The sequence below is a fragment of the Pseudoxanthomonas sp. 97-1-1 genome (assembly GCF_057773125.1).
The window spans coordinates 227,839-450,896 of record NZ_JBYMTJ010000001.1 but is presented as its reverse complement, the minus strand read 5'-3'; the positions used below and the strand labels follow the sequence as shown (position 1 = coordinate 450,896).

Here is a 223,058-nt window from a genome sequence, read left to right as displayed (position 1 = left end):
CAAGCTGCGCACCGAGATCGTGATCGACCAGATCCGCGAGGTGTCGCAGAAGCTGGCGCTGACGCCGCAGTACGGCGGCGCGCAGGTGGCCCTGATCGACCCGGCCGACGCGATCAACCGTTCAGCCTGCAACGCGTTGTTGAAGACGCTGGAAGAGCCCGCGCCGGGACGCTACCTGTGGCTGGTCAGCGCGCAGCCGGCGCGTTTGCCGGCGACCATCCGCAGCCGTTGCCAGCGCATCGAGTTCCGCCTGCCACCGCGTGAAGAAGCCCTGGCCTGGCTGCAGGCGCAGGGCCACGCGGCGGCCGAGGCCGCGCGTGCGCTGGATGCCGCGCGTGGCCATCCCGGCCTGGCGGACGACTGGTTGCGCCACGACGGGCTGGCCTTGCGCGAGGCGGTGGCCCGCGACCTGCAGCGGCTGGAAAAAGGCGAGATCGGCGTGGTGGAAACCGCGCAGCGCTGGGCCAACGACGAACTGGCCGATGCGCGGTTGCGGCATGCGGCCGACCTCGCGCTGGAACAGGCCGGCACCGTCGGCTTGACCGATCCGGCCCGATTGAACAAGCTGGCCACCTGGTTCGATGCCGCCAACCGCACCCGCGATCTGTTGCGGACCACGGTACGCGGCGATCTGGCCATGGTGGAACTGCTGCTGGCCTGGGCCAGCAGCGACCGCGGTCGCGCTGTCGGTACGCGGCGCGGATGACCGACACGCACGGAGACGGGGAATGAATGCAGCAGGTGGACGACAGGGCATCCTGTCGCTGGCAGTGAAAGACAAGGCCGCGCTGTACAACGCCTACATGCCGTTCGTGAAAGGCGGCGGCATCTTCGTGCCCACGCCGAAACGCTACTTCCTCGGCGACGAGGTCTTCCTGCTGCTTACCCTGCCCGAATCCAGCGACCGCCTGCCGGTGGCCGGCAAGGTGGTATGGGTGACGCCCATCGGCGCGCAGGGCAACCGTGCTGCCGGCATCGGCGTGCAGTTCGCCGAGAACAGTGAAGGCGAAGCCATCAAGAACCGCATCGAAACGATGCTGGCGGGCAGCCTCGGCGGCGAGAAGCCCACCCACACGATGTAAGCCGGATTGCAGCGGCAGCTCGAACAACCCCAGGGGTTCCCCGGTTGCAGGGCGCCATGCCCCGATTCCTTCAGGAAGCGCCGCGCTGCACGCGGCGGAGATAGCGGATCGTGGCGGTCTCCCACTGCCGCGCACCACTCGCACCCACGGCGGCGCGCTGCAGGCGGCCGTTTTCCCACCCGCTGAATACACGCGGGTCCACGTAGTTCTTCTCGCAGATACGCGGCGTATTGCCCAGCAGGTCGGCGGCCCCGCGCAGCACGGCCAGCCGCACCTGCGCGCGGGCCGATGCATCCTCCTTCGCCGGCGCTGGCAGTGCCGCCAGGGCGCGGAAGGCGAACAACGTGGCGCCCAGCGTGCGGAAATCCTTCGCGGTGTACGGGCCATGCAGGTGCGTCTGCAGATAGTCGTTGACGTCGCCCGAGGTGATGCGCTGCACGCGGCCATGCTCGCGATATTGGAACAGCGCCTGTCCTGGCAGTTGCCGGCACTGGCGCACCAGCCGCACCAGGCGCGCATCGCTGACGCGGGATGCCAGCGCCTTGCCGCCCTTGCCGCGGAAGGCGAAGCGCACTTCGCCCCCGGCGATGAAGTGCGCGTGCACGTTGCGCAGGGTGGTGAGGCCGTACGAACCGTTCTCTTTCGCGTAGCTCGCGTTGCCCACCCGCAGCAGGGTATGGCCGAGCAGGGCGACGACCAGCGCCACCACTTTTTCGCGCGGGAAGCCCGGCAGGGCGAGATCGGCGCGCACCTGCCGTCGCAGGCGCGGCAGGGCTTCGGCGAATGCGATCAAGCGGTCGTACTTGCGTGCCCCGCGCTCGGCCTGCCACGCGCGGTGGTAGCGGTACTGCTTGCGCCCGCGCGCGTCGCGCCCGGTGGCCTGCAGGTGGCCGCGTGCATCGGCGCAGATCCATACATCGGTATAGGCGGGGGGAATGGCCAACTGGTGGATACGCGCAAGCGTGGCGGGATCGCGAACCGCGCGGCCGCGCGCATCCAGGTACGTGAAGCCACGTCCGCGGCGGCGCCTGCGCAGGCCGGGCATCGCATCCGTGGTGTAGTGCAGGCCGCCCATCGCGCCTCAGAAGTCGTCGACGTACTCGAGCACCAGGCCGTACTGCGCGGCGACATCGTCGGCGGCGTCGCGCACGGCATCGGCGTGCGAAGAACCTGCTTCGACCTCCAGCGCATGCACGTCGCTGCCGCCGATGTCGTCGGTGAGGCCGGCGGAACTGGAGTCGTCGTCGTCCATGTGCGGCATCAGGTCCGCCAGTTCCTCCGCGCGTTCCACGCCGTCCAGTCCGTGCAACGCCGTCACCAGCGCATCGAAGCCGGTGCGCGGACCGGTGGCCCGCAGTCTGATCATGGTCATGGGGTTCCTTTGCGCCATGCGCATTCGTGGTTCCCCCGACCATAGGGCGGCTCCGGTCACGCCTTCGTGAAGTTCATCCGGGTATCGGTGGAGTGGCGTTCAGCACGTCCTTCTCGCGACAGGGCCATGGCAGGTCTCATGCCCGCTACACGATGACTGCAGATGGACCATGCTTTCCTTTTCCCCGTGCGGCGGGGAGAAGGTGGCCGAAGGCCGGATGAGGGGCGAGCGCAGCCCCCCACCGCAACGTCTTCACGCCGCGCTACCATCCGCCCCGGGGCTGTCGGAGTCCCGCAGGGAGCAGGGAATGAAGGAATCACGCGCAAGCCAGCCGTCGCGCTCATGGACTGTGCTGTTGTTGATGTTGGTGGTGTGCGTGCCATTGCTGGCGCAGGCGCAGACGTTGTCGGGCCTGCGGGTATTGCCGCATGAAGGTCCGGACTCTTCGTTCTCCGGGTGGCAGAGCGAAGGTGCGGTGCCGGCGGCGTTGACGGTGCCGCTGGACCTGGGCGACGAGGTGTACGGCGCGACATTGCAGGTGCAGCCGGCGAAGGCGGGCGAAACGTACCGGGTGCGAGTGCAGTACGAAACCAGCCTGGGCCTGAGTGCGGAAGGCCCGCACCTGGATCTCACGGACTGGAAGCACTGTGTATCGGACTGGGAGGCGGCGGACGCGCTCGATGCAGTGTCGTTCGTGTTGCCGACGCCGTCAGCGGAACAGCACGCGTGCTTCCCGAAGTACACGCGTGGGGAACTTGAGCAGGCGGTGCGTGCGTACGCGGTGGCGCAGGGCGATCCGGCGATGGCCGATGACTGGATTCCCCGCATCGGGGAAGGAGACGCACTGGGCACGGTGGTGCCGTTTGTGGCGATCAGTGCGGTGCGCGTGAGGGTGGAAGTGCTGCGGAAGGGGAAATGGGTCGAGGTGACGACGGTGGCGTTTTTGCCGCCGATGGGATGTTGAGGGGGTGTGTCGATTGTGGGTGAGCTCGCGAACCCCGACATCGGAATATCGGAAAGCCAGCGGTGTCGGGCTTCACTTCGTTCACCCCAACCTGTCGCGGGCTGCTGGTGCACAATGCGGCACCTTTATTTGATCTGGACGCATCATGGATATCGAAGTCCTTCTGAGTGCCGCTCTGCGCGAGGCGGGTTACGGGCAGGACGCCATAGGCTCGGCGATGCCGAGGATCCTGCGTATCCTGGAGGCCGAGGATGTACGCATCGAGATGGGGCGCAACCTGTCGCGCAAAGAGCGCGAGTACGTGCGCCTGCAGCTCGAACTGGGACTGAGCGTGCGGGAAGTGGTTGCCGGCCTGAAGAACAGATGAGCGGCAACCGTAGGATGGGTTGAGCCGAAGGCGATACCCATCGATACGACGGCATGGCAGAGATTGAAGTTTGCGTTGCGCTGCTTCTGTCGCCGTCACAACTCGCTGTTGTCGGTCCCTGCACGCGATGGGTATCGCCTTCGGCTCAACCCATCCTACGCGCTAGCCCAATCCCGTTGTGAGCATCCATGCAGAAATATTCGCGCGCAACAGACGTCATTGCCGCCTTTGGAATAGGCGCCGCCATCCTCGCGGCGACGGCCGTTATGGGAGATCCGATCTATGCGGGCGTCTGGTACTACGTCCTCGCCTGGGCGGTCCTGATAGGCGCGGTGCAGATTGCGCGCGTGCCGCCCCTGTTTTCTGCCGGTGCATCGTCGGCGTTGGGCGTGTCTGTCCTCCTTTACTGGGCTTGGCAAGCATCCCTGCCACAGCCGGAAGGACTTCTTGGGCTCGGTCACCTGTTTTCCCTGCCTGGCCTGGCCGTGGGCGCGATCATTGCAGCCGTCGTCATCCGGCGCCGCCAACTGCACCCGGCCTCTGCCTTCGGTATCGGCTTCCTTGCCTGCTGCGTCGGGTTTGGCATCGCGCAGATCGCGGTATGCCGCACGATGATGTACTGCGGCGCGCTGTCGGGCAGCGTGGGATGAGCCCGTAGGATGGGTTGAGCCAAAGGCGATACCCATCGATACGACGGCATGGCAGAGCCTAAAGTCTCCACTGCGTTGTTCGTGTAGCCGTCGCCGTCACAACTCGCTGTTGTGGATCCCTGCACGCGATGGGTATCGCCTTTGGCTCAACCCATCCTACGCGCGCGCTTCCATCGTAAGGGGGACCATCAATTCGGCCGGTCGCCCGGCGCATGGCGTACGACGCCGGCCTCGCTGTGATCCGTTTTCCCCGCTGCATTGGAAGGCGGCATCTGCCCGAATTCTTCCTCCGTCATCCCGGAGAGTTGTATCCGGAGATCGTTCTCCACCTCGACTCTCCGCCGGTCGACCAGGGTCTGCAGCGCATCCAGAAGTTCGGAAAAATCCATGGCCTCAAGACGGCCCAGGGAGAACATCGGGACCCGTTCGCAGCCGATACGGAGGTAGCCGTCGCGATCACGCACGGCCTTTGCGGCGTAGGTGTGATCGACGCCCCCAGGGTGGGAAACCAGCGTGTCGCGCAGCCTCCTGAAGTGCCGGTGACGCACCTGAAGCAGTTCTGGGAGGCTCCCGATCACCTCGGCAGCACCCCAGGGCGCGACGCCCTTGCCGAAGCAACGGCCATAGTGAACCAGGGCCGCCGTCCACCACGCCTCGACGTCGCCGTTTGGCGCTGCATCCAGTATCCGATCCACGTACATGGCCGCGGCAACCAGGTCATCCGCAATACCACTCAGTATCTCCAGCCGATGCGCCTGATTGCCGTCCAACTGTCTGGCTTCCGACATTCCTTGCTCCTGACTCACCGTTGCAAGCAGATGACCTTACGCCTGCTGTCACGGTTAAAGGATGAAATCCGGGCAACCGCACATCGGAGAACTTCAGGTAAACGCATCTGTCGGCGATGAGGTGGAGATCAAGCAGGTCGATTCCGGTTCGGATTGCGGCTTCGGGTTCGGCGTGATGGCGAGCCATGTGCTCACTCTCAGGCCGCCGGAGTGAGGACGCCCACTCAACGCGGCGGCTGTATGGCCGGCGCATGCTGCGCCATCAGCTCCACGATCCAGTCGATGAACACGCGCAGCTTGCGGCTGACGTGCCGGCTTGGCGGGAAGGCCACGTACAGCGGCATCGGGTCGAGGTGCCAGTCCTCGAACAGTGGCACCAGTTCGCCGCGCGCGAGCGGTGCGCGCGCCATGTACTGCGGTAGCCACAACACGCCCAGGCCGGCGATGCCCGCGGCCAGGTACGTATTGCCGTCGTCCACCGACAGCACATGCCGGCCGTGCACGCGCAACTGCTCGTCGCCGCGCCGCATCGCATACGCCAGTGGCGTGCCGGCGCGCGAACCGCGATACCCGATGATGCGGTGGTCGCTGTCTTCCAGTGCCTGCGGATGCAGCGGCTCACCCGCACGCGCCAGATAGTCCGGCGCGGCGTACACCCCCAGCGCCAGGTCGGCGATGTGGCGCGCGCGCAGTGACGGCTCGGTGAGTTCGCCGCCGCGCACCACGCAGTCCACGTTCTCGTCGATCAGGTCCACCTTGCGGTCGCTGGCGCCCAGGTCCAACTGGATGTCCGGATACCGCGCGTGGAAGGCGGGCAGGGCCGGCACCACGACCAGGGTGGCCAAGGGCGCGGGCACGTCGACGCGCAGGCGGCCGCGCGGCGAGGCGGAGGCTGCCGACAGACTGGTCTCGGCATCGTCCAGGTCGGCCAGCAGGCGCACGACGCGCTCGTAGTAGGCGGTCCCGTCGGCAGTGGCGTTGACCCTGCGCGTGGTGCGGTGGAGCAGCTTCACGCGGAGGTGGGTCTCCAGCTGCTGCACGAGCTGGGTCACGCGCGTCCTGCTGGTCTGCAGCGTGTCGGCAGCCTTGGTGAAGCTGCCGGTTTCCACCACGCGGATGAAGGCCTGCATCGCATCGATACGGTCCATGTGGTCTCCAGAGGGCCGAACGGGATTGTTTGGATTCTACAAACAGTGATCCCCGGGCCGGCGTGTTTATCGCGCGGACGCGGCTGCCTAGAGTGGCTCCCACGCGCCGGAATCGCCGGCTCCCAGGAGATATCCCATGAGTCCCCGTGATGCTGTTTTCCCCGCCGGCCGGCATGCGCTGTACGCAACCCACCGCTATTCCGCCGCGATCAGGTCGGATGACCTGCTGTTCGTGTCCGGTCAGGTCGGCAGCCGCGACGACGGTTCGCCCGCGCCGGATTTCGAGGCCCAGGTCCGCCTGGCGTTCGCCAATCTGGAAGCGACCCTGCGTGCGGCCGGATGCGGATTCGACGATATCGTCGACGTCACCACCTTCCATACCGATCCCGCACGCCAGTTCGACACGGTCCTGGCCGTGAAGGACGAGATCTTTCCGCAAGCGCCCTATCCGGCCTGGACCGCGATCGGCGTCATCTGGCTCGCGGGCTTCGACTTCGAGATCAAGGTCATCGCGCGCATTCCGCGCTGAACATCCGCGTGGCGAAGGTCGGGCACGGCCAGGTGCTCAGGCCGCACCCGACTGGATGCGGTGTGTCGTTTCACCGGTATCTGAAAAATGTGTCGCGGGCTTTTCCCGCCGCGACGATCCGGTTCCCCGTCATCCCGCGCGGGTCAGTCTGCGCTGCGCGGCACCGGCGTGTTGAGCAGTTGCTGTTCCCACAGGTACGCGATCCCGCTGCCTGCGGCATGCTGCTTGAGCACCTCCGTCAGTTCGGCGGCGTGGTCGGTCCGAGCCCAGTCGCGCTGCCATTCGGCCGCGACTGCCAGCCAGGTCATCATGTTCGCGCCCGCCGCGATCATGCGCTGGATGGCCACCTGGTGCGCCTCGACCGACACCGCGCCGGAGGCATCGGTGATGACGGTGACATCCCAGCCTTCGCCCAGTGCCTGGAGCACCGGCATGGCGACGCAGATCTCGGTCCACAGGCCGGCGATGATGAGTTGCTTGCGGCCCGTCGCCTTGACCGCGTCCACCACCTTGCGGTCTTCCCAGGTGTTGATGAACGTCCGGTCGATCACCTCCTGGCCCGGAAACACGTCGGTGATCTGCGGAAAGATGAGGCCGCCGCGTTCGGCGATGACGCTGGTCAGGATGGTGGGCACACCGAACGCCTTGGCGGATTTCGCCAGCGCGGTGGCATTGTTGACCACCATGTGCGGGTCGTGGCTGTTGAGGTTGGCGAGCTGGTACGGCTGGTGGTCGATCAGAACGAGGACCGAGTCTTCCGGACGAAGCAGCGACGCAAGACCGTTGCGAAAAGTCATGGATACATCCTGTGGTGAGGGGAAGGTGCAGAGACGGACGCAGCGGTGGGTGCATCGTCCCGGCGAAAACCTTGTCATCCCCTTGCGCGGGGCGGTAGCGCCCGTTCGTGCCAAGCTGTGTCGCGGAATCGGGAACACGGGATTCGCGACGGCTGTGGCAGGCTATGTCGCGCATCCGGGAGACCACGTTGGATATCGAAGACCTGCGGACATTCGTGGAAGTGGCCGATGCCGGCGGCGTTTCCCCCGCTGCGCGTCGGCTCGGCGTTGCCAAGTCCATCGTCAGTCGGCGGCTGGTCCGGATCGAGGCGGAACTGGGCGTGCAACTGCTTGCACGCACCACGCGCGGCGCTGCGCTCACCGATGCCGGCACCACGTTCCGCGAACACGCCGCCCGGGCCTGCGCCGAGATCGACGCGGCCCGGGAAAGCATCCTGCCCAGCGGTGACCTGCGTGGCCGCCTGCGCATTGCGGCGCCGCTGTCCTTCGGGCCGACCCACTTCGCTTCCGTGCTCGCGGAAATGGCGCGGCGCCACCCGCAGCTGCACGTGCATACCGCCTACAGCGATCGCTTCGTCGATCTGGTCGCGGAGGGGTTCGATTGCGCGATCCGCGTGGGCTATCTGCAGGATTCCACTCTGGTCGCGCGCTGCGTGGGGCCGCTGTATGGAAAGCTCGTCGCGAGCCCGGATTATCTCGAGGCGCATGGCGCCCCCGAGGTGCCGGGTGACCTCGCCGCGCATGAAGCGCTGATGCAGGGAACCGAAGCGTGGCAGTTCATGGACGGCGACGAGGTCATCACCGTGCACCCGCGCGGGCGCTTCAAGGCCGACAACGGCACCGCGCTGATTGCCGCCGCCGTCGCGGGGCTCGGCATCGCGTGGCTTCCCGATGGCCTTACCCGCGACTACGTGGCCTCCGGCGCGCTGGTGCCGGTCATGACCCGCTATCCGCCGCCGCCGGCCGGCATCTATGTCATCCGGCCGCCCGGCCAGCATCCTTCACTCAAGGTGCGGGCGCTCACCGAGTTGCTGATCGAATGTTTCGAACAGGCGCCGCACCTGGCGGATGTCGGCGGCTGAGCCGCCCCGCGGTGGCGGCGACCACATCGAGGGCAGGGCAGCGGGCCGGGTGGCACCGTTCCATGGCACAGTGCGGCGGCCTGCGCGGGCGTGGAGCATCGAAGCCGCTGCGGCATCCGCCCACCATGTTCATCCCGGAGAATCCTGCATGCGGTTCCACCTTGGCCGTTGGTCCGTGATCGCGATGCTGGCCTGCAGTGCGCTTCCTGCGTGGGCAGCGCAACCCAGGGAGTCCTTCGGCCTGCGCGTACCCGTGGCGCCCATGGCGCGCGCGATGCAGGAAGGCCACGAACTGGTCTACGAACTGCACCTGGACAATCATGCCCGCCGCGATCTGCGACCCGTGCGCGTTGACGTACTGGATGCAGCTGATGGGCGCGTGCTGGCCGCCTACGAAGGCGCGGCGCTGGAGCAACGGCTGGACCGCTCGGGTGTGCAGTGGAAGGCCGAGACCTTCGATGCGATCCCGTCGGGGCGGCGCGGCGTGGTGTTCATCGAACTGCCATTGAAGGGCGCGTTGCCCGGCGCCTTGCGCCATCGGGTCGGCTTTGCGGATGTGGATGCCGGTGCAGGCATCGACATGATCGAAGGCGGTTCGACACCGGTGATCGAAGGCAGGACCCCGGTGCTGGCAGCGCCGCTCGACGGCGGTCCGTGGGTCGCCATCCATGATCCCCGCTGGGCGCGCGGGCATCGCCGCGTGGGCTATGCCTTCAACGGTGCCCTGCGTACCCCCGGTCGCCATGCGGCCGACTGGGTGAAGCTGGATGCATCCGGCCGCAAGGCGCCGGCGGGCAACGATCTTGCCGCACGCACCTACAGTCATGGACAGCCTGTGTATGCCGTGGCCGATGGCGTGGTGAGTCGCGCGCACGACCGGTCGCCGGAGCGCACGCGACTGTCGGACGGCATCACCGGCACCGAAGGCAACCACGTGGTCCTGCAGCTCGACAACGGCTACTACGCGCACTACGGCCACTTGCGCCCCGGCAGTGCGACGGTCACGCCGGGCTCGCGCGTCAAGGCGGGCGACAGGATCGCCGAGGTCGGGTTCAGTGGCAGCGCCTCCGCTCCGCAACTCCACTTCGCCCTCACCGACGGCCCGGATGAACTGGCCAGCGAAGGCGTCGCGTACACGTTCGCGCGCTACCGCCTGCTGGGCACGTTCGACGATGTCTCGCGGATCGGCCACGGCATGTGGACGCCCGCCAGCGCGCAGGAGGTCCGGACCTCCATGCCCGCGGGCATGAGCGTGGTGCGCTGGCCGGAATAGGGCGTGCGCATGGGGCGAGGGTGATTCGTCGGTCCCAACGTGGCTTCGTCGCATCCTGCTGGCCGGCACGGTGGTCTGCGTGCATCCTCCCGCGCTGGACAGGCGCTGGTTCCCGCCTTCGCCTGACATGGCCAACACGATATGCCGGTACCGGCAGGGGAGGACAGATGCGTTTCAGGACGTCATGGCGGGTGGCCGCAGTACTGGTCGCGATGCTGGTATCGGGCAGGGCGGGCGCCGCGGATGCGCCGGCGGGCGTGGCGGGCGACGGCATCGATGCCCGTATCCAGGCGCGCATGGCCGAGTCCGGCCTGGTGGGAGTGGGCGCGGCGGTGATCATCGACCGGAAGGTGGCGTGGTCGAAGGGCTACGGCTTCGCCGACAAGCAGCGCGGCGTGCCGTTCACGCCCGACACGGTGATGGCGATCGGCTCGATCAGCAAGACCTTCACCGGCGTGGCGATGATGCAGGCGGTGCAGGACGGCAGGCTGTCGCTGGACGAAGACATCAACCGCTATCTGCCTTTCAAGGTGGTGCATCCCGCGTTCCCGGAGGCGCGCATCACGTTGCGCCAGCTGGCCACGCACACCTCGGGCATCACGGACCGCTGGGCGGTATACGAGCGCCTGTACCACTGGGGCGGCGATGCGCCGGAAACGCTGGGTGATTTCCTGCCAGGCTATCTGAGTGCGGGCGGCAAGGACTATGCGCCGGAGAACTTCGTGCCGCACGCGCCGGGCACGCACCGCGAGTACTCCAACATCGGGGCGGCACTGGCGGGCTACATCGTGGAGCATGCGGTCGGCGAACCGCTGAACACCTATACGCGCCGCACCATCTTCGCGCCGTTGCGGATGGCCCGCAGCGGCTGGTTGCTGTCGGAGGTGCCGGCGGGTGCGCATGCCACGCTGTACGTGGCGCAGGACGGCTTCAGCATTCCCCTCCCGCCCTACGGCCTGACCACCTATCCGGATGGTGGCGTGCGGACGTCGGTGGCTGAACTGTCGCGGTTCTTCATTGCGCTGCTTGGCGGCGGCCAGTATCAGGGCGCGCGCATCCTGCAGCCTGCCTCGGCCGCGGAGATGATGAGGCTGCAGTACACCGCGGCGAACAAGCCGGACAACATCGTACTGGCGGAGAAGAACTCCGGCCTGTTCTGGGCCACCAAGTACGATGGCCGCTTCGTCGGCCACGGCGGTTCCGACCCCGGCGTGCGGACCGAGATGCTCGCCACGCCGGCGGGAGACGTGGCCGTGGTGCTGTTCACCAATACCTCGCTGGCGGAACGCGACGGCAAGGTCTACGCGGAGCTGTTCAAGGATGTCTGGGAGCACGCGCAGGCATTGAAGTCCGCGGCGAAGTAGTCCGGTCGGCCGGCAGCCGATCCTGCGAGAATGCGGCCGGGCCCGCAGTGCGCGGGCATGGGGGTGACGACATGATCCACTGCACCATGGTCATTCTTGCGTGGCTGCTGGTGGCCGCGATGCCGACGGCCCGGGCGGCACCGCCTGCGCCGACCGGCGAAGACGGCACCGCGCCGCGCGTACCGCTGGACTATCTGCCTGCGCTGAAGGGGGACTACTTTCCGCTGACGGATCGCGGATCCGGGCGCGTGCACCACGTCTATGTGCGCTATCCAGAAGGCTACGACGTGTCGGCACCGACGCGTTATCCGGTGGTGTACCTGCTGGATGGCGACAGCCTGTTCCCGTTGCTGGCGCCCACGCATCTGTTCCTGCACTACGACGAAAAACTGCCGGAGGCCATCCTAGTGGGCATCGCCTATGGCGGCTTCGACCCGGCCACCAACAAGCGCAACACCGACTTCACTGCGCCGGGCGCGGACGCCACGCCGGAGCAGGGCGGGGCGCCCGGGTTCCTGGCCTTCCTGCGCGGGCAACTGGTGCCCGAGGTGGAGCGTCGTTACGCCGTCGATCCGGCGCGACGCATCCTGGTGGGGCAGTCGCGCGCGGGCTACTTCGTGCTGTGGTCGGCACGCGAGGCGCCGGACCTGTTCTGGGGGCGCATCGCGAGCAATCCGGCGCCCGGTCCGGCGCGTGACGCGCTGTTCGCCGGGGCGCGGCCGCACGCGCGCGACGACCTGCGCGTGGCGGTGGCCAGCGGCACGCGCGACACCGTCGAACGCCGGCGGGTGGCGAGGGAGTGGGCCGATGCGTGGACGTCCCGCGCGGATGCGCCGTGGCGGGTCGGCTTCTTCGAGATCGCCGACGGTACGCATGCGGCCAGCATCGGGGAAACCTACCGGCGCGCGATGCTGTGGCTGTTCCGCGAGGGGAACGATCCGCCGGCACCCACCCGCTGAGTGTTCGCCTGAACGTAATTGCGTTCACAGAACGGTGCCGGTCGTCGGAAGAACCGCCGGCATGTCACACAACCGGCATGTGCGCCCCTTACGCTGCGGGCATGGACACGTTGGCCACCATCCGGGCCGCACTGGCCGTCGCCGGGGAACGCATCGAACGCGATGCGTTGCGCGAGGACCCGCGCGTGTTCATGGATAAGCTGTGGCGCCAGGTCTACGACGCCGCCCCCGACGATCTGCAACCCTACGTATGGGCGCGGCTGGCGGACTTCTCCACGCAACTGGGCCTGATGGGCGAACTGCCCACGCACCGCAGCCCGGTGCGGGCGCCGCCCGAGGTGTTCGTGCGGCGGTAGCGGCGCTCACTGCGCCGGCGGGTCCCAGAGGCTGTCATCCACGGGCGCCTCGGACAGTCCGCGCACCAGCGTCATCACCATCTCGTTCTCGCTGACGCCGTTCTGCCGCGCCAGCTGCTTGAACACGTCCTCGCTCATCGTGACCAGCGGGATCAGGTTGAAGTGCCAGCGGCCCTGTTCGCGCTCGAATTCGAAATCGAAGGGCATCTCGACGGTGCCGATCTTCAGCCGTGCCGCCGCGTGGTCGCCGTCCACCTGCAGGGTGCCCAGTTCGCTGCGCTCGACGCCTTCGCGGCCGATCCAGCCGCGGTCCACGGCATGCGTGAACACCGTGCGCCCATCCATCGCACGCAGGTCACGGGCCGGGACGCGGGCGCGGATGATCAGCACCTGCAGGCGCTCGGTCATCGGCAGTGCTTCCAGCTCGGTGCGTAGGGCGCTCAACGCCAGTTCGCGATAGCGCGCGTACTCGCGCAGCGTGCCGGTGGTGACCTGGTCGGCGGCGCGTTCGCCCAGCCGGGCGAGCACGGCGGACTTGTAAGCCGCGAATGCGGCGCGCACCGCGGTTTCGTCGTCGGCTGCGTGGACGCTGAAGATGGGGGCGAGCAGCAGGCACAGGAGCAGCCAGCGGGACATGCGGTACTTCCATGGCGTGGGGCGCGCCATGGTAGGCGATCAGGGGTTCGGACAACTCACATTGACCTCATCCGCTGCGCGTCTGCGTTATGCAGGGCATGGAAGCACGTACCATGCACGCTGCATGAAAACCGAAATCCGCCCCGCACGGCTGTCCGAAGCCGCTGAACTGTCCGCGATGATGCGGCGCACCTTCCTTGCCGCGAACGGCCATTGCAGCACGCCGGAAAACGTCTCGGCCTTTGTCGCGCAGGCCTATACGCCCGAGCGGCAGGCGCAGGAAATCCGCGACCCCGACACGCTCACGCTGATCGTCGAACAGGACGGCGTGTGGGCCGGCTTCGCGCAACTGCGCTGGGGCACGGTGCCGCCGGCCGAAGTGGGGCTGCGGCCGACGGTGGAACTGGCGCGCATCTACCTGGACGAAGCCTTCCACGGGCAGGGCATCGCCGCCGTGCTGGTGTCGCACCTGCTGGCGGCGGCGCGGCTGCGCGGGTCGCGATCGGTCTGGCTGACGGTCTGGCAGGAGGCCCCGCAGGCGATCCGCTTCTGGCGCAAGCATGGCTTCCAGATCGTCGGCCGCTCCCTCTTCCACGTGGGCGATGATCCCAAGGAAGACTGGGTGATGACCCAGGTGCTGCCGACGGGGTGAAGAGCCTGGCGCAGTACGCCGGGCAACGATGCGGATATCGTGAGTGCGCGATTGAAGCGTCAGCACGTCTTGCAACGCGATGCGGCCTTTTTCGAGGCGCTGCGCGGCAACGCCAACGACATGGACCCGGGCGCCGTCGCGCCCTGATAGAACCGCGATCCGCGATCCGCGCGTCACGCGACGCGCGGCATCGTCCGCATCAGACGGTGGGCGTACGCAGCACCGGGTTGTCCCAGCCGGGGCGCGGGGCGAAGCGGTCGCCGTGGCGGGCCTGCAGGGCCTTGAGCTTTTCCAGCAGCGCGTCGGGACCGACCGCCTTGACGTGTTCGATCGGGCCGCCGCGGAACGGGGCGAAGCCGGTGCCGAAGATCACGCCTGCATCGAGCAGATCGCTGTCGGCCACCACGCCATCGTGCAGGCAGGCGACGGCTTCGTTGAGCAGCGGCAGGATCAGGCGGTCCTCGAGATCATCGGGTGCCTTGTAGTCCTGCGGGACCTGCGGCTTCACGGCTTTGCCGTTCTCCCACTTGTACAGGCCCTGGCCGTCCTTCTTGCCGCGCTTGCCGGGTTCGACCGTCGCCAGCGCCGCCGGCAACGTCAGGCCGAGGAACGGCGACAGTTCCGCCCCCACGCCCTGGGCCACGTCCAGGCCGACGGTGTCGATCAGTTCGATCGGGCCCATCGGCATGCCGAACTTCACCGCGGCCTTGTCGATCACCGGGCCGGGGATGCCTTCGGCGTAGGCGGTCGCGGCTTCGAGCATGTACGGGAACAGCACGCGATTGACCAGGAAGCCCGGCGTTCCGGCGACCGGCACCGGGAACTTGTCCAGCGCCTTACAGAACGCAGCCAGACGCTTGACGTTGGCGTCGTCGAGCGCGTCGTGCTGCACGATCTCCACCAGCGGCATCAGCGCCACCGGGTTGAAGTAGTGCAGGCCTGCGAACTGCGCGGGACGCTGAATGTGCTCGCGCAGCTCGGTCAGCGGGATCGATGACGTGTTGGTGGTCAGCAGCGCATCGGCCTTCAGGCGTGGCTCGACGGTCTGGTAGAGATCGCGCTTCGCCTCGGGGTTTTCGATGATCGCTTCGATCACCAGGTCGGCCTGCGGCACGCCATCGCCGGCCAGGTCGCCTTTCAGGCGCGCAGCCACGGCGGGACGCTTGCTCTCGTCCTTCACCCTCTTCGCGAACAGGTCTTGCGCGCGCGACAGCGCACCGTCGATGAAGCGCTGCTCGCGGTCCTGCAGGGTGACGTTGAAGCCCTTGTAGGCGGACCATGCGGCGATGTCGCCGCCCATCACGCCCGCACCGACGACATGCACGTTCGCGATGCCATGGTCCTTGCCGCCGAGGCCCTTCAGGCGTTCGGTGAGGAAGAAGATGCGGATCAGGTTGCGCGCGGTCGGTGTGCCCGCGAGTTTCACCACCGCCTTGCGCTCGGCGTCCAGACGCGCCTGGATGCCCTTGCCGCCGGCGGTCTTCCACACGTTGATGAGGGCATACGGCGCGGGGTAGTGCGCCTTCGGCGCCTTGCGCGCGACCTGCTTGAGCATCTGCGGCGCCAGCAGCTGGCGGGCGGGCCAGCTGTTGCTGATCCAGCCGGTGAAGCGCTGCTTGAACGGGCGCTGCGGGCGCGAGGCGATCAATGCGATCGCGGCATCGATCAGCACGGCCGGCTCGGCGATCTTGTCGACCAGGCCCATCGCCTTCGCCGAGCTGGCCGACAGCGTGCGGCCGGTCAGCATCATGTCCATCGCCTTCGGTGATCCCACCAGGCGCGGCAGTCGCGCGCTGCCGCCCCATCCGGGGAAGATGCCCAGCTTCACTTCGGGCAGGCCGATGCGCGTGGATGGGTCGCTGCTGGCCACACGGTAGTCGCAGGCCAGCGAAATCTCGGTGCCGCCGCCCATGCAGAAGCCGTGGATGGCCGACACCGTCGGGCAGGGCAGTTCGGCCAGTTTCTGGAACACGGCCTGGCCGCGGCGGATCGCGTCGTTGACGGTGCCCTTGCGGTCGAACTCCTGGAATTCCTTCAGGTCCGCGCCGGCGATGAAACCCGATGCCTTCGCCGAACGCAGCACCACGCCTTTCGGCGGATCGATGGACAGGCGTTCGATGATGTCGGCCAGTTCGATCAGCACGTCCTGCGAGAACGCATTGACGCTGGCGCCCTGGCGGTCGAAGGCCAGCACCACGATGCCGTCCTCGCGTAGCTCGGTCTGCCAGTGACTGAATCGCAGCCCATCGAAGTTCGCGGCCATGCAGGGACCATCCGTTCACGTATGGATAAGGCCGCTATCATCCCGAGGTTGTTTCATCCCCGTCAAATCCACATATCAACGAGAACGTCGTCACGGGCGTGACCGGCGGCAGGGGGATGTTCCCGCTGCGCCGGTTAAATTCTTGATAGGGCAACGGTTTGGACAAGGCGTTGAACTTTCCTCCGCTAGCGCGGTCACAGGGCACGGCCAACGCCGAGCCGACAGGAGTGCGGCCCGGCATGGCCGAAACAGATCCAACCCAGGAGCTGGACCTCGAGCTGGTCAGGCGCGTGCAACGCGGCGACAGCGCGGCCTTCGACCTGCTGGTGCGCAAGTACCAGCATCGCGTGGTGGCGTTGATCGGGCGTTACATCCATGACTGGAGCGAGTGCCAGGACGTGGCCCAGGAGACCTTCCTGCGTGCATATCGCGCGCTGGGGAACTTCAGGGGCGATTCCCAGTTCTATACGTGGCTGCACCGTATCGCCGTGAACACCGCCAAGAATCACCTGGTCGCACACAACCGCCGCCCTCCCACGGCGGACGTGGACGCCGCCGACGCCGAGCAGTACGACATCGGCGCCCGGCTGCGCGACACCGACACGCCCGAGCGCGAGCTGATGCGCCAGGAGATGGAGGCGACGGTGATGAAGGCCGTGAACGGCCTGCCCGAGGAGCTGCGGACCGCGATCACCTTGCGCGAGGTGGAAGGTCTCAGCTACGAGGAGATCGCGCAGAAGATGGACTGCCCGATCGGCACCGTGCGTTCCCGGATCTTCCGGGCGCGCGAGGCCATCGATGAACAGCTGCGTCCCTTGCTGGACAACGACAGTGCAACCCGGGAGCGAGCCCGCTCATGACCGCCCGCAACGAGACTCCGATCATCGACAAGCTAGAAACCCATCACCGCCAGCAACTGTCCGCCCTGATGGACGGCCACCTGCCTGCGGATGAAGCGCGCTTCCTGCTGCGGCGACTGCAGCACGACCAGGACCTGGCCGGGTGCTGGGAACGCTGGCAGTTGTGCGGCGACGTGCTGCGCGGTGAAGGCCGTGCGCCGGCGCCCGCGGGCTTCGCCGAGCGCGTGGCACGGGCGATCGCGGCCGAATCCGTTCCCGCCTCCGCCGCATCGCAGATGCAGGCTCCGCGTTCGCGCAACCTGCTCGCGCGCTGGGGCGGTGGCGCGCTTGCGGCGTCGGTGGCGCTGGTCGCGTTGTTCATGGCGCGCCAGCAATCGCCGCAGGACGTGCCGGTGGGCGAGGGAACCCAAGTGGCATCCACGCAGACAACAACCCCCACCGTTCCGGCGGAGACGCCTTCAGCGCCCGCGCCGGACGCCGAGGCCTACGCGGTGGCCGCTGTCGCTGCCGTGGCCAGCGTGCCCCGCCGGCAGGACAATGCCGCCCGTCGCAGTGCCACGCGCAGCCAGCAGGCAGCGCGCAGCGCGCAGCGTGTGGCGCGCGCCGATGCCCCGGTCCGTGCGACGGGCACCGCGCAGAACGCGCCGATCGACACCGTCAGTACGCTGGTGGCGGCCGCACCGTCGCAACTCGCCGCCAATCCCTTCGCCCATCGGGCAGGCGATACCGGCAGCGTGCCGTCCCGGCCATGGCCGAGGTCCGCGTTGTCGGGGTATCCATCGGCCAATGGTGGTCTGACGACGGGGTACAGCTCCGATTCGGCCGCGCGCACCTTCTACCCGTTCGAGCCGCGCCTGCAGTCCGCGCCGCCGGTGACGCCGCCGATCGACGCGCCGCGCGAATGACCCCGGCTTCCGGTCGTCGGCCGGAGGCGAGATGAAATCCCTACCTTATTCCTGATCGAGGCATGCGTTCGATGACTCCTCACGCCCGTTCCGGCCTGTTGGCCGTGCTGATGCTCACCACCCCGCTCGCCGCTTGCGCGCAGCAGCCTGAGGCGCCTGTGCCCACGGCGGCGACGGCGCCTGTCGTTGCGCAGTCGGCAGCCCCGCAACTGGTGACCGGCCTTCCCGACTTCACCCAACTGGTGGAGCAGGTGGGGCCGGGCGTGGTGAACGTGGAGGCGACGGTGGGGTCGCGCCGCAGTGCGCAGGCCGAAGAGGCCGAGATACCCGAAATCTTCCGGCGCATGCTGCCGCCGGGCTTCCCGATGCCGGGCCCGGGCCAGCAGGGGCCGCAACGGCGCGGTACCTCGATGGGATCGGGCTTCATCATTTCAGCCGACGGCTACGTGCTGACCAATCATCATGTGGTGGATGGCGCCGACGAGGTGAAGGTCACCCTGCCGGACCGCCGCGAGCTGACCGCCAAGGTGGTCGGCAGCGACCAGCAATACGACGTGGCACTGCTGAAGGTCGAGGCCAAGGGCCTGCCGACCGTGCGCATCGGCAACTCGGCCACGCTGAAGCCGGGCCAGTGGGTGGTGGCGATCGGTTCGCCGCTGGGGCTGGATCACTCCGTCACCGCCGGCATCGTCAGCGCCGTGGGTCGCAGTGCGTCGGCCGAGCAGCGTTACGTGCCCTTCATCCAGACCGACGTGGCGATCAACCAGGGCAACTCGGGCGGCCCGCTGCTCAATACGCGCGGTGAAGTGGTCGGTATCAACTCGCAGATCTTCTCGGTGTCCGGTGGCTACATGGGTATCAGCTTCGCCATCCCGATCGACCTGGCGATGGGCGCGGTGGAGCAACTCAAGAGCACCGGCAAGGTCAGTCGCGGGCAGCTGGGCGTGCAGGTAGGCGCGGTGACTTCCGATGCCGTGAAGGGCTTCGGGCTTCCCGACAACCGGGGTGCGCTGGTCAATGACGTGGTGGGTGGCAGCCCTGCGGCGAAGGCCGGCATCGGTCCCGGAGATGTCATCCGTTCGGTCAATGGCCGCGCGATCAACGATTCGAGCGATCTGCCGCCGATCATCGGCGCGATGGCCCCCGGGACCAAGGTCACCTTGGGTGTCCTGCGCGATGGGAAGCCGCGTGATCTGACCGTGACGCTCAGCGAGCTGGACGAAGGCGAGGCGGGGGCGGGTGTCGCCCCGGCGTCGCCCGACAGGCCGGCAGCTCCGGCCGGACGCAATGCGCTCGGCATCCAGACCCAGTCGCTGGACGCGAACAGCCGCAAGCAGCTGGGTATCGAAGGCAGCGACGGCGTGCTGGTGGCGCGCGTGGACAGTGCTGCCGCCCGCGAGGCGGGCCTTGCACCGGGCATGGTGATCCTGCAGGTAGGCCGCACCAAGGTCGACAGCCCTGCGGCGCTGGACCGGGAACTGGCCGCTGCGAAGCCGGGTGACACCGTGATGTTGCTGGTGCGCCATCGCGGCGTGACCCGCTTCGTCGCCGTGACGGTGGAAAAAGGCTGAACCACGCTCGCCGTCGCTGGTGACCCCCCGTCGCCCCGCCTTTGCGGGGCGACGGCGTTTCCCCGGGGCCGGGATGCGGATCGGCGAGACCGGGCAGTGTCCGTGCGATAATGTCCCGTTATTCCTGACGACCGCACAGGCCGCCGCGCACTCCCCATGTCTTCTGATTCCATGCGGAACATCCGCAACTTCTCGATCATCGCGCACGTCGACCACGGCAAATCGACCCTGGCCGACCGCATCATCCAGCTCTGTGGCGGCCTCGAGGCCCGCGAGATGGAAGCGCAGGTGCTCGACTCCAATCCCATCGAGCGCGAGCGCGGCATCACCATCAAGGCCCAGTCCGTGTCCCTGCCGTACAAGGCCAAGGACGGGCAGGTCTACCAGCTGAACTTCATCGACACCCCCGGCCACGTCGACTTCAGCTACGAAGTCAGCCGCTCCCTGGCGGCCTGCGAAGGCGCGCTGCTGGTGGTCGACGCCGCCCAGGGCGTGGAAGCCCAGTCGGTCGCCAACTGCTACACCGCGGTGGAGCAGGGCCTGGAAGTGGTGCCGGTGCTCAACAAGATCGACCTGCCGACGGCCGACATCGAGCGCGCCAAGCGGGAAATCGAGGCCGTCATCGGCATCGATGCCGACGACGCCGTGCCGGTCAGCGCCAAGACCGGCCTCAACGTCGACCTGGTGCTGGAAGCCATCGTCCAGCGCATCCCGCCGCCGAAGCCGCGCGACACCGACAAGCTGCAGGCGCTGATCATCGACTCGTGGTTCGACAACTACCTGGGCGTGGTCTCGCTGGTCCGCGTGATGCAGGGCGAGATCGGGCCGAAGAGCAAGATCCTGGTCATGTCCACCGGCCGCACCCATGAAGTGGACAAGGTCGGCGTGTTCACCCCCAAGCGCAAGGAGCTGAAGAAGCTCGGCGCCGGAGAGGTGGGCTGGATCACCGCCAGCATCAAGGACGTGCACGGCGCGCCGGTCGGCGACACCCTGACCCTCGCGTCCGACCCGGCCCCGGGCCCGCTGCCCGGCTTCCAGGAAATGCAGCCGCGCGTGTTCGCCGGCCTGTTTCCGGTCAACGCCGAGGACTATCCGGCGCTGCGCGAGGCGCTGGAGAAACTGCGCCTCAACGACGCGGCGCTCCGTTTCGAGCCGGAAAGCTCCGAGGCCATGGGCTTCGGCTTCCGCTGCGGCTTCCTCGGCATGCTGCACATGGAAATCGTGCAGGAGCGCCTGGAGCGCGAGTACGACCTGGACCTGATCAGTACCGCACCGACGGTGGTGTATGAAGTCCTCAGGACCGATGGCACGGTGCTCTCGCTGGACAATCCGGCCAAACTGCCGCAGTCCAACCTGATCGAAGAGGTGCGCGAGCCCATCATCCGCGCCAACATCCTCACCCCGGAAGCCTACATCGGCGCCATCATCAAGCTGTGCGAGGAAAAGCGCGGCGCGCAGATCGGCATCCAGTACCTGGCCAGCCAGGTGCAGATCAGCTACGAGCTGCCCATGGCCGAAGTGGTGCTGGATTTCTTCGACAAGCTCAAATCGGTGAGCCGAGGCTATGCCTCGCTGGATTATGCATTCCTGCGCTTCCAGCCCGGCCCGTTCGTGCGTCTGGATACGCTGATCAACGGCGACAAGGTCGATGCGCTCAGCCTGATCGTGCACCGCAGCCATGCCGACCGGCGCGGCCGCGAGCTGTGCGAGAAGATGAAGGAGCTGATCCCGCGGCAGATGTTCGACGTGGCCATTCAGGCCGCCGTGGGCTCGCAGATCATCGCGCGCAGCACGGTCAAGGCCATGCGCAAGAACGTGCTGGCCAAATGCTATGGTGGCGACATCACCCGCAAGAAGAAGCTCCTCGAGAAGCAGAAAGAGGGCAAGAAGCGGATGAAGCAGGTGGGGCGCGTGGAGATTCCGCAGGAAGCCTTCCTCGCCGTGCTGCAGGTGGACAGCAAGTAGCGTTTTCCTTCTCCCTGCGGCAGAAGGTGGCGCATAGCGCCGGATGAGGGTACGGCGAAGTCCGCGAAGCCGGGAGCGCGCGGACTTCGCCGTACCCTCACCCCAACCCCTTTCCCGGTGGGAGAGGGGCCATTCAACGGAGTGTGTATGGTCTGGTTTGAAACGATCCTCGTGGTACTGACGCTGCTGACCGGCCTGGTATGGCTGGCCGACAAGCTGTTCCTGGCCAAGCGCCGGCGCGCCCGGAGCGGATTGCTGGACGAAGAGCCGGTGCTGGTGGACTACTCGCGCGCGTTCTTCCCTGTGCTGGCCGTGGTGCTGATACTGCGCAGCTTCATCGCCGAGCCTTACAAGATCCCGTCCAGTTCGATGATGCCGAACCTGCTGATCGGCGATTTCATCCTGGTCAACAAGTTCTCCTACGGCCTGCGCCTGCCGATCACCAACCAGAAATTCCTGGCCATCGATGAGCCGGCGCGCGGCGACGTGGTGGTGTTCAAGCCGCCCCACGACCCCAAGAACAACTGGATCAAGCGCGTGATCGGCCTGCCGGGCGACAAGATCGGCTTCCACGGGGACACGGTATCGATCAACGGTCAGCCGTTGACCTACGAGAAGCTGGGCGACTACGTGGGCAAGGGCAGCGGTGCAGGTGAGACCGGGGCCGCACTATTGAAGGAAAAACTGCCGGGACGGCCCCATACGGTGCTGGAATGGCTGGACAGCGCACGGCCGGAGGGGCAGGGCGAATGGGTGGTTCCGCCCGGGCATTATTTCGTCATGGGCGACAATCGTGATAATAGCGAGGACAGCCGGTTCTGGACGCAGACCCATTTCCTGCCGGAACAGAACCTCCGCGGGAAGGCCTTCCTCGTCTGGCTGAACTGCGAGGGCTGGTTCTGCAAGAATGGCTTCGATGCCTCGCGTATCGGCAACGGCATCGAGTGATCTTTCAACGCTAACGGGGAAGCACGGGGGAATGGCAATGAAGCGCAAGCAAAGCGGCATGACATTGATGAGCTTTCTGATGGTGCTGGCCGTGGTGGGCTTCGCCGCCTACATCGCCATGCGACTGTTCCCGATGTACCAGGAGTACTACGCGGTCAAGTCCTCGATGAAGGGGCTGGCCAACGAGGCGGGCGTGGCGGACATGGATCCGGCCCGGATCCATGAACTGTTCTTCCGCCGCCTCGACATCAACTACGCCACCAACATCAAGCCTTCGCACGTGAAGATCGAGCGCATGGAGGGCGGCTGGAACATGAAGGTCGCCTATGAAGTGCGCCGCCCCCTGGTGGGCAATCTCGATGTGGTCGGCAACTTCGCCGCCGAGCAGGCGATGACGCGTCGCGGCGCGGAATAGGGATTTGGCGGTTGACCGCATCGGCCATGCGTTCGCCGACCAGGGCCTGCTTGCGCAGGCTCTGACGCATCGCAGCGCGGGGGCTCCTCACAACGAGCGCCTGGAGTTCCTGGGCGACGGCGTGGTCAACCTGCTGGTGGCGGAAACCCTGTTCCTGCGCTGGCCCAAGGCCGACGAAGGCGCGCTGACCCGCGCACGCGCCGAACTGGTGCGCGAGGCGTCATTGGCCACCCTCGCGCGGCACCTGCAACTGGGCGAGCGGCTGACCATGGGGCCGGGCGAAATGAAGTCCGGCGGCCATCGTCGCGATTCCATCCTGGCCGATGCGCTGGAAGCGGTCGTGGCGGCCATCTATCTCGATGCCGGTTTCGATGCGTGCCGGGCCGTGGTGCTGCCATGGTTCGAGGAGTCGCTGGCCGCGCTGCCGGTCGGGCGGCCGGAGAAGGATGCCAAGACCCGCCTCCAGGAATGGCTGCAGGGGCGCCAGCGTCCCCTGCCGGTCTACGAACTGGTCTCGGAAAGCGGCGATGACCACGCCAAACTCTTCCTCGCGCGCTGCACCACGCTGGATCCGCCGCTGACGGCGGACGGCGAGGGCACCTCGCGCCGCAACGCCGAGCAGGTCGCCGCGGCGGCGCTGCTCGACAAGCTCGACATTTCGAAGTGAGTACCCCCCGGTGAGCGATTCCTCCTCCTACCGCAGCGGCAGTGTTGCCGTCATCGGTCGTCCCAATGTAGGCAAGTCCACGCTGACCAATGCGCTGGTCGGTGCCAAGGTCAGCATCACCTCCAACCGTCCGCAGACCACGCGGCACCGGCTGCTCGGCATCGCGACCTTCGCGGCGGGCAAGGACCGGCCCGCAGGCCAGATTGCGCTGGTCGATACCCCCGGCCTGCACAAGCAGCAGGGCAAGTTCTCCGCCTCGGCGATGAGCCGGGTGATGAACCGGGCTGCCCGTGGCGCGCTGGAAGAGGTCGAGGCGGCCTTGATGGTGGTCGAAGCGGGCCGCTGGGACGAGGAAGACACGCTGGCCTACAACGTGCTGCGCGATGCGGGGATTCCGGTGGTGCTGGTGGTCAACAAGGTCGACCGGATCAAGGAAAAGGCGGCGATGTTGCCCTTCCTCGCCGAGGTCGCGCAGGACCGGCAATTTGCCGCGGTGCATCCGGTGTCCGCGCTGAAACGCAATGGCCTGGACGCGTTGGTGAAGGACATCCTGGCGCTGCTGCCGGAGCAGCCGCCGATGTTCGGCGAAGACGAGATCACCGACCGCAGCGAGCGGTTCCTCGCGGCCGAACTGGTGCGCGAACAGCTGATGCGTCAGCTCGGTGCGGAACTGCCGTACGCCACCACCGTCGAAATCGAGAACTTCACCACCGAAGACTCGCCCAAAGGCGAGCTGGCCCGCATCGGTGCGGTGATCTGGGTGGAGCGCGAGAGCCAGAAGGCCATCGTGATCGGCAAGGGCGGCGCGCGGCTGAAGGAGATCGGCAGCAAGTCGCGCCAGCAGATGGAGCATCTGTTCGACCGCAAGGTGTTCCTTGAAACCTGGGTGCGCGTACGCGAGGGCTGGTCCGACGACGAGACCGCACTCAAGGCCTTCGGGTATGAGTGAGCCCGCGCGGGCCTGAATGCGCATCACCGGCGAGACCGCCTTCGTCCTGCATGCGCGCCCCTGGCGCGAGACCAGCCTGCTGGTCGAAGTCCTCGGCCGGGAACAGGGACGCCTGGGGCTGGTCGCGCGGGGCGTGCAGGGGCCGAAGAAGCATGTCCTGCGCGCCGCGCTGCAGCCGCTGCAATGCATCCGGCTTGATTGCGACCTGCGGGGCGAACTGGCGCGGCTGGTGAGCGCGGAGGCGCTGGACGCGGCGCCGCAGCCCGCCGGCGACGCCATGCTGGCCGCGTTCTATCTCAGTGAACTCGTGCTGCGGCTGGTACCGCGCCACGATCCGCTGCCCGAGCTTTTCGACGCCTATGCGCAGGCACGCGAACGACTGCGGTTGCGTGACGGACTGGCGTGGTCGCTGCGCCGGTTCGAGCGCGACCTGCTGGAAGCGCTGGGCGTCGGCTTCGCGCTCGATGTGGATGGCGATGGCGAGCCGGTGGACCCGGCGGCGCGCTACCTGCTGGATCCGGAGCACGGCCCGCGTCGCCTGCACAGCGATCGCGGCCACGGGGAGCGCAGCCAGGCGGCCACCGGTCGCGCGCTGCTCGCCTTGGCGAAGGATGCGACGCCTTCGCCCGACGATCTCGTCAGCCTGCGTTTGCCGATGCGTTCGGTGCTGGCGCACCACCTCGGCCCGAGGGGGCTGAAATCGTGGGAAATGATCGGTGACCTGGGGCGCCTGAAACACCGCGGCGCCACGACGGACTGACGGCGTCAGGCGGCCGGCGACAGCAGGCGTCTGCTCGCTTCGGCAAAGGCATCGCGCAACCCCGCATCGGTGGGCGCGGCATGCCAGCGGGCCGCGACACCGGCCAGCGCACGGGCCCCTGCGAAGCCGCAGCTGGCCTGCAGCCGGTGCAACTGGGCGCGCAGCGCGGCTTCATCCGCACGGGTGAACGCCTCCAGGCAGGCCGCGGTTGCCACGGGCAACTCGGACAGGAACAACTCCCGCAGCAGCGCCGCGTGTTCGCGATTGCCGGCGAGTGCGGCGAGTGCGGCAGCTTCGTCCCAGTCGGGAAGCGCCTGCGCCGACGGGAGGCCGGTGGCGCCTGCCAGCACATCGCGCACTGCGCGTTGCAGTGCCTGTGCCGAGAGTGGCTTGACCAGCACATCGGCGAAGCCAGCCTGGACCAGCTGTTCGCGTGTTGCGGGTGTCGCATCGGCCGTATGCGCCAGTGCGGGCGTGGACGGATGGCGCGCGCGCAGGCATTGCAGCAGCGCCGCCCCGGTGCCGTCGGGCAGGTTGGCGTCGATCAACCACACGTCGAAGGCGAGCGGAAACGCCAGCGCCTGCGCGCAGTCCGCCGCGCGCTGCACGCGCGCAGGCAGTGCGGACAGGGCGGCCGACAGGAACTCGGCACTGATGGGGTCGTCTTCCACCAGCAGGAGCATCGGCATCGTGCCGTCGGTGAGGGTCATGGTCGGGCATCCTGCGGACTGGTCCCATCTTAGCGTCGGCGGGGGCGGGCGGCGCCCATGCGACAATGCGGCCCCGCCAACACACGCAGCCTGACGCCACGTGGCACGTACCCGCTCCCCCCGCATCGACAAGACCCCCTTCGAAGCCACCATCACCGACCTGACCCACGACGGGCGGGGCGTCGCCCGCCGCGACGGCAAGGCCGTGTTCGTCTCCGGCGCATTGCCGGGCGAGCGGGTGATGGCCGAACAGACGGCGAAGAACCGCCATTTCGACGAAGCGAAGGCGCTCGAGGTGCTGGATGCTTCCCCCGACCGCGTCACGCCGCGTTGCCCGCATTTCGGCACCTGTGGCGGCTGCGTGCTGCAGCACCTGGACGAGGCCCGGCAGATCGAGGCCAAGCAGCGCGTGCTGCTGGAGAACCTGGAGCGCATCGGCCACGTCACGCCGCGGGCGGTGCTGCCGCCGCTGACCGGTGCCGCCTGGGGATACCGCCGCAAGGGCCGCTTCTCCGTGCGCCGGGTCAACAAGAAGGACAAGACGCTGGTCGGTTTCCGCGAACAGGATCCGCGTTTCGTCGCCGACCTGTCCGAATGCCACACCGTCATCCCGGGGATCGGCACGAAGATCACCGCGCTGGCCGAGCTCGTCGAAAGCCTCGGCGCGCGCGAGCACATCCCGCAGATCGAGTTCATCGCGGGCGACGCCGATGCAGACTTCAGTGGCATCGCGCTGGTGTTCCGCCATCTGCTGCCCCTGAGCGAGGGCGACCGCGGGAAGCTCACCGCATTCGGCCAGTCCACCCGGCTCGCCATCTTCCTGCAACCGGGCGGACTGGAAAGCGTGCATGCCCTGTGGCCGGAGGCGCCGCAGCTGGCGTTCGCGCTGGCGCCGTGGGACGTGTCGCTGGCCTTCCGTCCGCTGGACTTCATCCAGGTCAACGCGGCGCTCAACGAGAAGATGATCGCGCGGACTTTCGAACTGCTCGACCCGCAGCCGCAGGACCGCGTGCTCGACCTGTTCTGCGGGCTGGGCAACTTCACCCTGCCGATGGCACGCCTGGTGGGCGAGGCCGTGGGCGTGGAAGGCGAGGCGGGTCTTGTCGTGCGTGCGCGCGACAATGCCGCCCGCAACGGGCTGGTCAACGCGCACTTCCACGCGGCGGACCTGACCCAGGACCAGCGTGGTACGCCGTGGATGCGCCAGGGCTTCGACAAGCTGCTGCTCGATCCGCCGCGTTCCGGTGCCATCGAGGTGCTGCAGCAATTGCCGCTCAGGCAGTTCGACCGCATCGTCTACGTCAGCTGCCATCCCGGCTCGCTGGCACGCGACGCGGGTTACCTGGTCAACGAGCAGGGCTACACGCTGGTGTCGGCCGGCGTGATGGACATGTTCCCGCACACGGCGCATGTGGAGAGCATCGCGCTGTTCGAAAGGAAGTGATCCCTGCCGGAGGGGCTTCGGCCCCGACACCGGGACGATCGGGAAAAGCGGTCGGGGCTGAAGCCCCTCCTACAACAACGCAGGGCTTCACTCGATGGGCATCGAAATCGAACGCAAATTCCTGGTCATCGGCGACGCCTGGCGCGATGCCGCGCACGAGGTCGTGCCGATGGCGCAGGGCTACATCAACGACATGGGGGCGATGGATCGCGGTGAACAGAAGGCCTCGGTGCGCGTGCGCATCCAGGGCGATGCCGCCTTCCTCAACCTGAAATCGCGCGAGCTGGGCGCCACCCGGCAGGAATTCGACTACGCCATCCCCGTTGCCGACGCCCGCGCGTTGCTGGCGCTGTGCGTGGGCGGCGTGATCGACAAGCGTCGGCACTACGTGCGGCACGAAGGCCACCTGTGGGAAGTCGACGAGTTCGTGGGCGCCAACGCGGGGCTGGTGGTGGCGGAAATCGAATTTGACCGTGCCGATGAAGATTTCGTGAAACCTGCCTGGGCCGGCAAACAGGTCACCGACACCGCCCGCTATTACAATCTTGCCCTGGCGTCGCGTCCGTACGGACAGTGGTCCGACGACGAACGCGCCGCCACCGATATTCCCTGAGGAACACCCCATGCTCGTCATCGGCATCGCCGGCACAGAACTCACCGCGCAGGAACGCGACTGGCTGCAACACGACGCCGTCGCAGGCGTCATCCTGTTCACCCGCAACTTCGCCTCGCGTGCGCAGGTGGCGGAACTGTCGCAGGCCATCCGCGCCGCCGCGCCCCGTCCGCAGCTGGTCTGCGTGGACCAGGAAGGCGGGCGCGTGCAGCGCTTCCGCGACGGTTACAGCGATCTGCCGGCGCTGGAAGGCTTCGGCAAGCTCTATGCGCGGGAGCCGCAGCTGGCCCTGCAGCGCGCCGAAGAACACGCGTGGCTGATGGCCAGCGAGATCCTCGCCAGCGGCGTGGACCTGAGCTTTGCGCCGGTGGTGGACCTTGCGCGTGGCAACCGCGCCATCGGCAATCGCGCCTTCGACGCCGATCCGCAGATCGTGGCCGAGTTCACCCGCGCGTACATCCGCGGCATGCACGCGGCCGGCATGGCGGCCACGCTGAAGCACTTCCCCGGCCACGGCACGGTGCTGGAAGACACCCACTTCGACGACGCCGTCGATCCGCGCAGCCTGGACGTACTGCGCGCGGAGGACCTGGTTCCGTTCGTCGCCGGCATCGAGGCCAAGGCCGATGCGGTGATGATGGGGCACGTGAAATATCCGGCGGTGGCACCGGAACCGGCGGGCTACTCGCCGTTCTGGATCCAGAAGATCCTGCGCGACGAGATGGGTTTCCGCGGGGTGGTGTTCTCGGACGACATCGGCATGGCCGCGGCATTCTCGGCAGGCGGCGTGAAGCAGCGCATCCATGACCACCTGGACGCCGGATGCGACGTGGTGCTGGTGTGTTCGCCCAAGCTGGTGGACGAGTCGCTGAAGGCGGTGGAAGGCCGCGCACTGAATACCGCCGCCGTGCTCGGGGTACTGGGCCGTGGCGCCCTGGGGTGGGATGGCCTGATCGCCGATGCGCGCTATGGCGACACCCAGGCGCGCGTGCTCGACAGTCTCACGGGAGTTGCATGATGGAATCGCTGGGCAATCCGAAGCCGAAGCTGGCCGACGCGCTGGCCAATGCCGACCTGCTGGTCGACCGCGCGACGATAGACCGCGCCATCGCCACGATGGCCGCGCCGATCGCGCGTGACTACGCGGGCGAGGTGCCGGTCTACCTGACCATCATGCACGGCGCGCTTCCGTTCGCCGGACAGCTGTCGCTGGAACTGGGCGCGCTGGGGTTGGACCTGGAGTTCGACTACCTGCACGCCACCCGCTATCGCGGCGAGACCACGGGCGGGGAGCTGGTGTGGAAGCACCGCCCCGCGACTGCGCTCTACGGTCGCCGTGTGCTGCTGGTGGACGACATTCTCGACGAAGGCCATACGCTGCTGGCAGTGAAGCAGTGGTGCCTGGAGCAGGGCGCCACCGACGTGCGGATCGCCGCGCTGACCACCAAGCAGCATGATCGTTGCGTGCCGGGCATCTGCGCGGACTATGTGGGCCTGGAGGTCGCGGACCGCTATGTGTTCGGTTTCGGCATGGACTACCACGAGCAGGGTCGCAACCTGCCGGGCATCTACGCGCTGAAGGACTGAACATGGCCGACATCGCGCTTGCCGTCATCGGCGGTACCGGCGTCTACAGGCTCGCCGACCTGCAGGACGTGGAGACGAAGGAGCTGCACACCCGCTTCGGTGCGCCGTCCGGTCCTGTCCGCATCGGCACGCTGGACGGGCGGCGCGTGGCGTTCCTCGCCCGCCACGGCGAGGGCCATTCGGTGCCGCCGCACCTGGTCAACTATCGCGCCAACCTGCAGGTGCTGAAGGACCTCGGTGCCACCCGGGTGCTGGCGTTGAACACCGTCGGCGGCATCACCGATGCCTGCGGTCCGCGTGTACTGGCGTGCCCGGACCAGCTGATCGATTACACCTGGGGCCGGATCTCGACGATCTGCGAGGAGCCCGGCAGCGAGGTGCTGCATGTCGACTTCGGTGATCCGTACACGCATTTACTTCGTCAGCAGATCCTCTCTGCGGCCCGCGAGGCCGGCGTGGATCTGGTGGATGGCGGCTGCTACGGGGCCACGCAGGGACCGCGTCTGGAGACCCGTGCCGAGATACGCCGGATGCGCCGCGATGGCTGCGATCTGGTTGGCATGACGGGCATGCCCGAAGCCGGTCTGGCGCGGGAAATGGGCCTGGAATACGCCTGCCTGGCCATCGTCGCCAACTGGGCGGCGGGTTGCGGCACCGACGAGGAAATCACGATGGACGAGGTGCTGGCGAACGTGGCCGCTGCATCGGCCGGGATCCCGGCCCTGGTGGCGGCGCTCGCACGCAGGTGATTGTCAACGCGCGCCGGGCTTTGCATACTCGGCGTGTGCGGCGTCATCGCCGCACATTCCACCCGCATCCAGAAAAGGAAATACAAGCGCTATGCCGTACGGTACCGTGAAATGGTTCAACGATGCCAAGGGCTTCGGATTCATCGCGCCAGAAGATGGCAGCGCCGATGTCTTTGCGCACCACACCGCCATCAACAGCAAGGGCTTCCGCAGCCTGCAGGAAGGCCAGCGCGTCAGTTACGAGCTGACCCAGGGCCCGAAGGGTGCACAGGCGTCCAACATCACGCCGGCAGCCTGATCCAAGACGATTTTCTTGAACCCCGCTCCGGCGGGGTTTTTTAACGCCTGCATTCCGGCGCATCGCACGTCCGGCAGGAAAGGAACGCGGCACCCGATGGACTCCCTGCACATCGCCATCGTCGGTTATGGCACCGCTGGCCAGGCTGCGGCGTTGCTGCTGTCGCGCGACGGCCACCGCGTGGAGGTCTTCGAACGTGCGGAACAACCGGGGCCGGTCGGCGCGGGCTTCCTGCTGCAACCGACCGGACTGCAGGTGCTGTGGGAACTGGGCCTGCTGCCCGATGTGCTGGCGCATGGCCGACGGGTCAATCGCCTGTATGGCGAAACGCCCTGCGGTCGTGCGGTGATGGACATGCGCTATGCCGGACTGGACGCGTACTTGTTCGGGCTGGGCATGCAGCGCGGAGCGTTGTTCACGCTGCTGGCGGAGGCATGGGCGGGGCAGGGCGAGATCCATCGTGGTCACGCCATCGAGGCCGTCAGTGACGATACGCGTCGCGTACGCGACCAGCATGGCCGCTGGCATGGCCCGTTCGACCTGGTGGTGAGCGCTGACGGTTCGGCTTCACGACTGCGCGTGGCCACCGGAGCCGTGAAGCGCGAGGCCGTCTATCCGTGGGGTGCGTTGTGGCGACTGGTCCCACAGGGCGACTGGCGCTGGAACGACGAGCTGCGCCAGCGTTACGTGGCTGCACGCAAGATGATCGGGTTGCTGCCGGTGGGCACGCGGCCCGGTGATGGAACGCCGCGGTTGAGCTTCTTCTGGAGTCTGCCCGTCAGCGACTTCGATGCCTGGCGCGCGCGCGGTCTGCCGGCATGGCGCGAGGAAGTGGCACGCCTGTGGCCCGAGGCCGACGCCTGCCTGGCCGACACCGTGGACGCCGGCCAACTCGCACGCGCCAGTTATCGCGACGTGACCCTGCGGCAGTGGTACCGGGACCGCCTCGTCGTGATCGGAGACGCCGCGCATGGCATGAGTCCGCAATTGGGCCAGGGCGTCAACATGGCGCTGATGGACGCGATGGCCCTGCGCGACGCACTGCGCGTGCAGGGCGATGTCCCGGCGGCGCTGGAGGCATATCAGCGCGAACGCCGGGCGCATGTCGGCGTCTACCAGTTCTGGAGCCGCTGGCTGACCCCGATCTTCCAGTCCGACCGGGACCTCATCGCGCATGCCCGCGATCTGGCGTTCCTCCCGATGGGCCAGCTGCCGGGTGGGCGCGGCCACATGCTGCGGGTGCTGAGTGGCACGCAGCACGGCTTCTTCCGCAAGCTGGAGCTGAAGCAGGCGTTCCTCGGGACACTTCGCGATCTCGCCCGCACTGTCTAGGACATCGCAATCAGTGGCAGGGCCCGCAACGCATCCACGCGCCGCGCTGAATTGCGCGAGAATCCGGGCGTGCAACGGGAACCGACGATGAGCGAACTTCCTCCGTTCGAAACGCATTCCGTGGAAAACCAGCCGCCACCGTTCGTGCCGCGCGACCTGTGGGCGGACGACATCGTGTTGCGCGAGTGCGTGATGCGTGATGGCGCAGGCGCGTTCGCCCCCCGGCTGGCGACCTATGGCGCGCTGGCGGGCGACGCGCTCTACCGTCTTGGCTTCGATGCGAACCGGGACCGGCCGCGCCTGCGCACCCATGACCAGCACGGGCATCGCATCGACCTGATGGAATTCCACCCCGCCTATCACCAGCTGATGGAGGCGGCGAAGACGCACGGTGTCGCCGGCCTGTCGTGGCACGAACCGTTGCCCGGCGCGCACGTCGCGCGCGCTGCGTTGAGTTATCTGCATCACCAGGCGGAAGCGGGCACCAGTTGTCCCCTGACGATGACGCATGCGGCCGTCCCCGTCCTGCAGCGCGAGCCTGCGCTGCGCGAATGGGCGACGAAGGCGGCCGCGCCGCAGTACGATCCGCGCGACGTGCCCATTGGCGGCAAGGCCGGCATCACGCTGGGCATGGGCATGACCGAAAAGCAAGGGGGTTCCGACGTGCGGGCGAACGCCACCACCGCCACGCCGGACGCCGACGGCACCTACACGCTGGTCGGGCACAAGTGGTTCTTCTCCGCGCCGATGTGCGATGGCTTCCTGGTGCTGGCACAGGCACCGGGCGGGCTGACGTGCTTCCTGATGCCGCGCCGACGGGCAGACGGTGCGAAGAACGCATTCCGGCTGGTGCGGCTGAAGGACAAGCTGGGCGACTGGGCGAATGCGTCGAGCGAAGTGGAATTCACGGGCGCGCGGGCATGGCGTATCGGCGACGAAGGACGCGGTGTGGCCACCATCATCGAGATGGTGATGCTGACCCGGCTCGACTGCATGCTGGGGTCATCCGCCGAGATGCGGATGGCGCTGGCGCAGGCAATGCATCATGCGCGCCATCGCCGCACGTTCGGCAAGCCGCTTGTGGAACACGCCCTGATGCGCAACGTGCTGGCCGACCTCGCGCTGGAGTCCGAGGCGGCGACCACCTTCGCGCTCCGCGTGGCACGCGCGGTGGATGCGGCGCCGCGCGATCCACGCGAGGCCGCCTTCGCGCGCATTGCCACGGCCGCCGGAAAATACTGGCTCTGCAAGCGCGCGCCCGCGTTCGTCAACGAGGCGCAGGAATGCCTGGGCGGTGCCGGCTACGTGGAAGAATCGATCCTGCCGCGGCTGTACCGGCAGGCGCCGTTGAACTCGATCTGGGAAGGCAGTGGCAACATCCAGTGCCTCGACGTACTGCGCGCCCTCGCGCGCGAACCCGAGACCGTGCAGGCGGTGGGCGACGAACTGGCCGCCGCTTCCGGGCACGATGCGACGTTCGATGCGTTCGTCGATCGCCTGCGTGTCGACCTCGCCGTCGCCCGCGAAGCCGGTGCGCGCCTGCTGGTGGAGCGTCTGGCGCTTGCGTTGCAGGCGTCGGTGCTGCTGCGCGCGGGCAGTCCGGCCGCGACCTTGTTCATCCGCAGCCGGTTGGGCGGGGAGCATGGCCTGGCGTTCGGCACGCTTCCGGCGGAGGTGGACGCAGCGCCCCTGCTGGCGCGGGCGTTGCCGGCATGAGCGCCTGGCGCTGGATGTTCGCGTTGCTGGCTGTGTTGGGGCCGTCGTCGCAGGCGCGCGAACACGGGGATTGGCCGCCGCCCTTGCTGCCCGCTGCGCAGCAGGCCGACGCGATCCGTGTCCAAAAGGCGCAGCGCCGCATGGCGCTGTTGCGCGGTGGGCGCACCATCGCCACGTATCGCATCGCCCTGGGGGGCGCACCGGTGGGGCACAAGCGCGAGCAGGGCGACCAGCGCACGCCGGAAGGCGATTACCGCATCACCTACCGCAACGGACGCAGCCGCTTCCATCTGTCGTTGCGCATTTCCTATCCGGATGCGGCCGACCGTCGACAGGCGCTTGCGCGTGGTGTCGATCCGGGCGGCGACATCATGATCCATGGCGCCACCCCGCCGGGTTCACGCGCTGACTGGACGGAGGGCTGCATTGCCGTGACCAATGCGGAAATGGAAGCGATCTGGCAACGCGTGCCGGTGGGTACGCCGATCAGCATCGAACCCTGACGGGCGCGTTGCCGGTCCGTCAGCGTTGGCCGCCCCCGCGGGAGGCCAGTGCGCGCGAGCCGGTGATGATCATGCGGACCATCTCGGACAGTTGCTCGATCAGTTCCTGATCCTTCTCCGGCGGCAGATCCATCGCCGTGGCGCCCATCGCGAACACCAGCCGGGTGATGGCCTTGGATACCAGCGCAGGTTCGTACAGCGGGGCGTTGTCGCGCGTGGCCAGCCGCACCAGGTCCATGCACAGCTCTTCTTCGAAGAACTGCAGCTCGAGCTCCACCGCGTGCTTGAACGCATCCGAACCGACGTTGCCTTCGCGCAGCAGCACGTGCAGCAGCTTGTCGTCGGCGCGCAGCTGTTCGATGAATGCCTCCACCGAGCCGCGCACCACGCTGCGGTCGCTGCTGTAGGCGCGGTGGCGCGCCTCGCCGATGATCTTGCGCAGCGAGCGGCCGGCCAGATCGATCAACGCGACGGCCAGCTCGTCCATGTCGCGGAACTGGCGATAGAAGCTATTGGGGGCGATGCCGGCCTCGCGGGCCACTTCGCGCAGGCTCAGCGTGGACACGCTGCGATGCGGGCCCACCAGTTTCAGCGCGGCCGCCATCAGGTCTTCGCGCGAGATCGACGCCTTGCGGCCGGGGCCGTTGTCGTCGTGGGGCAGCGGTTGCGGGTATGAAGTCACGCGGGAAGGCCGGACGTGCGGAGTGATGGGGGCATCATAGCCTCGTAAATTAATATACAACTGTATACACATCCGTCCTTACAGGGGTATAGTGCTGGCCATGAATGCCCAGATCCGTCCGTCCCCCCGCCGGCCCGGTCCCCTGAAACGGCTGATCCGGCCGCTCGTCAAGCCGGATGTGTTCGATTTCTGGGCCACCCGCTTGCATCGCACCTGGACCTGGGAGCGCCCGCTGGCCCGGCTTGTCGCCCGCGAATCCGCCTCCGCGGACGCGGTCACCCTGCTGTTCAAGCCGAACCGCCACTGGGCGGGCCATCGCGCTGGCCAGCATGTGAACCTGGGCATCGAGATCGATGGGGTGCGGGTTACCCGCAGCTACAGCCTGACGTCGCCCCCGCGGGCGGACGGGTTGCTGCCGGTGACGGTGAAGGCGATCGAGGGTGGCAAGGTCAGCCGTTACCTGCACTCGACGGCCCGCATCGGCGAGATCGTCGAGCTGGGGCAGGCGTTCGGCGACATGACGCTGCCGGCAGCGCCGACAGGCGCCTATCTGCTGCTCGCCGCCGGCAGCGGCATCACGCCGCTCATGGCGCTGGTGCGTGAACTGGCCGGGCAGGGCATGCCGGTTGGTCTGACGTTGCTCTACTGGGTGCGCCGGCGCGAGGAGGCCTGCTTCCTCGACGAACTGCGGACGCTCGCCGCCGCCCATCCGGGCTTCCACTTCCGGTTGCTGCTCACGCGCGAAGCCGCCTCTGCCGGCGACGAAGCCGAAGGCCGCATCGATGACACGGTGCTCTCCACGCAGGCGGGCGATCCCGCCATGCAACAGGTGATCGCCTGCGGGCCGGGCGGGTTCGTCGAAACCGCGCGTGGCCTGCTGGCCTCGCGCGTGGCCTCGTTCCAGGCCGAAGCGTTCACCGCCCCGCCGGTACTGGTGGTGGACGAGGGCGAGGTCGACATCCGCCTGCAACGCAGCGGGCGCACGCTGCGCGTGCCGCGTGGCGAATCCCTGCTGGTGGCCCTGGAACAGCACGGCCTCAAGCCGCCGTCCGGCTGCCGCATGGGCATCTGCAATACCTGCGCCTGCGGCAAGTCCGCCGGCAGCACGCGCCACCTGCCCAGTGGCGCGCTGATGCATGAACCCACCCAGGCGTTGAAGCTGTGCATCCACAGCGCCGCCACCGACATCGAGCTGGATCTGTAATGGCGACCCTTTCCTCCCCCCGCAACCGCAGTCTCACCGCCGACGAACTGGATCGCTTTGGCGAGGAACTGGACGCCCTGCGTGCGCGTACCGTGGCGACGCTGGGCCAGCGTGATGCGCGCTATATCCGCAACGTGGTCAAAGCGGTGCGTTACACCAACCTGACCGGCCGCGTGCTGTTGCTCGCCGCCGCGATCGCCGGTGGCCTCTGGCTGGCCGACAGCGCGGTGGGCTGGCTGTTCTGGGTGCTGTGGGCGCTGGGTGCGCTGTCGCTGGGCCTGGGCAAGATCCTCGACAACATGGAGCTGGGCCACAACGTGATCCATGGCCAGTACGACTGGCTGGGCGACCCGCAGCTCAACGGCAAGACCTACGACTGGGACATCGTCGCCACCAGCGAGAACTGGCGGCACACGCACAATTTCCGCCACCACACGTACACCAACGTGCGTGGCATGGACGACGACATCGGCTATGGCCTGCTGCGCATCTTCCCTGAGCAGAAGTGGAAGCCTTTCTACCTGGCGCAGCCGGTGGTCGCGGTGGTGTTCGCGCTGCTGTTCCAGTGGGGCATCGCCATCCAGGACCTCAAGCTGGGCCGCTGGTGGCACGGCAAGATGACCACCCAGCAGCTGCGTCGCAAGTCCGCCCCGGTGGTGCGCAAGATGGGTCGCCAGCTGGCCAAGGACTACGTGATCTATCCGGCGCTGGCCGGGCCTTTCTTCCTGCCGGTACTGCTCGGCAACCTGGTCGCCAACGGCCTGCGCAACGTGTGGACCTACGTGATCATCTTCTGCGGGCATTTCACCGCCAATGCGGAAACATTCCCCAAGGAATGCATCAAGAACGAGTCGCGTGGTCACTGGTACCTGCGCCAGTTGCGTGGTTCGTCCAACCTGCGGGGCGGATTCCTGATCAACGTGCTGTCGGGCAACCTGAGCCACCAGATCGAGCACCACTTCTTCCCCGATATCCCGGCCAACCGTTACGCCGAGATGGCACGCGAGGTGCGCGCGATCTGCGCCCGCTACGGCCAGCACTACAACACCGGCACGCTGCTCACGCAGTTCGGGCAGGTTTGCTGGCGCATCGTGCGCCATGCCTTCCCCAGCCGCCCGCGACGCGCGATGGCGCTGGTCCAGGCGGAGGCCGCTGCGTAAGAGCCAGGCGCCGCCGTCCGGCGGTGCCGCAGCGCGCGCCGCAAGCGCGATGTCGCGCCTGAGCCGCCATTCGGCAAAGAACGAAGCGGCGATCAGGCCCGTACCCGGCAGGCCCAGCCACTGGAACCGGGGATTCTCGAAGACCTCGTCGACCAGGTCGCTGTCCTGCAACTAACGGCGCAGCAGGCGTACTTCGCTAGCCAACGCATCCGTACCGGACTCGCCACGATGAGCGGCTTCCTCCGCCTGTAGTGCCTGGCGCGACATCGCCCGGCTTCCTGTGGCATCAGCGCCTTCGCGGCGTTCCACCGTGACGACCCGTGCGCCGGTCAGCAAGATCAGCGTGGTGTCCAAGCCAACGCGGCAAAGGCGGAAGCGATTCCTGGATCATGCATGGGCTCCGGTCCTGGCCTCTCGCATCGTAGTGCAAGCTGCCCTCGGACGGCCGACGCACCCGCGGCAGGATCAGTCCAGGAACTGCAGTCGCGCAAGCTCGGCGTACAGGCCGTCCTGCGCCAGCAGTTCCGTATGCGTGCCCTGCGCGATGATGCGGCCACGGTCCATCACCACGATGCGGTCGGCCTTCAACACGGTCGCCAGCCGATGCGCGATGACCAGGGTGGTACGGCCCTCCATCAGCCGTTCCAGTGCCTGCTGCACCGCGCGCTCGCTCTGTGCGTCGAGCGCGCTGGTGGCTTCGTCCAGCAGCAGGATGGGCGCATCCTTCAGCAGCGCCCGGGCGATGGCGATGCGCTGCTGCTGGCCACCCGACAGGCGTGCGCCACGCTCGCCGAGCTGGCTGTCGAAACCTTCCGGCAACTCGCGCAGGAAGTCGTCCGCCTCCGCCGCCTCGGCCGCCGCCTGCAGCTCGGCATCGGTGGCATCCAGCTTGCCGTAGCGGATGTTCTCCGCAGCACTGGCCGCGAAGATGGTGGGCTGCTGTGGCACCAGCGCGATGTGTTCTCGCAGGGCGGAAGGATCCAGCTCCCGCAGGTCCACGCCATCGACGCGCACGCTGCCGGTCTGGGCATCGTGGAAGCGCAGCAACATCGAGAACACGGTGCTCTTGCCTGCGCCGGACGGTCCGACCAGGGCGACGGTTTCGCCGGGCTCGACGGCGAGGTCGAAGCCGTCCAGCGCGGGAAGGTCGGGGCGCGACGGGTAGTGGAACGAGACGTTGTCGAAGCGGATCTCGCCTTTGACCGGCTGCGGCAACGTGCGTGGTTGTGTCGGCGCCTGGATGACAGGGGTTTCGCCCAGCAGCTCCGCGATGCGGCCCATGCCACCGGCCGCGCGTTGCAGTTCGTTCCATACCTCGGCCAGTGCACCGACCGATCCGCCGCCGATCAGCGCGTACAGCACGAACTGGCCCAGCGTGCCCGCGCTCATCGTGCCGTCGATCACGTCATGCGCGCCCGACCAGAGCACCAGCGTGATTGCGCCGAAGATCAGGGTGATGGCCGCTGCGGTCACCCATGCCTGCGCGCGGATGCGCTTGCGGGCGGTTTCCACGGCGGTCGCGATGGCGGCACCGAAGCGGCCGCGTTCGTAGGGTTCGCGTGCGTGCGCCTGCACGGTGCGGACGGCGCCCAGGGTTTCGCTGGCCAGCGTGTTGGCATCGGCCACGCGGTCCTGGCTGGCGCGCGACGCTTTCTCCAGTCGGCGGGCACCCAGCACGATGGGCAGCACCGCCAGGGGGATGCCGATCAGCGCGAAGGCCGCCAGTCGGGGGCTGGTGACGAACAGCATCGCCAGGCTGCCGATCACGGTGACGCTGCTGCGCAGCGCCACCGACATGCTGGTAGCCACCACGGTGCGCAGCAGTTCGCTGTCGGCGGACAGTCGCGATACGAGTTCGCCGCTGCGGCTGCGGTCGTGGAATTCGGCATCCAGTCCGATCAGGTGCCCGTACAGCTGGCCGCGCAGGTCCGCGACGACCTTTTCGCCCAGCAGGGACACGAAGTAGAAGCGCGCCGCGCTGGCCAGCGCCAGCACGACCGCCACCACGAACAGGAACAGGAACGCGCGATTGATGTTCGCGCCGTCGGTGAAGCCGTTGTCGATCATCTGCCGGAATGCGACCGGCAGGCTCAGCGTCGCCGCAGACGCCAGTGCCAGCGCCAGCAGCCACGCGGTGAACAGTCCGCCGTGCTGGCGCACGAAGGGCCACAGGGCGCGCAGGGTGCCCAGCTTGGCCTTGGGCTTGGGAGCTGCAGCGCTGTCCGCGGTGGTGGCGTTGTCGTTCATCGGCATCCGGAATCGAAGTGGTTGTGGGAGGGGCTTCAGCCGCGACCGGAATGTGTCGTCCCGGGTCGCGGCTGAAGCCCCTCCCGCAGGCACCTGCCGCCGGATTCACGCTGCCGTGGATACCACGCGCACCCGGTTACGGGTGGCGTCGCGCAGATGGTTTTTCAAGGCGTTCGCGCGATCCACCGGGAGTTCCAGCGTCAGCAGCGCGCCGTTTTCATCGAACGATTCCTGCAGTTTGGTCGCCAGATGCGGTGCAAGCGCGGCATGCACCGCACCCAGGTCGTCGAACAGGCAGGCGAGCACCAGGTGCGTGGTGACCACCAGCGGCTGCCGCGGGGCGGTGCGCAGGCACTCCGCCGCCGCGCCGCCATAGGCCCGCACCAGCCCGCCCGCGCCCAGCTTGATGCCGCCGTACCAGCGGGTCACCACCACCATCACCCGGTCGAAACCCTGGCCATCGATGGCGGCCAGGATCGGTCGGCCCGCCGTGCCCGCAGGCTCACCGTCATCACTGGAGCGATATTCGCCGCCGATCCGGTAGGCCCAGCAGTTGTGTGTCGCGGCGGGATCGCCGACTTCGCGCAGGAAGGCGAGCGCCCCGTCGGCATCGGCGACGGAGGTGGCCTGTGCGAGGAAACGGCTGTGCTTCACCTCCAGCAACTGCGAGGCGCGCGCGGCGATGGTGTCGCTCACGGCGTGCCGAGCAGCGGGCGCAGGTCGTCCGGGACGCGCTGGAACGGGTGCTCCTGTACGAACAGCTGCAGGCTGCGCAGCGCGTTGGCGTTGTCGCCCAGGTCACGGCGCAGGCGGATGCGGTCAAGCCACTCGTCCGGGGGCAGCCGTGTGTCAGCATCGACCGGGACCTGCAGGTCTGTCCGCCGAAGGGCGGTGCGTGCGGCACTGGGCTGGACGCTGCCGGCACTGGCGGCCGGAGCGGGCGGGGGCGGGGGCGGTGCTGCCGGTGCGGGCGCTGCGTCCTGCATACGTCCCTGGCGTTCCCGCGTGCTTATGCGGCTGCCGGTGACGGCGATCGTGTCGAGGGTGCGCCCTTCATTGGCGGCGGCCTGCTTGCGCCCTTCCTCGTAACGGGCGCGCTGTTCCTGTGAGGGCTGGGCGGCGGAACGCTGTTGTGTCTGCGCACGCGCGATGGCTTCCGGTACGTCGGCCGCCATCGCGGCCGGTGGTGCATACGCATCCGTTTCAGCCGGGAAGGCCTGGGGTGCCACCGGTTGTTCGCGCGACGATGCCTCCTCGGCTGAAGGCAGGCCGGGAACGGCGGGAATCAGTGCAAGGGGGCTGCGCTTCGGTGCGGCCTCCTGTCGTGCGGCGGCTTCCGCATTCTTGCGCGCGGGCCCGGACGGCGCGACGTCGCGCTCGATGACGGCGGATGGCGGAGGAGGCCGCATGGCCTTTGCCGGGGCGGCAGGTTCCGTCGCCACGATCGCGGGCGGAGGAGCGAGCGATTCGACGGCGGGCGCGGCGGCATCCGCGGCGGCGACATCGGCGTCCTCGCCGATCAGCTGGGCCGAGCGCTGTGTCTGTGCCGGGGCTTCGCTGGCCACCGGGACGTCGTGGCTGGGGCGAAGCTGCCAGGCAATGCCGGCGGCCAGCAGTACCGATGCCGCCACCCCCATGCCGAGTGGCCAGCGTCGGCGGGTTGGCGGCGCCGCGCCGCCCCGGGACGGCGTGTCCTGCACAGCCGCCCGCGCGGCGCCCAGGATGCGCGCATCCAGCTCCGGCGACGGCGCACCGTGCGGTCCCAAGCGGGACAGCGACTGCGCCAGCGCGCGTTCTTCAGGCGTCAGGGGCTCGTGGGGCATCTTCATGGGTTCAATCTCGTCCGCAACCGGTCCATCGCATAGCGCAGGCGCGATTTCACGGTTTCCCGGCCCACGCCGGTGATCTCGCCGATCTCCTCCAGGGTCAGTTCCTGCTCCAGCCGGAGCAGCACGACTTCGCGCTGTTCCGGCGGCAATTCGTTCATGGCCAGTTGCAGCTGCCGTCGCTGCTCGAACTCGGAGAGCTGGCGCTCCGGCGTGTCATGGTCGGGAACGCGCGCGGTCCGCTCGTCCGCGTCCACGGGCGTGGCGGGTCGGTGTTTCGATGCGCGCCAATGGTCGTTCAGCCGATTGTGCGCGATCCGGTACAGCCATGTCCCGAATGCCGCCTCCGGCTTCCAGCCCTCGCGCGCGCTGATCACGCGCTGCCAGGTGTCCTGGAAGAACTCGTCGGCCAGCGCCGGGTCGCGCAGGTGGCGCAACAGGAACCGGTACAACGGCCCACGGTGGCGCGCGTAGAGCTGTTCGAAGGCCGACGCGTCGCCGGCGGCGTAGGCCAGCATCAGGGTCTCGTCGGCGGGTTCTGCGAGGTCGTTCACCGACACCAGCGTAAGCCGTCCACGCACGCCCGTGAAGTCGGGGCGTGGTCGTGGCGCCGACACGTTCAGTGATCGACGCCCGTCGGGGATCGTGGTCGGGTGGGTCAAGGCGACAAGGGGAGCGGGACGGGGCACACGTTTTCAAACGCGCGACGGCCCTTGAAGGGGTTGCCTTGGCCGTTTCCGTTCAGGGGGTCTCAGGCGGTATGCTCGCTGCGGGGGACCTCCAGACACCACGCACCGACTCGTTCGGGACAAGGGCATGCCTACGCCATCGATCAGCGCCGACAACCCGGCCAGCGCAGACGCCTCGCCGGCGGACCGGATTGCGTCGATCCTGCGTGGGCTGCTGCCGGCCGGTGCTGAACTCGCGATCAGCTGGCGCGACTGGGCGCTGGGCAACGACAGCGGTGCCACGCCGGCGGCATCCGGTGCGCTGAAGCGCCGCGCCGAGCATGCGCTGGCCGAAGCGCAGGTGGAGCACGATGGCCCCGCGCAGCGCACATATGCGTGGGACAACGCCGATGGCACTGCGCGCGTTGCGCTGGCACTGGCATTGCCGCACCCGCTGGCCCCGCCCGAGGAGGATGCCTGGCTGGCGCTGGCCCGCACGCTGCTGGTGACATCGCTGGATGCCGCGCGCGCGCAGGCGCGCATCGTTTCGCTGGAAAAATCCAAGCGGTTGCAGCAGGCGCTCTACGAGATCGCCGACCTGGCCGGTGCCGACCTCGAGATGCCGGAGATGCTCCGCCGCATCCACGCGGTGGTGAACTCGCTGATGTATGCCGAGAACTGCTACATCGTACTGTACGACGACCAGCGCCGCTCGGTCCGCTTCCTGTACTTCGCCGACCAGCGCGATCCCTATGTCGCCGAACCCGAGCGCGAATTCGGCGAAGAGGAAATGGCCAACAGCATGACCTTCGCGCTGTTGCGTCACGGCCAGCCGCTGCGCGGGCCGTCGGCCGTCATCCGGCAGAAGCTGGGCGTGATGCGCGATCCCTCGCATGGCCCGGACAGCCTGGACTGGCTGGGTGTGCCGATGCGCCGGGACGACCGGGTCTGCGGCGCCATCGTCGTGCAGAGCTACGACGCGCCGGCGAGTTATGCCGACGAGGATCGCGCGCTGCTGGGCTATGTGGCGCAGCACATCCTGACCGCGCTGGACCGCAAGCACGCGCACGTGGAACTGGAACACCGCGTGGCGGTGCGTACGCACGAACTGCAGCGCGCCAACCGCGAGCTGCAGGCCGAGATCATGGAGCGCAAGCGCGCGGAGAAACTGCAGCGCGCATTGTTCCGCATCACCGACCTGGCCATCACCTCGGAAAGCCTGGAGCGTTTCTACGCCGATGTGCACGTGGTGGTGGATGAGCTGATCAACGCGCGCAATTTCTACATCGCGCTCATTTCGGACGATGGCGAGCAACTGGGCTTCCCGTATTCGATCGACGAGCGCGACCCGATGCGCAAGTCGCGGCGCTTGACCAACGGGTTGACCGAGTACGTCATCGCCACCGGGCGGCCGCTGCTGGCCGACCGCGAGGTGATCGGCCAACTGGCGGAGCAGGGCAAGCTCCTGCAGCACGGCCCACCCGCCTACAGCTGGCTCGGCGTGCCGCTGTTCCGCGGCGAAGACGTGGTCGGCACGGTGGTGGTGCAGAGCTACACCGAAGAAGTGAAGTTCACGTCGCACGACCAGAACCTGTTGACCTTCGTCGCGCACCACATCGGCAACGGCCTGGACAGGCAGCGCGCGCAGGAGCGCCTGCGCAGCGCGCACGCGGAACTGGAGCGCAGGGTCGACGAGCGCACTCGCGAGCTCGCCGAAGCGAACCACCAGTTGCGTGCGCAGATCGGCGAGCGCCTGCGCGCCGAACAGCAGCTGACGTACCAGGCGACGCACGACGCCCTTACCGGACTGCCCAACCGCCCACACCTGCTGGATAGGCTGTCGGCCGCCATCGAACGCGCGCGCCATGGCGATGGCCAGGCCTTCGCGGTGCTGTTCCTCGACCTGGACCGGTTCAAGCTGGTCAACGACAGCATGGGGCACGCGGCCGGCGATGAACTGCTGGTGGAAGTCGCGCGCCGCATCATCATGAGCGTGCGCGACGATGATGTGGTCTCGCGCCTCGGTGGCGACGAATTTGCATTGCTGGTCGAGTACGCGGACGGCGTGGAGAACGTGCGCGACTTTGCCCAGCGCCTGTTGGCGTTGCTGGGGCGGCCGATGTGGGTGGCGGGGCGCGAGCTGTTTCCCTCCGCCAGCCTGGGCATCGCCATCTGGCACCCGCGTTACCGGAACGGCGAGGAATTGCTGCGCGATGCCGACGCTGCGATGTACCGTGCCAAGGAACAGGGGCGCGACCGTTGCGCCATGTTCGACGAGGCCATGCGCGAGGCGGCGATGCAGAGCCTGGACCTGGAGGCCGACCTGCGCCGCGCGATCAACCATCGCGACTTTCTGCCGTTCTACCAGCCCATCCGCCGCATGGACGACGGGCGCGTGATCGGGCATGAGGCGCTGCTGCGCTGGCAGCACGAACGGCGCGGGCTGCTGCTGCCGGCGGAGTTCATCGGGCTGGGCGAGGACAGCGGGCTGATCGAACAGGTCGACTGGCTGCTGTACGAGCAGGTGGTGCGCCAGATTTCGCGTGGCGTGGAGGGCTACATCTCGGTCAACGTGTCGCCGCGGCATTTCCGTTCGCCCGATTTCGGCGACCGGCTGCTGGCGATGTTCGAGGCGCACGGCGCGGATCCCGCGCGGTTGCGGCTGGAGATCACCGAGGTGGCGCTGCTGGATGATGCGCCACGCACGTTGCGCATCCTGCGCACGCTGCGGCAACACGGCATCCTGGCGCAACTCGATGACTTCGGCACCGGCTTCTCCGCGTTGTCGTATCTGCACCGCTTCCCGATCTCGGTACTCAAGATCGACCGCAGTTTCGTCTCCGGGCTGGGCAGCGAAGCCCGGCCGGAAAGCCTGGCGCTGGTGCGCGCGATCCTGGCGCTGGCAGGTACGCTGGGCATCGAGACCATTGCCGAGGGTGTTGAAACCGAAGAGCAGCGCCAGTCGTTGATCGAATTGGGCTGCCTGCTCGGCCAGGGCTACCTGCTGGGACGGCCGGCAGCGCAGATGGAGGCGGTGGCGGCCGACGTCGCCTGAGTCCTGAGGTTCGCTGCACACGCCGCGTTAGCGGATGTGGATGGGTTCGTTGTCTCTCGGCTGCATCTGGCCCGACGAAAGGACTTTCCCGTCGGTGGATACCTCCCGCCAGTTCACCCAGAAGTCACCGACACAGAGTCGCCTGAAGGCCACGCTGGCGGCGCCATGCGCCGGGACCTCGATCTGCTGCAGCGATGAGACGTAGGGAGGGACGGTGGTGCCGTAGAGGGGAGCGTCGAAGTCCCGGGGCGACGGAGCGGCCAGCGCGTGGTCCGCATAGAAGCTCTTCAGCGATACGGCGACCGCATCGGCACGGTGGTTCACCACGACGATGCGGACGCCACAGCTGTCAGCGAACGCAGGCACGGGAGCCAGCAGCAGGCACGACAGCAACAGAGTGAGGCGCTTCATGGCGAGGCCCGCTTCGGGAGTACGGACAGGGGCCGGAGCCGATCTTTCGGCCCCGGTTTCATGCATTCAGTCGCCCGCAATGGCGGGTGCGTCGTCCTGCACGGCCACCAGCCGATGCGCCTGGTCGATCATCCCCACGAATTCCGCTTTCAGGCCATGCGGGTCGGGGCCCGTCGCGCCGCGCGCGGTGCGCGCCACGTCGTTCCAGCTCCAGCCATCGATACGCTGTCCTCCACGCAGCAGATCGGCGTAGGCTGCTACCGCGCTGGCGAAGCGGAAGGCATTGCTCGGCTGGGTGGTCAGCGACGTGCTTGCGATCGGCGTCTCGATCAGGCGGCTGCTGTCCTGGCCCGGCAGCTTGTACCGCAGGCGCACATGCGCGACCTCGTTGGTGGAGGCACCGACGGCGACCTGCTTGCCGCCGTAACGCAGCGCGGGCAGGCGCTCGGCACCGCTGTCGACCGGTGTGATCTCGTACAGCGCCGTGACTTCGTGGCCCGCGCCGATGTCGCCGGCATCCACCTTGTCGTTGGCGAAGTCCTCGTTGGCGAGCACGCGGTTCTCGTAGCCGATCAGACGATATTCCGAGACGACGGCGGGGTTGAATTCCACCTGGATCTTCACGTCGCGGGCGATGGTCAGCAGGGTGGATTGCATTTCATCCACCAGCACCTTGCGGCCTTCCTGCAGCGTGTCGATGTAGGCATGGTTGCCGTCGCCGACATCGGCCAGGCGTTCGGCCATCGCATCGTTGTAGTTGCCGGTGCCGAAGCCAAGCGTGGTCAGCGCGATGCCGGACTTGCGCTGGTCGGCGACCATGGTCTCCAGGGCATCCTGGCTGACCGTGCCCACGTTGAAGTCGCCATCGGTCGCCAGGATGACGCGGTTCACGCCGTCCTTGATATAGGCCTGCTTCGCCATCGCATATGCCAGCCGTATGCCGTCGCCGCCGTTGGTGCTGCCGCCGGCCTGCAGGCGGTCCAGCGAGGCAAGGATCTCGTCGTGCCGGTCGCCCGGCGTGGGCGGCAGCACCAGGCCGGCCGATCCGGCGTACACCACGATGCTGACGCGGTCCTGCCTGCGCAACTGCGGGACCAGCTGGGCGAAGGACTGCTTCAGCAGCGGCAGTTTGTCCGGCGACTCCATCGAGCCGGAGGTGTCGAGCAGGAACACCAGATTGGCCGGCGGCAAGGTGGCCTTCGGCACGTCGTAGCCCTTGATGCCCACCATCAGCACCTGGCGCTTCGCGTTCCAGGGTGCCGGGGCGATCTCGGTGGTCACGTTGAAGGGACGGCTGCGGTCGCTGGGTGCGGCATGACCGTAGCGGAAATAGTTGATGAATTCCTCCGCACGCACGGCGTCGGCAGGCGGGCGCTGACCTTCGCGCAGCATGCGGCGCACGTTGCTGTAGCTGCCGGTGTCCACATCCACGGAGAAGGTGGAGACAGGTTCATCCAGCGTCCGGCGCACAGGGTTGTCGTCGCGCTCGGCATACTTCTCGGTGTTGGCAGGTTGCGCCTGTGGCGGCGGGGCCATGCCGCCCACCAGGTTTGCGCTGCGATACGCGACCGTCGCCGGCGCGGGTGGCGGTGGTGGCGCATGGGCATGGATCGGAGCTGCTGCTTTCGCCTGCCGGGCCTCCAGGCGCTGGCCCGTCACAACGATGCTGTCCAGCGTGGACCGCTCGCGCCGCAGGGCCTCGGTACTGGCGGCATCAGCGGCAGCCTCCGCCGCCGCGTAGGCGTCGGAGGGAGCGACCTCCGCGTCGGATGCGGGGTGTGCAGGAGGGCGGGATTGGCAGGCGGCCAGGACAGCGACGGCCAGCAGGGTGACGGTCAGACGGTGCGACATGGCGTGACTCCGTGTGTGGGACAGGGAGTCGAACGCACGGGGCGTGCGAGTGGGGTTGAGCGCATTGCCACCCGGCGCGTCACCGGCCGGTGCGGCTACTCGATCACGCCGACATCCATGCCGTCATAGGCATCCAGACCATGCTCGGCGGCGAAGCGGTACAGCGCCTGGTTGCGCTGATCCAGGCTGTCGGGTGTGTGGATCTCGGTCTTCTCGACGTGCAGCCACCAGAGGTCGGGATCCTTGCGATTGTCCTTGTCTTCCAGGTACAGCGCGATCACGCGGTACCCCTGTTCCTGCAGCAAGGGGACCACGGCTTCCAGCGCCGGCCGCGTGCCGTGGGTGAAGAAGTAGCCCCATACCATCGGCTTGCTGAGATCCCATGGCGTTTCCCTGGCCATGTTGTCGAACATTTCGACAAGTTGTTCGCGGGTGATCATCTATTGCTCCTGGTGATGGGTACGTGCGGGGGACAGCGGAAGGGCGAGCGCCGTTGTGCCGGTCTTGCCACTGCCGTATCCGGAGGTTGTCTCATGGACGTCGGCGAAGGCGCACAGCGCGATGCGAGCGATGGCGGGCTCATTCCGCCCTGAGTTTCAGTGTTCCATCGCCCAGTCGTGCATCGACCCTGTCGCCGGGACGCACCTGCGTCACCGAACGCACCAGCGTGCCATCTTCCTTCGTCACCAGCGCATAACCACGGGCGACAGTCGCGAGCGGGCTGATGGCTTCCAGTGAACGGGCCAGACCACGCAGGCGCAGTGCCTCGCGTTGCAACGTGCGCGCGACAGCGGCCTGGGGGCGCGGGGCGAGGGCGAGCAGGCGCGCGCGCACCTGTTCCAGTCGGCGCTGCGGTGCACGGGCACGCAGGACCGCGGCCGCGTGACGGACCGCGGCAGCGCGACGCGCCTGCTGGTCTCGCCACAGGGCATGCAGGCGGCGGGCGGCGTCCTCCTGCCGGCGTCGGAGCATTTCCAACCGCGCCTGCGGACGCAGCGCATTGAGACGCAGCGCGGCACGGTCGGCGCGCTGCATGGCGTTGCGCAGCCTGTGCGTCTGGGTGGTGGCGAGCCGGCGCTGCAGCGCGTGTACGCGCGTCAGCAGATCGCGCCGGTCCGGCACCAGCAGCTCCGCCGCGACCGACGGGGTCGGCGCGCGCAGATCGGCGGCGAAATCGGCGAGGGTGAAGTCGGTCTCGTGGCCGATGGCGGAGATCACGGGCACCGGCGAGGCGGCGATGGTGCGCGCCAGGCGCTCGTCGTTGAACGCCCAGAGGTCTTCCAGCGAGCCACCGCCACGGGTCACCAGCAGCACGTCGTAACGGCCGCTGCGCGCCGCGCGCTGCAGCATGTCGACGATCTGCGCGGCCGCCGTTTCTCCCTGCACCTGCACCGGCAGCACGTCCACCTCCAGCAAGGGGAAGCGCCGCTGCAGCACGCTGAGCACATCGCGCACGGCCGCGCCGGTGGGCGAGGTGAGCACGGCGAGGCGCCGCACGTGGGCGGGCAGGGGACGCTTGCGTACATCGTCGAACAGACCTTCCGCGGCAAGCCGGGCCTTCAGTTCCTCGAACGCGCGCCGCAGTGCGCCTTCGCCGGCTTCCTCCAGGCTGTCGATCACCAGCTGGTAGTCGCCGCGCGCTTCGTACAGCGTCAGCCGCCCGCGCGCGAGCACGCGCAGGCCCTCGCGCGGCGCGAACTTCAGCCACTGGCTCTTGGGCTTGAACATCGCGCAGCGCACCTGCGCACGCGCATCCTTCAGGGTGAAGTACAGATGGCCCGAGGCAGGGCGGGTGACGTTGCCCAGCTCGCCTTCCACCCACACCAGCGGAAAAGCGCCTTCCAGCAGGTCGCGCGCCAGCGTGTTGAGCTGGGTGGGCGTGAGGATGTCGCGGGCGGTGTCGGTCATGCGACAAGGATAAACGGTGGCGAGGACAGGCGCCGCGAACGCCTGCGACAGGCGGTCGCAGTCCGCCGGGCGCGTTCCGTGGTGGAATGGCGCGATCCCGATGACCGGAATCGTCCGCATGCCCGTGTCCCGCTGGTCCCGTTGCGTGGTGCCGATGCTGCTTGCCGTGCTGGCGGCATGTTCGCCTGCGGGCGTGCCTTCGCCCGATGCCGTCGCGTCGTCGCCCGTCGTGGAGCGGGTGAGCCTGCCGTCACCCGCCGGTGCCGCGCAGCCCGACCTCGTCTCCACGCCCGACGGGTCCCTGCTGCTGAGCTGGCTGGAGCCGGTGGGCGAGACCGGGCATCGCCTGCGCTTCAGCCGCCGTCCCGCGCAGGTCGCCGACTGGGAAGCGCCGCGCACCATCGCCGAAGGCACGAAGTGGTTCGTCAACTGGGCCGACACGCCGCACGTCTACGCCTTGCAGGATGGTTCGCTATGGGCACACTGGTTGCGCAGCACAGGGCCGTCGCGGATGGACTACGGCATCGACCTGGTGCGCTCCGGCGACGGTGGCGCCACCTGGAGCGCGCCGCAGCGGGTGCATCCCGCCGGCACGCCCGGCGATCATGGCTTCGTGACCTTCTGGCCGCAGGCGCGCGACCGGTTGGGCATCGCCTGGCTGGACAGCCGGCAGAAGGCGGCTGCCGGTGTGCACGCGCACCACGACGACGGCCATCATGGCGGCGGTGCCCCGATGATGCTGCGCGCGGCGTTGTATGGCGCGGATGCGACGCAGCGCGCGGAATGGCCGCTGGATGCGTCCACCTGCGACTGCTGCACCACCGCGTCGGCGATGACCGACCGCGGCGTGGTGGTGGTCTACCGGGGACGCGGTGAAGGCGAGATCCGCGATACCCGCGTTGTCCGCTTCGATGGCGACCGCTGGACGCCGCCGCGCGACGTGCATGCGGATGGCTGGATGATCGCCGGCTGCCCGGTCAACGGACCGGTGGTCGTCGCCGACGGCGCCACGGTCTGGGTCGCCTGGTACACGGAAGCGGACGGACAGCCGGAGCTGCGGGCCGCACGTTCCGACGATGCGGGCGACACGTTCGCCGCGCCGGTCACGCTGGCGAAGGGCACGCAGGTGCTGGGACGCCTGGGATTGGCGCGCGGCGACGATCACCTGCTGGTGAGCTGGCTGGAACAGGCGCCGGACGAACGCCAGACCCTCGTGCTGGGCCGCTACGACGGCGCATGGCGCCAGACGCAGCGCGTCGATGTCGCCACGCTGTCCACGCGCGGAAGGGCCAGTGGCATTCCGCGTCTGCAATGGAGCGACGATGCGGCATGGCTTGCGTGGACCGATGTGGCCGGCGAGGCGCCCGGCCTGCAGGCTGCACGCGTGCGGTTCCGCTGATGGCAACGGGTGCGACATTCCGTCGCATCTGATCCGCATGGCGGGCAACGCTTAAAATCACGGCGTGATCCGCTCGCACGCCTTGCTCCGACCGATGCTGCAGCTGGCCTTACTGGCCGCGTTGCTGATGGCGTTTGCGCCGTCGGTGACGCGGTGGGTGAGCGTGACCGGATCGCAGGTGCTGGCCGGCTGGACCGAGCTGTGCACCACCGATGGCATCAAGTGGGTCGACACGCGCACCGAATCTCCGATTGCAAAATCGCCGCTTGGCAAGGCGCCATCGCCCGCCGGCATGTCGGTGGGAGCCGATTGCGCCTATTGCACGCTGGCCGCTGCGCTGCCGTTGCTGCTGCTCTGTCTCGCGCTGCTGTTTCCCCGTCTGCCGGGGGACATCGCTGCAAGCGCGCTGACGCTTCCATCCGTCAGGCGCCTGCGCCTGCGCGGCCTGGGCGGACAAGGGCCGCCCGTCCTGCTCTGAACCACAAGACCTCCCGTTGATCGTGCGGCCCGTGCGCCGCGTCCTTGTGCTTTGGAGTTTCCATGTCCCTGTCTTCCTGCGCGGCGCTGCGTGCGTCGCGCCTGTCCGTGGCCGTCGTGGCGGCCCTGTCGTTTCCGGTCGTTGTACATGCCGCCGAGCGCATCACGTTGCCCGATGGTTCCCGTGCCACCCAGCTCGATGCCGTCGAGGTCAAGGGCCACGCGGCGCAACTCGACAAGGCCGCCGGCGCCGGCACGCGCCTGGCGTTGAGCGTCATGCAGACACCGGCGTCGATCACGGTGATCGACCGCGAAACACTCGACGCACGCGGCGTGCGTACTACCCAGGAAGCGCTGTCGGGCATCCCCGGGTTGACGGTCGCCTCGCCGCCGGGCAACGGCAATGCGGTGACGTATCGCGGCTTTTCCGGCAGCCAGATCACCCAGCTGTTCAACGGCATCGATGTGCAGTACGCCAGCATCGCGGCGCGTCCCGTGGATGCGTGGCAGTACGAGCGGGTGGAGGCGATCGGTGGTCCGTCGAGCTTCCTGTACGGTGCCGGCGCAGTCGGTGGCACGATCAACTACGTCACCCGGCTGGCGCGGCTGGACCGCGATGAAGCAGCCATGCAGGCATCGTGGGGGTCTTTCCGCGACGGCACGCTGGCGATGGGTGCCAACCTGCGCGTCGGCGGCAACGACGCCCTGCAGGCGGTCCGGCTGGATGCCAGCGCGCGCGACGCGGAAAGCGGGATCGATGGCCAGGTGCGCGAAGCATCGGCGATGGCGGCGTCCTGGCTGGTGCAGCTGGCACCCACGCTTCGCCACACGCTTGCGGTGGAATACCAGCAGGAGGACAACCATCGTCCCTACTGGGGCACGCCCGTGCGCCAGCCAGCGACCGGCCGCCTGTCGGTGCTGCCGGCAACGGTCGGGCGCAACTACAACGTCGCCGACGGCTACTACGGACAGGACGTGCTGTGGGCGCGCTCGCTGCTGGAATGGACACCGGGTGAGCGCGACACCGTGCGCAACACCATCTATCACTACGACGCGCTGCGCGATTACCGCAACGTCGAAAGCTACCGCCTGACCGCCGGCAACGAGGGCGTCATCCGTTCCGGCACGTTGCTGCAGCGTCACGACCAGCAGGTCCATGGCAACCGGCTGGAGTGGAGCCACGAGGGCGCCTTGTTCGGCCTGCCCACGCAATGGGCCACCGGCCTGGACATCAGCTACAACCGGCAGACGCGCTTTCCGCTGTCGCTGTCGGCCACGGTGGATACCGTGCCGCTCGACGCGGTGACGCCGGGCCGCTTCCTCGACGTACCCGGGACGGCGATCGTCTACACGCCCGACCGCACCAACCGGCTGCACACGCAGGCGGTGTACGTGGAAAACCTGACCGAATTGACCCCGTTGCTGTCGCTGCTGACCGGTCTGCGCCACGACCGCATCGCGCTGGACGTGGTCAATCATCGTGCGGTCAGCGCCACGAATCCCGCGCGCTTCGAACGCGAGTACACGCCCACGACCGGGCGTGTGGCACTGAACTGGACCATCGCGCCGCAGGCGAACGTCTACATGCAATACAGCACGGCGGCCGATCCGCCGGCCGGCATCCTCAGCACCGCCAATTTCGCCACCCTGCGGGACTTCGACCTGACCACGGGAAGGCAGGGCGAAATCGGAACGAAACTGCAGACGCGGGACGGACGCAGTTTCGCCACGCTGGCCGCGTATCGCATCGTGCGCCGCAATCTCGCGATCACCGATCCCGCCAATCCGGGCCAGACGGTGCCGGTGGGCCGGCAGTCGGCGCGCGGCATCGAGGCAAGTTTCGGCTGGCGTCCGCAGGCATCGCTGAACATCGAAGGCAACCTGGCCTGGGTGGACGCCACGCTGGACGACTTCTACGAGAACGTCGGCGGCGTTCCGGTATCGCGCGCCGGCCGCCGGCCGACCAACACGCCCTCGCGCGTCGGCAACCTGTGGGTGGATTACCGCGTCGGCCCGCGCTGGTCGGCGGGCGTGGACGTGCGCGGCGTCTCGTCCCGCTACGCGAACGCCGCCAACACGCTGTCCACCGCCGGATACGCGACATGGGGCGCGCACGTGGGCTTCAGATGGAACGACACCACCGAGCTGACCGTGCGCGGCCGCAATCTCGGCGACCGCACCTACGTGGTGTACGCGCTGGGCGGCACGATGGCGTACCTCGGCGATCCGCGCAGTTGGGAAGTTGTGCTGCGCAGGACATTCTGATCTCGAGCGTCATCACGGCGACGGGTACGGTTTTCGGTAAGGTGGCGTCCGGTTGCACGGGAGGCACAGCGCATGCGCGGTCTCGACTTCAGTTCGTGGCAGGGCCTGCTGACAACGCTGGCGGGGTTGGCGCTGATCACGGTGATCGGCGTTGGCATCCGGCTGTTGGTCATGCAGACAGTGCAGGAGCGGCGTGCGCGCGAGAACCGCCAGATCAACGAGCGCCTGCGCACGCTGATCGCGGCCTACAAGGTGCTGGGCGGCTCGTTCACCGGCGCGCTGGAGGTCGACCCGCGCCACCTGCGCGACCTGCGCGTGCAGGCGCGCGAAACCGGCGCCGACGGGGTCGACGAAGGCAGCGACCGGCCCCGGCGCATCCGCGACGCGGTGGAAGCCGCGTTGTCGGACATCATCCTGCTGGGCACCGATGAGCAGGTGCGTCTGGCCGCGCAGGCCGCCCATGATCTCGCGGCGGGACGGCCCATCCACACCGATGCGCTGGTGGTGTCCCTGCGCGACTTCATCCGCAGCGTGCTCGACCTGGAGCCGGTCCCGTCTTCGCTGTCGATTCCGCGACAAGGCCCGGCGCGACCGGCCGCCTCGAAAGGCAAGGGCGAGGGCGCGAAAGGCGAGGGGCGGCAGGGCGGTGGTGCCGGGATGGGCGCGGCCGGCCTGGGTGCCGGTGCGGGCATGGGCGCTGGCGCGGCGATCGAGCCGGACCGCGACCCGCCGCGCTGACGACTACTCGTCGATCCAGCGCCGCTCCGGCCCCGGCCGCTTTGCCAGCTTGCGCTGCAGCGAACGGCGATGCATGCCCAGCAGGCGCGCAGCGGCGGAGATGTTGCCTTCGGTTTCGGCCAGCGCCTGCTGGATGTGTTCCCACTCCAACCGGCTGAGCGGGGTCATGGTGTCGTCGGTCGCGCTGCTGTCTTCCGCTGCGGCAGGGGCTTCCAGCCCCAACGCACGCAGGATGGTCGGCACCGTCGCCGGTTTCGGCAGGTAGTCGTCGGCGCCACGCTTGATGGATTCCACGGCAGTGGCCACGCTCGCATACCCGGTGACCAGCAGGATCTGCATGTCGGCGCGCAACGCGCGCAGCGGTTCGATCAGGGCCAGGCCGGAATCGCTGCCCAGCTTGAGGTCGACCAGGGCGAAATCGGGCAGGCACTCGCGCGCGCGCGCCAGCGCACTGGCGGCGTCCAGTGCGATCTCGGTCTCGATGCCCTTGCGCGCCAGGCTGCGCTGCAGCGTGCGCGCGTAGAGTTCGTCGTCGTCGACCAGCAGGCCTTTCATCGGATGTCTCTCATGGGGATGTCTCGTCATTGCCCGCCACGGGCAGGCGGAACTGCACCTGCACGCCTTTGGGCGGCACGGCGCGCATGGTCATGCGCCCGCCGAGCCGCTCGATGGTGGCATGCGACAGGGCCAGGCCCACGCCCATGCCTTCGGGCTTGCTGGTGCGGAAGAGTTGCTCGGACTGGAATGGCAGCGCTTCGTGGAAACCGTTGCCGTAATCGCGCACGGTGCCGACCAGCTCATCGCCTTCGCAGCGCAGGTCCAGGTCCACGCGCTGCGACCCGGCCTGGCGGCTGGCGTCCGCCGCATTGTTGAGCAGTGCCTGCAGCAGGTGGCCGGTGGACGCGTCGGTCGCCAGCCACGGCGGCAGTGCGCCGGTTCGCTGCAGTTCGATCGTCGGCCGGACCAGTTGCCAGCGCTGCACCACCTCGTCCAGGTCGACGCGCTGGCGCACGCCCATGTCGGCCGAGGCGGCGAGCGCGCGTACGCGGTCGCGGCACAGGTCGATCAGCTGGCGCATGGTGCCCGCGTCCTCGCGGATGTCGGGTTCGCTTGCGTGCTCGCGGATGTCCTCGGTCAGCAGCGTCATCGTCGCCAGCGGGGTATTGAGTTCATGCGCCACGGCGGCGGCGTGCGTGGCAAGGGCGACGATGCCCTCGTTGCGTGCGAAGCGTTCGCGCAGGCGGGCCAGTTCCTGCTCGCGCAGGCGCAGCGCGGCGACCAGTCGGGTGGAGAAATACAGCACCACGCCGGCCGACAACACGAAGTTCACCGCCATCCCCCACAGGTGCACGTTGAAGTTGTCGCCATGCAGGTGCGGCAGCGGCCGGCCGAACACGGCGGTCAGGATGTAGCCCAGCAGGCAGGCCACGCCGGTAGCCAGCACCCAGCGCAATGGCAGCGCCAGTGCGGACACCGCGATCAGCAGCAGGAACATCGAACTGAAGGGATTGCCGATGCCGCCGCTCCAGGCGACGAGCCAGGACAGCACGGCCACGTCCACCAGCATGTGCGCGAAGGCCTCGGCCGGCGTCTCTTGGCCGGGACGGCGGCTGCGCCAGGTGGCGTAGACGTTGAACAGCGCCAGCGCCCCGATGCCGGCCCACAGGGGCCAGCGCGGCAGGTCGATGTCCAGCAGGCCCAGCGCCACCAGCACCGTCACCGCCTGGCCCACGATGGCCACCCAGCGCAGGTTGCACAGGGTGCGCAGGAACGACGGCGTCAGCGTGAAGACGGTATTCGGCATCGCTACATGCTAGAGCAAGCGCGCGGACGGGGCCTGCGGCATGGCGTCGCAGGGCGGCGGCTGCCGGCCCGGGCAGGCGGCCACGCTACAATGCCGGCATGCACGACGCCGTCACCCGCCCCACGCCCCCCACCGACGCCGCGCCCTGGCCGCGCCGCATCACCCAGGCCGTCCGGATCGGCAACGCCACCGTCGGCGGCGGCCGTCCGGTGGTGGTGCAGTCGATGACCAACACCGACACCGCCGACATCGCCGGCAGCGTGAAGCAGGTGGCGGAACTGTGGCGCGCCGGCTCGGAAATGGTCCGCTTGACCGTCAACAACCCCGAATCCGCCGCCGCCATCCCGCGCATCCGCGAGAAGCTGGAGATGATGGGCGTGTCGGTGCCGTTGATCGGCGACTTCCACTACAACGGCCACCAGTTGCTGGCGGGCGAACCGGCCTGCGCCGAGGCGCTGGCCAAGTACCGCATCAACCCGGGCAACGTCGGCTTCGGCAAGAAGCGCGACACCCAGTTCGCGCAGCTGATCGAGTTCGCGATCCGCTACGGCAAGCCGGTGCGCATCGGGGCCAACTGGGGTTCGCTGGACCAGGCCCTGGCGGCGCAGCTGATGGACGAAAACCATACGCGCGAAATCCCGTGGGACGCCGGCCGCGTGCTGCGCGAGGCGCTGATCCGCTCGGCGGTGGATTCGGCCGAGCGCGCGGTCGAGATCGGCCTGCCGCGCGACCGCATCGTGCTGTCGGCCAAGGTCAGCGGCGTGCAGGAACTGATCGCCGTCTACCGCGACATGGCCAGCCGCACCGACTTCGCCCTGCACCTGGGCCTGACCGAGGCCGGCATCGGCAGCAAGGGCATCGTCGCCTCGAGCGCCGCGCTGGCGGTGCTGCTGCAGGAAGGCATCGGCGACACCATCCGCATCTCGCTGACGCCGGAACCCGGCCAGTCCCGCACGCAGGAAGTCATCGTGGCGCAGGAACTGCTGCAGACCACCGGCCTGCGTGCGTTCACGCCGATGGTCACCGCGTGCCCCGGCTGCGGCCGCACCACCTCCGAGTTCTTCCAGGAACTGGCCAAGGTCGTGCAGGAACACGTGCGCGGCAAGATGCCCGAATGGAAGGTCACCCATCCCGGCGCCGAGAACATGACGCTGGCGGTGATGGGCTGCGTGGTCAACGGGCCGGGCGAATCGCGCCACGCCAATATCGGCATCTCGCTGCCGGGCACGGGCGAGGCGCCGGCGGCACCGGTATTCGTCGATGGCGAGAAGAAGGTCACCTTGCGTGGCGAGAACATTGCACATGAGTTCGTCGCGCTGATCGACGACTACGTCGAGGCCAAGTACGCGCGTGCTGCCGGCTGATACGCTGGCGAACGGCCGGCGGTTCATCGCCGGCCTGTTCCGTGAACACGGCGGGCGCCTGGTCCTGCTGTTCTTCTGCCTGCTGGCGCCGTTGTGGCTGTTCGTCGAGCTGGCGGATGAAGTCCACGAGCTGGAAGCCTTCTACTTCGACGATCCGCTGCTGTGGCGCGCGCACGCGCTAAACGGCCCCGCGCTGGACCGCTTCTTCGTCTTCATGTCGGCGATCGGCTACCAGTGGGGCGTGGTGCCGGCGGACATCCTGCTGACGTCGGTGTTGCTGGTGCTGCGGCGCTGGCGCGAGGCCACCTTCGCAGGGGTGTCGTTCGCCGGCTCGGCCCTGCTGAACCTGGCCACCAAGCAGTTTTTCCAGCGCGATCGCCCCAGCCTGTGGGAGTCCATCGCGCCGGAGCACACCTTCAGTTTCCCCAGCGGCCACGCAATGGGCTCGGCCACGCTGGCGATGGTGGTGCTGCTGCTGTGCTGGCACACCCGTTTCCGCTGGCTGGTGGCCGGGCTGGCCGTGCTGTTCACGCTGACCGTCGGCGCCTCACGCATCTACCTGGGCGTGCACTACCCGTCCGACATCCTCGGCGGCTGGGCTGCGGGCGTCGCCTGGGTCTCGGGCGTCTACCTGGTGCTGTATCGCATCCGCGAGCGGCCGTGGCAGGTCAGATGAGGCGTCAGTTCTTCTGTAGGAGCGACGCAAGTCGCGACCGCATGCATTGAACATTCCGGTGCGTAACCGATAGCGCCCTCTCCGTTGGCCTGTCGCCGGAACAGGCGATGGCACTGCTTTGATTGATGGCGTGCGGTCGCGACTTACGTCGCTCCTACAGAAAGCCGCGTCTACGGCGCGTAGGCTCGCTCGCGCTCTTGCTGCAACCGCTGCCGCAGGTACTGGTCGCGGGTGAGGCCGGCGGGGATCGACGTGGTGGCCATCACTTCAGACACCACCTGCGCTTCACGGGCCTTGTAGGCCTGGAATCTCGGATCGTTGCGCTGCTGTGCGGTGAAGGCGGCCATGCGCGCGTCAGTGTGGGCGCGATAGCGGTCGGCGATGGCGGCGACCTCGGCTGCCTGTTGCGCCGGGTCGTCCACGGTCGCCTTGACCAGCGCTGTGCGCAGCAGCACGGCTTCGCCCGCAGACAGGCCGCCCGCTGCTTCGTACTTGTCGATCTGCCGCGTCAACGCATCGGCGCGTTCGCTGCGTTCCACCGCGCGCAACGACGCGGAATGCGCGAAGAAGTCTTTCGCATCGGTCTCGAAGCGCTGGCGCTCGCGGTGCGCCTGCGCCTGTGGCGTGGCTTGCAGGGAAGCCAGGGGCGACGACGCGGCGTCCGCGACCTCAACCGATGACGGCGGCGCGACTGGTCTGCCCGGGTCATCGCGCTTCCACCAGACGATGGCGGCGACGAAGACCGCGCAGGGCACCAGCAGTGTCAGCAGTTTCTTCATGCAGCGTCCCTCGCACGCCGGGACCGCCGCAGCACGGCGGCCCCGGACATCGGCCTCATCCCATCAACTGGTCGACCAGCCAGTACAGCAGGTTGACCGGCTTGGCCTTGTCGGCCTTGTCGTCCTGCTCGCTGGCGTCGATCACCTTGCCCTGGCCATCGAGCACGCTGTCGATGAAGTGCTTCAGTTCCAGATTCTGCGCCTGTACGTCGGCGTTCTTGAAGTCGACGATGGTGGTGCAGTGGCTCTCGTTGAGCGCGCGGTACTGCGGGAAGTAGCCACCGACGTTGTTCAACGTGTTCAGGCGGTCACGCAGGCGTGCGGTATCGACGTCCCAGCGCGCATGGATGCGCGCCTCCCTGGTCGCCTGGTCAGGCGCGTTGGCGATGTCGGGGTAGAACCGTTCGTAGGAATAGGACGAGTAGTTGAGGTCTTTCCAGAAGTGCGTGTGGCCCAGGCGGTCGTTCGCGTACTTGCTGGAGAGGGCCGGGTACAGGGTGCCGAGTTCGTTGAGATCGAACTGCGGCAGGCCGCTGGCGAGGTAGGGCAGGGGCCCGTTGGGCTGGTCCAGGCCCCAGGCGCTGCGGATCAGCGCCATCAGCGGTTGCGAGGGATAGTCCACCGGATTGCCGTTCTTCAGCGTGGGGAAGATCGGGCCGGAGTCGTTGATCAGGAAGCTGCGCGTGGGTGCCATGTCGCGACGCAGCGGATGGTAGCTGGTCAGGCTGCCCGCACCGCCTGCGCTGCAGCCGGTGGACAGCATCTGCGTGGGCCGCGGCAGGTTGTCCTTCAACCAGCCGACCACCGCGCGCACATTGCGTACCCCGTTGTGGTGCCAGACCAGCGGCGTGTTCTGGCCGCTCGGGTCGTTGTAGACCGCCACGCGGTCGCCGCTGTAGATGTCGCCGGTGCAGTAGGGCACGTAGACCATGTTCCAGCCCTGCGTTTTCACCGCATCGAACGGGCTGACGCGGGTGACGAACGGGCTGACCAGGCTGGCGCCGGGATTCAGCAGGCCCATGTAGTCGTCGGGGATGCCGTTCGGATTGCGCGCACCGCGGATGCCGCTCTGGCCGCTGCAACTGGCGTAGTCCCAACAGGCGCCACCGCCTTCCATGTAGATGATGGTGTTGCGCGTATCGGCCACGCGGTTGACGAAGAACTTGAATGGCGAACCGTCGCCGCACACCGCGCCGGTCTGCGGCGCGAGCTGGATGGTCTGCCAGGCGTCATAGCGCCCGGGCTGGAAGCCGTCGTTGAAACCCGACGGATTGGCCAGCAACGGGTAGGTGCCGGTGCGCTGGGCGGCGGTGACCTTGTTGTCCGCCTTGGGCGGCGAGACCAGGTTCACCAGGGTCTGCCAGAAGCTGTAATCGCCTTCCTCGGCTTTCAGTGGCGCGGCCACCAGCAGGGTGAAGCTGGCGGCCGCCAGGACGAGGGGCAGGCGTGCGGGTCGTACGGGTGCAACCATGATCGGATCCTCCGGCGAGAGTCAGGTGGACGTTCAACGGGATGGACTGCCTTGGCGTGCGGCACGCATGGGGGCGGCGACCGTACAGCGGCGGATGGTGGGACGCCCGCCCCGTGACGGGATTAAGTCCATGTGATGGCGTCGGCTTTGGCTGCCGTGGCCCCCGACATTGGCCGCGATACCCCCCTTCGCATGCCGCGCGACCAGCCAGGTAAACGGAACGATCCCGCGTCGCAGCACGCACGTGCGGCGTTGTACCGGTGTGCGCTATCGCGGCCGGGCAACGGATCGTTGCGGGCAGGCGCCTTGCCGCAGGCCGCCCGTGGATCGAACATGCCGACACCCGTCGCGGAACGCGGCGTGGACTCCGGGGATGGCAATGCAGGAACTGGTCGACCGATACGGCGTGCTGCTGGTGTTCGTCAACGTGCTGGCGTTGTCGCTGGGCCTGCCCGTGCCCGCGATGCCCACCCTGATCCTGGTGGGCGCCGGCGTGGCCATGCAGGCTGATCCGCTGTGGCTGCCGCTGGCCGGCGTGCTGGGCGTGTCGGTGCTGGCCAGCCTGATCGGCGACAGCGTCTGGTTCTACGCGGGCCGCCGCTACGGCAACCGCACGCTGCAGTCGCTGTGCCGGCTGTCGCTGTCGCGCGACACCTGCATGAAGCGCACCGAGCGCTTCTACGGCCGTTTCGGCATCCGCATCCTGTCGGTGGCGAAGTTCATTCCCGGACTGTCGATGGTGTCCGTGCCGCTGGCGGGCGCCATGCAGGTGCGGCTGCCGCCGTTCCTGCGCTACGACGGGCTCGGCGCGGCACTGTGGGCAACATTGGGACTGGGGCTGGGCGTGGTGTTCGCCAGGCAGGTCGAAACCGTCATCGATACGCTCTCGCAGCTGGGCACGGGTGCCGGCGTGGTCGTCGGCACGCTGCTTGCGGCATACGTGGGCTGGCGCTGGTGGCGCCGCCGATCGCTGTTGAAGTCGCTGGAGGCGGCGCGGATCGATCCGCCGGAACTGGATGCGCTGGTCCGCGCGGGCCGGCCGCCGGTGGTGTTCGACATCCGCGCGCCCGGCTTCCGCGACGTGGACCCCTACGTCATCCCGGGCGCGATGTTCGCGGACGAACGCCATCTCGATGGCATCCTGGCCTCGTATCCGCGCGAGGCGAAGATCGTCATCTACTGTGCCTGCCCCGATGAGGTGTCGGCCGCGTGGATGGCGGCGAGGCTGCGCGAGGCGGGCTTCCGCGACGTGCTGCCGCTGAAGGGCGGCATCGATGCCTGGCGCGCGGCGGGCTACGGCGTGGACCCGCTGGGCAGCTGACCTTCCCCGATCAGTGCTCGATGCAGACCCGGTTGCGGCCTTCGCTCTTGGCCCGGTACAGCGCCGCGTCGGCGGCGGCCATCATGCGGCTGACGGTATCGCGCTCGGGCGTCAGCGCGGCGATGCCGATACTCACGGTGATGCGCTGCGCTTCGCCGCCAGGGCGGAACACCACCGCCTCCACCGCCTCGCGCAGACGCTCGGCGAAGCCGTAGGCGGCCTCGGGCCCGCATTCGGGCAGCAGCACGGCGAATTCCTCGCCGCCGATCCGCGCCGCGGCATCGTCGTTGCGTACATGCCGGCGCACCAGCGCCGCGATCTGCTTCAGCACGAGGTCGCCGGAGATGTGGCCGTAGCGGTCGTTGATCGGCTTGAACAGGTCCACGTCGATGATGCACATCGTCAACGCGCGCTGGTGCCGCATGGCGCGCGCGATCTCCTTCTCCACCGTTTCGATGAAGTGGCGGCGGTTGTACATCTCCGTCAGGGCGTCGTGGGTGGCGAGCTGGTAGATCTCCTCGTGGTAGCGCGCTTCCACGCTGCTGTGACTGATGAACTTGAGGATGCTCTCGCCCAGGGTGATGTGGTCGCCGTCCACCAATGCGGCTTCGGTCACCGGCATGTCGTTCAGCCGGGTGGTGTTGGTGGCGCCGAGATCGCGCACCCAGTAGGTATCGCCATCGCGCCAGATCTCGCAGTGCACGCGCGAGACGCTGTTGTGCGGGATATGCAGGTCGGTTTCCTGCGAACGCCCTACGCGCACCGGCTGGACATCGATGTCCGCGCGCCGGCCCAGGCCTTCGCCATGGATCACCACCACGCACGCCGAACGCGGCGCGTGCGGACGCGGACCGTCGCTCAGGATGGTCCGTTGCGTGGTGGGCGGATCGTGGAAATCCCGGGACATGCGTGTGCTGCTGGCAGGTGCGGGTCCGAGTGTAACGGATCGGTCGGTCAACTCACGCTTCCGCTACCATGGCCGGGCGCACCGGGGACAGTGGCATGACATCGCAACCTTACGACGACCTCGCACCCACCGAGAGCCTGGCCACGCGCCTGCAGGACGCACCCACCGCGCCCGACGGGACGCTTGCGCCGGGCGCACGGCTGGGGCGTTACCGCATCGAAGGCCTGCTGGGCCGGGGCGGCATGGGCGAGGTCTACCGCGCCGCGCAGCTGGAACCGGTCCGCCGCGAGGTGGCGCTGAAGCTGATGCGCGCGCAACGCCTGCAGGCGCGCCACCTGGCGTATTTCGAGGTGGAGCGGCAGGTGCTCGCGCAGATGCGCCATCCGGCGATCGCGCAGATCTACGACGCCGGTGCGACCGAAGAAGGCTTCCCGTTCTTCGCGATGGAGCTGATCGAAGGCACCCCCATCACGCGCTACTGCCGCGACCAGCGCCTGCCGCTGGATGCCCGCGTCGCGTTGCTGATCCGGGTGTGCGAGGGCGTGCAGCACGCGCACCACAAGGGCGTGGTGCATCGCGACCTCAAGCCCGGCAACCTGCTGGTGGACACGCTGGACGGCAGGCCGGTGCCGAAGATCATCGATTTCGGCATCGCGACCACCGCGTCGCTGGCCGGCGATGCCGTGCTGGAGCGCGCGGGCACGCCGGAGTACATGAGCCCCGAGCAGGCGCAGGGCGATCCACGCGAAGTGGATACCCGCAGCGATGTGTATTCGCTCGGCGTGGTGCTGTGCGAACTGGTGACCGGCGTGCGGCCGGAAGCCGTGGGCGAGACCTGGTCCGCGGAGACGCCTACGGCCGTCGCGCCGTCGTCGCGGCTGGCGGGATTGCCGACCGAACAGGCACGCGAGATGGCGCAGGAGCGCGGTCTTTCGCTCGCGCGGATGCGCGATCGGCTGCGCGGCGACCTGGACTGGATCGTGCTGAAGGCCATGCAGCACGAGCGCGACGCCCGCTACGATTCGGCTGCGGCCCTGGCCGACGATCTGCAGCGTTACCTGGATGACAGGGTGGTCTCCGCGGTGCCCGCCAGTCGTGGTTATGTGTGGCGCAAGTTCCTGCGCCGCCACCGCGCTGCGGCCGTCGCGGCCGGCGTAGCGCTGGTGGCGCTGCTGGGCGGGCTGGGGCTGTCGCTGTATGGCCTGCAGCAGGCGCAGACGCAGCGCAGCGTCGCGGAGGCCCGCAGCGCGGAACTGGAGAAGGTGGCGGCGTTCCAGCAGTCGATGCTGGAAGGGATCGATATCGAGACCATGGGCGTGGGTCTGGCGGAGGGTCTGGTCCGGCAGGTCGGCAGCCTCGACCCGTCGGCGGCCGATGCCTTCGGTGCCACGCTGGCGAAGACCAGTACCGGCGATCTGGCGCGCGACCTGGTGGACCGGCAGTTGCTGGCGAACGCCGAGGACGCGATCGCCCGTGATTTCGCCGACCAGCCCGACGTGGCGGCCAGCCTGCGCGAGTCGGTGGGGCACGTGTACGCCGCCATCGGCCGCCATGACAAGGCGGCGACGCACTTCGCGCATGTGGCGGACTACCGCAGCACGGTGCTGGGCGAAGGTGCGCAGGAAACCCTGCGTGCGCGGCGGGACCAGGTGCAGGCGTTGCTGGAAGGCGCCCACATCGACCAGGCGGAGGCCGTGCTGCAGAAGGCGCTGCCGCGTGCGTTCGCACTGCCGGTCAACGACCGCGTACGGGTGAAGCTGGAGCTCGCGCAGGCGCAGGTGATCTCGGCGCGGGGCGACCGGCCGCGCGCGAAGGGCGTGGTGCAGGCGGTGCAGGAGCGCCTGCTGTCCAGCGTGGGCGAGGGCGACCCGGCGACCCTGGAAGCCACGAATGACCTGGCGGCCGTGCAGCGCAACCTGGGCGAACTGCCCGAGGCGCGCGCCAACATGGAGAAAGTGGTCCGGTTGCGCACGGCCACGCTGGGCGCGGACCACGAGGAAACGCTTTCGGCGATGGGCAACCTCGCAGTCCTGCGCATCATGAACCGCGAAAAGGATGCCGCCATCGCGATGCAGCGGGACCTGACCGGACGCTACACGCGCAAGCTGGGCAGCGAACACCCGGTCACCCTGCAGGCGCGCAGCACGCTGGCCACGATGATGGTCGACGCAGGCCAGGCCGATGAGGCGCTGCCCCTGCTGAAGGATGCGCTGGCCGCGCGTGAACGCGTGCTGGGCCGCGATCATCCGCAGACCGTCCGCACGCGCCTCAACCTGGCGACCGCGCATGCGCGCCTGAAGGACTACGCCGCCGCGTTGCCGCTCGAGGAGCAGGTGATCACCGTACGCAGTCGCGTGCTGGGGCCATCGCACCCGGACACGCTGTCGATCCTGGTCAACCACGCCGGCACGCTGCTCAACGCAAAGCAACCCGAGGCCTCGCTGCGCCTGCTCACCGATGTCCAGCCCCTGGCGCTGAAGGTGCTGGGCGACAAGCACCCGCAGGCGCAGCTGACGATGGTCATCCGCGCCGAGGCGCTGCGCACCACCGGGCGCGCGCGGGACGCGCTGGCGGAGTACCAGAAGCTGTTCGACCTGCGCCGTGCGGTGCTGGGCGAGCGGCACGTGGAAACACGCACGGCGGCCTGGAACCTGATCGACACCTACCGCGAACTGGGGCGCGGCGGCGAGGCCGACGCACTGCACCGGCAGTACATCGCGCCGTTGCTGGCGGCGGACCCGGGCACGCTGGACGACGCCGACGCCGAGTTCGTCAGCCGTTATCGCGAAGGAAAGCGGCCCGGCAAGCAGACCTGAGAACGCCCGGCCTCACTCGCCGGGCTTGGCCGCCGAGCTGGAGGCTTCCGACGCCGCGCGGCGCGACAGCACGGCTTCGCGATGGGCGATGTAGGCGTTGGCGCCGAAGATGATGCCGGCGCCGAGCAGCGTCCACGTATCCAGCGTCTCGTCGAACAACAGCCAGCCGAACACCGCGACGACCGGCAGCTGCATGAAGCTGATCGGTGTCAGCGCGGAGACTTCGCCCAGCTTCAACGCACGCGTCCACAGCATGTGGCCGCCGGTGCCGAGCACGCCCGCCGCGACCACCCATAGCCAGGTGATGCCCTGCGGCCATTCCCACACCGCCAATGCAGGCAGCAACGACATCGGCACCCATAGCAGCGTGGTGTAGATGACGATGCGGTCGGCCGGTTCGGTGTGCGAGAGTTGCTTGATCTGGATCGCCACCAGCGCGCTCATCACGGCCGCCAGGACGGCGATCAGCGCATCCGCCGTGAATGCCGAGGTGCCCGGCCGCACGATCACCAGCACGCCGATGAAGCCGAGCACCACCGCCGTCCAGCGACGCGCGCGCACCTGCTCGTTGAGCATCGCGGCGGCGGCGATGGTGACGAACAGCGGGGTGGAATAGGACAGCGACACCGCCTGCGCGAGCGGCAGGTGGCCGATGGCCCAGAAGCCGGCCAGCATCGAGCAGATGCCGATCACGCAGCGGAACAGGTAGCGCGGGAACTGGGTGGTCTTCAGGAAGCCGGGGCCATGGCGCAGGATCAGCGGCGCCGCTGCCAGCAGGCCGAAGAAGTTGCGGAAGAACGCGATCTCGAAGGTGTGCAGCGTGGCCGAGGCCAGGCGGATCGCCACCACCATCAGCGCGAAGAACACCGTGCTGCCCAGCATCAGCACGGCGGCGCGGTAGTGGGCGGGCAGGGTGGGCATCAGCAGCGGGGACCGGCCCCTTCCCCCGCACGCGGGGGAAGGATGGGATGGGGGCGAACGAAGTCACGGATGTCGAACCCACCGCCGATCGTTGTCGACACGACAAGTCGTGGCGGTCGAGTCCGTCGCGCACGCTGGAGGAGACGGGCTCCGGTCGGCCCCCACCCCGGCCCTCCCGCGTGAACGGGGGAGGGGGAAGTATCCGGGCCGTTGATGCGCGTCATCCCGGGACTACCAGGTGGCCCCGATGAGCTTCGGTTCCGGCTCGATGGCCACGCCGAAGCGCGCGTGCACGGACGCGGCGATCTTCCTTGCCAGCGCCAGCAACTGCGCACCGGTCGCCGCGCCATGGTTGACCAGCACCAGTGCGTGCGCGGCGGACACGCCGGCATCGCCATCGCGGTGTCCCTTCCAGCCACAGGCTTCGATCATCCAGGCCGCCGACAGCTTGCGGTTGTGCAAGGCATCGCCACGGAACACGGGCAGGGTGGGGTAGTCGACCAGCAGCGCTTCCGCCCGTGCCTGAGACACGATGGGGTTCTTGAAGAAGCTGCCGGCATTGCCGACCACGGCCGGATCGGGCAGCTTGCGCTGGCGGATGCGGATGACGGCTTCCCCCACATCGCGTGCGCTCGGTGCGGCGATGCCCATCGCGCCGAGTTCCTCACGGATGCCGGCGTAGTCCAGGCGCAGGGACGGCGTGCGCGGCAGCAGGAATTCGACCGCCGTCACCAGGTAGCGATCCGGCGCGTGCTTGAACACGCTGTCGCGGTAGGCAAAGGCGCAGGCTTCGCGGTCCAGCCGTACGCGCACGCCATGGTGGCGATCGAACGCCTCGACGATATCGATGAACTCGCCGACTTCGGTGCCGTAGGCGCCGATGTTCTGGATGGGCGACGCGCCCGCGGTGCCCGGGATCAGCGCCAGGTTCTCCAGCCCGCACAGGCCCTGTTCCAGCGTCCACATCACCAGCGGATGCCACGGCACCCCGGCGTCGGCGCGCACGCGTGCGCGCTCGCCATCGTCGGACACGATGGCCGTCGAACGGGTGGCGAGGCTGATCACCGCGCCCGGTGCATCGCCCGCGAACAACAGGTTGCTGCCGCCACCGATCACCAGCGTTTCCGCATCGGTGACCTGCGGCAGGGCAAGCACCTCCTCCAGCGCGGCGACATCGTCCACTTCGATCAGCCACGGCGCGATGGCGGGCACGCCGAAGGTGTTGCGGTCGCGCAATGCCGCGTTCGCGGTGAGGCGATAACCGGGGGTCATTCCGGGGCTACCGGACCACGGCTGGGTGCTTCGCGGCGGCGGCGGATCGCTTCCACGCACTCATGGACCAGCTCCGGTCCGCGATAGACCAGGCCCGTATAGCACTGCACCAGCGAGGCGCCTGCCGACATTTTCGCCACCGCATCGGCGCCGGACAGGATGCCGCCCACGCCGATCAGCGGAATGCTGTGCGGCAATCGCGTGCGCAGGCGGCGCAGGACCAGCGTGGCCTGGCCCATCAGCGGTGCGCCGGACAGGCCGCCGGTTTCACGGGCATGCGGGTGGTCCTGCACGCTCAGGCGGGAGACCGTGGTGTTGGTGGCGATGACGCCGTCCACCTGCATGTCGCCCAGCACGCGCGCGACCGCGTCGATGTCGCTGTCGGAGAGGTCCGGCGCGATCTTCACCAGCATCGGCACGCGCTTGCCGTGCTGGGCGGCAAGATCTTCCTGCGCCTCGCGCAGGGTACCGATGAGCTGGCGCAGCGTCTGCTCTTCCTGCAGTTCGCGCAGGCCGGCGGTATTGGGCGAGGAGATGTTGACGGTGATGTAGTCCGCCAGCGGATAGACGCGTTCCAGGCAGTAGAGATAGTCCGATGCCGCACGCTCGTTGGACGTGTCCTTGTTCTTGCCGATGTTGATGCCCAGCAGGCCCCGGTCGCGGCGCGCGGCTTCGACATTGCGCACCAGCGCATCCACGCCTTCGTTGTTGAAGCCCAGGCGGTTGATCACGGCCTGGTGCTGCGGCAGACGGAACATGCGGGGCTTCGGGTTGCCGGGTTGCGGCTTGGGGGTGACCGTGCCGATCTCGACGAAGCCGAAGCCCAGGGCGAACAGGGCATCGATGTGTGCGCCGTTCTTGTCCATGCCGGCGGCCAGGCCGACGGGGTTGGGAAAGGTCAGGCCCATCACCTTGGTGGGCATCGGCGTGATGGGGCGCGCCACCAGCGGCGTGGTGCCGGTGCGGTAGGCCAGGTCCAGTGCCTTCAGGCCCATGCCGTGGGCGGTTTCGGCATCAAGGCCGAAGAGGAAAGGTCGGGCGAGGGAATACATGGAGGCGGGCGGGCTCAGTTCAGCGTCACCAGCCAGGCCATGCCGCCCAGGAACAGGAAGATCACCGCGATGCCGACCACCCACAACAGGGCCGATACCCAGCCGAGCACCAGACCGCCGATGGCCATGCCGTCGCCGTCGAGCTGGCCCTGGCTGCGGCGGATCTCCGCACGCGCCATGTGGCCGGTGACGATGGCGACGAGCGTGCCGATGAAGGGCAACAGGGTCCAGCCGAGGATGCCGGACACGAGGCTGGCGATGGCGAGGCTGCTGGTGGTGCGGGCTTGGTTCATCAGGATCTCCGTGCAGGGGTCAGGGAGGTGCGATGGCGCAGGATCGGGCGCACAAAAAAATCGCGCCACCCGATGGAGTGGCGCGATTATCCCAGATGCTGGCCCGTTCAGGGCATGCCGGTCCGGCTCCGGCGTGGGAAAGCCTGGACAGATCCATCAAGACAGGCGCTGTGCCTTCACGGCCGTTCGAGGTGGGCTTGTCGAACCATGCGTCTCATGGCGAAGCAGCACGGTCCTGATCCGTCGACCCACCGCAAAGAGTGTGGATCGACAGGTTCACCAGGAACGGGGCCAGTTGTTCCGGCATTCCTTACAGGTCGAACTTGATGCCCTGGGCCAGCGGCAGCGAGTCGGAGTAGTTGATGGTGTTGGTCTGCCGGCGCATGTAGACCTTCCATGCGTCCGAGCCCGACTCGCGACCGCCGCCGGTTTCCTTCTCGCCACCGAACGCGCCGCCGATCTCCGCGCCGCTGGTGCCGATGTTGACGTTGGCGATGCCGCAATCGCTGCCGGCCGCCGACAGGAACTGCTCGGCCGCCTTGAGGTTCTGCGTGAAGATCGACGACGACAGGCCCTGCGGCACGGCGTTCTGCATGTCGATGGCTTCGTCCAGCGTCTTGTACTTCATCACGTACAGGATCGGCGCGAAGGTCTCGTGCTGCACGACTTCATCGGAATTCTTCAGGCCGGTGACGATGGCCGGCAACACGAAGTTGCCCGGGCGGTCGATGGCGGTGCCGCCGGTTTCGACGGTGCCGCCACTGGCCTTGGCTTTCTCGATGGAGGCCAGGAACTGCTGCACGGCGGCCTGGCTGTTCAACGGGCCCATCAGGTTGGCCGGGTCCAGTGGATCGCCGATCTTGCCTTCCACCTGCTTGTACGCCTTGATCAGCGTGGACAGCACGGTGTCGTAGATGGATTCGTGCACGATCAGGCGGCGCGTGGTGGTGCAGCGCTGGCCGGCGGTGCCGACGGCGCCGAACACGATGCCCGGAATGGCCAGCTTCAGGTCGGCGGTTTCGTCCAGGATGATCGCGTTGTTGCCGCCCAGTTCCAGCAGGCTGCGGCCCATGCGGCGCGCGACGCGCTCGCCGACGGTGCGGCCGACCTGGGTGGAGCCGGTGAAGCTGATCAGCGGGATGCGCTTGTCGTCGACGAACTGCTGCGCCAGCTCGACGCCGGCGTCGTTGATCAGGAAGAAGATATCCGGGAAGCCGCCGGCCTTCAGCGCGTCGTTGCAGATCTTCATGCTGGCGATCGCGGTGAGCGGTGTCTTGTTGGACGGCTTCCAGATGCAGATGTCGCCGCAGATCGCGGCCAGGAACGAATTCCACGCCCACACCGCGACCGGGAAGTTGAACGCGCTGATGATGCCGACCAGGCCCAGCGGCTGGTACTGCTCGTACATGCGGTGGCCGGGACGCTCGGAGTGCATGGTGTAGCCGTACAGCATGCGGCTCTGGCCCACGGCGAAGTCGGCGATGTCGATCATCTCCTGCACTTCGCCATCGCCCTCGGGCTTGCTCTTGCCCATTTCCAGCGCGACCAGCGAACCCAGCGCATCCTTGTGCCGGCGCAGCGCGTCACCGCACAGGCGCACGGCTTCGCCGCGGCGCGGCGCGGGGGTGGTGCGCCACACCTTGAAGGCGGCCTGGGCACGTTCGACGATCTTCTCGTAGTCGGCCTGGCTGCTGGCGTGGACTTCGGCGATCACTTCGTTGGTGGTCGGGTTGATCGACTGCAGCAGGCCGGCATCGGTGGTCGTGGACCATTCGCCGCTGCCGAGGTAGGTACCCGAGTTGGTGTTGGCGAGGCCAAGGGCCTTGAGAAGGTCAGCAGGCATGGAAGCTCCAGGGATCGAATGCGGAGGACGCCAGCGGAAACCGCGGCGTCGCAGGGGGCACGATTCTATCAGAGCGACGTGTGCCGGCTTCGCGTAACTCCGTGTTTTTCCAGAGGTTCTTGCGCGACAACCGCTTGCGTGCGCGGCCGTTGATCCGCTGCCGGGGTTTGTTCGGTTCGCCGACTCCGGATGATGGCATTCGGCGATTCGCCGAGGGGGCGGGAGTGAGGCTGATGCGACGGCGTGCGATGGAAGATGGTGACCCCGGCGCGATTCGAACGCACGACCTGTCCCTTAGGAGGGGACCGCTCTATCCAGCTGAGCTACGGGGCCATCGGCGGCGATTCTCGCACGAACGGATGACGGGTTGAACGCGCTCGCCGGCCGCGCGACCGCGCTGCAAAGGCACGCAAGCCACACGCGAATCCGGCATGCAATGCGGATCGGCCGGGCCGCATGCATGTCCGTCGCGCGACATGGCGGATGCATGCGCGGATGCTCCACGCGCAGCGGAAGACATCCCGGGGCCGCATTGGTTTCAGTTGCATCCAACTGAAATCATTGGCTTTGTTGCGACGCAGCGCTTGACAGCCCCCCGGGGTGCCGTGCTTTTCTTCCAGCATGCGCTTCCATGCACTCCACACGACGAATCCGACACCGGCCACGCAGCCGGCGCCGTCGCGTGCCTGTGCCGGGCGTACCGGCATTACCACCACCATTACCACCCTGACTCGTCGGGTGCGGTTGGTTGTGTTCGCGTAATTCGCAGACCACGGCCCCGCACCCGGATCAGGATGCAGGGCAACCCCGATTCCTGATGCGTGCCGGGCCTCCTACCCGAGGTTCCTGACCCATGTCGTCCCGCACCGCCGAAGTCGAACAATCCAAACCGCGCGTCGTCGTCCACAAGTTCGGCGGCACGTCCGTTGCCGATGCCGAACGTTACCGCCACGTGGCGCAACTGCTGCTGGCGCGCGAAGAGGACCTCCAGATCACCGTGGTCTCGGCGATGAAGGGCGTGACCGACGCGTTGATCGAACTGGCCGAACTCGCGTCGCGCGGGCAGGAGGAATGGCGCGAGCGCTGGCACGAGCTGCGTGCGCGGCATCGGGGCGCGGCCGTGGCGCTGCTCGGTGAGAGCGCCGGCGGCACGCTGGACTGGGTGGAGGAACGCTTCGACCAGCTCGCGCAGATCCTGGCGGCGCTCGGGGTGATCGGCGAACTCCCGCGCGAAGTACTGGATCGCGTGCAGGGCCTGGGCGAAGTGCTGTCCGCGCGCCTGCTGGGCGACTACCTGCGCACGCTGGGCGAGGATTGCTCGGTACTCGACGCCCGCGACGTGTTGGTGGTGGATCGCAGCGACCTGGGCGTCGATGTCGACTGGACGATCAGCGCGCAGCGCCTGGCGGAATGGCGGAAGGTCCATCCGCAACAGCGCGTGGTCGCCACCGGCTTCGTCGCCCGCGACCGCAACGACCGCATCACCACGCTCGGCCGCAATGGCAGCGACTACTCCGGCGCGATCTTCGCCGCGCTGTACGACGCGGCCGAGCTGCACATCTGGACCGACGTGGACGGCGTGCTGTCGGCCGACCCGCGCGTGGTACCGGAAGCGGTGCAGCTGGACACGCTGAGTTACGACGAAGCCTGCGAACTGGCCTACTTCGGTGCCAAGGTCGTGCATCCGCAGACCATGTCGCCGGCGATGGAACGCGGCCTGCCCATCATCATCCGCAACACCTTCCATCCGGAGCACCCCGGCACCCGCATCACCGCCGAGCGCGATGTCAGCGGACCCGTGAAGGGACTGACGCTGAGCCCCGACCTGGCGGTACTGAACCTGGAAGGCACCGGCCTGATCGGCGTGCCCGGCACGGCGGAGCGGGTGTTCGCCGCCCTGCGCGATGCGCGCGTGTCGGTGGTGATGATCTCGCAGGGATCGTCGGAACATTCGATCTGCTGCGTGGTGCGCCGCGCCGAGGCGGCGCGTGCGCAGTCCGCGCTGCTCACCGCCTTCGCACACGAGCTCACGGTGGGCCAGGTACAGCGCGTGCAATTGACGGAAGGCGTCAGCGTTCTGGCCGCCGTCGGCGACGGCATGGCCGGGCAGCCGGGCGTGGCCGCGCGCCTGTTCGAATCGCTGGGCCGCGCACGCGTCAACATCCTGGCGATCGCGCAGGGCTCGTCCGAACGCAACATCTCGGTCGCCATCGACAGTGCGGACGCCACCAAGGCGCTGCGTGCCGCGCACGCCGGTTTCTGGCTGTCGCCGCAGACGTTCGCCGTGGGCGTGATCGGGCCGGGCAACGTGGGCGCCACGCTGATCGAGCAACTGCGCGCCGCACAGCCGCAACTGCTGGGCAAGGCCAACCTCGACCTGCGCCTGCGCGCCATCGCCTCCAGCAAGCGCATGCTGCTGGACGAGCGCAGCATCGGCGCCGACTGGCGCGCACGCTTCGAAGCAAGCCCGCAACCGGCCGACCTGGATCGCTTCACCCAGCACCTGTTGTCGGCGCACATGCCGCATGCGGTGATCGTGGATTGCAGTGCCAGCCCGTTGGTCGCGGACCGGTATGCCGAGTGGCTGGCGGCCGGCATCCACGTGGTCACGCCGAACAAACAGGCTGGCGCCGGCCCGCTGCCGCGCTACCACGCGATCCGCGAGGCGGCGTCCGCCAGCGGCGCACGTTTCCGCTACGAGGCCACGGTGGGCGCCGGCTTGCCGGTGATCTCCACCCTGCGTGACCTGCTGGACACCGGCGACGCGGTGGTGTCGGTGGAGGGCATCTTCTCCGGTACCCTGGCCTGGCTGTTCAACAAGTACGACGGCAGCGTGCCGTTCTCGCAACTGGTCACGGAAGCGCGTGGCCTGGGCTATACCGAACCCGATCCGCGCGATGACCTGTCCGGCACCGACGTGGCGCGCAAGCTGGTGATCCTGGCGCGTGAAGCGGGGCGCGAGCTGGCGCTGGAAGACGTGCAGGTGGAAAGCCTGGTGCCGGCATCGCTGCGGCAGGCCAGCGTCGATGACTTCATGGCACGGCTGGGCGAAGTGGATGCCGGTTTCGACGCGCAGCTCGCGAAGGCGCGGGCCGCAGGCAACGTGCTGCGCTACGTGGCCAAACTGGATGCGGAAGGCCGTGCCAGCGTGGGCCTGGTGGAACTGCCTGCTGCGCATGCGTTCGGCAATCTGCGCCTGACCGACAACATCGTGCAGTTCACCACGCGCCGTTACTGCGACAATCCGCTGATCGTGCAGGGCCCGGGTGCAGGTCCGGAAGTGACGGCGGCCGGCGTGTTCGCCGACGTGTTGCGGGTGGCGGCCGGGCAGGGGGCGAAGCTGTGATGCCGGATTCGAGGTTGCAAGCAGGAGAGCCGTGGGCATGAGGGAGCAGGCAAGTGCGTTTTCGCCGGCGTCGGTGGGCAACGTGGGCGTCGGGTTCGACATCCTCGGTCACGTGATCGAAGGGGTCGGCGATACGGTGGGCGTGCGCCGCATCGATGCGCCGGAGGTGCGTATCGCCGCCATCCGTGGCGCGACCGTGGACCTGCCGCTGGATGCGCCGGGGAATACCGCGGGCGCGGCGCTCATCTCGCTGCGCGAGGCGCTGGCGCTGCCGTTCGGCTTCGAGGTGGAGATCGAGAAGGGCATTCCGCTCGGCTCGGGCATGGGCGGCTCTGCAGCCTCCTGCGTCGCGGCACTGGTGGCAGCCAATGCCCTGCTGGAAACGCCGCTGAGCCGGGAGCAGCTGTATCCGCATGCGCTGGTAGGCGAGGCGGTGGCCAGCGGCGGCAGGCACGGCGACAACCTCGGTCCGATGCTGCTGGGCGGCCTGGTGCTGTCGACATCCGAACACCTGGTACGCGTTCCCGTGCCGGAGCATTGGCACAGCGTGCTGGTGCATCCGGACGCCATCCTGGAAACCCGGCGCGCGCGCGCTGCCCTGCAGGGAAGCTACGAACTGAAGGACTTCGTGGCGCAGAGCGCGAACCTGGCGCTGGTGCTCGCGGGTTGCCATGCAGGCGATGCTGCGCTCGTGCGTGCAGGGTTGCGTGACGTGCTGGTCGAACCCCGCCGTGCACCGCTGATCGTCGGCTTCGACGCGGCGAAAAGCGCCGCGCTGGAAGCCGGTGCGATGGGCGCCAGCATTTCAGGCGCCGGTCCCAGCGTGTTCGCGTGGTTCGAGTCGCGTGGCGAGGCGGAAGCGGCAGTGCCTCTCGTGCAGGCGGCGTTCGCAGCGGCCGGCTTCGACAGCCAGGCCTGGGTGTCGCCGATCAACGCGACCGGTGCCGAGCTGCTGTCCGCGCACTGAGCCTTCTCCATTTCCGGTCGAGCCGCCTGGCAGGGCGGCTCCCCTACAGGTCACCTTCCAGATGAACTTCATTTCCACTCGACACGCCGCGCCCGTTGCCACGCTCAGCCAGGCCATCGCCGCCGGGTTGGCGCCCGATGGCGGGCTGTACGTGCCAGAAGCGCTGCCGCCACCTCGCGACCTGTCGCCGGGAAGCGATATCGCGGATACGGCCGCTGCCCTGCTCGCGCCCTTCTTCCAAGGCGATGCGCTGGCGGCTGAACTGCCGGCGATCTGCCGGGAGGCATTCGATTTTCCCGCGCCACTGGTCTCGCTCGGGACGCCGGACGATTACGTGCTGGAGCTGTTCCACGGGCCCACGGCGGCGTTCAAGGATTTCGGTGCACGCTTCCTAGCCGCCGCGATGGCACGCCTGCGTCGGCATGAAGCCAAGCCGCTGACCATCCTGGTGGCCACCTCGGGCGATACCGGCGCGGCGGTGGCCGCCGCGTTCCATCGCCAGCCCGGGTTGCGCGTGGTGGTGCTGTATCCCGATGGTAGGGTGTCGCCACGGCAGGCGCACCAGTTGGGATGCTTCGGCGACAACATCACGGCGCTGCGGGTGGCCGGTTCGTTCGACGACTGCCAAGCCCTGGTGAAGCGCGCCCTCAACGATGCCGAGCTGCAGGCGCAAGCGCCGCTCAGTTCCGCCAACAGCATCAGCCTGGGGCGCCTGCTGCCGCAGATGAGCTACTACGCGCATGCGGCGTTGACGCATCGTGCGGCGACCGGGCGGGTACTGAACTTCGTGATTCCCACCGGCAACCTGGGCAATGCGCTGGCCGCGATCCTGGCGCGTGCGCTGGGCGTGCCGCTGGGGCGCATCGCGTTGGCGACCAACGCCAATCGCGTGCTGCCGGATTTCTTCGGCGGCGGCGACTACGCACCGGCCTCAAGCATTGCGACCCTGGCCAACGCGATGGACGTGGGCGCGCCCAGCAACTTCGAGCGGTTGCGCTGGCTGTTCGGCGACGACGATGCTGCATTGCGCGCCGCCTTCACGGCGGCCCATGTCGACGACGCCACCATCCGCGAAGTGATCGCGCGGCGCTACCGCGACCACGGTGAGGTGCATTGCCCGCACACCGCCACGGCGATCAAGGTGCTGGAGGATCTGCGCGCGCAGGGCGAGGCCGGCGACTGGGCGGTGGCGGCCACGGCGCATCCGGCCAAGTTCGAGAGCGTGGTGGAGCCGCTGATCGGGCGGACCGTCGACGTGCCACCGGCGCTGGCCGAGCTGCTGGCGCGTCCGGCGCATGCCGATCCGATCTCCGCTGACTACGGCGCCTTGCGCAAGCGCCTGCTGCAGTAGTCCAGATCGCCGTTGTGGGAGCGATGTGATTCGCGACGTATCGCCGCCTGGTCGTTCGCGAATTGCGTCGTCCCTACAACCCGAGGTCGCGTCGCTCAGGTCACCTGCCCGCCGAAGGGCGTCGCGAACATCGCACGAGGGTGCACCGTCCTGCGCTAAGCTCATCCGATGACACGATACTTCCTGCCCGCTTTCCTGTGGGTCGCGCTGCTCGTTGGTGCCGTTCTCCCCACGGCGCGCGCGCAATCCGCCGTCTCGCCGCCCGATGTCCGCGCGCTGAAGCCGGGCGAGTTCCTCTGGTATCCGCAGATCGCGCCCGAGGGCCCCGTGGTGCTGGTCGTCAGCCTGGACGAACAGCGTGCCTACGTGTATCGCAACGGCATCGCCATCGGGGTGTCGACGATCAGTTCGGGCAAGGCGGGCAAGGACACGCCGACCGGCGTGTTCACCATCCTGCAGAAGAACAAGGACCACCGTTCCAACCTCTACAACAACGCACCGATGCCGTACATGCAGCGGCTGACGTGGGACGGCATCGCGCTGCACGGAGGCCATCTGCCCGGCTATCCCGCTTCGCATGGGTGCGTGCGCTTGCCGCAGGCCTTCGCCGAGAAGCTGTTCGGCATCACGCACTTCGGCGACTCGGTGGTGGTGGCGAACGCGAAGGCATCGCCGGCCAGCGTGGTGCACCCGGCGGTGCTTGCACCGGTCACCTCGGGTGGCGAGGCGGCGCATCCGGAACTGTCGGCCTACGAGGTCTACTGGAACGAAGCGGCATCGCCGGAAGGCCCTGTCAGCATCCTGGTCAGCCTGCACGATCAGCGCGTGTCCGTGCTGCGCAACGGCGTGCTGATCGGTGCGGCGCCGTTGCAGAAGGTGGCCGATTTCGCCCTCAACGGCACGGTCCTGCTGGTGATGACCACGGAGAAGGAAGACATTCCCAGCCTGCTGGATCCCGAGCAGAAGGAGTACCGCTGGGTCGCCCATCGCGTGCTCGGCGAAGAAGGTGCGCCGATGCCGCCGCTGCGCTCGTTGGGCGATGCGTTCTGGATTCCCCAGGCTTTCGCGCGCCGGCTGTACGGCATCCTGACACCGGGCACGACGGTGTTGCTGTCGGACCTGCCGGGCGTGCGCGCAACGCCAGCCGAACAGGGGACGGTGCCGGTCTTGGAATCCGATGAAGCCGGCCCCACACCGGTCGTACGCTGAGCCTTGCGGACGGAATCGGGATGCCGGCGTTTTCTTCCCCCGCCGGATGTCCGTCATGACCCCGTTCCGTCGCCTTCTGTCCTGCTGCATTGTCGTGCCGGGTCTCTTGCTGGCGGGCACGGCCACCGCCGGGCCACCGTCGCCGGGGTCTGCCGAACACCTGGTCGACGCGCTGCACCGCGCCGCGCCGGCGCTCGACCGGAAGGTGCTCTCGATGGCAGCCCGGGCGATGACGTGTTCGATCCGGCGAGGTGAACCTGTCCCCGCGCACCGGCTCAGCGTGATCGACTATTCGCGTCCTTCCACCCAGCCGCGCATGTGGGTGTTCGATCTCGAGCGCCAGCGCCTGCTGTTCGAGGAGTGGGTGGCCCATGGGCGCAATACCGGCGAGAACCTGGCCACCCGGTTCTCCAACGCCAACGGCAGCTACATGTCGAGCCTGGGCTCGTTCGTCACCCAGGAGTCCTACAGCGGTGCCAACGGCTACTCGCTGCGGCTGCAGGGGCTGGAGCCCGGCTTCAACGACAACGCGCGCGAACGCGCCATCGTCATCCATGGCGCACCCTATGTCAGCGATGCCCTGATCCGCGCCCAGGGGCGCCTGGGACGCAGCCTCGGCTGTCCGGCCGTGCGTGCGGCAGTGGCGCGGCCGTTGATCGACAGCATCCGCGGCGGCTCGTTCGTGTTCGCGTACTACCCGGATCCCGCCTGGCTGAAGCAGTCGCGCCTGCTGGGCGCGGACTGCGGCCAGGGCGTGGCCGCGCATCCCGCCCCGTCGGGCGCGGGCGGCTGACGCGCCTCAGATATCCAGCGGGATCTTCAGGTAACGCCGCCCGCTCGCTTCGGGCTCGGGCAATTGTCCGGCCCGGATGTTGACCTGCAGCGATGGCAGCAGCAACACCGGCGCCGCCAGCGTTGCGTCGCGCGCTTCGCGCATCTTCACGTAATCCTCTTCGGTCACGCCGCCGCCGATGTGCACGTTGCGTGCCTTCTCGTCGGCGACGGTGGTTTCCCACGCGTAGTGGTCGCGACCCGGTGCCTTGTAGTCGTGGCACAGGAACAGGCGCGTGTCGTCCGGCAGCGACAGCAGTGCGTGGATCGAACGGTACAGGGTGCGGGCATCGCCGCCGGGAAAGTCGGCGCGCGCGGTGCCGTAGTCGGGCATGAACAGCGTGTCACCGACAAACACCGCGTCGCCGATCCGATAGGACACGCAGGCCGGCGTATGGCCGGGGGTATGCATGACGCGGACCTCCAGCCCGCCGAGCGGGAACGTCTCGCCATCGCGGAACAACCGGTCGAATTCCCGTCCATCGCCGCTGACGTCGGCCAGCCCGAACACGGGCGCGAACGTGCGCTGCACATCGCGGATGTGTTCGCCGATGCCGATCGGTGCCCCGGTCTTCTCTTTCAGCCAGGGCGCCGCACTGAGGTGGTCGGCATGCGCATGCGTCTCCAGGATCCACGCAACCGTCAATCCCTGTTCCGCAACAAAGGCGAGCAGGGCGTCGGCGGAACGGTGCGAGGCGTGGCCCGAACGGTGGTCGTAGTCCAGCACCGGGTCGATGATGGCCGCCTGCCGGGTGGCGGGGTCCCACACCACGTAGCTGACGGTGTTGGTGGCTTCATCGAACTGGGCGTGCGTGACGGGAATCTGCATGTGTCCTCCCGGGAGGGGTTGTTTTTTAATTTAGACTAGACTAAATTAAGAAAACACTAAAGTAAAGTGTGCCCGATGCCTTTCAGACAACGTGAACTGGACCAGATGCGTGCCAGCGCCGCAGAAGCCGCCGGGCTGATGCGTGCGCTGGGTCACGACGGCCGCTTGCTGGTCCTGTGCACGCTGGTCGCGTGGGGCGAGTGCAGTGCCGGCGCGCTGGCGCAGGAGGTCGGGCTCAGCCCGTCGGCGCTTTCGCAACACCTGGCGCGGCTGCGCGACGACGGGCTGGTGGAGAGCCGGCGCGAAGCGCAGACGGTGTACTACCGCATCGCCGATCCGCGCCTGGTGCGCCTGATCACGGTGCTGAAAGATCTCTACTGTCCCTGAGGGCAACACGATGACGATTCCTTCGATTTCCCCGCAGCAAGCGCACGAGATGCGTGCCATGGGTGCCGTGCTGGTGGATATCCGCAATCCCGACGAACACGCGCGCGAACATATTCCCGGCGCCATCCTCTGGCCGGTCTCGCGCACGGGCATACCCTTGCAGAAGGGCACGGCCGCAGCGGTCGTGTTCCACTGCCGCTCCGGTGCGCGCACACAGGCCAATGCGGTACGACTCGCAGCGGCCGCCGGAGGCGATGCCTTCCTGCTGGAGGGCGGGCTGGAAGCGTGGAAGCAGGCAGGCTTGCCCGTGCGCGCGGATCGCACCCAGCCGATCGAACTGATGCGCCAGGTGCAGATCGCGGCCGGGGCGCTGGTGCTGGCGGGCGTTCTGCTTTCTGTGTTGGCATCGCCGTACTGGCTGCTGCTGTCCGGATTCGTGGGGGCGGGGCTGGTGTTCGCGGGTGTCAGCGGATTCTGCGGCATGGCACGCGTGTTGGCATGGATGCCCTGGAATCGCCGCGCGACTGCATGATCCGGGCCATCGCCCATTCCCCTTTCCAACGGAGTCTCCCATGAGCGAATCCCAGACGGTCAGCATCACCCTCGAGCAGGAAGACGACTACGCCTTCCGCATCCGCTTCGACGACACCACCATCGCCGAGCTGATGACCGATGAACCCGAGCCGCTGGGCAAGGGAGAGGGTCCGAACCCGACGCGGCTACTGGTGTCGGCCGTGGCCAACTGCCTGTCGGCCAGCCTGCTGTTCGCGCTGCGCAAGTTCAAGAATTCACCAGGCAAGCTGGTGACGCATGCGACGGCCGAACTGGTTCGCAACGAACAGGGGCGGCTGCGCGTGGGACACATCCATGCCGACATCCGGCTTGCGGAAGCCGGCACGGCGCATGCGTCGCTCGAGCGCATCCTGGCCCAGTTCGAGAACTTCTGCGTGGTGACCGAAAGCGTGCGTCACGGCATCGATGTCTCCGTCAGCATCACCGACGCCGACGGCGTCCAGCTGCATGGCACCGCGCGGGCGGACCACGGCGAGTCCTGAGTTGCGGGTGGGGCGGGCTGCCCTTGTGGGAGCGACGCAAGTCGCGATGAAGCGTTACCGCTGCCCCTTCGCGACTTGCGTCGCTCCCGCAAGGGAGGAGAAGGGCCGCGCACGCCTCGCGCTCCCGGATCGCCGCCAGCGTTCGGGCGTGGCATGATCCGGTCCTCCGCAGTCCGTATCCGAAGCCGTCCGTGATCGCGCCCATCAAGGGGAAAGCCACATCGCTGGACATCGCCCACCTGGCCGGCGTGTCCCAGCCCACCGTGTCGCGCGCGCTGCGCGGCAGCCCGATGGTCAACGAGGAGACGCGCAAGCGCATCCTGGCCATCGCCGAGCAACTGAACTACAAGGTCGACAAGAACGCCTCCAACCTGCGTCGCCAGCATTCCGGCACCCTGGCGCTGCTGTTCTTCGAAGACCCCACCCCGGATGAGTCGTCCATCAACCCGTTCTTCCTGTCCATGCTGGGCAGCATCACCCGTGCATGCGCGTTGCGCGGTTACGACCTGCTGATCTCGTTCCAGCAGCTGTCCAACGACTGGCAGGCCGATTACGAAGACAGCAAGAAGGCCGACGGCATCATCCTGCTCGGTTACGGAGACTACCTGGAGTCACGCGGCCGGCTGGAGCGGCTGGTGGAGCAGGGCACCCATTTCGTGCGCTGGGGCGCCGTGCAGCCGGATACGCCGGGTGTGTCGATCGGCTGCGACAACTCCCAGGGCGGGCACGACATCACCGCCCACCTGATTGCGCAGGGGCGGCAGCGCATCGCCTTCCTCGGACATGCATCGAACCACTATCCGGAGTTCTTCGAGCGCTACCTCGGGCACCGGCAGGCCCTGGAATCCGCAGGCGTGGAAGCGGACACCGCCTTGCAGGTGGATGCCATCACCACCGAGCAGTCCGGCCATGAAGCCGCCTGCGAACTGCTCGCGCGTGGCGTGCCTTTCGATGCGATCTTCGCAGCCAGCGACCTGATCGCGGTGGGCGCGATGAAGGCCTTGCTCGAACGCGGCCTGCGCGTGCCGGAGGACGTCGCCGTGGCGGGTTTCGATGACATTCCGCTGGCCAGCTTCGTCAACCCTGGCCTGTCCACGGTGCAGCAGGACACCAAACGCGCCGGCGCCCTGCTGGTGGAAACCCTGCTGGCCCTGATCAACGGAGAACCGGCGGAGAGCCAGACCATCCCGGTCAGGCTGGCGCTGCGCGGGTCGACGGCGGCAAAGTGAGGGCACCGTTGTAGGAGCGACGTAAGTCGCGACCGGATGCCATCAGCCCGCTTTGGCGCTCGATGTCCTGGACGGAATTCCGTTGCGAATACGCCAACACGCGTTCATGGCATGCGTGGTCTGCGGTCGCGACTTACGTCGCTCCTACAGAAGGCACTGACTTCAGTCCGCCTTGGGCGCCTTGCGTGCCATCAGCTCGCCCAGGCGTGCGCGCGTATCGGCGCGCGTGATCGGCGCGTCCAGCAGGAACACGCGCACGCCGTGCGCAGGCACCTCCGCTTGCAGGCGGTTGCGCACGCGTTGGGTCTTGCCGGTGAACGCATCGCGCCAGGTGCCGGCCTGCAGGTGGTCGGATACCGACAGCTTTGCGGGTGCATCGGCTTTGTTCAGCAGCACCAGCGCGGTCTGGTTGACGCCTCCGTGCTGCAGCACGCGGTAGAAGATCGCCTGGTCTCCCTTCATGCGCACGTTGAGCTGGAGGCCGCGTTGCAGTGCGGGTGTGTCGCGGCGCAGTTGGGCGATGCGCTTCAAGGGGGCGAAGATCGGGCTCTGCGGCGCAGCGTCGATGCGGTCCTGGCCGAAGTAGTTGCGGTTGCCGGCATGTTCCGCGCGGCCACGTTCGAAGCCGGTTTCCGACCCGTAGTAGATCACCGGGATGCCGCGTGCGGTGAACAACCAGTTGTGGGCATCGATGAACCCCGCGTCCGTGGCGTTCATGCGCGCCATGTCGTGGTTGTCGTAGAAGGTCATCAGGTCGTACGGGTTCGCGTACGGGCCGTCTTCCAGGTACAGCGCCTTGCCGATCTCCTCGTAGCTGGTGCCCGGCTTCTCGAAGGTTTCGGCCAGTTTTCCCTTCAGCGGGAAATCCAGCACGCTGTAGCTGCCGTTGCGGGTCCAGGTGTGGCTGGCGATGCTGGCGGCGTCGTAGTTGAAGTTCTCGCCGAACATGAAGAAGCCCGGCTTCTTCGCGCGCATGCGATCAGCGAATTCCTTCCAGAACGCATGCGGCATCCAGGCGATGGTGTCCACGCGGAACGCGGCCGCGCCCTGGTCGATCCACTGCTCGTAGGCGCCGACCAGGTACTCCATCACCGCCGGATTGTTCTCGTTGAAGTCCGAGAGCTGCGCCAGTCCGCCGCCGGTGTTGTAGAACGCGTGCATCGGTTTGCGGCGCGGGTCCAGTCTGTCCGGGTCGAGGTTCTGGTGGTCGGCGATCAGCTTGCCGTCCTTGTCCCAGATCTTGCCGTACTGCGGCTGCATCTTCGGCATCGAATACGCGGGCGAGCCGTGATTGCCGACGATGTCGAGTACCACGTCGAGCTTCTGCTCCTTCATCGCCTTCGTGAAGCCGGCGAAATCCAGTCCTTCGCTGGGCAGGTGCTCGTCCAGCCTGTAGAAGTTGATGCCCCAGTAGCCGTGATAGCCGGTCTTGCCGCGGTCGGTGAACATGCCGGCCCACTTCACTTCTTCGCCGCCGGTGAAGGCTTCGTCCGGGTTGTCGATGATCGGGGTGATCCACACCGAGGTGAAGCCGAGATCGCGGATGTAGCCGGCGTTGTCGAGTACGCCCTTGAAGTCGCCGCCCAGGTAACCGACGTTGTCGGTCTGGCCTTCGGGCGCACCGGGGGTGGCGCGATCGAAGGTCGGGTTCTTGCCGCCCTGGTCGCGATGGTCGTTCGACGGATCACCGTTGACGAAGCGGTCGGTCAGCACGAAGTACACGGCTTCCTTCGCGAAAGGTTCGGTGGTGCCGTAGAACTCGTCGGCGGCCAGCACGGTGCATGGTGCGTACAGCAGGACCGCCAGTGCGGCGGCGAGCGAACGGTGGGTGTACTTCATCAGTGGGCCTGCGAGGAAATGGGGGCGGCGGCGTCCGGGGTTTCGTGCACGCGGGCCAGGGCCAGGGCGGCCAGCAGTAGGCTGACGCCGCTGATGACCAGCGCGAAGATCGCTTCATTGGCGAAGAATGCGCGCAGTGCCGGGCCCAGCAGCGTGGCCGCGACGATCTGCGGGACCACGATGAACATGTTGAAGATGCCCATGTAGATGCCCATCTTCTCCGCCGGTACATGGCTGGACAGCAGCGCGTACGGCATCGACAGGATGCTGGCCCACGCCACGCCCACCAGCGCGAACGAGGCGATCAGCCAGGCCGGGTGCGGCACCCACCACATCGACAGGAAGCCCACGCCGCCGAGGACCAGCGAGCCCGCATGCACGGCCTTGCGATTGAGCGGGAAGCGGGCGGCATAGAAGCTGAGCAGCAGCGCCACCAGCATCGACGACAGGCCGTAATAGCCCATGTACGACCCCACGAGGTCGGCAGCATCCTGGAACGCCGCATTGGCCGACTGGAAGGCCGCTGCCTGTGCAGGCACCGCCATGTCGAATGCCGCCGGATCCGGTGCCGGCGCGTTGAAGACATGTTCCGTCAGGCCCGGCGTGGCCATGCTCCACATCGCGAAGAACGCCAGCCAGCTGAAGAACTGCACCATGCCCAGGCGCCGCATCTGCGCCGGCATGTGCGCGACATGCCGGGCGATCTCGCTGGCCACGTTGTCCTGCGCACGCTTGTCGGCGTGGAAGCGCTCCAGATCGTCCGGCGGATACTCGCGCGTGGTCAGGATGGTGACCAGGATGCTGGCCATGAAGACGAAGGCGCCGATCGCGAAGGCGATCTTCACCGACGGGGGCACCACGCCCGGGCCCGCCTCGTTGGAGACCCCGAGTTGCGTGATGAACCACGGCAGGTTGCTGGCGACCCACGTGCCGATGCCGATGATCAGGGTCTGCAGCACGAAACCGTAGGAGCGCTGGCTCTCCGGCAGCTTGTCGGCCACGAGCGCACGGAAGGGTTCCATGCTGATGTTGATGCTCGCGTCCAAGACCCACAACAGGCCGGCCGCGATCCACAACGTGGGCGAGTGCGGCATGAAGACCAGTGCGATCGAACTGAGGATCGCGCCCGCGAGGAAGTAGGGGCGCCGCCGTCCCAGTCGGGGATGCCAGGTGCGGTCGCTGAAATAGCCGATGACCGGCTGCACCAGCAGGCCCGTGAGCGGCGCTGCGATCCACAGTAGCGGCAACGCGTCCTTCTCCGCGCCCAGGGTCTGGAAGATCCGCGACATGAAGCCGCCCTGCAGTGCGAAACCGAACTGGATGCCCAGGAAGCCGAACGACATGTTCCATATCTGCCAGAAGGACAGGCGGGGCTTGGCGGTCATCGGGGTCCCTGGCAGTGCGATGCGGTCGGAAGTGGGCACGCGTGGTGGCGGGCGTGGCGGCATCTTGCAGGCAAGCGCGGACGATTCCATGCTGCACCGCAAACAATGCGCGCATGCGCGACAGCGGACGTCCGCTCCGCTCTTTCGCGCGTGCCCAACGCAAAAGTCCTTGTGCCACATGGCTTTCAGGGCAGCATGCGACCTTCGCCGGTGATCGGGCGCGCGCACTGCATGGCGCACGCGTCATGTCATCTGCATACGTATTCATGCACACCCATGACGACCTCCGCTCACACATGCCGGTGGCTCGTGGAATAGTGGCGCCCGCCGAGCGCACCGGAGGGGTGTGCCGCGCATTGCGGACGGGTGCATCGATGACGAAGAACAACTGGTGGCGTGGCGCAGTGATCTACCAGATCTACCCCCGCAGCTTCCTGGACACCAACGGGGATGGCGTGGGCGACCTGCCGGGCATCGTCGAGAAGCTCGACTACATCGCCGGCCTGGGCGTGGACGCGATCTGGATCTCGCCGTTCTTCAAGTCGCCGATGGCGGACTTCGGCTACGACATCGCCGATTACCGCGACGTGGATCCGCTGTTCGGCACGCTGGCCGATTTCGATCGCCTGCTCGCCAAGGCGCACTCACTGGGCGTCAAGGTGATGATCGACCAGGTGCTGAGTCACTGTTCGGTGGACCATGCGTGGTTCAAGGAGAGCCGCGAGAACCGCACCAACCCCAAGGCCGACTGGTACGTGTGGGCCGATCCGAAGGAAGACGGCACACCGCCCAACAACTGGATGTCGCTGTTCGGTGGCGTGGCCTGGCGCTGGGAGCCGCGCCGCGAGCAGTACTACCTGCACAACTTCCTCGCCAGCCAGCCCGATCTGAACTTCCACAATCCGGCGGTGCAGCAGGCCACGCTGGACAATGTGCAGTTCTGGCTCGACAAGGGCGTGGACGGCCTGCGGCTGGACGCGATCAACTTCTGCTTCCACGATGCGCAACTGCGCGACAACCCACCCAAGCCGAAGGAAAAGCGGGTGGGGCGCGGCTTCAGTCCCGATAATCCGTACGCGTACCAGTACCACTATTTCAACAACACGCAGCCGGAGAACATCCCGTTCCTGGAGCGTTTGCGCGGCCTGCTGGACCGCTATCCGGACGCGGCCGCGCTGGGTGAAATCTCGTCGGAGGACTCGCTGGCCACCACCGCCGAGTACGTCAGCGACCAGCGCCTGCACATGGGCTACAGCTTCGAACTGCTGACCGATGACGGCAGCGCCGCCTACATCCGCGACACGGTCGAGCGGCTGGAAGCCGCGATGGTCGACGGCTGGCCCTGCTGGGCGGTCTCCAACCACGACGTCCAGCGTGCGGTCACGCGCTGGGGCAACGGCGATGCGTCACCGGCCCTGGCGGCGCAGCTGGTCGCCCTGGTGTGTTCGTTGCGCGGCTCGGTCTGCCTGTACCAGGGCGAAGAACTCGGGCTCCCCGAAGCTGATGTGCCCTACGAAGCATTGCAGGATCCCTACGGCAAGACGTTCTGGCCGAACTTCAAGGGCCGCGATGGTTGCCGTACGCCGATGCCGTGGAACGATGGCGAGCAGGCCGGCTTCAGCCACGGCGATCCGTGGTTGCCGATCCCCGCGGAACACCGGGCGACCAATGTCGCTGCGCAGGAAGCCGATGCCGGTTCCATCCTCAACCAGGTGCGGCGCTTCCTCGCGTGGCGACGCAGCCAGCCTGCATTGCGGGTGGGCAGCATCCGCTTCCTGGATGCCCCCGAGCCAGTGCTCGCCTTCGTGCGCGAGACCGGGGGCGCGGCGATGCTGGTGGTGTTCAACCTGTCGTCGCAGGAGGCCTCGTGGGCATTGCCGGGAGGCATCGTGCCGCGTGCGGTGGACAGCCACGGCCTGCCGTCCGGCACCCTGCAGGATGGCGGGCTCATGCTCCCTCCCCGCGGCGTGTACTACGCCCTCATCGACTGAATCAACGGGACGCGACGATGGGCATATGCCTGGGCAGGATCGGGATTGCGCTGTTGCTGCTGGCCGCGTCGTTCATCGCGCAGGCGCAGGAGCGCGCAGCCTCCATCGCCGCCGCGCAGGCGGTGACGGGCGAGGGTGTCACCGGCACGCTGCTGCGTCACGCGCAGTTCCCTTCCCGCCATGTCGCGGCGAGGAACGTGGACGTCTGGTTGCCACCGGGCTACACGGAAGCGGACGGCGCACGCTATCCCGTGCTCTACATGCACGATGGGCAGAACGTGTTCGACCCGTCGACCTCCTACACCCGCGTGGACTGGGGCGTGGACGAGGCGATGACGCGCCTGATTGCCAACGGACATGCGCGCGCGGCCATCGTTGTCGCCGTATGGAACACGCCCAAGCGCCTGCAGGAATACATGCCGCGCAAGGCCATCCACGGCGAGGCGTTTATTCCCACGCCAGGCGATCCGCCGTTTCCGACGGCCGAGATCATCGCGGACGACTATCTCGCCTTCCTCGTCACCGAGCTGAAGCCGTTCATCGATGCGCAGTACCGCACGCTCACCGGCCCGGCGGACACGTTCGTGATGGGGTCCAGCATGGGCGGTCTGATTTCCGCGTATGCGGTGCTGGAGTACCCGCAGGTGTTCGGCGGGGCAGGGTGCGTATCCACGCACTGGCCGATCGCCGGTGGCATCGTCGAAGGCTATCTGGCGCAGCACCTGCCTGCGCCCGGCGGCAACCGCTTCTACTTCGACTATGGCACCGAAGCCATCGACGCGATGTACGAGCCCTACCAGCAGCGTGTCGACAGTGTGATGCGGGCGCGTGGGTATCGTCCCGGCACGGATCTGCTGAGCCACCGTTACCTGGGCGCCACCCACAACGAGGCCGCCTGGCGCGACCGCATCGAAGTGCCGCTGGGTTTCCTGCTGCGGCCCTGACAGCAGCGGACATCCACGTCCCTTAAGCCTTTCACGCGCACCCGCATGACTGCCTTGCGCGTGCGGAGACCTGTTGCCTGAACGACTGCGGCGATGCCTTGCATCGTGCATGTGCGCGGTCGACCGTGCGCGCGGAACGCGTGTTACATCACGGCTTGGAATATGCATGAATACGTATGCAGCGCGGATTGTGCAGCTGCGTGCGCCACTACCATTGCCGCACGTTTCGGGGCACTTGCCCCTGGCGTGGCAGACCCGGGCGATCGCATTCTGCGACGCACCCGGTTCATCGCATACAACGTCCTTGGAGAGGGGAACATGCAACTCAAGCGCAACCTGCTGAGCGCGGCGTTGGCGTCCGCCATCGCGCTCACCGCGACGGGCGTACAGGCCCAGACCGCCGAAACCGCCGCAGAACAGAACCAGCAAGCCGAGGCCACCGAACTGGACACCGTGGTGGTGACGGGCATCCGCCGCGGCATCGAGAGCGCCATTTCGGTCAAGCGCGATTCCACCTCCATCGTCGAGGCGGTATCCGCCGAAGACATCGGCAAGCTGCCGGATGTCAGCATCGGCGAATCCATCGGCCGTCTGCCCGGCCTGGCCGCGCAACGCGTCGCGGGTCGCGCGCAGGTGATCAGCGTGCGCGGCCTGTCGCCCGACTTCTCCACCACGCTGCTAAACGGCCGCGAGATGGTCAGCACCGGCGACAACCGCAGCGTCGAGTTCGACCAGTATCCGTCCGAGCTGGTCGGCGGCGTGACGGTATACAAGACGCCCGATGCCGGCCTCATCGGCCAGGGCCTGTCGGGCACCATCGACATGCAGACCGTGCGCCCGTTGAGCTTCGATGCGCCGGTGGGCACCGTCGGCGTACGCGGCCAGCGCAACTCGCTCGGCGCGGCGGCCGATGCGTCCGCCTACGGCGAGCGCATCAACGCCAGCTACATCACCCAGAATGAAGCGCGCACCTTCGGCTTCTCTATCGGGTACTCGCACACCACCACGCCGATCCAGGAAAACCAGGTGGGCCTGTATGAGCCCTGGCAGGCCATCGGCGACAACTGGCGCCCGGGCGTGCCGGCCGGCACGTTCTATTCCGACGGCATCAAGGCGCTGCGCCGCACCGGCGAAACCAAGCGCGACGGCGTGATGGCCACGGTGCAGTTCCGTCCGTCGAATGCGTGGACGAGCACGCTGGACCTGTTCCATTCGGAAGCCGAGCAGGTCGATACCGCCAACCAGTTCGAAGTCCATATCGGCGACTACAACGGCGGCTATGGTCGTCTGGACGTCACCAATCCTGTCATCAACGGCGACAATACCTTCACCGGCGGCACCGTGGGCAACGTGTACCCGCTGGTGCGCGGCATGTACAACCGTCGCGAAGACGAGATCAATGCCTTCGGATGGAACAACGAGTTCACGGCCGGCCAGGTGCGCATCATCGCCGACGTGGGCTGGTCCCGCGCCAAGCGTGACGAGCTCAACCTCGAGAACAACACGCAGATGCTGCCGGCGCCGCAGTTGGACACGCTGCAGTTGCAGCTCAGGAACAACGGGTTCTCGCAGATCAATCCCGGGCGCGACTACTCGAATCCGGAGTCGCTGTACCTGACCGGCACGATCTACGGCTCGGGCTACGGCAAGGTGCCGAGCGTGGTCGATGAACTCCGCACGGGCAAGCTGGCCGCGTCCCTGCCGGCCCCCGGGTTCCTGTCCTGGATGACCGACATCGATGTCGGCCTGAACTACGCCGACCGCGAGAAGAACAAGCGTCAGCCCGAGGCCAACATCAACCTTGGCGCGCAGGGCATCACGGCGATCGGGTCAGATCTGCAGTACCGTCCGGTCGATCTCAGCTTTGCCGGCATCGGCTACATCCCGTCCTGGAACGTGCCCGCAGCCGTCGCGCGCTACATGACCTTCGAGCCGAGCGACAGCGCGTTCCCGTATCTCGTCGCCAAGGCATGGGACGTGCGTGAGAAGACCACCACGGCCTACGTGCGCGGCAACATCGATACCGAATGGGGCGGCGTCAGCGTGCGCGGCAATGCCGGCGTGCAGGTCCAGCACGTCGATCAGGCTTCCGACGCGATCAGGCTCAGTGGCGGCAGCAATCCGCTGCCCATCCACATGGGCAAGACCTTCACCGACGTGCTGCCGAGCATGAACCTGGCGTTCGGTTTCGATAACGACCAGACCCTGCGTGTCGCGCTGGCCAAGCAGGTGGCGCGCCCGCGCGTGGACCAGCTGCGCGCCTCGCTGGAAGTGACGGCGTCCGATGGCCCGGACCAGAACAACGGCACCGGCCTGCGCAACAGCTTCGCCAGCGGCGGCAATCCGATGCTCGATCCGTGGCGGGCGTATGCGTTCGACGTGTCGTACGAGAAGTACTTCGGCACCAAGGCGTACGTGGCTGCGGCGTATTTCTACAAGGATCTGCAGACCTACATCTACACGCAGACCGATCCTTTCTACGACCTGTCCGCTTACACGTCCGACATCCCGCCGCACCCGAACTTCCCGGGCGTCGGTGTCAACCCGACGGGCAGTTACTCGCGGCCGGTGAACGGCGAGGGTGGCACGCTGCAGGGCCTGGAGCTGTCGGCGTCGCTGCCGTTCGACATGTTCAGCGATGCGCTGGAGGGCTTCGGTGCGGTGGCCAGTGCCACGTTCAACGACAGCAACATCCAGATCCGCGATCCGGAGAGTGCGTCCAGCGTGGGTGCAGGCGATATCGATCTGCCGGGCCTGTCCAAGCGGGTCTACAACCTGACGGTGTACTTCGAGAAGAACGGCTTCGAGGCGCGCATCAACCAGCGTCGGCGTTCGGACTTCATCGGTGAGATCGGCAACTTCAACGGCAACCGCACGCTGCGCTACGTGGTCGGCGAGAACATCACCGACGCGCAGGTCAGCTACTCGTTCCCGGACGGGCATGCGCTCAGCGGCCTGAGCGTGCTGTTCCAGGCCAGCAACCTGACCGACGAGGCCTACCAGACCTACGCCGGCACCAAGGACCGTCCGCTGGAATACGTCGAGTGGGGCCGCAGCTACCTGCTGGGCGTCAGCTACAAGTTCTGATTCACGCGATACTTTGCTCTCCCAGCCCGTCGGCCTTGTGCCGGCGGGCTTTTTCTTTGGGCGGGGGCAAGACCGGCGCTGCAGGACCGGCAACGAAAAAGGCCAGGCATACGCCTGGCCTTTCGGGTGTTTGGTGGAGCCAGGGAGGATCGAACTCCCGACCTCGTCATTGCGAACGACGCGCTCTCCCAGCTGAGCTATGGCCCCACAAGAGCGGCGCCATTCTAGCCCGTGGCCGCTTCCTGTGCCAAGCCCGCGCGGGCCAGGATGGGCGCCAGCGTGGGCTCCAGTTCGCCGCGCCGCCAGCCCGACAGCGCGGCGGGCCACTGGCCCGATTCCTGCAGCGCCTCCAGATACCGGCGCGAGGCCAGCACGCCGTCCGGCAGGCCGAGTTCGGCGCTGCGGGCGGACACCGCATCCTGCAGGCGCTTGACCTGCGCCTTGTCGCCATCGGTGGCATTGCGCGCCAGCGGCATGCCGGCTTCGTCGTCCAGCGGCGTGGACAGCGTCTGCCAGATGGCGTCGGCCAGTTTGCGGGGCGCCTTGGGCTGGGTGTCGAACAGGCGCAGCAGCGCCGCCTTGTCCACCGGCGGCGTGCGGGCGAGGCCCACCGCGAGCTCGTTGTCTAGGATCCAGCTGCGCGGCTTGTCGCTGGCGCGGGCCTGCGTTTCGCGCCAGCGCAGCAGGCGCACCAGCCGCTGCTGCGCGTCGGCATCGAGGAACTGCGCGCTGCGCATGGACAGGTGCGGCCAGCGTTCGCCCTCGTCGTGCGCCGCGTTCTCCACGAAGCGGGCACAGTCTTCTTCCAGCCACGCAAGGCGGCCACTGGATGCCAGTCCGGTCCGGAGCGCGTCGTGCACCGCGAACAGATAGCGCACATCGTCGGCGGCGTAGTGGAGTTGCGATTCGCTCAACGGGCGGCGCAGCCAGTCCGAACGGGTCTCGCCCTTGGGCAGCACGACGCCCGTGATGCGTTCCACCAGCTTCTGGTAGCCCAGACCGGCGGCCACCCCGCCGATGGCGGCGGCGATCTGCGTATCGAACAACGGCGTGGGCAACGCATTGCAGGCGAACTTGAACGCGACCAGGTCTTCACTGGCGCTGTGCATGACCTTGGTGATCGTGGTGTCCAGCAGCCACGGCCTCAGCGCATCGGTCATGCCCGGCACCAGGGGGTCGACGAGCAGCACGTCGTCGTCGATGGCGATCTGCACCAGCGCCAGCTGCGGCCAATAGGTGCGTTCACGCACGAACTCGGTATCCAGGCCGATCCGCGTGGGCCGGCGTTGCAGCTGCGCGTCCAGCGCGGTGGGGGTGTCGATCCAGTGGGGCACGAAATCTCCGCGTGATGCGTGGTTTGCTCAGTCAGGGGACAATAACCTAAGGTCCGGGCTCAGCCCGTATCGTCTGCCGGTAGTGTCTGCCGGCATTCTCTCACGGGGGCTGCTGGCTCCCATCACGGAGGGTGTTTGCGCGCGATCCTTGCCGCCTTGTTGATCTCGCTGCCGTGGCTCGCAGCGTGTTCGCGCGATACGGCGACGCCGGACGAAGCGGGTGCCGCCGCCGATGCCGTACGCATGCCCAGCGTGACGGTGACGGGCGATGACAGCGGCGTGGACGAACTGAACTGGCGCCCGCCCGCCGTAGCCCTGGTGCCCGGCGATGCCGCTGACGCACACCGGCGTGCGGCGCGTGCGTTGTCCGAAGGCCGCCTGTTCGATGGGCCGGACGACGCGATCCCGCTGTACCTCGCGCTGCAACGGCTCGATGCCGGCGATGCGCGCGCGAAGACCGGCCTCGGCCGCAGCCTGGATCGCCTGCTGGACCAGGGTGCGCAGGTGATGCGCCATGCCGAGGACCGCACCGAGGCCCTCCGTCGCGCACGGCAGATCGCCGCCGTGGCGCGTACCGTGGCCCCGGCCGATCCGGCGGTCGTCGCCTATCTCGCGCGGGTGGACGAGGCCGATCAGCTCACCCGCCTGAACGTGGCCAGCGAACGCGCCCTGCGCGAAGGCACGCTGGGCGAGAACGGCGGCGGCGCATTGGCGGGTTTCCGCGAAGTGCTGAAGTGGAAGCCGGGCCAGCCGCGCGCCATACAGGGGCTGGCCGCCGTGGAGAGCGCCATGATCCGCCGCGCGGAAGAAGCCGCGCTGGCCAGCGACTTCGACACCACGCGCCTCTGGCTGGACCATGCCGCCAAGATCCGCGAGGACGCCCAGACCGTGGCCGATGCGCGCGTGCGCGTGGAAGCCATCCGCATGGCGCGCATCGCCGAACTGCGCGATGCCGGCGTGCGCGACATGGCGACGCCGCTCGGGCTGAAGGAGGCACGCGTGAAGCTGGCCGAGGTGTTGCGCATCGCCGAGCCCGGCAACCGCGTGGCGGCCGATTTCCGCCAGCGCATCGACCTGGCCACGCACTACGGCCTGTTCCGTCCGGGCCAGGCGTTCACCGACGCGCTGCACCATGGTGGCCGCGGGCCGGCGATGGTGGTGGTGCCGCACGGTGGCTTCAGCATGGGCGCGGGCGAGGACGAAAAAGATGCCACCGATGCCGAGAAGCCCGCCCACTACGTGCGTTTCGATCGCGGGTTCGCGATGGCGCGGCACCCGGTGACGGTGGGCGAATTCCGCCGCTTCGTGGAAGCCACCCAGTACCGTCCACGTGCCACGCGCCGTGGCCACTCCATCGTCTACGACGAACGCAGCGGCAATTTCGTGCGCCGCAGCGGCGTGGACTGGCGCTCGGACTACACCGGGCAGCCCGCCAGCGACGACATGCCGGTGCTGCACGTCAGCGTGTACGACGCCGAGGCCTACGCCGAATGGCTGGCCGGGCAGACCGGGCACGGCTACCGGCTGCCCAGCGAGGCCGAGTACGAATACGCCCTGCGTGCCGGCCGGCAGGGCCGCTATCCCTGGGGCAACGGACAGCCCCCGCGCGGCGTGGCCAACCTGACCGGGGGCAACGACCGCTCGCCCAGCGGGCGCACCTGGAACAACGCCTTCGTCGGTTACGGCGACGGTTACTGGGGCCCGGCGCCGGTCGGGCGCTTCCGTACCAACGCCTTCGGCCTGAAGGACCTGGATGGCAACACCAGCGAATGGGTCGCGGACTGCTGGCATGCCAGCTACCGGCGCGCCCCGGCGGATGGGGCGGCGTGGTTCAATCCCGGCTGCCGGTCACGGGTGGTGCGCGGCGGGTCCTGGGCCAGTTCGCCGGCGCAGGCACGTGCCGCGTGGCGCTCGTCGTCGGATTCGGATATGACTAATGCGCGGGTGGGCTTCCGCGTCGTTCGCGGCATCTAGCCGCCAGGGAGAGGGTGATGAGGCAAGATCCAAACGGACGCTCGCAGTACGGGCAGGGCGGCGGGCGGCGCGGCGGCGGACTGGGCAACATCCGCTGGCTGATCCTGCTGGGCTTCCTGGTCTATGGCGGGTGCTACTACCTCAACAATCGCGTGGTCGATCCCTACACCGGCGAGAAGGTGCTGATCGATGGTTCCATCGGCGTGGAAGAAGAGAAGGCGCTCGGCCTGCAGGCCTACCAGGAGATCCTGTCGCAGGAGCAGCCGGTCGATCCGAATTCGCAGATCGCGCAGCAGGTACGCACCATCGCGCAACGCCTGATTGCGAAGATCCCGGAAGTCGAAGCCGCCATCGCGCAGGAGAAGGGCACCCAGGCCAGCGGCAACTGGAAGACTTTCGAGTGGGACGTCAACGTCATCCAGTCCGACCAGGCGAATGCCTTCTGCCTGCCGGGCGGCAAGATGGCCGTCTACACGGGCCTGATCCCGGTGGCGAAGAACGCCGATGCGGTAGCGGTGGTGATGGGCCACGAGATCGCCCACGCGCTGCTGCGCCACGGCGCGCAGCGCATGTCGCAGCAGAAGCTCACCCAGATCGGCCAGATGGCCGGCGCGATGAGTGGCATGGACCCGCAACAGCAGCAGATGGTGATGGCCGCGATGGGGTACGGCTACCTGCTGCCGTATGCACGCGAGCACGAGACGCAGGCCGACGAAGTGGGCCTGATGCTGGCTGCCGCCGCCTGCTTCAATCCGCAGGAAGCCGTGCCGCTGTGGCAGCGCATGAGCGAGGCCAGCGGCGGGCAGGCACCGCCGGAGTTTTCCTCCACCCATCCCAATCCCGGCACGCGCATCCAGAACCTGACCGCGCTGATGCCGAAGGCGATGGAGTACCGCCAGCGCTTCTGCAAGGAAGGCGCCGCGCCATGACGTCGCTCCCGTCAGCGCTGTTGCTGGTGGCGCTGTGCGTTGCCGCGCCCGCGCAGGCCGCGATCAAGGACGCGCAGCCGGACGGCTTCACCCTCGAAAACTCGGAGTGGGTGCCTGTCGCCCCGCAGGCGGCCTACACCGCGCTGGTGAACGATGTTGGCCGCTGGTGGCCCGCCGACCATACCTGGTGGGGCGATGCCTCGAAGCTCGTCATCACCGACAAGGCCGGCGGCTGCTTCTGCGAGATCAACGGCGCGCAGCAGGCGTGGCACATGACGGTCACCTTCACCGATCCCGGCAAGCTGCTGCGCATGACCGGCGGCCTGGGCCCGTTGCAGGGCATGGGCCTGCACGGCGCGCTGGAATGGCGCTTCGTCGAAGAGAACGGCGGCACCCGCATCACCCTGTGGTATCGCGTCGGCGGCTACACGCCGGATGACATGAGCAAGTTCGCGCCCGTCGTGGACAAGGTGCAGGGCCTGCAACTGGGTGGCCTGGCCACGTTCCTGCGCGCACCGCCCGCATCGCCCCCTTCGCGTTGAGCTTCTACCCATTCCCAAAGGAGAGCAGGACCGCATGAGCATCCGTCTGACGGAAAAAGACACGGGCCGCACGCTGGGCACGATCTCGCAGGAAGACTTTCAGGTGCTGGTCGGCCACATGGAGGAAGAATCCTCGACGGACCAGGATTACTACGTGGAGCACACCGCGATCGACGCGCTGGAAGCCCTGGGCGCCAGCGCCGGATTCGTCGCGTTGTTGCGCAATGCGGTGGGCGACTCGGAAGGGATCGATGTGGTGTGGGCGGAAGAGTGATCCGCGGCTGATTGCGCAGGATGGGTGGCGCCGAAAGCGGCTTTCAACGGCGTGGTCCGTCTACCCGTTGATCATGAAGTTCTGGCGCTGAATGAGATTCTCGTCGGACGAGTTGGCGATCCGTCGCCCCCTCTGGATCGCATTGAGCGATCTCTACCTCGACACGGAGCCGCCGTGGAACCGGGCCGCCGAACAATGCGCCCGCTCGCCGTTCGCCATCCCGGCATTGCAGCGCATCCTCTTCGACGAAGTGCATCCCGTGGTCCATCCGAATCGGTGGTCGACTGCCGGGGTGTGGGAAGCCTTCGACGAGGATTGGCTCGTCAGCGGCATCATGTCCCGCAGGCGCAAACCCTGGTTCCGGCTTCCCTGGCCGGAAGACCGACGATATCCCTGGCGCGAACTGAAGCCGCTGATCATCGCGCTGCGCCAGGGTGACGAACCTGTACGTTGACTGGATCAATCACGTGGCCTCGGACGCGTAGTCCCTTTGTAGCCCGGGTAGAGTCGAAGGCGAAACCCGGGAATCCGGGCTGCCAAGCGTCACGCCATCTTTCCTGCTGGGCATGCCGTGAGCAGCGCCACGCCCGGCGTCGCCATCACAAGGCTGACCTCCGACGCGGCGTCCTTGCGTTGGGACAAGGGTTGGCCGCCTTCCGGCGGGTGACGTCCCCCTTCACACGGAGCCCTGCCCATGGCCGTTCAGCGCGACCGTCCTTATGCCGGAATGAACTTCCATGTCGACCTTGGCCTGGGCGACGGACCCGACGCCGGGGTGTCGGAGGTGTTGTTTCCCGCTGCGCGGCTGCAGCTCAACGAGTACCGCAATGGCAACGACAAGGTGCCGGAAGCGATCAAGCTGTCCACGCTGATGCACTACGACAATCTGGTGCTCCGCAGGGGCGTGATCGGTTCGCTGGCGTGGTACCAGTGGTGGAACGAGGCGCGTAACGGCGGCGATGCCCGACGCACCGTCACGGTCACGCTGCTGGACGAACAGGGCAATCCGGCGATGAGCTGGCGCTTCCTGCGCGCGCGACCGGCAGGCTACCTGACCTCGCCCCTGGTTGCGGTGGAAGCGGAGACGGTATTCGAAACGCTGGAGATCGCGTTCGACCGCTTCGAAGTCGAGTAACCGTCAGTCCAGAGGATCGCGCGGCGGTTCGCGCAGGTACTCCAGGATGCAGCCGACCGTCAGTCCGAGCAGCGCGCATCCTAGCGCCATCGCGGCGGAGGCGGGTTCCTTGCCGGTCAGGTGGAACAGACCCAGTCCCGCGACGACCCCCAACAGCAAGGGCACAAGCAGGCGTGGCTTGGACCACAGGTCCGCCAGCAGATACGCGATCAGTTCCAAGGGCGCTCAGCGCGCGGGAGAGGCGGGGCAGGTGGCGGTGGCGACTGCAACCGTTTCGTACATCTGCAGCGTCCATCCATCGGGTTCGAGCCGATAGCGGCGCTGCGTCTGCGTGGCGTCGACGCAATGGACGAGCAGCACGGTGGAGCCCGGACCGGCAGTCGCCAGGTCGAGCGGCTCGATACAGCCGACCGCCTTGCATCGTGGCGCCGTCTGCGCGGCGGCGGTGTGCGTCGCGCATCCCGCCAGTGCAGGCAGGATCATGACGGCCGAGTACAGCGCGAGCCTGACGAAACCTTGCATGCATCGTCTCCGCAGCGCCACGTGGCGTGGCCCGGTGACGGTACGCCGCCGCCAGGTCCCGGGCAAGCCCGGGACGCGGGAGCTTCGCTCAGAGTTTGCTGAAGAGCGTGGCCGCGACCAGCAGGCCGAAGCCGGCGACCACCAGCCAGAACGCATGCGGGGCCAGCACCGGCACGTAGCCGAACTTCGCCGCGATGCCGCCGCCGCCGAGCAGTAGCGCGATCAGCCAGACGCCGAAGGTGGGAGGAGTGAGTTTCATCGGGAATCCTTGTCGAAGGTGCGTGTTGATTCGCAGGGAGCGGGAAGACGGGGACGCGGCTTCCTGTTCAGAAGCTCATGAACAGGCCGCCGTTGACGGGCAGGTTGGCGCCGGTGATGTAGCCGGCATCGTCGGCGGTGAGGAAGGCGACCGCGCGCGCGATGTCGTCCGGCTGGCCGATGCGGCCCACCGGCACCGCGGCGACGGTGCGGTCGCGGACGTCATCGGGCATCGCCCTGGTCATCGGCGTTTCCACGTAGCCGGGCGAGACGCTGTTGACGGTGACGCCCTTGCGCGCCACTTCGCGCGCCAGCGACATCGAGAAGCCGTGCAGGCCGGCCTTCGCCGCCGCGTAGTTCACCTGGCCGAAATTGCCGGTCTGGCCGCTGACAGAACTGATGTTGACGATGCGACCGAACCCGCGCGCCTGCATGCCGTCCACGGCATGGCGGCAGAGGTTGAACACGCTGTCCAGGTTCACCCCGATCACGGCATCCCACTGCGCCTTGTCCATCTTGCGCAGGGTGGCGTCGCGGGTGATGCCGGCGTTGTTGACCAGGATGTCGAGCGCGCCGTGGCGGGCTTCGACATCGCGCACGAGTGCGGCGCAGGCATCGAAGTCGGCCACGTCGACGGTGGCGGTTTCGACATCGAGCCCGGCGGTCTGCGCGTGGAAACGGTCGAGCTGTTCGCCGGAGGCGGGCAGGTCGGCGGCGACCACTCTGCGGCCGGTGCGCGCCAGTGCCTGGCAGATCGCCAGGCCCAAGCCCCCCAGGCCGCCGGTTACCACGGCGATGCGTTGCGTCATGCGGAATCCCTGTGTCGCGAGGTCAAAAAAAGGCCCGCGCAACGGGGCGCGGGCCGGGTTTCACTACGGAGTGGTTCAGCGCGCGCGCGTCTTCGGCGTTTCGCGCGGCGGATCCTTCGGCTTGACCGTCGTCGGGCGGCCCATGCCGCCGCTGAGGTTGCGCTGGAACTCCTGCCACAACTCCATGTTGCGCTCGGTCAGCTGGTTCATCATGGTCCACGGCGTCTGGCCCAGCATGCTGCCCATCTGGCTGCGGAACTGCTGCTGCTGTTCCATGAACAACTGCATGCTGCGCTCCAGGTAGTTGCCCATGAAGCCCTGCAGCGAATCGCCGTAGAACCGGATGATCTGGCTGAGCAGCTGGGTGGACAGTACCGGTTCGCCGTCCTGTTCCTGCTCGCTGATGATCTGCAGCAGCACGGTGCGGGTCAGGTCGTCGCCGCTCTTGGCGTCGCGGACTTCGAAATCCTCGCCATCGACGATCAGCTGGCGCACGTCCTCGATGGTGATGTAGCTGGAGATCTCGGTGTCGTACAGACGGCGGTTGGGGTACTTCTTGATGATGCGGATCGCAGCCATTGAGCATTCACTCTAAACGCGTATGAGTCAGCATGACGCAGCGCAGCAGCCCTTGCAACAGGCCACAAGGCAGGGAGCCCCTGTTCAGCCAAGGAAAAAATGCTGCGCAGCATGCGGCGGGTTGGACGCGCGGCGCGGGCCGCGTGGAGCGGGCAGGGCGGCGCCGATGGCACCGCCCCGGTCTCACCAGCCCATGTGGTGGCCGCCGTTGATGTCCAGGTTGGAGCCGGTGATCCAGCTGGCCTGTTCGTCCACCAGGAAGGCTACCGCGTAGGCGATTTCCTCGGGCTTGCCGAGGCGGCCGGTGGGAATGTCGGCGGCGATCTTCGCGCGGACTTCCTCCGGTACGGCCATCACCATGTCGGTGGCCACGTAGCCGGGCGACACCGTGTTGACGGTGATGCCGAGCTTGGCGTTCTCGCGCGCCAGCGAAATGGTGAAGCCGTGCATGCCGGCCTTGGCGGCGGCGTAATTGGCCTGGCCGTACTGGCCCTTCAGGCCGTTGATCGAACTGATCTGGATGATGCGGCCCCACTTGCGGTCGCGCATGCCCTCGATCACCGGGCGGGTGACGTTGAACACCGAGTTGAGGTTGGTGTTGATGACATCGCCCCATTGCGACGAGGACATCTTGTGGAAGGTGCCGTCGCGGGTGATGCCGGCGTTGTTGATCAGCACTTCGACCGGGCCGAGCGTCTGTTCGAGCTCCTTCACCATCGCCTGTGCTTCGTCGGGCGAGGTCACGTCACCCTTGACCAGCGTCATCTCGTAGCCATCGGCCTTCATCTGCGCCTGCCAGGCGAGGGCCTTTTCTTCATTGCGGTAATTGGTGGCGACCTTGTGGCCCATGTCCGCCAGCTTCTTGCAGATGGCGGTACCGATACCTCCGGTGCCGCCGGTGACCAGGACGACGCGCGATGTCATGTGGGGAATCTCCTTGTACCGCCGCAAGCCGACGGCCACCCGATTCTAGACAGCGCCCGCGACAGGCTTGTTGTGCGATGCAGCGAAGGTCATGCATGTCACTTTCGGCAGGCGTTCGGGGCGGAATCCGCGGCTGGCGGCCTGCATCGCGCCGGTGATGTTGCCGATGCCCGCCAGCGTCTCCACCGGCTGGCCCAGCGCTTGCCAGGCGGCCAGCAACGCGGGCAGCGGGTCGTCATCGTCGATGGGCAACGACGCCATCGACTTGGACAGCTTCTGTCCCTGCGCATCGACGATCAGCGGCAGGTGCAGGTAGCGCGGCGTGGGCAGACCCAGCGCGCGCTGCAACAGGATCTGGCGCGGGGTGGAGTCCAGCAGGTCCGCCCCGCGCACGATGTCGGTGATGCCCTGGTCGGCGTCGTCCACGACCACGGCCAACTGGTAGGCCCAGAAGCCATCGGCGCGGCGCAGGACGACATCGCCGACCTCGCGATCGACCGCCTGCTGTACCGTGCCCTGCAAGCCGTCTTCGAACGCGACATGGGCGCCATCGGGCACCCGCAACCTCACGGCCGGCATGCGATGGGCGTCGTTCGCCACGCAGGCGCGATGGATGCCACCCGCGTCGGCCAGCGCGCTCCGGCTGCAGCGGCATTCGAAGGCCAGGCCCTCTGCGACCAGGCGCGACAGGGCCTGGGCATACAGGTCGTGACGCGTGCTTTGCCAGACCACGGGCGCATCGGATGCCATGCCGAACGCGGCCAGCGTGTCCAGTTGCGCCTGCGCGGCACCGGCCACTTCACGCGGCGGATCGAGGTCTTCCACGCGTACCAGCCACTCGCCGCCATGGTGGCGGGCCAGTAGCCAGCTGCCCAGCGCAGCCACCAGCGAACCGAAGTGGAGGCGGCCGGTGGGCGAAGGCGCGAAGCGCCCGCGGTACACGGGGGAGGGATCGGTCGTGGTCATTCGTCGGAAGAGGGAGGAAAACTGAACCGCACAGTCAGCCAGCCGCTTGAATTCGCGGGGCGGCAGCCACAATTCTGCGACGTTAGCGTCTGTCTGTGCACGTCCCCCGGAGATACAAACCTTGTTCACGCGTGTTGCATTGTTCCTGGCCACCAACCTGGCCGTGCTGGTGCTGGCGGGCTTCGTGATGTCCCTGCTGGGCGTCAATCCCAACCAGATGGGCGGCCTGCTGGTGATGGCGGCCGTGTTCGGCTTCGGTGGTTCGCTGATCTCGCTGCTCACCTCGAAGTGGATGGCCAAGCGCGCGACCGGCGCACAGGTGATCGAACAGCCGCGCAATGACCTGGAGCGCTGGCTGGTGGCCACCGTGAAGCGCCAGGCGCAGGCCGCCGGCATCGGGATGCCGGAAGTCGCGGTCTATGACGCACCGGAAATCAACGCCTTCGCCACCGGTGCCAACCGCAACAATGCGCTGGTGGCGGTGTCCACGGGCCTGCTGCGTTCGATGAATCAGGACGAAGCCGAAGCGGTGCTGGGCCACGAGATCTCCCACGTCGCCAACGGCGACATGGTGACCATGGCGTTGCTGCAGGGCGTGTTGAACACCTTCGTCATCGTGCTGGCCCGCGTGGTGGGCGGCATCGTCGATGGCTTCCTGTCGGGCAACCGCGAGGGCGGTGGACGCGGCTTCGGCTATTACATCATCGTGATGGTGCTGGAAGTGGTGTTCGGCCTGTTCGCGACGATGATCGCAATGTGGTTCTCGCGCCGCCGCGAATTCCGTGCGGACCATGGCGGCGCCACGCTGGCCGGCCGCCAGAAAATGATCGCTGCGCTGGAGCGCCTGGGCCGGCAGCACAGTCCGAGCACGCTGCCGGCGCAGGTGGAGGCTTTCGGCATCGCCGGTGGCATCGGCCAGGGCATGAAGAAGCTGTTCCTCAGCCACCCGCCGCTGGAGCAGCGCATCGCCGCCCTGCGCGCGCAGCAGGGCACGATGGCCTGAGCGACCAGGCAGTGAACCTTGAACAAAAAAACCGCCTTCTGGCGGGTTTTTTGTTTGCTTCTTCCTGCACGGTAGGGAGAGCAACTGACTTGATTCAGGCGCAGCAGGAGGAGGAAGTTGTCCGTGGACATCCAGTATTCGATCAGCCTGCGGTCGCTGCGCTTCGGAAGGATCGGCGCCAAGAGCGCCCCTCATCCGCCCTTCGGGCACCTTCTCCCCGCAGGCGGGGAGAAGGATACAAGCGCGTCGTTTTCTTCAAGGCACGAGCACGGCGAGGCAGTCCCCCTCTCCCCACTTGCGGGGAGAGGGATGAGCCATGTCAGCTGAAGTCGTAATTCATCGCCGGACCGGGAGCTGCGAGGAAGTTGCCTTCCACGTAGTCCAGGCTGGCGGTGAACAGGAAGGCCATGGTGGCGGCGTCCTGCACGTGTTCCGCCACCGTCAGGATGCCCAGCGCCTGTGCGCGCTCGGCGATCTCGCGGATCTTCTGCTGGTGCTCGGTGTTCTTGCCCAGGTCTTCGCTGAAGACGCGGTCGATCTTGAGGAAGGTCGGCTGGAAGTGCGACAGCAACTGGAACGAATCCAGGCCCGCGCCGAAATGTTCCAGGCCCACCTGGCAACCCAGCTTGGCCGCCGCCGACTGGAACGCCTGCGCCTGGCGGAGGTGGGTGAAGACCTTGGCCTCGGGCGTCTGCAGCCACAGCCGGCTGCCGGGCACGTCATGTGCGGCCAGTTCCCGGGCGATGAGGTCGAGCAGGCGGTTGTCGGCAAATGAGGCCGGGCTGACCTTCACCACCAGGCGGGTGTCGTGGCCGGCACGCTTGCGCTCGGCCAGCACCTCGATGGCACGGTTCACCACCCAGCGGTCGATGGCATCGAGCAGGCCGTTGTCCTCGGCGATCCCGATGAAGGATTGCGGGAGCACCGTTTCGCCATTGGACTCCAGGCGCAGCAGCGCCTCGTAGACTTCGCCGGGTTCGCCCTGCAGGCTCACCACCGGTTGGAAGTGCAGGCGGAAACTGCCGTCCTGCAGGGCTTCCTGCAGGCGCTTGATCCAGTTCTGCACGCGCTCTTCCTCGGCACGGTCCACGGCGCCGGGGTCGAAGATCTCGAAACGGTTGCCGCCCAGGTTGGTGGCGGTCTGCAGGCAGTCGGTGGCGCGCGTGAGCACCTGGCCGATGCTGGCGATCTTCTCGCCGATCTGCACGCCGCCGATGCTGGCGGTGACCGAGGCAGAACGCTCGCCCACGTTGAACACGTGCGAGGCGTACGAAGCGCGCAGCTTGTCGGCCAGCGCGGCGGAGTGGGCGTGGTTGCCCCGCAGCAGCACGGCGAAGGTGCGCTCGCCGAAGCGTGCGGCGGTGCACTGGTCGTCGAGCTTTTCCGCCAGGCGCGCCGCGAGCGCGGCCGCAAGGTCGTCGGCCGAATCGATGCCGATGTCCTGCAGCAGGCGCTGGTAGTGGTCCGGTTCGACCAGCAGCAGCGCGTACTGGTCTTCGCCGCGGGCCACCTGGGCCACGGCATTCTCCAGCTCGCGCAGGAAGGTGGGACGGTTCATCAGTCCGGTGACCATGTCGCGCTGGCGCAGGTCTTCGACTTCGCGCGCCAGTTCCGGGTCGAACTCCTCGCGGCGGCGGAACACCACCTGCACGCAGGGCTCGCTCTCGTAGGTGGCGGTGGCGAACTCCAGCGTGGCCGGGAAACTGTCGCCATCGATGCTGCGCGCCTCCAGTTCGAAGCGGGCCGGCGGCGGCTCGCCCTTGCTGAGTTTCTTCAGCAGGGCCTTGAAGTCGTTGACGTACTGCGGGGCCACCAGGTCCAGCAGCGACAGGCCTTCGACATCCTCGAAGGACTCGAAGCCGAACATTTCCAGATAGGCGTCGTTGGCCCGGATGTGCATCCCTTCGTGGATGTAGGCGATCGGGTCGCGCGAGGACGAGATCAGTGCGTCGCAGCGGCGCTCGGTCTCGCGCATCTGGCCTTCGAGCCGGCGCTGCGAACGGCGTGCGTCCAGGTCGGCCCATTCGCGGCGCAGCACGGTCAGCACGTGTTCCGGGCGCCCGCGCAGCGCGATCGCGCGCGCGCCGGCGGCCTGGTCGGCCAGCAACTCGGCTTCGCTGATCGCGTCGGCCAGCACGATGACCGGGATGTCCTTGCCGCTGGCATCCACCTGGCCCAGTACGGTGGCCAGCGGGATGCCCTTGGCCGTGCGCGAGGCCAGCAGCAGGTCCATGGGCTGTGCCGTCACCATCTGGCCCAGTTCCGCTGCGTCGAGCGGTCGCAGGGGGCGCACGGCGATGCCGCCGTTGCGCAGCGTGGAGACGATGGCTTCCGCGTCCTCCGCGCTGTCGTCCACCAGGGTCAGTCGTAGCGTGGTGTCTTTGCCGATCTGCATGCAGCGTGTCCGCGAGGGGTGCGCGTTTAATACCTGAACGCGGCAGGTGAGTCCAATGCAGGCGTCGCAGATGCGGACATGGCCTGCCGTCGGTGGGTCACAGCGGGCGCTTGCCGGTATCGCCGGCGACTTCCCGTACCAGCCTCGGCACCAGGTACCCGGACAGCCGGGCGGCCAGTGCCGCATGCAGCGCCTTTGCCCGCGCGTCGTCGACCTCGAAATGCGCCGCGCCGGCCACCCGGTCCAGCTGGTGCAGGTAGTAGGGCAGCACGCCCGCCGCGAAGCCGCGCTCGCTGAGGTCCGCCAACGCCTCGACATCGTCATTCACGCCACGCAGCAAAACCGCCTGGTTCAGCAGGTGCACACCGGCGCCGCGCAGGCGCCCGAGTGCTGCGTCGACGCTGTCGTCGAACTCGTTGGCATGGTTGGCATGGACGACCAGGGTCACTGGCCACGGCAGGCCGGCCAGCCAGGCCAGCAGGCCATCGTCGATGCGTTCGGGCAGCACCACCGGCAGACGGCTGTGGATGCGCAGGCGGCGCAGGTGGGGAATCTCCGCCAGCGCGTCGGTGAGCTCGGCCAGCTTGGCGTTCGACAGCGACAATGGGTCGCCGCCGGACAGCAGTACTTCTTCCACGCCCGTGTCGGCGCGGATCAGCGCCACGGCTTCCCGCCATCCTTCGCGTGCCGCGGTCTCGTCCGAATAGGGGAAGTGGCGGCGGAAGCAGTACCGGCAATTGATCGCACAACTGCCGGTCGCCACGAGCAGCGCCCTGCCGCGGTATTTCTGGATCACGCCGGTCCCCGTTCTGGCCGCGCCATCGCCCACGGCATCCAGGCCATAGCCGGTGGCCGGACGCATTTCGTCGTCCAGCGGCAATACCTGGCGCAACAGCGGGTCGTGCGGATCGCCATGGCGCATGCGGGCCACGAAACCGCGCGGCACGCGCAGCGGGAACTGCGCGGCCGCGTCGTCCGAGACGCGGCCGGCCAGCGCGTCCAACCCCAGCGACGACAGCAGCTCGCGCGGGTCGCGCACGGCATCGCGCCAGGCCTGTTGCCAGCGGGGCGCGGGCCTCGGGACGGGCTGTCGGGGTTCGGGGGCTGCGGTTATCATGTCGGGCCAGAAAACAAGCACCCGCCGGGTCCGGCGGGTCTCCCATTCTATCCGGCCGGCCGCCCTGCGCGGCGGGTACGCCTTACCCCAGGAGCACATGCATGGCCAGTTATGGCATGAACGACGTCAAGAACGGGATGAAGATCCTGATCAACAACGAACCGGCGATCATCAACGACACGGAATACGTCAAGCCGGGCAAGGGCCAGGCGTTCACCCGCGTGAAGTACCGCCTGATCAAGAGCGGCCGCGTGCAGGAAATCACCATGAAGAGCACCGACTCGGTGGAAGCGGCCGACGTGGTGGATACCGACATGCAGTACCTGTACTCCGACGGCGAATACTGGCACTTCATGCAGCAGGAAACCTTCGAGCAGGTGCAGGCCGACAAGGCCGGCATGGGCGGCGCCGAAAAGTGGCTGAAGGGTGAGGAAGACTGCGTGGTGACCCTGTGGAACGGCAACCCGATCCAGGTGACCCCGCCGAATTTCGTCGAACTGCAGATCACCGAGACCGACCCGGGCGTGAAGGGCGATACCGCCGGTACGGGCGGCAAGCCGGCCACGCTGGAAACCGGTGCCGTCGTGCGCGTGCCGCTGTTCGTCGGACAGGAAGAGATCATCAAGGTCGATACCCGTACCGGTGAATACGTCAGCCGCGTGAAGTGATGGAACAGCTGGCGCTTTACCTGGGCGTCTGGGCCGTCGGCGTGCTGATCGCCGCGCTGGGCGTGATGCTCTGCTGGAACGTGACCCTGCCGCGGCTGTTCCCCAGCGTGCCGCGGCTGAACTACGGGCGCGCGTTGGCGCTGATGCTGCTGTGCTGGCTGCTGTTCGGCGCCGGCGCCATCGGCCTGACCTACACGCTGGGATTCTGAGCCGAGGCCCCATGAGCGACCGCACCCCCGAAGCCTGCGACCTGTTGATCGAAGCCGGCTTCGTGGTGCCGGTCGTCCCGCACGGGGTCGTGCTGGAAGACCACGCGGTCGCCGTCACCGCCGGCCGCATCGTCGCGATCCTCCCGCTCGCCGAAGCGCACACCCGCTTCGCGCCGCGCGAGACGGTAGCGCGACCTGATGCCGCGTTGATCCCGGGCATGGTCAATGCGCACACCCACAACCCGATGACGCTGTTGCGCGGCGTCGCCGACGACCTGCCGCTGAAGGTCTGGCTGCAGCAGCACATCTGGCCCATCGAGGGTGCAGTGATCGGCCCGGATTTCGTTGCCGACGGCATCACCCTGGCGATCGCCGAGATGCTCCGCGGCGGCACGACCTGCGTCAACGAGAACTACTTCTTCCCCGATGTCCAGGCCGCGACGTACAAGCGCCATGGCTTCCGCGCCCGCGTCGGCTTGCCGGTGATCGATTTCCCTACGGCATGGGCGGCATCCGACGACGAGTACTTCGAGAAGGCCGGCGAAGTGCACGACCAGTGGCGGGACGATGCGTTGATCGCGACCGCGTTCGCCCCGCATGCGCCGTACACCGTGAACGACGCCAACTTCGAGCGCGTGCGGATGCTGTCCGACCAGCTCGACGTGCCCGTGCACCTGCACCTGCACGAGACCGCACAGGAAGTGGAGCAGTCGCTGGAGAAGCACGGACAGCGCCCGATCGCGCGGCTGGACCGGCTGGGGCTGGTCAACGATCGTCTGATCGCCATCCACATGACCCAGCTCACCGAGGCGGAGATCCACCTCTGTGCCGAGCGTGGCGTCAGTGTCGTGCACTGCCCGGAATCCAATCTCAAGCTCGCCTCCGGTTTCTGTCCGGCCTGCGCCCTGGAGCGTGCAGGCGTGACTTTGGCGGTCGGCACCGACGGCTGTGCGAGCAACAACGATCTGGACATGTTCAGTGAGACCCGCACGGCAGCGCTGCTGGCCAAGGCGGTGGCGCAGGATGCCGCGGCACTGGACGCGTTCAGTGCATTGCGCGCGGCCACGCTGGGCGGCGCGAAGGCGATCGGGTTCGACGACCGCATCGGCTCGATCGAACCGGGCAAGGAGGCCGACTTGGTCTGCGTGGATCTGTCCGCGCTGGAGACGCAGCCGCTGCACCACGTGGTGTCGCAGCTGATCTACGCCACCGGCCGCCAGCAGGTCAGCGATGTGTGGATCGCCGGCAAGGCGAAGCTGCGGCAGCGTGTGCTGGTCGAGATGGACATCGACGGCGTCATCGCCAATGCGCGCCAGTGGCGCGAAAGGATTGCGGGTATCCGGCTGTCTTGACAGCGTCATCCCAGCGAACGCTGGGATCCATGTGGACGTTGTGTTTGCTGTTCCCGAGGCTGCTCCAAGCAAGAGCGAGCTGGGTCCCGGCGTTCGCTCTGACGACGGAATTGGCGCCTCGCGGGGTCAGCCCGCTCTACAATGGCGGCATGACAACCACGACTTCGCCACTCGACGACAATTTCAGCCAGGCCGAACTCGACAAGTTCGGCGCGCTGGCCAACCGCTGGTGGGACCCCGATGGTCCGCAGAAGGCGCTGCACGCGTTGAACCCGGTCCGCCTGCAGTACGTGCGTGACCGTGCGCGTCTGCCGGGCGCCACCGCACTGGATGTCGGCTGTGGCGGGGGATTGCTGAGCGAAGCGCTGGCGCGCGAGGGCGCGCATGTCACCGCGATCGACCTGGCACCCGAGCTGGTGAAGGTGGGGCGCCTGCACAAGCTGGAATCGGGCGTGCAGGTGGACTATCAGCTGCGTTCCGTCGAATCGCTGGCCGAAGAGCGTCCCGGCAGTTTCGACGTGGTCACCTGCATGGAAATGCTGGAGCACGTGCCGGATCCGGCTTCCATCATCCGCGCCTGCCACACGCTGCTGAAGCCCGGCGGACACCTGTTCCTGTCCACGCTGAACCGCACGCCGGCCGCCTTCGCACTGGCGATCGTCGGCGCCGAGTACATCGCACGGCTGCTGCCGAAGGGCACGCATCACTACAAGGAATTCATCCGCCCGGCAGAACTGGCACGCTGGTTGCGCGATGCGGGCTTCCAACTGCAGGACGTCACCGGCCTGGCCTATGAACCATGGCGGCAGCGTGCACGGCTGACCTCGCGCACCGACGTGAACTACCTCGCCAGTGCGGTGAAGCCGTGACGGCGCGGGGATTCCCGCGCGCCGCGCTGTTCGACCTGGACGGCACGCTGCTGGACAGCGCGCCGGACATGCTGGCCACCGCGAACCGGATGCGCGCATCGCGCGGTGTCGATGCGATGACACTGGATACCCTGCGGCCGCACGTATCCAAGGGTGCGCGCGCGATGTTGGCCGCTGCCTTCCCCGCGATGGAGCAGAGTCCGCGCGAGGCGCTGGTGCCTGAATTCCTGGCGATCTACCAGGAAGAGCTCGGTCGCCACAGTCTCCTCTTTGATGGTGTCGCCGACATGCTTGGAGCGCTGGAGCAGGCCGGCAGCGTGTGGGGCATCGTGACCAACAAACCCGAGTACCTGGCCCGCGACATCCTGCCGCAGCTGGGCTGGGAGACGCGGTGTGCCGTGCTGATCGGAGGCGACACGCTGGCGGAAAAGAAGCCGCATCCCCTGCCTTTGCAGGTAGCCGCCGAGCGCATCGGCATCGCGATCGCCGACTGCGTTTACGTGGGCGACGACGAGCGCGACATCCAGGCCTCGCGTGCGGCGGGCATGCCGTCGATCGCGGCGCTGTGGGGCTATCGCCAGGCGCACGAGGTGCCGGCGGCGTGGGGGGCGGATGTGATGCTGGAACAGCCGGCGGACCTCCTCAAGCCGGCCGCATGGCCCTTCTTCCATCGCCTGGCGGGAGCGACGTAAGTCGCGAGCGGCCGATGATGGCGTTCATCCGGGCGCGGTTGCCTGGCCTTTCCCTGCAACTTCATCGCGACTGACGTCGCTCCCACACCGTATCCGCGATGTCCGACTCCGCCGCCCTCGACAGCTTCCTTGAAAAATGGCGCACGCGTTGGCCCGAGTGGTCGGTGGGCGAGATCTTCGTGGCGCCCGCCCGCCGCGAGACGGCGGTGGCGTGGTTCGCGCTGCTGCAGGAATTCGACGATGCACTCAATGTCAGCGGCGATCCGCTGCCAGCAGACGCGAAGCTGGCATGGTGGGGCGAAGAACTGCGCGGCTGGAGCGGACAACGTTCGCGGCATCCGCTGGGGCGCAGGCTGGAGCCTGTACGGGCCGCATGGTCTTCATTGGCCGAGGCCTTGCCCGCGCTGGCGGCGGCACGTGGGGCGCAGGCTGGGAGCGAAGAGGCATTCGCGGCGCTGGCAGGTTACGGCGCGGCCGTGGCGGCGGTGGAAGCCGACGTGCTGGGGCGTGCGCCGGACGTGCAAGCGGTCGTTGCGCAGGTGCTGGCCATGAGCCTGGCCGATGGGGGCGTCGCGGCCGTGCCGATGGCGTTCCGGCGGGAAGAAGACACCGCTGCCGTGCGAGGGTGGGCCGCGGACGTCCTGCGACGTTGGCAGGGCGGGCGGGCGGGTGCCCGCGAGCGCCGCGTTTTCGCTGCGTATGCGCGGGGCAGGTTGGAACGTCTGTCCCGACTGGGCGCGCCCGCCCCGTTGCCTTCGCGCCCCGTGCTCCTGCTCACCGGCTGGCGTGCGGCACGCGGCGATTGAAGGCATCGCATATCGTGGCGATAGACGCAGGAAACGGTCGTAACGGACTGTTTCATCTGGGGATTCAGGGCAGGGGGTACAATGCGCGGCATCCAGTCCCCCCGTGCATGACGATGTCTTCCTCGCTTCCCCAGGCGCCCCGCGCCGACCTTCCCGATGTCGCTCACCAGCGCGTGCCCCTGGCCCGCCCGCTGGACTGGGTGGGCATGGAGAACATCGCATTGCCGGTCCGCATCGCGGACGGTCAGGGTGGGCAGCTGCAGGTGGCCGCCAGCATCGACCTGTCGGTGAACCTGGCCAACGCGGATGCGCGCGGTATCCACATGTCGCGCCTCTACCTGCAACTGCAGGACGGACTGGCGCGTGAAGCGATCACGCCTGCGGGCCTGCGGCATCTGCTGCAGGACAGCGTGGCGTCGCAGGCCGGCCTGGCAACCAGCGCCCGCCTGAAGATCCGTTACGAAGCACTGCTGCAGCGGAAGGCGCTGGAAAGCGACTATGCCGGCTGGAAGCGCTACCCGGTCGAAATCGAAGCCACGCTGGCCGACGGCCATCTGGTGCTGGGGTTGTCGTTTGCCGTCGAGTATTCCAGCACCTGCCCGGCTTCGGCGGCGCTGTCGCGGCAGGCCAACGCGGAGCGTTTCGCGGGAGATTTCGCCGCTGCGCATCCATTGTCGGTCAATGTGGTGCACGACTGGCTGGCCTCCGAGCGCGGCCTGGCCGCCACGCCGCACGCGCAGCGCAGCCGGGCCAGCATGCGGGTGGAATTGCGCCCGCAGTTCGACGAGCTGCCCCTTGTCGCCCTGATCGACGCCATCGAAGCCGCGCTCGGCACCCCGGTGCAGACCGCAGTCAAGCGCGTGGATGAGCAGGCCTTTGCACGCCTCAATGCCGAGAACCTCATGTTCTGCGAAGACGCCGCGCGTCGCGTGGCGTCGGTGCTGTCGGGTGACGCCCGCATTGCCCGTTACGATGCCACCGTGGCGCACTACGAGAGTCTGCACCCGCACGACGCGGTGGCCCGCGTGAGCGGCAGCAACGACTGAGGCCGCCAGTCGGCAAGGCCGGCGCCACTTCACATTTATGGCCTGATCCGCGCTAAGCTCGGTCGCTGACCGCTCGGCGGAATGGATATGGGGAATCCACGGCGCCTGGCCAGAGACTGGTTGCTCTGGTTCTGCCTGATCGGGTGGGCGATGCCCGCCACCGCGCAAACGCTTTCGCTGGCCCGGCTCGACGCCGATCCGCCGGCGCGCGATGTCGTGTCCGGCAAAGTGGATGCGCAGTTTGCCGCCGCCGCCCGCGATGGCGTGATCTTCGAATCCCAGACGTCGCCCCGTTGGTGGCGCGTCGTCAGCCCCGTGGACGTGGATGCAGGCCTGCAACCGCACCTGGTGGTGCGCGCGCCGTACCAGAATCGGATGGAACTCTGGACCAGTGAAGGCCCGCCTGTCGTGCGCGCGTTGTTCGGCGCAGACGCCGACCTCGCGTTCTCGGCGCGTGCGCTGGCGTTCCCGTTGCCGGAAGGTGTCCGGGCCGGCCAGCCCCTCTACCTGCGGGTGATCTCGGTGGGGGGCACGCCGATGCCGCTGTCGATCCAGCCCTTGCGTGATGTCCATCGACAGGACCTGGAACACGTGGCATGGCGGGCGATGGTGCTGGGTGCGATGTGCGTACTCTCGGTGCTGGCGTTGGGGTTCTGCATCGGGCTGGGGGAGCGCAGCTACGGATTCCTGGCGCTGACCCTGCTTTCGCAGGCATTGTTCCTCGCGCTTGCGGGCGGCGAACTGCGCAGCATCGAGGTCTTCGGCCATGCGTTGGGTGCGGACCCGCGGATGTCCCGTATAGCCGGCATGCTGTCGGTGATCGCCAGCAATACCTTCCTCGCCTTCTATCTGGATCTGGCGCATTGGAGCCCCGTTCTCGCGCGCGTGCTGCGCGCGTGCAACGTGCTGCTGGGCGGCCTGATGCTCGCTTCCCTGGCGAGTACCAGCCTGCTGGTTCCCCGCGCGGGCAATCTCATATTGCTGGTGGCGACAGCCTGCGTACTGCTGGCCTGCGTCCGGGGTGCGTTGCGCAACGAGCGCCCGGCGTTCTTCCTGCTGCTGTCATGGCTCCCGATGATCTCGCTTACCGCCGCGCGCGTGGGCGAACTGCTCGGCTGGTGGGTGGGGCCCGCCTGGCTGATACATGCGTTCCCGCTCGGCTTCGCGCTGGCCGGTCTGGTACTGACGGTCGGCCTGGCCGACAAGATGCAGCAGTTGCGCCGCGACCGCGACCGCGCCAGTCGCATCGCCGCCGTCGACATGCTGACGGGCGTGCTGTCGCGCACCGCGATCATCGAGCAACTGCAGCGCGAAGTAGAGCTCGCACACGTGCGTGGCACGCCGCTGTCGGTGGTGTTCTTCGATATCGACCACTTCAAGCGGATCAACGACGAGCACGGCCATCCGGTGGGCGACCAGAGCCTGCGGCTCGTGGCTACCCGTACCCGCGGGAAGCTGCGCAAGCATGATTTCCTCGGGCGCTACGGCGGCGATGAAATGCTGGTGATCCTGCCCGGCACCGCACTTGATGACGCGCTGACCGTGGCCGAACACCTGCGCGAAGCAGTGAACAACCGGCCGTTGACCATCGACGGTCGCGTGATCGATACCAGCCTCAGCCTGGGCGTGGCGCAGTTGGGCGTTGGCGAAACCTTTGAACGCCTGCTGGAGCGCGTGGACACGGCGCTGTACTCCAGCAAGTCCGCAGGCCGTGATCGCGTGACAGGCGACCTTTCCCCGCAACCCGGAGATGCTTGAGTGAACCAGGAAGCCGCCACCGTACGTTTTCCCGTGGAGCAACTGCAGATCGGCGATCTGCTGCTGATGCTGGGCAAGAGCCAGTTGTCCAAGCTGATCGCGTGGTTCGGGGACAGTCCGTACAGCCATGTGTCGCTGGTATCGGACAACGGCCTGCTGATCGAGGGCATCCGTCCGGCAGTCCAGGAAAGTCCATTGGCCGCCCGGTTGTCGCCCGGGGGGCCGGTGGTCTTCGTCGACGCCTATCGGTCCTTGGCCGCCGACAGGACGCCGTTGGGCGTGGATGATCGCGCGACGGTGCTCCGCCACGCGCGCTCGTTGATTGGCACGACGTTCGCGCAGGACGACCTGGTGACGATCGGTTTGCTGGTTGCGCTGCGAGGCAAGCCGCGGCACCTGCCGGTCTGGTTGCGCTGGCTCATCCGGGAGGCCACCGAGCATGCGATCCGCGCCGATTCCGGCAGGATGTTGTGCAGCGAGTTCGCGTATCGGGCCTTTGCCGACTGCGATGCGCTGCCGGCGGGCCGCCTCGCACGCCCCATCGTACCTGGCGAGCCCAGCGACCTGCCGTTCCCCGATGTCGACTATGGAAAACTGCAGGAAGAAGTACGGGAAATGCTCAAGCCCAAGCACAAGACGCTGGAGCAGAATGCAGTTGGCGCCGAGACTGTCGTCGGGGCGTTGCCGGTCTGGGATACGGTCGATGCATTGGAACTGGACGATCCGGCGTTGGATGCATCCATCTCCGCCCTGCGTTCGCAACTGGGCTTGACCCATGCCGGCGCGGACACGTTCAAGGCGTCTGACGTGCTGCTTGAGGCCGCCTGGCCCGATGTCGGCCGGCCGAATCCCAAGCTGGTCCGCCCGCGTGACCTGGCGGACAGTCCCGCCAGTCGTTTCCTCGGTCGACTCTAGCCGCCTCGCTCGAGGACGAGCAGGGGATCGATGCGGATGTCGAACCGCGCCCCCTGAAACAGAGGGCGACCGCCGGTCGTGGCGCGTCGCAACGCGCCCGGGTGGTGAACACTCGCGCTTACTTTCCGCGCTCGAGGACGAGCAGGGGATCGATGCGGATGTCGAACCGCGCCCCCTGAAACAGAAGGCGACCGCCGGTCGTGACGCGTCGCAACGCGCCCGGGTGGTGAACGTTGGCGTTTACTTTCCGCGTTCGAGGACGAGCAGGGGATCGATGCGGATGTCGAACCGCGCCCCCTGAAACAGAGGGCGACCGCCGGTCGTGGCGCGTCGCAACGCGCCCGGGTGGTGAACGTTGGCGTCTACTTTCCGCGCCCGAGGACGAGCAGGGGATCGATGCGGATGTCGAACTGCGCCCCCTGAAACTGAAAGCGACCGCCGGTCGTGGCGCGTCGCAACGCGCCCGGGTGGTGAACGTTGGCGTCTACTTTCCGCGCTCGAGGACGAGCAGGGGATCGATGCGGATGTCGAACCAGTTCATCCCCCAATGCAGATGCGGCCCCGTCGCGCGCCCGGTCGCACCGACGGCACCGATCACCTGGCCCGGTTCCACACGATCCCCCACCTTCACGTCGATGCGCGACAGATGCAGGAAGTTGGAGCTGATGCCATGGCCATGGTCCAGCAACAGCGTGCCGCCGGTCAGGTAGAGGTCGGGGGCGGCGAAGGTCACCACGCCACCGGCGGGCGCCTTCACGGGCGTGCCGTTGGGGGCGGCGATATCCATGCCGGAGTGTCCCGCGCCGGGTTGGCCGTTGTAGACGCGGGCATTGCCGAAACGACCGCTGATGCGGCCCTGCACCGGCCACTGGAAGGGCAGGGCGAAGTCGGCGCGCTCGTCGTCGCGTGCGCGCGCCGCGGTGACCAGTGCCTGTTCGCGCTGGATGCGTGCGGCGATCTCCGGCGGGGGATTGACCGTCTTGGGCGGCACGCCGTTGACGTTCTCCACCGGCCAGTCACGCCGGGTCACGGTGATGTCGACCGATTCGCTGCGGCCGGAGGGCGTGGTGACCGAGACCTGCAGCGGGCCGGTTTCATCGCGGCCCACGCCAAGCACCACGGTGCCATAGCCCGTCGTGCGCAGCAGACGGTCGCGATACCGCACCTGGCTGCCCGGCGGAACTTTGCCGAACACCAGGGAACCCTGCGACACGCTGGCCGGGAACACCACACGCTCTTCCTGCGACACGGGAGCGGCGGGCGCTGCATCCTGCGCTGCGACCAGGGGAATCCAGCCGGCGCAGACAGCGGCGAGCAGCGCCGCGACCGCCAGCTTCAACGCGCGAACTCGAGGCGCTGGCCTACGGGTGTGCCCACCAGGTGTTCGCCGTTCCAGACCATGCGGCCATTGACCCACGTGGCGCCGACGCGGGAACGGAACGTGCGGCCTTCGAACGGCGACCAGCCGACCTTGGACAATACGTCCTCGCGCTTCACGGTGAACGGCTCGTCATCGATCAGCACGAGGTCGGCGAAGTAACCCTCGCGCAGATAGCCGCGCTCCTTGACGTCGAACAATTGCGCGGGCGCATGCGCGAACTTCTGCACCACGCGTGCGACATCCATGCGGCCTTCGTGCACCAGTTCCAGCGCGGCGACCAGCGCGTACTGCACCAGCGGCAGGCCGGACGGTGCCTGCGCGTACGGCTTTTCCTTTTCTTCCAGCGTGTGCGGCGCGTGGTCGGTGGCCAGCACGTCGATCACATCGTCCACCAGTGCCTTGATCAGCGCCTCGCGGTCGCTGGCGTTCTTGATGGCGGGATTGCACTTGATCAGGTTGCCCAGCGCCGCATAGTCGGCGCGGTCGAAGCGCAGGAAATGGATGCAGGTTTCGGCGGTGATGCGCTTGCGCGCGCCGTCCGCATGCACCAGCGGGCCGGGCGTGAACAACGCCAGTTCGTCGGCGGTGGAGATGTGCAGCACGTGCAGGCGGGTGCCGTGCTTGCGTGCCAGCGACATCGCCAGGCGGGTCGACTTGATGCAGGCCTCGCGGCTGCGGATGTCCGGGTGGTGCTCGGCCGACAGGGCATCGCCGTACCTGGCCTGGAACGCGGCCAGGTTGGCATCGATGGTCGGCGTGTCCTCGCAGTGGGTGATGATCGGCGTGGGCGCCTCGCGGAAGATCGCGTCCAGTGTGTCCGGGTTGTCGACCAGCATGTTGCCCGTGGAGGCGCCCATGAACACCTTGATGCCGGGCGCGGTCTTCGGGTCCAGGGTGCGGATCGCGTCCAGATTGTCGTTGCTGGCACCCATGTAGAAGCCGTAATTGCCCCAGGCGCGGCCCTTGGCGCGCTGGTACTTGTCCTCCAGCGCCGCGGCGTCCAGCGTCGGCGGGCTGGTGTTGGGCATGTCCATGAACGTGGTCAGGCCTCCCGCCACGGCCGCTGCCGATTCGGTGGCCATGTCGCCCTTGTGCGGCATGCCGGGTTCGCGGAAATGCACCTGGTCGTCGATCATCCCCGGCAACAGCCAGCGGCCGGCGGCATCGATGACGGTATCGCCGCCCTGGGGCACGATCTCGGCGGCGATGCGGGCGATGCGGCCATTCTCGAAGCGCAGGTCACCCTCGGTGACGCGGCCTTCGTTGACCAGGCGGGCGTTGACGATGACGGTGGCGGGCATCAGTGGTTTCCTGTGCAGGAGTGGGGGAGGTCGGCGCCGTCCCGGGCAGGGACCGGGTCATAGCCACCGGGGTGGAGGGGGTGGCAGCGGCCGATCCGGCGCACCGCCAGCCAGCCGCCCTTCAGCGGACCGAAGCGACCGATGGCCTCCATGGCGTACTCCGAACAGGAGGGCACGAAGCGGCAGCGAGGCCCCAGCAGCGGACTGATGAAGCGCTTGTAGCCCTTCAGCAGCAGGATGAGCAGGCGGGCGAGCATGGCCCGATGATACCGCGTCGGGTTGCCGCTGCCTCCCGGGTAGGCTATAAAAGCGCGCTTTCCCGATGCTCGGGAAGAACAAGGAAGCGCTGTTCGTGGCTGCAAAGAAACCTGCGAAGAAGGCCGCCAAGGCCGCCAAGAAACCCGCTCAGACCGTCGCCAAGAAGCCTGTCGTGAAGAAGGCTGTCGCCAAGAAACCGGCCCCCAAGCCGGTGGCCAAGAAGGCGGCGCCGAAGCCTGCTGCCAAGAAGCCAGTCGCCAAGAAAGTGGCGCCGGCGAAGAAACCGGCCGCCAAGCCGGTGGCCAAGAAGGCGGCACCGGTCAAGAAAGCGGTTGCCAAGGCAACCAAGCCCGCAGTTGCCAGGAAGCCTGCGCCCGCACCGGTCACCAAGGCGCCCGTCGCCAAGGCGGCTCCAGTGAAGGCGCCGGCCAAGGCCGCGAAGCCCGCTCCCAAACCCGCACCGAAGCCCGCACCGAAGCCGGCTCCGGCAAAGTCCGCCCCCACCGCGGCTGCGACCAAGACTCCCGTGCCGGTTCCCGCCCCCAAGGCGGCTGCCCCGGCCCCGGCGCCCGCCGCCAAGGTTCCGTCCCCCCCGAAGCCTGTGCCAGTCCCGAAACCGACTACCAAGAACGCCAAAGCCTCTACCTCCGTCGCAGCCCCCGTGAGTCCCCGTCCCGCCGCCACCCGTCCCGTGGGCAAGGTTGCGGTGGCCGTGGCTGCCCGGCCTGCGGCGCCGGTCGTGCGCGGCAAGGTGAAAGAAGTGCCCTACAAGACCGATGAAGCCACCGGTCGCCCGATCGTGCCGACCGGCTACAAGCCCTCGCCTGACGAGGAGTACATGAGCACGCTGCAGTTGGAGTACTTCCGCCAACGTCTTCTGCAGTGGCGTGCCGACCTGGTCGAGGAATCCAAGCAGACCATCGAGAACCTCAAGGATGAAGTCCGCGACATCGGCGATGAGGCCGAGCGCGCGACCCGCGAGACCGAAAACTCGCTGGAACTGCGTACCCGTGACCGCTACCGCAAGCTGATCGGCAAGATCGACAGCACGCTCAAGCGGCTCGAGGGTGGCGACTACGGCTACTGCGTCGATACCGGCGAAGAAATCGGCCTGGATCGCCTGGAAGCTCGTCTGACCGCCGAGCGCACCATCGATGCCCAGGAACGCTGGGAACACATGCAGAAGCAGCAGGGCGACTGAGCCCGGCTTCGTCCGCATACTGAAAACCCCGCTTCGGCGGGGTTTTTTGTGGCCGGCGGAAACGCTACCGGCTACTGCAGGTCGCGCAGGTCCAGCCGCCGCAGCCGCGGCGCCTTCCACGCGGTGAACCCGGCGACGGACAGGATCGCGAAACCGCCCACGATCACGGCAGGTACCAGCCCCAGCAATCTTGCCATCGTGCCGGCGTAGAACGCGCCCAGTTCATTCGACGAACTGACGAAGATGCCATTGATCGACGACACCCGCCCGCGCATCTCGTCCGGCGTGGACAGTTGCAGGATGGTCGAGCGGACCACCACGGAAACGCCGTCGCACATGCCGTAGAACAGCAGGATCCCCGCCGACAGCCAGAAGCTGCGCGACAGGCCGAAGGCGATGACGCTCAGGCCGAAGCCAGCCACCGCGAACAGCAGCACCCGCCCCGCGTGCTTCTGCAGCGGATGGCGCGCCAGCCACAGGCCGACACAGACCGAGCCCGCCGCCGGCATCGCGCGCAGGATGCCCAGGCCCTCGGGTCCGTAGTGGAGGATGTCGTGGATGAAAGCCGGCAGCATGGCCACCACGCCACCCAGCAGCACTGAAAACATGTCCAGCGCCATGGCCCCCAGCATGATCTGGTTGCCCAGTACGAAGCGCCCGCCCTGCGCGATGCTGGCGAACACGGGCAGGCTGACCGCCGGCGGCCCCGGTTCTTCCACACGCAACCGCGCGAGCACCGTGGCCGCCATCAGCGCGAACACCACCGCCATCGCATACGACAGCGTCTTGCCACCAAAACCGACCAGCAGCCCGCCCAGCGCGGGGCCGGTGACCAGCGCGGCCTGGAAGATCACGCTGCCCAAACCTGCGGCACGCACGAAGTCCTCGCGCGGCAGCACTTTGGCGAACAGGGCGTTGTAGACCGGACTGAGGAACGAACGCGCCATGCCGGTCAGCGCGATGGCCGCGTAGATGGGCCACGTCCCCTGGAAGGGCAGCCAACCCGCAGAGACTGCCACCAGGATCACCGCCGTGGTCGCCAGTGCGCCGCAAGCGACCATGCCGATCCGTCGTCGTGGCAGGTGGTCGACCAGATAACCGGCGAACGGCGCCACGCAGAAGAACGGCAGGACTTCGGCCAGCCCGACCAGGCCCAGCGAGAATGGATCGCGGGTCAGTTCGTAGATATGCCAGCCGACCGTGACCGCAACGATCTGGTACGACAACAATGCGCAGATGCGGTAGGCCAGTACCGCGGAGTAGCCGCGGTTGCGCAGCAGCGAAAAGGCGGAGCGGGACCCGGCTTCGCTCACTTTGCGTTGGCGGCCGTCTCGCGGATGAAGGCCAGCAACGACGCCAGGCCGTTGCTGCGCGTGGGCGAGAGATGCTTGGCCAGGCCGATGTCGGCGATGTAATCGGGCGTGGCGGCCAGGATTTCGTCGGCCGACCGCCCCGAATAAACGCGCAAGGCCAGGAAGATCAGTCCGGACACGATGGCCGAATCACTGACGGCATGGAAATCGAGCTTCGCCGCGTCGCCCTCGGGCACGATCCACACCATCGACTGGCAGCCGAGCAGGCGGTGTTCCTCCCGTTTCCACTCATCCGGGAACGCAGGCAGCTTGCGGCCCAGGTCGATCAGGTACTGGTAGCGTTCGGACCAGTCGCCGAAGAAGGCGAATTCGTCCTTGATGGCGGCTTGTGCCTCGGCGGCGGTGGGTTCGAGGGGGAAGATCGTGTTGGTCATGGAGATGGGGGAGCCTGGTTCAGAAGCCCCTCTCCCATCGGGAGAAGGGTTGGGGTGAGGGTGCGGCGGCGTCCGTTAGGTGCCGGCGTCCTGACGTCGCCGGACCCTCATCCGGCGCTTCGCGCCACCTTCTCCCGTCGGGAGAAGGGAACAGCAGTTCACGCCCGCTTCCAGCGCACGCCCTGCGGCGTGTCTTCCAGCAGGATGCCTTCCGCCGCCAGCTGGTCGCGGATGGCATCGGAGCGGGCGAAGTCGCGGGACTTCTTGGCGGCCGCGCGCTCGTCGATCAGCGCCTGGATGCGCGCATCGTCATCGGAGGATGTGCCGCGGCCGAACCATTCGGCGGGGTCCTGCTGGAGCAGGCCAAGCACGAGGCCGGCGCCGAGCAGCTCGCCTTTCAGACGCTGCCGACCCTCTGGCGTCGTCGCCTTGCGTGCATCTGCGGCGATGCGGGCGACTTCGGCCAGTGCTTGCGGCGTGTTCAGATCATCGCTGAGCGCCTCCTCGATGACCTGCGGCGTGAGCGGCACGACCTCGATGTCGCCCAGGTCGCGCAGCGTGCCGTACAGCCGGTCCAGCGTGTTCTTCGACTGCTCCACGAGTGCGTCCGACCAGTCCAGCGGTTGCCGGTAGTGCGCGGAAAGCAGCGCGTAGCGCAGCGCTTCCGGCGGATGCTGCTGCAACAGGTCGTGCACCTTCTCGATGTTGCCCAGCGACTTGCTCATCTTGGCGCCGCCGAAGTTGAGCATGCCGTTGTGCAGCCAGAAACGCGCGAACGTCTTGTGCGAACCGTCGGCGTGCTTGTGCGCGCACTCGCTCTGGGCCACTTCGTTCTCGTGGTGCGGGAACTGCAGGTCCACCCCGCCGGCATGGATGTCGATGGTCTCGCCCAAGTGGGCGGCAGCCATCGCCGAGCACTCGATATGCCAGCCGGGGCGACCGATACCCCACGGCGATTCCCAGCCCGGCAGATCCGGGGTGGACGGTTTCCACAGCACGAAATCACCGGGGTCGCGCTTGTACGGCGCCACTTCCACGCGCGCGCCAGCCAGCATCTCTTCCGGATCGCGCCGCGAAAGCTTGCCGTACTCCGGGAAGCTGCCGACCGAGAACAGCACGTGGCCTTCCGCAGCGTAGGCATGGCCACCCGCGATCAGCTGTTCGATCATCGCGATGATGTGCGGGATGTGCGCCGTGGCGGCCGGTTCGATGTCCGGGCTGAATTCACCCGTCACGCCCAGGCCCGCCATGTCCTGGCGGTAGGCATCGGCGTAGCGGTCGGTAATGGCCGAGATCGCCACGCCGAGTTCCTTCGCCGCCGCATTGATCTTGTCGTCCACGTCGGTGATGTTGCGCGCGTAGCGCAGCGCGCCATAGCGCCGGCGCAGCAGCGCGGCCAGCACACCGAACACGACCGGCCCGCGGGCGTTGCCGATATGGACGTAGTTGTAGACGGTGGGTCCGCACACGTACATCGTGGGGACGGGGCCGAGAGGTTCGAATTCCTCGACCCGGCGGGTGAGGTTGTTGTGCAGGCGCAGGGTCATGGAAGCGGGGCAGGGGAGAGCAGGTCGATTCTACCTTCTGTGCCGGGATGGGGGGTCGGTGAGGCTGCTTGGCGCCGATGTTCAGCCCCACTCAAGGCGCGGTCCCTAAACTGTGACACCGGGATACCACTTTCAGGCCACATGCACCGCCTCCGCTCCGCCCTTTTCCTGTCCTGCCTGCTGTTCGCCATGTCCGCCATGGCGCAGGAGCGGGTGATCCCGGCGGAGAACGTTCGCCTGGACTATGCGCAGGTATTGAGCGTGGAGCCGGTGTACCAGACCCTGCGGGCCAGCCGCACCGAGCAGCGGTGTGACGAAGTGCCGGCGCCGAAGCCCGAGCAACCGGTCGAGGAAGACAGTCGTTGGTCCAGGGTGGTCAGCTCCGTGCGCGGGTGGTTCGGCAGTGACGAGGCCGCGGAGCCGCCGGTGGCGCCGCCGGTCCCGACGGTGAAGGTCAACTGCCGCATGGTGCCCGTCGAGCGCGAGTTCCAGCGGCCCATCGCCTACGATGTGGACTACATCTACAAGGGCGTGAAGTACCGTTCGCGTCTGGCCGAGGATCCTGGCAATCGCCTGCGCATCCGCGTTTCCGTGGCGCCTTACACGTCACCGCTGCAGTCATCGGCCAGCACGCCCTGATCCTGCGCCCGCCGAAAGAAGTCTTGCGCCGCGCCGCAGCACATGCGAGCATTCGCGCCCATGAAGATGAACGCACACGCCCATGCTGACAGCGCGGCCCGCCAGGCCTCGAGCATGACGTCGCGTGCGCGTCGACCGGAATCCTGCATCTAGCTGGGTCCCCCGGACGTTTTCGCCTGTTCACCGGAACCCAGCCAGAGGCTGGGTTTTTTCGTTTCTGAAACCCGTTTTGCCACATTCCCGAAACCAGGATGCCGTAATGAAGCACTTCTTGAACACGCAGGACTGGAGTCGCACCGAGCTGGACGCACTGCTGACGCAGGCCGCGCTGTACAAGCAGCACAAGCTGGGCGACGCGCTGAAGGGCAAGTCGATCGCGCTGGTGTTCTTCAATCCGTCCATGCGTACCCGCACCAGCTTCGAGCTGGGCGCGTTCCAGCTGGGCGGCCATGCCGTGGTGCTGCAGCCGGGCAAGGACGCATGGCCCATCGAGTTCAACCTGGGCACGGTGATGGACGGCGACACCGAGGAACACATCGCCGAGGTGGCCAAGGTGCTGGGCCGCTACGTCGACCTGATCGGCGTGCGCGCGTTCCCGAAGTTCGTCGACTGGGCCTACGACCGCGAGGACATCGTGCTGAAGTCCTTCGCCAAGTATTCGCCGGTGCCGGTGATCAACATGGAGACGATCACCCATCCCTGCCAGGAGCTGGCCCATGCGCTGGCGCTGCAGGAACACTTCGGCACCTCCGACCTGCGCGGCAAGAAGTACGTGCTCACCTGGACCTACCACCCCAAGCCGCTGAACACCGCGGTGGCCAACTCGGCGCTGACCATCGCCACGCGCCTGGGCATGGACGTGACCCTGCTGTGCCCGACGCCGGACTACGTGCTGGACGAGCGCTACATGGGCTGGGCCGAGCAGAACGTGGCCGAAAGCGGCGGCTCGCTGCGAGTCAGCCATGACATCGACAGTGCCTACCGGGGCGCCGACGTGGTCTACGCCAAGAGCTGGGGCGCGCTGCCGTTCTTCGGCAACTGGGAGCCCGAAAAGCCGATCCGCGACCAGTACAAGCACTTCATGGTGGACGAGCGGAAGATGGCGCTGACCAACAACGGCGTCTTCAGTCACTGCCTGCCGTTGCGCCGTAACGTGAAGGCCACCGACGGCGTGATGGACTCGCCGCAGTGCATCGCCATCAATGAGGCCGAAAACCGCCTGCATGTGCAGAAGGCCATCATGGCCGCGTTGATCAAATAGGGCCGGCCTCGGCCCGCCGCTCCGACACGACACACCAACCCGGTGGCCCAAGGCCCACCCTACGAGACTTCAAGATGACGACCCCCCACGAATCCAAAGACATCGTCCTCGCCTTTTCCGGCGGCCTCGACACCAGCTTCTGCGTGCCTTACCTAAAGGAGCGCGGCTGGAACGTGCACACCGTGTTCGCCGACACCGGCGGCGTGGATGCCGAAGAGCGCGCCTACATCGAACAGCGCGCCGCCGACCTGGGCGTCGCCAGCCACGTCACCGTCGATGGCGGCCCGGCGATCTGGGAGGGCTTCGTCAAGCCGTTCGTGTGGGCGGGCGAGGGCTACCAGGGCCAGTACCCGCTGCTGGTGTCCGATCGCTATCTCATCGTCGACGCCGCGCTGAAGCGCGCTGCCGAGTTGGGCACGAACGCGATCGCGCACGGCTGCACCGGCATGGGCAACGACCAGGTGCGCTTCGACCTCGCGGTGAAGGCCAGCGGCGACTACCGCATCGTGGCGCCGATCCGCGAGATCCAGAAGGAACACACCCAGACCCGCGCCTACGAACAGGCCTATCTGGAAGAGCGCGGCTTCGGCGTCCGCGCCAAGCAGAAGAGCTACACCATCAACGAGAACCTGCTGGGCCTGACCATGTCCGGTGGCGAGATCGATAAGTGGGAGGCCCCCGGTGAGGGTGCCCGCGGCTGGTGCGCGCCGCGTGCCGAATGGCCGGTGGAACCGTTGCGCGTCACGGTCGGCTTCAAGAACGGTGAAGCGGTCAGCCTCGACGGGCAGGCCATCGGCGGCGCCGCATTGCTGGCGAAGTTGAACGCGCTGTTCGCGCCGTATGGCGTGGGCCGTGGCGTGTACACCGGCGACACCGTGATCGGGCTGAAGGGCCGCATCGTGTTCGAAGCCCCGGGCCTGATCTCGTTGCTGGCCGCGCACCGCGCGCTGGAAGAGACCGTGCTGACCAAGCAGCAGAACCGCTTCAAGCCCGAGATCGCGCGCAAGTGGGTGGAACTGGTGTACGAAGGCTTCTACCACGACCCGTTGAAGGCCGATCTGGAAGCGTTCCTGCAGTCCTCGCAGGCCACCGTCAACGGCGAGGTCGTGCTGGAAACCCGCGGTGGTCGTGTGGACGCGGTGGCGGTGAAGTCCCCGCACATCCTCAACGCCAAGGGCGCGACCTATGCGCAGTCGGCGGACTGGGGCGTCGAGGAGGCCGAAGGCTTCATCAAGCTGTTCGGTATGAGCTCGACCCTGTGGGCCGAGATCAACCGCTGACCGGAACATGTCGATGAGCGCCATGCGCGTCAGCACGGACAAGGCGGAACTCGACCTGCCGTTGATCCATCGTTTCCTCTCGACCCAGGCTTACTGGAGCCAGGGCATCCCGGAGGAAACGGTGGCGCGCGCTGTCGCAGGCTCGCTGTGCTTCGGCGGTCACGTCGAAGGCGTCGGGCAGGTGGCGTTCGCGCGGGTCGTTTCGGACTTCGCGACATTCGCCTACCTGGCCGACGTATTCGTGCTGCCGGAACATCGTGGTCGCGGCTACAGCAAGCAGCTGGTCGCCGAGATCATGGCGCACCCGCACCTGCAGGGGCTGCGCCGGTTCATGCTGGCGACCTCCGACGCGCACGGTCTGTACGCGCCGTACGGCTTCGTGGCGCCGGCCAAGCCGCAGACGCTGATGGAAGTGTTGCACCCGGATATCTACGCCGAGACGAAAACCGCATGACTTTGCTTGCAACCACGCTCAAGCACCTGGAAGCGCTGGTGTCGTTCGATACCCGCAATCCCCCGCGCGACATCGGTACGGACGGGATCTTCGACTACCTGCGTGCGCAACTGCCGGACTTCCTCATCGAGGTGACCGATCACGGCGCTGGCGCGGTGTCGTTCTTCGCCGTGCGCGGACAGCCGAAGCGCGTGTTCAACGTGCACCTGGACACGGTGCCGTCCTCGCCCGCGTGGAGTGCGAGCCCGCACGTGCTGCGCATCGAGGGAGATCGCGCGATTGGCCTGGGCGCCTGCGACATCAAGGGTGCTGCCGCGGCACTGGTCGCTGCCGCGCAGGTGACAAAGGGCGACGCCGCGTTCCTGTTCACGACGGACGAGGAAGCGAACGATGCGCGTTGCATCGCCGCCTTCCTCGCGCGCGACCATGGCTTCGGCGAGGCGATCATCGCGGAGCCGACGCGCTGCGAGGCCGTGCTGGCGCATCGTGGCATCAGTGCCGTCCGCATGGCATTCAAGGGCCAGGCCGGGCATGCGTCCGCAGAGAACGCGCTTTCGCTCAGCGCCCTGCACAACGCCATGCGCTGGGGTACCACGGCACTGGATTTCGTGCAGGACCAGCACCACCTGCGTTTCGGCGGGCTGACCGGCCTGCGCTTCAACATTGGCCGGGTCGAAGGCGGCATCAAGGCCAACATGATCGCGCCCAGTGCGGAGGTGCGCTTCGGCTTCCGCCCGCTGCCGTCGCAGGACATGGACGAGTTGCATGCGACCTTCCGCAGCTTCGCCAATGCCGATGCGCTGGCCGACTACGAAGAGACCTTCCGTGGTCCGTCGTTGCCGTCCGGCGATGTCGCCCGTGCAGAGGAACGTCGCCTGGCTGCACGGGATCTTGCCGATGAACTCGGCCTGCCGATCGGCAACGCGGTCGACTTCTGGACGGAGGCGTCGCTGTTTTCCGCCGCCGGTCTGACCGCCTTCGTCTATGGCCCCGGTGATATCGCCCAGGCGCATACGGCGGATGAGTGGGTCTCGCTGGAGCAGTTGCAGCGGTATGCCGACAGCATCGCCAGGATCCTCCAGTAACGCGTAGGGCGGGCCCAGGCCCGCCATAGATCGTCAACGACGGTGGGCCAAGGCCCACCCTACGAAAGCAAGAGACATGGAATCCAACAAGCAAACCCGCCAGACCATCATCCGCCTGCTGTCCAGCATGGCCAGCGCGAAGGAGATCTCGCAGTACGTCAAGCGCTTCTCGCAGCTGGATGCCAAGCGCTTTGCCGTGGTCAAGGTCGGCGGTGCGGTGCTGCGCGATGATCTCGAAGCGCTGACATCGTCGCTCACGTTCCTGCAGGAAGTTGGGCTGACGCCCATCGTCGTGCACGGCGCCGGCCCTCAGCTGGACGAGGAGATGAACGCTGCCGGCATCACCAAGCAGACCGTCAACGGTCTGCGCGTCACCACGCCGGAGGTGCTCGCCATCGTGCGCAAGGTGTTCCTGCAGCAGAACCTCGCGCTGGTCGAGGCGCTGCAGCAGGTCGGCGCGCGCGCCACGTCGATTGTCTCCGGCGTGTTCGAGGCCGAGTACAAGGACCAGGCCACCTACGGCCTGGTCGGCGACGTCACCCGCATCAACCAGGCGCCCATCGAGGCCAGCCTGAAGGCCGGCTCCATTCCGGTGATCGCCAGCATGGGCGAGACCATGGGCGGGCAGATCCTCAACATCAATGCCGACTTCGCCGCCAACGAGTTGGTGCAGGTGTTGCAGCCGTACAAGATCATCTTCCTCACCGGAACCGGTGGCCTGCTGGATGCGGAGGGCCGGGTGATCGATTCGATCAACCTGTCCACCGAGTACGACGAGCTGATGGCGCAGCCGTGGATCAACGGCGGCATGCGGGTGAAGATCGAACAGATCAAGGATCTGCTGGACCGTCTGCCGCTTACCTCGTCGGTGTCGATCACCAAGCCGGCGGAACTGGCCAAGGAGCTGTTCACCCACAAGGGCTCAGGCACGCTGGTCCGCCGTGGCGAGCGCGTGCTGCGCTTCGAAGGCTCCTGGGACGGCGTGGACCTGCCACGCCTGCGCACGCTGATCGAATCCAGCTTCGGCCGCACCCTGTTGGCCGACTATTTTGAACGCACCACGCCGTACCGCATGTATGTCAGCGAGAACTATCGCACTGCCCTGATCCTGACGCAGGAGGAGGGCTTCGCCTACCTGGACAAGTTCGCCGTGCTCGATGACGCGCAGGGCGAGGGGCTGGGCCGGGCTGTCTGGCACGTGATGCGCGAAGAAAATCCGCAGCTGTTCTGGCGTTCGCGCCACAACAATGCGGTCAACATCTTCTATTACGCCGAGTCCGATGGCTGCTACAAGCAGGAGAAGTGGAAGGTGTTCTGGTACGGCATCGAGGATTTCGGCGACATCGAGCGTTGTGTGGTCCATTGCCGCACGCGACTCCCGACACTGAAGGATTGACATGGCGAGCGCCTCTCTTCCCGCCGCGTGGCAGCAGGTCCCCGTCCTGATGGGGCGCCATGCGCGTCTTGAGCCGATGTCGCGTGATCACGTCGATGGCCTGCGTGCTGCATTGTCGGGCGATGCCCTGGCCGCGCTGTGGTTCACGCAGGTGGCCAAGGCGGCGGACGCGGCGGCCTACGTCGACACGGTGCTGGCGGCGCAGGCCGACGGTCGCGTGCTGCCCTTCGTGGTGCGGGATGCGGGCGGGCGCGTCGTCGGCAGCACGCGCTTCTACGGGTTGGAAGCCGACGTTCCCAAGCTCAGCATCGGCTACACCTGGTATACGCCTGATGTTCAACGCACCGGCGTGAACACGGAAGCCAAGCTGCTGCTGCTCACGCACGCGTTCGAGACGTTGGGCTGCATCAGCGTGGTGTTCGAGACCAGCTGGTTCAACCACCGTTCGCGCACCGCGATCGCCCGGCTGGGCGCGAAGCAGGACGGCGTGCTCCGCAACCACAAGCGCCACACCGACGGCTCGCCGCGCGACACTGTCGTCTTCTCGATCATCGATGGCGAATGGCCGGCGGTGAAACGCAACCTGCTGGCCAAGCTGGCCCGGCACGAACAGGATTCCCCATGAGTACCCCCAAGACCGTCGGCATCGTCGGCGCCCGCGGCCACACCGGCGCCGAGTTGATCCGCCTGATTGCGCGCCATCCGCACCTCGAACTGGTGTTCGTGTCCTCGCGCGAGCTCGACGGGCAGAAGGTCAGCGACCATATCGAAGGGTTCACCGGCGAGTTGCGCTACGAGAGCCTGAGCCATGAGCAGGTCGGCGCGAAGGGTGCCGACGCCGTGATCCTGGCGCTGCCCAACGGCAAGGCGGCCGAGCTGGTCGCGGCCATCGATGCGCAGGCGCCCGACACCGTCGTGGTCGACCTGTCGGCGGATTTCCGCTTTGACGAGCGCTGGTACTACGGCCTGCCGGAACTGACCCGGCAGAAGTACGCCGGCCAGAAGCGCATCAGCAATCCCGGCTGCTACGCCACCGCCATGCAGCTGGCGATCGCGCCGCTGCGGGACCGGCTGGCCGGACCGCCGCAGTGCTTCGGCGTGTCCGGTTACTCCGGCGCGGGCACCACGCCATCGGACAAGAACAACACCGACCTGCTTCGCGACAACCTGATGCCGTACGCGCTTACCGACCACATGCACGAACGCGAGGTCAGCCGCCAGCTCGGCGTGCCGGTCGAGTTCATGCCGCACGTGGCGCCGCATTTCCGCGGCATCACCATGACGGTCAACCTGTGGCTGCAGCAACCGGCGAAGGTGGAAGACATTCGCGCGCTCTATCGCGAACGCTATGCACACGAACCGCTGATCCATGTCCTGGACGATGCGCCGTGGGTCAGCCGCATTGCCGGCAAGCATGGCGTGGAGATCGGTGGATTCACCCTGGCACCCGGCGGCAAGCGCCTGGTCGTGGTGGCGACGCTCGACAACCTGCTCAAGGGTGCGGCAACGCAGGCGATGCAGAACCTCAACCTCGCGTTCGGGTTCGGAGAATTGGAAAGCATTCCGCAGGAGACGATGGCATGAGCGAGCTGTTGTGGCAGAAGCCCGGCGTGGCGGTGGATGCCGAGATCCAGCGCTTCCTGGCCGGCGACGACGTGGTGCTGGATCGCGAGTTCTTCCTGCACGACATCCAGGCGAGCACTGCGCATGCGGAAGGCCTGCAGCGCATCGGCATCCTCTCGGGCGACGAACTGGCGGGGCTGAAGCGCGAACTCGCGGTGCTGGCGGATGACTTCCGCGCCGGACGCTTCGTGCTGGACGAGCGTTTCGAGGACGGTCACTCCGCCATCGAGGCGAGGCTGACGGAGCGCCTGGGGGATGCCGGCCGCAAGATCCATACCGGCCGCAGCCGCAACGACCAGATCCTGGTGGCCACGCGGCTGTGGCTGAAGGAGAAGCTGGCCCGCGTGGCCGTGCTGTCGCGCGAGATCGCCAAGGTGGCGCTGGACCGCGCGCAGGTCGAGCGCGACCTGCCGATCCCGGGCTACACGCACATCCAGCGTGCCGTCGTCTCCTCGGCCGGCATGTGGTGGGCGGGATGGGCGGAAGCCTTCATCGACAACACGACGCGCGCGCGCGACACGTTGAAGCTGGTCGACGCCAATCCGCTTGGCACCGCCGCAGGATATGGCGTCAACCTGAAACTGGACCGCGAGCACACCACGGCCGCCCTGGGTTTCGCGCGTATGCAGATCAGCCCCATCTATGCGCAGCTTTCGCGCGGAAAGTTCGAGATGGCGGCACTGGAGGCGCTGGGTGCGGCGACGCTCGACCTGCGCCGCATCGCCTGGGATCTGTCGCTGTTTACCAGCGCCGAGTTCGGTTTCGTCGCGCTGCCGGCACAGTACACGACGGGCAGTTCGATCATGCCGAACAAGCGCAATCCCGATGTCATCGAGCTGATGCGCGCCACGCATGCTAGCGTCGCGGCGGCACGCACGGAGATCGAGCAGCTTCTGTCCTTGCCGTCGGGCTACCACCGTGACCTGCAGGCCAGCAAGGGCGCGATCTTCCACGGCTTCGGACGCGGTCTGCCGGCGCTGGAGCTGTTGCCGGCACTGCTGGCCAACCTGGAGTGGCGCGAGGATCGGCTGCGTGCCGCGATCGACTCCGGCATGTACGCCACCGACGTGGCGGTCGAGGCGGCGGTCGCGGGCGTTCCATTCCGCGATGCCTACAAGGCCGCTGCTGCATCGGCGGACAGTGCAGGGCAGGGGCGTACGCCTGAGGGCAGCCTTGCCGCACGCGTGTCGCCGGGCGCGGGCGCGGACCTGCGTCTTGGCGAACTGCTCGCGCGCTGGAACGCGCTGTGACGCGCTACCTCGTCATGGCCATGCGGCGGCCATCCTTCGACGAATCCGTCATCGCGCCGCATCTTGCGTTCCTGGACGCGCTGCGCGCTGCAGGACAGCTGGAGATGACGGGCGGGTTCAGCGACAGGACCGGCGGGGCGTACGTGCTGGTGAACGTGGCGTCGCTGGAGGATGCGCGCGCGATCGCCGCACGCGATCCCCTGGCGCTGACCGGCACGTCCGATCTCACCGTCCACGAATGGAATACACGCTGAGCTGACACGATGAACCACGCCACGCCGCTTCCGTTCGCAGAACAACCGTTGCCGGCCTGGCGGCGCGCCGTGCTCAAGGTCGGCAGCAGTCTGCTGGCCGCGGAAGGCGAAGGGCTCAGCCCGCGTCACGCGCTCAGCCTGGCGCAGTTCGTGTCGTCGAGCATCGCAGCGGGCAGGGAAGTGGTGATCGTGTCATCGGGAGCGGTCGCCGCCGGGCGCGGGTTGCTGAACCGCAAGCCGCGCGCAGGCGCTGCGATGGCCGAGCGGCAGGCGCTGGCGGCGCTGGGGCAGGCGCGGTTGATCGCCTTGTGGCAGCGCTTCTTCGACAGGCCGGTGGCGCAGGTGCTGCTGACCCACGATGACCTGCGCAATCGTCGCCGCTATCTCAACGCACGCGCCACGCTGCAGGAATTGCTGGCGCTGGGCGCGCTGCCGGTGATCAACGAGAACGACACCGTGTCGGTGGACGAACTGAAGCTTGGCGACAACGACAACCTGGCGGCCGTCGTCGCCGCCCTGATCGATGCGGATGCGCTGTTCATCGCCACCGACATCGATGGCTTCTATACCGCGAACCCCCGCACCCACGCTGAAGCGCGCCCGATCCTCGACGTCGAGGCGTTGACCCCCGACTTCTTCGCCATGGCGGGAGGAGCCGGCAGCGGCGTGGGCACCGGCGGCATGCATACCAAACTGGAGGCTGCGGCCAAGGCGGCGGCGGCTGGCATCGAGACGTTCCTGTTCAATGGCACGCAGGCCGGTACCGTGGCGGCGTTGGAACGCGGTGCACTGGTCGGTACGCGCTTCCGGCCCGCGCAGAATCGGCTGGCTGCACGCAAGTACTGGCTGCGCAATGTGCCGGTGGAGGCGGGCGCCATCGTGGTCGATGCAGGCGCGGCCAACGCAATGGTGCAGAAAGGCGCGTCGCTGCTGCCGGGAGGCGTGGCTACCGCCGAGGGTGATTTCCGGCGAGGCGACATGGTCGAGCTCGTCCTGCGTGGCGATGATGGCGACCGGCGCATCGCGCGCGGCGTCAGCCAGTATTCCGCCGTGGATGTGCGCCGCATCGCGCGCCGCCACTCGCGCGATATCGAGGCCATACTCGGCTATACCTATGGCGAGAACGTCGTGCATCGCGACGATCTGGTGCTGCTGTGAAGCGTATGCGTCGAAGAGCCTGCAAGGAGGTCGCATGACCGACATCAAGACCCTGGCCATGCAATGCCGCGATGCGTCGCAGGCCATCGCCACGTTGTCCTCCGCGTCCAGGAACGCCTTGCTGCACGCGATGGCGGATGCGCTGCTGGCAGACGAGGCGACCATCCTGGCCGCCAATGCGCGCGACATCGCGGCGGCGGAAGCGAAGGGCGTCGGCAGTGCCATGCTCGATCGGTTGCGCCTGGATGCGCAACGCCTGCACGGAATCGCCTCTGCCGTGCGCGACGTGGCCGGACTGCCGGATCCGGTCGGGCAGATCACCCGTGCTTACGACCGGCCGAACGGCATCCATGTCGAACGCGTACGCGTGCCGCTGGGCGTGATCGCGATGATCTACGAGGCACGTCCGAACGTTACCGCCGATGCCGCCGCTTTATGCCTGAAGGCGGGTAACGCCGTGATCCTGCGTGGCGGATCGGAAGCCATCCACTCGAACACCGCCATTGCGGCGGCGCTCAAGCGCGCACTGCGCGAGGCCGGGTTGCCCGAGGCCGTACTGACCCTGGTCGAAGACCTGCGCCGGGAGACCATCCTGGAACTGATCCAGTTGAACGACATCGTCGACCTGGTGATTCCGCGCGGGGGCGAGGGGTTGATCCGCTTCGTCGCCGAACACGCGCGCGTACCGGTGATCAAGCACTACAAGGGGGTCTGCCACCAGTACGTGGATGCCGGCGCGGACGAGGATCTGGCGCTGGACCTGCTGCTGGATGGCAAGGCGTCCCGCCCGTCGGCCTGCAATTCGCTGGAGACGCTGCTGGTCCATCGCGACATGGCGCCGGGCTTCCTTCCGCGCGCTGTGGCTGCGCTGCGCGCGCGCGGCGTCGAGGTGCGCGTGGACGAGGCGGGCAGGGCTTTCGTGCCGGATGCCGCTGCAGCGACCGATGAGGATTTCGCCGCCGAGTTCCTGGACCTGGTACTGGCGATCGGCGTGGTGGAGGACCTGGATGCCGCCATTGCCCACGTGCGTCGCTACACTTCCGACCACACCGAGGTGATCGTGACCCGCGACCCGGCGCACGCGGAGATCTTCGTCAATGCACTGCGTTCGGCCGTGGTGATGGTCAATGCCTCGTCGCGCTTCTCCGATGGGGGCGAACTCGGGCTGGGCGCGGAGATCGGCATCTCGACCACCCGCCTGCATTCCTATGGGCCCATGGGGCTGGAAGCGCTCACCATCGAACGTTTCGTGGTGAAGGGCGAGGGACAGGTCCGGCACCCGGACCTGCTTGTCGCGGCGCAGGGCAAAAAGTGACGCGAAACGTCATAAAAATGTGATGTGCGCCTCAAAAGTGAGTTAAAAGCCCGTTATCCAGTAACGTGACATGTGGCACGACAATTGCGTCATGGGGGAGCCTCCTGTCGATGCAGCCCCCCCATGTACGACGTCAAGACTTCCCTCCCGCCCCCGGACACGTCCCTCCCGGAACCCGTCCCGGATCAGTGGATGCCGGCAAGCACCGCGCCTGCGCGGCGGCGCTTCTATGTGCCGATCCGGTTCAAGTACACCCTCATCCTGCTGGTGTCGCTAGCCTGGGCGGCGGTGTCGGTGAAGTTGTCCCAGCCCTGGCTGTCTGAACTCTCCAAGCCGCTGGGCTTCGGGCTGGCCCTGTTCGTGATCGCGTTCATCGCGTACGTGCCGGGCTTCATGAATGCCTTCCTGATCGGCTCCATCCTGTCCGACCGCCGCCCGATGCTGCGCAAGTACGACCGCCTGCCGGACGTCTGCGTGCTGGTCGCCAGCTACAACGAGAGCGAGAACATCGCCGATACGCTCACCAGCCTCGCCCGCCAGGACTATCCCGGCAACATGGAAGTGGTGGTGATCGATGACGGCTCGACCGACGACAGCCTTGCCATCGCCCGCGCGATGGCAGCGCAGCTCGGTCGCCCCGGGTTGCAGATCCGCGTGCTGGCGCAGCCGAAGAACGGCGGCAAGTCCAAGGCGCTGAACCGGGGGCTCGCAGAGACCCGCCAGGCGCTGGTGGTGACCGTGGACGGCGACTCCTACCTGCGCGCCGATGCGCTGCGCAAGCTGGTCGAGCGCTTCCTGTCCGATCCGCCGGGCACGGTGGCCGTGGCCGGCGCGGTGCTGGTGCGCAATTCGCGCGAGAACTGGCTGACCCGCAGCCAGGAGTGGGACTACTTCCACGGCATCGCCGCGGTGAAGCGCATGCAGAGCATGTACCACGGCACGCTGGTGGCGCAGGGCGCGTTTTCGCTCTACACCCGCGAATCGCTGGAAGGCGTGGGCGGCTGGCCCGAATGCGTCGGCGAAGACATCGTGGTGTCGTGGGCGCTGCTGGAGACCGGCGCGCGCATCGGCTACTGCGAGGAAGCCTGCCTGTTCACCAAGGTGCCGACGAAGGTGGGGCAGTTCGCCCGCCAGCGGCAGCGCTGGTCGCGCGGCCTGATGGAAGCATTCGCGCGCCACGGCCGCCTGCTGGTGAAGCCGCGCATGACCACGCTGTTCATCTGGTGGAACCTGCTGTTCCTGCCGCTGGACCTGGTGTACACGTTCGCCTTCATTCCGGGCATCGTGCTTGCCTTCTTCGGCTATTACTGGATCGCCGGCATCATGACGCTGCTGGTGCTGCCGCTGGCGGCGCTCTGGAACATCGTCATCTTCCGCGTGCAGTCGCGCATGTTCAAAAGCCAGGACCTGCGGGTGCGGCGGAACATCTCCGGCTTCGTGTTCTACACGCTGGCCTACACCATGATCCTGCAGCCGGTGTGCGTGATGGGTTACGCCGCCGAACTGCTGCGCCTGCGCAAGACCTGGGGGACCAAGTGATGAAGCCCTATCTCCTGAGCGCCGCGCTGGCGCTGGCCGCCACGGCGCCTGCTGCGCTGGCGCAGACGGAAACCGACGGGAACAAGCAGGCCGTGCGCACCGATCTGTGGGTGGGTTCGGATGCGGACGGCAACGAGGCCCGCAAGCTGGCGCTGGGCTGGGACGTGGACCATCGCGACATCGAGCACTGGTGGGGCGTGAAGGTGGAACACGCGCGCTTTTCCGGGCGAGGCTGGCGCGACGACCAGGATCGCGTGTTCGTCAGTGGCGCGGGCGATGCGGGCGAGCGGTGGCGGTGGGACGGTGATGTGGGCACGAACGGGGACGACCTGATCGGCCGTGCCTCGATCCACAGCCGCGATGCGTACCGCAAGGAGTTCTTCATCGAACGCGATGTGCTGGAGACGCGCAATGGTGTCGCACAGGGCTGGGTGCAGACCTTCGCAGGCGCGGGTATCGATGTGCCGATGGGCGAGCGGTGGTCGGCCAGCGGCGTGGCCGGTCTGCAGGACTTCGGCGTGGGCGACAACCTGCGCACGCATCTGCGCGGCAACGTGGTGTTCGCGGTGGCGCCGGAGCAGGGCGTCAGCCTGCAGCTGCGCACGCGCTACTACCGCAACAGCGAGCCGCGCGAGGCGGACTACTATTCGCCACGCTGGTATGGCGAGGCGCTGGGCGTGGTGGGCTGGCGCCGGCATGTGGGCGGTTACCAGTACACGGCGCGCGCGGGCCTGGGCCGGCAACGCAGCGCGGGCGATACGTCCAAGCGGGCGCGGATGCTGGAAGTGGGCGTGGAGACGCCGCGCTGGAAGGATGCGTGGCTGCGGCTTGATGCTGGGTACACCGATACGCCGGTGCTGACGGATACGGGGACGGACAGCTATTCGTACCGGTATCTGCGGTTGCAGGCGTTTGTGGCGTTCTGACCACAGCCTTGCATCGGGCATGAAAAAAGCCGGCGCAAGGCCGGCTTTTTCAATTGGTCGGGGAGACAGGATTCGAACCTGCGACCTCTACGTCCCGAACGTAGCGCTCTACCAGACTGAGCTACACCCCGACTGAGCGCGACATTGTAGTGAACGACCCCGGTCCCGGCAAGACCCGGAGCCGACTTTCCGCCCCGGCCGGGCCCGCACAGCCGGAAGGCTGCGGCCGATGGCGCCGGACCCGTAAAATGCCCGGTCTACGCATGTCGGAGTTGCCCGCTTGATCAAGCCCCGTACGCCGCCCGGAGTGATGGAACTGCTCCCGCGCGAACAGATCGCCTTCCAGCGCATGCTGGACACCATCCGCCGCAACTACGAGCGCTTCGGCTTCCTGCCGGTGGAAACGCCGGTATTCGAGCTGTCCGAGACGCTGCTGACCAAGTCCGGCGGCGAGACCGAGCGCCAGGTGTACTTCGTGCAGTCGACCGGTGCGCTGGCGAAGGAAGGCGAGGGCCTGCCCGAACTGGCCCTGCGCTTCGACCTGACCGTGCCGCTGGCCCGCTACGTGGCCGAGCACGAACACGAACTGACCTTCCCGTTCCGCCGCTACCAGATCCAGCGCGTCTACCGCGGCGAACGCCAGCAGCGCGGCCGCTTCCGCGAGTTCTACCAGTGCGATATCGACGTGATCGGCAAGGACGCGCTGAGCGTACGCTTCGATGCCGAGATCCTGGCGGTGATCCATGCCGTCTTCAGTGAGCTGGGCATCGGCGACTTCACCATCCAGCTGAACAACCGCAAGCTGATGCGCGGCTTCTTCGAGGCGCAGGGCGTCACCGACAGCGAGCAGCAGGCACTGGTGCTGCGTGAAGTCGACAAACTGGACAAGCGCGGCGCCGACTACGTGCGCGAGACACTGACCGGCGAAGGCTTCGGCATGTCGGCCGAGGGCGTGGACCGCATCCTCGACTTCGTCGCCGTGCGCAGCACCGGCCACGCCGACGCGCTGGCGCGCCTGGACGCGCTGGGGCAGGGCAGCGACACCTTCAACCAGGGCATCGCCGAACTGCGCGAGGTGCTGGAACTGGTCAGGGCGCTGGGCGTGCCCGAGGACGCGTACTGCCTGAACTTCTCCATCGCGCGCGGCCTGGACTACTACACCGGCACGGTCTACGAGACCCAGCTGGACGGCTATCCGCAGATCGGCTCGATCTGCTCGGGTGGCCGCTACGAAGACCTGGCCAGCCACTACACCAAGTCGAAGCTGCCCGGCGTGGGCATCTCGATCGGCCTGACCCGCCTGTTCTGGCAACTGCGCGAGGCCGGCCTGATCGCGGGCAGCGACGAGAGCAGCGTGCAGGCCATGGTCGCGCTGATGGACGATGGGCAGCTGGCCGAGTCGCTCGATATTGCCCGCCGCCTGCGCGCGGCCGGCATCAACACCGAAGTGCAGATGGAGGGCCGCAAGCTGGCCAAGCAGTTCCAGTACGCCTCGCGCGCGGGCATCCGCTTCGTGGTGCTGGCCGGCGAGGACGAACTGGCGCGTGGCGCGGTGACCGTCAAGGACCTGTTGCGCGAGCAGCAGTTCGAAGTGAAGCGCGAAGAGCTTGCCAGCAGCCTGAAGGTGGAGCTTGAGCAGGCACGCGTATTGGCGGGGCGCTGACATGAAGCCGATCCTGCTGGATGGCAAATCCCTCACCCGCGACCGGCTGGTCGAGATCGCGTTCGGTGCCAGTGTCGAGTTGGACAAGGGGGCATTGAAGGACGTCGCGCGCGCGGCCGACTTCCTGGCCGAACAGGTCCGCCGCGAAGAGCCGATCTACGGCGTATCGACCGGCTTCGGCAGCAACGCCGACAAGCTGCTCGGAGCGCATCCGCTGCGCGACGAACTGCCGGGCGCGGTGAAGTCCGGGCGCTCGCTGCACGAAGAACTGCAGTACAACCTGATCGTCACCCATGCCGTGTGCGTGGGCGAACCGATGGCGCCGGAGATCGTCCGCGCCATGCTCGGCATCCGCATCAACACGTTGTTGAAAGGCCATTCCGGCATCCGCGTCGAGACGCTGCAGGCGCTCGCCGCGATGCTCAATGCCGGCATCGTGCCGGTGGTGCCATCGCTGGGTTCGGTCGGCGCGTCCGGCGACCTGGCGCCGCTGTCGCATCTGGCCATCGTGCTGCTGGGCGGTGGCGAGGCGTTCTACGAGGGCGAGCGCATCGCGGGTGCGGATGCATTGAGGCGCGCCGGGCTGTCGCCGGTCTCGCTGTCGTACAAGGAAGGTCTGGCGCTGAACAACGGCACCGCGCAGATGCTGGCGATGGGCGTGCTGGCGACCTATCGCCTGGACAACCTGCTGGACACCGCCGATCTGGCTGCAGCCATGACGATCGATGCCTTTGCGGGCCGGCTCGGCGCGTTCGCCGCAGAGGTCCATGCGCTGCGTCCGCATCCGGGCCAGGTGCATGTGGCCGCCCGCCTGCGCGATCTGCTCGAGGGCTCGACGCTCGCCGACATTCCCTATCACCTGGTACCGAAGTTCCGTCCGTGGCTGCCGCGCAGCTGGGATACCGAAGAAGCGCAGGCGCTGCGCTTCGACATCGGCTGGGACTGGGTGCCGACCGACCAGCGCCATGGTCGCGAGAAGTTCTATCGGCGTTTCATGCCATTCCGCGGTGGCAAGAAGCACCAGCCCCAGGACAGCTATTCGCTGCGCTGCATCCCGCAGGTGCATGGCGCCGTGCGTGATGCCGTCGAGCAGGCCAAGCGCGTGCTGGAGATCGAGCTCAACGCGGTCACCGACAACCCGCTGGTGTTCCCCGACAGGGAAGCGGACCACGTGGAGGAACAGGTGATCTCCGCCGGCCACTTCCATGGCATGCCGCTGGCGCTGGCGATGAGCTATGTGAAGGCGGCGATCCCGACGCTCGCGTCCATCTCCGAACGACGGCTCAACAAGCTGGTCGATCCGGCCACCAATGATGGGTTGCCGGCGTTCCTGATCGGCAACGAGGACGGCACCGAATCGGGCCACATGATCGTGCAGTACACCGCTGCGGCCATCGTCAACGACCTGGCCAGCCGCGCGCATCCGGCCAGCGTGTTTTCCGTGCCCACCAGTGCGAATGCCGAGGACCATGTGTCGATGGGCGCCAACGAGGCGCGCCACGTGCTGGCCATGGTGCAGGACCTGGGCAAGGTGTTGGCGCTGGAGCTGTACACCGCCGCGCAGGCGCTGGACCTGCGCCGCGACATGATCAATGCGGCTCGTGCGTTGTCGAATCGCACCGATGCCGAGGGGCTGGCGATGAAGGTATCGGGCGGCCCGCAGGCGGGCGCCGAAGGGCGCGATGCCTTCCTGGCCGAAGTCGACGCCCTGCGCGCCGCGCTGGCGGCCAGCGACGCGTTCCATCCCGGCCATGCCGTCGCAGCCGCGCACGCGGCGATCCGCGCGAAGATCCCCTTCCTCGAGCGCGACCGTGCACTGGATGGCGAAGTCACCACCGCCGTGCGTTTGGTGGAGTCGGGCGAGATCCTGGCGGCGATGCGGAACCGTTGAACGGTTCCCGTGTTGTAGGAGCGACGTAAGTCGCGACCGTACGAATGATGCTGCCCTGATGACAGGGCAGCAGATGCGCGTAGGGCGCTCTGTTTCAACGGTCCAATGCCGTGCCCGTGCTCTTGGGGGCCACGGTCGCGACTCACGTCGCTCCCACACGGTGGAGCGGCTATCTCACAACGTCCGCACGCAGTCCCGCCCCTCGGCCTTCGCCGCGTACAGCGCCTGGTCTGCGACCTGCAGTGCCGACTCCAGGCTGTCGCGCGCTTCCAGGTCCACGCAATGCACGCCGATGCTGGCAGAGACCGCGATTTCCAGGTCGCCGCTGCGGCACGGCTGCGCTCGCAACGCCTGGCGCAGTTCCTCTGCCACCACGCTGGCTTCCCCCAGGCCCATGCCGGGCAGGGCGGCGATGAACTCCTCGCCGCCGAAACGGGCCAGCAGCGCGCCATGCGGGCGCAGGGTTTCGGCCAGGGTGTTCGATGTGCAGCGCAGGCAGTCGTCGCCGACCAAGTGGCCGTACGTGTCGTTGATGCGCTTGAAGTAGTCCAGGTCGATCATCAGCAGCGAGATGGGACGCTGCGAGTTGCGCGACTGCGACAGCAGGTGCTCGAACGCCTCGCGGAAGTGGGTGCGGTTGTAGAGGTCGGTCAAGCCGTCGAGCCGGCTGGATTCGCGCAGTCGGTGATGGGCGGTCTCGAGTTCGGACATCGTCTGGCGGAGCTCGGCGGTACGCGATACCACCTGTGCTTCCAGCGAGTTCTTCGCGTCCCGCACGATGCGCTCGTTCTCGTTGCGCAGGGCGGCGTACCGATAGCCCAGGGCAACCGAGAGCAGCAGCATTTCCAGCGCCGAGCCGATCTGCACCCCGTACTCGGTGATGAACCGCTTCGGCAGCAGGCCGAAGGCGAGGGCCACGAAGATGCCCGTGCCCAGCAGGAACATCGCCCATGCGAGCAGGAACACCTTGGCGGGCCGGTAGCCACTGCGCACCACCACCAGCGTGATCACCGCGATCCATACGATGCTGGGGAACACCGCTGCGGACGCGATCGGTGTCGCCACGTGGTAGGGAAGCTGGGTGGCGGCGATGCCGAGCAGCACGAAGAAGGCGATGATCGCCTTGCTGATGCGGTCGCCCAGCCGCCATCGCGTATTGAGGTCGAGGAAGGTGCGCGAGAACTGCTGCATGCCGATCTGCGCCAGGCACACCGAGAGCGGCACCGACTTGTCGGCCAGCCACGTGGAATGGGGCCACAGGTATTCGAAGCCCAGTCCGTTGAGGGTGAACAGCACCAGGCCGAACGCGCTGATGTGGAAGAGGTACCAGAAGTAGCTGCCGTCGCGCAGTACCAGCCACAACACCAGGTTGTAGAAGAACAACGCCAGCAGGATGCCGTAGTAGATGCCGATGCCCAGTTGCCCGTCGCGCGACAGTTCGGCGAAGGCGGCAGGCGTGTAGAGGAACAGCGGGACCTGCATCGAGCTCTGGCTCTGCACGCGGACGAGCAGGTCGACCTGCTGCCCGGTGGGCAGGTCGAGCCAGAAGTTGGGATGGCGGTAGCGGATGCTGCGTTGCTCGAACGGGAAGGTGTCGCCGCCGATGTGGTGCACGGTGCGCCCGTCGGGATAGCGCGCATACACATCGATGCGGTCGCTCAGCGCGTACTGCTGCACCAGCAGCCAGCGCTGTTCGCGCGGGTTGGTGTTCTCGACGTTCACCCGGAACCAGAAGGCGCCGGTCTGGAAGCCGAACGAGGCATCACCATTCGGGAGTGGGGCGAAACCGCCTGCGGCGGCCTGCAACAACGCATCGTCGACGGTTGCGGTACCGCTGGCATCGTGCAGGTAGGTGGTCTGCGGGGCGAGCGGGAGGTAAGTGCTGTCCGGGCCGATGCGTGCGGGCGCCGAAGCGGCCGTGACAATCGGCCAGCACGCGAGCAGCAGCGCGCATATCGCCAGCCGGCAGCGCGATGCCATCGTGTTCCCTGGTGCCCGCATGCCCGTTCCCCCCCGGGTGCCCTCAGTGCCGTCGCTCTTCCCGCGGCAGCCGTCCGGCGTCCTTGGCAGTGTACTCATCGTCCCTGTCCGCTCCAGTCCATTCCGGGCCTCTCGATGCGGCGATGCCTATCCCAACGGAAAGCGGGGGACGTTCCAGACAGGCCCCGGTTGACGGCAACTGACTTCGCGCGTTAATGTATTAGCGCGTTAATACATCAGCTCAGCATCCTTTCCACGTCCACCGGTACCGCCCGCCCCATGAAGCGCCGCTCCCCCCACGAAGAATCCCCGGACGATGCGCCGTTGCAGGCGCTTTCCGAGGCCCTGGCTGCCTTGAGCCAGGCCGGAGAAGTGCGTGCGTTCCTGGAGGACCTCTGCACCCCGGCCGAGCTGGAGGCCATGTCCGACCGCTGGCGGGTGGTGCCGCTGCTGCTCAAGGGCGTGCCGTACCGGGAAATCCACGATCTCACCCAGGTCAGCGTGACCACCATCGGCCGCGTCGCCCGCACGCTGGAGCGGGGTGCCGGCGGTTACGCCGCCGCCATGCAGCGCCAGCAGAGCGGGACGGCAGCCGCCTCCCACTGAGTTTCCAGAATGAGTCCCTCCCTCACTCCCGCGACGCGTGAGCGCCTGCGCATCGCCATCCAGAAGAGCGGGCGGCTGGCCGAGCCCGCGCGCACGCTGCTGGCCGCCTGCGGCCTGAGCTGGCGCGAAAGCCGCGACAAGCTCTTCTGCTACGGCGAGTCGCTGCCCGTGGACCTGCTGCTGGTCCGAGACGACGACATTCCCGGGCTGATCGCCGACGGCGTGTGCGACTTCGGCATCGTCGGGCGCAACGAGCTCGACGAACAGGCCGGCGAGCGCGCGTTGAACGGCATGCCGCAGGCCTATCGCGAACTGCGCCCGCTCGGCTTCGGCAGTTGCCGCCTGATGCTGGCGATACCCGACAGCTGGGAATGGGCGGGCCCGCAGCAACTGCAGGGCCTGCGCATCGCCACCAGCTATCCATCCATCCTGCGCCAGTGGTTGCAGGCGCGCGGCATCGACGCGGCCGTGGTGGAGCTTTCCGGTTCGGTCGAGATCGCACCGAAGCTGGGCACCGCGGACCTGATCTGCGACCTGGTTTCAAGCGGCGCCACCCTGGCGGCGAACCAGCTCAAGCCGGTGGAGACCCTGCTCGAGAGCGAAGCCGTACTTGCCGGCCCTGCGCGCGAGTTCGACGATGCCCGCGTGGGCCTGGCCGACATGTTGCTGCGCCGGCTCGATGGTGTCCTGAAGCTCAAGGACAGCAAGCTGCTGATGTTCCGCGCCGAGCGCGAAACGGTGCCGGCACTGTCGCGGCTGCTGACCGACAGCGAGGGCCTGGTCACGCTGCCCGGTGGCGAGGAGGGACCTGTATCGCTGCAGGCGATGTGCCATGGCGCAGTGACCTGGCAGCGGCTGGAGGAGCTGCAACGTGCGGGCGCACAGGGCCTGATGGTGCTGTCGGTCGAGAGGTCGCTGGCATGAGTGCGTCGCTTGCCACCCGCTACGATTGGGACGCCCTGGACGAAACCTCCCGCGCCGCATTGCTGGCGCGCCCGGCTCAGGCCGTGGCCCAGCGCACGCGGGATGCGGTCGCCGGCCTGCTGGCCGACGTGCAGGCGCGCGGCGACGTGGCGTTGCGCGAAGTGACCCTGCGCTTCGATGGCGTGGAGCTCAGGGCATTCGACGTCAGCGAAGAAGAGTTCGCCGCCGCGCACACTGCCGTGCCCGCCGACCTGCGCGAGGCAATGCAGGATGCGGCCGGCCGCATCGAAGCTTTCCACCGTGCCGGCATGGCGCAGCCGTACGCTGTCGAAACCGCACCGGGCGTGGTCTGCGAGCGGGTGATCCGCCCGATTCCCCGGGTCGGCCTGTATGTCCCGGCGGGCAGCGCACCCTTGCCTTCCACGGCGCTGATGCTGGGCGTTCCATCGCGTCTGGCCGGCTGCCGTGACGTGGTGCTGTGCACGCCGCCGCGCAGGGACGGCACCGCTGATCCGGCGGTGCTGGTGGCTGCGCAGCTGACCGGCGTGCGCCGCGTCTTCAAGCTTGGTGGCGCGCAGGCGATCGCCGCGATGGCATTCGGCACGGGCAGTGTGCCCAAGTGCGACAAGCTGTTCGGCCCCGGCAACAGCTATGTCACCGAGGCGAAGCAACAGGTCGCGCAGGGCGGTGCAGCCGCCATCGATATGCCTGCGGGGCCGTCCGAAGTGCTGGTGATCGCCGATGCAGGCGCCGATGCGGCCTTCGTCGCCGCCGACCTGCTGTCGCAGGCGGAACACGGTCCGGATTCGCAGGTGCTGCTGCTGTCCGATGACGATGGCTTGATCGAGCGAGTGCAGGCGGAGCTGGAATCGCAACTCGTGATGCTGGATCGCGCCGACATCGCGCGGCAGGCGCTGTCGTCGTCGCGGCTGGTGAAGGTGTCCTCGCTGGAGGATGCCTTCGCCATCAGCAATCGCTACGCACCGGAACACCTGATCGTGGCGCTGCGCGAGCCGCGTGCCTGGCTGGACCAGGTCGAGGCCGCAGGCTCCGTGTTCCTCGGCGACTACACGCCGGAGGCACTGGGCGACTACTGCAGCGGCACCAACCATGTGCTGCCCACTGCGGGCGCGGCACGGGCCTACAGCGGCGTCAGCGTCGCCAGCTTCCAGAACTTCGTCAGCGTGCAGTCTGCCAGCCGTGCCGGCATTGCCGCCATCGGCGACTGCGCGTTGACGCTCGCGCGCGCGGAAGGGCTGGACGCGCACGCCCATGCCGTCGCGATCCGTCTGCGCAGGGCGGCCGCATGAGCGGCGTCGGTTCCCTGGTGCGTCCAGACCTGCGCGGGTTCGCCGGCTACAAGTCTGCGCGCAGTGAATCCGTGCGCGGCGACATATGGTTGAACGCCAACGAGTCCGCATGGGCGAACCCTGCGGACGGGGAGGGTCGCAGCCGCCGGTATCCGGAGCCGCAGCCGCCGGCCCTGCGCGCGCGGCTTGCGCAGCTCTATGGCGTGGCGCCGGAACAATTGCTGGTCGGGCGCGGCAGCGATGAAGCCATCGACCTGCTGGTGCGGGCACTGTGCGTGCCGGGGCAGGACGCCATCGTGGTGACGCCGCCGGTGTTCGGCATGTACGTGGTCTGCGCACGCCTGCAAGGGGCGCGCATCGTCGAGATTCCACTGGTCGACCACGAGGCCGGCCTCGCTGCCGACCTGGACGTGATCCGCGATGGGGCGCTGGCGCAGGGCGCGAAGCTGGTGTTCCTGTGCTCGCCGTCGAACCCGGCGGGCTCGGTCATTCCGCTGCAGGGCGTCGCGGCATTGGCGCGTGCGCTGGATGGGCGTGCGCTGGTGGTGGTGGACGAGGCCTACGCCGAGTTCGCCGACGGCGCGTCCGCGACCACGCTGCTGGACGCGCATGCCAACGTCGCCGTACTGCGGACGCTGTCGAAAGCGCATGCACTGGCGGCCGCACGCATCGGAGTGGTGATCGGCGGTGCGGAGCTGATCACCGTGCTGCAGCGCTGCCAGGCGCCGTATCCCGTGCCGACGCCCTGTGCCGATCTGGCGCTGGAGGGACTGTCCGATGCGGCGGTCGCGCAGACGCGGGAACGGGTCGCCGTCGTGCGTCGTGAGCGCGAGCGGCTGCTGTACGCGCTGGCGCGGATACCCTGCGTGCGCCATGTCTATCCCTCGCAGGGCAATTATCTGCTGGCGCGCTTCAGCGATGCCGAGGGCGCATTCCGCGCCTTGCTGGCTGCGGGGGTCGTGGTGCGCGACCAGCGCGCGGCCCCGCAACTCGGCGATGCGTTGCGCATCACCATCGGTTCCCCGGAGCAGAACGATCGCGTGCTGTCGGCGTTGAACATGCAGGAGGTGGCCGCATGATTTTTCCGTCTGTCACTGCCCCCCGGGCCGTCCCTGTTAGAGGTGCTTCGGCCTCGATCGAATTGCCCGCAGGGATACTCAACAATCTGGCTGTTTCGGATATGGGCGCGCTGCGACGCGTTTATCGTCCTGGGTATGGCAGCGCTATCGGGGCGCGGGCTGAAGCCCCTCCTGCAGAGGCCGTGCCATGACGCCGATTCTTTTCATCGACCGCGACGGCACCCTCATCGAAGAGCCGGAAGACTTCCAGATCGATGCGTACGAGAAGGTCCGCTTCGTCGCCGGTGTCATTCCCGCGCTGCTGAAGCTGCGCGACGCCGGCTACCAGTTCGTCATCGTCAGCAACCAGGACGGACTGGGCAGCGAGCAGTATCCGCGCGCCAGCTTCGACGGTCCGCAGGCGTTGATGATGCAGGTGTTCGAAAGCCAGGGCATCCGCTTCCGCGACGTGCTGATCGATGAAAGCTGGCCGCACGAGAACAAGCCCACCCGCAAGCCCGGCATCGGCCTGATGGTTCCTTACCTGCAGGACCGTGGCATCGACTGGTCGCGGTCGGGCATGGTCGGTGACCGGCCGACCGACATCCAGTTCGCCGACAATCTGAAGATCCGCGGGTTCCAGTTGAAGACGGCGCAGTTCGGGGGCGAGTGGGACTGGGCCGGCATCGCGCATGAGTTGGCGGACGCACCACGTCGTGCGGTCGTCCAGCGGAACACCAGGGAAACCAGGATCCGCGTCGAAGTGGATCTCGACCGCGTCGCGGAGCCCGTCGCGAAGACCGGCCTGCCGTTCTTCGACCACATGCTGGAACAGATAGGCAAGCATGGCGGTTTCGCGCTGGACGTGCGTGCGGAGGGCGACCTGCACATCGATGAGCACCACACGGTGGAAGACACCGGCCTGGCGCTGGGGCAGGCCCTGAAGGAAGCACTGGGCGACAAGCGCGGCATCGGCCGCTACGGCTTCACGCTGCCGATGGACGAGACGCTGGCCAGCGCGGCGCTGGATTTCAGTGGCCGGCCGTACTTCGTCTTCAACGGCGAATTCAGGCGCGAACGTGTCGGTGACCTGCCGACCGAACTGGTGCCGCACTTCTTCCGCTCGCTCTGCGATGCCTCCGGGCTGAACCTCAACCTGAGCGTGCAGGGCGACAACGACCACCACAAGGTGGAAGCCTCGTTCAAGGCGCTGGCGCGCGCGTTGCGCCAGGCCGTCAAGCGCGAAGGGGCGGAACTGCCGTCCACCAAGGGTGCCCTGTGATGCGTGTCGCCCTGATCGATGCCGGCGGTGCGAACCTGGGGTCGGTGCGCTACGCACTGGACCGCCTGGGCGTGGAGCCCGAGCTGACCACCGATGCGGACGTCATCCGTGCAGCGGACCGGGTGATCCTGCCCGGCGTCAGCACGGCTGCGCAGGTGATGGGCGGCTTGCGCGCATCGGCGCTGGTGGATGTGCTGCGGACGCTGGAAAAGCCCTTGCTGGGTGTCTGCGTGGGCATGCAGATTCTGTTCGAGCATTCCGAAGAGGACGACACGCCCTGCCTGGGCCTGCTGCCGGGCCGCGTGGCCAAGCTGCCCGCCACGCCCGGCATCCGCGTGCCGCACATGGGCTGGAACACGCTCGCGTCGCGGCGCGAATGCCTGTTGACCCGCGACATCGCCGACGGCCGCCACGCGTACTTCGTCCACAGTTATGCCGCGCCTGTCACGGCCGATTGCGTGGCCTCCAGCGAGCATGGGGTGCCGTTCGCCGCCATCGTGCAGCGTGGCAACGTGGGGGGGGCCCAGTTCCATCCCGAGCGGTCGGCGGATGTCGGCGCGCGTCTGCTGGAGAATTTCCTGAAGTACGGTGTGCAATGAGCGGATTCACGGTTTATCCCGCCATCGATGTGCGCGAAGGTCGCGTGGTCCGGCTGGCCCAGGGCGACTATGCGCGCGAGACACGCTATGACGGCACGCCGCTGGATGTCGCGATGCGTTACGCCGCGCAAGGTGCGGAATGGCTGCACCTCGTCGACCTGGATGCGGCACGGGCGGGTGGCTACACCCTCGCACCGCTGCTGGGCGAACTCGCGCAACATACGTCACTGAAGGTGCAGACCGGGGGAGGCGTGCGCCAGCGCGATGACGTGGCGCGCATGCTGGCGGCGGGCGCGCAGCGCGTCGTGGTCGGCTCGCTGGCCGTGCGCCAACCCGACACCGTCCTGGCCTGGCTGGCCGAGTTCGGCAGCGACCGCATCACGGTCGCGCTCGACACGCGCCGCGACGATGGCGGGGTCTGGCGCCTGCCGGTGCATGGCTGGACGGAAACCGCATCGGAAACACTGGATGAACTCGCGTCGCGCTACGCCGAGGGTGGCCTGCGGCACCTGCTGTGCACCGACATCGCCCGCGACGGCATGCTGACGGGACCGAACCTGGACCTCTACGCGCACCTGCGACAGGTCGTGCCGTCGTTGCAGGTGCAGGCGTCCGGTGGCGTCAGCGCCCTGGTCGATGTCACCGGGGCACGTGCCGCCGGTTGCGCCGGGATCGTGCTCGGGCGGGCATTGCTGGAAGGCAGGTTCGAACTGCCCGAGGCGCTGGCATGCTGAGCCGTCGCATCATTCCCTGCCTGGATGTGCGCGAAGGCCGCGTGGTCAAGGGCGTGAAGTTCCGCGACCATGTCGACATGGGCGACATCGCCGAACTGGCGTTGCGATACCGGGACGAAGGCGCGGACGAACTGGTGTTCTACGACATCAGCGCGAGTCCGGAGGGACGCTCCGTGGACTACGCCTGGATCGAGCGCGTGTCACGGCTGCTCGACATTCCGTTCTGCGTGGCGGGCGGCATCCGCGACGTCGAGACGGCACGGCGGGTGCTGCACAGCGGTGCCGACAAGGTGTCGGTGAACACACCTGCGCTGGAGCGCCCCGGTCTCATCGGCGAGCTCGCCGAGGCCTTCGGCGTGCAGTGCGTCGTGGTTGGCGTGGATTCCATTCGGGAAGCGGACGGCGAGTGGCGTGTGCGCCGCTACACCGGTGATCCTGCGAAGATGCAGGGCGCCGGCTTGCGTACGCTGGATTGGGTGGTGCAGGCGCAGCGGCTGGGTGCCGGCGAGATCGTGTTGAACTGCATGGACCAGGACGGCGTACGGCGTGGTTACGACATCACGCAATTGCAGGCCGTGCGCGCGGTGTGTGGCGTGCCCTTGATCGCCTCCGGTGGTGCGGGCGAGGTGCAGCATTTCGTCGATGTGTTCCAGCAGGCGGACGTGGATGGCGCGCTGGCCGCCAGCGTGTTCCACAGCGGGCATATCGCGATCCCGGCGTTGAAAAGGGTGTTGGCAGAGCAAGGCATCGAGGTGCGGCGTGGCGACTGAAATGATGAGGATCGACATCGACCCCTCGGCGCTGGACTGGACCAAGGGCGATGGCCTGCTGCCCGTCATCGTGCAGGATGCAGGAAACCTGCGCGTGCTGATGCTGGGCTACATGAACCGGGAGGCGCTGGACGCCACCCTGGCGAGCCGGCGCGTGACCTTTTTCAGCCGCAGCAAGCAGCGTCTGTGGACCAAGGGCGAGAGCTCGGGCCATGTGCTGGAACTGGTCTCGGTGGAGGCCGATTGCGACAACGATACGCTGCTGGTCCTCGCGCATCCGCAGGGACCGACCTGCCACCTGCAGCGGCCCAGTTGCTTCCCTTCGGCGCCGTCGGCGTTCCTGTCGGACCTGGATGCCTTGGTGGCGCAGCGCGACCGCGAGCGCCCCGTCGACAGCTACACGACGCGCCTGTTCGACGCCGGCGTGCGCCGCATCGCGCAGAAGGTGGGCGAGGAGGGCGTGGAAACCGCATTGGCCGCAGTCGCGCAGGACGAGACCGCACTGCTCGGCGAGAGCGCCGATCTGCTGTACCACCTGACGGTCCTGCTGCGGGCACGCGGCCTGTCGCTGGCCGAGGCCGTCGACGTGCTGCGCCAACGCCACGCGTCCACGTAGGGCACGCCCGTTCCTGCAGATTCCGGGTGGCCTGCCGGATGTGGGAGCGACGTAAGTCGCGCGCTTCTTCCTTCAGACATCACGACATCTCCCCCCGGCCGGATGACCGTCGCGACTCACATCGCTCTACATCGGCGATGCCGTTGCCTGCGCCATAATCCTCCGGTCTTTCCGGCTGGAGTCGCCATGCGCGCTTCGTTGATCGCTCTCGTCCTGGCGCTGTTGGCGGTCCCCGCGCATGCGCTGCCGCCTCCGTGCAGCGGGGGACAGGTGTATGAGGACCGCAACGGCAACGCGACCCGCGATGCGGGTGAGCCGGGCCTGCCGGGCATCAAGGTGTCCAACGGTATCGACATCGCGGTCACCGATGCGCAGGGCGAATACAGCCTCGATTACGTGGACGGCCGCACCCTCTTCATCATCAAGCCGGCCGGCTACGACCTCGCGGCGCGGCCGGACGGCCTGCCGGCCCGCTGGCGCAACCTGCAGTACCACGCCGGTCCTGCGCTGAAGCATGGCGGCATCCCGCAACGCCAGCCCGACTGCACGCACTTCGGCCTTCGACCGCAGGCGGCAGCCGCAACGAAGGGCGAACTCGATGTGCTGTTGTTCGCCGACAGCCAGACTTCGTCTGTCAAGGACGTGGACTATTACTGGCGCGACATCGTGCAGCCCCTGGTCGGGAAACACGGGGCGGCGCTGGGCCTGACCCTGGGCGATGTCACCAACGACGACCTGTCGCTGTACCCGGAGATCCTGCGCACGACGATGAGCCTGCAGGTGCCGTGGCTGTTCATCCCCGGCAACCACGATCTGGATTTCGACGCCGCGGGAGATGAAGACTCGCTGCGCACGTTCCGCCATCACCTGGGCCCGGACACGTTCGCCTGGGAAGAAGAGGCGGCGACGTTCATCGGCCTGGATGACGTGATCTACCAGCCAGGCCAGACACCGTCGTACTTCGGCGGGCTGCGCGAGGACCAGTTCGCCTTCCTGCAGGCCTACCTGCCGACGGTGCGCAAGGACCGGCTGCTGGTGATCGGTGTGCATATCCCGGTCTACGAGCCGGGTGCTCGCGGTTTCCGTTCGGCAGACCGCGAGCGCCTGTTCGCCATGCTGGAGGATTTCCCGCACGTGCTGCTGCTCAGTGGGCACACCCATACGCAGCGGCACTGGTACCACGACGCTTCCACCGGTTGGCACGGATTGCAGCCGTTGCACGAGTACAACGTCGGCGCCGCCTGCGGTGCCTACTGGTCGGGCGTGAAGGATGCGGAGGGCATCCCCGACACGACGATGGCCGATGGCACGCCCAATGGCTATGCGCGGCTGCGCGTGCGCGCGGGTGGCGAGTACGCGCTGTCGTGGCACCCGGCGCGCGGCACGGACGACAGCGGCATCGGGTTGCATGTGCCGCGCGTGTTGCGGAAGGGGGCGTATCCGGCATGGGGCGTGTTCGCCAATGTCTACATGGGGGATGCCGAGACCCGTGTCGAGTACCGGATCGATGGCGGCGAATGGAAGCCGATGAAGCGTGTCGAACGGCCCGATCCGCGCTTGCTGGTGGAGAACATGCGCGACGACGCGGCCGATGCGTTGCGCGGCTACGACCGCTCGCCGGAGGCCGAAGCTTCCCCGCACCTCTGGCGGGGCGCCTTGCCGACGGACCTGCCCGAAGGCGAACATGCGGTGGAGGTGCGCGCGTTCGACCGCTGGCGCGGCGAACGATCGGCTCGCACGTCGTATCGCCTGCAGCTCGCGGAGCCCTGATCATGGCCATGACGGAACTTCCCATCGAACACTTCGTGGACGCCGCCGCCTGGGAACGCTGGCTGGAGCGCCACCCCGCGTCCGATGGCGTGTGGCTGAAAATCGCGAAGAAGGATTCGGGCCTCGCGTCGGTCAGCTATGCCGATGCGCTCGACGTCGCGCTGTGCCACGGCTGGATCGACGGGCAGAAGAAGGGGTTCGATGCGCAGTGCTTCCTGCAGCGCTTCACGCCGCGTCGCCCGCGCAGCACCTGGTCGAAGATCAATGTCGGCAAGGTCGACGCGCTGGTCGCGGCGGGGCGGATGCGGCCCGCCGGATTGCGCGAGATCGAACAGGCGAAGGTCGATGGCCGCTGGGATGCCGCCTACGATGGCGCGCGCTCCATGGAGGTACCCCCCGAGCTCGCGCAGGCACTGGCGAAGAACCGGAAGGCAAGGGACTTCTTCGAGGCGCTCGACAGGACCAACCGTTACGCCGTGTGTTGGCGCGTGCAGACCGCGGTGAAGCTCGAAACGAAACGGACGCGGGTGGAGAAGCTGGTCGCCATGCTGGCGCGCGGCGAGAAGATCCACGCCTGAAGCCATGAACGGAAACGCCTCCCGATGGGAGGCGTTCTGTGTCCTTGCGGGCGAGCGGAGGCTGGCGGGCGAGGCATGCGTGGCTGGCTGGCGTTGGGCTGGCTTGCGACGTGCGCGCAGTCTAGGGAAACACGCCCCGGCATGTGGAAACGCGAATCGCTCTCATCGCTGGGCGCGGCTCGCACGGACGCTGACCCAGGCCCCGGCCAGCAGCAATACGATGGCGACGCCCTGTATCCAATGCGCCTGCGCGCGCCCCGACGCCACCAGCAGCAGGGTCGACAACAACGGCGCCAGGTAGGACAGGCTGCCCAGCAGCGCGATATCGCCGCGCTTGGTGCCGTGGTCCCACAGCCAGAACGCGGCACCCACCGGGCCGATACCCATGAGCACCAGCACGACCCACTGGCTTGCGGTGGGGGTGACCGTGTCCTCGCCCAGCAGGTGAGCGAGGGTGCCCAGCACCGCGACGCCCGCGCAGGCCACGGTGATCGCCGCGCTGGGCACGTCGGCATGGCGTCGGTTGAGCACCGAATACATGGACCAGATCAGGGCCGCGCCCAGCGCGGAGAGATAGCCGGGTACATGGGATGGCTCGACCTGCAAGCTGCGGCCGCGCGTCACCAGCAGTATCGCCGCGACCAGGCCCAGTCCGGTGCCCAGCCACTGCCCGGGGCGCACGGAGACGCCGCCGAAGATGCCCGCGAACACCACGATCAACAGTGGCCACAGGTAGTTGAGCAGGTTGGCTTCCACGGCCGGTGCACGCTTCAGCGCGATGAAGTACAGCGCGTGGTAGCCGAACAGCGCCAGCGTCGACAGGGCGAACGCGGGCAGCGGCTGGCGCAGTTCGCCCCAGCCGGCGCGGCCGCGCACTCCTGCGCGCAGAAGCCCCAGTGCCGCCGCGATGCCGAAACCGGTCGCCAGCACCTGGAAGGGCGGCAGGTCGCCCGTCGCCGTCGTCAACAGCGCCAGCGACGCCCACAGCAGGATCGCGACCAGCCCCACCAGGGTGGCGCGGCGCTGCGAAATGGCATCGCTCACGCGGTGGGCAGCTCGATGTCAGCGAAGGAGTCGACGCGCACGTGGCCATGCGCCGCGTCGCCTTCGCGCGGCGCAGGGTAGTCGTCCAGCCGGTCGATCAGGCGCGTCTGCAGGCCTGCGTCGCGCGCGGCATCCAGTTCTTCCACCACGTCGGACAGGAACAGGATGTCCCCCGGGTCCACACCGATGCGGTCGGCGATGGTCCGGTAACTGGCTGCTTCGCGCTTGCCGCCGACTTCGGTATCGAACCAGCCCGAGAACATCGGCGACAGGTCGCCGGCGTCACTGTGGCCGAAGAACAGTTTCTGCGCCGGTACGGAACCGGAGGAATACACATACAGCGGATAGCCCTGCGCGTACCACTTGCGCAATGCCGGCGCGGCGTCGGGATAGATGTGCGCGGTGAAATCCGCATCGCGGTAGCCGGCTTCCCATATCAGGCCTTGCAGCGCTTTCAGTGCGGTGTGTTTGCGGTCCTGGTCGATCCAGCCCTGCAGCGTCTCCACGATGACGTCATCGCTGCAGATACTGCCGTGCTCCGTGGCGACCACGTCGAGCCAGCGCCGCACCTCGGGTTCCTGCCCATGCTCGCGGACGAAGCCGGGCAGGGCGCGGCGCGCGTACGGGAACAGCACGTCCTTCACGAACGAAATGCTGCTGGTGGTGCCTTCGATGTCGGTGAGGATGGCGGAAACGGGCATGTGGTTCTTCTGGTTCGCAGTAGAGCGGAGCTTGCTTCGCTACGCTTTTCATGGGGAGCAAAGGGAGGGCAGCAGGAGCCGATCCTTGGCGCGACGGTTCATCCCCCTCGTTTCGCCGGACCCTCACCCCAACTCCTCTCCCGACGGGAGAGGGGCGTCAGCGTTCGGTCAGGCCTTCGTAGCGCGGGAACTGCTGCGCCAGCGTGGTACCCGTGAAGTGGCCCACCCAGCCGTCCGGCTCGGTGAAGAAGCGGATGGCGACGAAGCTCGGTTCCGGCCCCATGTCGAACCAGTGCAAGGTGCTGTCTGGCACGCCGATCAGGTCGTCCTGCACGCACTCCACCTCATAGACCTTGTCGCCCACGTGCAGCGTGAACAGGCCGGAGCCGGCGACGAAGAAACGCACTTCGTCTTCCTTGTGGTAATGCTCGTCGAGGAACTTCGCGCGCATGGCCTCGCGCTGCGGGTTGTCGGGCGCGATGCTGACCACATCGACGGTCTTGAAGCCGCGTTCGGCGACCAGACGGTCGATGTCGGCGCGATAGGCGTCGATCACATCCTCCGGCGGCGCGCCGGGCTCGATGGCCTTGGTCGCCTTCCAGCGCTCGAAGGTCACGCCGAGCTTCTTCAGCTCGGTGGCGATGAAGTCGGGATCGTAACTGGCGAACTCCGGCGTGGCCGGGTCGGATTCGCTGAAGATGCGCAGGCGGCTCATGGCGGTATGGCGTGAGGCGACAGAGGGGGCCGTTAGGGTACCAGACCGGTCCGCGCGGCCTGGTGGGGAAACGGAACGCCCGGATAACCGCCGGTTATCAGCGGCGGCAGCCCAGCTTGCGCAGCTCCAGTTCGGCCGCGAACAGGAACTCGAAGGCCTCCAGGTGGCGGCGGGCTTCGGCCATCGTGCGGCCCCACGCGTACAGGCCGTGGCCGTCGATCAGGTAGCCCCACAGCGGCTGGTTGTCGAGCAGCGCGTCCACCTGCGCGGCGAGCGTGGGCATGTCCTGGGTGTTGGCGAACACGGGCACGTCGATCGCCATCTCGTGCGTGCTGTTGCCGTGGAATGCCTTCAGCAATTCGAAGCCTTCCAGGCGCACATGGCCGGCACCGGCGAACAGCCGCGATGCCACCGTCTGCACCAGCGAATGGGTGTGCAGCACGCACCCGATCTCGGGATAGCGGCGATACAGCTGGGTATGCAGCAGCGTTTCGGCGGACGGACGGTGGTCGCTGCCGACGGCCTTGCCCTCGAAGTCCACCACCATGATGTCCGCCTCCACCAGCCGGCCCTTGTCGCGGCCGGAGATCGTGATGGCCGCGTGCCGGTCATCCAGTCGCTGCGAGAAATTGCTGCTGGTGGCCGGTGTCCAGCCCAGCTGCGCCAGCTCGCGCACGTTGGAGATGATGGACTGCGCGCGGTCGCGCAGCTGGTCGGCGTGATAGGGCAGGGGCGTGGCGTTCATGCCGCCATTCTACCGCCTGCCCGGAGGTGGAGCTCAGCGCTGCGCGCGCATGCGGCTGTGGCGATATCCGTACAGGAAATAGATGAGGAAACCCACGGCCGTCCACACGGCCATCAGCATCCAGTTGTGGGCGGTCATCGCCGACAGCAGTGCCAGGCAGCTCAGCACGCCCAGGGTGCAGATCAGCCACGCGGCGGGGATGCGGAACGGACGCGGCAGGTCGGGCTGGGTGCGGCGCAGGACCAGCACGCCAACGCAGACCGAGGCGAAGGCGATCAGGGTCCCCATCGAGGTCAGTTCGCCCAGGATATCAAGCGGGAACAGCGCCGCCAGCAGGGCGATGCCGATACCCGTGATCACCGTATTGATGTGCGGCGTGCGGTACTCCGGATGGATCCGGGTGAACACCGGCGGCAGCAGGCCGTCGCGGGCCATGATCATGAAGATGCGCGGTTGGCCGATGATCATCACCAGCACGACGGACGACAGGCCGATCAGGGCCCCGATTTCCACCGTGACCCGCAGCCAACCCAGTTCGGGATGGGCCGCTACCGCGGTCACGACCGGTTCGGCCGTGCCCAAGGCGGTGTACGGCACCAGGCCCGTCATCACCGCCGCCATGGCGATGTACAACACGGTGCAGATCGCCAGCGAGGCCAGCATGCCCACGGGGAGATCCTTCTGCGGGCGATGCGATTCCTGCGCCGCCACCGAGACCGCCTCGAAACCGATGTAGGCGAAGAACACCATCGCCGCGCCGCGCAACACGCCATCCCAGCCGAACTTGCCAGGGCCTTCGTTGGCAGGAATGAAGGGCTGCCAGTTGGAGGGGTCGACGTACTGCCAGCCAGCGATGATGACCAGCACGATCAGGCCGGTCTTCAGCACGACCATCGCCATGTTCATGGCCGACGACTTGCGGATGCCCACGTAGCACAACCAGGTCAGCAGCAGCACGATGACGGCGGCCGGGACGTTGGCGATGGCGCCGGTCGGTCGAAGCTGCGCATCCAGTGGCGCGCTGACGAGCGCCTTGGGCAGGAAGATGTCGAAGTGCTCGAGCAGGCTCAGGAAATAGCCGGTCCAGCTGACTGCGACCGCGGACGCCGATACGCCGTATTCCAGCACAAGCATCCAGCCGATGAACCACGCGGTGAGTTCACCCAGCGTAGCGTAGGTATAGGTATAGGCGCTGCCGGACACCGGCACCATCGCGGCGAATTCCGCGTACGCCAGCGCACAGAACGTGCAGCAGATCGCCGCCAGCACGAACGACAGCATGATGGCCGGACCGGCATGGTTGGCCGCCGCCTGGCCGGTGATGACGAAGATGCCGCCACCGATCACCGCACCGATGCCGAGTGCGGTCAGCCCCCAGGGGCCGAGCGTGCGGCGCAGGCTGAGCCCTTCGGCCTCTTCATGGGCGGCATGGGGGTGCTTGGTGGCGAGGAGCTGTCGGAGCATCGTGCGTGTTCCTGGAACGGGTTCGATGAGGGCAACCAAAAAGGCCGGCGGTGCGCCCGCCGGCCTTGAAGAGGATCAGGCCTTCTGCCTGAGTTTGCTGTTCCGGAAGCCGTACGCGAAGTAGATCAGCTGGCCCAGCACGGTCCAGGCCACGAAGATCTGCCAGTGCTCCATGAACGACTGCAGGAACAGGAACAGGCAGGCGAGCACGCCCACCGGGCAGATCAGCCAGAACATCGGCACGCGGAACGGCCGGTTGAGGTCAGGACGGGTGAAGCGCAGCACCAGCACGCCGAGGCACACCGTGGCGAAGGCCAGCAGCGTCCCCATCGATACCAGTTCGCCGAGCACGCTGAGCGGCATGAAGCCCGCGAGCAGGCAGGCCAGCACGCCGACGATGATCGTGCCGACATAGGGCGTATGGAACTTCGGATGCACCTTGCCGAAGATCTTCGGCATCAGCCCGTCCTTGGCCATGCTGTAGAAAATGCGTGGCTGTGCCATCAGCATGACCAGGATCACCGACGACAGGCCCGCAATGGCGCCGATTTCCACCGCGGTCTTGAGCCAGCCCACGCTGGCGCCGGGATCGGCCTTGAGGACCTCTTCCAGCGCCGTGGCCACCGGCTTGGCGGTGCCCAGCAGCGTGTAGTGGGTCATGCCGGTCAGCACCGCACAGACGGCGATGTAGATGACGGTGCAGATGGCCAGCGAGCCGAGGATGCCCTTGGGCATGTCGCGCTGCGGGTTCTTGGCCTCGCCTGCGGCCGTGGAGACCGCGTCGAAGCCGATGTAAGCGAAGAACACGATGGTCGCCGCGCGGAACACGCCATCCATGCCGAACTGGCCGGGGCCGGTGTTCTCGGGAATGAAGGGGGTCCAGTTCGCCGGATCGACGTACTGGATGCCAAAGCCGAGGAAGGCCGCAATCACGACCACCTTGATCGCGACGATGATCGAGTTGACGAAGGCCGACTGGGTGATGCCGACATAGCACAGGCCGCTGACCGCAGCGACGATCAGCACCGCAGGCAGGTTGATGATGCCCGCGGTGGCGACGAATCCGCCATCGGCCCACGTGATCGGTGCTGTCGCCAACTGCTCGGGGAACGGCACGCCCAGCGTGCCGGTGAGGAAGCTCACCAGGTAGCCAGACCAGCCCACCGCGACGGTGGACGATGCGAACAGGTATTCCAGCACCAGGCACCAGCCGATGAACCAGGCCACGGCCTCGCCCAGGGTGGCGTAGGAGTACGAATACGCGCTGCCGGACACCGGCATCATCGAGGCGAACTCGGCGTAGCAGAGGCCGGCCATGGCGCAGGCGAAGCCGGCAATCACGAAGCTCAACATGATCGCGGGGCCGGCGTGGTTGGCCGCGGCCTGGCCGGTCAGCACGAAGATGCCCGCACCGATGACCGCGCCCACGCCCAGCAGCACGAGGTGTTTGGCGGTCAGGGTTCGCTTCAGACTGCTTTCGCCATCCAGGCTGCCTTCGAAAGGTTCACCGGCATCGATATGTCCCGCCGGTGCAACCGGCTTGACCCTGAACAGAGCTTTGAGCATTCGCAGCGTCCCCTTGCAAGACTGGATGCCGGCGGAAAGACCCGCCAGGCGGTGGCAACTGTCATGGGGAAGGCGCCCCACGGAAGGCCGTACCTTGCCAAAGCGGGCGGGGGATCACAAGCGCGGTTGCAGCATGCCGGGCGATAATCACGACACCACCGACCTGTCCGCAAGGAAAAAACACGCCGTGTCAGTCGCTTACACTGCCCTTCGCGCACATCTGGCCGATTACGGACACCGCTGGCCCGACGAACAGGCGGTGGTCGCCCAGTTTCTCGAGCTGCTGGACGATCCGGCCAACCCGCTGCTCCGCGAGCGACTGGAAGGACACCTCACGGGTGGCGCCTGGCTGGTCAGTGCCGATGGCCGGCGCACGTTGCTGACCCACCACCGCAAGCTGGGCCGGTGGCTGCAGCTGGGAGGCCATGCCGATGGTGACGAGGACATGGCGCGCGTGGCGCTGAAGGAAGCCGAGGAGGAATCCGGCCTGTCCGATCTGTCCGTGGAAGGCGGCATCTTCGATCTGGACCGCCACTGGATACCCGAACGCAAGGACGTGCCGGGCCACTGGCACTACGACATACGTTATGTGGTGCGTGCCAACGGCGGCGAGGACTACGTGGTCAGCGAGGAGTCGCTCGACCTGGCCTGGCGCGATATAGGACCGATTGCCGCCGAGCCGGATGAATCCCTCAGCCGCATGGCCCGCAAGTGGCTGGCGCGCAACACGGCGTAGGGTGGGCCTTGGCCCACCGCACTGCGGATATCAATACAGGACGCGCACCCGCAGCGTGCCGTCGATCGCCGCCATCGCGTCGCGCAGGCTGGCCGTCTGTTCTTCATCGGCAGTCACGTCGATGACCACGTAGCCGACTTTCGGATCGGTACGCAGGAACTGACCGTCGATGTTGATGCCGCGGTCGCGGAAGATGTCGTTGATCTGCGACAGCACGCCCGGCACGTTGCGATGGATATGCAGGATGCGTCGGCTGCCCTCGTGGCCGGGCAGGGTGACTTCGGGGAAGTTCACCGCCGACAGCGTGCTGCCGTTGTCGCTGTAGCGCACCAGCTTGGCCGCCACTTCCACGCCGATGTTGTCCTGCGCCTCCAGCGTGCTGCCACCGACATGCGGGGTCAGGATCACGTTGTCCAACCCGCGCAACGGCGACTCGAAGGCATCCGCATTGCCCTTGGGTTCCACCGGGAACACGTCCACCGCGGCACCGCCGACCTTGCCGGACGTCAGTGCTTCCGCCAGTGCATCGATGTCCACCACGGTGCCGCGCGAGGCGTTGATCAGGTGTGCGCCGGGCTTCATCCGGGCGATCTGCGCCGCGCCGAACATGTCTTTCGTCGCGGCCGTCTCCGGCACGTGCAGCGTGACCACGTCGCTGAGTTCCAGCAGGTCGTCCAGGCTGACGGCGGCGCGAGCGTTGCCCAGCGACAGCTTGGTCTCGATGTCGTGGAAGAGCACCTGCATGCCCAGCGACTCGGCCAGCACGCCCACCTGGGTGCCGATATGGCCGTAGCCGATGATGCCCAGGGTCTTGCCACGCACCTCATGACTGCCGGCAGCGGACTTGCTCCAGCCGCCCCGGTGGCATTCGGCGTTCTTCTGGGGGATGCCACGCATCAGCAGGATGGCCTGGGCGACCACCAGTTCCGCCACGCTGCGGGTATTGGAATACGGGGCGTTGAAGACCGGAATGCCGGCCAGTTCCGCCGCGTCCAGGTCCACCTGGTTGGTGCCGATGCAGAAGCAGCCCACCGCGATCAGCCGGCGTGCCTGCGACAGCACATCGTCGGTCAGGTGGCTGCGCGAGCGGATGCCGACGATGTGCGCCTCGGCGATGCGGCGCTTCAGCTCGTCTTCCGGCAGCGACTTCTCGTGGTATTCGATCTGCGTATAGCCCGCCGCGCGGAACGTCTCCACGGCGGTCTGGCTGACCCCTTCCAGCAACAGCACGCGGATGTCCTGCTTCGGGTACGAGGTCTTCTTGATCGACATTGCCGGAAAGGTCGCAGCGGAGGGGGAAGGGGCGTCACTATGCCAGATGCACGCCGTCGATGGTGCGGCGCGGAATGGAAAGCTCGGTTGCCGTTTTCCAGGCTTTGTTGCCCTTGCAACCAAGCGCATCGCTCGCTGGACGCAGCGCAGCATCGCTGGCACGCTGGGCGCCCCCGAAAGCCTGCCCTCCGCAATGAGCGATCCGCGCCTGGAAGCCCTGCTGCACGCCGTCCCGGCGCTGCGCCTGAAGACCGATCCTGCCGATCTCGAGCACTACGGCCGCGACTGGACCCGGCGCTGGACACCGGCACCGCTGGCGATCGCATTGCCCGCCACGGTCGAGGAAGTGCAGGCCGTCGTGCGTTGGGCGAACGAGCATCACGTGGCCGTGGTGCCCTCGGGCGGGCGCACCGGCCTGTCCGGTGGCGCCGTGGCCGCGAATGGCGAACTGGTGCTGAGCCTTGAGCGCATGAACCAGGCGCTCGACTTCAATGCCGTGGACCGCACGCTGACCGTGCAGGCCGGTATGCCGCTGGAGGCCGTACATAACGCGGCGCGTGAGCACGGACTGGTCTATCCGGTCGATTTCGCAGCACGCGGTTCCTGCGCCATCGGCGGCAACATCGCCACCAACGCCGGCGGCATCCGGGTGATCCGCTACGGCAACACGCGCGAATGGATCGCCGGTCTGAAAGTCGTCACCGGTGCCGGCGACGTGCTGGAGCTCAACAAGGCGCTGATCAAGAACTCCAGCGGCTACGACCTGCGCCATCTCTGGATCGGCTCGGAAGGGACGTTGGGCATCGTGGTGGAAGCCACCGTGAGGCTGACCGATCCGCCGCCGCCGACCAATGTCATGCTGCTGGCACTGCCATCGTTCGATGTGCTGATGCAGGTGTTCGCCGCGTTCCGCGAGCGCCTTCAGCTGGAGGCCTTCGAATTCTTCACCGACCGCGCGCTGCACCGTGTGCTGGCGCATGGCGCACAGAAGCCGTTCGAGGAAATCCATCCGTACTACGTGGTCACCGAGTTCGCGATCGGCGACGAGGCGAGGGAAGCTGCGGCAATGGCGGCCTTCGAGGCCTGCATGGAGCAGGGCTGGGTCAGCGATGGCGTGATCAGCCAGTCCGATGCCCAGGCCGCGCAGCTGTGGCGCCTGCGCGAGGGCATCACCGAGGCGTTGGCGCGCTATGTGCCGTACAAGAACGACGTGTCCGTGCGCATTTCCGCCATGCCGGCGTTCCTTGCCGAGACGCAGGCGTTGCTGGGCGAGGCGTACCCGCACTTCGAAGTGGTGTGGTTCGGCCATATCGGTGACGGCAACCTGCATATCAACGTGCTGAAGCCCGACGGTATGGAGAACGCGGAGTTCGTCACCCAGTGCGAGCAGGTCACCAAGCTGCTGGCCGACTCGCTGCGCCACCACCACGGCAGCATTTCCGCCGAACACGGCATCGGCCTGGTGAAGAAGGGCTATCTGGAAAGCACGCGCAGCGCCGACGAGATCGCGGTGATGCGCGGCATCAAGCGCGTGCTGGATCCGAATGGCCTGATGAACCCGGGCAAGCTGTTCGACGCGTGACGCGGATTCATCCGGCCATCGCTGATTGCAGGTAGTCTTGGCGCGCCGCGATGCGCGCGGTGTCCGTTCATTCCCTGGAAGTGTCCATGTCCCGAATTCTCCTGGCTGGCGTCCTGCTGGCGTTCTCCGTCCCGGCACTGGCCGGCAGCTTCGCCGGCAGTTCGGCCGGTGCGTCATCCGCCGGCTCGTCCGCCTCGTCCGACAGCTCATCCGGCGACGACAAGATCGTCGTGCAGGCGCGCGAGGACGCCGCCAGCTTCGTCGCCAGCGACGGCCGTATCCGTGGCGCCCAACTGGAAGCCGCGCTGCGTCACCTGCGCGAGAAGGATGAAGCCGCTCGCAAGGCCAGCGACATGCAGCTGGCGCAGGCCATCCTGGCCCGCTGATGCCACCGCGTCGGCCCCGCGGCCGGCGCTTCGTCGCGCTGCTCGCATGGGCATGGCTGGGGCCGGCCGTCACGGCGGCCGCGCTCGACATCGATCCGACGGGCCTCGGCTCGGATGACATCGTCGCGACGCAGGCGCTGCTCGACGATGTCCTGCCGCGCCTGCCGCAGGCATGGCGCGATGGGCTGCCGCCCGATCTCGTCCTGCAATGGCGCGACGATCTTCCGGCGCATGTCGCCGGCCGACGGGTCGGTGATCGCATCCTGCTGCCGCGCCATCTGCTGCAGGCATGGCAGGCGCGCGATGGCGTGCCTGCGGACGATGCTTCGTTGCGCGCCGTCCGTCATGCGCTGGTGCACGAACTTGCGCACAGTTACGATCGTGCACGACGCGATGTGCTGTCGCGCGATCCGGGCCTGCGCGATCTCGCGGGATGGCAGCGCAGCGTGTTTGCCATCGCGGGGCGCCGTTCGCGCAACGATTTCGTCGCGCGGACGCCCGATCCGTACGAGCGGGAGCGTCCTTCCGAATTCGTGGCGGTGAACCTCGAGCATTTCGTACTCGACCCGGCCTACGGCTGCCGGCGCCCGGCGTTGCACCGCCATTTCGCGGCGCACTTCCAGGTGCTGGCGAAGCCGGAGGCGTGCGCGCCCGGGTTGCCTTTCCTGGACGTGGATGCCGAAGCGGGCGCTGCCTCGCTGCTCGCGCTGGACCCGGCGCGCATCTACGCGGTCGACTATCTGCTGGCGGAAGGCAACACGCAGGCGATGAGTCGCTGGGGCCACAGCATGCTGCGGCTGGTGGTCTGCGCGCCCGGTCGCGCACCGGGGCCCGACTGCCGCTTCGACCTGGCCCATCACCGCGTGCTGTCGTTCCGCGCGTTCGTGGGCGACGTGCAGATCTCAGGGTGGCGCGGCCTGACCGGCTCGTACCCGTCGCGCCTGTTCCTGTTGCCGCTGGACCAGGTGATCGAGGAGTACACCCGGGTGGAACTACGCGGCCTGCAGTCCATTCCCCTGCAACTGGAGCAGGGTGAAATCGCGTCCATGGTCGAGCGGGCCGCGCAGCTTCACTGGAGCTACGACGGGCGCTACTACTTCATCAGCAACAACTGTGCGGTGGAGACCTGGAAGCTGCTGCACGCCGGCGTGCCACGACTGGCCGGGGAGCCGCTCGCCAGCATCACGCCCACCGGACTGCTGAAGAAGCTGGAGCGTCGTGGCATCGCCGATACCCGCGTGCTCGACGACGCAGGGCAGGCGCGACGACTCGGTTACTACTTCGAGCCGATGAGCGCGCACTACGACGCGCTGTTCGCCGTGGCGCGCGAGGCGCTCGCGCTGCCGCAGCAGGACCTGCACGCCTGGCTGGCGCTGTCGCCTGCGGAGCGCGCCATCTGGCTGCCACGGGCCGACCTGCGTGCGAGCGCGGCGCTGCTGGTGCTGGAGAATGCGGCGCTCCGTCGCCAGCAACTGCTGTTGCGCGACGAACTGAAGCGACGCTACCTGGGCCGCAATGCGCCCGCCGATGTCGCGCGGGCGCTGCAGGCCTTGCGCACGTGGCTGGGCGATACCGGTTTCGCCAGTCGCCCCTCGGAACTGCTGCCGGAGGGCTACGGACTTCCGCAGGCCGATGAGCGCGCGCGCGTTGTGGAGGAAGCAGGAGCCCGCGTGGCGCGCTTGCGTGAGCAGGATGGTGTGCTTCGTGGCGAACTGGAGCGCTGGCTGCCTGCCGACCGGCGCGAGGTCCTGCAGGGCATCGAGGCAAACCTGAAAACGATCGGCGCGCGCCTGCGCGCACTGGATGCGGCAGGCGCGTCGTGACCGAAGACCTCAGTCGGCGCGACCGCCGAACTCGCCGGTCGTCGTGTTGACGAGGATGCGCTCGCCGTTGGTGATGTACTCCGGCACCATGATCTCGATGCCGGTGTTGAGCTTGGCCGGCTTGGGGCGCTTGGTCGCGGTGCCGCCCTTCAGTTCCGGCGGCGTTTCCACCACTTCCAGCGTCACGTGCTGCGGAAGCTGCAGGGCGACCGGCAGTTCGTCGATGACCTGCACGTAGCAGCCGGCGAGGCCTTCGGTGATGTAGCCGGCGTCATCGCCGATGACGTTGGCGTCCAGCGTGTAGGGCGTGTAGTCCTCATCGTCGAGGAAGACGAACGCATCGCCATCCATGTACGAGAATGTCGCCTGCCGGCGCAGCAGTTCGACTTCCGGCAGGTTGTCGTCGGCGTCGAAGCTGGCATCCAGCTTGTTGCCGCCCGGCACGCTGTACATGATGAAACGGAAGCGCACGTTGCCGCCGCGCCCTTGCGGCGAGCTGCGCTCGATGTCGCGGATCTGGTATACGCCGCCGTTGTGTTCGACGACGTTGCCCTTCTTGATGTCGAAAGCTTTCATGGTGGTGATTTGTAATTGGTGATGGGTGATGGGGTGGGGCGGCGTGATCATTCGGGAAGGCGGCTCTTGCGAATCACCACTCGCGAATGACGAATCACGGCCCTATTTCGGTGCGAGGCGCACGGCGCCATCCAGCCGGATGGTCTCGCCGTTGAGATACGTATTGCCCAGGATATAGGCGACCAGGTCGGCGAACTCCCCGGGCTTGCCGAGGCGGGACGGGAAGGGGATAGAGGCGCTGAGCGACTGCTGCACGGCCTCGGGCATGCCATCGACCATCGGCGTCCAGAAGATGCCGGGCGCCACGGTCATCACGCGGATGCCGAAGCGGGACAGTTCGCGCGCCATCGGCAGCGTCATGGCGACCACGCCGCCCTTCGATGCCGAGTACGCCGCCTGGCCGATCTGGCCTTCGTACGCCGCCACACTGGCCGTGTTGACGATCACGCCGCGTTCGCCGTCGGCGTTGGGCACGTTGTGCTGCATCACGTCGGCGGCGGCCTTGGCCACGTTGAAGCTGCCGACCAGGTTGACCATCACCGTGCCTTGGAACGTGGAAAGCGGCATCGGTGCTTCCTTGCCCAGCACGCGACCGGCGCCGAGGATGCCGGCGCAGTTGATCGCTGCATTCAAGCCGCCGAGGAATTCCTTCGCTGCCGCCACGTTCGCCGCGACACCGGCCTCGTCGGTCACGTCGGTACGGAAGTAGCGGACGTTGGCCTCGCCCAGCTCGGCGACCGCGGCGGCGCCCTTGTCGTCGTTGACATCGAACAGCGCGGCCTTGCCGCCATGGGCGACCACGTGGCGGGCCACGGCCAGGCCCAGGCCGGAAACGCCGCCGGTGATGATGGCGCGGGTGTCGGAAAGCTGCATGCGGTGAACCTGGTGCGGAAAAGCCGGCATTTTACGCGATGGTGGGCGCCTGGGAGCCCGGAGCTTGCTGTAGGAGCGACGTGAGTCGCGACCGCGAGCCAAGGCGGGCAATGCCCTTTGGTGAGGCGCGAACCATGGCGATTCATTGCGGACCTGCGAAGGAGGACGATGGAGCAGACGGCTCCCGGTCGCGACTCACGTCGCTCCTGCAAGGATTGCCGCCTCTCAGGCGTGCACCCGCTCCAGCGGGGCGTCGGCAAGCCGGCGCGCGAATTCGTCCGGCGACAGGCCGGGCGCAAACAGGAATCCCTGGCCCACCGGAACCCCGAGGTTGAGCAGGAACTGGCGCTGCGCCTCGGATTCGACACCCTCGGCGACCAGTCCCAGTCCCAGGCTGCGTGCGATCGCGGACACCGCCTGGCAGACGGCCACATCGGACCGGTTGCTGGGCACGCCCTCGGTGAACAGCGGGCTGAGCTTCAGGCCGTGGATGGGCAGGCGGCGCAGATAGTTGAGCGCGCTGTAGCCTTCACCGAAATCGTCGATCGTCAGCACCACGCCCAGCTGCCGCAGGTCGGCGAAGGTACGCAGCGTGGCGGGGGCGTCCTCGATGAGCACGCGTTCGGTGAACTCCAGCTCCAGCGCTGCGCCGGGCAGGTCGAACTCGGTCAGGATCGCCCGCACGCGATCGGCCAGGTCGTCACCGGCGAATTGCCGGTACGACACATTGACCGCCACGCGCACGATGCCCAGCCCCTGGTCGCGCCAGGCGGCCACCTGCCGGCATGCTTCGCGCAATACCCAACTGCCGATGCGCACGATGTCGCCGGTCGTCTCCGCATGGCTGATGAACACGTCCGGGCGCAGTTCGCCCAGCTGGTGGTTCTGCCAGCGGATCAGCGCTTCGCCGGCGATGATGCGTCCGTTGCGCAGGTCCACCTGCGGTTGGTAGACCAGCCGGAACTCCTCGTTGTCCACCGCGCGTCGCAGCTGCGTCTCGATCTGCAGACGGTCCTGCTGCCGCTGCGCCAGTTCCTGGGTGAAGCTCTGCCAGCCATTGCGCGCGCGGTGCTTGCTGTCGTACATCGCGATGTCGGCGTTCTGGATCAACTGTTGCGGGCGCAGGCCGTCGCCGGGTGCGATGGCCAGTCCGATGCTGGCGGTGATGGCGAACTCGTCCTTGCCGAAGCGGAAGGCGTCCGCGAACGCGCCGAGTACGGCGTGCGCCAGTTGTTCCGGCAGGTGCGGGTTCTCGCCGGCATCGCAGATCACCAGGAATTCGTCGCCGCCGAAGCGGGCGATCATGCCGTCGGTGCCCACCGCGCCGCGGATACGGTCCGAAGCCTGCACCAGCAGTTCGTCGCCAGCGTTGTGGCCCAGCACATCGTTGACCATCTTGAAACGGTCGAGGTCGATGTAGAGCACGGCGGCGCGCGCGCGCTCGGGGTCGGCCAGCCGCGTGCCGAGTTCGGTCAGCACGGCATCGCGGTTCATCAGCCCGGTCAGCGGATCGGTGCGCGCCTGGATGCGCAGCATCTCCTCGGCCTGCTTGTCCTGCGAGATGTCCTGCATGGTGCCGGTGATGCGCGACGCACCCGGGTCGCCGGGCTCGGCGTCGCCGATCACGCGGATCCAGAACGGATGCCCGTCGGCCTGCGTGCCCTGGAGTTCCAGGTCGAAGCCCTTGCCACCGGCGGTGACCAGGTCCAGCGCGCCACGCAGGCGCCGACGATCCGCTTCGCGCAGGCACGACAGCATGTCGTCCAGCGTCACCAGCGCACGCGCGGCACCCAGGATGCGCTGGGCTTCGTCGGTCAGGTACATCCGGTCGCGGCCTATGTCCCATTCCCAGCCGCCGATATGCGCGAGCGATTGCGCACGGTCGAACAGCGCACTGTCGCGCTTGAGTTCGGTCACGTCGCTGAAAAGCGTGGTCACCTGCGCCGGCACGCTCGCGCCGGGGGCGAACTGCGGCACCGAGGTGGCGGTCAGCCACAGCAGTTGTTTCTTCTGGCGGTGATACAGGCCCAGCAGGACGCTTTCGACCATCTGGCCGCTGTCCAGCGCGCGTTGCGCGGGCAACTCGTGGCGGCCCATCTCGCGGCCGTGCTCGTCGACGACATGCCAGCGGTCCAGGGCGAGCTCCTGGTCGACGCGCTGGTCCTCGCGGATGCCGAAGATGCGCATGGCCGCGCCGTTGCAGTACTGCACTTCCATCTCGCGGTTGTGCACCACGATGCCCTTGTCCAGGGTCTCCATGAGTTCGCGGTAGCGCATCTCGGCCAGCCGCCGGCTGCTGATGTCGCGTGCCACCGCGACGATGCTCTTGCGCCCGTCGAAGTTGATGTTGGCCGAGTGCACTTCCACCGGGAAGCGGGTGCCATCGCCGCGCATGTTGGTGACCTCGATGACATAGGTCACGCCGCGATTCAGGGTTTCCCAGACCGGCACCAGGTGATCGCGCGGCAGGTCGGGGTTCAGCACGTTGATGTTGTTGCCGACGATCTCGTCGCGCGGACGCTTGTAGGCCAGCATGCCGGCCTTGTTGAGGTCCAGCACGGTGCCGTCCTCGGCGATGATGCTGACCGGGTCGGGCACGGCATCGAACAGGTTGCGGTAGCGCGAGCGCTCCGTATCGGCCTCGTGCTGCTTGGCCAGCAACGCCGCGCCAGCTTGCCGCAGCAGGTCCGCCGTAGCGCTGTCGGTACCTTCGACGGCAGCCGCGCGCTCCAGTGCCGCGGCCAGCGCCACCACATCGACGTCGCTGGCCGGGCCTGTGTTCATGCGGCCGCCAGGGCCTTGCCGACGCGGCTGCCGGTCTCGCGGCCGAGGCGTGCCGCCAGCCACCGGCCCGTATCGGCCAGTGCATCCAGGTCCACCCCCGTGCGCAGGCCCTGGCCATGCAGCAGGTAGACCACGTCCTCGCTGGCCACGTTGCCGCTTGCGCCCTTGGCGTAAGGGCAACCGCCTGCACCGGAGACGGCGGCGTCCACCACGCGGACGCCTTCATCCAGGCAGGCGAGGATGTTCGCCAGCGCCTGCCCGTAGGTGTCATGGAAGTGCACGGCCAATGCGGACATGGGCAGTTCCGCTGCGACCGCCTTCAACATGCCGGCGGCCTTGCGCGGTGTGCCCACGCCGATGGTGTCGCCCAGCGATATCTCGTAGCAGCCCAGCGCATGGAGCTGCCTGGCCACCCGCACCACGTCCGTGACCGGTACGTCGCCCTGGTACGGGCAGCCCAGGACGGTGGACACGTAACCGCGCACCTTCACGCCATCGGCGGCCGCGCGCTCGAGCACGGGGCGGAAGCGTTCGATGGATTCATCGATGGACGCATTGATGTTCGTGCGGTTGAAGGCTTCGGACGCGGCGGTGAACACCGCCACTTCCTCCACGCCGACCGCACGTGCGCGGTCATAGCCTTTTTCGTTCGGCACCAGCACGGGGTAGGCGACCCCGGGCCTGCGCCGGATGGCGGTGAAGACGTCCGCCGCATCGGCCAGTTGGGGAACCCACTGCGGGCTGACGAAACTGGTGGCCTCGATACTCAGCAGGCCGGTGGCGGACAGACGGTCGATCAATTCCACCTTGTCGGCGGTCGAGACGAGCGCCTTTTCGTTCTGCAGGCCATCGCGCGGGCCGACTTCCACGATCCTGACGAAGTCGCCATCCGCCATCGGCAGGGGACCGGTGGGGGTCATGGCGTCACCGCGTCTTTTGCGCGCCGCATGCGCAATGCCTTGCCGCCGCCATCCAAGGCATCGAACAGGTCCGGATGGGTGCGCAGCAAGTCGCGCAGCTGCTCGGGACGCCCTTCGAACAGATACGTGCTGGCATCGGTCTCGCGGGCCTTCAACGTGCCCTGCTGCACCCGCTGCATGATGGCCACCGTGTCGAGCATCGCGATCTGCAGGGTATCGTCGCGGATGCGGTATTTCAGCAGCGTGACAGCGCCGGCAGGCATGCCCTTGGGGGTCGGGGGCGCCGTCTTGCCGGTGGCGAACAGTCCCTCCAGCTCCTCGAAGCCGAGCGCCAGGTAACGTTGCCCGTCTATCTCGAAACCCAGGGCATCGAAGTTCGGCGCGTCGGTCCGGCTGTTGTCGCGCAGGCGCACGTGGCAGCGGGCATCCACTTCGGCGTAGTCGTCCTTGCCCAGCGGCACCTTGTCCTGCGGGCTGTCGGCGAGCGGAATCCACCGGCCCACCAGCGCGGGATCGCAGGTCAGCGGGGCGGGTGGCTGCTCGAACATCACGCAGCCTGCCAGTGCGAATGTTGCGAACAGCAGGGCGGTCGTCATGCGCGGGAAAGCCATGGAGGGGCTCACTCCAGCGTCACGAGCAATGTGTCGGCGTCGATGAAGTCGCCGGCACTGGCGCGCACCTCGGCCACCACGCCGTCGCGCGGAGCCTTCACCGCCAGTTCCATCTTCATCGCCTCCATCACGAGCAGCTCCTGTCCGGCTTTGACCGTGTCCCCCTGCTGTGCCTTGACCAGCACGACGCGCCCCGGCATCGGTGCGACGATCCTGCCGCCCGCCTCGATGCCTGCCGCCGCCACGCGACGGTAGACCGGCACCGTTTCCACCGTGGCCCGACGTTCCCCATCATGCAGCGTCAGGCGCGTGCCGTGGCGCTGGACGCGGAATCGCCGCGCCTCTCCCTGGATACGCAAACCAAGGAGGTCGCCGGTCAGCTTTGCGCCTTCCACCTCATACGTGGTGGTGGCCAGACGGATGCGGTAGGCACCGGCATGGCCATGACCGGAGGCTTCCCAGGTCTCCTCCTGATGCTGGAATGCCAGCGGCCGCGCACCGGCATGTCCCAGTCGCCAGCCATCGCCGACGGCCCATGGCGAACCGGGATCGCTGGAATGGCGGGCACCCTGTCGCGCATCCGCTTCCTGCTGGAGCAGCGCCGCGACGGCGATAGCGACCTGCTGCACGGCATCCAGCCCGACGGCGGGCATGAACTCGTCCAGATGGCGGTCCAGGTAGCCGGTGTCGATGCGACCTTCGACGATGGCGGGGTGGCGGACCAGTCGTTCCAGGAAGCCGATGTTCGATTTCGGTCCGACGATCCCGCACTCGGCCAGCGCGGCGCGCAGCCCTGCGAGGGCCTCGGTGCGGTCCGCGCCCCAGACGATCAGCTTGGCGATCATCGGGTCGTAGAAGATGGTCACCGTGTCGCCTTCGATCACGCCCGCGTCGAGGCGGACCTGCGCCGAGGGTGCCGGCAGGACCAGCCTTTCCAGGCGGCCCGAGCCAGGCAGGAAACCGGCCTCGGGATCCTCGGCATACAGGCGCACTTCGATGGCGTGCCCGTGTTGCGTGATGGCGTCCTGCGCGAGCGGCAAGGGTTCGCCGGCGGCGACACGCAACTGCCACTCCACCAGGTCCTGGCCGGTGACGAACTCGGTGACAGGATGTTCCACTTGCAGTCGCGTGTTGATCTCCATGAAGTAGAACTGGCCGTCGGGATCGACGATGAACTCGACGGTGCCGGCGTTGACGTAGTCGATGGCCTGTGCGGCCTGGACCGCCGCCTCGCCCATCGCATTTCGCAGCGACGGCGTCAGGAAAGGCGAGGGCGATTCCTCCAGCACTTTCTGGTACCGGCGTTGCGCCGAGCACTCGCGCTCGTTGAGGTGCAGGGTGCTTCCGTGCGTGTCGGCGAACACCTGGATCTCGATATGGCGCGGCGACTGCACGTAGCGTTCCAGCAGTACGCGGTCGCGGCCGAAGGCGTTGGTCGCTTCGCGCTGGCAGCTTTCGAGCTGGGCGATGAAATCCTCCAGCCGATGGACGATACGCATGCCCTTGCCACCGCCGCCGTGCGCGGCCTTGATCATCAGCGGGAAGCCGATGCGCGCCGCTTCGCGCGACAGGGTGTTCGGCGACTGGTCCTCACCGGTGTAGCCCGGCACCACCGGGACCCCGGCGGCGTCCATCAGGTCCTTCGCACCGGCCTTGCTGCCCATCTTGCGCATGGAGGCGCCGGAGGGACCGATGAACACGATGCCGGCGGCAGCGACGGCATCGGCGAAGTCGGCGTTTTCGGAGAGGAAGCCATAGCCGGGGTGGATGGCCTGCGCGCCGCTGCTCCTGGCCACCTCGATGATCGCATCACCCCGCAAGTAGCTCTCCTGGGGCCGCGGGCCGCCGATCGGGTAGGCCTCGTCGGCCTGGCGCACGTGCTGCGCATCGGCATCGGCTTCCGAGTACACGGCGACAGTGCGGATGCCCAGCCGGCGGCAGGTGCGGATGACGCGGCAGGCGATCTCGCCGCGGTTGGCGATCAGGATCTTGGAGAACATCAGGGTCGGGCATCCGGAGGAAGGTGGCAGACGGCTTCGATGTTGTTCCCGTCCGGGTCGATGACGAAAGCGCCGTAGTAGTTGGGGTGGTAGTGCAGCCGCAGGCCAGGAGCACCGTTGTCCCGTGCACCGGCGGCGAGGGCGGCCGCATGGAAGGCATCCACCTGGGCACGCGACTGGGCGGTGAAGGCGACATGCAGGCGACGCGATGACGTACCGCTGCCGTCGCCGCTGCCTACCCAGAAGTGGGGACGGCTGGGCGGGCCGAAGCCGCACCCCTCGTAGCTGCCAGTCATCTCGCGGGTCACCTCCATCACCACGCCATAGCCCAGTGGCGCCAGTACCTGTGAGTAGAACGCCCGGCTGCGGGCGTAGTCGCTGACATCGAATCCCACGTGGTCGATCACGTCGCTACTCCTTGTTGGCCCATGCGGGTGCGCGCTTGTCGAGGAAGGCCGACAGGCCTTCCTGGCCTTCGCTGGAAACGCGCAACTTCGCGATCAGGTCCGCATTGTCGGCATCCATCCGGCCACGGTCGGAAGAAGCGGCGACCCGTGCGACCAACTCCTTCGCACCTGCCGCAGCGTGTGGTCCCGCCTTCAGCAGCAGGGCGAGCTGTCGCGCCACGGCCTCGTCGAGCTGCGCCGCCGGCACCACCTGGTGCAGCAATCCGACCTGCAGCGCGGTGGACGCATCGAAGATCTCCGCCGTCGCAAACCATCGCCGCGCCTGCCGTGCACCGATGGCGGCGATGACATACGGCGAGATCACCGCCGGCAACAACCCCAGCTTGCTCTCGGTCAGGCCGAACTTCGCCTCGGGCACGCCGATGGCGATGTCGCAGCAGGCCACCAGGCCCACGCCGCCGCCGAAGGCCGCGCCATGCACGCGGGCAATCGTGGGTTTGGGGAGTTCGTCCAGCGTACGCATCAGGCGGGCGAGGGCGAGGGCATCCTCGCGGTTGGCCTCCTCGCTGGCGGTGGCCATGCCACGCATCCAGTTCAGGTCCGCGCCGGCGGAGAACGAGACGCCGCTGCCTTCCAGCACGACGGCGCGAATGTCGGATTCAGCGCCGACCTGTTCGAGCGTGGTGGTCAGCGCGGCGATCAGCCCGGCGTCGAACGCGTTGTGGAGGGTGGGGCGGTCCAGCCGGATGCGCGCCACGGCGCCTGCGCGTTCCAGTACGAGGGGATGTTCCTGCGGTGATGCCGCCATGCCTGCCGTTCCCTTCAAAGTCGCTGAATGATAGCGGCACAGTGCGTTGCGGCCTTCCTGCACTGCGGCGATGCTACAATGAGAATAGTTCGCATTTGAGAGCCTGGCGTGATCCTGACAGAACTGCCTTCGCGTACCCCCGCCATCGTGGACACAGTGGAAGACCACGGGCCGCAGGACAACATCGCACGCCGCCTGCGCGAGCTGGGCTTCGTCAACGGCGAGGAAGTCGAAGTGGTCGCGAAGGGGCCGCTGGGTGCGGAGCCTTTGCTGGTGCAGGTGGGTTTCACGCGCTTCGCGCTGCGCCGCTCCGAAGCGGCCCGTGTGCGATTGCGCAACGGAGCCGCATCATGAGTGCCGCCGAGGCATCGACGCTGCGGCTGGCGCTGGTCGGCAATCCGAATTGCGGCAAGACAGCGCTGTTCAACCAGTTGACCGGCAGCCGGCAGAAGGTCGCCAACTACGCCGGCGTCACCGTCGAGCGCAAGGAAGGCCGGCTGCATTCGTCGGCGTCCGGGCGCAGCTACGCGGTGCTGGATTTGCCGGGTGCCTACAGCCTGCACGCCGCCAGCCTGGACGAAGCGGTCACGCGCGATGTGTGTCGCGGCTTCTATCCGGGTGAGCCGGCACCGGATGTGCTGGTCTGCGTGGTGGATGCCACCAACCTGCGCCTGCACCTGCGCTTCGCGCTGGAAGTGCGCGAGCTGGGCAAGCCGATGATCTTGGCGGTCAACATGATGGATGCCGCGCAGCGTCGCGGCATCGCCATCGACCTGGCGGCGCTGGAGCGCGAACTCGGCGTGCCGGTGGTCGAAACCATCGCGGTGAAGCATGGCGGTGCGCGTGCGCTGGTCGAGCGCATCGATGCCGTCGCCGCACAGCCGCACGAGCCACGCACGCACTTGGCGGAAGGCGCCGATCTACATGCGGAAACACGTCGCCTGCTGTCGCTCGCGGTCGCCATGCCCACGCGGACGGCGAAGATCGACGATGCATTGGATCGCTGGTTGCTGCACCCAGTGTTCGGACTGCTGGCATTGATCGTGGTGATGTTCCTGATCTTCCAGGCGGTGTATGCCTGGGCGACGCCGATGATGGACATGATCGAAGCGGGCACGGGCTGGCTGGGCGGACAGGCGGGCGGCCTGCTTCCCGAAGGGCCGCTCAACAGCCTGCTGGTCGACGGCATCATCGGCGGTCTGGGTGGTGTGGTCGTGTTCCTGCCGCAGATCCTGATCCTGTTCGCCTTCATCCTGGCACTGGAAGAAAGCGGCTACCTGCCCCGCGCGGCGTTCCTGCTGGACCGCATGATGGCATCGGCCGGCCTGTCGGGCCGCTCCTTCATTCCGCTGCTGTCGAGCTTCGCCTGCGCCATCCCCGGCATCATGGCCACGCGCAGCATCCAGGACCCGCGCGACCGTTTGGCGACGATCCTGGTCGCACCGCTGATGACGTGTTCGGCGCGCCTGCCGGTGTACGCACTGCTGATCGGTGCATTCGTGCCGAACGAGAAGGTGGGCATCTTCAACCAGCAGGGCCTGGTGCTGTTCGGCCTGTACGCAGCAGGCATCCTCAGTGCGTTGCTGGTGTCATGGGTGATGAAGAAGTGGCGCCGCGACAAGGGCGAGCACGCGCTGTTGCTGGAACTGCCTTCCTACCGCATTCCGCACCCGCGCGACCTGCTCATCGGCCTGTACGAGCGTGCGATGATCTTCCTCAAGCGCGTCGGCGGCATCATCCTGGCGCTGACCATCCTGCTGTGGTTCCTGCTGAACTTCCCTGCACCGCCGGAAGGCGCAATGGGTCCCGCGATCGATTACAGCTTCGCCGGCCGCATCGGTCATGCGATGGCGGTGTTCTTCGCGCCACTGGGCTTCAACTGGCAGATATGCATCGCGTTGATTCCCGGCTTGGCCGCACGTGAAGTGGCAGTTGCCTCGCTGGCGACGATCTATGCCCTGTCGGCGGCCGACGATGACGCAGCCATCCAGGCGTTGACGCCCGTGATCAGCGACGGCTGGTCGCTCGCGACCGCACTGTCGCTGCTGGTGTGGTTCATCTACGCGCCGATGTGCATCTCGACCCTCGCCACGATCAAGCGCGAGACCAACTCGTGGAAGCAAATGGGCTTTGCCACGTTCTACCTGTTCGCGCTGGCCTACCTCGCCTCGCTGGTGACTTACCAGGTCGCCAAGGCACTGGGCGCGGGCTGAGCCATGGACGCGTCGCTCGCCCTGCAATACGCCATCATCGCCGTCGCGGTGGTGGTCAGCCTGTGGGTCGTCCTGAAGAAGCAGTTCCCGGGGCCACTGCGCAGGTTGCGAGGCGCGCTGGCGTTGCCGCTTTTGCGGCAGGGAAGCGTCGGCTGGCGGTATCGGCTGGGGCGCTGGATCGCGCCACCGCCCTCAGGCGCGGATGCGTCCTGTGGCGGCTGCAACAGTTGCGGGCCCGACAAGAAGGGATGAGCCTGCGCGTCAGTGACGCGTGCGCCGTCCCGCCACCTTGCCGGTGGCGGGATTGAGCTCCACCGACAGCACGAAGCTGCGCTGCTCGTGCGGCTGCATCGCACCGACACCGACGACCTGACGGGTGACTTCCTCCCCACGATCGTTACGGATCGACAGCACCACGCTGTACTCCCATGCCGCGCCTTCCGCAGGTGGCTGCAGCGTGCCCTCGATCCGCAGCGGTGTCAGCGCGGGTGCCGCCTGGGCACCCGCGCCGGGTTCGAAGCGCAAGTGATGCCGGCAGCCCGGACAGACCGCCGCGCTTTCCAGGATCGTCGCCTTGCAATGCGGGCAGGTGCGGGTGGCGCCGGCACTGCCTGGGCGGGGTTGGCTCATGCGGCGGCGCCGGGCTCCGTGCCGTTGTCCTTGCCCTTGCCGCCCTTGGCAGGCTCATCCCAGCCGAAGTCGGCCTGGCCGCGCATGCGGGACCCTGCGGCCACCGTGAGCGATCCTGACTTCACGTCGCCGATCAGTACGCCCGATGCCAGCAGTTCGACGCGTGCGGCGGACTCGATGTTGCCTTCCAGCTCGCCCGCGATGGTCACCTTCTTCGCCCGCACGCCACCATTGAGCTTGGCGCCGGTTTCGATGGTGAGGTCGCCCTGCACGTTCACGTCGCCCTTGAAGCGGCCTGCGATGCGAATGTGGCCGGTGCCTTCGATCTTGCCCTCGATGGTCAGGTCGGCGGCGATCAGCGATTCCTTCAGGGCCTCCTGGGGAGCGCTGCGTTCAACCGGACGCGTGCCCGGCGGTGCGGTGACGGCGGGCGAGAACTCCGCCGCCGTGGCGGTGTCGCGCACGGGAAGGGCGGTGGGTTCCGGCGGCAGGTTGCCGGGCTCTTTCTTCGCGGGGCCTTGGTCTTTCCAGATGGACATGCAGGGGATGCTCCGGGTGGCAGGGACTCCGGACTATCGCCGCCCGTCCGCGCGCGCGCTGTGACCTGCACAGCCGATTGGCGGCGTGGCGCATGCGGCGCGGGCGCGGTTCACCCTGGAGTCGGGCTTGTGCACGCGGCGCTCACAACAATGAAGATGGCGCGGGCCGGGCACGCACCTGGCACTACATCCGGAACACGCCGAACTTCGCCGGTTCGATCGGCGCGTTGAGCGAGGCCGAGATGCCCAGCCCCAGCACCCGGCGCGTGTCGGCGGGGTCGATGATGCCGTCATCCCAGAGGCGCGCAGTGGCGTACCACGGGCTGCCCTGCGATTCGTACTGCTCGCGGATCGGCGCCTTGAAGGCGTCCTCTTCGTCCGGGCTCCACGACTTGCCCGCAGCCTCGATGCCGTCGCGCTTGACCGTCGCCAGCACGCTCGCCGCCTGTTCGCCGCCCATCACGCTGATCCGCGCATTCGGCCACATCCACAGGAAGCGCGCGCCGTAGGCACGGCCGCACATGGCGTAGTTGCCGGCACCGAAGCTGCCGCCGATGACCACGGTGAACTTCGGCACGGACGAGCAGGCGACAGCCGTGACCATCTTCGCTCCGTCCTTCGCGATGCCGGCGTTCTCGTATTTGCGGCCGACCATGAAGCCCGTGATGTTCTGCAGGAACACCAGCGGGATGCCGCGCTGGTTGCACAACTCGATGAAGTGCGCGCCCTTCAGGGCACTTTCGCCGAACAGGATGCCGTTGTTGGCAATGATGCCCACCGGGTAACCGTGCAGGTGCGCGAAGCCGGTGACCAAGGTCTTGCCGTAGCGGGCCTTGAACTCGTCCAGCTCGCTGCCGTCGGTGATGCGAGCGATGACCTCGCGGATGTCGAACGGGCGGCGGGTGTCCTTGGGCACGATGCCGTACAACTCCTCGGCCGGATACAGCGGTTCGCGCGTGTCGCGCACCGCGACGGGCAAGGTCTTGCGGCGATTGAGATGCCCGATGATGCCGCGCGCGATCTCCAGCGCGTGGCGATCGTCCTCGGCGAAATGATCGGCCACGCCGGACACGCTGGTGTGCACGTCGGCGCCGCCAAGGGCTTCGGCATCGACCACTTCGCCGGTGGCTGCCTTCACCAGCGGCGGGCCACCGAGGAAGATCGTGCCCTGTTCCTTGACGATGACCGATTCGTCGCACATCGCCGGCACGTAGGCGCCGCCCGCAGTGCAACTGCCCATCACCACCGCGACCTGCGGGATGTTCTCGGCCGACAGGCGGGCCTGGTTGTAGAAGATGCGGCCGAAGTGCTCGCGGTCGGGGAATACTTCGTCCTGCAGGGGCAGGAAGGCGCCGCCGGAGTCCACCAGGTACACGCAGGGCAGGTGGTTCTCGCGCGCGATCTCCTGCGCGCGCAGGTGCTTCTTCACCGTCATCGGGAAGTAGGTGCCGCCCTTGACCGTGGCATCGTTGGCGACGATCACCACCTCGTTGCCCATCACGCGGCCGATGCCGCAGACCATGCCGGCGGCGGGTGCCGCGCCGTCGTACATCTCCTCGGCGGCCAGTGGCGCGATTTCGAGGAAGGGCGAGCCGGGGTCGAGCAGGGCGGTGATGCGATCCCGTGCCAGCAGCTTGCCGCGTTCGGTGTGCTTGTTGCGCGCTTTCTCGCCTCCCCCCTCGGCAGCGTGCGCCAGACGGCGGTCGAGTTCCTGCACCAGTACGCGGTGATACGCGTTGTTGGCGAGGAAATCGGGCGAGCGCGGATCGAGTTGCGAAGCGATGGCGGGCATGCGGCACGACGAAGCAGGAAAGGCGGCATCAGACCACAAAGCCCCGCACGCGCCAAACCGCACTGCAAAAAACGGCTGGGAGCGGTTTTCGACATCGCGTGTCGATGGCCCGAAGGGTGGCGGCCATGGATGGCCTGCCACAAAAAACGGCCGGGAGCCGTTTTTGACATCGCGTGTCGATGGCCCGAAGGGTGGCGGCCATGGATGGCCTGCCACAAAACAACAAGGCCCGCTTGCGCGGGCCTTGTCCGATTCGCGATGAGGCGAGTCGATTACTGCTTGGCTTCTTCAGCCTTGGCGTCGGCCTTGTCGGCGACTTCAGCAGCCTTGTCGGCCGTCGCCTGGGCGGCGTCGGACACGGCGCCAGCAGCAGCGGCGGTTGCGTCGGAAGCGGCAGCTTCGGTGGCGGCAGCGGCGTCCGAGGCAGCGGCGGTCGCGGCAGCAGCGGCGTCGGCGGTCGCGGCCGTCGCAGCGTCGCCAGCGGCGGCAGCGGCGTCGCCGGCAGCGGAAGCGGCGTCACCGGCAGCAGCGGCAGCCTGGTCGGCAGCAGCGGCGGCGTCGGCAGCAGCGGCGTCGGTGGTCTCGCTCTTCGTGCAGGCGCTCATGGCCAGGACGGCGGCGACCAGCAGGACGGTGCTCTTGATCTTCATTGTGGATCCCCAAATCGGTAGGTGTGGAAGGTGGCGCCGGGAGGGCGGGTCCGTTCGTCCACCGGTGGGGGGCGAACCGGGAAGCCAGGCCCGGATACAGAAAAAGCCGCCAGCGAACTGGCGGCTCTCTCAGTTTAACGCTAAATCAGTCAACCGCCAGCAGATTACTGCTTGGTGGCTTCCTTGGCAGCGTCGGTCGCGGCTTCGGCCGTGTCGGCAGCCTGGCCAGCGGCGTCGGCAGCAGCGTCAGCGGCTTCCGTCGTGGTGGCGGCAGCAGCGTCGGTCGCGGCGGTGGCAGCGGCGTCGGCGGCGGTGGCAGCGGCGTCGGCCGACTGCTGGGCGGCGTCGGCGGTCACTTCGCCAGCAGCAGCGGCGGCGTCAGCGGCAGCCTGGGCTTCGGTCGCGGTCGCAGCGGCGTCAGCAGCGGCGTCGGCAGCCTGTTCCTGGTTCGAGCACGCAGCCAGGGCGAAACCCAGAGCCAGCGCGATCAGAGCCTTGTTCATGGTCATCGTTGAATTTCCTCGTCGTTAGTTAGGCAACGCGCAATTGCGCGCCTGCAACATGATGACAAGCCCATTACGGCTGTCAAGCGGTTGGCCGGTTATCTTTGTCAATCCGTTGTTAAACCTTATGGGACGGGCGAAAACCGGCCGCTTCGCCCCCCGGACTGCGCAAAATATCAGACGAGTTCGATCGCGATCGCGGTGGCCTCGCCGCCGCCGATGCAGAGCGTGGCGATGCCGCGCTTGCCGCCGCGCTGGCGCAGGGCGTGCACCAGGGTCACCACCAGACGGGCGCCGGAGGCACCGATCGGATGGCCCAGCGCGCAGGCACCGCCGTTGACGTTGACCTTGGCGTGCGGGATGCCGAGCTCCTTGATCGGCGCCATGGCGACGACCGCGAAGGCTTCGTTGACCTCGAACAGGTCCACCTGCTCCACCGTCCAGCCGACCTGCTTGAGCAGCTTGTCGATGGCCGAGACGGGCGCGGTGGTGAACCACTCCGGTGCCTGCGAGTAGGTCGCATGGCCGACGATCTTCGCCAGCGGCTGGATGCCACGCTTCGCGGCTTCCTCGGCGCTGAGCAGCACGGTGGCGGCGGCGCCGTCGGAGATGCTGGACGAACTGGCGGCGGTGACGCTGCCGTCCTTCTTGAAGGCGGGTTTCAGGGTGGGGATCTTGGCGATGTCGGACTTGCCCGGCTGTTCGTCGGTGTTGACCTCGACCTCGCCCTTGCGGGTGGCGACCTTGACCGGAATGATCTCGTCGTTGAACGCACCGGAAGCCTGCGCGGCCTGGGCACGGGTCACCGACTCGATGGAATACGCATCCTGCTCCTCGCGGGTGAAACCGAACTTGGCGACGGTGGCCTCGGCGAACACGCCCATGGCCTGGCCGTCGTAGGGGTTGGTCAGGCCATCCCATGCCATGTGGTCCACCGCCTGGAAATTGCCGTAACGGTTGCCAGTGCGCGAGTTGGGGATCAGGTGCGGGGCGTTGCTCATGGATTCCATGCCGCCGGCGATGACCACCGTGGCCGAACCGGCCTTGATCAGGTCATGCCCCAGCATGATCGCCTTCATGCCCGAACCGCAGACCTTGTTGATGGTGGTGGCGCCGGCCGCATCCGGTATGCCGGCGGCTCGCGCGGCCTGGCGGGCAGGTGCCTGGCCCAGGTTGGCGGGCAGCACGCAGCCCATGATCACTTCGGACACGTCGGCACCCGGGACGCCCGACTGCTCCAGCGCGGCGGCGATGGCGGCGGCGCCCAGCGTGGGCGAGGGAACGCCATTGAACTGGCCGAGGAACGAACCGATGGCGGTGCGCTTGGCGGCGGCGATGACGATGTCGGACATGGAAGACTTCCCGCGTGGAGTGAGAGGCTGATTATCCCGCCCCGGCCCGACGGCGGGCAAATCGGCCGTTGGTACAGGGCAGCGGCCTGGTCCGGACCGGCGTATCCTCGAGGCGGGAGGGGGAGAAGACATGTCAGACGGACCCACGACGGAGCCGGCCGCGCGCGCCTTCATCGTGCCGTGCGCGGTGCTCGACCATGGGGCGCCGTGGCGCTGGCTGCGCGCCGGCTGGCGCGACATGCGCCGCGCGCCCGCCCTGTCGTTGTTGTTCGGCGGGGTGATCGTGCTGGTGAGCGCCGGCATTTCTTGGCTGGCGTTCGTGCTGGGCCGGTTCGCGCTCCTGGCGACGCTGCTGTCCGGATTCGTGTTCGTCGCACCATTGCTCTGCGTGGGCCTGTACTGCGTGAGCCGCGCGCTGGAACAGGGCCGCACGCCGCGCCTGCGCGATTCGTTCGTGCTCGCGCGGCGGGTGCTGGGCCAGGCGGGCGTGTTCGCGCTGGGGCAGGGCGTGATCATCCTGCTGTGGTCGCGCGCCGGGATGATGGTCAGCGCGTTCTTCCCGTTCGACGGCAGTGACCCGACCGCGTTCTGGGAATTCCTTGCGCTGGGGTCCGCTGTCGGCGCGGTGTTCGCCACGCTCACCTTCGCCGTTACCGCCTTCTCGTTGCCGATGATCGCCGACCGCGACGTGGACATGGTGACGGCGGCCGTTTCCAGCGTGCATGCGGTGATGCGCAACAAGCGCGTGATGCTGGTGTGGGGCCTGCTGCTGGTGGCGCTGACGGCGGTTGGCTTCGCCACGGCGCTGCTGGGGCTGGGTCTGCTGATGCCATGGCTTGCGTATGCCAGCTGGCATGCCTATCGGGAGACGCTGGATGCGTCTTCGTGGCCTGTCCTGGAGGAGGCAGGCCTGGCGTAGGGCGGGCTTGAGCCCGCCTTCGCGATGGACGCACGTACGGGACAGCGGGCCGGGGCCCGCCCTACGACGACCTCCAGATCATCCCCGACCGTCGAACAATTCCCGGCCTATCAACATGCGGCGGATTTCGTTGGTGCCGGCGCCGATGGCGTAGAGCTTGGCGTCGCGCAGCAGGCGGCCCGCAGGGTACTCGTTGATGTAGCCGTTGCCGCCCAGCGCCTGGATGGCTTCCAGCGTCACCTGCACGGCGGCTTCCGAGGCGTGCAGCAGGCAGCCTGCGGCCGCGGCACGCGATCCCTGGCCTTCGTCGAAACCGCGCGCCACCTGATAGGCGAATGCGCGGCTCGACTGCAGTGCGGTGTACATGTCGGCCAGCTTGCCCTGCATCAGGCCGAAGGTGCCGATGGCTGCGTCGAACTGCTTGCGCTCGCGCACGTAGGGCAGGGTGATGTCGAGCGCCGCCTGCATCAGGCCGATCGGACCGCCGCTCAGCACCAGGCGTTCGGTGTTGAGGCCGCTCATCAAGACGCGCACGCCCTGGTTCACCTCGCCCAGCACGTTCCCGGCGGGAATCTCGCAGTTCTCGAACACCAGTTCGCAGGTGTTGCTGCCGCGCATGCCCAGCTTGTCCAGCTTCTGCGCGGTGGAGAAGCCCTTCATGCCGCGCTCGACGATGAAGGCCGTCATGCACTTGCTGCCCGCATCCTTGCCGGCGGTGCGCATGTAGACCAGCAGCACATCGGCTTCCGGTCCGTTGGTGATCCACATCTTGTTGCCGTTGGCCACCCAGACGCCGTCACGGAGTTCGGCACGGCAGCTCATCGAGCCGACCACGTCCGAACCCGCCCCCGGCTCGCTCATCGCCAGCGCGCCCTTCCACTCGCCGCTGCACAGCTTCGGCAGGTACTTCGCGCGCTGGGCGGCGTTGCCGTTGAGGTAGAGGTTGGACACGCACAGGTTGGAGTGCGCGCCATAGCTCAGGCCGACCGAACCGGACGCGCGCGAGATCTCCTCCATCGCGACCAGATGGGCCAGGTAGCCCATGCCGCTGCCGCCGAATTCGGGATCCACGGTGATGCCCAGCAGGCCCAGTTCGCCCAGCTTGGGCCACAGGTCCTGCGGGAATGCGTTGTCGTGGTCGATCTGCGCCGCGCGCGGCGCGATCTCGGTCTGCGCGAACCGCTGCACGGCCTCGCGCAGCGCGTCCAATTCTTCGCCCAGCGGAAATCCGCTGACGGTATCCGGTCGCATTCGGTCCTCCCTCCTATTGCGGCCCATCCAGGTTGTATCTGCAACTTACCTCAATGCTCGCCGCGCAGGTGCCCCATGAAGCGTGGCGCGGTGCGGCCCAGCGGCAGCTTGAGCTTGCCGATGGCCGTCATGCGGGCCTCGGCGATGCGGTCGGCCGCATACTGCGGCGCGATGCCTTCCTTCTCTGACAGGTCGAAGATCTTGCCGACGGTGTGGTAGATCGTCCGCATCATGCGCATCGCGCGCTCGCGGTTGTAACCGTCGATTTCCAGCGACACGTTCATCACGCCGCCCGCGTTCACCGCGTAATCGGGCGCGTACAGGATGCCGCGCTTGGCCGCTTCCACGCCGGTCACGTGCGACATCTGGTTGTTCGCCGTGCCGCAGATCACCTTCGCCTTCAGGCGGGGCAGGGTCTGTTCGTTGATGGCGTACTCCAGCGCGCACGGGCTGAACACGTCCACCGGCAGGTCGTAGATCTCGTCCGGCTTCACCGCTTCCGCGCCGTACTCTTCAACCGCGTGTTCGACCAGCGCCGGATTGAGGTCGGTGACGAACAGCTTGGCGCCGCGTTCCTTCAGCAGCTTCACGTACTCCATGCCGATGTGGCCCAGGCCTTGCACGGCGAAGCTGTACTTGCCGATCTCCTCGTTGCCGAACTTGCGGTTCAGCGTGGCCATCAGGCCCTGCAGCGCACCGTAGGCGGTGAACGGGGCCGGGTCGCCGGAGCCGCCATGCACCTGGTGCACGCCCACCACGTATTCGGTCTCGCGGTAGACGTTCTCCATGTCGTTGACATCGGTCCCCACGTCCTCGGCGGTGATGTAGCGGCCGCCCAGCGAATCGACGTAACGCCCGAAGCTGCGGAACAGGACTTCGGTCTTGTCCTTGCTGCTGTCGCCGATGAGTACCGCCTTGCCGCCGCCCACGTTGAGGCCGGCCAGTGCGTTCTTGTAGGTCATCGTGCGGCTCAGGCGCAGCGCGTCGTTGAGCGCCAGCGCACTGTCGGCGTAGGGCCGCATGCGCACACCGCCCAGCGCCGGACCCAGCACGGTGCTGTGGATGGCGATGATGGCCTTCAGCCCGGCATCCGGGTTGTGGCAGAAGACGACCTGTTCGTGGCCGGAGGTATCAAGGGTTTCGAAGATCATGGGTGGGCTCCGGTGCGCGGGTGGGGACCGGCGCGGGCTTGCCTTCAGCGTGGCTAACGGGTTGTCAGAAAAGAAAAAAGCGACGTTTCCGGAACACGGCCGTGGTCGTCGCTGGCGGCCAGTTTAATCCAATCGGCCGCGGGCGATATGACAAGGGACCGGCGGCGGAGCGTGACGTCGGCCTATTGTGAGAATCGAACGACCGTGCTATTCCTGTTGTCATGACGCCCCAGGCCGCCACCCACAAAGGCAATGCCACCCGCGAGATGATCGTCGCGCGGGCCTACGACATCGCGGCCCGGAACGGGCTGGAAGGCCTGTCCATCGGCGAACTGGCCACCGCCGCCGGCATGTCGAAGAGCGGCGTGTTCGCGCATTTCGGGTCGCGCGAGGACCTGCAGCTGACCGTGCTGGAGTGGACTGCCGAGCGCTACGCGCGTGCCGTGATCGTGCCGGCGGTGGGCCTGCCACGCGGCCTGCCGCGCCTGCGCGCGATCATGGAGAACTGGTTCCGCTGGGTCTGCGACAACCCCGATGGCTGCGTGATCCTGGCCGCCGCCCATGAGTACGACGCCCGCCCGGGCCTGCTGCGCGACCGCATCGTCGACTGGCTGCTGCAGCTGCGCCAGCAACTGGTCAAGGCGATCGGCATGTGCATCGATACCGGCGAATTGTCGCCGAAGACCGATCCGGTCCTACTGGCATTCGAACTGTTCGCTGTCGCGCAGGGCCTGCATGACGCCCGGCTCTACGACGCCGAACAAGCTCCGTTGCTCGCCCGTCGTTCCCTGGACCGCCTGCTGGCGTCCTACGGCGCCCCCGCGCCGTCTCCCCCCACCGCCTGATTCCTGCCGAGGTGCCGTCATGGCTGCTGTCTCTGCCCCACGAAATAGCACGATCGTTCGCAAACCATGGGCACTGTCGCTGCTGAGCGCCCGCTTCGCGGTAGGCAGCTGGCTGGCTCCGCGCAGCACGCTGGCCCGGGCCTTCCAGCTGTTCTGCACGCCGATGCCCGGTGCCCGCACCCGTGCCCGCCAGAGCGAGACCGGCGGTGCACGTATCGGCGAACTGGCCTTCGGCCGCGAACGTCTGGCCACGTACACCTGGGGTGACCCGCAGCGCGAACCCACCGTGTTGCTGGTGCACGGCTGGTCCAGCTTCGGCCTGCGCTTCCTGCCGTGGGTGGAGCCGCTGCGCCGCGCCGGCTACGCGGTGGTCGCGTTCGACCAGCCGGCACATGGCCGCAGCAGTGGCCGGCGCGCGACCCTGCCGATGTTCGCCGAGGCGGCGGCGCGGGTGGCCGGACACACCGGGCCACTGGCGGCGGTCGTGGGGCATTCGCTCGGCGGCGCGGCAGCGGCGATCGCGATGGCGCGCGGAATGCAGGCCGAACGCGTGATCCTGCTGGCGCCCGCCGCCGATCCCTTCGATGCCGCGCGCCGTTTCGGCGGCATGGTGGGGCTGGCGCAGTTCCTCAGCCGGCGCCTGTTCGACGAGTACCAGGAACTGACCGCCCACGACGTGCGCGAACTGCACGCCCATGCCACCGCCCCGCGCATCGCGCGCCCGGGCCTGATCGTGCACGACCTGGAAGACACCGACGTGCCGTGGTGCGAAGGCGAACGCTATGCGCGCTACTGGCCGCAGGCCACGCTGCTCAGCACCACCGGGCTGGGCCACCACCGGGTGACCATCGCGCCGGAGACACTCGACGCCGCATTGCGCTTCCTGCGTGGCGAATCCGTCGGCCAGCGCGTGGTCTCCACGCGCGAGCTGCCGTTCGGGCTGTGCTGACACGCGCCACCGCACGCCACCGTAGGGTGTGCGTGCCGTGTCCACTGGTGTGCAATTGGTGAGGTCGTGACACGCGAACGGCTACAATCCCGCGTCTGTCCGCACCTGTAAGTGAGCACGCGTGAGCACACCCGCCAGCCAGTTTCCCGCAGCCCAGGCCGATGCCACGCCGCTGCGCTTCGTGACCGCCGCCAGCCTGTTCGACGGGCACGACGCCGCCATCAACATCATGCGGCGGCTGATCCAGGGCGAGGGCGCGGAAGTGGTCCACCTGGGCCACAACCGCAGCGTGGAAGACGTGGTGCGCGCGGCCTTGCAGGAAGACGCCGACGGCATCGCGCTGTCCAGCTACCAGGGCGGCCACGTCGAGTACTTCAAGTACATGGTCGACATGCTGAAGGAGCGCGGTGCCGGCCACGTGCGCGTGTTCGGCGGCGGCGGCGGCACCATCACGCCGGAGGAGATCGCCGAACTGCAGGCCTACGGCGTGGAGCGCATCTACCACCCCAACGACGGCATGAAGATGGGCCTGGTGGAGATGATCCAGGACGTGGTCAAGCGCGCCGAGGACGCGCGCCACCCGGTCAACGGCCAGCGCGAATGGAACGCCGCGGTCGCGCCCGCGCTCACCGACGAAGCCGGCATCGGCCGCATGCTCAGCACCATCGAGGATGGTGTGCTGTCCGAATCCGAACTGGAGAAGCTGCGCGCGCAATGGGCCAAGGGCCCGCATGCGCCGTTCCCCGCCCGCGCCACGCCCGTCATCGGCATCACCGGCACCGGCGGCGCCGGCAAATCGTCGGTCACCGACGAGCTGATGAACCGCTTCCTGTCGTGCTTCCCGCAGATGCACATCGCGGTGATCTCGGTCGATCCCACCCGCCGCCGCACCGGTGGCGCGCTGCTCGGCGACCGCATCCGCATGAACGCGCTGCGCAGCGAGCGCATCTACATGCGCTCCATGGCCACCCGCCGCCAACACGTGGCCACCAATGCGGTGCTGAAGGACTGCATCGCGTTCCTGAAGTCGCTCGGCTTCGACCTGGTCATCGTGGAAACCGCCGGCATCGGCCAGAGCGATTCGGAGATCGTCGACCTGGTCGACTTCCCCATGTACGTGATGACCAGCGACTACGGCGCGGCCAGCCAGTTGGAGAAGATCGACATGATCGACTTCGCCGAGCTGATCGTGCTGAACAAGTACGACAAGCGCGGCGCCGAGGACGCCCTGCGCGACGTGCGCAAGCAGTGGAAGCGCAACCGCGTGGCGTTCCAGACCCCGGACGCCGACGTGCCGGTGTATCCCACCATCGCCAGCCAGTTCAACGACCCCGGCGTCAGCTGGATGTTCGCCAACCTGTGCCGCCTGCTGCGCGACAAGCTGCAGCTGCCGGCGGAGAAGTGGACGCCGGACATCGACACCACGCTGAAAGAGCCGCGCGCCACCGTGCTGATCCCCGGCGCTCGCGTGCGCTACTTGGCCGAGATCGCCGAACAGGGCCGCGGCATCAACCGCCGCATCGAGACCGAAGCCGAAACCGCCAGCCGCGCGCAGCACTACTGGAATGCGCTGAAGGATCTGGACGATCCGGCGTTGCCGAAGGCGCTGGAGCTGTATGCCACCGACGCTCTTGTAGGAGGGGCTTCAGCCCCGACCTCCGCAGGCCATCCGGTCGGGGCTGAAGCCCCTCCTGCAGCGGACCGCTCCCTGCTGACCCTGCGCCAGCGCTACAACGACGCCATCCAGTCGCTGTCGTCCGAAGCCTTGAAGCTGCTGCGCGAATGGCCCGCACGCCACAAGGCGGTGACCGATCCGGTCAACGAATACGAAGTGCGCGGCAAGACCATCCGCATCGACAACTACACCACCTCGCTCAGTCACCAGCAGATCCCGAAGATTGCGCCGCCCAAGTACCGCGGCTGGGGCGAGCAGCTGACCTTCCTGCAGAAGGAAAACCTGCCCGGCAGCTATCCCTACACCGGTGGCGTGTACCCGTACCGCCGCACCGGCGAGGATCCCATCCGCATGTTCGCCGGTGAGGGCACGCCGGAGCGCACCAACCGCCGCTTCCACTATCTGAGCGTCGGCCAGCCGGCCGCGCGCCTGTCCACCGCCTTCGACAGCGTCACGCTGTACGGTGAGGACCCGGCGCCGCGCCCGGACATCTACGGCAAGATCGGCAACTCCGGCGTCAACATCCCCACGCTGGACGACATGAAGAAGCTGTACTCCGGCTTCGACCTGTGCGCGCCCACCACGTCGGTGTCGATGACCATCAACGGCCCGGCGCCCATCATCCTGGCGATGTTCATGAACACCGCCATCGACCAGCAGGTGGAGAAGTACCTGAAGGCCGACGACGCGCGCTGGGCCGAGGCGCAGCAGAAGATCGAGGCGTTCTTCGAAGGCCGCGTGCGTCCGCAGTACCACGGCGAGCTGCCGCCGACCAACAACGGGCTTGGCCTGGGCCTGCTGGGCATCACCGGCAACCAGCTGGTGGACGAAGACACCTACGCCCGCATCAAGGCCCAGACGCTGGCCACCGTGCGCGGCACCGTGCAGGCCGACATCCTCAAGGAAGACCAGGCGCAGAACACCTGCATCTTCAGCACCGAGTTCGCTCTGCGCATGATGGGCGACATCCAGCAGTACTTCGTCGACAACGCGGTGCGCAATTTCTACTCGGTGAGCATCAGCGGGTACCACATCGCCGAGGCCGGGGCGAACCCGATCAGCCAGCTCGCCTTCACCCTGTCCAACGGCTTCACCATCGTGGAGTACTACCTGGCGCGCGGCATGAAGATCGACGACTTCGCGCCCAACCTGTCGTTCTTCTTCAGCAACGGCATGGACCCGGAGTACACCGTCATCGGCCGTGTTGCCCGCCGCATCTGGGCCCGCGCGATGCGCGAGCGCTACGGCGCCAACGAGCGCAGCCAGATGATGAAGTACCACATCCAGACCTCCGGCCGGTCGCTGCACGCGCAGGAGATCCAGTTCAACGACATCCGCACCACGCTGCAGGCGTTGTACGCGCTGTTCGACAACTGCAACAGCCTGCACACGAATGCCTATGACGAGGCGATCACCACGCCGACGGAAGAGAGCGTGCGCCGCGCGGTGGCCATCCAGATGATCATCAACAAGGAGCTGGGGCTGAACTTCAACGAGAACCCCTGGCAGGGCAGTTTCGTCGTCGATGAGCTGACGGACATCGTGGAAGAGGCGGTCTACAAGGAGTTCGAGGCCATCAGCGAGCGCGGTGGCGTGCTCGGCGCCATGGACACCATGTACCAGCGCGGCAAGATCCAGGAAGAATCGCTGTACTACGAGCACAAGAAGCACGACGGCAGCCTGCCGCTGGTGGGCGTGAACACCTTCCTGCCGCGCGAGCACGGCGGCGAGATCGCCACCGAGATCGAGCTGATCCGTTCGACGGAAGAAGAGAAGGCCCAGCAGATCGCCAACGTGCGCGCCTGGCAGACCTCGCGCAACGCGCTGGCGCCGGAAGGCGAGACCGACCACAGCCACGCCGCGGCGATGGAAGAACACGCCGCGCCCGAGGTGCACGACGGCCACGGCCTGGCCTACCTGCAGCGCACCGCGCGCGAGCGCCGCAATGTGTTCGAGGCGCTGGTGGAAGCGGTGAAGACGCACAGCCTGGGCCAGATCAGTCACGCGCTGTATGACGTGGGTGGCGAGTACCGACGGAACATGTAATCCGCTCCACGAAAAACCCCGCATCAGCGGGGTTTTTCTTTGGGCGCGGCGCGGGGCTGACGTGTCACTTCCCGTCGCTTATAGTCCGGCCCACGGGGACACTGACAGGGGCGGGGCCATGGAAATTGCACAGAAGAAGCACTCCAACCGGGTGCGTTACGTCTTTGGCGACGACGAGCTGGACTATCAGCTGCAGGACAGCTCGGGCAGCCGTTCGTTCTCGGTAGGGTATGCGGGCATCAGCCGCGACCGGCAGACGCTGGTCGAGCGCAACCAGTGGCTGCGCAACGTAGGCCTGCTGTGGATCCTGCTCGGCGGGGTGTTCACGGGCATCAGCCTGACCGGCGACCAGGGCCTGAAGATTTCCGTCTGGCTGTGGGTGGGCCTGGCCTGCTACGGCGCCTACCACTTCTTCTCGACGCGCTACACGATCATTCCCACCGAGTCCGGCAACCTGCTGGTCATCGACGATGCAGACGGCCAGCGGATCCTCGACGAGATCGCCTCGCGTCGCGCCGGTTACCTGCGCCGCGAGTTCGATTTCATGCCCGAGAGCGAATCGCCGGAACAGCATCGCGGTCGTTTCAAGTGGCTGCACCGTGAGGGTGCGCTGTCGGAAGACGAGCTCAAGCAGCGGCTTGCCACCATCGATGCGATGGATCCCGGTCGCGCGACGGTGGTGGCGCCGGAGCCGGGTGCGCGGCTCAACTGATCCGCAGCCGAACGATGCAGCTTCGTAGACCGGGTTGATAAGCCCGGCATCGGATGCCTCCCTGCACGGGATGCTTCGAAGAGTCCCTCTCCCTGCACAGCGGGGAGAGGGTGCCGAAGGCGGGTGAGGGGCGAGCGGAGAGGCGGACGTGTCAGCACCCGGTTCGCTACCGCGCCCGGCCCCTCATCCGCCCGTTGGGCACCTTCTCCCCGCTGTGCAGGGAGAAGGGAACAGCGGCGGCTTGCGCGCTTACTAGTACGTCCCCGGCCCGCGCCAGATCAGTTTCGCCGTGGCGGTAGATGCGCACGACGGGTTGCGTCCTATGACGGCCGGCGTTATGGTGGCCCTGTGATCCGGGACTTCGCCGACAAGGAAGCCGAGAAAGTCTGGAATGGCACGCCCTCGCGGCGTCTGCCGGCCGGCATGCAAGCCGTGGCTCGCCGCAAGCTTCGCATGCTGAACAACGCGGCCACGCTGGACGATCTGCGCATTCCGCCGGCGAACCGGTTGGAGGCGCTTAAGGGCGACCGCAAGGGCCAGCACAGCATCCGGATCAACGACCAATGGCGTGTCTGCTTCCGGTGGAAGGATGGCGACGCGCACGATGTGGAAATCGTCGATTACCACTGAACTGTCATCAGAGGAGTTCTTCCATGAAGACCTTGCCCAATATCCATCCTGGTGAAGTGCTGCTGGAAGAGTTCCTGTTGCCGATGGGCATCAGCCAGAACGCGCTGGCGCGCGCTGCGGACGTGCCGCCGCGCCGTATCAACGAGATCGTGCTCGGGAAGCGGGGCGTCACGGCCGACACGGCGGTCAGGCTGGCCGCCACGCTGGGTACCAGTGAGCGCTTCTGGTTGGGTCTGCAGGCGGACTACGATCTGGAAGAGGCGCATCGCGTGCTTGGAAAGGCGGTCACACGGATCCAGCGGATCGCGGCGTGATGCATGCGGCGCATGGCGCCGCTCAACCGGCTACGAGAAAACCCGCTTCGGCGGGTTTTTCTTTGGGCCGTCCCACCGAAGTCTCCATCTCCCTGCGCAGCGGGGGTCAGGATGACCTGCTTGCGCGGCATGCCGCGCAGGTCATCAGAACGCCGGGCGTGCTGCGCCCGGCCGGGGTGGGTGCCGAAGGTGGGTGAGGGGCGAGCGGAGAGGCGGACGTGTCGGCACCCGGTTCGTTGCCGCGCCCGGCCCCTCATCCGCCCTCCGGGCACCTTCTCCCCGCAGGCGGGGAGAAGGAAAAGCACTAGCGGTACGCCCCCGGTCCGCGCCAGATAAGTTCGCCGCGGCGGTAGATGCGCATCACGTTGACCACGTCGCGGGCGTCGCCGATGGTGGCCAGGTCGGGGTCGTTGGGTTGCATCAGGCGGCAACCGCCGGAGCCGCGGGTGGCGACGATCTCCAGGGCGCAGACCATCAGTTCGCGGCGGCCGGGCAGGGGGAAGGAGACTTCCTTCATGCCCTGGGCCTGCCATTCGGCGACTTTCAGTTCGTTGCGCAGGTCGTAGTAGATCTGGTGGCCGTCCACTTCCATGCTGGGGGTGGCGGCGTTGCCCTGCTGGTTGCCCTGGCGCTGGCCGGTGCCGATCGTCGGGCCGTAGTTCTCGGGGGCGGTTTCCTGGGCCAGCATGCCGGGGGGCTGGCCCCAGCGGGCGGAGCGGCGCCAGGCGGGTGGGCTGGACGGGGGGCGGTCCTGGGGTGGGTCGATGGCCTGTTGGCTGGCGGGGGGCTGGGGTTGGGCTTCGTCGGGGGCGACGGGGTTCTCGGCTTCGGTCACGCGGGTGGCGTCCACCGGGGAGGTGACGCGGGTGGTGACGAGGGGCTTGAGGGGTTTGGGGCGTTCGCTGGGGTTCTGGGTGCCGGTCGGGGGGACGGGCGGGTTGGGGGTGGCGTCGGTGGGGTCGCCCAGGAAGTCGACCTTCACGCGTGCACCGCCGGAGCTGCTGCTCTCGGGCTGGGACAGGGTGATCTTGGAGGAGTGCAGCAGGGCGGCCAGGAACAGGACGTGCACCAGCAAGCTCACCAGCGAAGCAATGCTGCGTTCGTGCCGTTTGATGTAGAGGTCTTCCCTGTCCAGCGGGTGCAACGCCGCGTGCGTGCGGCTCGGCGCGTCGCTCATGTTGGGGCGTGGGCGGGGGTGGGGGACTTCATGTGGGGAAGAGCGGGGAACGTGGACGCAACACTACTTGGGGCGTCTCGATTTTGCCATCGCCAGTGTGCGCAACAAGAAATTAAAGCTTGGGCAGACCATCCAAACTTGTGGATACGAAACTGCCAGTACGAGAGCTCAGGGTGGTGTATGTACTGCTTCCGGCATCTTTGATTCGACCTCGGAAGAGGGCGCGGGGCCAAATGGAGTTGAATGGGTGCTTGTGTTGGCTCAACATAGTCTGAGATGAATGCTGAGCATTTCTTGCGTCTGAGCCGATTGTTGCTGGAGGCGATGTGATCGTAACGCACCTTAGATTGAAGAACTGGCGGAACTTTCGGGAAGTGGATGTTCCGATGAGGGAGCGCACGTATCTGCTTGGCGCCAATGCTTCCGGAAAGTCGAATTTTCTGGATGTATTTCGATTTCTTAGGGACGTTAGTAAACCGCAGGGTGGCGGATTGCAGAAGGCCGTTTCTGATAGAGGCGGAATTCAGAAGTTACGCTGTTTGCATGCTCGAAAGGATCCTGAAGTAAGAGTTGAAGTCGAAGTTTCGTCTGGTGTAGATGGAGAAGGGGCGATTTGGGTTTACGTCCTTGGCTTCAAGCCAGAAGGAAAGGGGGCCCAGCGCACCCTAATTTCAACGGAAGAGGTCTGGCACAACGGGCGACGAATTCTGTCGAGACCGGATAAGGCCGACGAAGCTGATTCTGTTCGTCTCACCCAGACTTCCTTAGAGCAGATTCAATCGAACGCGAAGTTTCGAGATCTCGCCAACTTCTTTTCCGAGATCACTTACCTTCATTTGGTTCCTCAGCTTCTGAAGTACGGTGACAGAATCGGCGGTCAGCGGCTTGAAGATGATCCGTTCGGTCAGGGGTTCCTTGAACGGGTCGCTAAGTCCTCACAAAAGACGAGAGATGCACGACTCAGGAAGATTGGTCGAGCTCTTTCGCTCGCGGTTCCGCAATTCAAGGATCTTCGATTTGTGAAGGATGAGGTTACTGGGCGCCCTCACTTAGAGGCCCTCTATTCGCACTATCGGCCCAATGCGGGCTGGCAACGCGAAGAGCACTTCTCAGATGGAACGCTTAGGCTCTTGGGGCTGCTGTGGGTGCTGCAGGAGGGTGATTCCATGCTCTTGCTTGAGGAGCCGGAACTTTCACTCAATGACGCGATCGTGAAAGAGATTCCTCGACTTTTGCATCAAGTGGATAGGGATAGAAAGAAGGGCGTCAGGCAGGTGCTCGTTAGTACTCATAGTGAGGCCTTGCTAAGCAACAAGGGCATCGATGGGCGAGGGGTTCTTCTCCTTGAACCAGTTGCGGAGGGGACCAAGATAAGGCCAGCAGATAGTCATGAGGCAATTGCTTTGAGATCTGGGCTCTCTGTGGCTGAGGTGTTGTTGCCTAAGACCCATCCCGCCAATAGTGAGCAACTCGGACTCTGGGAATGACTTGGATCGCTGTTGCAACGGAAGACGAGCCGTCGGAGGCGGTCGCCGGACGTTTGGTTGAGCATGTTGGAGCGCAGGTCTCCATGAGATTGCGGAAAGGCGGCTTCGGATACTTGAAGGCCAGCTTGGGCAAGTTTGCTGAAATGGCTCGTCACCAGCCGGTCCTGTTACTTACCGATCTGGATCGAGCTCAATGCCCACTTGTCCTCATTGAGGACTGGACGGCAGGTGCGGCATTGCCACCGCAGTTGTTTTTCAGAGTTGTCCAAACTGAGATTGAGTCATGGTTGCTTGCAGACCATGAGGGATTCGCGGAATTTCTTGGCGTCAAGCTTAGAAGGTTTCCCGAGCGTCCTGAGGAACTCGCGGATCCGAAGAGTAAAGTTCTGGAGTTGGCCTCCATGGCGCGTTCGGATATACGAAGTGAAATGCTGCCTCAACGAGGCTCGGAGGCGTCTCAAGGAATTGGCTATAGCGCTAGGCTCTCTCAGTTCGCGCGCGCTAGTTGGAGCATAGAGCGTGCTGCAACCAGAGCGCCAGGACTGCAGAGAGCGCTTACCCGTCTCGCCTCGGCGGGATTGCAATGTGGCTGCTGTGCCTAGTTCAACCCGTAAGGCGGGCTTGAGCCCGCCCTACGCTTGAGGGGTTACCGGGGTGCGCTGAGCGGCGATGGATTGCGTAGGGTGGGCCCTGGCCCACCGGCTTAAGGCTTGCGCGGGTCGGACTTCTCCGACATGGGTGTGGGGTCTGCGACGACGGTGATCGCGTGATGCCTCCGGCACGCTGCCGGCATGTCGAATTACCGTCGCGTCTGGGTGCCGGGCCGCACCTATTTCTTCACCGTCAACCTGTTGGAGCGTCGCCGCTGCTTGCTCGTCGAGCACGTCGATTTGCTGCGCGACGCATTCCGGGCGGCGAGGGCGGCGCGCCCGTTCCAGGTGATCGCCATCGTGGTGTTGCCCGACCACCTGCATTGCGTGTGGCGGCTGCCGGAGGGCGACGCCGACAACGCCAACCGCTGGGCGCAGATCAAATCCGGCTTCAGCCGGGCATTGCCGGCCAAAGAACGTCGGTCATCGCGACGTATCGCCCGCCGCGAGCGGGGTATCTGGCAACGGCGCTATTGGGAACACCTGATCCGCGATGACGACGACCTGCGTCGCCATGTCGATTACGTGCATATCAATCCGGTGATGCATGGGCATGCGGTGCGTGCGTGCGACTGGCCGTATTCGTCTTTCCGGCAATGGGTGGCGGCGGGGAGTATCCGGTCGATTGGGCGTCTGAGCCGATGGCGTTGGATGGGGTGGGGGAGCGGTGATGGCGAGTGGGCACGATGGCGGGCTTGAGCCCGCCCTACGGATTGCATGACCGAACGCCACGACGCATGCAGTGACGAACGCCCCCCATCACGGGATCAACGTCACTCGTGAACCTCCCGGGGAATCGTCACAATTTCCCGCACCTGGACATCGGACGCCCGTGATGACGCCTCGCCGCCTGACCCCCGCACTGCTCACCCTGCTGGCCGCCACCTTCGGCTTCACCGCTCAGGCACGCGCTGCCGGCACCGACGACGAAGGCCGCCTCATCACCCGCAACACCGACGGCGCCTGGTTCCTGCAGCAGCCCGAAGGATCGCCCGGCAAAGGCTGCGTGGCCCGCTTCACCTCCGTCAGGAAAGACCAGTCCCAACTGGCCCTCATCGGCCCCACCGCCAAATCTCCCACCGCCGCCATCCTGATGCACGGCCCCCGCATCGCCACGCCGCCGGCCGCGCAGGAAGTGACCCTCGAACTGCAGCAGGACGGCCTGCCACCCGCCACGATGCGCGGCGCGCTGATGCCGGCCGGCGGCACCAAAGGCGGCGGCTTCCTGATGGTCCCCGTCGGCGACCTCAAGCAGACCATGGGCTCCATGCGCGCCAAGGAAACCGGCATGAAGGTCCGGGTCGGCGGCGTGGACGTGTTCGGCCTGTCCTACGACGGCCTGGACCAGGCGCGCAGCGCCATGCTCGACTGCCTGGCCGGCAAACGCTTCACCGGCGGCAAGAGCCTGGCCGAGGCGACCTCCGAGATCCGCCTGATGGGCACCGGCGCCATCGCCGGCACCGCCTTCTACAAGGGCGCGGTGCTGGCCAAGAAGCAGTACCCGCCGAAGGGCAGCCAGCGGGTGGGCCTGATCCACATGAGCGATGAGTTCAAACAGTGGTTCGAGACGGTCAAGCAGAGCCAGAAGATGCCCGACCAGATCCCCGAGCGCATCGCCAAGCACTTCATGTTCGCGACGATCCTGGACGACCAGGGCGGCTTCCGCTTCACCAAGCTGCCGCCCGGCGAGTACCTGCTGATCGCCGACTTCTCCTACAAGGAGACCGTGACCCGCAGCGAGGTGACCGGTCGCACCGACGTATACGCCGGCAACCAGTACATCGGCTCCAACGACCAGGTCGCCTACTGGTTCGAGGACGTGAAGAAGAACACGACCTTCTCCAAGACCGTGCACCTCAAGGACGGTGAAACCCTGCAGGTGACCCTGGACAAGTCGATGCTGGGGTGCTTTTTCATCTGCCGCTAGCGGGCGGAGGGCGCGGCGGCCGGCAGGGTGGCTGTCAACCCGTAAGGCGGGCTTGAGCCCGCCCTGCGCGTCCGCGAGACCATCGACGGGTCTCTCTTCTCTCACTAACGGTCTCGCGACACCCAAAAAGGGTCTTTCTTCTCACAGTAAGGTCCAACGTTCGGCCGAAAAGAGTCTCTCGTCTCTCACTAAGGTCCAACGTTCCACCAGAAAGGGTGTCGCGACACCGAAAAAGAGTCTCGCGATACCGAAAAAGCGTGGCGCGCCACCCCCGACGGGTCTCTCATCTCTCATTAAGGTCCTCGCGATACCCGAAAAGGGTGTCGCGACACCGGAAAAGATCCACGCGAGAGCGAAAAAGACGCAACGCTTCACCGAAAAGCCTCAAACGCCCATGTAGGGCGCGGCATTCACCCCACCACCGACAGCTGCCGCACACACAGGCAGTCAGCAGGTCCCAACCCCGCACCGCCAGAAGATCTCAGCGCGTAGCTTTCTGCGCGAGATCGTGCGCCAGCCATCGCCGGTACTGGTTGGGGAAGGGCGAGTCCGCGTCCAGCAGTTCCACCAGTTCCGGCATGGCCGCCAATCCACGCAGGTTCGGCGCGTTGAGGAAAATGACCAGCCCATCACGCGTCGGCAGCCGGATGTAGCCCAGCGTGACTTCCGCCCAATCGTTGCCGCCATGGCCCACAATGCGCGTCGCCTCATCTTCGATGATCTGGAACCCCAGCCCATATCCCTGCGCACGCGGACAATCGACGACCGCGCCGTCTCCGCAGAGCACGACCGCATCATCGCCGGTATCGACCAGCACCCGGCCCCGCGCGAACGGCGTGCCGGCGTTGCGGGATTCCTCCCGGGCGACCATGCCAAGAAAGCGCGCGTAGTCGGGCACGGTCACCAACATGTCGTCGGCGGCGGAGTAGCTGCCTTCTCCACGACACCATCCGTTCGGCCGGCACCATACCCCGTACGCCACGCCGTCATCGTCGACGGGAAGGGCGACGTCGCGCAGCCCGTCGCGCCGTACCTCCATCACCGCATGCTGCATCCCGGCGGGCTCAAGCACCCGTTCCCGTACCACCTGCGGGAACGGACGCTGCAGTTTGTTGGAGATCGCACGCGCGAGGTATTCGAACCCTTCACCGGAATAGCCGTACGCCTCACCGGGCGTGCGTGTGAAGGCGAGCTTGCCGTCGCTGCGGAAGAACCGCCAGTTGGGAAAGCCCGTGGTGTGCGTGAGCACCGTGCGTGCGGTCAGCGACGGCAGTCGCGGGTCGCCGGCGATATCGGGATCCACCCAGTACGCACCCAGGGATTCATCGAGGTCCAGCTCACCCGCTTCTGCGAGCCGCAGAGCGGTTTCCGCGGTCACCGTCTTGGTGATGGAGGCAACGTTGAACCGCGTGGCCGCGTTGGCGGGGACACCGGGCGAGGCATCGCCGTGGTAGAGCGCCCACACGAGCTTGCCGTCCACGAGCATGCCCAGGCCGGCCGTCGTGATGCGGTGTTTGTCGAGGATCTTCTGCAGGTCGTGTTCGACTGCAGGGGTCGGCGGCCTCAGACGGCCATCGGTCTGTACCGTCGAGCGCAACGACGGCGTGCAACTGGCCAGCAGCAGGACCAGCCCCAGCCAGGGCAAGCGTGTCGGCACGATGGCATCGGTACGCATCGCAGGGTTCCTGGCGTGAGTGTCCAGGAGGTTGATGCAGGGGAAGGACAAGGGGTTTAAGCGGGCGGGTCCACGTGCCCGGCACCGCGATGACTCCGCGGCGGAGGCCGTGCGCAGCCCTACGACGCGACGGAAGTCTCCCGCAACTCCGCCAGCAGACTCCGCGGCGTACACCCCGCCATCGCCTGGAAGTCCGCGATCAGATGCGCCTGGTCGTAGTAGCCCGCATCCGCCGCGATCGCCGACCAGTTGATGTCCTCTCCCGACTGCGCCGCCCGCACCGCCTGCTCGAACCGCTTCAACCGCGCATACGTCTTGGGGCCGACACCCAGCACCTCGTGCAACACGCGTCGCAGATGGCGTTCACTGATTCCCAGCTCACGCGCCACCGTGCCGACGCTGGTCACCTGCAACCTCTCCAATGCGATCGGCAGGAACGCCGGCACTGCGCCGGCCACCTTGCCACCCGCCATGCGCGCCATGACCGCCGCTTCCAGCACTCCGCCCGCTGCACGCGCATCGGGTGCTTCAGCAAGCTGCTCGCGCAAACGCTGCGCGCTCGCAGGCCTCCACAGGGCTTCGAGTGGCACCGTGCGACCCGACAGTTCCGACGCGGACACGCCCAGCACCGTCTCGTACGTCCCCGGCTGCAACCGCGCCAGCACCGCCCGGTGCCCGCCACGGATCAGCTTCCGGTGCACGCGGCTCCTCGCGCCCATCGCATGGATATCGACGCCGCCCGGAATCGACGGCCCGAAACGCACCACCACCTGCGCCTCCACCTGTGGCACCGCCACGCGTTGCCGGTCGGTCGCGTAATGACTCACCGCCATGGCGAGGATCGGACGCAATGCGCCACGGGCGGGCGTCACGGTGTGGCGGGCAGGATCGGCGGGCATGCCTGCATTGTGGTGGGCCGTTCCGCCGCGCCGCAACCCGCCGGCCCATGGCCGTTTTTTCCAATGCCATCGCGCATGCGCCGGCTACCGTGGCCGCATGAACATACTCGTGACCGGCGCGACCGGAAAAGTAGGCAGCAGACTCGCCCAGCGACTGGTGCAGCACGGACACACCGTGCGTGCCCTGGTGCGCGATCCCGCCCGTGCGACCGAACTGTCGGGCCACGGCATCCACCTGGTCACCGGCGACCTGATGCAGCCGGACGCGCTGCCGGCGGCGGTGCAGGGCGTGGATACCGTCGTGCACTGCGCGGCGTTCTTCCGCGGCGCCACCCCGGAAGAAGCGCACGCCGTGAACAACCTCGGCACGCAACACCTGGCCCATGCCGCCCGCGAGGCAGCGGTGGGGCGGTTCGTGTTCATGAGTACGGGCCTGGTCTATGGACCCAACGGCGGTGCCCTGGCGCAGGAAGACGACGACTGCGCCCCCGTGGATGCCTACCCGCAGAGCAAGCTCGCCGCCGAACGCATGCTGCTGGCCATCGACGGTCTGGACGTCCGCATCCTGCGCCTGCCGTTCGTCTACGGCGATGGCGACCCGCACATCCAGGACGTGGTGCCGTTCATGCGCACCTTCCCGCCCACGCAACGCATGTCCATCGGCCATCACGCGGACGTGGCGCAGGCCGTGGTCCGGTTGCTGGACAAGGCATCGCCTGCGTATCGCATCTACAACGTGGTGGATGATGAGGCCCCCGATCTGGCGACGCTGTTCGCTTCGGTGGGACAGCCGCCGCCGGACGGCACCGACCCCGAACGCGCGAAAGCGTTCGCGGCCGTCATGGATGGTCGCCGCCTGCGGGAAAACCTCGGCTTCCAGCCGCTGTACCCGCGATTGGTGGATGCGGTCGACGCCGGGCAGGCGTGAGTATCGACCGCCCGGACGGATGACGCGATGCCGGGTTGATGCCGCCACGTGGTCCGGGTAAGTGCGGCGCACCCCGGATCGTGGACGATGAGGCGCGTGCCGGGTGTCGTGCATGTTCGTGCTCCGCGTGCGCGGACGGCAAAGCGCCCCTCATCCGCCTTCGGCACCTTCTCCCCGTGTCACGGGGAGAAGGGAAGGGCAGACAGCCATGCTTGTCTCCTTCTCCCCGTTGCACGGGGAGAAGGAAGCGACGGGTGCGCCGGCTCAGGCGCCCGACACCCGCGCCTTTTTCCGCAGCGACAGGTAATAGCCCGCTGTCATCGCAATCCCGATCAAGATCGCCAGCGAACCGCCGATCACCGCCATATCCTTCGGCGCCGCGATCCAGAGCCCCGCATAGACCAGGCCGCTGAGCGCCATCGACCAGCCGGCCACGCGCTGTGCCTGCCGCGCCCGTGCACTGGGCACGAACCGCTTCGGCATCTGGTTGCCGAACCACGCCACCATCAAGCCGTCGGTCCATATCACAATGCTGTCGACCTTCTCGCTATCGATCGTGTTGTGGCTGACCGAATCGCGCCGTAGGATGGGACAACGCTCGTCGGGAGGGATTCTGGATGCGTAGATGGATGATGGTGGCGTTGTTGGGTCTGGTGGCATGCACGGGAATGCGCGCCGGGCGGGCGGGCAGCGAAGCGGCCCCCACCTCCGCTGGTGAAAGCGGCACGTTCGCGGGGGAATGGGAGGCATGTCCAGGCACGACGGCGCCGGAGGAATGTAGCCGCTACGTGCTGCTACAACGTGGCAGTCGCATCTGCGGCACCTGGTTTCATTTCGCCACCGGAAAAGAGTACAGAGGCAGGATCGTCGCGCACGCGGACTCACCCACGGATGCGAGGCGCACGCATGTGTGCGGTCGTAAGAGTGTCGAGACCGATACCGAATGCGAGGACGGCTGGCAGCGCATCGACAAGCCGCTACGGATCTGTAAGGGCAAGCTTTCCGACCTGACGCGTGCGGACGGCTCCTGCTTCCCCTATTACCAGGCCGTGCGCTTAGCTGACGGCCAGCGCGACGCGTTGCTAGCGGAACCGTGGATGGAGGACTGCCTGTCCGGCATTCCCGGTGACGCCCCCTAAGGACCCATAAGGAAATGGACCATGACGAACCCGAACCCCCTGACCGACAACGAACTGCGGGCCGCCGCCTACTTTGCCGTCGGTGTCACCTCGGAAGGCAGCATCGCAGGGCGTGATGTCGCCTACCGCCTGAGCTTCGCCGGCAATGTGGGTCCGGGTGGACGCATGATGCCGGTGGCCAACAGCGGTTACTCCTTCGGCACGCTGCAGATCGATCTCGGATGGCATCCCGAGGTGGCGCGCGACCTGTTGGACAACTACCAGACCTGGGCGCGAGCGCAGCCCGACCGGCTCACACTCGAACTGGGCCAGAACGCTTACGACACCACACTGCAGTCGCTGCAGCGCTCCGGAGAGCAGATGCAGAACGATCGTGCCGTCGACATCGATCGTCAGCGCATCAACCGCTTCCTCGCCTCCGACGCCGGTCGCGCATTCGTGCACGGTCTCGATACCGAGCACGTCAATGGCGTCACCGCCCGGGATGCGGTGGTGGGCAATCGCGACTCAGCCCTGGAACGGTTGCAGCGCACGGATCTGTACCGCAATAGCACCGGCGACGAGCAGGCCGAACTGGCCGGCATGATGATGAAGCTGCAGAACCAGGCCGGCCGCGGGTTCTGGCCGGGGCTGATCCGGCAGGTGGAAGCGGGCACGCTGACCTCGCCGGACGAGGTGAAGACCGCCATTGATGGCTTACTACCCAATCAGCGCAACGGCAACCCGAACTACCTGCAAAGCGGGGCGGACAACACGTTGCGCGGCATCGAGGTGCTCAATGCCTTACGTGGGGCCGATCCGGAAAGTCCGTTGCACCGCGCGTGGACCAATGTGTCTGCGAATCCGCTCATCGGTCCGGTTGCTGCGCATCAGCCCAACGCGGAGAATCCCAATCTCGGCTTCGAATACGACACGGTGAGATCGCTGTTCCTGACGCCGGAGTCCTCGCGTCGGTTCATCGAAGCGCTCGACAGAGGCGGGTCGCTCGCTGAAGGCAATCCCCAGCCACAAGCCAATGGCCGCCGACAGGCGGGCTTTTATGTGTCGGGCGATGATTTCGTGCATTGGAACCAGAATGGACGGGGTCAGGCTTTCATCGACGGTCAATGGCGCAGCATCGATCCGGATAGCGTGACGCGCGTGCGCAATGCCGACGGCACGACGACGTTGACGATTGACCAAGGTGGACGGCAAGAGACCTTGTTGCGTGTCGATCCCAGGACGCCAGTGCTGCGAGCCGACGGGAGCGCGGTGCTGGAAGAGATCGGCCGCGGGAGACAGGAGTCGGAGCGGCACGCGGAACGCATGCCCGCACCCACCTTCGAGAGTCCGTACCTCAACCGATTGCTCGCTGCAGTCACCGCGGGGGATGAGATGGGTGCCGATCGTATCCTGCGGGAGTACGCGCAATCACCTGATGGGGTCGCTTTCCTCGAACGGGGCGCACAAGCGACGGTGCAGCAACAGGTGGAGGAGCGAGAGATTCAACAGGTACCCGTAAGGCAGATGTGAGCCCGCTTCCAGAGAATCGCGTTTCGCGTGCGCGGAAATCAAAGCGCCCCTCATCCGCCTTCGGCACCTTCTCCCCGTGGTACGGGGAGAAGGAAGCGACAGGTGCGCCTCACCCGGATTCCCTCAGGCCCCCGAAACGCGTGCCTTGTTCCGCAGCGACAGGCAGTAGGCCATCGTCACCGCGATGCCCAGCAGTACCGCCAGCGAACCGCCGATGACCGCCACATCCTTCGGCGCCGCGATCCAGAACCCCGCATAGATCAACCCGCTGAGCGCCATCGACCAGCCGGCCACGCGCTGCGCCTGCCGCGCCCGCGCACTGGGCACGAACCGCTTGGGCATCTGGTTGCCGAACCACGCCACCATCAAGCCGATGGCGCCCATCACGATGCGATCGACCATTTCGCTGTCGACATAACCCTGCGAGCGGGCGAACGTTGCGCACAACGCCAGCACCACGATGCCGACACCCCACGCCAGACTGGTAAGCACTTCTCTGTTCATCGCGTAGACCCCTTTTTTGACTTCGGGGCGGCCTTGCCCGCGCCGAACGAGTGGACGAAGCCGAGCAGTGCGTCTTCCAGCACCGACAGCTTCAGGTGATAGATCACGGACTTGCCGACCTTTTCCGCATGCACCAGATCGGCTTCTTTCAACACCGCGAAGTGCGCCGACATCGTCGGCTTGGAGACATCGAACTGGTCGCTCAGCTCGCCCGCACTCAGCGGGCCCTTGCGCAGCAACTGCAGCACCTGGCGGCGGGTGGGATCGGAGAGGGCGCGGAAGATCTGGCTCATGATGTGATAGTTAGCTAATCATCGAAATGTGTCAAGCGCCATTGGTCGGCGTGGGGCACGGGGCCTCGTGGTGGGCGCTACAGCACCGGCCACCACATGAAGACCATCGCGGCCACGCTGCCGGCCAGGGTGAGCAAGGCCAGCAGCGCCAGCAGGCCGCCCATCGCCACCTTCACCCCCGCATGGCGCGAACGCTCTGCGGCGAAGTACAGCGACAGCACCACCAGCGGCACCATCCAACTGCCGAAGCTGACCAGGATGAAGGGCGCGCCCGTGTAATCGATCTTGATGCCCAGCGGCGTCAGCACCAGCCCGGCCAGCATGATGCCGATGCGCAGGAACCACACCCCGTTCACCAGCAGATACGCGCGCAGCGCATGCCGCCGGTGCGCCGCGAAATCCTTGCCCCGCGCACTGCGCCAGGCCAGCAGCGCGAAGACCACGATCAGCAGTCCGTTCAACGAGATCGACAGATTGCTGGCCGGCCCCAACTGCGACCCGCGCACCCAGACCAGCCAGAAGCCGGTCAGCGTGACCACCAGCGCCACCGACAGGAACACCCGCCCGTTCCACCGGTGCAGATGCGGCCAACGCCGCCGCAGCGCCGGCACCAGTTGCCAGGCCCCGGCGAAGGTCACCAGCCCGGCCAGCAGCGCGTGACCGACGAACTGCAGGTTCCCGACGACATCTCCCGGCACATAGCCGGTGACGTGCGGCTTGGCGTTGAGCGGCGACAGATCGCCGCCCAGCATCGGCCCGCCGAAGAACAGCACGATGAACGCCACGAACGCCCATTGACCGACGGTGGCGGCGATGAACCAGGCGGTGGCGCCGAGCGACAGCAGGCGGGATGGCGGAGGGAGGGGAACAGACGCCGTCATGGCAAGACTCCGGGGAAGGGAGCGTCACCGTGCGCGGCGCCTGTGGGGGCCGTCTCGCCGATTCGGAAATCGGCCAGCCGGATCGTGCACGGTGATTCGGCGTGCCCGGCCGTGACCGATGGCGGTTGGCGCGGGGCGCCCCGGGTCGCACGCTGTGGCGGACTCCACGAGGACGCGACCATGCCGAGCTGGCCGACCATCACCACGGGCGTCGCCGTCACGGTGGCGGTGGCCTCATTGCTGGTGCTGCTGTGGCAACGCCCCAAGCGCGATGCCGAGGTGATCTTTGCCGTGGTGAGCGGCTCGATGGCGCTCTCGCTGATGGCGCCGTGGATGGAAGGCGCGCCGACCTGGATGGTGTGGGCGGTTGCCATCGGCGGCAGCGCGACGTGCAACGGGTTCTGGCTGGTGTCGCGGGCACTGTTCCGCGGTGAGGGCGGTGTGGGCCGGGTGCATGTGCTGGCCGCGGCCGGCGTGGCGCTGCTGATTGCCGCGTACCGCGGCGCCACGCTGGGCGGGCAGGGCACGGCGTCACCCTGGGCGTTTGGACTGGGCAGCCTGCTGACGCTGGCCAGTTCCACCCTGCTTGTGCTGACCTTTCTGGAAGCATTGCGCGGCAGTTGGGCGTCGTTGCCGCGCGCCGAACGCCGGTTGCGACTGGCTTTCATGCTGCTGTTCGCCGCGTGCGTGCTGACCACCACGCTGACGGGCGCGCTGGCCGCGACCTGGCCGTTGCTGACGGAGGTGCGGGGTGGGGTGATTCCGCTGTGTGCGATGGCGATGATCCTGTTCACCCACGGCGCGCTGTGGCGCCGCCGCCACGTGCCGTGGCCGGTGACCGACGCGCCGCCGGCCGAGCGTGCGCCGGCCAGTCCGCCGGGCGCGGAAGAAATCCGCCTGCTGCGCGCATTGCAGCACCAGTTGGACGTGGTGCAGGTCTACCGCGAGCCGGAGTTGAAGGTGATCGATCTGGCGCACCGGCTGGGCACGGCCGAACACAAGCTGAGCCGGTTGATCACCCAGACGCTGGGCGAGAAGAATTTCAACCAGATGATCAACCGCCACCGCATCGCCTACGCCTGCGGCCGGCTGGTGGATGCAGGCGACGACGCCACCATCCTCGACATCAGCGGCGATGCCGGCTTCGCCTCGCTGGGTCCGTTCAATCGCGCGTTCAAGATCGCGACGGGCTACACGCCGACGGCCTACCGCACGGCGCACCGCGCGCGCGCTCGTGCCGGATTGGAGTTTTCGTAGACGGGACGGGCTGCATCCACCCGGCCAACGCGGTGAAGGATGCCGACGTAATGTTGTGAAGAGGGCGTCGCCCGCGTGTCCGTGGCACCCTACGCGCATCCCTTTGTTGTGAGACAACGCATGCTGCGCACGCTGGCCCTGTCCCTCTGCCTGTTCATCACCACCGCCACCGCCGCCGAACCCGTGTTCGACGTGCACGTCCATCTGCGCGACGGCGAAACCTCGCTGCGTGACTACCGCGAAACCGTCCGCGCCGCCGGCCTGGAACTCTCCGGCATTGGCGTGATGTGGTTCGGCGGCCCGCACCAGGCCCGGCAGGGCGACCTGGCGAAGATCCGCGCCGGCAACGACCGCGTGATCGTGCTGGCGGCCGCGCATGCCGACGCGGTGCCCATCGCCACCGTCCACCCGTACGACGGCGACGCGGCCCTGGCCGAACTGGCCCGCGTCGCCGCCGCCGGCGTGAAGGTGCTGAAGATCCACGCCCACACCCAGGGCTTCGACGTCGCCGACCCGCGCGTGGAAACCCTCGTGCGCAAGGCCGGCGAACTCGGCATCGCCGTGCTGATGGACAATGCCAACATCCTGCCCGGTGACAGCGAAAAACTGTTCAACCTGGTGGTGCGCGAGCCGAAGACGAAGTTCATCCTCGCCCACATCGGCGGCTTGAACTTCCGCTTCTGGAACATCCTCGCCCTCGCGCGCACCGCCGACGGCTTCGGCTTCGAGAACCTCTACTTCGACATCTCCGCCACTGTGCTGGTGGTGGCTGATTCGCCGGTGGAAGAGGAATTCCTCTGGACCCTGCGCAACGTGGGCATGGACCACGTGCTGCTGGGCTCGGACTACCCGCAGATCAGCCTCGACGCCACAGTGAAGGCACTGGACCGCCTGGACCTGAGCGACGAAGAGAAAGCGAAGATCCGCAGCGGCAACGCGATGAAGCTGTTCGGCCGCTGACGCCGTGTGGATGCCTCCGCCGCAGGGTTGCTCGGCGGAACATCGCATCGGTGTTCGTCGATGTGGCAACGCGATCTTGCACGGTCCGCAATGGCGGGCTGGAGCCCGCCCTAGGATGGGCTGGCGTCGTCGCGCACCCGCTGTACGCGTTGGCGATACGCCCGCACATTGTCGCCATCGATGCGGGTGCGCTGGGTGCCCTTGACCTCGTCGACCTTGCGGTCCGCGCCGGTCACCGGCTTGGCCACGATCTCCGTCTCGCGCTCGAAGGCGTGCGACTTGTCGGTATTGCGGTAATACCGGTACAGCGCCCAGTACAGGGCGCTGGCGCCCGCCGGACCCAGTGCAAGCAGCCATAGACCGCTGTCGTCGCTCATGCGCCCGCCCAGATGATCGCGAGGGCGATGCCCTCCAGGAATGTGCCCACGGTCAGCGCCGCCAGCAGCAGCTTCCAGTGCTGCACCGGCACGCTGCCCATGGTTTCGCCCGTGCGGCCGTTGACCGCGATGTAGTGCAGCATGCCGCCGTTGCTGCCCGGCTGGTGGTACGAGTACAGCCACACCGGCAGGTACATGGACACCCAGCGCGTCCCATGGACTTCAAGACGTTCCTGTTCCCAGCGTACGCCCCGGTCGTAACGGTGCACCGAGCCTTCCACCTGCGCGCGCGCGATGGACAGCAGCTGGTCTTCCAGGCGCGGGCGCAGCTGTTCCACATCGGTATCGCGCTTCTCGGACGTGAAGCCCGACAGGTACGACGCGTTCCACTTCACCGCGTTCTTGGTATCGAACGGCAGGATGGTGTTGATGATGTTCTGCGTGTTGACGCGCGTATCCAGGTTGCCGCGCTCGGTGGAGGATTCCAGCGGCAGGTCGTCCACGGTGAAGTCCACCGCCCGCTCCACCTGGTACACGTCGGCGTCGTAGTAGGTCTTCTTGTTCTTGTCGGTGCCGCGCGTGTAGGTGCGGGTGAGGATCTCGCCCTTGCCGGCGACCTCCGCGCTCGCGTTGCCGTCCACGATCATGTAGGGCAGGTACACGCCGACGACGTTCTCCGGCGTGAACTGCCCCTTGAACGCCTTCAGCGCGAACATCCGCCGCTTGTCCACGAACTGGCGGATGCGCGCGACGGCATCGTCCTTCTTGATGTGGAACGGCAGCACCGCATCCGGCACCGCGCCGTTGGCGATCTGTTCGTTCACGCCGAACACGTGGCGGCACCAGTGGCAGCGCGCGGTCATCGCGCTCCCGGTGTTGACGGTCACCTCGGCGCCGCAGCCGGTGCACTTGAAGGTCATCAGGACGGCGGCATCGGCGGCGATGTCGCGCGCGCCGGAGGCGATGATCGTGCCGCGCAGGTCCGCATGGCCCTGGCCGAAACCGAATGCCTCCTCGACGCGCGCGCCGACCCATTCGTGGCGGCAGTACAGGCACACCAGCACATCGCTGCCCAGCTTGTGGCGGATGTCGGTGGCGCCGCACTTCGGGCAGTGGTTCTGCCCGTCCTTCAGCTCGGCCGAGGCGGTGTCGATGGCGACCGGATCGGGCGCTTCCAGTTCCTCACGGATGGCGTCGGGCAGGGTGGCGGGGTCGACCGGGAAACTCCCGGGCAACGGTGGAACCTCCTGGGGCGAACCCGGGCCTGCAGGAGGAGCCGGCGGCAACGGCGGGGGCGCCGGGCGATGCGGGCTGGACATGGGCGGTGTGCGGTTCCGGTTACAGGCCCAGTGCCTTTGCCTTCAGTGCGTCGTAGTCGGCCTGGGTGATCAGGCCGAGGTCGAGCATCTGCTTGGCTTTCTGCAGCTTGGCCACGGGATCTTCGGCGGCCGGTGCGGCCGGGGCCACCGGCTGCTGCAGCGCGCCCACACCGCCCACCATGCCCGAGGCCATGCCCACGCCGACCAGGCCTGCCGCGCCGCCGGTCTCGCCGGCGGACTGGATGCCCTGGGCCACGCTGGCCTGCAGGTTGGAATTGCCGCGCGCGCCAGACAATGCATCGGCGCGTTGCACGGTCTTCAGCAGTTCACGGGTGTTGGCGTCGTACTCGATGGAGACGATGGCGGTCTTGACGATGGCCAGGCCGCGGTCGGAGCTCCACTGGTAACCCCGCTCGACGGCCGCGGACAGGCTCTGCGCAAAGCCCAGCGAATCCTGCTGGATCTTGGTGATGCGGTTGCCCTTGGACGGATCGTTCGTGTACAGGCTGAAGGCCGGGGCGAGCGAGCCGACCACTTCGTTGAACAGTTGGCCGGCGGCCGCATTGTCCAGGTCGGTGAAGTCGAACACCTTGCCCGGCTGCAGGTACGCCGCCGGCACGAAGTTTTTCACGAACAGGATGGGGTCGACGATCTTCAGCGTGTACGAGCCGCGCGTGATCGCGCCGACCTGGGTGTTGAGGAAGCCGTCGTCCCAGTAGATCTCGGACTGGGTGCCGAAGCGGTTCTCGGGCAGTTCCTTCAGCGAGACGAAGAACGCCGCCTGCTGCGAGCCCGGCTGGCCGCCGAACTTGAAGCGCTCCCAGCTCTGGGTGATGAAAGTCGACACGATGCCGTCGCCGGCGAAGATCGACTTCGAGTTGATGTCGTCCGAGCGCCACTCGTAACCGCCCGGCTCGGCGACGAACGCGGTGATCGCGCCGTCCTGCATCAGCAGCAGGCCGTAGCCTTCGGGCACGATGATCTTCGAGCCGTTGGTGATGATGTTGGTCGAGCCGCTGGTGTTGGAACCGCGCCCGGCATTGGTGCCCTGCGGCACCGCGGCGAACAGCGCCGCCGTCGCCGGCAGGCCGGCCGGCACCGTGTAGAAGTCCTTCCACTGGTCGCCCAGCACGCCACCCACCGCACCCACCACCGCCTGTACAAGACCCATGACATCGCTCCGTGATTCGTGGGCGGGTAGGGCACCCGCCAAGCCGGTCCGAGTATACCGATCCCCCCGCAGATGCCATGGCGCAGAGGTCATGCCGGTCCGGGGGGCACGCAGGTGTCATGCCGCTGTCATGCGAACGCGGGGATTCTGGCTACCATGCCGTCATGTCTGCCGACGACACCGCTGCCACCCTCGATTCCGACCTGCCGCTGGTGCAGCGCGAGTTTCCGTGGCCGATCCGCGTGGGATGCGTCCTCGCCGGCGCGTTCGCCATCGTCATGCCGCTCTGGGAGCTGGGCAGGGGGCTGTGGCCGCTGAACGTCGCCACCCCGTTCTTCGCGGTCATCGTGGGCGGTGCGGGCTACGTGGGTCTGCAGTTCATCCGCGCGGGGCTGTCGGGCTGGGGCGATCACTGGCAGTACTCGCCGCACACCATCGTGGTACAGCGGCGGGCGTGGGGTCGACTGACCACCACCCGCCTGACGACCACCAACGTGGCCGCCGTGGAGGTGCGCCGGAGCGAAGACGCCGACCACGACCAGGCGCCGTGGCAGGTCGTCATCGTGCCGCGGCCCACGTTCTCCGGCCTGTCCGCGGTCGCTGGCCCGGGCGGCGTGTTCGATGCCGGCTGCTACGGGTCGCAGGACTACGCCGAGCGCGTGCGGCGCGCGTTGATCGACCACCTGGGGCTGTGAGCGTCAGCCGCGGATCGCGGCCTCGATCCTGGCGATGTCGATCTTGCGCATCTCCATCATCGCTTCGAACGCGCGCTTGGCGACACCCTTGTCCGGGCTGGTGAAGGCTTCGGTCAGCACGCGCGGGGTGATCTGCCAGTTCAGGCCCCACTTGTCCTTGCACCAGCCGCAGGCGCTTTCCTGGCCGCCGTTGCCGACGATGGCATTCCACAGCCGGTCGGTTTCTTCCTGGTCGTCGGTGGCGATCTGGAACGAAAACGCTTCGGTCTGCTTGAATGCCTTGCCGCCGTTGAGGCCGACGCAGGGGATGCCCAGGACGCTGAACTCCACCGTCAGCACGTCGCCTTCCTTGCCGGACGGGAAGTCCGCCGGGGCATGGTGGACGGCCTTCACTTCGCTGTCCGGGAAGATGCTGGCGTAGAAGGTCGCGGCGTCCAGCGCGTCGGTGTCGTACCAGAGGCATAGGGTGTTCTTGGGGATCATCTTGGTTCTCCTGTGGGGGGGCAGTACGGCGGGGCGATCATCGCGGCGCCGTTTGAAAGGCAGGGTGAAGCGGGCGGAGTGGGTGTTCAGTGGCCAGCGAACGCGCCGGTACGCACCTCGCCATCGCGCAGGTAGTGCGTGACCAGCACCCCGGCCGACGTGGTCGCGGACGAGGCCAGCCGCAATGCCGATGCCCGCGTGCCGGCGTCGAACAGGCGCTTGCCGTGGCCCAGCAGCACCGGGTAGACCAGCAGGCGGAGTTCGTCCACCACATCGGCGGACAGCAGTTGATGCAGCAGGTCGCTGCTGCCTTGCGTCACCAGGTCCGGGCCCTCGCCGCGCTTGAGTTCGCGCAGGGCGGCGACGGGATCCGTGCCCAGGGCACGACTGTTCCGCCACGCGAGCGTGTCCGGATGATGGGTGGCGACATGCTTGGTGGCGTTGTTGAACGCATCGGCGATGTGGCCGTGCGGGGCATCGCTGGGCACCTGCGGCCAGTAGTTGGCGAAGATGTCGTAGGTGCGGCGCCCGAGCACCAGGTCGAACGGGCGCGAGAACACGCCCCCCATCACCTCGCCGTCGCCGGCATGGGGCCATACCCAGCCGCCATGCGCGAAGCCGCCGCTGCGGTCTTCGTCCGGGCCGCCGGGTGCCTGGATCACGCCGTCGAGGCTGGCCATGACGGCCACGATGAGCTTGCGCATGTCGGGTTTCCTTGCGGACGCCGGTGTCCGCCTTTCTTCCACGACGAGCGGGCGCGGCGGAAATCGACAGCCCGCATCACGCGCGTGGTTGATCCCGATCAATGCGCTGATCCGCCGTGTCCGCGATGCTGCCCGCACCCTCAGCGAGGTCATGCACATGAAAGCGAACGTAGGCGGTTTCGACAAAGGGGCCCGCATCGTGGTGGGCGCGCTGCTCATCGGCTGGGCCGCGACCGGCGGGCCGGCGTGGGCCTGGATCGGGGTGGTGCCGCTGGCGACCGGCCTGTTCAATTTCTGCCCGCTGTACCGCCTGATCGGCGTGAACACCTGCCGGCGCTGAGCCACGCATTCCGTGCGGGGCGGACGTGAGTCCGTGACGGCGCTTCGCCGGTACCACGGCACTGTGCCTGCGTTGTTGGCTGCGGCATGGGTTGCTACCCTGCCTGCGGATCCGGATCGACAGGCGGTTGAATGCACAGGCGAAACTTTCTCGGAACGGCAGCGCTTGCCGCCACGGCGTTGATGCTGCCCATCGCAGGCAGTCATCGCGCCTTCGCCGCCACGCCGCGCAAGCGCCTGCTTCCGCCCGCGCTGAATCCCGGCGACACCGTTGCCCTGGTCAGCCCCTCCGGCGCCACCGACGATCCCCTCGACCTGCAACTGGCGCAGGAAGCGATGGAAGCGCTCGGGTTGAAGGTGAAGGTGGCGCCGCACTTTGCCGCACGGCATGGGCACCTGGCCGGCAGCGACAGCGAACGTGCAGGCGATCTCAACGCCATGTTCGGCGACAAGGACGTCAAGGCGATCGTCTGCGTGCGCGGTGGTTCCGGCGCCGCGCGCCTGCTGCCGCTGCTGGACTACGGCCTGATCCGCCGCAATCCCAAGGTGCTGCTGGGGTATTCGGACATCACCGCGCTGCACAATGCGTTGCTGTCGCAGGCCGGGCTGGTGAGCTTCCATGGTCCGATCGGCGCGGGCAGCTGGAATGCCTTCAACGCCGACCAGTTCCGCCGCGTCTTCTTCGAGCGCGAGCAGATGCAGTACCGGAATACGGCCGAAAAAGGCGACGAGCTCGTGCAGCGCAGGAACCGCACCGTCACCATCACCGGCGGCAAGGCGCAGGGCGAACTGGTGGGCGGCAACCTGTCGGTGCTGGTGGCGCTGGCCGGCTCACCGTACCTGCCGGATTTCAGCGGCAAGATCCTGTTCCTGGAAGACGTGTCCGAAGCGCCGTACCGCATCGACCGCATGCTCAGCACGCTGCGGCTGATGGGCGCCCTGGACAAGGTGGCGGGGGTGATCTTCGGCGAATGCACCGACTGCGATCCCGGCAACGGCTACGGCTCGCTCACGCTGCCGCAGATCTTCGACGATTACTTCAAGCCGCTGAAGGTCCCGGCCTACCGCGGCGCGATGATCGGCCATATCCGCCAGCAGTTCATCGTGCCCGTCGGCGGCAGGGTGGAGATGGACGCGGACGCGGGGACGTTCCGGATGCTGGAGCCCGTGTTCCAGGGGTGAGCGACACCGTCGGTGATCGGGCTTGGCATCGCGTATGCCTGGCGAAGGCGCGCTGCGCCGCGACTTGAGCGTGCCCGGCGTGCATGGGAGCATCGCGTCCCGGTGACAGGAGACGCGCGCATGACGAAGGCCACACCGCAGCCCGCCGGCGACGCCGCGCGCCGTATCGACGCCCGCATCGATGAACTGCGCGATTGGCGGCGACATGCTCTCGCGCGTGCGTGCGCTGATCCACCAGGCCGATCCCGATGTCGTGGAGAACGTGAAGTGGGTCAAGCCCACCAATCCCCACGGCGTGCCGACCTGGTCGCACGACGGCCTGGTGTGCACCGGCGAGGTCTACAAGGCGTACGTGAAGCTGACCTTCGCGCATGGGGCGTCGCTGGCGGATCCGGACGGTCTGTTCAATGCCAGCCTCGACGGCGGCACGCGTCGCGCCATCGACATCCGCGAGCGCGACACGCTGGATGGTCCTGCGTTCAAGGCGCTGTTCCGTGCCGGGATCGCCTTCAACACGGGCAGAATATCCCGCAAGTAGGGTGTCCCGCATGGCAGACAAGAGCACCAAGCCACGGCTGCTGTCCGGCGGCAATCCGCAGATCCCGAAAGGCGATGGCGATGCGCCGGTGCAGGCCTATCTCGCCGCGATTCCCGGCTGGAAGCGCGCCATCGCCGAACGCCTGGATGCGCTGGTCGGGCAACACGTGCCGGGCGTGCGCAAGGCGGTGAAATGGAATTCGCCCTTTTATGGCGCACCGGATGCCGAGGGATGGTTCCTGTCGTTCCATTGCTTCGAGCGCTACCTCAAGGTCACCTTCTTCCGCGGCCAATCCCTGCAACCGGTGCCACCGGAAGCCTCGAAGTCGCAGGACACACGCTACGTGCACCTGCGCGAGGACGAGGATTTCAACGAAGCGCAGCTCGCCGACTGGGTGAAGCAGGCGAGCCGCCTGCCGGGCGAGACGCTGTAGGACACGCAGGCGCCGCGCGTTTCACATCATCAGGCAGTCGATGCCGTCCAGCACGATGTGGATCACCAGGCCAACGCCGAACCAGCGCGTCTTCCGGGGAATGACCAGCGCGCCATACGCCAGCATCGCCGGCCACGTATGCAGCGGATGGAAGCCGATGCTGCATCGGCCCGGCGCGTAGACCGGGTCGGCGAGCAGATGGTCGAGATCGATCACCCAGGCGGCCAGCATCCACAGGGCCGCGCGTTTCCACGCCTTCGGCCAGAACACGCGCGCAGTGGCCACGGGCACGATGACGTGCAGCAGCAGGTGGAGCAGGGGGCGGAGTTCGGCATCGGGCATGGCGGGTTCAGCGCCGTGCGGCCAGCCAGCGGTCGAGCTGGTTGGCGAAGGCCTGGCGGTCGCGCGCATTGAAGGTCGCCGGGCCGCCGGTCTGCACGCCCGCGCCGCGCAGCTCTTCCATGAAGTTCCGCATCGACAGGCGTTCGGCGATGTTGTCCGGCGTGAAGCGCTCGCCGCGCGGGTCGATGGCCTGCGCGCCGTTGGCCAGCACGCGCGCCGCCAGCGGGATGTCCTGGGTGATGACCAGGTCGCCGACCCGGGCGCGTTCGACGATGGCGTCGTCGGCCACGTCGAAGCCCCCCTGGACCTGCAGCGAGCGGATGAAGCGGGAAGGCGGCGTGCGCAGCCACTGGTTGGCGACCAGGGTGACCTCCACCTGGGCGCGTTCCGCGGCGCGGAACAGGATGTCCTTGACAGGCCCCGGGCAGGCATCGGCATCCACCCATACCTGGGTGGCAGGGGCCGCGCCGTCGGTCATTCCGGTGCGGTGTCGGGCGCGCCCGGCTCGGGGGCGGCACCGGGCTGGGCCGCATCGCGTTCGGCGCGTTTCTTCGCGTCCTTTTCGTCTTTCTTCTTCTTCTTGGCCAGCTCACGCTGGCGTTTTTCGAACGAATAGTTGGGTTTTGCCATGGACAAGGTCACCTGGGGGCGGGAATGGGGCGTGGCGTGCCGATGGGCGTTCCACAGGCGTACACGATAGCCCGCATCCGTTGCCTGCGGGAAACCGGCATGAAAACAGCCATTTGCGAGGGCCGTGCAACGGTGCGGATGCCGCCTGTGCGCGGGCCCGGCAATGCCGGCGTGCCTGGCTCGCGGCCGGCGGCGCGGCTGCTATACCATCGTCGCGTCGGGCGACCCCGGGGGAAGGGGTGCCCATGACGTCCTTCCATGAGGTGATCGATGCGGCGGATTCTCTGCCTGATGCTGGCAGCGCTGGTGCTGGCCGGCTGTGCGAAACGGGTCAAGGAGTCGTTGCCGCCCCCGCCGGAGCAGGCATCGGTGCCTGCACCGCCACCGCCACCGCCACCGCCACCGCCACCGCCACCGCAGGGCAGTGCCGCGGAAGCCGCGCGCATCGAGGCCGCCCGCCGTGCTGCAGCTGAAGCCGCCGCCCGCGCCCAGCAGGAACGCGCCGCCGACAGTGCCCGCCAGGCGGCCGAGCGTGCCGCCCGTGTCCGCGAGGCCGCGCAGTCCGCGAAGCCGCCGAGGTCGGATTTCGTCAACGTCGACGTGTTCTACGCCACCAACCGGATGCCGGCGACCGCGTTCGCCACGCTGCCGCCGGGCGATCGCTTCACCGCGGGTGTCGCAAGGCAGCTGACCTACGGCACCGCACGCATCAGCATCCCGAAGGCGCATGTCCCCGGTGAACTGGAATCACCGCGCTGGTACCTGATGGAGTTCAAGGAAGACCCCAAGCAGCACATCATCCTGCAGGAGGTCGACCGGCTGGCACAGGCCCCGTTCTTTGCCAGGCTGTACGGGCGCGTCGGTGAATCACGCGGCAGCAATGCGTTCGTGTTCGTGCACGGCTACAACGTCAGCTTCCGCGACGCCGCGCGCCGCACCGCGCAGTTGGCCTACGACCTGCGCTTCGACGGTGCGCCGGTGTTCTACAGCTGGCCGTCGCAGGCGGCACTGGCGGGCTATTTCACCGACGAACAATCCATCGCGCGCTCGGTGCCGCTGATCGAGGGCTTCCTGGCCGACATGGCCGACCGCTCGGGGGCGCAGAACCTCTATGTCATCGGCCACAGCATGGGCACGCGTGGCGTCACCCAGGCCATCCGCAACCTGGTGGCGAAGCGGCCGGAACTGCGCGGGCGCTTCCGCGGCATCATCCTGGCCGCGCCCGACATCGATGCGAAGGTGTTCCGCGAGGAGCTCGCGCCCGCCCTGCGGCAGGCCAGCGGCCATGTGACCCTGTACGCCTCGTCCGAAGACATGGCGCTGAAGGCGTCCAGGCAGGTCAATCGCGGGCCCCGTGCCGGCGACACCAGCGAGGGCGTGGTGCTGGTGAGCGGCGTGGACACCATCGATGTCTCCGGCGTGGACCAGAGCATGCTGGCGCATTCCTACTTCATGGAATCGGACAAGGTGATGGGTGACATCCGCGAGATGTTCCGCGCCCACCAGCCCGCCGCACGGCGCAAGCCGCTGCAACCGGTAAAGCTGGGCACGGGCATGTTCTGGAAGATCCTGCCGCCGCCATGACGCGGCAGCAGGATGGCGCCGTCATGGCAGCGTGTAGGTGACCGACAGTTTCGCGGTGGCGCCCTTGTCGATCCACAGGTAGTGCGTTGCGGTCGGGTTGGCGTTGAAACGCAGCCGCAGCTGGGTGCGGCCGGTGCGGTTGATCGCCGCACGCCCGGAGGTATCGAACACGGTGCTGGTCTGGTTGCCGCCACTGAAGGACGGCACCTGCGCGCTGTTGGTCGTGGTCGTGGCGGCTGCCCAATCCGCCGCTTCGATGGTGCACGCGCCGAGGCAGCCGCTGCGCACGTCGACGACCAGCGTGTTGCCGGCGGGATTGCTCCACGGATCGCCGCTGGCGCTGCGGTAGGCCACCGTCAGCGCGGCCGACGTGACCACGGCGTTGTCCGGCAGCGATGAGGTATCGAACGCCAGCACCGCACGGTTGTGGTTGCCATCGGTGCCGCGTCCTATCGCGAGGCCGTAGTACGCCTCCAGCGTGCCCACGGCTGCGCCGCTGCCGGTGGCGCTGGCTTTCACGTAGCCATCGTTGGCGTCCTCGTTGTTGAACACCACGGTGACCGGCGATCCGCCGCCGGTCCCGCCGCTGACGGTGACATTGACCGCTGTGGAGGTGCCTGTATTGCCGGCGAGGTCCAATGCCCGCGCCTGCAACACGTGCGCGCCGTCGCTGGTGCCGCTGCTGCTCCACGCCAGGCTGTAGGGCGCGCTGGCATCGCTGCCGAGCAACGCACCGTCCAGCAGGAAGTCCACGCCCGCCACGCCGATGTCGTCGTTGGCGGTGGCTGCCAGCGTCACCGTGCCGCTGATGGTGGCGCCGTTGGCGGGCGAGGTCAGGGCGACGGTCGGCGGCACGCCGTCCAGGTTGTCCAGGCCGAAGAAGCGGGCGATGTGGTAACTGGAGCAGATGTTCACGTCGAGGATGTAGGCGCCCGCCGTGCCGCACTGCGTTTCGCCGGTGCCCGGGTCCACCGGCGTGCCGTGGCCCATGCCGGTGATGACATAGGTCTCCACCTTTGCGGTGCCGGTGGCGTCCTTGTAGACCTTGTGCGGATAGCCGCTGACGGTATCGCTGGCGTCGGCCACGGTGTCGATGCCATGCACGTCGGCCCACTGCTCCAGGCTTTCGGTCAGGTTGGCGGGTCGCACGGTGTAGTCGGCGTCGCCATGCCAGATGGACACGATCGGCCAGGGCCCGGTCCAGGTGCTGGCGGCACGCACCTTCGCGCCCCATTGCGCGGGAGTCAGATCGCTGCCGGGACTCATGCAGCTGAAGGCGGCGGTCTGCGTGGTCGCGCAGCGGTAGGGAATGCCGGCCACGATGGCACCGCCAGCGAACACGTCCGGATACGTCGCCAACATCACCGAGGCCATCGCGCCGCCGGCAGACAGGCCGGTGACATAGACGCGCGCGGGATCGATGCCGTGGTCGGCGATCATCCGATCGACCATCTGCTTGATCGACAGCGGTTCGCCCTGGCCACGTGCGGTGTCGGCGGTTTCGAACCAGTTGAAGCAGCGGCTGCTGTTGTTGCCGGTTTGCTGCTCGGGTAGCAGCAGGGCGAAGCTGAAGCGGTTGGCGAGCAGTTCCCAGCCCGTCTCGGCATCGTAGTTGGAGGCGGACTGCGCGCAGCCGTGCAAGGCCACGACCAGCGGCGCATCCGTCGGCAGGCCGGTGGGAACGTACTTGTGCATGCGCAGGTTGCCGGGATTGCTGCCGAAGCCGGTGACTTCGGTCAGCGCCAACGCGTGGCCGCTGGCCAGCATCAGGAACAGCGAGGAGAGAAGCAGGCCCGCGCGGCGGAAACGGGCGCGCGGGAGGGAACGACACAGCAGCGCAGCGATCGACATCGACGGCACCTCGGGTGTGAAGTGCCGGCAGTGGGCCACACGCCCGCGCGAGGGGGCATTGGTCAAAGGGGAAAGCTGCAATGCACCATCGCGCAAGCGTGACGCAGGGCCCGGGATCGCCCGCGCATGGTGGCCGTCAACCCGCGTGCCGGCGCGCGGTGGCCACCACGAACTCACCCGGCATGCGATAGCCGTCGCCGACGCGCCACGGCCGGATCGCGCGCAGGTAGCGCGTGCGGACGCGCCGGCGGGTCGCGTCGTCGAAGCGCGACCAGGCCATCGCCACCGGACCACCGACGAAGGCCGCGTCGCAGGCATCGTCGTCGCTGGCGTACTGCAGCACCGCCTCCACGCGGTGTTCCTCCGCATCGACGAAGCCGGCGCGCGTGCACAGGTCGGCGAGCATGCCTTCATGGCCGAGTTGGAAGAACAGCGGACAGACATCACTGGCGACCTCCTCGTCGACGATCGGAAACACCGGCGACCAGCCGCAGCGTGCGCGCTGGCCCCAGACCGCCACGGCCACGCGGCCGCCCGGGCGCAGCGCACCGTGCATGCCGCGCATGGCCTGATCGGGATCGGGCATGTACATCAGGCCGAGTGCGCAGTACGCCAGGTCGAAGCCGACGCCCGAGGAGTCCAGCGATTCGCCGTCCATGCGCAGGAAGCGCGCGTGCTGCAGGCCGCGCGCCCGCGCCCTTGCATTGGCTTCGTCCACCATGCGCTCGGCGATGTCCACGCCGACCACGCGGCCATCGTGACCAACGGCCTCGGCGGCGGCCAACGCCATCGCGCCGGTGCCGCAGGCCACATCGAGCACCGACTCGCCGGGCGCGGCAGGCGCGAGTGCCAGCAGCCGACGGTGCGCGTCCGACAACTGCGCCTGCCAGAGCGCGTCGTAACGTGAAGCGGCGAGGTCCCAGCCGTAGCGCTGCACGCGCCGCTGCAGTCGCGCGTGGTCCTTCACCGGCGCACGACCACGATTTCGAGGTATTCGCTGGGGATGACCAGGCCGTTGCCGTTGCCGCGATCCATGCGCTCCATCAGCGCGTGCAGGTCCTGTTCGAGTTCGGCGGCCTTGTCGGCCGGCAGGGCCTGGAAGGCCTTCTGCACCGGGCCGTACCAGGTGCGGAACACGTCGATCATGTGCGCAGCCGAGCGGTAGCGGAAATTGAACATGCGCGCGGTGACGCCGATGGCGCCGGCCGTGTCGCCGAACAGCGACTGCACGTGCGCGGCGGTGCCCCACAGCGACGGCGGCTGCACACCGGCAGGCGGCGCAATGTGGCGTCCCAGCACCTTGAACATCTGGCCGATGAAACCTTCCGGCGTCCAGTTGGCCAGGCCGATGCGGCCGCCGGGCCGGCACACGCGTGTCAGTTCGTCAGCGGCACGCGCGTGGTCCGGCGTGAACATCACGCCGAACGTGGACATCACCACATCGAAACTGGCGTCGGCGAAGGGCAGGGCCTCGGCATCAGCTTCGGCGAAGGCGACCTGCAACTGCTCGGCCTCGGCACGCGCCTGGCCCAGGTCCAGCAGTGCGGGCACGTAGTCGGTGGACACCACCTGGCCACCCCGGCGCGCCGCGGCCAGCGTCGCATTGCCGTTGCCGGCGGCGACATCGAGCACGCGTTCGTCCCAGCGCAGGTCGACCGCTTCAGCGAGGCGTTCGCCGACGATCTGCAGCGTAGTGCCGACGACGGCATAGTTGCCGCTGGACCAGGCGGCCTGCTGGCGCTGCTTGAGGGCGTCCATGTCGGGCAGGGTGGGGAGGGAGACGGCAACGGCATTCATTCGGGGGACACTCCTGGGGTTGGGGAGGGCGCAGCGTGGCGGTCGCACCGGGCTTCCGTCCTGACGGGGCGTCTGCCGGAACTGGCCATGCGTCCGGATCCGCGTGCGGGTTTCCCGGAGCTCCGCGATTCCTTGCCGATCGTCCGGCGACTGGCCGCGCGCCGCCCCGGGACGCGTTGTTGCGCTCAGAATCCGGCCGCCCCTGCCGTCCGATGGAATCCCCCTGGCCATGAGCAATCCACGAGACATCGCCGATGCGATGCAGCGCGCCGTCAGCGTGTTCACCCGCCGTCCCGACAAGGGGCTGCATGACGACGTGAGCGCGCGTGCGCGCTGGCAGGACGACACGCGGGTGGTGGCCACGCACGCCACCGGGGCAACGGTCGAATCCGACATGCCGGTGGAACTCGGTGGCACCGGCGACCGGCCGTCGCCGGGCTGGTTCTTCCGTGCCGGTATCGCCGCGTGCGCCACCACGGCGATCGCGATGGTCGCAGCCGAGCAGGGCGTGGCGCTGGAGCGGCTGGAAGTGGAAGTCGGCAGTCGCTCCGATGCGCGCGGGTTGCTGGGCATGCGCGATGCGGAGGGCATTACGGTCGACGCGGGTCCGGCGTCGATGCAGGTGGAGGTCGTACTGCACGCGCCGGGTGTCGACGCGGTGCGCTTGAACGCGCTCGTGGCCGAGGGCCTGCGCCGCTCGCCGATGCAGGGCGCGCTGTCCGGCCCGCCGCCGATCCGGGTGGCGGTGTCGGTCGCAGGCCGGCCGGCGGACTGAACATGGACGCGCTGTCCGAAATCCTGCGCGTGGTGCAGATGTCCGGTGCGTTCTTCGTCAACGCCCGCTTCAGTGCGCCCTGGTGCTACCAGTCGCCGAAAGCTTCGCTGGCGGCGCCCTGGCTGGACCCGACCGCGGAGCAGGTGGTGATCTTCCACCTGATCACCGAGGGCGGATGCCGGGTGGAAATGGACGGTGCGCCACCGATGGAGGTGCACGAAGGCGACGTGGTGATGTTCCCGGGCGGCAGCGCGCACCGCATGACGTCGGCGCCGGGCCTGCCGCCGACGCGCGGCGCGGCCGACCTGAAGAAGCTGTTCGCCAGTCGCCCGCGCCGGCTCGCCTACGGCGGCGGCGGCGCGCCCACACGCATCGTCTGCGGCTACCTGGCCTGCGATACGCGACTGGCGCGATTGCTGCTGGACGGCCTGCCGCCGGTCGTGCGCATCAGCTTGCGTGATTCCGATGCCGGCGCATGGCTCGAATCGTCCGTGCGTTACGCGCTGGCCGAGGCGCGCACGCCGCGACCTGGCGGTGCGAGCCTGCTGTCCCGGCTCGCGGAATTGCTGTTCATCGAAGTGCTGCGCCGTTACGTGCACCAGCATGAAGGTCATGCGGGCTGGCTGGCGGGCCTTGGCGATCGCGTCGTCGGCAAGGCGCTCAACGCGTTGCACCAGCAGCCCTGTCGCGAGTGGACCCTCGCCGACCTTGCGCGGGTCGCCGGCACCTCGCGTTCGGTACTGGCCGAGCGGTTCCAGCACCTGGTCGGCACGTCGCCGATGCAGTACCTGACGCAGTGGCGGATGCTGATGGCGGCCAACCTGCTACGCCGCAGCAATGCGCCGCTGTCGCGGGTGGCCGAAGAGGTGGGCTACCAGAACGACACGTCCTTCATTCGCGCGTTCCGGCGCGAATACGGGCAGCCCCCAGCGGCGTGGCGACGCAACAATCTGGCGGATGCCGGCCAGGCTGTGCACGCCTGATCACGCGCGCAGCGGCTACGGCCGCCGCTTATAGGTGATCTCCATCATCTTCGTTTCCTTGCCGTCAGGCCCGGGGCCGTACATCTCGAACACTTCCGTGTTCTTGTCGGTCCAGCGCGTGGTCATGCGGCTGCTCTGGGGTTTCTTCGTCACCGGATCGTGGTGGGTGCCGGTGTAGGTGCACGTCAGTTGGGCATCGCAGGTACCTTCGCTGACCATGAGGCCCGTGCTCATGCTGTCGTTCCACGTGCCCCAGTGCTTGCCGGTGACGTTGTCGAACCCATGCAGGCCCTGGCCGGAGAACGGCTGTCCCATCATCTGCGACGTCACCTCCTCCAGCATCACGCGGTTGCCGAGGATCATCCTGCGTGTCGCGGTGCCGGCGTCGGTGCTGGGTGGCGCGCCGGGTGCGTGCCAGCTCTTCACGACCAGGTCGTAGGTGCCGGCCATCGAAGCCAGCCTGCCGTGTTCCATGCCCGGCGTGCCGGCCTTCTGGTAGGCCTCCATCATGGCGTGCATCTCGGGCGTCATCGCTGGCGGCGTGTCCTGGGCGAGCGCGGGGCCTGCGAGCAGCAGGGCGGATACGGCGACGGACAGCAGCGTGGTGCGTTGCATGGTGGCCCCTCCCGGGCATGGCGGTGGCGCTGTTGTGCGCCCCGCCGCGCTCAGCCGGCGTGAAGGTCGGCCGAGGGGCGGTCAGCGGCGCATGGCGACCACGCCGTCCAGCGCCCGCTGCGCCTTGAAGCCGGCCTTCTCCAGCCGCTTCGCCACCTCGCCGGGCACGTCGCGCCCGCTGGTGAGCTTGTTGGGCGTGCCGGTGTAGTGGAACAGCTTGCCGCCGCGACGCAGCACGCGCGCAAGCTGGTCGTAGAAGGCCTGCGAATACAGCTCGCCGGCGATGCCGAAACGCGGCGGGTCGTGCAGCACGGCGTCGACGGAGGCATCCGCCACCTGCATGATGGCCTGCGAGACGTCGGCGTGGGTCAGTTGCAAGCGGCCCTCGTGCCCGGGTGCGTCCGGATCCGGTGACCACGGGTTGAGCGTGCGCAGCCAGAGTACGTCGGCGTTCTTCTCGAACGACAGGATGCGTGCGGCGCCGGCGGCCAGGCAGCACGCCGCGAAGTAGCCCAGGCCGCCGCACGTATCCAGCACCACCTTGCCTCCTGGTTCCACCAGTGCGACTTTGCGGCGGGCATCGTCCAGCGGCGATTCCTTCGAGGTCGGCAGCATCTTGATGCCGTCGATCTCGAACGTGGGCACGCCCCACTCGGTGGGCACCAGCTTGATCAGCGAGCCCGCATAGCGCGAGATCGGCGAGAAATCCTCGCCGTCCCAGTAGTACAGCGTGCGGTCCTTGAGCCGATCGGGATAGGGATACGCCGCGTCGCGCCACTGCCATGTCCCGGCCTCCAGCCGCGCGTCCGCCAGCGTACCTCCCAGGTCCAGCGAGCCATGCCACACGGTGTCGCCGCGGTCGCGCGCCGCCAGCAGGGCAGCAGCGGTATCGCGGGTGAGCAGGGGGCCGGTGTAGTGGGGCATGGAGCGGAGTCCTGAAGCGCATCGTGATCGCAGGAGCGGGATTTTCGCCCCCGCCGACCCGTGGGCGATAGTCCGCGACCTCTCCGGAAGCCTTGCCGCACCCGCTGGTATAGTGCCGACCCCTCGGATTCCCGGCCCCGCCATCGCCATGAACACGCCCGCCCGCTTCCATCCCATCGGCACACCCGGTACACCCTGGGGCGCGGCGGAGAAAGCCGCATGGCGCGCGCAGCAGCG

At 67.5% G+C, this 223,058-nt stretch carries 219 protein-coding genes, 3 tRNA genes and 1 pseudogene (2 of these 223 only partly in view); 129 read left to right on the top strand and 94 right to left on the bottom strand.

Annotation, left to right across the window (positions count from 1 at the left end; genetic code table 11):
* Both AC3DET_RS02100 and AC3DET_RS02095 read left to right on the top strand, forming a co-directional pair.
* Positions 1-706, top strand: partial view of a DNA polymerase III subunit delta' gene (locus AC3DET_RS02100; RefSeq protein WP_488391157.1) — the 3' portion only. It extends 272 nt beyond the left edge of the window; the window shows 706 of its 978 coding nt (coding positions 273-978); the start codon falls outside the window, past its left edge; the stop codon is at positions 704-706.
* Positions 707-728: 22 nt separating this feature from the next.
* Entirely contained in the window at positions 729-1,082 is a 354-nt protein-coding gene (locus AC3DET_RS02095) for a PilZ domain-containing protein (protein ID WP_277729389.1), read from the top strand.
* Positions 1,083-1,152: 70 nt separating this feature from the next.
* On the opposite strand, the gene AC3DET_RS02090 is transcribed toward AC3DET_RS02095, so the two are convergent.
* On the bottom strand, positions 1,153-2,157 hold the full coding sequence (locus tag AC3DET_RS02090) for a DNA topoisomerase IB (protein WP_488390576.1): 1,005 nt from the start codon (positions 2,155-2,157) through the stop codon (positions 1,153-1,155).
* A 6-nt stretch (positions 2,158-2,163) separates the two neighbouring features.
* Complete coding sequence (locus tag AC3DET_RS02085) at positions 2,164-2,454, bottom strand: hypothetical protein (RefSeq protein ID WP_337730118.1); 291 nt, start codon at positions 2,452-2,454, stop codon at positions 2,164-2,166.
* Positions 2,455-2,761: 307 nt separating this feature from the next.
* On the opposite strand from AC3DET_RS02085, the gene AC3DET_RS02080 reads away from it, so the two are divergent.
* The 3 genes from AC3DET_RS02080 to AC3DET_RS02070 all read left to right on the top strand — a co-directional run bounded on the left by AC3DET_RS02080 (position 2,762) and on the right by AC3DET_RS02070 (position 4,435).
* Positions 2,762-3,418: a hypothetical protein gene (locus AC3DET_RS02080; protein WP_337730117.1), complete on the top strand. Its 657-nt coding sequence runs from the start codon at positions 2,762-2,764 to the stop codon at positions 3,416-3,418.
* 145 nt (positions 3,419-3,563) lie between these two features.
* Positions 3,564-3,785 (top strand): polyprenyl synthetase, encoded by a 222-nt coding sequence (locus AC3DET_RS02075; protein ID WP_488390575.1) that lies wholly within the window; start codon positions 3,564-3,566, stop codon positions 3,783-3,785.
* A gap of 188 nt (positions 3,786-3,973) precedes the next feature.
* Positions 3,974-4,435: a hypothetical protein gene (locus tag AC3DET_RS02070; RefSeq protein WP_488390574.1), complete on the top strand. Its 462-nt coding sequence runs from the start codon at positions 3,974-3,976 to the stop codon at positions 4,433-4,435.
* 188 nt (positions 4,436-4,623) lie between these two features.
* Here the strand turns inward: AC3DET_RS02070 and AC3DET_RS02065 are convergent, their stop codons facing one another.
* Positions 4,624-5,223: a hypothetical protein gene (locus AC3DET_RS02065; protein WP_488390573.1), complete on the bottom strand. Its 600-nt coding sequence runs from the start codon at positions 5,221-5,223 to the stop codon at positions 4,624-4,626.
* A 61-nt stretch (positions 5,224-5,284) separates the two neighbouring features.
* Between AC3DET_RS02065 and AC3DET_RS02060 the strand changes: the two genes are divergently transcribed.
* Positions 5,285-5,437, top strand: a complete 153-nt coding sequence (locus tag AC3DET_RS02060; RefSeq protein WP_488390572.1) for a hypothetical protein — start codon at positions 5,285-5,287, stop codon at positions 5,435-5,437.
* A gap of 10 nt (positions 5,438-5,447) precedes the next feature.
* On the opposite strand, the gene AC3DET_RS02055 is transcribed toward AC3DET_RS02060, so the two are convergent.
* Positions 5,448-6,371, bottom strand: coding sequence for a LysR family transcriptional regulator (locus tag AC3DET_RS02055; RefSeq protein WP_488390571.1), 924 nt, complete (start codon positions 6,369-6,371; stop codon positions 5,448-5,450).
* 136 nt (positions 6,372-6,507) lie between these two features.
* Here AC3DET_RS02055 and AC3DET_RS02050 point away from each other — a divergent pair, with 136 nt between their 5' ends.
* Positions 6,508-6,900: a RidA family protein gene (locus AC3DET_RS02050; RefSeq protein ID WP_488390570.1), complete on the top strand. Its 393-nt coding sequence runs from the start codon at positions 6,508-6,510 to the stop codon at positions 6,898-6,900.
* A 143-nt stretch (positions 6,901-7,043) separates the two neighbouring features.
* On the opposite strand, the gene AC3DET_RS02045 is transcribed toward AC3DET_RS02050, so the two are convergent.
* Complete coding sequence (locus AC3DET_RS02045; RefSeq protein ID WP_488390569.1) at positions 7,044-7,697, bottom strand: hydrolase; 654 nt, start codon at positions 7,695-7,697, stop codon at positions 7,044-7,046.
* A 164-nt stretch (positions 7,698-7,861) separates the two neighbouring features.
* On the opposite strand from AC3DET_RS02045, the gene AC3DET_RS02040 reads away from it, so the two are divergent.
* From AC3DET_RS02040 to AC3DET_RS02020, 5 genes are all read left to right on the top strand, one after another.
* On the top strand, positions 7,862-8,779 hold the full coding sequence (locus AC3DET_RS02040; RefSeq protein ID WP_488390568.1) for a LysR family transcriptional regulator: 918 nt from the start codon (positions 7,862-7,864) through the stop codon (positions 8,777-8,779).
* 148 nt (positions 8,780-8,927) lie between these two features.
* Positions 8,928-10,052, top strand: a complete 1,125-nt coding sequence (locus tag AC3DET_RS02035; protein ID WP_488390567.1) for a peptidoglycan DD-metalloendopeptidase family protein — start codon at positions 8,928-8,930, stop codon at positions 10,050-10,052.
* A gap of 167 nt (positions 10,053-10,219) precedes the next feature.
* The gene (locus tag AC3DET_RS02030) at positions 10,220-11,416 is read left to right on the top strand and encodes a serine hydrolase domain-containing protein (RefSeq protein ID WP_488390566.1); all 1,197 of its coding nucleotides are present in this window, start codon (positions 10,220-10,222) and stop codon (positions 11,414-11,416) included.
* Positions 11,417-11,487: 71 nt separating this feature from the next.
* Positions 11,488-12,375, top strand: a complete 888-nt coding sequence (locus AC3DET_RS02025) for an alpha/beta hydrolase (RefSeq protein WP_488390565.1) — start codon at positions 11,488-11,490, stop codon at positions 12,373-12,375.
* Between the two features lie 101 nt (positions 12,376-12,476).
* Positions 12,477-12,731 (top strand): hypothetical protein, encoded by a 255-nt coding sequence (locus tag AC3DET_RS02020; protein ID WP_488390564.1) that lies wholly within the window; start codon positions 12,477-12,479, stop codon positions 12,729-12,731.
* A 6-nt stretch (positions 12,732-12,737) separates the two neighbouring features.
* On the opposite strand, the gene AC3DET_RS02015 is transcribed toward AC3DET_RS02020, so the two are convergent.
* Positions 12,738-13,367, bottom strand: coding sequence for a hypothetical protein (locus AC3DET_RS02015; protein ID WP_488390563.1), 630 nt, complete (start codon positions 13,365-13,367; stop codon positions 12,738-12,740).
* A gap of 124 nt (positions 13,368-13,491) precedes the next feature.
* Between AC3DET_RS02015 and AC3DET_RS02010 the strand changes: the two genes are divergently transcribed.
* The gene (locus AC3DET_RS02010; RefSeq protein WP_488390562.1) at positions 13,492-14,019 is read left to right on the top strand and encodes a GNAT family N-acetyltransferase; all 528 of its coding nucleotides are present in this window, start codon (positions 13,492-13,494) and stop codon (positions 14,017-14,019) included.
* 199 nt (positions 14,020-14,218) lie between these two features.
* Here the strand turns inward: AC3DET_RS02010 and AC3DET_RS02005 are convergent, their stop codons facing one another.
* Positions 14,219-16,282: a 3-hydroxyacyl-CoA dehydrogenase NAD-binding domain-containing protein gene (locus AC3DET_RS02005; RefSeq protein ID WP_488390561.1), complete on the bottom strand. Its 2,064-nt coding sequence runs from the start codon at positions 16,280-16,282 to the stop codon at positions 14,219-14,221.
* Positions 16,283-16,521: 239 nt separating this feature from the next.
* Between AC3DET_RS02005 and rpoE the strand changes: the two genes are divergently transcribed.
* The 9 genes from rpoE (at position 16,522) to recO (ending at position 25,322) form a co-directional block, all read left to right on the top strand.
* Complete coding sequence (gene rpoE, locus AC3DET_RS02000) at positions 16,522-17,142, top strand: RNA polymerase sigma factor RpoE (protein WP_488390560.1); 621 nt, start codon at positions 16,522-16,524, stop codon at positions 17,140-17,142.
* Entirely contained in the window at positions 17,139-18,047 is a 909-nt protein-coding gene (locus tag AC3DET_RS01995) for a sigma-E factor negative regulatory protein (RefSeq protein WP_488390559.1), read from the top strand. The genes rpoE and AC3DET_RS01995 overlap by 4 nt, the downstream gene beginning before the upstream one ends.
* 71 nt (positions 18,048-18,118) lie before the next feature.
* A complete protein-coding gene (locus AC3DET_RS01990; RefSeq protein ID WP_446537344.1) occupies positions 18,119-19,618 on the top strand; it encodes a Do family serine endopeptidase in 1,500 nt (499 codons plus the stop codon).
* Between the two features lie 171 nt (positions 19,619-19,789).
* The gene (gene lepA / locus AC3DET_RS01985; RefSeq protein ID WP_185742119.1) at positions 19,790-21,583 is read left to right on the top strand and encodes a translation elongation factor 4; all 1,794 of its coding nucleotides are present in this window, start codon (positions 19,790-19,792) and stop codon (positions 21,581-21,583) included.
* A 147-nt stretch (positions 21,584-21,730) separates the two neighbouring features.
* Positions 21,731-22,531 (top strand): signal peptidase I, encoded by an 801-nt coding sequence (gene lepB, locus AC3DET_RS01980; protein WP_337730102.1) that lies wholly within the window; start codon positions 21,731-21,733, stop codon positions 22,529-22,531.
* A 37-nt stretch (positions 22,532-22,568) separates the two neighbouring features.
* A complete protein-coding gene (locus tag AC3DET_RS01975) occupies positions 22,569-22,946 on the top strand; it encodes a DUF4845 domain-containing protein (RefSeq protein ID WP_142125079.1) in 378 nt (125 codons plus the stop codon).
* Between the two features lie 4 nt (positions 22,947-22,950).
* Positions 22,951-23,613 carry a ribonuclease III gene (rnc, locus tag AC3DET_RS01970; RefSeq protein WP_192200831.1) on the top strand — a complete coding sequence of 221 codons (663 nt, stop codon included), beginning with the start codon at positions 22,951-22,953 and terminating at the stop codon, positions 23,611-23,613.
* 10 nt (positions 23,614-23,623) lie between these two features.
* Entirely contained in the window at positions 23,624-24,562 is a 939-nt protein-coding gene (gene era, locus AC3DET_RS01965) for a GTPase Era (RefSeq protein WP_488390558.1), read from the top strand.
* Positions 24,563-24,578: 16 nt separating this feature from the next.
* Entirely contained in the window at positions 24,579-25,322 is a 744-nt protein-coding gene (recO, locus tag AC3DET_RS01960) for a DNA repair protein RecO (protein WP_337730100.1), read from the top strand.
* A gap of 5 nt (positions 25,323-25,327) precedes the next feature.
* Here the strand turns inward: recO and AC3DET_RS01955 are convergent, their stop codons facing one another.
* The gene (locus tag AC3DET_RS01955) at positions 25,328-26,032 is read right to left on the bottom strand and encodes a response regulator (RefSeq protein ID WP_488390557.1); all 705 of its coding nucleotides are present in this window, start codon (positions 26,030-26,032) and stop codon (positions 25,328-25,330) included.
* 100 nt (positions 26,033-26,132) lie between these two features.
* Between AC3DET_RS01955 and rlmD the strand changes: the two genes are divergently transcribed.
* From rlmD to AC3DET_RS01910, 9 genes are all read left to right on the top strand, one after another.
* Complete coding sequence (rlmD, locus tag AC3DET_RS01950) at positions 26,133-27,476, top strand: 23S rRNA (uracil(1939)-C(5))-methyltransferase RlmD (RefSeq protein WP_488390556.1); 1,344 nt, start codon at positions 26,133-26,135, stop codon at positions 27,474-27,476.
* A gap of 94 nt (positions 27,477-27,570) precedes the next feature.
* On the top strand, positions 27,571-28,089 hold the full coding sequence (locus tag AC3DET_RS01945) for a CYTH domain-containing protein (protein ID WP_488390555.1): 519 nt from the start codon (positions 27,571-27,573) through the stop codon (positions 28,087-28,089).
* A gap of 10 nt (positions 28,090-28,099) precedes the next feature.
* Complete coding sequence (gene nagZ / locus AC3DET_RS01940) at positions 28,100-29,107, top strand: beta-N-acetylhexosaminidase (RefSeq protein WP_446537337.1); 1,008 nt, start codon at positions 28,100-28,102, stop codon at positions 29,105-29,107.
* On the top strand, positions 29,107-29,676 hold the full coding sequence (locus AC3DET_RS01935) for a hypoxanthine-guanine phosphoribosyltransferase (RefSeq protein WP_192201277.1): 570 nt from the start codon (positions 29,107-29,109) through the stop codon (positions 29,674-29,676). Before nagZ ends, AC3DET_RS01935 begins: the two co-directional genes overlap by 1 nt.
* A gap of 2 nt (positions 29,677-29,678) precedes the next feature.
* Positions 29,679-30,425 (top strand): S-methyl-5'-thioinosine phosphorylase, encoded by a 747-nt coding sequence (locus tag AC3DET_RS01930; RefSeq protein ID WP_192200838.1) that lies wholly within the window; start codon positions 29,679-29,681, stop codon positions 30,423-30,425.
* A gap of 91 nt (positions 30,426-30,516) precedes the next feature.
* Positions 30,517-30,723 (top strand): cold-shock protein, encoded by a 207-nt coding sequence (locus AC3DET_RS01925; RefSeq protein WP_055942196.1) that lies wholly within the window; start codon positions 30,517-30,519, stop codon positions 30,721-30,723.
* A gap of 96 nt (positions 30,724-30,819) precedes the next feature.
* The gene (locus AC3DET_RS01920) at positions 30,820-32,055 is read left to right on the top strand and encodes an FAD-dependent oxidoreductase (protein WP_488390554.1); all 1,236 of its coding nucleotides are present in this window, start codon (positions 30,820-30,822) and stop codon (positions 32,053-32,055) included.
* An 87-nt stretch (positions 32,056-32,142) separates the two neighbouring features.
* Positions 32,143-33,771 (top strand): acyl-CoA dehydrogenase family protein, encoded by a 1,629-nt coding sequence (locus AC3DET_RS01915; RefSeq protein ID WP_488390553.1) that lies wholly within the window; start codon positions 32,143-32,145, stop codon positions 33,769-33,771.
* Complete coding sequence (locus tag AC3DET_RS01910; protein ID WP_488390552.1) at positions 33,768-34,274, top strand: L,D-transpeptidase family protein; 507 nt, start codon at positions 33,768-33,770, stop codon at positions 34,272-34,274. Before AC3DET_RS01915 ends, AC3DET_RS01910 begins: the two co-directional genes overlap by 4 nt.
* A gap of 19 nt (positions 34,275-34,293) precedes the next feature.
* Here AC3DET_RS01910 and fabR read toward each other — a convergent pair whose 3' ends face one another.
* The gene (gene fabR, locus AC3DET_RS01905) at positions 34,294-34,935 is read right to left on the bottom strand and encodes an HTH-type transcriptional repressor FabR (protein ID WP_225590959.1); all 642 of its coding nucleotides are present in this window, start codon (positions 34,933-34,935) and stop codon (positions 34,294-34,296) included.
* A gap of 121 nt (positions 34,936-35,056) precedes the next feature.
* On the opposite strand from fabR, the gene AC3DET_RS01900 reads away from it, so the two are divergent.
* Together AC3DET_RS01900 and AC3DET_RS01895 are read left to right on the top strand one after the other, a co-directional pair.
* Positions 35,057-36,160, top strand: a complete 1,104-nt coding sequence (locus AC3DET_RS01900) for a ferredoxin reductase (protein WP_488390551.1) — start codon at positions 35,057-35,059, stop codon at positions 36,158-36,160.
* On the top strand, positions 36,160-37,320 hold the full coding sequence (locus AC3DET_RS01895; RefSeq protein ID WP_337730090.1) for a fatty acid desaturase family protein: 1,161 nt from the start codon (positions 36,160-36,162) through the stop codon (positions 37,318-37,320). The genes AC3DET_RS01900 and AC3DET_RS01895 overlap by 1 nt, the downstream gene beginning before the upstream one ends.
* A gap of 171 nt (positions 37,321-37,491) precedes the next feature.
* On the opposite strand, the gene AC3DET_RS01890 is transcribed toward AC3DET_RS01895, so the two are convergent.
* The 5 genes from AC3DET_RS01890 to AC3DET_RS01870 all read right to left on the bottom strand — a co-directional run bounded on the left by AC3DET_RS01890 (position 37,492) and on the right by AC3DET_RS01870 (position 41,911).
* A complete protein-coding gene (locus tag AC3DET_RS01890; RefSeq protein ID WP_488390550.1) occupies positions 37,492-37,674 on the bottom strand; it encodes a hypothetical protein in 183 nt (60 codons plus the stop codon).
* 111 nt (positions 37,675-37,785) lie between these two features.
* The gene (locus AC3DET_RS01885) at positions 37,786-39,567 is read right to left on the bottom strand and encodes an ABC transporter transmembrane domain-containing protein (protein ID WP_488390549.1); all 1,782 of its coding nucleotides are present in this window, start codon (positions 39,565-39,567) and stop codon (positions 37,786-37,788) included.
* A 105-nt stretch (positions 39,568-39,672) separates the two neighbouring features.
* Complete coding sequence (locus AC3DET_RS01880; RefSeq protein ID WP_488390548.1) at positions 39,673-40,263, bottom strand: IMPACT family protein; 591 nt, start codon at positions 40,261-40,263, stop codon at positions 39,673-39,675.
* On the bottom strand, positions 40,260-41,396 hold the full coding sequence (locus tag AC3DET_RS01875) for a hypothetical protein (RefSeq protein WP_488390547.1): 1,137 nt from the start codon (positions 41,394-41,396) through the stop codon (positions 40,260-40,262). The genes AC3DET_RS01880 and AC3DET_RS01875 overlap by 4 nt, the downstream gene beginning before the upstream one ends.
* The gene (locus tag AC3DET_RS01870; protein ID WP_488391156.1) at positions 41,393-41,911 is read right to left on the bottom strand and encodes an RNA polymerase sigma factor; all 519 of its coding nucleotides are present in this window, start codon (positions 41,909-41,911) and stop codon (positions 41,393-41,395) included. The genes AC3DET_RS01875 and AC3DET_RS01870 overlap by 4 nt, the downstream gene beginning before the upstream one ends.
* Before the next feature lie 298 nt (positions 41,912-42,209).
* Here AC3DET_RS01870 and AC3DET_RS01865 point away from each other — a divergent pair, with 298 nt between their 5' ends.
* The gene (locus tag AC3DET_RS01865) at positions 42,210-45,116 is read left to right on the top strand and encodes a bifunctional diguanylate cyclase/phosphodiesterase (RefSeq protein ID WP_337730085.1); all 2,907 of its coding nucleotides are present in this window, start codon (positions 42,210-42,212) and stop codon (positions 45,114-45,116) included.
* Positions 45,117-45,143: 27 nt separating this feature from the next.
* Here the strand turns inward: AC3DET_RS01865 and AC3DET_RS01860 are convergent, their stop codons facing one another.
* From AC3DET_RS01860 to xseA, 4 genes are all read right to left on the bottom strand, one after another.
* Positions 45,144-45,527: a hypothetical protein gene (locus AC3DET_RS01860; RefSeq protein WP_446537329.1), complete on the bottom strand. Its 384-nt coding sequence runs from the start codon at positions 45,525-45,527 to the stop codon at positions 45,144-45,146.
* A 66-nt stretch (positions 45,528-45,593) separates the two neighbouring features.
* Positions 45,594-47,378 (bottom strand): vWA domain-containing protein, encoded by a 1,785-nt coding sequence (locus AC3DET_RS01855; protein ID WP_488390546.1) that lies wholly within the window; start codon positions 47,376-47,378, stop codon positions 45,594-45,596.
* Between the two features lie 95 nt (positions 47,379-47,473).
* Positions 47,474-47,818 (bottom strand): ribonuclease E inhibitor RraB, encoded by a 345-nt coding sequence (locus AC3DET_RS01850; RefSeq protein WP_446537327.1) that lies wholly within the window; start codon positions 47,816-47,818, stop codon positions 47,474-47,476.
* A gap of 139 nt (positions 47,819-47,957) precedes the next feature.
* Positions 47,958-49,286, bottom strand: coding sequence for an exodeoxyribonuclease VII large subunit (gene xseA, locus AC3DET_RS01845; RefSeq protein ID WP_488390545.1), 1,329 nt, complete (start codon positions 49,284-49,286; stop codon positions 47,958-47,960).
* Positions 49,287-49,404: 118 nt separating this feature from the next.
* Here xseA and AC3DET_RS01840 point away from each other — a divergent pair, with 118 nt between their 5' ends.
* The 4 genes from AC3DET_RS01840 to AC3DET_RS01825 all read left to right on the top strand — a co-directional run bounded on the left by AC3DET_RS01840 (position 49,405) and on the right by AC3DET_RS01825 (position 54,165).
* Positions 49,405-50,685, top strand: coding sequence for a hypothetical protein (locus AC3DET_RS01840; protein WP_488390544.1), 1,281 nt, complete (start codon positions 49,405-49,407; stop codon positions 50,683-50,685).
* Between the two features lie 94 nt (positions 50,686-50,779).
* Positions 50,780-51,163 carry a DUF2946 family protein gene (locus AC3DET_RS01835; RefSeq protein ID WP_488390543.1) on the top strand — a complete coding sequence of 128 codons (384 nt, stop codon included), beginning with the start codon at positions 50,780-50,782 and terminating at the stop codon, positions 51,161-51,163.
* A gap of 62 nt (positions 51,164-51,225) precedes the next feature.
* Complete coding sequence (locus AC3DET_RS01830) at positions 51,226-53,427, top strand: TonB-dependent receptor (protein ID WP_488390542.1); 2,202 nt, start codon at positions 51,226-51,228, stop codon at positions 53,425-53,427.
* Between the two features lie 72 nt (positions 53,428-53,499).
* Positions 53,500-54,165 (top strand): hypothetical protein, encoded by a 666-nt coding sequence (locus AC3DET_RS01825; protein WP_337730078.1) that lies wholly within the window; start codon positions 53,500-53,502, stop codon positions 54,163-54,165.
* Between the two features lie 3 nt (positions 54,166-54,168).
* Here the strand turns inward: AC3DET_RS01825 and AC3DET_RS01820 are convergent, their stop codons facing one another.
* A complete protein-coding gene (locus AC3DET_RS01820; protein WP_337730077.1) occupies positions 54,169-54,720 on the bottom strand; it encodes a response regulator transcription factor in 552 nt (183 codons plus the stop codon).
* Between the two features lie 10 nt (positions 54,721-54,730).
* Entirely contained in the window at positions 54,731-55,969 is a 1,239-nt protein-coding gene (locus AC3DET_RS01815) for an ATP-binding protein (protein WP_337730076.1), read from the bottom strand.
* Positions 55,970-56,067: 98 nt separating this feature from the next.
* Between AC3DET_RS01815 and ispG the strand changes: the two genes are divergently transcribed.
* Together ispG and AC3DET_RS01805 are read left to right on the top strand one after the other, a co-directional pair.
* Positions 56,068-57,333 carry a flavodoxin-dependent (E)-4-hydroxy-3-methylbut-2-enyl-diphosphate synthase gene (gene ispG, locus AC3DET_RS01810; protein WP_488390541.1) on the top strand — a complete coding sequence of 422 codons (1,266 nt, stop codon included), beginning with the start codon at positions 56,068-56,070 and terminating at the stop codon, positions 57,331-57,333.
* 4 nt (positions 57,334-57,337) lie between these two features.
* Entirely contained in the window at positions 57,338-58,009 is a 672-nt protein-coding gene (locus AC3DET_RS01805) for a phosphatase PAP2 family protein (protein WP_488391155.1), read from the top strand.
* A gap of 170 nt (positions 58,010-58,179) precedes the next feature.
* On the opposite strand, the gene AC3DET_RS01800 is transcribed toward AC3DET_RS01805, so the two are convergent.
* Both AC3DET_RS01800 and AC3DET_RS01795 read right to left on the bottom strand, forming a co-directional pair.
* Positions 58,180-58,788: a hypothetical protein gene (locus AC3DET_RS01800; protein ID WP_488390540.1), complete on the bottom strand. Its 609-nt coding sequence runs from the start codon at positions 58,786-58,788 to the stop codon at positions 58,180-58,182.
* Positions 58,789-58,843: 55 nt separating this feature from the next.
* Positions 58,844-60,259, bottom strand: a complete 1,416-nt coding sequence (locus AC3DET_RS01795) for a pectin acetylesterase-family hydrolase (RefSeq protein WP_488390539.1) — start codon at positions 60,257-60,259, stop codon at positions 58,844-58,846.
* Positions 60,260-60,638: 379 nt separating this feature from the next.
* On the opposite strand from AC3DET_RS01795, the gene AC3DET_RS01790 reads away from it, so the two are divergent.
* Positions 60,639-61,580 (top strand): DedA family protein/thiosulfate sulfurtransferase GlpE, encoded by a 942-nt coding sequence (locus tag AC3DET_RS01790; protein ID WP_488391154.1) that lies wholly within the window; start codon positions 60,639-60,641, stop codon positions 61,578-61,580.
* Between the two features lie 10 nt (positions 61,581-61,590).
* Here AC3DET_RS01790 and AC3DET_RS01785 read toward each other — a convergent pair whose 3' ends face one another.
* Complete coding sequence (locus AC3DET_RS01785) at positions 61,591-62,487, bottom strand: GGDEF domain-containing protein (protein WP_192200862.1); 897 nt, start codon at positions 62,485-62,487, stop codon at positions 61,591-61,593.
* A 95-nt stretch (positions 62,488-62,582) separates the two neighbouring features.
* On the opposite strand from AC3DET_RS01785, the gene AC3DET_RS01780 reads away from it, so the two are divergent.
* A complete protein-coding gene (locus AC3DET_RS01780) occupies positions 62,583-65,303 on the top strand; it encodes a serine/threonine-protein kinase (protein WP_488390538.1) in 2,721 nt (906 codons plus the stop codon).
* Positions 65,304-65,315: 12 nt separating this feature from the next.
* Here the strand turns inward: AC3DET_RS01780 and AC3DET_RS01775 are convergent, their stop codons facing one another.
* The 6 genes from AC3DET_RS01775 to AC3DET_RS01750 all read right to left on the bottom strand — a co-directional run bounded on the left by AC3DET_RS01775 (position 65,316) and on the right by AC3DET_RS01750 (position 71,017).
* Entirely contained in the window at positions 65,316-66,224 is a 909-nt protein-coding gene (locus AC3DET_RS01775; protein ID WP_488390537.1) for a DMT family transporter, read from the bottom strand.
* Positions 66,225-66,455: 231 nt separating this feature from the next.
* A complete protein-coding gene (gene murB / locus AC3DET_RS01770; protein ID WP_488390536.1) occupies positions 66,456-67,496 on the bottom strand; it encodes a UDP-N-acetylmuramate dehydrogenase in 1,041 nt (346 codons plus the stop codon).
* Complete coding sequence (locus tag AC3DET_RS01765) at positions 67,493-68,548, bottom strand: quinone-dependent dihydroorotate dehydrogenase (protein WP_337730071.1); 1,056 nt, start codon at positions 68,546-68,548, stop codon at positions 67,493-67,495. Before AC3DET_RS01765 ends, murB begins: the two co-directional genes overlap by 4 nt.
* A gap of 14 nt (positions 68,549-68,562) precedes the next feature.
* Positions 68,563-68,841: a DUF4190 domain-containing protein gene (locus AC3DET_RS01760; RefSeq protein WP_337730070.1), complete on the bottom strand. Its 279-nt coding sequence runs from the start codon at positions 68,839-68,841 to the stop codon at positions 68,563-68,565.
* 310 nt (positions 68,842-69,151) lie between these two features.
* The gene (gene amaB / locus AC3DET_RS01755) at positions 69,152-70,684 is read right to left on the bottom strand and encodes an L-piperidine-6-carboxylate dehydrogenase (protein ID WP_488390535.1); all 1,533 of its coding nucleotides are present in this window, start codon (positions 70,682-70,684) and stop codon (positions 69,152-69,154) included.
* Between the two features lie 256 nt (positions 70,685-70,940).
* Positions 70,941-71,017 (bottom strand) — tRNA-Arg (locus tag AC3DET_RS01750).
* A gap of 520 nt (positions 71,018-71,537) precedes the next feature.
* Here AC3DET_RS01750 and thrA point away from each other — a divergent pair.
* From thrA to AC3DET_RS01725, 5 genes are all read left to right on the top strand, one after another.
* Positions 71,538-74,030, top strand: a complete 2,493-nt coding sequence (gene thrA, locus AC3DET_RS01745; protein ID WP_488390534.1) for a bifunctional aspartate kinase/homoserine dehydrogenase I — start codon at positions 71,538-71,540, stop codon at positions 74,028-74,030.
* Positions 74,031-74,067: 37 nt separating this feature from the next.
* Positions 74,068-74,997, top strand: a complete 930-nt coding sequence (locus AC3DET_RS01740; RefSeq protein ID WP_488390533.1) for a homoserine kinase — start codon at positions 74,068-74,070, stop codon at positions 74,995-74,997.
* Between the two features lie 61 nt (positions 74,998-75,058).
* Positions 75,059-76,348 carry a threonine synthase gene (thrC, locus tag AC3DET_RS01735; RefSeq protein ID WP_488390532.1) on the top strand — a complete coding sequence of 430 codons (1,290 nt, stop codon included), beginning with the start codon at positions 75,059-75,061 and terminating at the stop codon, positions 76,346-76,348.
* A 168-nt stretch (positions 76,349-76,516) separates the two neighbouring features.
* Positions 76,517-77,557 carry a L,D-transpeptidase gene (locus AC3DET_RS01730; RefSeq protein WP_446537313.1) on the top strand — a complete coding sequence of 347 codons (1,041 nt, stop codon included), beginning with the start codon at positions 76,517-76,519 and terminating at the stop codon, positions 77,555-77,557.
* A 55-nt stretch (positions 77,558-77,612) separates the two neighbouring features.
* Entirely contained in the window at positions 77,613-78,350 is a 738-nt protein-coding gene (locus AC3DET_RS01725; protein WP_488390531.1) for a murein L,D-transpeptidase catalytic domain family protein, read from the top strand.
* A gap of 6 nt (positions 78,351-78,356) precedes the next feature.
* Here AC3DET_RS01725 and AC3DET_RS01720 read toward each other — a convergent pair whose 3' ends face one another.
* Positions 78,357-79,217 (bottom strand): MBL fold metallo-hydrolase, encoded by an 861-nt coding sequence (locus tag AC3DET_RS01720; protein ID WP_337730063.1) that lies wholly within the window; start codon positions 79,215-79,217, stop codon positions 78,357-78,359.
* A gap of 75 nt (positions 79,218-79,292) precedes the next feature.
* Here AC3DET_RS01720 and AC3DET_RS01715 point away from each other — a divergent pair, with 75 nt between their 5' ends.
* The 4 genes from AC3DET_RS01715 (at position 79,293) to AC3DET_RS01700 (ending at position 81,888) form a co-directional block, all read left to right on the top strand.
* Positions 79,293-79,604, top strand: coding sequence for an ArsR/SmtB family transcription factor (locus AC3DET_RS01715; protein ID WP_488390530.1), 312 nt, complete (start codon positions 79,293-79,295; stop codon positions 79,602-79,604).
* Positions 79,605-79,614: 10 nt separating this feature from the next.
* Entirely contained in the window at positions 79,615-80,136 is a 522-nt protein-coding gene (locus AC3DET_RS01710) for a rhodanese family protein (protein ID WP_337730061.1), read from the top strand.
* Between the two features lie 40 nt (positions 80,137-80,176).
* Positions 80,177-80,659 (top strand): OsmC family protein, encoded by a 483-nt coding sequence (locus tag AC3DET_RS01705; RefSeq protein WP_488390529.1) that lies wholly within the window; start codon positions 80,177-80,179, stop codon positions 80,657-80,659.
* 194 nt (positions 80,660-80,853) lie between these two features.
* Entirely contained in the window at positions 80,854-81,888 is a 1,035-nt protein-coding gene (locus tag AC3DET_RS01700) for a LacI family DNA-binding transcriptional regulator (protein WP_488391153.1), read from the top strand.
* Positions 81,889-82,050: 162 nt separating this feature from the next.
* Here the strand turns inward: AC3DET_RS01700 and AC3DET_RS01695 are convergent, their stop codons facing one another.
* Together AC3DET_RS01695 and AC3DET_RS01690 are read right to left on the bottom strand one after the other, a co-directional pair.
* Positions 82,051-83,727, bottom strand: a complete 1,677-nt coding sequence (locus AC3DET_RS01695; RefSeq protein WP_488390528.1) for an alpha-amylase family glycosyl hydrolase — start codon at positions 83,725-83,727, stop codon at positions 82,051-82,053.
* Complete coding sequence (locus tag AC3DET_RS01690) at positions 83,727-85,112, bottom strand: MFS transporter (RefSeq protein ID WP_488390527.1); 1,386 nt, start codon at positions 85,110-85,112, stop codon at positions 83,727-83,729. The genes AC3DET_RS01695 and AC3DET_RS01690 overlap by 1 nt, the downstream gene beginning before the upstream one ends.
* A gap of 374 nt (positions 85,113-85,486) precedes the next feature.
* Between AC3DET_RS01690 and AC3DET_RS01685 the strand changes: the two genes are divergently transcribed.
* The 3 genes from AC3DET_RS01685 to AC3DET_RS01675 all read left to right on the top strand — a co-directional run bounded on the left by AC3DET_RS01685 (position 85,487) and on the right by AC3DET_RS01675 (position 91,134).
* Positions 85,487-87,103, top strand: coding sequence for an alpha-glucosidase family protein (locus tag AC3DET_RS01685; RefSeq protein WP_488390526.1), 1,617 nt, complete (start codon positions 85,487-85,489; stop codon positions 87,101-87,103).
* A gap of 17 nt (positions 87,104-87,120) precedes the next feature.
* Positions 87,121-88,047, top strand: a complete 927-nt coding sequence (locus AC3DET_RS01680) for an alpha/beta hydrolase (protein ID WP_488390525.1) — start codon at positions 87,121-87,123, stop codon at positions 88,045-88,047.
* A gap of 318 nt (positions 88,048-88,365) precedes the next feature.
* Complete coding sequence (locus AC3DET_RS01675) at positions 88,366-91,134, top strand: TonB-dependent receptor (RefSeq protein WP_488390524.1); 2,769 nt, start codon at positions 88,366-88,368, stop codon at positions 91,132-91,134.
* Between the two features lie 131 nt (positions 91,135-91,265).
* On the opposite strand, the gene AC3DET_RS01670 is transcribed toward AC3DET_RS01675, so the two are convergent.
* Positions 91,266-91,341: transfer RNA gene (locus AC3DET_RS01670), tRNA-Ala, on the bottom strand.
* A gap of 17 nt (positions 91,342-91,358) precedes the next feature.
* Entirely contained in the window at positions 91,359-92,468 is a 1,110-nt protein-coding gene (rnd, locus tag AC3DET_RS01665) for a ribonuclease D (protein WP_488390523.1), read from the bottom strand.
* Positions 92,469-92,603: 135 nt separating this feature from the next.
* Between rnd and AC3DET_RS01660 the strand changes: the two genes are divergently transcribed.
* From AC3DET_RS01660 to AC3DET_RS01635, 6 genes are all read left to right on the top strand, one after another.
* A complete protein-coding gene (locus AC3DET_RS01660) occupies positions 92,604-94,442 on the top strand; it encodes a formylglycine-generating enzyme family protein (protein ID WP_488390522.1) in 1,839 nt (612 codons plus the stop codon).
* Positions 94,443-94,459: 17 nt separating this feature from the next.
* Positions 94,460-95,371, top strand: a complete 912-nt coding sequence (locus tag AC3DET_RS01655) for a M48 family metallopeptidase (RefSeq protein WP_192200883.1) — start codon at positions 94,460-94,462, stop codon at positions 95,369-95,371.
* Positions 95,368-95,913, top strand: a complete 546-nt coding sequence (locus AC3DET_RS01650; RefSeq protein ID WP_488390521.1) for an SRPBCC family protein — start codon at positions 95,368-95,370, stop codon at positions 95,911-95,913. The genes AC3DET_RS01655 and AC3DET_RS01650 overlap by 4 nt, the downstream gene beginning before the upstream one ends.
* Before the next feature lie 34 nt (positions 95,914-95,947).
* A complete protein-coding gene (locus AC3DET_RS01645) occupies positions 95,948-96,187 on the top strand; it encodes a hypothetical protein (protein ID WP_488390520.1) in 240 nt (79 codons plus the stop codon).
* Positions 96,188-96,299: 112 nt separating this feature from the next.
* Positions 96,300-96,641, top strand: a complete 342-nt coding sequence (locus AC3DET_RS01640) for a DUF7079 family protein (RefSeq protein ID WP_488390519.1) — start codon at positions 96,300-96,302, stop codon at positions 96,639-96,641.
* A gap of 240 nt (positions 96,642-96,881) precedes the next feature.
* A complete protein-coding gene (locus AC3DET_RS01635; RefSeq protein WP_488390518.1) occupies positions 96,882-97,322 on the top strand; it encodes a phage tail protein in 441 nt (146 codons plus the stop codon).
* Between the two features lie 3 nt (positions 97,323-97,325).
* On the opposite strand, the gene AC3DET_RS01630 is transcribed toward AC3DET_RS01635, so the two are convergent.
* From AC3DET_RS01630 to gluQRS, 7 genes are all read right to left on the bottom strand, one after another.
* Complete coding sequence (locus AC3DET_RS01630; RefSeq protein ID WP_488390517.1) at positions 97,326-97,541, bottom strand: hypothetical protein; 216 nt, start codon at positions 97,539-97,541, stop codon at positions 97,326-97,328.
* A 6-nt stretch (positions 97,542-97,547) separates the two neighbouring features.
* Entirely contained in the window at positions 97,548-97,844 is a 297-nt protein-coding gene (locus tag AC3DET_RS01625) for a hypothetical protein (RefSeq protein ID WP_488390516.1), read from the bottom strand.
* Between the two features lie 88 nt (positions 97,845-97,932).
* Positions 97,933-98,103 carry a hypothetical protein gene (locus tag AC3DET_RS01620; RefSeq protein WP_156383629.1) on the bottom strand — a complete coding sequence of 57 codons (171 nt, stop codon included), beginning with the start codon at positions 98,101-98,103 and terminating at the stop codon, positions 97,933-97,935.
* A gap of 67 nt (positions 98,104-98,170) precedes the next feature.
* On the bottom strand, positions 98,171-98,911 hold the full coding sequence (gene phbB, locus AC3DET_RS01615; RefSeq protein ID WP_192200892.1) for an acetoacetyl-CoA reductase: 741 nt from the start codon (positions 98,909-98,911) through the stop codon (positions 98,171-98,173).
* Between the two features lie 75 nt (positions 98,912-98,986).
* Positions 98,987-99,490 carry a polyhydroxyalkanoate synthesis repressor PhaR gene (gene phaR / locus AC3DET_RS01610; RefSeq protein ID WP_142125167.1) on the bottom strand — a complete coding sequence of 168 codons (504 nt, stop codon included), beginning with the start codon at positions 99,488-99,490 and terminating at the stop codon, positions 98,987-98,989.
* A 183-nt stretch (positions 99,491-99,673) separates the two neighbouring features.
* Positions 99,674-100,414 carry an acetoacetyl-CoA reductase gene (gene phbB / locus AC3DET_RS01605; protein ID WP_192200893.1) on the bottom strand — a complete coding sequence of 247 codons (741 nt, stop codon included), beginning with the start codon at positions 100,412-100,414 and terminating at the stop codon, positions 99,674-99,676.
* A gap of 45 nt (positions 100,415-100,459) precedes the next feature.
* Complete coding sequence (gluQRS, locus tag AC3DET_RS01600; protein ID WP_337730046.1) at positions 100,460-101,380, bottom strand: tRNA glutamyl-Q(34) synthetase GluQRS; 921 nt, start codon at positions 101,378-101,380, stop codon at positions 100,460-100,462.
* 121 nt (positions 101,381-101,501) lie between these two features.
* Between gluQRS and htpX the strand changes: the two genes are divergently transcribed.
* Entirely contained in the window at positions 101,502-102,383 is an 882-nt protein-coding gene (gene htpX, locus AC3DET_RS01595; protein ID WP_192200895.1) for a protease HtpX, read from the top strand.
* A gap of 319 nt (positions 102,384-102,702) precedes the next feature.
* Here the strand turns inward: htpX and AC3DET_RS01590 are convergent, their stop codons facing one another.
* Both AC3DET_RS01590 and epmB read right to left on the bottom strand, forming a co-directional pair.
* A complete protein-coding gene (locus tag AC3DET_RS01590; RefSeq protein ID WP_337730044.1) occupies positions 102,703-104,778 on the bottom strand; it encodes an EAL domain-containing protein in 2,076 nt (691 codons plus the stop codon).
* Between the two features lie 97 nt (positions 104,779-104,875).
* Entirely contained in the window at positions 104,876-105,895 is a 1,020-nt protein-coding gene (gene epmB, locus AC3DET_RS01585; protein ID WP_488390515.1) for an EF-P beta-lysylation protein EpmB, read from the bottom strand.
* Between the two features lie 101 nt (positions 105,896-105,996).
* Between epmB and efp the strand changes: the two genes are divergently transcribed.
* From efp to AC3DET_RS01540, 9 genes are all read left to right on the top strand, one after another.
* Positions 105,997-106,563: an elongation factor P gene (gene efp, locus AC3DET_RS01580; RefSeq protein ID WP_192200898.1), complete on the top strand. Its 567-nt coding sequence runs from the start codon at positions 105,997-105,999 to the stop codon at positions 106,561-106,563.
* Positions 106,563-106,772, top strand: a complete 210-nt coding sequence (locus tag AC3DET_RS01575; RefSeq protein ID WP_142125174.1) for a hypothetical protein — start codon at positions 106,563-106,565, stop codon at positions 106,770-106,772. Before efp ends, AC3DET_RS01575 begins: the two co-directional genes overlap by 1 nt.
* A gap of 11 nt (positions 106,773-106,783) precedes the next feature.
* Positions 106,784-108,124, top strand: coding sequence for a TRZ/ATZ family hydrolase (locus AC3DET_RS01570; protein ID WP_488390514.1), 1,341 nt, complete (start codon positions 106,784-106,786; stop codon positions 108,122-108,124).
* 149 nt (positions 108,125-108,273) lie between these two features.
* Positions 108,274-108,993, top strand: a complete 720-nt coding sequence (gene ubiG, locus AC3DET_RS01565; RefSeq protein WP_488390513.1) for a bifunctional 2-polyprenyl-6-hydroxyphenol methylase/3-demethylubiquinol 3-O-methyltransferase UbiG — start codon at positions 108,274-108,276, stop codon at positions 108,991-108,993.
* Positions 108,924-109,685, top strand: a complete 762-nt coding sequence (locus tag AC3DET_RS01560; RefSeq protein WP_488390512.1) for a phosphoglycolate phosphatase — start codon at positions 108,924-108,926, stop codon at positions 109,683-109,685. Before ubiG ends, AC3DET_RS01560 begins: the two co-directional genes overlap by 70 nt.
* 98 nt (positions 109,686-109,783) lie before the next feature.
* On the top strand, positions 109,784-110,491 hold the full coding sequence (locus AC3DET_RS01555; RefSeq protein ID WP_488390511.1) for a phytoene/squalene synthase family protein: 708 nt from the start codon (positions 109,784-109,786) through the stop codon (positions 110,489-110,491).
* A gap of 113 nt (positions 110,492-110,604) precedes the next feature.
* Positions 110,605-111,537, top strand: coding sequence for a GTP cyclohydrolase FolE2 (folE2, locus tag AC3DET_RS01550; RefSeq protein WP_488391152.1), 933 nt, complete (start codon positions 110,605-110,607; stop codon positions 111,535-111,537).
* A gap of 87 nt (positions 111,538-111,624) precedes the next feature.
* On the top strand, positions 111,625-113,295 hold the full coding sequence (locus AC3DET_RS01545; protein ID WP_488390510.1) for a sensor domain-containing diguanylate cyclase: 1,671 nt from the start codon (positions 111,625-111,627) through the stop codon (positions 113,293-113,295).
* Positions 113,296-114,210, top strand: a complete 915-nt coding sequence (locus AC3DET_RS01540) for a hypothetical protein (protein WP_488390509.1) — start codon at positions 113,296-113,298, stop codon at positions 114,208-114,210.
* 484 nt (positions 114,211-114,694) lie between these two features.
* Here the strand turns inward: AC3DET_RS01540 and AC3DET_RS01535 are convergent, their stop codons facing one another.
* Genes AC3DET_RS01535 through yidD form a run of 3 tightly spaced genes read right to left on the bottom strand, consistent with a single transcriptional unit; the run spans position 114,695 to position 117,149 of the window.
* Positions 114,695-115,501 (bottom strand): M23 family metallopeptidase, encoded by an 807-nt coding sequence (locus AC3DET_RS01535; protein WP_446537985.1) that lies wholly within the window; start codon positions 115,499-115,501, stop codon positions 114,695-114,697.
* A gap of 44 nt (positions 115,502-115,545) precedes the next feature.
* On the bottom strand, positions 115,546-116,892 hold the full coding sequence (locus tag AC3DET_RS01530) for a dihydroorotase (protein WP_488390508.1): 1,347 nt from the start codon (positions 116,890-116,892) through the stop codon (positions 115,546-115,548).
* Positions 116,892-117,149 carry a membrane protein insertion efficiency factor YidD gene (yidD, locus tag AC3DET_RS01525; RefSeq protein WP_192200907.1) on the bottom strand — a complete coding sequence of 86 codons (258 nt, stop codon included), beginning with the start codon at positions 117,147-117,149 and terminating at the stop codon, positions 116,892-116,894. Before yidD ends, AC3DET_RS01530 begins: the two co-directional genes overlap by 1 nt.
* Positions 117,150-117,244: 95 nt before the next feature.
* Here yidD and dksA point away from each other — a divergent pair, with 95 nt between their 5' ends.
* Positions 117,245-118,351 (top strand): RNA polymerase-binding protein DksA, encoded by a 1,107-nt coding sequence (dksA, locus tag AC3DET_RS01520; protein ID WP_488391151.1) that lies wholly within the window; start codon positions 117,245-117,247, stop codon positions 118,349-118,351.
* A 71-nt stretch (positions 118,352-118,422) separates the two neighbouring features.
* Here the strand turns inward: dksA and AC3DET_RS01515 are convergent, their stop codons facing one another.
* The 3 genes from AC3DET_RS01515 to cysS form a co-directional block, all read right to left on the bottom strand.
* Complete coding sequence (locus tag AC3DET_RS01515; protein ID WP_488390507.1) at positions 118,423-119,664, bottom strand: MFS transporter; 1,242 nt, start codon at positions 119,662-119,664, stop codon at positions 118,423-118,425.
* Positions 119,661-120,098, bottom strand: coding sequence for a SufE family protein (locus tag AC3DET_RS01510; protein ID WP_192200909.1), 438 nt, complete (start codon positions 120,096-120,098; stop codon positions 119,661-119,663). Before AC3DET_RS01510 ends, AC3DET_RS01515 begins: the two co-directional genes overlap by 4 nt.
* A gap of 158 nt (positions 120,099-120,256) precedes the next feature.
* The gene (gene cysS / locus AC3DET_RS01505) at positions 120,257-121,645 is read right to left on the bottom strand and encodes a cysteine--tRNA ligase (protein ID WP_488390506.1); all 1,389 of its coding nucleotides are present in this window, start codon (positions 121,643-121,645) and stop codon (positions 120,257-120,259) included.
* Between the two features lie 141 nt (positions 121,646-121,786).
* Between cysS and AC3DET_RS01500 the strand changes: the two genes are divergently transcribed.
* From AC3DET_RS01500 to AC3DET_RS01435, 14 genes are all read left to right on the top strand, one after another.
* Positions 121,787-122,284, top strand: coding sequence for a hypothetical protein (locus tag AC3DET_RS01500; RefSeq protein ID WP_488390505.1), 498 nt, complete (start codon positions 121,787-121,789; stop codon positions 122,282-122,284).
* Between the two features lie 259 nt (positions 122,285-122,543).
* Positions 122,544-123,545, top strand: coding sequence for an N-acetylornithine carbamoyltransferase (locus AC3DET_RS01495; RefSeq protein WP_488390504.1), 1,002 nt, complete (start codon positions 122,544-122,546; stop codon positions 123,543-123,545).
* 74 nt (positions 123,546-123,619) lie between these two features.
* Positions 123,620-124,825 carry an argininosuccinate synthase gene (locus tag AC3DET_RS01490; RefSeq protein WP_337730029.1) on the top strand — a complete coding sequence of 402 codons (1,206 nt, stop codon included), beginning with the start codon at positions 123,620-123,622 and terminating at the stop codon, positions 124,823-124,825.
* 7 nt (positions 124,826-124,832) lie between these two features.
* Positions 124,833-125,279 carry a GNAT family N-acetyltransferase gene (locus AC3DET_RS01485; RefSeq protein ID WP_488390503.1) on the top strand — a complete coding sequence of 149 codons (447 nt, stop codon included), beginning with the start codon at positions 124,833-124,835 and terminating at the stop codon, positions 125,277-125,279.
* Complete coding sequence (locus AC3DET_RS01480; protein WP_488390502.1) at positions 125,276-126,364, top strand: acetylornithine deacetylase; 1,089 nt, start codon at positions 125,276-125,278, stop codon at positions 126,362-126,364. Before AC3DET_RS01485 ends, AC3DET_RS01480 begins: the two co-directional genes overlap by 4 nt.
* A gap of 76 nt (positions 126,365-126,440) precedes the next feature.
* Positions 126,441-127,760, top strand: coding sequence for an acetylglutamate kinase (locus AC3DET_RS01475; protein WP_488390501.1), 1,320 nt, complete (start codon positions 126,441-126,443; stop codon positions 127,758-127,760).
* 1 nt (position 127,761) lies between these two features.
* Entirely contained in the window at positions 127,762-128,385 is a 624-nt protein-coding gene (locus tag AC3DET_RS01470; protein WP_488390500.1) for a GNAT family N-acetyltransferase, read from the top strand.
* On the top strand, positions 128,382-129,344 hold the full coding sequence (gene argC / locus AC3DET_RS01465; protein ID WP_488390499.1) for an N-acetyl-gamma-glutamyl-phosphate reductase: 963 nt from the start codon (positions 128,382-128,384) through the stop codon (positions 129,342-129,344). The genes AC3DET_RS01470 and argC overlap by 4 nt, the downstream gene beginning before the upstream one ends.
* Positions 129,341-130,633 (top strand): argininosuccinate lyase, encoded by a 1,293-nt coding sequence (gene argH / locus AC3DET_RS01460; protein ID WP_337730023.1) that lies wholly within the window; start codon positions 129,341-129,343, stop codon positions 130,631-130,633. Before argC ends, argH begins: the two co-directional genes overlap by 4 nt.
* Positions 130,634-130,647: 14 nt before the next feature.
* Complete coding sequence (locus AC3DET_RS01455; protein WP_192201287.1) at positions 130,648-130,887, top strand: YciI family protein; 240 nt, start codon at positions 130,648-130,650, stop codon at positions 130,885-130,887.
* A 9-nt stretch (positions 130,888-130,896) separates the two neighbouring features.
* Positions 130,897-132,045: a glutamate 5-kinase gene (gene proB, locus AC3DET_RS01450; protein WP_337730022.1), complete on the top strand. Its 1,149-nt coding sequence runs from the start codon at positions 130,897-130,899 to the stop codon at positions 132,043-132,045.
* Positions 132,046-132,079: 34 nt separating this feature from the next.
* Positions 132,080-133,360, top strand: a complete 1,281-nt coding sequence (locus AC3DET_RS01445; protein ID WP_488390498.1) for a glutamate-5-semialdehyde dehydrogenase — start codon at positions 132,080-132,082, stop codon at positions 133,358-133,360.
* A 192-nt stretch (positions 133,361-133,552) separates the two neighbouring features.
* Entirely contained in the window at positions 133,553-134,899 is a 1,347-nt protein-coding gene (locus AC3DET_RS01440; RefSeq protein ID WP_337730020.1) for a glycosyltransferase family 2 protein, read from the top strand.
* Positions 134,899-135,825: a hypothetical protein gene (locus tag AC3DET_RS01435; RefSeq protein ID WP_488390497.1), complete on the top strand. Its 927-nt coding sequence runs from the start codon at positions 134,899-134,901 to the stop codon at positions 135,823-135,825. Before AC3DET_RS01440 ends, AC3DET_RS01435 begins: the two co-directional genes overlap by 1 nt.
* Positions 135,826-135,879: 54 nt before the next feature.
* Here AC3DET_RS01435 and AC3DET_RS01430 read toward each other — a convergent pair.
* Positions 135,880-135,956 (bottom strand) — tRNA-Pro (locus AC3DET_RS01430).
* 149 nt (positions 135,957-136,105) lie between these two features.
* Between AC3DET_RS01430 and hisS the strand changes: the two genes are divergently transcribed.
* On the top strand, positions 136,106-137,488 hold the full coding sequence (gene hisS / locus AC3DET_RS01425) for a histidine--tRNA ligase (protein ID WP_488390496.1): 1,383 nt from the start codon (positions 136,106-136,108) through the stop codon (positions 137,486-137,488).
* Position 137,489: 1 nt separating this feature from the next.
* The gene (locus tag AC3DET_RS01420; protein ID WP_488390495.1) at positions 137,490-139,379 is read left to right on the top strand and encodes an HAL/PAL/TAL family ammonia-lyase; all 1,890 of its coding nucleotides are present in this window, start codon (positions 137,490-137,492) and stop codon (positions 139,377-139,379) included.
* A gap of 174 nt (positions 139,380-139,553) precedes the next feature.
* On the opposite strand, the gene AC3DET_RS01415 is transcribed toward AC3DET_RS01420, so the two are convergent.
* The gene (locus AC3DET_RS01415; RefSeq protein ID WP_488390494.1) at positions 139,554-141,359 is read right to left on the bottom strand and encodes a sensor domain-containing diguanylate cyclase; all 1,806 of its coding nucleotides are present in this window, start codon (positions 141,357-141,359) and stop codon (positions 139,554-139,556) included.
* Positions 141,360-141,638: 279 nt separating this feature from the next.
* Between AC3DET_RS01415 and AC3DET_RS01410 the strand changes: the two genes are divergently transcribed.
* The 11 genes from AC3DET_RS01410 to AC3DET_RS01360 all read left to right on the top strand — a co-directional run bounded on the left by AC3DET_RS01410 (position 141,639) and on the right by AC3DET_RS01360 (position 151,606).
* Positions 141,639-141,965, top strand: a complete 327-nt coding sequence (locus AC3DET_RS01410) for a YerC/YecD family TrpR-related protein (protein ID WP_337730009.1) — start codon at positions 141,639-141,641, stop codon at positions 141,963-141,965.
* Positions 141,966-141,974: 9 nt separating this feature from the next.
* The gene (gene hisG, locus AC3DET_RS01405) at positions 141,975-142,889 is read left to right on the top strand and encodes an ATP phosphoribosyltransferase (RefSeq protein ID WP_488390493.1); all 915 of its coding nucleotides are present in this window, start codon (positions 141,975-141,977) and stop codon (positions 142,887-142,889) included.
* On the top strand, positions 142,886-144,199 hold the full coding sequence (hisD, locus tag AC3DET_RS01400) for a histidinol dehydrogenase (RefSeq protein ID WP_488390492.1): 1,314 nt from the start codon (positions 142,886-142,888) through the stop codon (positions 144,197-144,199). Before hisG ends, hisD begins: the two co-directional genes overlap by 4 nt.
* Positions 144,196-145,278, top strand: coding sequence for a histidinol-phosphate transaminase (hisC, locus tag AC3DET_RS01395; RefSeq protein ID WP_488390491.1), 1,083 nt, complete (start codon positions 144,196-144,198; stop codon positions 145,276-145,278). Before hisD ends, hisC begins: the two co-directional genes overlap by 4 nt.
* Positions 145,279-145,465: 187 nt before the next feature.
* Positions 145,466-146,539 carry a bifunctional histidinol-phosphatase/imidazoleglycerol-phosphate dehydratase HisB gene (gene hisB, locus AC3DET_RS01390; RefSeq protein ID WP_337730005.1) on the top strand — a complete coding sequence of 358 codons (1,074 nt, stop codon included), beginning with the start codon at positions 145,466-145,468 and terminating at the stop codon, positions 146,537-146,539.
* A complete protein-coding gene (gene hisH, locus AC3DET_RS01385; RefSeq protein WP_488390490.1) occupies positions 146,539-147,138 on the top strand; it encodes an imidazole glycerol phosphate synthase subunit HisH in 600 nt (199 codons plus the stop codon). The genes hisB and hisH overlap by 1 nt, the downstream gene beginning before the upstream one ends.
* Positions 147,135-147,872: a 1-(5-phosphoribosyl)-5-[(5-phosphoribosylamino)methylideneamino]imidazole-4-carboxamide isomerase gene (gene hisA / locus AC3DET_RS01380; protein ID WP_488390489.1), complete on the top strand. Its 738-nt coding sequence runs from the start codon at positions 147,135-147,137 to the stop codon at positions 147,870-147,872. Before hisH ends, hisA begins: the two co-directional genes overlap by 4 nt.
* Positions 147,866-148,642 (top strand): imidazole glycerol phosphate synthase subunit HisF, encoded by a 777-nt coding sequence (hisF, locus tag AC3DET_RS01375; RefSeq protein WP_488390488.1) that lies wholly within the window; start codon positions 147,866-147,868, stop codon positions 148,640-148,642. The genes hisA and hisF overlap by 7 nt, the downstream gene beginning before the upstream one ends.
* A gap of 1 nt (position 148,643) precedes the next feature.
* A complete protein-coding gene (gene hisIE, locus AC3DET_RS01370; protein ID WP_488390487.1) occupies positions 148,644-149,258 on the top strand; it encodes a bifunctional phosphoribosyl-AMP cyclohydrolase/phosphoribosyl-ATP diphosphatase HisIE in 615 nt (204 codons plus the stop codon).
* Positions 149,259-149,444: 186 nt separating this feature from the next.
* Entirely contained in the window at positions 149,445-151,028 is a 1,584-nt protein-coding gene (locus AC3DET_RS01365) for a calcineurin-like phosphoesterase C-terminal domain-containing protein (RefSeq protein WP_488390486.1), read from the top strand.
* A gap of 8 nt (positions 151,029-151,036) precedes the next feature.
* A complete protein-coding gene (locus AC3DET_RS01360; protein ID WP_488390485.1) occupies positions 151,037-151,606 on the top strand; it encodes a YdeI/OmpD-associated family protein in 570 nt (189 codons plus the stop codon).
* Between the two features lie 162 nt (positions 151,607-151,768).
* Here AC3DET_RS01360 and yddG read toward each other — a convergent pair whose 3' ends face one another.
* The 6 genes from yddG to AC3DET_RS01330 form a co-directional block, all read right to left on the bottom strand.
* A complete protein-coding gene (gene yddG / locus AC3DET_RS01355; RefSeq protein ID WP_488390484.1) occupies positions 151,769-152,650 on the bottom strand; it encodes an aromatic amino acid exporter YddG in 882 nt (293 codons plus the stop codon).
* Positions 152,647-153,351, bottom strand: a complete 705-nt coding sequence (gene mtnC, locus AC3DET_RS01350) for an acireductone synthase (protein ID WP_488390483.1) — start codon at positions 153,349-153,351, stop codon at positions 152,647-152,649. Before mtnC ends, yddG begins: the two co-directional genes overlap by 4 nt.
* 157 nt (positions 153,352-153,508) lie before the next feature.
* The gene (locus tag AC3DET_RS01345; RefSeq protein WP_192200941.1) at positions 153,509-154,066 is read right to left on the bottom strand and encodes a 1,2-dihydroxy-3-keto-5-methylthiopentene dioxygenase; all 558 of its coding nucleotides are present in this window, start codon (positions 154,064-154,066) and stop codon (positions 153,509-153,511) included.
* Positions 154,067-154,163: 97 nt separating this feature from the next.
* Positions 154,164-154,811 (bottom strand): methylthioribulose 1-phosphate dehydratase, encoded by a 648-nt coding sequence (locus AC3DET_RS01340; protein ID WP_488390482.1) that lies wholly within the window; start codon positions 154,809-154,811, stop codon positions 154,164-154,166.
* Between the two features lie 33 nt (positions 154,812-154,844).
* Positions 154,845-156,275 (bottom strand): amino acid permease, encoded by a 1,431-nt coding sequence (locus AC3DET_RS01335; protein ID WP_488390481.1) that lies wholly within the window; start codon positions 156,273-156,275, stop codon positions 154,845-154,847.
* Between the two features lie 75 nt (positions 156,276-156,350).
* Positions 156,351-157,841 carry an amino acid permease gene (locus tag AC3DET_RS01330; RefSeq protein ID WP_337729995.1) on the bottom strand — a complete coding sequence of 497 codons (1,491 nt, stop codon included), beginning with the start codon at positions 157,839-157,841 and terminating at the stop codon, positions 156,351-156,353.
* A 133-nt stretch (positions 157,842-157,974) separates the two neighbouring features.
* Between AC3DET_RS01330 and AC3DET_RS01325 the strand changes: the two genes are divergently transcribed.
* On the top strand, positions 157,975-158,577 hold the full coding sequence (locus tag AC3DET_RS01325; RefSeq protein WP_488390480.1) for an NUDIX hydrolase: 603 nt from the start codon (positions 157,975-157,977) through the stop codon (positions 158,575-158,577).
* A gap of 30 nt (positions 158,578-158,607) precedes the next feature.
* Here AC3DET_RS01325 and serA read toward each other — a convergent pair whose 3' ends face one another.
* A complete protein-coding gene (gene serA / locus AC3DET_RS01320) occupies positions 158,608-159,849 on the bottom strand; it encodes a phosphoglycerate dehydrogenase (protein ID WP_488390479.1) in 1,242 nt (413 codons plus the stop codon).
* A 193-nt stretch (positions 159,850-160,042) separates the two neighbouring features.
* Here serA and AC3DET_RS01315 point away from each other — a divergent pair, with 193 nt between their 5' ends.
* The 3 genes from AC3DET_RS01315 to AC3DET_RS01305 all read left to right on the top strand — a co-directional run bounded on the left by AC3DET_RS01315 (position 160,043) and on the right by AC3DET_RS01305 (position 163,640).
* Positions 160,043-161,431: an FAD-binding oxidoreductase gene (locus AC3DET_RS01315; RefSeq protein WP_488390478.1), complete on the top strand. Its 1,389-nt coding sequence runs from the start codon at positions 160,043-160,045 to the stop codon at positions 161,429-161,431.
* An 86-nt stretch (positions 161,432-161,517) separates the two neighbouring features.
* Complete coding sequence (locus AC3DET_RS01310; RefSeq protein WP_192200948.1) at positions 161,518-161,817, top strand: DUF2388 domain-containing protein; 300 nt, start codon at positions 161,518-161,520, stop codon at positions 161,815-161,817.
* Positions 161,817-163,640 carry a DUF7844 domain-containing protein gene (locus AC3DET_RS01305; protein ID WP_488390477.1) on the top strand — a complete coding sequence of 608 codons (1,824 nt, stop codon included), beginning with the start codon at positions 161,817-161,819 and terminating at the stop codon, positions 163,638-163,640. Before AC3DET_RS01310 ends, AC3DET_RS01305 begins: the two co-directional genes overlap by 1 nt.
* Positions 163,641-163,649: 9 nt before the next feature.
* Here AC3DET_RS01305 and yeiP read toward each other — a convergent pair whose 3' ends face one another.
* The 8 genes from yeiP to AC3DET_RS01265 all read right to left on the bottom strand — a co-directional run bounded on the left by yeiP (position 163,650) and on the right by AC3DET_RS01265 (position 172,619).
* Positions 163,650-164,216 (bottom strand): elongation factor P-like protein YeiP, encoded by a 567-nt coding sequence (gene yeiP / locus AC3DET_RS01300; RefSeq protein WP_192200950.1) that lies wholly within the window; start codon positions 164,214-164,216, stop codon positions 163,650-163,652.
* 102 nt (positions 164,217-164,318) lie between these two features.
* Positions 164,319-165,089 carry an SDR family NAD(P)-dependent oxidoreductase gene (locus AC3DET_RS01295; RefSeq protein WP_488390476.1) on the bottom strand — a complete coding sequence of 257 codons (771 nt, stop codon included), beginning with the start codon at positions 165,087-165,089 and terminating at the stop codon, positions 164,319-164,321.
* 225 nt (positions 165,090-165,314) lie between these two features.
* Positions 165,315-167,873: a sensor domain-containing protein gene (locus tag AC3DET_RS01290; RefSeq protein WP_192200952.1), complete on the bottom strand. Its 2,559-nt coding sequence runs from the start codon at positions 167,871-167,873 to the stop codon at positions 165,315-165,317.
* Positions 167,870-168,769 carry a hydroxymethylglutaryl-CoA lyase gene (locus AC3DET_RS01285; protein ID WP_337730853.1) on the bottom strand — a complete coding sequence of 300 codons (900 nt, stop codon included), beginning with the start codon at positions 168,767-168,769 and terminating at the stop codon, positions 167,870-167,872. Before AC3DET_RS01285 ends, AC3DET_RS01290 begins: the two co-directional genes overlap by 4 nt.
* Positions 168,770-168,789: 20 nt before the next feature.
* The gene (locus AC3DET_RS01280; protein WP_446537254.1) at positions 168,790-169,389 is read right to left on the bottom strand and encodes a hypothetical protein; all 600 of its coding nucleotides are present in this window, start codon (positions 169,387-169,389) and stop codon (positions 168,790-168,792) included.
* Between the two features lie 23 nt (positions 169,390-169,412).
* Complete coding sequence (locus AC3DET_RS01275) at positions 169,413-171,404, bottom strand: ATP-binding protein (RefSeq protein ID WP_488390475.1); 1,992 nt, start codon at positions 171,402-171,404, stop codon at positions 169,413-169,415.
* The gene (locus AC3DET_RS01270) at positions 171,404-171,811 is read right to left on the bottom strand and encodes a VOC family protein (RefSeq protein WP_446537252.1); all 408 of its coding nucleotides are present in this window, start codon (positions 171,809-171,811) and stop codon (positions 171,404-171,406) included. Before AC3DET_RS01270 ends, AC3DET_RS01275 begins: the two co-directional genes overlap by 1 nt.
* Before the next feature lie 4 nt (positions 171,812-171,815).
* Positions 171,816-172,619, bottom strand: coding sequence for an enoyl-CoA hydratase-related protein (locus tag AC3DET_RS01265; RefSeq protein ID WP_488390474.1), 804 nt, complete (start codon positions 172,617-172,619; stop codon positions 171,816-171,818).
* Positions 172,620-172,727: 108 nt separating this feature from the next.
* On the opposite strand from AC3DET_RS01265, the gene AC3DET_RS01260 reads away from it, so the two are divergent.
* Genes AC3DET_RS01260 through AC3DET_RS01250 form a run of 3 tightly spaced genes read left to right on the top strand, consistent with a single transcriptional unit; the run spans position 172,728 to position 175,084 of the window.
* Positions 172,728-172,973: a FeoA family protein gene (locus AC3DET_RS01260; protein WP_337729982.1), complete on the top strand. Its 246-nt coding sequence runs from the start codon at positions 172,728-172,730 to the stop codon at positions 172,971-172,973.
* Positions 172,970-174,832, top strand: coding sequence for a ferrous iron transporter B (gene feoB, locus AC3DET_RS01255; RefSeq protein WP_488390473.1), 1,863 nt, complete (start codon positions 172,970-172,972; stop codon positions 174,830-174,832). Before AC3DET_RS01260 ends, feoB begins: the two co-directional genes overlap by 4 nt.
* Before the next feature lie 3 nt (positions 174,833-174,835).
* Complete coding sequence (locus AC3DET_RS01250; protein ID WP_446537249.1) at positions 174,836-175,084, top strand: DUF6587 family protein; 249 nt, start codon at positions 174,836-174,838, stop codon at positions 175,082-175,084.
* A 9-nt stretch (positions 175,085-175,093) separates the two neighbouring features.
* Here the strand turns inward: AC3DET_RS01250 and AC3DET_RS01245 are convergent, their stop codons facing one another.
* The 6 genes from AC3DET_RS01245 to AC3DET_RS01220 all read right to left on the bottom strand — a co-directional run bounded on the left by AC3DET_RS01245 (position 175,094) and on the right by AC3DET_RS01220 (position 180,298).
* Positions 175,094-175,462, bottom strand: a complete 369-nt coding sequence (locus AC3DET_RS01245) for a hypothetical protein (RefSeq protein WP_488390472.1) — start codon at positions 175,460-175,462, stop codon at positions 175,094-175,096.
* Positions 175,459-176,001, bottom strand: coding sequence for a bactofilin family protein (locus tag AC3DET_RS01240; RefSeq protein WP_488390471.1), 543 nt, complete (start codon positions 175,999-176,001; stop codon positions 175,459-175,461). Before AC3DET_RS01240 ends, AC3DET_RS01245 begins: the two co-directional genes overlap by 4 nt.
* A gap of 184 nt (positions 176,002-176,185) precedes the next feature.
* Complete coding sequence (locus tag AC3DET_RS01235; protein ID WP_488390470.1) at positions 176,186-177,793, bottom strand: carboxyl transferase domain-containing protein; 1,608 nt, start codon at positions 177,791-177,793, stop codon at positions 176,186-176,188.
* A 272-nt stretch (positions 177,794-178,065) separates the two neighbouring features.
* On the bottom strand, positions 178,066-178,443 hold the full coding sequence (locus AC3DET_RS01230) for a hypothetical protein (RefSeq protein ID WP_142125236.1): 378 nt from the start codon (positions 178,441-178,443) through the stop codon (positions 178,066-178,068).
* Positions 178,444-178,607: 164 nt separating this feature from the next.
* Positions 178,608-178,952: a hypothetical protein gene (locus AC3DET_RS01225; RefSeq protein ID WP_142125237.1), complete on the bottom strand. Its 345-nt coding sequence runs from the start codon at positions 178,950-178,952 to the stop codon at positions 178,608-178,610.
* 170 nt (positions 178,953-179,122) lie between these two features.
* Positions 179,123-180,298: a thiolase family protein gene (locus AC3DET_RS01220; protein WP_337729975.1), complete on the bottom strand. Its 1,176-nt coding sequence runs from the start codon at positions 180,296-180,298 to the stop codon at positions 179,123-179,125.
* Between the two features lie 130 nt (positions 180,299-180,428).
* Here AC3DET_RS01220 and AC3DET_RS01215 point away from each other — a divergent pair, with 130 nt between their 5' ends.
* Positions 180,429-181,217 (top strand): DUF2189 domain-containing protein, encoded by a 789-nt coding sequence (locus tag AC3DET_RS01215; RefSeq protein WP_337729974.1) that lies wholly within the window; start codon positions 180,429-180,431, stop codon positions 181,215-181,217.
* Positions 181,218-181,295: 78 nt separating this feature from the next.
* Here the strand turns inward: AC3DET_RS01215 and AC3DET_RS01210 are convergent, their stop codons facing one another.
* Together AC3DET_RS01210 and AC3DET_RS01205 are read right to left on the bottom strand one after the other, a co-directional pair.
* Positions 181,296-182,468: an isovaleryl-CoA dehydrogenase gene (locus AC3DET_RS01210; RefSeq protein WP_337729973.1), complete on the bottom strand. Its 1,173-nt coding sequence runs from the start codon at positions 182,466-182,468 to the stop codon at positions 181,296-181,298.
* Between the two features lie 50 nt (positions 182,469-182,518).
* Positions 182,519-183,619 (bottom strand): Glu/Leu/Phe/Val dehydrogenase, encoded by a 1,101-nt coding sequence (locus AC3DET_RS01205; protein WP_192200966.1) that lies wholly within the window; start codon positions 183,617-183,619, stop codon positions 182,519-182,521.
* A gap of 221 nt (positions 183,620-183,840) precedes the next feature.
* Here AC3DET_RS01205 and AC3DET_RS01200 point away from each other — a divergent pair, with 221 nt between their 5' ends.
* The 6 genes from AC3DET_RS01200 to AC3DET_RS01175 all read left to right on the top strand — a co-directional run bounded on the left by AC3DET_RS01200 (position 183,841) and on the right by AC3DET_RS01175 (position 190,790).
* Positions 183,841-184,464 (top strand): TetR/AcrR family transcriptional regulator, encoded by a 624-nt coding sequence (locus tag AC3DET_RS01200; protein WP_337729972.1) that lies wholly within the window; start codon positions 183,841-183,843, stop codon positions 184,462-184,464.
* Positions 184,465-184,483: 19 nt separating this feature from the next.
* Positions 184,484-185,413: an alpha/beta hydrolase gene (locus AC3DET_RS01195; protein ID WP_337729971.1), complete on the top strand. Its 930-nt coding sequence runs from the start codon at positions 184,484-184,486 to the stop codon at positions 185,411-185,413.
* A 121-nt stretch (positions 185,414-185,534) separates the two neighbouring features.
* Positions 185,535-189,134: a methylmalonyl-CoA mutase family protein gene (locus AC3DET_RS01190; RefSeq protein WP_488390469.1), complete on the top strand. Its 3,600-nt coding sequence runs from the start codon at positions 185,535-185,537 to the stop codon at positions 189,132-189,134.
* Positions 189,135-189,252: 118 nt separating this feature from the next.
* A complete protein-coding gene (locus AC3DET_RS01185; protein WP_488390468.1) occupies positions 189,253-189,846 on the top strand; it encodes a hypothetical protein in 594 nt (197 codons plus the stop codon).
* Positions 189,847-190,194: 348 nt separating this feature from the next.
* Positions 190,195-190,476: a type II toxin-antitoxin system RelE/ParE family toxin gene (locus tag AC3DET_RS01180; RefSeq protein WP_446537981.1), complete on the top strand. Its 282-nt coding sequence runs from the start codon at positions 190,195-190,197 to the stop codon at positions 190,474-190,476.
* 23 nt (positions 190,477-190,499) lie between these two features.
* Entirely contained in the window at positions 190,500-190,790 is a 291-nt protein-coding gene (locus AC3DET_RS01175; protein WP_488390467.1) for a HigA family addiction module antitoxin, read from the top strand.
* Between the two features lie 304 nt (positions 190,791-191,094).
* Here the strand turns inward: AC3DET_RS01175 and AC3DET_RS01170 are convergent, their stop codons facing one another.
* Positions 191,095-191,967, bottom strand: coding sequence for a type II toxin-antitoxin system RelE/ParE family toxin (locus AC3DET_RS01170; RefSeq protein WP_488390466.1), 873 nt, complete (start codon positions 191,965-191,967; stop codon positions 191,095-191,097).
* Positions 191,968-192,353: 386 nt separating this feature from the next.
* On the opposite strand from AC3DET_RS01170, the gene AC3DET_RS01165 reads away from it, so the two are divergent.
* The 3 genes from AC3DET_RS01165 (at position 192,354) to AC3DET_RS01155 (ending at position 196,031) form a co-directional block, all read left to right on the top strand.
* Positions 192,354-193,454 (top strand): AAA family ATPase, encoded by a 1,101-nt coding sequence (locus AC3DET_RS01165; RefSeq protein ID WP_488390465.1) that lies wholly within the window; start codon positions 192,354-192,356, stop codon positions 193,452-193,454.
* Positions 193,455-194,245: 791 nt separating this feature from the next.
* Entirely contained in the window at positions 194,246-194,803 is a 558-nt protein-coding gene (locus AC3DET_RS01160) for an REP-associated tyrosine transposase (protein WP_488390464.1), read from the top strand.
* Positions 194,804-194,939: 136 nt separating this feature from the next.
* Positions 194,940-196,031: a carboxypeptidase-like regulatory domain-containing protein gene (locus AC3DET_RS01155; protein WP_488390463.1), complete on the top strand. Its 1,092-nt coding sequence runs from the start codon at positions 194,940-194,942 to the stop codon at positions 196,029-196,031.
* Positions 196,032-196,512: 481 nt separating this feature from the next.
* Here AC3DET_RS01155 and AC3DET_RS01150 read toward each other — a convergent pair whose 3' ends face one another.
* The gene (locus AC3DET_RS01150) at positions 196,513-197,706 is read right to left on the bottom strand and encodes a serine hydrolase domain-containing protein (protein WP_488390462.1); all 1,194 of its coding nucleotides are present in this window, start codon (positions 197,704-197,706) and stop codon (positions 196,513-196,515) included.
* A 119-nt stretch (positions 197,707-197,825) separates the two neighbouring features.
* Positions 197,826-198,605, bottom strand: a complete 780-nt coding sequence (locus AC3DET_RS01145; RefSeq protein WP_488390461.1) for a helix-turn-helix domain-containing protein — start codon at positions 198,603-198,605, stop codon at positions 197,826-197,828.
* Between the two features lie 97 nt (positions 198,606-198,702).
* Between AC3DET_RS01145 and AC3DET_RS01140 the strand changes: the two genes are divergently transcribed.
* Positions 198,703-199,533: an NAD-dependent epimerase/dehydratase family protein gene (locus AC3DET_RS01140; RefSeq protein ID WP_488390460.1), complete on the top strand. Its 831-nt coding sequence runs from the start codon at positions 198,703-198,705 to the stop codon at positions 199,531-199,533.
* A 264-nt stretch (positions 199,534-199,797) separates the two neighbouring features.
* Here the strand turns inward: AC3DET_RS01140 and AC3DET_RS01135 are convergent, their stop codons facing one another.
* Positions 199,798-200,040 carry a hypothetical protein gene (locus tag AC3DET_RS01135; protein ID WP_488390459.1) on the bottom strand — a complete coding sequence of 81 codons (243 nt, stop codon included), beginning with the start codon at positions 200,038-200,040 and terminating at the stop codon, positions 199,798-199,800.
* Positions 200,041-200,162: 122 nt separating this feature from the next.
* Between AC3DET_RS01135 and AC3DET_RS01130 the strand changes: the two genes are divergently transcribed.
* A complete protein-coding gene (locus AC3DET_RS01130) occupies positions 200,163-200,672 on the top strand; it encodes a hypothetical protein (protein ID WP_488390458.1) in 510 nt (169 codons plus the stop codon).
* Positions 200,673-200,693: 21 nt separating this feature from the next.
* A complete protein-coding gene (locus tag AC3DET_RS01125) occupies positions 200,694-202,184 on the top strand; it encodes a hypothetical protein (protein ID WP_488390457.1) in 1,491 nt (496 codons plus the stop codon).
* Positions 202,185-202,307: 123 nt separating this feature from the next.
* Here AC3DET_RS01125 and AC3DET_RS01120 read toward each other — a convergent pair whose 3' ends face one another.
* The 3 genes from AC3DET_RS01120 to AC3DET_RS01110 form a co-directional block, all read right to left on the bottom strand.
* Positions 202,308-202,688 carry a hypothetical protein gene (locus tag AC3DET_RS01120; protein WP_488390456.1) on the bottom strand — a complete coding sequence of 127 codons (381 nt, stop codon included), beginning with the start codon at positions 202,686-202,688 and terminating at the stop codon, positions 202,308-202,310.
* Positions 202,685-202,981: an autorepressor SdpR family transcription factor gene (locus AC3DET_RS01115; RefSeq protein ID WP_488390455.1), complete on the bottom strand. Its 297-nt coding sequence runs from the start codon at positions 202,979-202,981 to the stop codon at positions 202,685-202,687. The genes AC3DET_RS01120 and AC3DET_RS01115 overlap by 4 nt, the downstream gene beginning before the upstream one ends.
* A gap of 77 nt (positions 202,982-203,058) precedes the next feature.
* Positions 203,059-203,862 (bottom strand): DUF2306 domain-containing protein, encoded by an 804-nt coding sequence (locus tag AC3DET_RS01110; protein WP_337729956.1) that lies wholly within the window; start codon positions 203,860-203,862, stop codon positions 203,059-203,061.
* Between the two features lie 180 nt (positions 203,863-204,042).
* Here AC3DET_RS01110 and AC3DET_RS01105 point away from each other — a divergent pair, with 180 nt between their 5' ends.
* Both AC3DET_RS01105 and AC3DET_RS01100 read left to right on the top strand, forming a co-directional pair.
* Positions 204,043-205,119: a helix-turn-helix domain-containing protein gene (locus tag AC3DET_RS01105; protein WP_488390454.1), complete on the top strand. Its 1,077-nt coding sequence runs from the start codon at positions 204,043-204,045 to the stop codon at positions 205,117-205,119.
* 120 nt (positions 205,120-205,239) lie between these two features.
* Positions 205,240-206,079 (top strand): amidohydrolase family protein, encoded by an 840-nt coding sequence (locus AC3DET_RS01100; RefSeq protein WP_488390453.1) that lies wholly within the window; start codon positions 205,240-205,242, stop codon positions 206,077-206,079.
* Positions 206,080-206,189: 110 nt separating this feature from the next.
* Here AC3DET_RS01100 and AC3DET_RS01095 read toward each other — a convergent pair whose 3' ends face one another.
* Genes AC3DET_RS01095 through AC3DET_RS01085 form a run of 3 tightly spaced genes read right to left on the bottom strand, consistent with a single transcriptional unit; the run spans position 206,190 to position 208,946 of the window.
* Positions 206,190-206,456: a hypothetical protein gene (locus AC3DET_RS01095; RefSeq protein WP_337729952.1), complete on the bottom strand. Its 267-nt coding sequence runs from the start codon at positions 206,454-206,456 to the stop codon at positions 206,190-206,192.
* Positions 206,453-207,775 carry a TFIIB-type zinc ribbon-containing protein gene (locus tag AC3DET_RS01090; RefSeq protein WP_488390452.1) on the bottom strand — a complete coding sequence of 441 codons (1,323 nt, stop codon included), beginning with the start codon at positions 207,773-207,775 and terminating at the stop codon, positions 206,453-206,455. Before AC3DET_RS01090 ends, AC3DET_RS01095 begins: the two co-directional genes overlap by 4 nt.
* A gap of 19 nt (positions 207,776-207,794) precedes the next feature.
* Positions 207,795-208,946: an SPFH domain-containing protein gene (locus AC3DET_RS01085; protein ID WP_488390451.1), complete on the bottom strand. Its 1,152-nt coding sequence runs from the start codon at positions 208,944-208,946 to the stop codon at positions 207,795-207,797.
* 164 nt (positions 208,947-209,110) lie between these two features.
* Here AC3DET_RS01085 and AC3DET_RS01080 point away from each other — a divergent pair, with 164 nt between their 5' ends.
* Positions 209,111-209,641, top strand: a complete 531-nt coding sequence (locus tag AC3DET_RS01080; RefSeq protein WP_446537227.1) for a hypothetical protein — start codon at positions 209,111-209,113, stop codon at positions 209,639-209,641.
* Between the two features lie 3 nt (positions 209,642-209,644).
* Here the strand turns inward: AC3DET_RS01080 and AC3DET_RS01075 are convergent, their stop codons facing one another.
* Positions 209,645-210,124 carry a VOC family protein gene (locus AC3DET_RS01075; RefSeq protein WP_337729946.1) on the bottom strand — a complete coding sequence of 160 codons (480 nt, stop codon included), beginning with the start codon at positions 210,122-210,124 and terminating at the stop codon, positions 209,645-209,647.
* Between the two features lie 86 nt (positions 210,125-210,210).
* Positions 210,211-210,828 (bottom strand): dihydrofolate reductase family protein, encoded by a 618-nt coding sequence (locus AC3DET_RS01070; protein ID WP_488390450.1) that lies wholly within the window; start codon positions 210,826-210,828, stop codon positions 210,211-210,213.
* 157 nt (positions 210,829-210,985) lie between these two features.
* Between AC3DET_RS01070 and AC3DET_RS01065 the strand changes: the two genes are divergently transcribed.
* The 4 genes and pseudogenes from AC3DET_RS01065 (at position 210,986) to AC3DET_RS01050 (ending at position 213,320) form a co-directional block, all read left to right on the top strand.
* On the top strand, positions 210,986-211,168 hold the full coding sequence (locus AC3DET_RS01065; RefSeq protein WP_192200993.1) for a YgaP family membrane protein: 183 nt from the start codon (positions 210,986-210,988) through the stop codon (positions 211,166-211,168).
* 131 nt (positions 211,169-211,299) lie between these two features.
* A complete protein-coding gene (locus AC3DET_RS01060; RefSeq protein ID WP_488390449.1) occupies positions 211,300-212,349 on the top strand; it encodes a S66 peptidase family protein in 1,050 nt (349 codons plus the stop codon).
* Between the two features lie 120 nt (positions 212,350-212,469).
* A pseudogene (locus AC3DET_RS01055) lies at positions 212,470-212,887 on the top strand (DUF1801 domain-containing protein).
* Positions 212,888-212,897: 10 nt separating this feature from the next.
* The gene (locus AC3DET_RS01050; RefSeq protein WP_192200996.1) at positions 212,898-213,320 is read left to right on the top strand and encodes a DUF1801 domain-containing protein; all 423 of its coding nucleotides are present in this window, start codon (positions 212,898-212,900) and stop codon (positions 213,318-213,320) included.
* Between the two features lie 21 nt (positions 213,321-213,341).
* Here AC3DET_RS01050 and AC3DET_RS01045 read toward each other — a convergent pair whose 3' ends face one another.
* The 3 genes from AC3DET_RS01045 to AC3DET_RS01035 are packed head-to-tail and all read right to left on the bottom strand — an operon-like array spanning position 213,342 to position 214,292.
* Positions 213,342-213,662 (bottom strand): DUF6122 family protein, encoded by a 321-nt coding sequence (locus AC3DET_RS01045; protein ID WP_488390448.1) that lies wholly within the window; start codon positions 213,660-213,662, stop codon positions 213,342-213,344.
* A gap of 7 nt (positions 213,663-213,669) precedes the next feature.
* Positions 213,670-214,140 carry a YaiI/YqxD family protein gene (locus AC3DET_RS01040; protein WP_488390447.1) on the bottom strand — a complete coding sequence of 157 codons (471 nt, stop codon included), beginning with the start codon at positions 214,138-214,140 and terminating at the stop codon, positions 213,670-213,672.
* Entirely contained in the window at positions 214,137-214,292 is a 156-nt protein-coding gene (locus AC3DET_RS01035; RefSeq protein ID WP_337729940.1) for a hypothetical protein, read from the bottom strand. Before AC3DET_RS01035 ends, AC3DET_RS01040 begins: the two co-directional genes overlap by 4 nt.
* 270 nt (positions 214,293-214,562) lie before the next feature.
* Here AC3DET_RS01035 and AC3DET_RS01030 point away from each other — a divergent pair, with 270 nt between their 5' ends.
* Positions 214,563-215,876, top strand: a complete 1,314-nt coding sequence (locus tag AC3DET_RS01030) for an alpha/beta hydrolase (protein WP_488390446.1) — start codon at positions 214,563-214,565, stop codon at positions 215,874-215,876.
* A gap of 21 nt (positions 215,877-215,897) precedes the next feature.
* On the opposite strand, the gene AC3DET_RS01025 is transcribed toward AC3DET_RS01030, so the two are convergent.
* The 3 genes from AC3DET_RS01025 to AC3DET_RS01015 form a co-directional block, all read right to left on the bottom strand.
* Positions 215,898-217,727 (bottom strand): extracellular catalytic domain type 1 short-chain-length polyhydroxyalkanoate depolymerase, encoded by a 1,830-nt coding sequence (locus AC3DET_RS01025; RefSeq protein WP_488390445.1) that lies wholly within the window; start codon positions 217,725-217,727, stop codon positions 215,898-215,900.
* A 136-nt stretch (positions 217,728-217,863) separates the two neighbouring features.
* Positions 217,864-218,694, bottom strand: a complete 831-nt coding sequence (locus AC3DET_RS01020; protein ID WP_488390444.1) for a class I SAM-dependent methyltransferase — start codon at positions 218,692-218,694, stop codon at positions 217,864-217,866.
* Positions 218,691-219,524 (bottom strand): class I SAM-dependent methyltransferase, encoded by an 834-nt coding sequence (locus AC3DET_RS01015; RefSeq protein WP_488390443.1) that lies wholly within the window; start codon positions 219,522-219,524, stop codon positions 218,691-218,693. The genes AC3DET_RS01020 and AC3DET_RS01015 overlap by 4 nt, the downstream gene beginning before the upstream one ends.
* Before the next feature lie 229 nt (positions 219,525-219,753).
* On the opposite strand from AC3DET_RS01015, the gene AC3DET_RS01010 reads away from it, so the two are divergent.
* Complete coding sequence (locus AC3DET_RS01010; RefSeq protein WP_488390442.1) at positions 219,754-220,299, top strand: OsmC family protein; 546 nt, start codon at positions 219,754-219,756, stop codon at positions 220,297-220,299.
* A gap of 2 nt (positions 220,300-220,301) precedes the next feature.
* The gene (locus AC3DET_RS01005) at positions 220,302-221,282 is read left to right on the top strand and encodes an AraC family transcriptional regulator (protein ID WP_488390441.1); all 981 of its coding nucleotides are present in this window, start codon (positions 220,302-220,304) and stop codon (positions 221,280-221,282) included.
* Positions 221,283-221,297: 15 nt separating this feature from the next.
* Here the strand turns inward: AC3DET_RS01005 and AC3DET_RS01000 are convergent, their stop codons facing one another.
* On the bottom strand, positions 221,298-221,897 hold the full coding sequence (locus AC3DET_RS01000; RefSeq protein ID WP_488390440.1) for a DUF1579 domain-containing protein: 600 nt from the start codon (positions 221,895-221,897) through the stop codon (positions 221,298-221,300).
* Between the two features lie 81 nt (positions 221,898-221,978).
* Positions 221,979-222,821, bottom strand: a complete 843-nt coding sequence (locus tag AC3DET_RS00995; protein WP_488390439.1) for a class I SAM-dependent methyltransferase — start codon at positions 222,819-222,821, stop codon at positions 221,979-221,981.
* 148 nt (positions 222,822-222,969) lie between these two features.
* Between AC3DET_RS00995 and AC3DET_RS00990 the strand changes: the two genes are divergently transcribed.
* Positions 222,970-223,058, top strand: the start of a protein-coding gene (locus tag AC3DET_RS00990) for a M14 family metallopeptidase (protein WP_488390438.1). The gene runs 838 nt beyond the window's last position; only the first 89 of its 927 coding nucleotides appear in the window; the start codon lies at positions 222,970-222,972; the stop codon falls past the right edge of the window.

Excerpts from the sequence above, each read along its gene's own strand:
- serA (WP_488390479.1), bottom strand. The coding sequence starts at position 159,849 with ATGTCGATCAAGAAGACCTCGTACCCGAAGCAGGACATCCGCGTGCTG.
- AC3DET_RS01160 (WP_488390464.1), top strand. The coding sequence starts at position 194,246 with ATGTCGAATTACCGTCGCGTCTGGGTGCCGGGCCGCACCTATTTCTTC.
- AC3DET_RS01655 (WP_192200883.1), top strand. The coding sequence starts at position 94,460 with ATGAGGCAAGATCCAAACGGACGCTCGCAGTACGGGCAGGGCGGCGGG.
- AC3DET_RS01235 (WP_488390470.1), bottom strand. The coding sequence starts at position 177,793 with ATGCCCGCCATCGCTTCGCAACTCGATCCGCGCTCGCCCGATTTCCTC.
- AC3DET_RS01485 (WP_488390503.1), top strand. The coding sequence starts at position 124,833 with ATGTCGATGAGCGCCATGCGCGTCAGCACGGACAAGGCGGAACTCGAC.
- AC3DET_RS01175 (WP_488390467.1), top strand. The coding sequence starts at position 190,500 with ATGAAGACCTTGCCCAATATCCATCCTGGTGAAGTGCTGCTGGAAGAG.
- AC3DET_RS01000 (WP_488390440.1), bottom strand. The coding sequence starts at position 221,897 with ATGCAACGCACCACGCTGCTGTCCGTCGCCGTATCCGCCCTGCTGCTC.
- AC3DET_RS01170 (WP_488390466.1), bottom strand. The coding sequence starts at position 191,967 with ATGAGCGACGCGCCGAGCCGCACGCACGCGGCGTTGCACCCGCTGGAC.
- AC3DET_RS02080 (WP_337730117.1), top strand. The coding sequence starts at position 2,762 with ATGAAGGAATCACGCGCAAGCCAGCCGTCGCGCTCATGGACTGTGCTG.
- AC3DET_RS01090 (WP_488390452.1), bottom strand. The coding sequence starts at position 207,775 with ATGTCCAGCCCGCATCGCCCGGCGCCCCCGCCGTTGCCGCCGGCTCCT.
- AC3DET_RS01200 (WP_337729972.1), top strand. The coding sequence starts at position 183,841 with ATGACGCCCCAGGCCGCCACCCACAAAGGCAATGCCACCCGCGAGATG.
- AC3DET_RS01855 (WP_488390546.1), bottom strand. The coding sequence starts at position 47,378 with ATGTCGCACCGTCTGACCGTCACCCTGCTGGCCGTCGCTGTCCTGGCC.
- AC3DET_RS01195 (WP_337729971.1), top strand. The coding sequence starts at position 184,484 with ATGGCTGCTGTCTCTGCCCCACGAAATAGCACGATCGTTCGCAAACCA.
- mtnC (WP_488390483.1), bottom strand. The coding sequence starts at position 153,351 with ATGCCCGTTTCCGCCATCCTCACCGACATCGAAGGCACCACCAGCAGC.
- AC3DET_RS01280 (WP_446537254.1), bottom strand. The coding sequence starts at position 169,389 with ATGACGACCGCCCTGCTGTTCGCAACATTCGCACTGGCAGGCTGCGTG.
- AC3DET_RS01790 (WP_488391154.1), top strand. The coding sequence starts at position 60,639 with ATGCAGGAACTGGTCGACCGATACGGCGTGCTGCTGGTGTTCGTCAAC.
- phaR (WP_142125167.1), bottom strand. The coding sequence starts at position 99,490 with ATGGCTGCGATCCGCATCATCAAGAAGTACCCCAACCGCCGTCTGTAC.
- AC3DET_RS01500 (WP_488390505.1), top strand. The coding sequence starts at position 121,787 with ATGCACCGCCTCCGCTCCGCCCTTTTCCTGTCCTGCCTGCTGTTCGCC.
- AC3DET_RS02060 (WP_488390572.1), top strand. The coding sequence starts at position 5,285 with ATGAAATCCGGGCAACCGCACATCGGAGAACTTCAGGTAAACGCATCT.
- AC3DET_RS01230 (WP_142125236.1), bottom strand. The coding sequence starts at position 178,443 with ATGAAGATCAAGAGCACCGTCCTGCTGGTCGCCGCCGTCCTGGCCATG.
- AC3DET_RS02040 (WP_488390568.1), top strand. The coding sequence starts at position 7,862 with ATGTCGCGCATCCGGGAGACCACGTTGGATATCGAAGACCTGCGGACA.
- AC3DET_RS02055 (WP_488390571.1), bottom strand. The coding sequence starts at position 6,371 with ATGGACCGTATCGATGCGATGCAGGCCTTCATCCGCGTGGTGGAAACC.
- AC3DET_RS01720 (WP_337730063.1), bottom strand. The coding sequence starts at position 79,217 with ATGCAGATTCCCGTCACGCACGCCCAGTTCGATGAAGCCACCAACACC.
- AC3DET_RS01340 (WP_488390482.1), bottom strand. The coding sequence starts at position 154,811 with ATGAACGCCACGCCCCTGCCCTATCACGCCGACCAGCTGCGCGACCGC.
- AC3DET_RS01345 (WP_192200941.1), bottom strand. The coding sequence starts at position 154,066 with ATGAGCCGCCTGCGCATCTTCAGCGAATCCGACCCGGCCACGCCGGAG.
- AC3DET_RS01275 (WP_488390475.1), bottom strand. The coding sequence starts at position 171,404 with ATGTTCTCCAAGATCCTGATCGCCAACCGCGGCGAGATCGCCTGCCGC.
- AC3DET_RS01825 (WP_337730078.1), top strand. The coding sequence starts at position 53,500 with ATGCGCGGTCTCGACTTCAGTTCGTGGCAGGGCCTGCTGACAACGCTG.
- AC3DET_RS01285 (WP_337730853.1), bottom strand. The coding sequence starts at position 168,769 with ATGGCGGATGGCGACTTCGTCAGGATCGTGGAAGTCGGCCCGCGCGAT.
- AC3DET_RS01250 (WP_446537249.1), top strand. The coding sequence starts at position 174,836 with ATGGACGCGTCGCTCGCCCTGCAATACGCCATCATCGCCGTCGCGGTG.
- AC3DET_RS01050 (WP_192200996.1), top strand. The coding sequence starts at position 212,898 with ATGGCAGACAAGAGCACCAAGCCACGGCTGCTGTCCGGCGGCAATCCG.
- AC3DET_RS01680 (WP_488390525.1), top strand. The coding sequence starts at position 87,121 with ATGGGCATATGCCTGGGCAGGATCGGGATTGCGCTGTTGCTGCTGGCC.
- AC3DET_RS01935 (WP_192201277.1), top strand. The coding sequence starts at position 29,107 with ATGGAATCGCTGGGCAATCCGAAGCCGAAGCTGGCCGACGCGCTGGCC.
- hisD (WP_488390492.1), top strand. The coding sequence starts at position 142,886 with ATGAGTGCGTCGCTTGCCACCCGCTACGATTGGGACGCCCTGGACGAA.
- nagZ (WP_446537337.1), top strand. The coding sequence starts at position 28,100 with ATGCTCGTCATCGGCATCGCCGGCACAGAACTCACCGCGCAGGAACGC.
- AC3DET_RS01685 (WP_488390526.1), top strand. The coding sequence starts at position 85,487 with ATGACGAAGAACAACTGGTGGCGTGGCGCAGTGATCTACCAGATCTAC.
- AC3DET_RS01135 (WP_488390459.1), bottom strand. The coding sequence starts at position 200,040 with ATGGTGGCGTGGTTCGGCAACCAGATGCCGAAGCGGTTCGTGCCCAGT.
- AC3DET_RS01530 (WP_488390508.1), bottom strand. The coding sequence starts at position 116,892 with ATGCCCGCCACCGTCATCGTCAACGCCCGCCTGGTCAACGAAGGCCGC.
- hisA (WP_488390489.1), top strand. The coding sequence starts at position 147,135 with ATGAGCGGATTCACGGTTTATCCCGCCATCGATGTGCGCGAAGGTCGC.
- AC3DET_RS01125 (WP_488390457.1), top strand. The coding sequence starts at position 200,694 with ATGACGAACCCGAACCCCCTGACCGACAACGAACTGCGGGCCGCCGCC.
- AC3DET_RS01310 (WP_192200948.1), top strand. The coding sequence starts at position 161,518 with ATGTCCCGAATTCTCCTGGCTGGCGTCCTGCTGGCGTTCTCCGTCCCG.
- AC3DET_RS01840 (WP_488390544.1), top strand. The coding sequence starts at position 49,405 with ATGCCCGTGTCCCGCTGGTCCCGTTGCGTGGTGCCGATGCTGCTTGCC.
- AC3DET_RS01695 (WP_488390528.1), bottom strand. The coding sequence starts at position 83,727 with ATGAAGTACACCCACCGTTCGCTCGCCGCCGCACTGGCGGTCCTGCTG.
- AC3DET_RS02045 (WP_488390569.1), bottom strand. The coding sequence starts at position 7,697 with ATGACTTTTCGCAACGGTCTTGCGTCGCTGCTTCGTCCGGAAGACTCG.
- AC3DET_RS01995 (WP_488390559.1), top strand. The coding sequence starts at position 17,139 with ATGACCGCCCGCAACGAGACTCCGATCATCGACAAGCTAGAAACCCAT.
- phbB (WP_192200893.1), bottom strand. The coding sequence starts at position 100,414 with ATGACATCGCGCGTCGTCCTGGTCACCGGCGGCACCGGAGGTATCGGT.
- AC3DET_RS01800 (WP_488390540.1), bottom strand. The coding sequence starts at position 58,788 with ATGAAGAAACTGCTGACACTGCTGGTGCCCTGCGCGGTCTTCGTCGCC.
- AC3DET_RS01900 (WP_488390551.1), top strand. The coding sequence starts at position 35,057 with ATGAATGCCCAGATCCGTCCGTCCCCCCGCCGGCCCGGTCCCCTGAAA.
- lepA (WP_185742119.1), top strand. The coding sequence starts at position 19,790 with ATGCGGAACATCCGCAACTTCTCGATCATCGCGCACGTCGACCACGGC.
- AC3DET_RS01060 (WP_488390449.1), top strand. The coding sequence starts at position 211,300 with ATGCACAGGCGAAACTTTCTCGGAACGGCAGCGCTTGCCGCCACGGCG.
- AC3DET_RS01120 (WP_488390456.1), bottom strand. The coding sequence starts at position 202,688 with ATGAACAGAGAAGTGCTTACCAGTCTGGCGTGGGGTGTCGGCATCGTG.
- AC3DET_RS02020 (WP_488390564.1), top strand. The coding sequence starts at position 12,477 with ATGGACACGTTGGCCACCATCCGGGCCGCACTGGCCGTCGCCGGGGAA.
- AC3DET_RS01620 (WP_156383629.1), bottom strand. The coding sequence starts at position 98,103 with ATGAAACTCACTCCTCCCACCTTCGGCGTCTGGCTGATCGCGCTACTG.
- hisIE (WP_488390487.1), top strand. The coding sequence starts at position 148,644 with ATGATGAGGATCGACATCGACCCCTCGGCGCTGGACTGGACCAAGGGC.
- AC3DET_RS01455 (WP_192201287.1), top strand. The coding sequence starts at position 130,648 with ATGGCCATGCGGCGGCCATCCTTCGACGAATCCGTCATCGCGCCGCAT.
- AC3DET_RS01555 (WP_488390511.1), top strand. The coding sequence starts at position 109,784 with ATGTCCGACTCCGCCGCCCTCGACAGCTTCCTTGAAAAATGGCGCACG.
- AC3DET_RS01590 (WP_337730044.1), bottom strand. The coding sequence starts at position 104,778 with ATGCAGATCGGCAAAGACACCACGCTACGACTGACCCTGGTGGACGAC.
- AC3DET_RS01305 (WP_488390477.1), top strand. The coding sequence starts at position 161,817 with ATGCCACCGCGTCGGCCCCGCGGCCGGCGCTTCGTCGCGCTGCTCGCA.
- AC3DET_RS01495 (WP_488390504.1), top strand. The coding sequence starts at position 122,544 with ATGAAGCACTTCTTGAACACGCAGGACTGGAGTCGCACCGAGCTGGAC.
- AC3DET_RS01510 (WP_192200909.1), bottom strand. The coding sequence starts at position 120,098 with ATGACCAACACGATCTTCCCCCTCGAACCCACCGCCGCCGAGGCACAA.
- AC3DET_RS01435 (WP_488390497.1), top strand. The coding sequence starts at position 134,899 with ATGAAGCCCTATCTCCTGAGCGCCGCGCTGGCGCTGGCCGCCACGGCG.
- AC3DET_RS01575 (WP_142125174.1), top strand. The coding sequence starts at position 106,563 with ATGGAACAGCTGGCGCTTTACCTGGGCGTCTGGGCCGTCGGCGTGCTG.
- AC3DET_RS01915 (WP_488390553.1), top strand. The coding sequence starts at position 32,143 with ATGAGCGAACTTCCTCCGTTCGAAACGCATTCCGTGGAAAACCAGCCG.
- hisG (WP_488390493.1), top strand. The coding sequence starts at position 141,975 with ATGAGTCCCTCCCTCACTCCCGCGACGCGTGAGCGCCTGCGCATCGCC.
- ispG (WP_488390541.1), top strand. The coding sequence starts at position 56,068 with ATGCACGACGCCGTCACCCGCCCCACGCCCCCCACCGACGCCGCGCCC.
- AC3DET_RS01155 (WP_488390463.1), top strand. The coding sequence starts at position 194,940 with ATGACGCCTCGCCGCCTGACCCCCGCACTGCTCACCCTGCTGGCCGCC.
- AC3DET_RS01015 (WP_488390443.1), bottom strand. The coding sequence starts at position 219,524 with ATGAATGCCGTTGCCGTCTCCCTCCCCACCCTGCCCGACATGGACGCC.
- AC3DET_RS01795 (WP_488390539.1), bottom strand. The coding sequence starts at position 60,259 with ATGGTTGCACCCGTACGACCCGCACGCCTGCCCCTCGTCCTGGCGGCC.
- AC3DET_RS02090 (WP_488390576.1), bottom strand. The coding sequence starts at position 2,157 with ATGGGCGGCCTGCACTACACCACGGATGCGATGCCCGGCCTGCGCAGG.
- AC3DET_RS01475 (WP_488390501.1), top strand. The coding sequence starts at position 126,441 with ATGGAATCCAACAAGCAAACCCGCCAGACCATCATCCGCCTGCTGTCC.
- AC3DET_RS01830 (WP_488390542.1), top strand. The coding sequence starts at position 51,226 with ATGTCCCTGTCTTCCTGCGCGGCGCTGCGTGCGTCGCGCCTGTCCGTG.
- cysS (WP_488390506.1), bottom strand. The coding sequence starts at position 121,645 with ATGACCCTGCGCCTGCACAACAACCTCACCCGCCGGGTCGAGGAATTC.
- AC3DET_RS01140 (WP_488390460.1), top strand. The coding sequence starts at position 198,703 with ATGAACATACTCGTGACCGGCGCGACCGGAAAAGTAGGCAGCAGACTC.
- AC3DET_RS01925 (WP_055942196.1), top strand. The coding sequence starts at position 30,517 with ATGCCGTACGGTACCGTGAAATGGTTCAACGATGCCAAGGGCTTCGGA.
- AC3DET_RS02030 (WP_488390566.1), top strand. The coding sequence starts at position 10,220 with ATGCGTTTCAGGACGTCATGGCGGGTGGCCGCAGTACTGGTCGCGATG.
- AC3DET_RS01545 (WP_488390510.1), top strand. The coding sequence starts at position 111,625 with ATGGGGAATCCACGGCGCCTGGCCAGAGACTGGTTGCTCTGGTTCTGC.
- AC3DET_RS02035 (WP_488390567.1), top strand. The coding sequence starts at position 8,928 with ATGCGGTTCCACCTTGGCCGTTGGTCCGTGATCGCGATGCTGGCCTGC.
- AC3DET_RS01815 (WP_337730076.1), bottom strand. The coding sequence starts at position 55,969 with ATGCCGAATACCGTCTTCACGCTGACGCCGTCGTTCCTGCGCACCCTG.
- ubiG (WP_488390513.1), top strand. The coding sequence starts at position 108,274 with ATGACAACCACGACTTCGCCACTCGACGACAATTTCAGCCAGGCCGAA.
- AC3DET_RS01290 (WP_192200952.1), bottom strand. The coding sequence starts at position 167,873 with ATGAACACAGGCCCGGCCAGCGACGTCGATGTGGTGGCGCTGGCCGCG.
- AC3DET_RS01895 (WP_337730090.1), top strand. The coding sequence starts at position 36,160 with ATGGCGACCCTTTCCTCCCCCCGCAACCGCAGTCTCACCGCCGACGAA.
- AC3DET_RS01865 (WP_337730085.1), top strand. The coding sequence starts at position 42,210 with ATGCCTACGCCATCGATCAGCGCCGACAACCCGGCCAGCGCAGACGCC.
- AC3DET_RS01040 (WP_488390447.1), bottom strand. The coding sequence starts at position 214,140 with ATGACCGACGGCGCGGCCCCTGCCACCCAGGTATGGGTGGATGCCGAT.
- thrC (WP_488390532.1), top strand. The coding sequence starts at position 75,059 with ATGAACTTCATTTCCACTCGACACGCCGCGCCCGTTGCCACGCTCAGC.
- AC3DET_RS01730 (WP_446537313.1), top strand. The coding sequence starts at position 76,517 with ATGACACGATACTTCCTGCCCGCTTTCCTGTGGGTCGCGCTGCTCGTT.
- AC3DET_RS00995 (WP_488390439.1), bottom strand. The coding sequence starts at position 222,821 with ATGCCCCACTACACCGGCCCCCTGCTCACCCGCGATACCGCTGCTGCC.
- AC3DET_RS01145 (WP_488390461.1), bottom strand. The coding sequence starts at position 198,605 with ATGCCCGCCGATCCTGCCCGCCACACCGTGACGCCCGCCCGTGGCGCA.
- argH (WP_337730023.1), top strand. The coding sequence starts at position 129,341 with ATGAGCGAGCTGTTGTGGCAGAAGCCCGGCGTGGCGGTGGATGCCGAG.
- AC3DET_RS01240 (WP_488390471.1), bottom strand. The coding sequence starts at position 176,001 with ATGTCCATCTGGAAAGACCAAGGCCCCGCGAAGAAAGAGCCCGGCAAC.
- AC3DET_RS01975 (WP_142125079.1), top strand. The coding sequence starts at position 22,569 with ATGAAGCGCAAGCAAAGCGGCATGACATTGATGAGCTTTCTGATGGTG.
- AC3DET_RS01165 (WP_488390465.1), top strand. The coding sequence starts at position 192,354 with ATGAGGGAGCGCACGTATCTGCTTGGCGCCAATGCTTCCGGAAAGTCG.
- yeiP (WP_192200950.1), bottom strand. The coding sequence starts at position 164,216 with ATGAAAGCTTTCGACATCAAGAAGGGCAACGTCGTCGAACACAACGGC.
- hisC (WP_488390491.1), top strand. The coding sequence starts at position 144,196 with ATGAGCGGCGTCGGTTCCCTGGTGCGTCCAGACCTGCGCGGGTTCGCC.
- amaB (WP_488390535.1), bottom strand. The coding sequence starts at position 70,684 with ATGCCTGCTGACCTTCTCAAGGCCCTTGGCCTCGCCAACACCAACTCG.
- AC3DET_RS01945 (WP_488390555.1), top strand. The coding sequence starts at position 27,571 with ATGGGCATCGAAATCGAACGCAAATTCCTGGTCATCGGCGACGCCTGG.
- AC3DET_RS02095 (WP_277729389.1), top strand. The coding sequence starts at position 729 with ATGAATGCAGCAGGTGGACGACAGGGCATCCTGTCGCTGGCAGTGAAA.
- AC3DET_RS01065 (WP_192200993.1), top strand. The coding sequence starts at position 210,986 with ATGAAAGCGAACGTAGGCGGTTTCGACAAAGGGGCCCGCATCGTGGTG.
- AC3DET_RS01420 (WP_488390495.1), top strand. The coding sequence starts at position 137,490 with ATGAAGCCGATCCTGCTGGATGGCAAATCCCTCACCCGCGACCGGCTG.
- AC3DET_RS01760 (WP_337730070.1), bottom strand. The coding sequence starts at position 68,841 with ATGAACCAAGCCCGCACCACCAGCAGCCTCGCCATCGCCAGCCTCGTG.
- AC3DET_RS02015 (WP_488390563.1), bottom strand. The coding sequence starts at position 13,367 with ATGTCCCGCTGGCTGCTCCTGTGCCTGCTGCTCGCCCCCATCTTCAGC.
- lepB (WP_337730102.1), top strand. The coding sequence starts at position 21,731 with ATGGTCTGGTTTGAAACGATCCTCGTGGTACTGACGCTGCTGACCGGC.
- AC3DET_RS01635 (WP_488390518.1), top strand. The coding sequence starts at position 96,882 with ATGGCCGTTCAGCGCGACCGTCCTTATGCCGGAATGAACTTCCATGTC.
- recO (WP_337730100.1), top strand. The coding sequence starts at position 24,579 with ATGCGCATCACCGGCGAGACCGCCTTCGTCCTGCATGCGCGCCCCTGG.
- thrA (WP_488390534.1), top strand. The coding sequence starts at position 71,538 with ATGTCGTCCCGCACCGCCGAAGTCGAACAATCCAAACCGCGCGTCGTC.
- AC3DET_RS01095 (WP_337729952.1), bottom strand. The coding sequence starts at position 206,456 with ATGAGCGACGACAGCGGTCTATGGCTGCTTGCACTGGGTCCGGCGGGC.
- proB (WP_337730022.1), top strand. The coding sequence starts at position 130,897 with ATGAACCACGCCACGCCGCTTCCGTTCGCAGAACAACCGTTGCCGGCC.
- AC3DET_RS01335 (WP_488390481.1), bottom strand. The coding sequence starts at position 156,275 with ATGCTCCGACAGCTCCTCGCCACCAAGCACCCCCATGCCGCCCATGAA.
- AC3DET_RS01775 (WP_488390537.1), bottom strand. The coding sequence starts at position 66,224 with ATGCCCACCCTGCCCGCCCACTACCGCGCCGCCGTGCTGATGCTGGGC.
- yidD (WP_192200907.1), bottom strand. The coding sequence starts at position 117,149 with ATGCTCGCCCGCCTGCTCATCCTGCTGCTGAAGGGCTACAAGCGCTTC.
- AC3DET_RS02050 (WP_488390570.1), top strand. The coding sequence starts at position 6,508 with ATGAGTCCCCGTGATGCTGTTTTCCCCGCCGGCCGGCATGCGCTGTAC.
- AC3DET_RS02065 (WP_488390573.1), bottom strand. The coding sequence starts at position 5,223 with ATGTCGGAAGCCAGACAGTTGGACGGCAATCAGGCGCATCGGCTGGAG.
- AC3DET_RS01360 (WP_488390485.1), top strand. The coding sequence starts at position 151,037 with ATGACGGAACTTCCCATCGAACACTTCGTGGACGCCGCCGCCTGGGAA.
- AC3DET_RS01715 (WP_488390530.1), top strand. The coding sequence starts at position 79,293 with ATGCCTTTCAGACAACGTGAACTGGACCAGATGCGTGCCAGCGCCGCA.
- AC3DET_RS01205 (WP_192200966.1), bottom strand. The coding sequence starts at position 183,619 with ATGATCTTCGAAACCCTTGATACCTCCGGCCACGAACAGGTCGTCTTC.
- AC3DET_RS02005 (WP_488390561.1), bottom strand. The coding sequence starts at position 16,282 with ATGGCCGCGAACTTCGATGGGCTGCGATTCAGTCACTGGCAGACCGAG.
- folE2 (WP_488391152.1), top strand. The coding sequence starts at position 110,605 with ATGTCTTCCTCGCTTCCCCAGGCGCCCCGCGCCGACCTTCCCGATGTC.
- AC3DET_RS01645 (WP_488390520.1), top strand. The coding sequence starts at position 95,948 with ATGAGCATCCGTCTGACGGAAAAAGACACGGGCCGCACGCTGGGCACG.
- AC3DET_RS01740 (WP_488390533.1), top strand. The coding sequence starts at position 74,068 with ATGAGGGAGCAGGCAAGTGCGTTTTCGCCGGCGTCGGTGGGCAACGTG.
- hisB (WP_337730005.1), top strand. The coding sequence starts at position 145,466 with ATGACGCCGATTCTTTTCATCGACCGCGACGGCACCCTCATCGAAGAG.
- AC3DET_RS01085 (WP_488390451.1), bottom strand. The coding sequence starts at position 208,946 with ATGGGTCTTGTACAGGCGGTGGTGGGTGCGGTGGGTGGCGTGCTGGGC.
- AC3DET_RS01025 (WP_488390445.1), bottom strand. The coding sequence starts at position 217,727 with ATGTCGATCGCTGCGCTGCTGTGTCGTTCCCTCCCGCGCGCCCGTTTC.
- feoB (WP_488390473.1), top strand. The coding sequence starts at position 172,970 with ATGAGTGCCGCCGAGGCATCGACGCTGCGGCTGGCGCTGGTCGGCAAT.
- AC3DET_RS02075 (WP_488390575.1), top strand. The coding sequence starts at position 3,564 with ATGGATATCGAAGTCCTTCTGAGTGCCGCTCTGCGCGAGGCGGGTTAC.
- epmB (WP_488390515.1), bottom strand. The coding sequence starts at position 105,895 with ATGATAACCGCAGCCCCCGAACCCCGACAGCCCGTCCCGAGGCCCGCG.
- AC3DET_RS01955 (WP_488390557.1), bottom strand. The coding sequence starts at position 26,032 with ATGACCCTCACCGACGGCACGATGCCGATGCTCCTGCTGGTGGAAGAC.
- AC3DET_RS01365 (WP_488390486.1), top strand. The coding sequence starts at position 149,445 with ATGCGCGCTTCGTTGATCGCTCTCGTCCTGGCGCTGTTGGCGGTCCCC.
- AC3DET_RS01415 (WP_488390494.1), bottom strand. The coding sequence starts at position 141,359 with ATGGCATCGCGCTGCCGGCTGGCGATATGCGCGCTGCTGCTCGCGTGC.
- AC3DET_RS02025 (WP_488390565.1), top strand. The coding sequence starts at position 11,488 with ATGATCCACTGCACCATGGTCATTCTTGCGTGGCTGCTGGTGGCCGCG.
- AC3DET_RS01860 (WP_446537329.1), bottom strand. The coding sequence starts at position 45,527 with ATGAAGCGCCTCACTCTGTTGCTGTCGTGCCTGCTGCTGGCTCCCGTG.
- AC3DET_RS01990 (WP_446537344.1), top strand. The coding sequence starts at position 18,119 with ATGACTCCTCACGCCCGTTCCGGCCTGTTGGCCGTGCTGATGCTCACC.
- AC3DET_RS01560 (WP_488390512.1), top strand. The coding sequence starts at position 108,924 with ATGGCGGCAGCGTGCACGGCTGACCTCGCGCACCGACGTGAACTACCT.
- AC3DET_RS01005 (WP_488390441.1), top strand. The coding sequence starts at position 220,302 with ATGGACGCGCTGTCCGAAATCCTGCGCGTGGTGCAGATGTCCGGTGCG.
- AC3DET_RS01080 (WP_446537227.1), top strand. The coding sequence starts at position 209,111 with ATGTCTGCCGACGACACCGCTGCCACCCTCGATTCCGACCTGCCGCTG.
- AC3DET_RS01330 (WP_337729995.1), bottom strand. The coding sequence starts at position 157,841 with ATGCTCAAAGCTCTGTTCAGGGTCAAGCCGGTTGCACCGGCGGGACAT.
- AC3DET_RS01010 (WP_488390442.1), top strand. The coding sequence starts at position 219,754 with ATGAGCAATCCACGAGACATCGCCGATGCGATGCAGCGCGCCGTCAGC.
- murB (WP_488390536.1), bottom strand. The coding sequence starts at position 67,496 with ATGACCCCCGGTTATCGCCTCACCGCGAACGCGGCATTGCGCGACCGC.
- AC3DET_RS01215 (WP_337729974.1), top strand. The coding sequence starts at position 180,429 with ATGTCAGACGGACCCACGACGGAGCCGGCCGCGCGCGCCTTCATCGTG.
- AC3DET_RS01295 (WP_488390476.1), bottom strand. The coding sequence starts at position 165,089 with ATGCAGCTTTCCGACACCCGCGCCATCATCACCGGCGGCGTTTCCGGC.
- AC3DET_RS01045 (WP_488390448.1), bottom strand. The coding sequence starts at position 213,662 with ATGCCCGATGCCGAACTCCGCCCCCTGCTCCACCTGCTGCTGCACGTC.
- AC3DET_RS01265 (WP_488390474.1), bottom strand. The coding sequence starts at position 172,619 with ATGGCGGCATCACCGCAGGAACATCCCCTCGTACTGGAACGCGCAGGC.
- AC3DET_RS01410 (WP_337730009.1), top strand. The coding sequence starts at position 141,639 with ATGAAGCGCCGCTCCCCCCACGAAGAATCCCCGGACGATGCGCCGTTG.
- AC3DET_RS01710 (WP_337730061.1), top strand. The coding sequence starts at position 79,615 with ATGACGATTCCTTCGATTTCCCCGCAGCAAGCGCACGAGATGCGTGCC.
- AC3DET_RS01035 (WP_337729940.1), bottom strand. The coding sequence starts at position 214,292 with ATGGCAAAACCCAACTATTCGTTCGAAAAACGCCAGCGTGAGCTGGCC.
- AC3DET_RS01875 (WP_488390547.1), bottom strand. The coding sequence starts at position 41,396 with ATGAAGATGCCCCACGAGCCCCTGACGCCTGAAGAACGCGCGCTGGCG.
- AC3DET_RS01675 (WP_488390524.1), top strand. The coding sequence starts at position 88,366 with ATGCAACTCAAGCGCAACCTGCTGAGCGCGGCGTTGGCGTCCGCCATC.
- AC3DET_RS01480 (WP_488390502.1), top strand. The coding sequence starts at position 125,276 with ATGACTTTGCTTGCAACCACGCTCAAGCACCTGGAAGCGCTGGTGTCG.
- AC3DET_RS01765 (WP_337730071.1), bottom strand. The coding sequence starts at position 68,548 with ATGTATTCCCTCGCCCGACCTTTCCTCTTCGGCCTTGATGCCGAAACC.
- AC3DET_RS01470 (WP_488390500.1), top strand. The coding sequence starts at position 127,762 with ATGGCGAGCGCCTCTCTTCCCGCCGCGTGGCAGCAGGTCCCCGTCCTG.
- AC3DET_RS01690 (WP_488390527.1), bottom strand. The coding sequence starts at position 85,112 with ATGACCGCCAAGCCCCGCCTGTCCTTCTGGCAGATATGGAACATGTCG.
- AC3DET_RS01315 (WP_488390478.1), top strand. The coding sequence starts at position 160,043 with ATGAGCGATCCGCGCCTGGAAGCCCTGCTGCACGCCGTCCCGGCGCTG.
- AC3DET_RS01870 (WP_488391156.1), bottom strand. The coding sequence starts at position 41,911 with ATGCTGGCCTACGCCGCCGGCGACGCGTCGGCCTTCGAACAGCTCTAC.
- AC3DET_RS01185 (WP_488390468.1), top strand. The coding sequence starts at position 189,253 with ATGGAAATTGCACAGAAGAAGCACTCCAACCGGGTGCGTTACGTCTTT.
- AC3DET_RS01780 (WP_488390538.1), top strand. The coding sequence starts at position 62,583 with ATGACATCGCAACCTTACGACGACCTCGCACCCACCGAGAGCCTGGCC.
- argC (WP_488390499.1), top strand. The coding sequence starts at position 128,382 with ATGAGTACCCCCAAGACCGTCGGCATCGTCGGCGCCCGCGGCCACACC.
- AC3DET_RS01920 (WP_488390554.1), top strand. The coding sequence starts at position 30,820 with ATGGACTCCCTGCACATCGCCATCGTCGGTTATGGCACCGCTGGCCAG.
- AC3DET_RS01490 (WP_337730029.1), top strand. The coding sequence starts at position 123,620 with ATGACGACCCCCCACGAATCCAAAGACATCGTCCTCGCCTTTTCCGGC.
- AC3DET_RS01105 (WP_488390454.1), top strand. The coding sequence starts at position 204,043 with ATGCCGAGCTGGCCGACCATCACCACGGGCGTCGCCGTCACGGTGGCG.
- hisH (WP_488390490.1), top strand. The coding sequence starts at position 146,539 with ATGCGTGTCGCCCTGATCGATGCCGGCGGTGCGAACCTGGGGTCGGTG.
- AC3DET_RS01570 (WP_488390514.1), top strand. The coding sequence starts at position 106,784 with ATGAGCGACCGCACCCCCGAAGCCTGCGACCTGTTGATCGAAGCCGGC.
- AC3DET_RS01885 (WP_488390549.1), bottom strand. The coding sequence starts at position 39,567 with ATGAACGACAACGCCACCACCGCGGACAGCGCTGCAGCTCCCAAGCCC.
- AC3DET_RS02070 (WP_488390574.1), top strand. The coding sequence starts at position 3,974 with ATGCAGAAATATTCGCGCGCAACAGACGTCATTGCCGCCTTTGGAATA.
- AC3DET_RS01075 (WP_337729946.1), bottom strand. The coding sequence starts at position 210,124 with ATGATCCCCAAGAACACCCTATGCCTCTGGTACGACACCGACGCGCTG.
- AC3DET_RS01650 (WP_488390521.1), top strand. The coding sequence starts at position 95,368 with ATGACGTCGCTCCCGTCAGCGCTGTTGCTGGTGGCGCTGTGCGTTGCC.
- AC3DET_RS01070 (WP_488390450.1), bottom strand. The coding sequence starts at position 210,828 with ATGCGCAAGCTCATCGTGGCCGTCATGGCCAGCCTCGACGGCGTGATC.
- AC3DET_RS01245 (WP_488390472.1), bottom strand. The coding sequence starts at position 175,462 with ATGAGCCAACCCCGCCCAGGCAGTGCCGGCGCCACCCGCACCTGCCCG.
- AC3DET_RS01445 (WP_488390498.1), top strand. The coding sequence starts at position 132,080 with ATGACCGACATCAAGACCCTGGCCATGCAATGCCGCGATGCGTCGCAG.
- AC3DET_RS01150 (WP_488390462.1), bottom strand. The coding sequence starts at position 197,706 with ATGCGTACCGATGCCATCGTGCCGACACGCTTGCCCTGGCTGGGGCTG.
- phbB (WP_192200892.1), bottom strand. The coding sequence starts at position 98,911 with ATGACGCAACGCATCGCCGTGGTAACCGGCGGCCTGGGGGGCTTGGGC.
- gluQRS (WP_337730046.1), bottom strand. The coding sequence starts at position 101,380 with ATGACCACGACCGATCCCTCCCCCGTGTACCGCGGGCGCTTCGCGCCT.
- AC3DET_RS01850 (WP_446537327.1), bottom strand. The coding sequence starts at position 47,818 with ATGATCACCCGCGAACAACTTGTCGAAATGTTCGACAACATGGCCAGG.
- AC3DET_RS01820 (WP_337730077.1), bottom strand. The coding sequence starts at position 54,720 with ATGAAAGGCCTGCTGGTCGACGACGACGAACTCTACGCGCGCACGCTG.
- AC3DET_RS01910 (WP_488390552.1), top strand. The coding sequence starts at position 33,768 with ATGAGCGCCTGGCGCTGGATGTTCGCGTTGCTGGCTGTGTTGGGGCCG.
- AC3DET_RS02085 (WP_337730118.1), bottom strand. The coding sequence starts at position 2,454 with ATGACCATGATCAGACTGCGGGCCACCGGTCCGCGCACCGGCTTCGAT.
- AC3DET_RS01440 (WP_337730020.1), top strand. The coding sequence starts at position 133,553 with ATGCCGGCAAGCACCGCGCCTGCGCGGCGGCGCTTCTATGTGCCGATC.
- efp (WP_192200898.1), top strand. The coding sequence starts at position 105,997 with ATGGCCAGTTATGGCATGAACGACGTCAAGAACGGGATGAAGATCCTG.
- AC3DET_RS01110 (WP_337729956.1), bottom strand. The coding sequence starts at position 203,862 with ATGACGGCGTCTGTTCCCCTCCCTCCGCCATCCCGCCTGCTGTCGCTC.
- AC3DET_RS01115 (WP_488390455.1), bottom strand. The coding sequence starts at position 202,981 with ATGAGCCAGATCTTCCGCGCCCTCTCCGATCCCACCCGCCGCCAGGTG.
- AC3DET_RS01130 (WP_488390458.1), top strand. The coding sequence starts at position 200,163 with ATGATGGTGGCGTTGTTGGGTCTGGTGGCATGCACGGGAATGCGCGCC.
- xseA (WP_488390545.1), bottom strand. The coding sequence starts at position 49,286 with ATGACCGACACCGCCCGCGACATCCTCACGCCCACCCAGCTCAACACG.
- AC3DET_RS01210 (WP_337729973.1), bottom strand. The coding sequence starts at position 182,468 with ATGCGACCGGATACCGTCAGCGGATTTCCGCTGGGCGAAGAATTGGAC.
- AC3DET_RS01325 (WP_488390480.1), top strand. The coding sequence starts at position 157,975 with ATGCCGGGCGATAATCACGACACCACCGACCTGTCCGCAAGGAAAAAA.
- AC3DET_RS01705 (WP_488390529.1), top strand. The coding sequence starts at position 80,177 with ATGAGCGAATCCCAGACGGTCAGCATCACCCTCGAGCAGGAAGACGAC.
- AC3DET_RS01930 (WP_192200838.1), top strand. The coding sequence starts at position 29,679 with ATGGCCGACATCGCGCTTGCCGTCATCGGCGGTACCGGCGTCTACAGG.
- AC3DET_RS01725 (WP_488390531.1), top strand. The coding sequence starts at position 77,613 with ATGACCCCGTTCCGTCGCCTTCTGTCCTGCTGCATTGTCGTGCCGGGT.
- AC3DET_RS01220 (WP_337729975.1), bottom strand. The coding sequence starts at position 180,298 with ATGTCCGACATCGTCATCGCCGCCGCCAAGCGCACCGCCATCGGTTCG.
- rpoE (WP_488390560.1), top strand. The coding sequence starts at position 16,522 with ATGGCCGAAACAGATCCAACCCAGGAGCTGGACCTCGAGCTGGTCAGG.
- AC3DET_RS02010 (WP_488390562.1), top strand. The coding sequence starts at position 13,492 with ATGAAAACCGAAATCCGCCCCGCACGGCTGTCCGAAGCCGCTGAACTG.
- AC3DET_RS01785 (WP_192200862.1), bottom strand. The coding sequence starts at position 62,487 with ATGTCCCGGGATTTCCACGATCCGCCCACCACGCAACGGACCATCCTG.
- AC3DET_RS01835 (WP_488390543.1), top strand. The coding sequence starts at position 50,780 with ATGCTGCAGCTGGCCTTACTGGCCGCGTTGCTGATGGCGTTTGCGCCG.
- hisF (WP_488390488.1), top strand. The coding sequence starts at position 147,866 with ATGCTGAGCCGTCGCATCATTCCCTGCCTGGATGTGCGCGAAGGCCGC.
- AC3DET_RS01100 (WP_488390453.1), top strand. The coding sequence starts at position 205,240 with ATGCTGCGCACGCTGGCCCTGTCCCTCTGCCTGTTCATCACCACCGCC.
- AC3DET_RS01030 (WP_488390446.1), top strand. The coding sequence starts at position 214,563 with ATGCGGCGGATTCTCTGCCTGATGCTGGCAGCGCTGGTGCTGGCCGGC.
- AC3DET_RS01625 (WP_488390516.1), bottom strand. The coding sequence starts at position 97,844 with ATGCAAGGTTTCGTCAGGCTCGCGCTGTACTCGGCCGTCATGATCCTG.
- AC3DET_RS01225 (WP_142125237.1), bottom strand. The coding sequence starts at position 178,952 with ATGACCATGAACAAGGCTCTGATCGCGCTGGCTCTGGGTTTCGCCCTG.